Consider the following 230,686-nt stretch of genomic DNA (forward strand, 5'->3'; position numbering starts at 1 on the left):
GCTCGACTACGTCAGCCCCATGACGTTCGAGAAAAACTGGTTCGCCGCTCAACAGGGACGAGCCGCATAAATCTCTCAGCTATGGGATTCGCTAAACAGGGGCAAGGTCAAACTGCTACTTCAACTACCAACCGCTACTTCAACTACCAACTGCTACTTCAACTACCAACTGCTACTTCAACTACCAACTGCTACTTCAACTACCAACTACAACAACACACACTTACTACCAGTACTGCAACCCATTGGTACTACTGTCTTCACCATCAGAACTATTACAGCCACTACGAACTTCTCAACACCAGAGGAAGCGCAGCGCCTTACTCGAAGCAAAGGATTGACCAGCCGACTGTTCCGTTGCCATCGCGTTGTGCTGCGCCTCAGAAGTAACTTTACAAAAGTGTCACAGCGAATCGAATAGGAGCATTCTTAAAGCTCGCTTAGCTCCATAAGAATTTCTCAGACCAACGGCCATGGGCATAAGAATGCACACATAAAAAAACGCCACGGAATCAACTTCCGTGGCGTTCTCACAGGCTTACCGCAAACGCCGCAATCCGCGCGGCGCAGCTTCAACCTATCCGCATTACTGCGTATTCACCCCTTGCGTGCGTTTGCCGAAGCCACCGCCGTCATGTTGATGATCCGGCGTACGGTCGCAGCCGGCGTCAGGACGTGCACCGGTTTCTCAGCGCCCAGCAGGAACGGACCGACCGTCACCCCTTCGCCGCCGATCATCTTCAGCAGGTTGTAGGTGATGTTTGCTGCTTCCACGTTCGGCATGATCAGCAGGTTCGCTTCGCCGGTCAGCGTCGTGCCCGGGAACGCAGCCTTGCGGACTGCCTCCGACAACGCCGCGTCGCCGTGCATTTCACCGTCGATCTCGAGCGAAGGCGCACGTTCAGCGATCAGCTTGCGAGCTGCCGCCATACGTTGCGACGACGAAGACGGCGCACTGCCGAAATTCGAATTCGACAGCAACGCAACCTTCGGCGTAATGCCAAACTTTTCGATTTCGCGCGAAGCCAGCATCGTCATGTCGGCGAGCTGTTCGGCGGTCGGCGTTTCGTTCACGTACGTATCGCAGATGAACAGATTGCGGCCCGGCAACATCAGCAGGTTCATGGCAGCGAAGTTCTGCACGTTGTCCGCTTTACCCAGCACCTGTTCGATGAACTTCAGATGCGCGTGGTACTGGCCTATCATCCCGCAGATCATGCCGTCGGCTTGACCAAGGCGCACGAGGATCGCGCCGATCAGCGTGTTGAACTTGCGCATCGCGGCCTTCGCGACGTCCGGCGTGACGCCTTCGCGCGCGCCGAGTTCGTGATACGCCTGCCAGCATTGCTGATAGCGCGGATCGTCTTCCGGATCGACCACCTCGAAGTCTTCCCCGCATTTCAGCTTCGAGCCCATCTTCTTCAGACGCATCTCGATCACCGACGGACGGCCGACCAGAATCGGCTTGGCGATCTTTTCCAGCAGCACGAATTGCGCGGCGCGCAGCACACGCTCGTCTTCACCTTCGGCGAACACGATACGCGCCGGCTCCGACTTCGCGGCAGCGAACACCGGACGCATCACCATGCCGGTGCGGTACACGGTGGTGCCGAGTTCTTCGCGATAAGCGTCCATGTCCTTAATCGGACGGGTTGCGACGCCCGAATCCATCGCGGCTTGCGCGACAGCCGGCGCGATCTTGATGATCAGGCGCGGATCGAACGGCTTCGGAATCAGGTATTCCGGGCCGAATTCGAGCGAGTGGCCTTCGTACGCCTTGGCGACTTCATCGCCCTGGTCGGTTTCTTCTGCCAGCTCCGCAATCGCGCGCACGCACGCGAGCTTCATTTCTTCCGTGATCGTGGTTGCACCGACATCCAGCGCGCCACGGAAGATGAACGGGAAGCACAGCACGTTGTTGACCTGGTTCGGGTAGTCCGAACGGCCCGTTGCGATGATGCAGTCCGGGCGCACCTTCTTCGCTTCTTCCGGGCGGATTTCCGGTTCCGGATTTGCCAGCGCCAGAATCAGCGGCTGGGTGCCCATTTCGACGACCATTTCCGGCTTCAGCACGCCGGCGCTCGAACAGCCGAGGAACACATCGGCGCCGCGAATCGCGTCGGCCAGCGTGCGCGCTTCGGTGTTCGCCGCGTAACGTTCCTTCGACGGATCAAGGTTGCCGCGGCCTTCGTAGATCACGCCCTTCGAGTCCGTGACCAGCACGTTCTTTTTCGACAGGCCCAGATTCACCAGCAGATCCAGACACGCGATAGCCGCTGCGCCCGCGCCCGAACACACCAGCTTCACTTCGTCGAGCTTCTTGCCGACCACTTTCAGGCCGTTCAGGATTGCCGCCGAAGCGATGATCGCGGTGCCGTGCTGATCGTCGTGGAAGACCGGAATCTTCATGCGCTCACGCAGCTTCTTCTCGATGTAGAAGCACTCAGGCGCCTTGATGTCTTCGAGATTGATACCGCCCAGCGTCGGCTCGAGCATCGCGATCGCTTCAACCAGCTTGTCCGGGTCGGACTCGCTGAGCTCGATGTCGAACACGTCGATGCCGGCGAACTTCTTGAACAGACAACCCTTGCCTTCCATCACCGGCTTCGCAGCGAGCGGGCCGATATTGCCGAGACCGAGCACAGCCGTGCCGTTCGTGATCACGCCGACGAGGTTGCCGCGCGAGGTGTACTTCTGCGCGTCGAGCGGGTCTTCGTAGATCGCCATGCAAGCCGCGGCGACGCCCGGCGAGTACGCGAGCGACAAGTCGAGCTGGTTCGACAGTGGCTTGGTGGGCGTGACCGAAATCTTGCCGGGCTTCGGAAACTGGTGGTAGGCGAGAGCGCTTTGCTTAAGTTGTTCGTCCATTTTTTAGCCTGCGAGACGTAAGTAATTGGGCCCGGCACACTGCACCGTTGGCGTCGCGTACGTCTATCGAATGGATAATCGACTGCGGCGGTTTTCGCATGCGCCGGTTCGGCGCGGCGTCGAACCTCGGCGGAGGGCAAGACGGTGCGGAGTGCTACGCGGGTCGGTTAGTGTACACCCCGAATGCGTCGATGCACTGAGTGGTTAACATGGCTCGCCATCGGCGAAACACCGGCCAGCAATGCTGCAGCGCCGCATCCAGCGGACATTGGACCGGCCATTGAGCGGCTGCCCGCACGTGCCGCATGCCGAGGTCAAGCATGGGTCAGGCGTGAGTCACGCGCATTTCATTCGAGCTCGGCGCCGCGTCGTTCCGGGATCAGAATGAGTGTCGCGAAGATATCGAGCAGATAGATCGACGCGAGCAAAGCGAGCGCGGCGCCGAACGAATAGCGTGCGGCCAGTGCGCCTACGACGACCGGCCCAAAACCGCCGACCGCACGGCCGACGTTGAACAGCACGTTCTGCGCGGTGGCGCGCGCATCCGTCGGATAAAGCTCGGAGATCAGCGCGCCATAGCCGCCGATCATCCCGTTGACGAACACGCCCATCGCCGCGCCGCCGATCAGCAGCGCCATCGGCGTGGTCAGATGGGCGTAGACGAATACCATCACCACCGCGCCCACCTGGTAGAACAGGAACGTCGGCTTGCGGCCGAAACGGTCGGCAGCCATGCCGAACAGCCAGATGCCGCACGCCATGCCGAGAACCGTCACAGCGGTCCACACGCCGGACCTGGTCAGCGAATAACCGAACGTCTTCGACAAATAGCTCGGAAGCCAGATCATCAGACCGTAATAGCCGAAGTTCTGTACTGAACAGAGAATCGCGACGCCGATGCTGGCGCGCGTAGTGCGTCCGTCAGCCACCAGCAATTTGAGCGGTAGCTTGCGCATTCCCCGTGCGACGCGCTCGGTGAACAGCGCCGGCTCCTCGACGCGACGCCGCACGACAAACGACACCACGGCAGGCAACAATCCAAGCGCGAACATCCCGCGCCAACCGATTACAGGAAGCAGCAAAGGCGTCAGCAACGCGGCCGCCAGCACCCCGAGTTGCCACCCCAACCCGACATAAGAGGAGACGCGCGCCCGCTGCGACGCCGGCCACGCCTCGGCCACCAAGGTCATGCCAATGCCGAACTCGCCGCCGAGGCCAATGCCTGCAATGGTCCGATAAGCCAGCAGGTCGGTATAGCCCTGCGCCAGCGCGCACAGCCCGGTGAAAACGGCGAAAATCAGAATCGTCCACGTCAACATCCGCACACGGCCGAAATAGTCGCTCAGCACGCCGAAAATCAGGCCACCCGCTACCGCGCCGATCAGCGTCCAGGTGACGAGCGAACCGGCTTGCGCGGAGCTCAGATTCAGATCCGCGGCAATCACCGGCAGCATGAAACCGAGGATCAGCAGATCGAAGCCGTCCATCGCGTAACCGAGCACCGAAGCGATCAGCGCGCGGCCGGCATAGCCGCTCCTGGCAGGTTCACGGGTCTCGGTGGCAGAAGAAGCGACAGTCATTGAAAGCATTCCGTAGGACAGGGAGGCGGCAACCCGGCACGGCCGCCCAGCAAATTCGCGTGAGTGTAAAGGCACGCCAGGCCGCTCACAAGCAAGCCAAAAAGCAGCCTGAAAAACAACCCGGCACGCAGCAGCAATACGGCTCTCGACGAACCGCGCACGCCCTGTTCAGCGCGGCCGTTATGACCGTCATTCGCTGCCGGCACGCACGACGGCCTCCTCGGGAGGGCCCATTTCGGGTAAAATGTCGGGCTACGCGCGCAGCAAAAACTGGCCTGCACTCCACTGACCAGTTGCGTATTTGCCTATCAAGGCGCCGCCCATCATGGCGCGGTATACCCAGCTTGCTGCGCCACCGGGCCTCGCGCCCGCTTCTCCTCGCTCACACCCAAGGATCCGCCCATGACAGGCTTCGATCGCCAGACGATCTCCGACACGACCGCCAAGATGCTGCTGGAAGTGCAAGCAGTGCACTTCAACGCGGAGAAACCGTACATTTTCACGTCCGGCTGGGCGAGCCCGGTTTATATCGACTGCCGCAAGCTGATCTCGTATCCGCGCGTGCGCCGTGGCCTGATGGAAATGGCCGAAGCCACCATCCTGCGCGACGTCGGCTATGAGCAGATCGACGCGGTGGCCGGTGGCGAAACCGCCGGCATCCCGTTCGCGGCATGGCTGTCCGACCGCCTGATGGTGCCGATGCAATACGTGCGCAAGAAGCCGAAGGGTTTCGGCCGTAACGCGCAGATCGAAGGTTTGCTGACCGAAGGCCAACGCGTCCTGCTGGTCGAAGACTTGACCACGGACAGCCGCAGCAAGATCAACTTCATCAACGCGCTGCGCACTGCCGGCGCGACGGTGAACCATTGCTTCGTGCTGTTCCACTACAACATCTTCAAGGAAAGCGTGTCGGTGCTGAAAGACATCGACGTCGATCTGCACGCGCTTGCCACGTGGTGGGACGTGTTGCGGGTCGCCAAGGCCAACAATTACTTCGACAGCAAGACGCTCGACGAAGTGGAAAAATTCCTGCACGCGCCGGCCGAATGGTCCGCGGCACACGGCGGCGCCAACGCAACGCCGCAGTAAGCGTAGTCGCTTGATCCGGATGGAATGAAAAGGCCGCCTGTCGATGAGACAGGCGGCCTTTTTCTATTGATCTCGCCCAGCCGGGCAAAGAGGTGACCGCGACTAGGATGTGCTCCCGGGATCGTCGACCGAATGAGACGAGAGATTCAGCAAGCCGTTGCTCTGCGCGTACTGGAACAACTCCGAGTCGCGATCAATGCCGAGCTTGCGCATTGCCGTGTTCTTCTGCGTACTGATCGTCTTGATACTGCGATTGAGCTGCTCCGCAATCTCCTTGATCGTCATGCCGGACACGAACAGGCGCACCACCTCGAGTTCGCGCCGCGACAGCATCACATCTTCGTTCTTGCCCCCGGCATTCATGCGCAGCGTATCGAGCGACGCCTTGACCGACGGGCTCATGTATTCCAGGTTGCGACTGACGTGCTGCACCGCGAGCCCAATATGGCTCAGATCGTCCGATTTATTGACGACCGACGTCACGCCGAGTTCGCTCAAGCGTTTGAGCAACGCGGCGTTCTCCAGCATCGTCAGCACGACGATGGGAAGGTCGGGAAAATTGCGGCGCAGATAGCCGATCAACGGCAAACCGTCACCATATTGGCCGCCTGGCATGGCCAGATCCGTGACGAGCACATCGCACGCAACGGTTTGCAGCACCTTCACCAGTTCGGTTGACTGTCGCGCGCGCGCGACGACCTGCAGGCCTGGAAACTTGAGCAAAGCTTGTTCGGCGCCGAACAGAATCACCGGATGGTCGTCGGCGACCACGACCCTGACTGGATCTTGCATTGCCCTCCCCTCGACGGATAAACCGCTCTCCAAAACTTCTGACATACCTTTCTATTCTTGGTACTTGAACTGATCGGGCACGCGCCTGTATTCGCGCGAATAATTCCTCCGACTATAGCCGATTTCGCGTCCGCCAAGCCCGCTGGCGGCAACAATGATCCGTTGCAAAGCGAATGTTAGACTTGATTCGACCCTGGGGCACAAAATAGGGACAATAATCCTCGCGAGGACAACCCCCTCGCGCCCTGACAGGAGAACCGGCACATGCGCTCGCGTTGCCTGGTTGTTTCGCTTGCTTCGCCATTCCGCCGTATGCCGTCCCTCACCTGCGCGATGCTGGGTCTCGCGCTATTCGCGGCGCATTGTCCTGACGCATCTGCCGAGGGTGTGTTCACGCTGACCAGCACCAGCTTCCGCGCGGGCGGTACCGTGGACGCGGCTCAGGTTTTCGATCAGGACGACTGCAAAGGCGGCAATCGCTCGCCGCAATTGACATGGCACGATGCGCCGGCCGGAACGCGCAGCTTTGCGGTCACGGTATTCGACCCGGATGCGCCCGGCCGCGGCTGGTGGCACTGGGCCGTAGCGGCGATTCCGGCCACCGTCGACAGCCTGCCGGAAAACGCCAGCTCGTCGGGCTTCCTGAAGAAACTCGGCGCGGTCGAAGCGCGCAACGACTTCGATATCGACGGCTACGGCGGCCCCTGCCCGCCGCCCGGCAAACCTCATCGCTATATCGTCACCGTTTATGCACTGAGCACTCCGGACCTGCGCCTCGCTCAGGGACGCCCTGCGCTCATGTTCGATCACGAGATCGGCACTGCCACGCTCGGCAGCGCGCGGATGGTGGTGAGCTACGGAAGGTAGCGGCGTCCGTCTACATCTGAGCCGAACTGCATCGGCTGCGAGCCGAAACGTGACTCATATCGTGCAGGGTGCCAAGCCCAGACAAGTCGCGCCGTGGATCGACACGCCGATGAGTGTCCGGCTCGTATCGCATTGCTGCCGCTGCGGAATTTCTGTCATCCACGCACGCTAATGTGCAACCGGGCGGCGCAGGCGATGCTTGTCGATGTCGCGTCGCTACATACGCACGCACCGTTGCCGTACTTACCTCTGCTTTTTCACCTTGCCGGAGAGTGTTATGTCGAAAATCGTCATCGTTTATCACAGCGGCTACGGCCACACTAAGAAAGTCGCCGAAGCCGTGCTGGCCGGCACGCTCGAAGCCGGCGCCGACGCGAAACTCATGCCGGTCGGCGAGATCGACGACGCGGCCTGGGCAGAACTGGCGGCCGCCGACGCCATCATCTTCGGCGCGCCGACCTACATGGGCGGCCCCTCCGCCGACTTCAAGAAATTCGCTGACGCGAGTTCGAAGCCGTGGTTCGGCCAGACGTGGAAGGACAAGATCGCGGCCGGCTTTACCAACTCGGCGACCATGAACGGCGACAAGTTTTCGACGATCCAGTACTTCGTCACGCTGGCGATGCAACACAGCATGATCTGGGTGGGCACCGGCATGATGCCGTCGAACACCAAAGCGGCGACCCGCAACGACCTGAACTATGTGGGCGGCTTTACCGGCCTGCTGGCGCAGTCCCCTGCGGATGCGTCGCCGGAAGAAGCCCCGCCTCCCGGTGATCTGGAAACTGCGCGGATGTTCGGCAAGCGCGTTGCCGACGTGACGGTGCGGTGGAACGCGGGCGTTCAATAACGCTGCGTTCGAAGGCTCGCGCTGGGGAGCCATGGTCAGGTCGCGCACACTCGAGTTGGGCGCGGCGCTGGCCCGAACGCGTGCTGCGCGCCCATGGCAAGCGCTGCTAATTTGCTTGGAACCCACTTGCATCGGCACGCATCTGTCGCGTAACCGGTCACGCCAATGTCATTTTCAGCGCGCATCGTCGTTTTTTCATCCCGTTTCGCACACCCGCCGCTATCAGGTCTTAAAATAGCGTTCCGGCGCGGTGTCGCGCCCCGTTTCCAGCAAGCCAGCGAGATCGAGATGAGCACGAAAGTTTTTGTCGACGGACAGGAAGGCACGACCGGCCTGAAGATTTTTGAATACCTGTCGCAACGCGCCGACGTAGAGATCCTGCGTATCGAAGAAGCGAAGCGCAAGGACCTCGAAGAGCGCCGTCGTCTCATCAACGCATCGGACGTCACGTTCCTGTGCCTGCCGGATGTCGCTTCGCGCGAGTCGGCCTCGCTGGTCGACAACGACCACACGGTGCTGGTCGATGCCAGCACGGCCTTCCGCACGTCAGCCGACTGGGCCTACGGTCTGCCCGAACTGAACCACGCGCAGCGCGAGCGTCTGCGCACCGCGAAACGCATCGCCGTGCCGGGCTGCCATGCATCGGCCTTCGTGCTGGCCATGCGTCCGCTCGTCGAAGCAGGTGTCGTGGCGCCGGAGTTTGCTGCGCACGCTTACTCGATCACTGGTTACAGCGGCGGCGGCAAGAAGATGATCGCCGACTACGAAGCCGGCGGTAACGACAAGCTGAAGAGCCCGCGCCCTTACGCACTCGGTCTCACGCACAAGCATCTGCCGGAAATGGCGGCGCATACGGGCCTGAAGTCGGCACCGGTGTTCACGCCGATCGTCGGCGACTTCTACAAGGGTCTCGCGGTCACCACGTTCTTCTCGCCGAGCCAACTGGCCAAGAAGGCCACGCCGCAAGACGTACAAGCGCTGTTCGCCGAGTACTACGCGGGCGAGGGATTCGTGAACGTTGCGCCGTTCGACGCGGAAGCAAACCTCGACAGCGGCTTCTTCGACGTACAGGCGAACAACGACACCAACCGTGTCGACCTGTTCGTGTTCGGCAATGAAGAGCGCTTCGTGACAGTCGCGCGTCTCGATAACCTGGGCAAGGGCGCATCGGGCGCGGCAATCCAGTGCATGAACCTCGCGATCGGCGCCGACGAAGAAGCCGGCTTGAAACGCTAAACAGGTTCGAGACACAGACGGCAATTCGCCGTCAATCCCCCAAAAAAAGCCGGTCTTTACAGACCGGCTTTTTCTGTTTTAAAAACCTGCACTCGCAATCCCTCTTTAAAAGTTAATCAGTAGTAGCCCGCATTACTTTAAAAAGAAAAATCGGAATGCTCACCAACTGCCGGTAATTCATTCCCTGAATTGACCCGCACAGCATAGTTTGCCGCATAGGGAAACTCCGGATTTTTTGGCGAACGGTCGTTCGAAGATCATAGAGCCATTTTGCTGCAACGCTTGCCTGGTAAGGGTGTGCCGCGAAGCAACGGTACCGCCGCCGAACCCAAAATTCCTTTTTTGTTTAAAAGGGCTGCGAGGCCCCACATGGCGTGCAGCCGGCAAACATTTCGCTGTTTGAATCGGTCTTTTTAGACGGCTCATTCAATTGACAGGCATTAATCGCGCAGCGAAATTAGTTCGCACAATTACAGGAAGGGAGACAGCAGTATGTCGCACGCCATTACTCGAGGCCTGGCGATGGCCATTGCCACGGCCCCACTTCTTATCGCCTGCGGCGGTGGCAAGGCGGACAACCCCGGTCCGATCAACGCACCGCAATGCTCGGGCTCGAGCTGCGGCGTGCAAGGTCCGCCGACTTCGAACGCTGGCACGACGGCGTTATGTCCGGCCACTGCTGACATCGTGAAGACCACGTTCCTGGGTGGTGCGGGTAGCGGCGAAGTGGTGCAGGTGAATATCGATGCGACGGCGATGACTTATTCGCTCAAGTGGATCAAGTCGCCGATCCCGTTGACTAACGCCGACGTCACGATCACACGCGAAGGCACGACGATCACTGGCGCGGTCATCCATCCGCCGACCGGCGCGCTGCCGACCGCGGAGCAGATTCGTTGCGCATTCATTCTCGGCAAGGGCACAGGCACAGCTGCCGCCAACGGCACGACCTACACGACGCCGGATTTTGTCAACAACCCGAACCCGCCGATCATCCTCGTTGGCCAAGGCGTGGCCGGCGGTGGCATCCCCGGGGCGGACGTCGAATATGACGGACTGACCATCATCCCAGGTGTTATCGATCACGTCGGCGCAGTGCCCGCCCGACACTTCGATTTCTATCCGTTCCTCGGTTTTGCGAGCACGACGACGGACCTCACCAAGCTCGCGGGCACATACAACGGCCTGCTGTATCACCTCGTCCCATCTGGCTCGTATGCGGCAACAGCGACCAACACGGTCGAAACCTTCGATGCAAGCGGCAATTGCACCGGCTCGAATACGGCCAACGCTGCCTTCACGCCGAGTCCGAGCGGCTGTCTCTCCACCGGCACGGCGTGGACGGCCAATAGCGCGGGTTATTTTGACAGCCAGAACGCGCCGCAAATTGGCACGCAACTGAAGCTGCCGCCGTTTAACCAGCCAAGCGGTATTTCGGCGCAAGCGCACATGATTCTCGGCCAGATCAACGGCGCAACGGTCCCGCTTGTCATCCGCACCGGCTCTGTGAATCTCGGTACGCCTCCGTTGCATCTCGACGCCAAGGTAGACGACGAATCTGGCATCGCCATGCTTGCCGCGGCCACGCCGCTTGCATCGGGTGGCTTCGACGGCGGCTATGTCGGGGCGGACTCGAACTTCAAGTCCACCGCGGCGTTGATCCAAGGTGGCGTCGGCACCTTCATCAATCCATCGACATCCGCCGCCGAAGACGGTTTTGGTTTGGGCTACGGCCTGCCGAGCCCCGGGCTGGTCGGTGTCCAGCAAGCCAACGGGCAAACCGGTCTGGCGATTGCCTCCGGCGGGCTGTATGCGATCGAGATACAAGGCACGGTCAATGGAGGCGTTGCGCCGACTTCCCAACTCAACAGCAGCACCGCGACCAGCGCCCCCTACTTCGGCATCGGAGCGCAGATCAGCAAGTAACGAACGAAGGACCGGTAGTTCGCAACTCGAGGCATAAATAGAGCAATAGGTGGCTGGACTGGGAGCCGGCCACACACAACGAGAAAATTCTGGAGGCGGTATGAAATGGAGAATCCTTTCGGTGCTCGCTCTTGCAGCACCGTTGCTGGGGGCGTGCAGCGGTGGTGGCGGCGGCAATGGAGACGGACCGGTGACGGAAGTTCGCCTGTGTCCTGCGTCGCTCGATTACGGCACGGTGTTCACGGGCGGCGGCGGTGACGGCGAACTGGTCAAGCTGCAGATGGACACGACCAAGATGACCTGGCAGATCAGCTACATCGAATCGCCGATTCCGGCGACCACCGGCACCGTCGCACCGACGCGCGCCGGCCAGAGCGCAAGCGGCACGCTGACCCAGGAAACCCTGCTGCCGACGCAGAAGCTCAACCAGTGCGCCTTCCGCCTGAACGGCGCCAGTCTCGACCCGAATCGTCCGGCGCGTATTTTCGTTGGCGAAGGCGTGGCGGGCGGCACGATCCCGGGTGCGGAAATTTCGTTCGGCGGGATTCTCGGCGTAGGCGCAGTACCCGACACCAAGTTCCCGTACTACCCGTTCATCGGTTTCTCGTCGATTGAAACGAACCTTGCGAACGTGGTCGGCACCTACAACCAACTCGGCTATCACCAGGTTCCGTCGCAGAACTTCGCGCCGGTCGCGGTCGATACGAAGATCACGATCAATGCGGACGGCACGTGGAGCGAATGCGACAACTCCGGTGTCAACGCAGGCTCGTGCCAGCAGCCGGGTACAAACTTCGTGCAGTCGTCGGACGGCAGCGGCGCATTCGAAACCGACAAGTTCCAGGGCCAGGCCAAACCGACGCTCGCCACCACGCCGAAGGCGCGCGGCTACATGATCGTCGGCAAGCTGCGTAACCAGGTGGTGCCGATCCTCGTGCGGACCGGCGCGGCGAACTCGTCGGTGACGACGCCGGTGAATGGCGAACTCGGTCCGTACGCGGACGACGAATCGGGCATCTCGATTCTGGCGCCGCAAACCTCGATCGCGGTGAACTCGCAAAACGGTGAGTACATCGGTGTGGATAGCCAGTTCGACTATCGCACTACCGCGCTCGAAGGCACCGAGGCCACGCTGCTCGATCCGTTCAATGCTTCGCAGGCATCGCTTGCGACGGCGCTGAATCTGGCCTTCACGCAGACCGTGCCGGGTGTCGTGACGACGACGCAAGTGGGCGCCTCGACGGGCACCACGCCGACAGGAAAGATGATCTTCACGGGTGGCGTGTTCGGCTACCTCGATCTGACCAACGCGGCCTCGCCGTACTTCACGATCGGCGCCTTCGTCCAGTAATGGACGCAGCACGCGCCGCCGGCACGCAGCGAGGCATTCGCGTCCCGGCTGCTGCGCACAGCAATAGCGCGGCAGCCGGCGTCCACCCAGTATCCAGCGCACCGGCTGGCCCGCGAGGCCGCCGTCGCTCGCCGCGCGCGACGAACGCAACGCGCGCCCCAGGGAGGAACAACATGAAAAAAATCTATTTCGCGCTGCTGGCCGCTTGCCTGTCGGTCAGTGCGCACGCGCAACACGCCGGCGACAACGTCGCCGTGCTCGGCTGGTTCCACGTCATGCCGCAGGATTCGAGCACGCCGCTGACCACCACCGTCGCCCCGACGCCGATCAATACACCGCTGCGCCTGCCGAGCTCGTTCACGTCTGCCGGCACGGGGTTGTCGACCAGTAGCGCCAATACCGTCGGCCTCGTATTCAGTCACTACCTCACCGATCACATCGCCGTGTCGACAGTGGCGGGCGTGCCGCCGGTTTTCAAGCTCTACGGGCACGGCACCGTCAAGCCGCCGGGACCGGCAGGCGCACTCGGTCAGCAGGATCTGGGCGATCCGCAGGCCAATCCGATCGTGAAGAGCGTGCGCCAGTGGAGTCCGGCGCTGCTGTTCCAGTATTACTTCAATGCGCCGACGGCCCATTTCAGGCCGTTCGTGGGTATCGGCGTGTCGTATAACTGGTTCTCCGACGTTCAGCTGAGCCCGAACTTCGTGACCGCGACGCAGAACAATCTCGGCTCGGTGCTGGCAGCCGGCGCGGGCAAGCCCGGACAGACGCAGGTGTCGGCGAAGGCATCTTCGTCCTGGCAGCCGGTGTTCAATGCGGGGCTCTCGTACAACATCACCGACCACTGGGGTCTCGTCGCATCGGTCACGTACATTCCGCTGAAGACCACCTCGTCGGTGATCATCAAGGCGGCGGACGGCACGGAATTGGGTGTTTCGAAGGCGGAACTGAAAGCCGATCCGATCATTTCCTTCCTGGCCGTGTCCTACAAGTTCTGAGTTCGGCGCAGATACAGCAAAGCCGGCAGCCCCGCGGAGGGGTCAGCCGGCTTTGTCTTTTCTGGAGGGCGCTGGAAATTCAGGGCAAAAAAAAGCCCGCCTAAGCCGGCGGGCTGAATCCATATCAGAGGAGACATGGAGGAGACAAGACGAACTATAGCAAATGGTTTGGTGCGTCGCAACATACAAATTAGGGTTGACCCTCGGCGTTGTATAAGTACAACAATCCTTACAACGCTTTGCGAGCGAGTGGCGTTGAGTGCCGCGCACCTGCCGCGGCCGTTCGCCTAATGCCGCACCAGCGCCATCATCGCGCCGAACCCGACGAACACGCCGCCCGTCAGACGATTGAACATCCTCGCGACGCTGCGGCTCTTCAGTCTGGCCCCGATCCGCGTGCCGAAACCGGCGTACACCAGGTACCAGCTCACCTCGATAACCGCGAAAGTCGCGACGAGTACACCGAACTGCGGCAGCTTGGGCTGCGCAGCGTCAATGAATTGCGGCAGCAGCGCGGCGGCGAACAGGATGGCTTTCGGGTTGCTGCTCGCCACCAGGAAGCCCTTGCGAAACAACGTGAGGCGCGAGCGCGCGGGTTTGGCGGAAAGTTCGTCGACCGCGCCGGCAGCGCCTTCGTCAGCCGGCGCCCGCCATGCCTTGATGCCCAGATAGACGAGGTAGGCCGCGCCGATCATCCGCAGTGCGTTGAACATCGTCGGCCACGCCGCCAGAAAGACGCCGAGGCCCGCCGCCGACACCGCCAGCATCAGCACCAGTGCCGACAGGCAGCCGGCCATGGTCGCGCTGGAACGGCGCAGCCCGTGCTGGGCGCCGTGCGTCATCACGAGCAGCATGTTCGGACCGGGGATCGCGGAAACGACAAAAACAGTGGCGGCGAACAGCCACCAGGTGTGCAAACTCATTGGGATCGAGGCGAATAGGAATCGGACAGCTATTATGCCCGCCCGTGCGAATCCGCGGCGACGCCCTATTGCGCGCACCCTGGCACGAACCACGGCGCGCAGGCGCCGCGGCCTTGCGGCGAAGCGCACTCGGCCCAGTTGCCGAGCATGGGCCCAGCAATGGATGCGGGACGCGCCTTCAGAAGCGACGCCCCGAGCACCCGCTCAGCGCCCTGCCCGCCGTGCCGCCACCTGCCCCAGCACTGCGAAGTCCTTCTCACCGTCGCCATGCGCTACCGCTTCGATCAGGCTGTCACGCACGACACTCGCAATCGGCAGCGGCGTGTTGACCGCATCTGCGGCCGCCAGCGCGAGGCGCAGGTCCTTCAGTCCGAGGCGCGCCTTGAACAGCGCAGGCTCGTAGCGCTGCTCCGCGATCAGCTTGCCGTAGCCCGAATAGACCGGTCCCGGGAACAGGCCGCTCGTGATCACGTCGAGGAAATCCTGCATCGCCAGACCGTGGCCGGTCACGAGCGTGGCCGCCTCGCCGAGCGTCTCGACTGCCGCGCCCAACATAAAGTTAGCCGCGAGTTTCATCACGTTCGCCTGTTGCGGCAGCGAGCCGATGCGCCAGGTTTTCTGACCGATGGCGTCGAAAATCGGCTGCACGCGGTCGATCGACTCGGCGGGGCCACCCGCCACGATCGTCAGCTTGCCCGCCGCCGCGACGTCGGGCCGCCCCATCACCGGTGCGGCAACGTAATGGACGCCGCGCGAGGCGTGCGCCGTCGCCAGTTCCTCGGCCAGCGCCACCGAGATCGTCGCCATGTTGACGTGGATCAGCCCGCGTGGGGCGTGTTCCAGCAGCGACGCGGTGATGACTTCGCGCAGCGCGGCATCGTCGGCGAGCATCGAGAACACAGCGTCGCCCGCAAACGCTTCAGCCGGCGTCGCGACGATCCGCGCACCTGCGTCGGCGAGCGGCTGCGCGCGTTCTGGCGAGCGGTTCCACACGCGCACCTGATGCCCGGCTTTCAAAATGTTTGCAACCATCGCGGCGCCCATCTCGCCGAGACCGATAAAACCGATGTCCATCTGTCGCTCCGTCTTCTAAGGAACTGGAAGTAAAGCACACCCATGCGACACGTGCAGGACAGCGCGCAATTAAACACGGTGCGATACTGATGCGATGGTCACCGCGACATTCCGCTTCTATGAGGAGCTGAACGATTTTCTCGCCCGGCCCCTGCGCCGGCGCGCGTTCAGTTGCGCCTGCGCGCGCGGCGCGACCGCGAAACATATGATCGAAGTGCTCGGCGTGCCGCATACCGAGGTCGAACTGATTCTGGTGAACGGTGAGTCGGTCGGTTTCAATCATCCGCTCGCCGAGGGCGATCGCATCGCCGTTTATCCCAAGTTTGAAGCGCTCGACATCCAGCCGCTATTGCGCGTGCGCGAACATCCGCTGCGTGTGGTGCGCTTCATTGCCGATGCGCATCTGGGAGGCCTCGCCCCGCTGCTGCGGCTCGCCGGCTTCGACACGCTGTACGACAACCATTACCCCGACGCCGATATCGAAGCGCTCGCGGCCGCTCAGCAGCGCATCGTCCTGACGCGCGATCGGGAGCTATTAAAACGCCGCGCCATCACGCATGGCTGCTACGTACGCACGCTGCGGCCGCGTGAACAATTGCGCGAAGTGTTTGAACGGCTCGATCTGGCCGGCAGCGCGCAGCCGTTCCGTTTGTGTCTGATGTGCAATGCGCCGCTGCGGCGTATCGCCAAAGATGAAGTCGGCGACCGGGCGCCAGATGGCGTGCTGGAACGGCACAACCAGTTCGTCACCTGCGATGTGTGCCGGCGCGTGTTCTGGGAAGGCACGCACTGGCAACGTATGCGGGCGCTGATGGACAGCGTGGCCGGCGCGCCGGAGCGGCCCGATTTGGACGCCGCCCAATGAGCTCAGACTCCACAAGGTCTGAGCACCTCGCCAACGCCGCCCGGATGCGGGATCGGCGCCGCTCGCTCGTCGCGCGGCGCGATGCGTACAATGCGGGATTACTTATCTGGCAGAGGCCTTCCGTATGGCGATGAAAAAGACCGACCTTGAAAAGAACAAGGCACTCAAGCTGAACAACGCAATGAAACTGTCGACCGCCGACCGCTTCGGCAAAGCCGCTGCCGCCGAGCCGAAGCTCGACCGCCGCGAACAGCGCAAGCTCGATCAGGCGCAGGGCCTGGTCGCGTTTGCCTGCAAGCTGAATGGCGAGCTGGTCACGGAACTGAAAGAACGGGCGGCCACGCATCCGGAAGGTATGAGCGGGCTGCTAAACGAGGTCATCAAGCGCGGCCTCGCCGGCTAAGCCACGCCCAAAACCGCCGTCCAATACAAAAAGGCCAGAGCAGAAGCTCTGGCCTTTTTGCTGGCGACATTTAACCGGAACCGCGCCGCACTCGCCGACAAGCGGCGCGCACAGGAGAACCGGCAGGGTTCGCCCGGCGAAACCAAGCGTGAGCTTAGTTTGCCGCGCCCTTGTCGTTCGTGCCGGCTGCCGAAGCTGCTGCCGAAACCGGAGCGCGCTTGCCGTGCGTCTTCAGCTTCTTGATGTGGTGCTTCTTCGGCGCGCTAGCTGCAGCGGCCGGCGCTGCTGCGTCCGATGCCTGTGCGAAAGCTTGAACGGAGACCAGCGCGATCGATGCGGCTGCGAGCGAGACGATGAATTTTTTCATGTGTTGTTCCCCAAACCTGGACGACTGAGTCAATGTGAATGAAATAGCAGAACGGTGAAGCAGACAAGGCTTGAGGCGCCTTACCGCTCCCCGCGGGAGAGTATTACGCAGCGTAGGCGGTTTGTCATGCGCAAAACTCGATATGTATTTTCCGCGAGACAGCTTGCTTTCGATATGCTTTCACTCATTAAGCATGCCGTACTGGGGAGATTACCTAGACCCGCTTCTAGACCAGATTCCGCAGCAAACTGGCCGTTTCCTGAAGGGTCGGCAGCACCCGATGCAGCGCCGCATTCGCCGACTCCTGGCCCATCGGCATGCTCACGCTGATCGCCGCCACGACCGACCCATGCCGGTCGCGCAACGGCACCGCAACGCCGCGCATGCCCAACTCCAGTTGTTGATCGGTAACGACATAACCATCGCGGCGGATTTCGCCCAGCACTTCGCGTAAGCGCTCCGTGGTCGAATACGTATGGGGCGTGAACACCTTGATCGGATAGGACGCCAGCCACTGGTCGATGCTTTCCGGCGGCTGGAAGGCTAACAGGATCAAACCCGCGGACGAGAGCGGCGCACTCGCCCGCGAGCCGAGCACGAAACCGACCGCCATCGCGCGGTTCACGCCGTTGCGCGCAACGTAGACCACGTCGTGTTCGTCGAGAATCGCGACCAGCGCGGTTTCCTGCACTGTCGCGGTGATGCGCTGAAGAAACGGCTGTACGGTGCGCGGCAAGCGCGCTGAATCCAGATACGACTGACCGAGCCGTAATACGCGCGGCGCGAGCCAGAACAGTTTGCCGTCCGTATCCACGTAACCCAATTCGCGCAGCGTCAGCAGATAGCGGCGCGCCGCCGTGCGCGAGAGCCCGGCGCGGGCGGCCACCATGGTCGGCGTCATGCGCGCATGCTCTTCATCGAATGCTTCGATGATCGCCAGCGCCTTCGCGGCGCCGGCGATCCAGTCTTTCTCGTCCATTGCGTCTGCCTGAAAGTCGGCCTGCCCGGCGGATCAGGGATGTTTTGAGCCGTCTGGCCGTTGCGCGATTATCGCGCGAGTCGCTCGCCGTGCGACCGGCTGAAGGTTCATTTGAAGTCCCAGCGCATCTGCTCGGCGATCCCCACTCCGCGCGAGGTCCGCACACATTCGCTCACGTAGTCCGTGAAGGGCAGCGGCTCGAAACCGATCTCGTCGCGCAAACGGCGGTTGTCGAACGCGTAGTCCAGCTCCGCGAAACCGGCGTACAAACGCAGCGCGTGCTCGATCAGGCGGCCGCTGCCGCAACGATCGCGGCCCACCACCTCGCGTGCGATCCTGCCGAAGTCGCGCACACGGCACATCGAATAGCGGTTGCCGGAGGTGCCGGTGGCTTCGTCCATCGCGCTGATGATCTGACCGATGGTCGGTGCCTCCGAGCCCGCCGACACGTGATACGTATCGAAAGCCAGCGACGGCTTCACCGCCAGCAGCGCGAGCGCACGCGCGCAGTCGTCGGCGGACACCACGTCGATGCGGTTCATCGCCCGCGCCGTGAAGCGCCGCGCGCCGTGCACCACGCGAAACACCCAGAACAGGCTCGCCGACGGCAACGTGCCAAGCACCGTGTGGCCAACCACGCTCGACGGTCGCACCACCACCAACGGTAAACGTGGATACGTGCTGCGCAACAGACGTTCGACTTCGCGTTTGCTCTGCGTGTACGGCACGAGGTGGCGCGTCTCGCCATAGCCGAATGGAGATTCCTGCACGTTCGCGCCGCATTGCGTGCCGCACGCCATCGCCGTGCTCACGTGCAGAAAGCGTCGCAGCGTTTTGCTCCCGACAAAACGCGACGCAAAGCGCAACGTATCGCGCACATTTGTATCGAGTACTTGCGGATGCGTCGAGAACGATGCGAGCCCCGCACAGTTGATCACGTGCGACGCCTTGCCAATGCGCGCCAGATCGATTTCCGAAAACGCGCTGCCGAGCTCGCCGACCATCACGTTCGCATCAGTGATTCGCTGAGCGCGAGAATGCGCCAGCCCGCAGCGCACTGCCGAAGCGCGCAGCCGGGCGAGCGCGTCGGCCACGCTGACGCCGCGCACCAGACACACCATGCGCTCGACCAGGCCGGCGTTGATCAGGGTCACCAGCAAATTGCCACCGATAAAGCCGGTCGCACCGGTCAGCAGCACACTGTCGACGCCCATCGCCTGCGCGCGCGCCGACGACACCAAGCTGTCCTGCCAGGCGTTGGACAAAGGGGTTTGCCATGCAAACATCGCGAGCTCCTTGCGGGGGACGTCAGATCGTCGAAGCGTCGATCCGGACAACCAATCAACAACAGGCGCATCAGTACCGATACGTCAGCGCCGAGATCGCGAAGTAGTTGTTCTTCGACTGCACGATCGGACTGTTCGCCGATGCACCGAGCAGCCGCGTCACGCCGCCTTCGGTACGCACCGACCAGCGCGGCGAAAACATGTACGTCCAGCCGATCGACACCTTCGCGCTGTCGAATCCGCCTTTCACCGCATACGGCTGAAAGCGGCTCGCGGCCGCCTGCGCATCGGTGACTCCAAAGAAGGTCTGCGTGTAGCGGCCGCTGCCGGCATGCACGCTGCCCTTGATGCTGATTTCGTTGTCGACGCTTTGCAGCACCGGCACGGTCAAATCGACGTGCCCGCTGGTGCCGTGACTCGTGTTCGTCAGCGGCTGGTCCAACGTGATGCTGATAGTCGACGGACCGAACAGATGCGCCCCGACCTGCACGGACAGCATCACCGAACCGGGGATACGGCCCATGCCCTTCAGGTAATCGGAGCCGGGCAAATCAGCGCGATTGCGATCGGTACGGCCGAAGTCGTAGCTCAGCGCCGCCGATGCAAACATGCCGTTAGCAAAGCTGCGCTTGTAGCCGAGGCCGTCCATCGGGCTCAGAAAGATGCCGTTGCTGAATTCGGCAGCAATCAGCGGCGCGACGAACGGACGGTAGTCACGGCTGCCCTGATAGCGCGGCGCCACGCCGCCGGCCAGCGAAAACATATAGAAATTCTCGGCATAGGCCATCGACGAGCAGGTCAAGCCAAACAGCGGAACACACAGATAGGCGAAGCGTTTGCGCACGATCAGGACTTTTTTTGGGACGGAAGCCGCAGTCTAGGGACGCGGCCTCGCCACGTCTGTCCTGAAGTTGGGGGAATGTGTGCGCAATTGTGTTCAAGTGTTCGCGAATGTTCGCGGCGTATCCCGCACGCGTGCGCGCGGATAGAATCGGTGCCTGATACGACGCCTTGTTAGAACAACCGAATTCGAAAAACCGCCTTTGAAACCTGACACACGCCAACACCTGCGCGCGAATCTGTTGATGCTGATCGCGGCGATGATCTGGGGTTCCGCATTCGTCGCACAACGCTTGAGCCTCGATGCGATCGGACCATTCCTGTTCACCGGACTACGCTTCCTGCTCGGCGCGCTGGTCGTGCTGACGATGATCGTCTGCGTGCGGCGCTCCGCACTGGCAGAGCTAACGAAGCGCGAACCCGGCGGCGCACGCGAACTGCTCGGTGCCGGCGTGCTGCTTGGCATCGTGCTGTCGGCGTCGATTTCGTTGCAGCAGATCGGCCTGCAATACACGAAGGTCGCCAACGCCGGGTTCATCAGTTCGTTGTACGTGGTGCTCGTGCCGCTGCTGGGCGTGCTGTTTCGGCATCGGACAGGATTCGGTACCTGGCTCGGTGCGACGTTCGCAGCGATCGGCATGTACTTTCTGAGCGTCAACGAGCACTTCTCGATCCTGTACGGCGACTGGTATCAGCTTGCCGGCGCCCTGGTGATTTCCGTGCAGATGATGCTGGTGGGCCGCTTCGCGCTGCGGCACGACACGCTGATGCTGGCGCTCGTGCAGTTCGTGACTTGCGGGCTAGCGTGTCTGACCGTCGGTCTCGTGATCGAGCCGATCAGTCTCGCTGTGATCGAGCGCGCCGCGCCGACGATTCTGTACGGCGGTGCGCTGTCGGTGGGCGTTGCTTATACGATTCAGGTGGTGGCGCAGAAGTACGCGGCGCCGTCGCATGCCGCGGTGATCTTCAGTATGGAAGGTGTGTTCGCCGCGCTCGCTGGCTGGCTCGTGCTCGGCGAAACGCTGACGGTGCGTGCGCTATTCGGATGCGCGCTGATGCTTGCCGGTTTGATCGTGTGTCAGGTGATGCCCGTCTCGCGACGCCGAGGTGAACGTGATCGCTTGCCTCACGAAGCGTGAGGGTTTAGACAGTCACCCGCGCGCCGCTTAGCGACCGCCTCGGCCGCTAAGCGGCACGCGGCTGCGCGAAGAGTTTGGGTGTATCGGCGGTGGGCGGAAACACGCACCAGCAGCCGTCGTCGTGTCGAAAGAAAAAAAGGCCGCGCAATCCACCGTCCTGAGAAGTCTCGACCCGCACATAACGCCTGCCGCCGAGACGGGTGCGACTGAATTCGGTTACGTGAACCGACACCGAAGGTCCCGGCGCCAGCCATTTCTCAACCAGAAAACGCAGTGATTGTTCGCTGGCGGCTCTCATGATCCGCTCCGGGCCGGTTTGTCGTGGCTCGCCTCGCGTGTGGCGTCGTTGCTTTCGTCGTTTTCGGCGCCGTCCTCATCATGCTCGGAAGATGCGAGGGATATGGCCCGGTTTGTGGCCGCCGCCCGCAGCGTCGTGCAGTGGCTGGCATGTCTGATATCCGAAAGAAGACGGACTAGTTGTCGTGCTGTTCTGCGTTTCATTGCACACCCCCGCACTGCACCAATAACTTCAGAAAACACTTTAACTCTATGCCTGGATAGGGCGTTGCTGAAATGATTTTGACTAAATAGCAACAGTTGCGCTTGCAAAAACATAGACGCAATCTTTGTACCTTCCAGCTTCAATGTGCGCGTTCGGGGAAACGTGGTCTGTACGCTGGCGAGCGGATGGGATCGACAAAAAAACCCGGGGCGCCACCCGGTGGCATGGGCCCGGATGCGCAAGTTATCCACAATTGCCTATGAATAACTTCGGGATAGCGCATCGGACAGCCTGTGTGCGAAATCTTGATAAGACGCGCTGTCAGGCAAGCCCTGTCAAAGTTATCCCAGCTTTGTAGTTTTTCTACAGTCGTGTTCCGCAGGGTTATGGGTTTCGCATGACGTTGATGTGACGGGGGATTTGATAGTTATCCACAGCCGGGGTTAACCCTTGTTAACTATTACTACATATATATACGTATGAAGTAAAAAACATAGGATAAGTACCGCTGCGTGATGAGATCAAAGGCTGATCAGCTCTTGATCAGCCGAAACCCCGCTGTGTCGGTAAATGCATCAAGGCGCGACGCTCGGCCCGCTCGCAGGTTGCACGGCAGCGGCTTTGTCGATCGCATCAGGCCAGTCGGGAAGCGGCGCTGGAATGGTCGCTTCGACCGGCACCGGCAACAGGCGCGTTTCGATGCGGTTGTTCACGACCGGCTGCGTGCGCACCACCGTTTGCAGATAGTGATCGACGAGGCCGAAGAAACGATCGTAAAACTTGCCCGACGGGATGGTCTCACTTGAAATCTTGACCATCGCATCGCTGTTCGAACGGATCGGCAGCGACAGCGAACCCAGCACGCTTAGCCCGACGCTCGCCGACGTATCGCTTTTCTTCAGCGCAAAGCCGTTTTGCACGGCATTGACGTAGACGATGCTCGTATCGCTCGCCTCTTCGCCCGGCGTACACACCACATGGAACTCGACGACGATATGCGTATCGCCGGTCGGCTGGAAATTTTTCGTGCCGTCGACGGTATCGGTGCGCGTCAGCGTCGTCAGATAGCCCTGACTGAGCAGTGCGCGGCGTGCGGCCTCACAGGTATCCGTGACGCTCGAATTGAAATTGCGGGCGTAAGGACTCGCGCCCGTTTCGAACAATTCCTGCTGGAATTTCGGCTGCGGCGCGCTGCTGCAAGCGGCAAGTGTCAGCAGGCCGAAAAGCGCGGCGGCAGTGGCTTTGGAAGACGAGGTGAACATGATCGATCGGAAGAGGTGCGGCGTGAGCACGAATGGGAATGCATTGTAGAGCGGTTGCCAGGTGTGCGTAAAAAGTGCGCAGCGCGGCGCCGCCTTACATGGCGTGACGGCTCAATTCCGCAGCTTCAAGCGCGGGAGCATGGCAAAGAGGAGAAATGCGATGGAGTTGCCGCTCAGTGCGGCATGGCAGGCGATGCGCCTGGCAGCGCCACTGCGGTGTTGCCGGCCGGTATCGTAAACGCGTCGGCCCAGTTGTCCGGCGCCGGGCAACGGTCGGCTTCGCACATGCTGGCTTGTGCGCCCGCGTGCGACGCGATGTCCTGTGCTCCGGCGACGCCGGCGAAATCTTCGACGCGCAAGCTCACCTTCTTCGCGTACGCCTGCGATCCGCCGTAACTCTTGAGTGCGGCGTTCATGTCGCCGTTGGCCGAGCGCATGTAGCCGTACAGGATCGCCGAACCCACTTCAATGTTGGTGGTCGGCTCGGTGAGGTCCTTGACGTTCCTCAGCATCCCGCGATGGGCGCCCGGCACCACCTGCATCAGCCCGGTCGCGCCGTTGGCGCCCTTGGCCTTTTCCTTGAAGCGGGATTCGATCGAGATGATCGCCAGCAGTAACGCCGGCGGCAGCGAGTATTTCGAAGCGGCGGACTGCACCGCGTCGGAAATCTGTTGAGCCTTTTCCTTTGCCAGACCGAATTTCTGCGTCAGATACGCGGACATGCGGTCATTGTTTTCGTCGGCCGTTGCGGTTTGCATCAGGCCGAGCGAAAGCACGATCAGGCAAAGTAACCGGCTCATAACGGAGGACGGGGAAGAAAGGGGATCCACGCATTATAGCTCTGCCCCCAAAAGAGGCACCAAACGGCCAAAATTCGTCTGATGAAAGGTGGCCGGCTGGTGTGTCCGCGCGTGCTACTTCGGCTGCTTCGGTTTGAGTACGTAGTCATCGTTCAGCGTCGCGAGGAAAGCGGCGACGTCGTCGATATCCCGTTCGGACCACACGGGGCGCTCGCCCGCTTTGCGCGTGAGCGGCTCGTCGGTCGTGTCGACGTTTACGCGCAGCGCGACCGGCAGATCGTTGAATTTATCGACCTTGCCGTGTGCGTCTTTCGGATACCACTTCGCAGGATTCGTATCGCGTTGAACGTAGAAACGCAGCGCGTCCTTTAGCGTGTGGAAGCGGCCGTTGTGAAAGAACACGTGCCGCGTCGCCGTGTTGCGCAGCGACACGGACTTGAAGAGTCCACAGTTGCTCCTGTCGCTCGACTGATCGGTGCGTAGCGGACCACATAAACCCATATCGAAGTACTTCGGGTCGGCGTTCGCATGCAACTCCGGATTACGCGGCACGCCGAGCGCCTGGAAGTTGAAGTCGGTGAAAAGCGGATGAGAGCCGTCGACACCCGATTGATCGATGTGGCAGGAGGCGCAATTGCCCCCTGTCGGATTGTCGAACAGTTTTTTGCCTCTCAACTCCTGTGCCGTTAGTTGCAATTTGCCATCGAGGTAGTAGTCGAACTTGCTGGTGTACGGGTGAAAGCTTGGGTCTTCGAGTTCGAAGCGCTCGATGGCATACATCGCCTGCGCGAACGCCTTCGTGGGGTCGATGAAAATGTTCTGGCCGAACACTTCCTTGAAGCGCGCTGCGTAAGGTGTGTGCTCCAGCTTTGCCAACACCGCCGCCGGGTCCTTGTTGGCCATCTCGTTAGCATTGAACAGCGGGAAACTCGCCTGATCGTGCAGACGGTTGAAGCGCCCGTCCCAACCGAAGCCGCCTACCGGCGCGTTGTCTGTCTCGCTCAGGCGCTCGGACATGCTGGCCGCCTGCGCATGACTCCACATCGGCGTGCGGTTCAGCACGTAGCGCAGGCTCGGCACGGCGCGCGTGCCTTGCGAGCGCATGTCGGGCCCACCCAGTTGCGCGGCCAGCCCGTTGGGCGGCCCATAGGCGTGCGACGGGCTATGACAGCTTGCGCACGACATCTTGCCCGACGCCGACAACGACGCATCGAAGAACAACAGCTTGCCGAGCGCTGCGGCGTCGCTGTAGATAGGCTTCGCATCGTTCGGCGTTGCCGCAGATGCCGCCGCTGCCGCCGTTGCCTCGAACGGCAGCAATGCGGCACCGGCCAGCGCAACGAGCGCCGCCAATCGCGCGGCAGTGCGCACGGTGAATCGCGTTGCAAAAGACAGCATCGAGTCGCTTACAGGTTCGTGAAGATGTCGTTGCCGAACCCGACCAGACCGGCCTGCCCCGCGTAGCCCAGATGATCCAGCTGGAAGATGTCTTCAATGCTCTTGAGCATCGAGTAGTGGTTGTACTGCACCGTCGACACCGTGCCCGGTTTGATGAACTTCGAGATCATCACCGCGCCGGTCTGATCGCCGCCAAAACTCTGTTTGGTCAGGTTGATCGTCAAGCCCTTATACGTCAGCGACGAAGTCTGCGGGAACGCCGGCAGATTCGGACCCGGCTGCTGGCTGCAGCACGTTGCGCCGGAGAAGATCAGATCCTCGTCGGCTGCCGACTGCGTCACCGTTGCGTAGCTGCTTTCGTCGAAGTTGATGATCAACAGACCGTCCTTCTGGAACGCCGGCGAGGCGGTGATAATCGGCACCCACTTCTGCAGGAACGTGTTCGCGCTCGTCAGTCCGCCCGGCTGGCCGTTCACGCACGGCGCGTCGTGACCGTCGTCGCACAGGTTCGGCGTAATCAGGTTGAAGTTGGCGGTGGTCGAGATCGATTGCAGATCGGTCGTCAGCTTGTTGAGGTTCACGACGTTCTGGCCGCAGTCGGACGAATCGATGATCGAGTGGAAGTACATGAACGGGTTGTGACGCGTCGCGTACTGATCGCCCAGCGGCGCGGCCGCGCTCGGTGCTTCGGCCGATTGGGTCAGGTCGGTCGTGTTGAGCGTCGGGTGGCCGCAGGTGGCGGCTTCGCGCGTCGGGTCGTTGCCCATGTCGCCTTCATAGCCCTTCCAGGTGTAGCCAGCGGCCTTCAGCTGGTCCGGCAGCGTCTTGATGCTGGCCGAATACACGCAACCCGAGCCGATCGCCTGACCGTCTGACGTCGTGCCGGTGAGCTTGTAGTCCTGGTAGGTGATGCAGTCGTTGTCCGTTTCCGGCGTCGGCGCCTGACCGCTGATCATCGAGATGTAGTTGTCGAGGCTCACGTGCCCCGTGCCGTAGTACTGCTGCACCATCGCGCCTTGCGATGCCAGCGTCTGCGACAGATACGGCGCCTTGCTGTTCGCGCCGAAGGTGGTCGCGTAGTTTTCGTTCTCGAGCGTGATGACGAAGACGTGCCGGATCTGCTGCTGCCCGCTCAGATTGAGCGACGACGAAGACGAACCGCACGCGGCGACGATAACGCCAATTAAGGCCGCGCAAACGGCCATGAAGAAAGCACGCAACCAGCTGCGTTGTGACATGTTTTGCCCTTGGGTATTGGAGTTTTATTCGCGGGCAAACTTTAGGCAGCACGTATGACGGCGACGTGAATCACGCCACACGTTTGCAATATGTCGGTCATCTAACGCAACGTATAAACGTCGCTACGCCCGCTGTGAACCGGCGCGCTCATTGCGCGTAGCGGCGATGCAAGGCTGCCGCCACTTCCGCAAAACGTGCACGCAATTCCGGCGGCGCCAGCACGTCAGCCTCGGCGCCGAAGCGCAGCAACTCCGCGCATGCCTGCCTTATCGAACCGACCGGCAACGTGACCGTGCACCAGCCGTCGGACGGATCCGGCTCGCCGATTTTCGCGGCTGAGCGTGCGAACGGCGACGTGAAGGCTTCGAGCATCTGCATGCCCCACGGCGACAGGCGCAGCGTTGCCTCGCTTGCATGCATCTCTTCGGACAGACGCTGCGTGCTGTCTTGCCAGTACGCTGCCAGATCGAAATCCGACGGCCGCTCGAAAGTCTCGTTCAGCATGCTCAATTCGAGAATGCGCGAAATGCGATAGATGCGAATGTCCGCGCCAACTCGCCCAACCACGTACCACGCGCCGCTTTTCAGCACGATGCCGAGCGGTTCGATCCGCCGAAATTTTTCGGCCTTCCAGCTCTGATAGCGAATCTGCAGCGGATGCTGTTCCCACACAGCGCTCGCGATCAACGGCAGATTCGCGGGCTGGTCTGCGTCGGAAAACCAGGCCGGAGCGTCGAGGTGAAAACGCGAGCGCATGCGCTCCGCGGTAGAACGCAATTCGATCGGTAGCGCGGCGAGCAACTTGGTTTGCGCACCGGCCATGACAGCGCCGAGCCCAAGTGCCTGCACCGGCCCCGGCAAGCCGGCGAGGAACAATGCCTCTGCTTCCTGCGAGGACAGACCGTTCAGACGCGTACGGTAGCCGTCGAGCAGACGATAGCCACCTTCCGCACCACGTTCGCTCTGGACGGGAACGCCCGCGGCGCTCAAAGCGTCGATGTCGCGATAGATCGTGCGCAGGGAGACCGCGCATTCGTCGGCGAGCGACTGCGCGGTCACGCGTCCGCGCGCTTGCAGGGTCATCAGGATGGAAAGGAGACGGCTGGCTCTCATGCGGACAAGTGTAGTCATACCTGACACAAACTGACAGGTATGGGCGCTTAGGATGGGGACACCCGGCGCCAGATGAACGCTGGCTTTTCCAACGAGACGCTCACCCAGAAGGCTCCCGCCATGACCACCGCCCGCACGATCACGCTGTTCCACTCACCGCAATGCCGCTCCGTCAGCGCACTGACGCTGCTCGAGGAACTCGGCGCTCCGTATCAGCTGAAGGTGCTGAACATGAAGGCCGGCGAGCAGCGCAAGGCGCCGTATCTCGCGATCAATCCGCTCGGCAAAGTGCCGGCGATTCTTCACGGCGACGCGCTGATCACCGAACAGGTCGCCATCTTTATCTATCTGGCCGACCTGTTTCCTGAAGCGGGGCTCGCGCCGGCACTCGACGATCCGTCACGCGGGCCTTATCTGCGCTGGCTGGTGTACTACGCGGCCTGCTACGAACCGGCGCTGGTCGACAAGGCGATGAAGCGCGAACAGGCGCCGCTCGCCACGTCGCCCTATGGCGATTTCGATTCGATGCTCGGGACCGTGACAAGCCAGTTGCAGGCGTCGCCCTATTTGCTCGGAGACAAGATGTCGGCCGCGGATATTTTGTGGGGCATCGCGCTGCATTGGGGGATGATGTTCAAGCTGGTGCCCGAGACGCCGGTCGTGCTCGAGTACACCCAGCGCATCTGCTTACGGCCGAGCTTCGTGAAGGTGAGCGAGCGGGATGTTGCACTGGCGGCCGAGCATGAGGCGGCGCTCAAAGGGGTTTGATGTTGCGAGCGGGCTGCCGGGGATGCTACGGTGATCAGCAATGCTGGCTGCTGACCGGTTGACCAACTGAGCGGCCTGCTGATCCGGCATCCGGCTCGATGCGCCGGGATTTGAGACAATGAAGGCCGCCGGTGAATGTCTTCCCGGGACAACCGGGCGCGCCTTGGCCTTTCCAGCAGGCGTCGGCCCATTGAACAAGAGATGTTTTCAGGTATGAGCAAGACCGTATTCATTCCCAGCGTCCCTGCGACGTCGGAGGACGATTTCGAAGTGTCGGCGACGTCGAAACTCGCCGGCTACCGGCGTTTTTTCGGCGTGTTGAAAGTGGTTCGAACCACCGACGGCCGCGTGCTGTTCCCGTTCGACGGCGCGCCGGAACTCGGGCCTTACGCGACCAAGCTGGAAGCCGTCGCGGCGGCGCAGGTGTATGGCGAGCACATCGTGACGAGCGACCTGGCGCGTCCGGAGTTATAAGCGCGGGCGCGTGGCGGGTGCGCTTTGGTCCGTTAGGTGGGTTGCTTGGGTTAGTCACTCAGGACCATCATTTGAGGCGGTCATTTCGGGAGCAACGGATGCCTCGTCTGCGCAAAATGGGCTCATCGGCAACTGTCATGGGAAGTGCGGCTGTGCTGATGGCCGCGCTCTGTCAATCCGGCTTCGCTCAGACGTCGGACGCCAATGCCGGTCAAACCGCGCTAGGGAAAGCCGAGGTCGTTCACGCCCAGGTCCGTGTTGTAGCGATCTATCCCGCCACCAACAGCGTCACCCTGCGCGGTCCGCACGGCAATCTCGCGGATGTCGACGTGAATCCCCGCTTGGCCGATGTCAGGAAACTGCGGGTCGGCGACACGCTGAACGTTGCGTACCAACAGGCGCTGCTGCTTCAAGTCGACAAAGTGACAACCAAAGGGGTGCGTGAACGCACCGAGACGACGGTGGCGATACCGGCTTCAGCGGGGTACGCATCGTCGGCGCATAGGGTGCAGGTTGTCGCGACGGTGTTGAAGATCGACCGCAAAAGCCGGATGGTGACGCTGCGTGGGCCGAAGCATCAGCAGGTACTGAGGGCGGCGGCGAGTATTCCCCTCGATCAGTTGAAAGTCGGGGACAGTGTGCGCGCGGAGTTTGTGTCGGCGGCCGCGGTGGAGGTGGTGAGGAAGTGAGGTGCGCTGTTGAGGCAAAAAAACGGCCGCCCTCAGGCGACCATTTTTTTCAGCGTGAAGCTAGTGTTCCGTCCCAGAAATAACTTTACGTAAATTGGGATTGTTCTATGATCAAGTCCGTGATGAACAGGAGGGGATCATGGGACGCAAGGGGATCGAGGTTGTGGTGTCGGAACTGGAGCGAGAACAGTTGCTGTCCATGAGTCGCTCGCGTTCGTTGCCTCATTCTCTGGTGCGTCGGGCAAAGATTGTCCTGATGGCCGCTGACGGTCACACGACCACGGAAATCGCGATGCACTGCGAAGTGACGCCACCGGCGATCACGCACTGGAAGAAGCGGTTTGTCGCTCAGGGGCTTGCGGGTCTGCATGATGAAGCTCGCCCAGGCCGACCGCGCACACATGACGACGAGGCGGTCGCGGAATTGCTGGCCAGGGTGTTGCATGAGAAGCCGGACGGGGCAACGCACTGGAGCGTGCGTTCCGCGGCCGCGCAGACAGGGATTTCGAAGAGTTCGGTTGCCCGGTATCTGTCGCTGTTCGGTATACAGCCCCATCGTTCAAAGAGCTTCAAGCTGTCTACTGATTCATTCTTCGTCGAGAAGGTGCGCGATATTGTCGGGCTGTACCTGAGCCCGCCCACCAACGCCCTTGTCCTGTGCGTCGACGAGAAGAGCCAGTGTCAAGCGCTGGAGCGCACGCAGCCGATGCTGCCGATGGGGCTGGGCTATCTCGAAGGGGTGACGCATGATTACGTCCGACATGGCACCACAACCTTGTTCGCTGCGCTCAATGCAGCAACGGGCGAAGTCATTGCTCAATGCAAGCCACGCCACCGGCATCAGGAATTCCTGGCGTTCCTCAGGCATATTGACCAGGTGGTGCCGGCCAATCTCGACGTGCATCTGGTCGTCGACAACTACGCGACACACAAGCATCCGAGGGTCAAGGCGTGGCTCGCCAGGCATACGCGCTACCACATGCACTTCACGCCGACCTACTCGAGCTGGCTGAATCAGGTTGAACGCTGGTTTGGCCTGATTACGCAGCAGGCGATCCGTCGCGGGTCATTCAGAAACGTGCGCCAGCTCATCGCCAGCATCGAGCGTTATACCGAGCAGTACAACCAGCACAAGCGGCCGTTCGTATGGACCGCGACAGCCGATTCCATTCTGCAGAAAGTGGCCCGGCTATGCAAAGTTATTTCTGGGACGGAACACTAGCGATAGCTAGCCTATCACCCTCACTCCACCGTCACCGACTTCGCCAGGTTCCGCGGCTTATCCACATCCGTGCCTCGCGCACAAGCCGTGTGATACGCCAGCAACTGCAGCGGCACCACGTGCAGGATCGGCGACAGCAAGCCATAGTGCTCCGGCATCCGGATCACATGCAGACCTTCGTCATTGACGATTTTCGTATCCGCGTCCGCGAAGACATAAAGCTCACCACCCCGCGCACGCACTTCCTGGATATTCGACTTCAGCTTCTCCAGCAGCGCGTCATTCGGCGCCACCGTCACCACCGGCATCGCTTCAGTCACGAGCGCCAGCGGCCCGTGCTTCAGCTCGCCGGCCGGATACGCTTCCGCGTGAATATAGGAAATCTCCTTGAGCTTCAACGCGCCCTCGAGCGCGATCGGATAATGCAGGCCGCGCCCGAGGAACAAAGCATGTTCCTTGCGCGAAAACTCTTCCGACCACGCAATGATCTGCGGCTCCAGCGCCAGCACGCTATTCAACGCCGCCGGCAAGTGACGCAACTGCTTCAGATACTCGGCTTCCTGCTCCGCGCTCACCTGCCCACGCAGCTTCCCGAGCGTCGCGGCGAGCACGAACAGCGCAACCAGTTGCGTCGTGAACGCCTTGGTCGACGCCACACCGATCTCGCGACCCGCGTGGGTGAGGAACGACAATTCCGTCTGGCGCACCATCGCGCTCGTGCCGACGTTGCACACCGCCAGCGTATGTTTATGCCCCAACGACTGCGCATGCTTGAGCGCCGCCAGCGTATCGGCCGTTTCGCCCGACTGCGAGATCACCACCACCAGCGACTTCGGGTTCGGCACCGACTCGCGATAGCGATACTCGCTGGCAATTTCCACTTGGGTCGGGATCTTCGCGACTGACTCGAGCCAGTACTTCGCGGTCAATCCCGAGTAATAGCTCGTGCCGCACGCGAGAATCAACAGGTTGTCGATGTCGGCGAACACCTTGCCGGCACCCTCGCCGAATAGCGCCGCGTCGAACGAATCGCCTTGCGGGATCGTGTCCGTAATTGCACGCGGCTGCTCGAAAATTTCCTTCTGCATGAAGTGGCGATACGGGCCCAGTTCGACCGCGCCACCATACGCCGCGACCTGGCGCACTTCGCGCTGCGCGTCATAACCGTCACGATCGGCGATACGCACGCCCTCGAGCGACAGTTCGCAGACGTCGCCTTCCTCGAGGAAGATGAAACGTTCGGTGCTGCCGGCAAGCGCCAGCGCATCCGACGCGAGGAAGTTCTCACCATTGCCGAGCCCCACCACCAGCGGCGAACCTTGCCGCGCGCCGACCACCGTATGCGGCTGATCCTTATGCAGCACCGCGATCGCGTACGCGCCGTGCAATTGCCCGACCGCTTCGCGCACCGCGGCAAACAGATCGCCGCGATACAGGCTGTGAATCAGGTGAGCGATAACCTCTGTGTCGGTCTGCGAGACAAACGTATAACCGTTGCCCCGCAGCATTTCACGCAGCGACTCGTAGTTCTCGATAATGCCGTTGTGTACCAACGCGAGTGCGTCTTTCGAGAAGATTGGGTGAGCGTTGTCGGTCACTGGCGCGCCGTGCGTCGCCCAGCGGGTATGCGCGATACCCGTGATGCCTTCGAGGTGGCTCTCCTTCACCTGCTCGTCCAGATCCGCCACGCGCGCGACGCTGCGCGCACGACGCGGCCCGTCGCTACCGAGCACGGCCACGCCGCACGAATCGTAGCCGCGGTACTCGAGGCGACGCAGTCCTTCGATCAGGACGGGAACGATGTTTCGTTGCGCAACCGCGCCGACAATGCCACACATGGCTTATTCCTTTTCAGTGCTGGGTTTCAGGGGGCGCGCTTCATGCGCGCGTCACGCCCATCAACTCTTCTTCTTGGTCGGGCGTACGTAGCCCGGCTTGCTTGTTTGAGTCTTATCGTTCAGGACTAGCATGTCTTCTTCGACATCCTTCCAGATCGTGGTGCCCGCCGCGATCGTCACGCCGCGCTTGACGCGCACCGGCGCAACGAGTTGCGTGTCCGAACCGACGAATACGTCGTCTTCAATGATCGTGCGGAATTTGTTCGCGCCGTCGTAGTTACAGGTGATGGTACCCGCGCCGATATTGACGCGCGCTCCGACGTCCGCATCGCCGATATACGTCAGATGGTTCGCCTTCGAGCCATGACCGAGCACCGAGTTCTTCACCTCGACGAAGTTGCCGACGTGCGACTCATCCTGCAACGACGTGCCCGGACGCAGCCGCGCATAGGGGCCGAGCACGACGTTCGCACCGACTTCGGCGCCTTCGATATGCGTGAACGCGTCGACGCGCGTACCTGCGCCGATCGTCGCATTGCGGATCACGCAGTTCGGCCCGACCGTCACGTTGTCAGCCAGCGTGACGCGGCCTTCGAACACGCAGTTCACGTCGATCGAGACGTCGCGGCCGCATTCGAGCGTGCCGCGCACGTCGATTCGAGCCGGATCGGCAAGCGTCACGCCGGCCACCAGCAAGGTCTCGGCGACATTGTGCTGATGAATCCGTTCGAGTTCAGCAAGCTGCTGCTTGCTATTCACGCCGAGCGTTTCCCACTCTTCGTCAGGCTGGGTGGTGACGACTTCGAGTCCGGCTTCGATCGCCATCTCGACCGCGTCGGTCAGGTAGAACTCGCCTTGCGCGTTGTCGTTCTTCAATGCCGCGAGCCAGCCGCCCAGACGTTCGGTCGGCGCGACGATGATGCCGGTGTTGATCTCGGCGATCTTGAGCTGTTCGGGCGTTGCGTCTTTCTGTTCGACGATGCGCGACACCTTGCCGTGCTGATCGCGCACGATGCGCCCGTAACCGCTGGGGTCGTCGAGCGTGACAGTGAGAACGCCGTAGCCGCCTCGGCCCGCGCGATCGGTCAGCGCCTGCAGCGTGCTGGCGCGCGTGAGCGGCACATCGCCGTACAGCACCAGCGTGGGTTCGGACGGATCGAGCAGCGGCAGCGCCTGTTGCACCGCGTGGCCCGTGCCGAGTTGCTGCTCCTGAGCGGCGAACTGGACATCCGGCGCGGCTACCGCCTGGCGCACGGCTTCGGCGCCATGACCGACCACCACGACCAGACGCGTGGGCTTGAGCGCACGAGCGGTGTCGATGACATGAGCGAGGAGCGGCCGGCCGGCCAGGGGATGGAGCACCTTGGGAAGCGCGGACCGCATGCGCTTACCGGTGCCTGCCGCCAAAATCACGATGTTCATGGCGTCGGCAATCAGACAAGTTTCGAGCCCACGATTCTATCATGCAGGCCACAGCGACAAAGGCCGCTCGCGCGGCCTTATTACCTTGCTGAAACACCCGGAAACCTTTGATTTCAGGGCATTTCACGGCTTGATCACATATCGTCGAACTGAACGATCGAGATCGGCTTAGATCCGTTGAAGGTTGCGCCCTCGCCGGAATCGGTCGAACACGGCTCTTCGTCGAAGGCGATATCGCCTTGCGGATCGGCCTCGCCGCTTGCACGCAGACCGGCGAACGGGAACAGCTGGTGATCCATCAAATGCGACGGCACGATGTTCGACAACGCATTGAACATGTTCTCGATACGGCCCGGGAAGCGCTTCTCCCAATCGCGGATCAGCGCCTTCATTTCCGCGCGTTTCAGGTTCGGCTGGCTGCCGCACAGGTTGCACGGAATGATCGGGAATTCGCGCAACTCCGCGTACTTTTCCAGATCGGTTTCCTTCACGTAGGCGAGCGGACGGATCACGATGTTCTTGCCGTCGTCCGATTGCAGCTTGGGCGGCATGCCCTTCAGCTTGCCGCCGTAGAACATGTTCAGCAGCAGCGTTTGCAGAATGTCGTCGCGATGATGGCCGAGCGCGATCTTGGTCGCGCCGAGCTCGCCCGCCACACGATACAGAATGCCGCGACGCAGCCGCGAACACAGCGAGCAGGTGGTCTTGCCTTCCGGCACCAGCCGCTTGACGATGCTGTAGGTATCCTGGTTCTCGATGTGAAACGGAATGTCGAGTTGTTTCAGGTATTCGGGCAGAACATGCTCCGGAAAGCCCGGCTGCTTCTGGTCGAGATTCACGGCGACGATGTCGAAGTTGATCGGCGCGCGTTCGCGCAGCCGCATCAGGATCTCGAGCATCGCGTAGCTGTCCTTGCCGCCCGACAGGCACACCATCACCTTGTCGCCTTCCTCGATCATGTTGAAGTCGCCGATCGCCTCACCGACCTGGCGCGCGAGCCGCTTGAACAGCTTGTTGTTCTCGTAGGCTTCTTTCTGCTCGCGGCGCGTCAGCGGCGCTTTAACCGCTGAGGCCTGGGCAGCTTGTGCAGCCCCTGGGGCCGCGGTGTCGTTCAGGATTTCCTGAGCATTCATGGCTCAATCCTCTTTGATACGGAAGACTTCGACGCCCACGGCGTCACAGTCGGGATAAACGTCCGGCTTTTCGGTCGACACGCACACGGCGCGCACTTGCGGATGATCGAGCAGTGCCTTGACGAGGTCATCGCAGAGTGTTTCTTGCAGGTGAATATGGCCTTGCTCGACGCGGCGCGCGATGGTCGAGCGCATGAAGTCATAGTCGACCACTTCGTTCAATTTGTCCTGAACCGGCGTGGACAGCGCGAGCGGCACGAACAGTTCGACGTTGATCACGACGCGCTGTTCGCCGCGCTTTTCGAAGTCGTGCACGCCGATGTTGATGTGCACTTCGTAATTGCGCAGAAAGAGCCGGCGGCAATCGGCGAGCCGGGGATGCGAAAGAGCGGCAAACATGTTCGTTCCAGTCGAAAAAAGAGTGCGGAGCACTCAAGTGGGCGCTTCAGGCGCCCGTCAAAAACATAACGTCGCGCGGCAGCGGCACGAGGTGCTGCCCGCCGTCGACCACCAGCGTCGTTCCGGTGACGCCCGCTGCATCGGCGAGATACAGCGCGGCGGCGACAATATCCTCCGGCCGCGACGCGCGGCCCAAAGGCGTGGCACGGTGAGCTTCTTCAAAACCGGCCGGCGTTTGATCGCCGGATTGCATCGTCAGACCAGGGGCAAGCCCGACCACGCGCACTTTCGGCGCCAAGGCCTGCGCCAGCGCCACCGTCGCCGTCTGCAACGCTGCCTTCGACAGCGTGTAGGACAGGTAGTCCGGGTTCATGTTGTACAGCTTCTGGTCCAGCACGTTGATGACCACGCCGCGCTGGCTTTCATCAGTGCGCGCGGCTTCCGGCGTGGCCTCGAACAGCATACGCGCCAGCACGAGCGGCGCGCCAAGATTCATCGCGGTCAGCTTCAGCAGAAGGTCGTAACCGACGTTCTGCGCCGTGTCTTCCTCAAAGCGCGAGGCGTTGTTGACAATACACGACGGGCGGCCCAGCGCGGCCATACAGGCGGGCAGAAGCTGCTCAACCTGGCCCTCGTCGCCCAATTCCGCGTGCAAAGCCACCGCCCGGCGGCCTAGGGCAACGATTTCCGCGACTACTTCGTCGGCCTCCTCCCGCGACGCACCGTAATGGACCGCCACGTCCCAGCCACGCGCGGCGAAGCCGAGCGCGAGGGAGCGCCCGATGCGGCGGGCGGCGCCGGTAATCAGCACGATGCGCGGCGTTTCAGGCGCGCGGGCGGCGGCGGTGTCCATAGAGGCGGTCATTTACAATGCGGGGATGAATCCGAAAGCTCACCAACCCGATAGTTTACCTGCTCCCGGCCCGAGCGCGCTTGCGCAGTCCGAAGCGCTTGTCGCACAGGTCCGCGCGGAGCTCGAAGCGGCTGGCGGCTGGCTGCCATTCGACCGCTACATGGAGCGCGCGCTTTACGCGCCGGGACTCGGCTACTACAGCGGCGGCGCCCGCAAATTCGGCCTGCGCGGCGACGACGGCAGCGACTTCGTCACGGCGCCGGAAATGTCACCCCTCTTCGCCGCGACGCTGGCGCGCCCGCTCGCCGAGGCCCTGGAGGCGAGCGGCACGCTCGAACTGATGGAATTCGGCGCCGGCACGGGCAAACTCGCCGCCGGCTTGCTGAATGCGCTCGACGCGCTGGGCGTCGAATTCGACAGCTATTCGATCGTGGATTTGTCCGGTGAGTTGCGCGAGCGCCAACGCGAGACGATCGAAGCTGCGGCGCCAACTCTGGCCGCGAAAGTGCGCTGGCTGGACGCATTGCCGGAGCAATTCGAAGGCGTGGTGATCGGCAATGAGGTATTGGACGCGATGCCGGTGCGGCTGTTCGCATTTACCGACGGTGCCTGGCATGAACGCGGCGTGACGTGGCGCGACGAGGCCTTTGCGTTCGACGACCGGTTGGTATCGGAGGCTGCGGACATTGCGCTTCTGGCAGAGATTGAAACTGCCGGTGACGACTACGTGACCGAAACGCACGACGCCGCCCGGGCATTCACGCGGACCATTTGCACGATGCTTACGCGTGGCGCGGCGTTTTTCATCGATTATGGTTTTCCGCGCCACGAGTACTACCATGAGCAGCGTGCGCAGGGCACGTTGATGTGCCATTACCGGCACCGGGCGCATGGTGACCCGTTTGTTTATCCGGGTTTGCAGGACATTACCGCGCACGTGGAATTTACCGGCATTGCCGAAGCCGGTGTCGAGGCTGGCGCCGATTTGTTGGGCTTCACTTCGCAAGCGTGGTTCTTGTTGAACGCGGGGATTACCGAGACGTTATCGGCGCTCGATCCTTCGGACACGGCGAAGTTTTTGCCTGCGGCGAATGCGGTCCAGAAGTTGTTGTCCGAGGCGGAGATGGGTGAGCTGTTCAAGGTGATCGCGTTTTCGCGCGGGCTGGATGACACGCTGCAGGCGTTTTCGAGCGGTGACCGGTCACATACGTTGTGATTTTTTGCCTTAGGGGTTGGCGATGATCCGCTGGCTGTTGACTACGTTTATTGCGGTGGCGGTGTTGTCGGCCTGCTGGCCGTGGCTCAAGAAGGTTGGGATTGGGCGGATGCCTGGTGATGTTACTTTGCGGCTCTTCGGGCGGGAGTATCCGTTTCCGTTTATGTCGACGCTTGTGGTATCGATTGTTTTGTCGCTGATCGCGAGGGTTTTGTAGCCTGGTTTGTCTTTGGCGACGGCGTGGTTCTGGTTGCCTGCGCGGCGCCTGTTTGTCAGTGTTCTTGGGGCTTTGGCCTTTCCTTGAATTGTTGGTGGTCTATTAGCGTTGCCCCTGTGCGGGGCGGCACTTACTTCTCTTTGCCGGCTGCAAAGAGAAGTAAGCAAGAGAAAGCAGCTCAAACCGCTAATGCTAAGCGGGGCCCGTGGTCTGCTGCGGGTAGTGGTGCATCTGGAATCCGTGTTCTCGCACACTCCGCGTTAGTGACAAAGGAGTCATCAGCTCCCACTCCGCACTGCGTGCGTCGCGGACGGGTCTGCAGGGGAAACCGCGGGCTTCCGTTCGGGTCTTGTGGGGCCGTCGGCTTCGCCTCGGCAAGGCACCTCTGCATTCACCCTGGAACTCCATTCGAATGATATGTCGGTGCGCGGCAATCACCACCACGGTCCCGATCCCGATCCCGATCACGGTTGCGGTTGCCATTCCAATCGGAATCATGATGGTGATGGCGGTGTGGTGACGAGCCACGACCTGATGCCGAGGCGCGAGCGCCAAAACGCAGCGACCGGTTTTTGAACTGCTCTTCGGCGCGCGCAGCGCCGCCGGAAGTATGACGCCCTTGTCACAAGCGCATGCCGTGCATGAACACAGATTCCAGATGCACCACTACCCATGGCAGACCACGGTGCCCACTTAGCATTAGCGGTTTGAGCTGCTTTCTCTTGCTTACTTCTCTTTGCAGCCGGCAAAGAGAAGTAAGTGCCGCCCCGCACAGGGGCAACGCTAATAGACCACTAACAAAACAAGGAAAGGCCAAAGCCCCAAGAACACTGACAATAAGCGCCGAGCAGGCAAAAATCCTCAAGCAAGGAGAGCCATTTCAACAGCGCGAACGCGCTCCTGATGCACTGCATCCTTAATCCCCGCAGGCGAGTCAACGAGCCGCTTAGCCACTGCACCAGCATCCACCCCCCGCGCAGCAACAAGCGCAACCCGCAGCCGCTCAGCCTGCGGATACTCCCGCATCTCAAACCCCAGCCGCCCACGCGCATCCGCCTCACAAGCCTGCAAGGCTTCAGCAAACCGCGCAGGTTTCCGAATCGCATCACTGCGCTCGAGCAGCCTCACCAACGCGGCTGCCCCCATCTCCATCACGCGATGAATATTCCCATGCTCCCGCGCGACCAGCAGCGCCAGATCGCGACATTCATTCGGCACCCGTAGCCGCTCGCACAAAGGCTTCAGCAAATCCACGCTGCGCCCCTCATGCCCGATATGCCGCGGCAATACGTCGTCCGGCGTCGTCGCTTTGCCCAGATCGTGCGTGAGCGCCGCGAACCGAACCGGCAACGCGTAACCCTGCTGCGCGGCATGGTCGACCACCATCATCACGTGCACGCCCGTATCCACCTCGGGATGATAGTCAGCCCGCTGCGGCACGCCGAACAATGCATCGATCTCCGGCAGAACCCTCGCCAGCGCGCCGCATTCCCGCAGCACTTCGAACATGCGCGACGGCTTCTTCTCCATCAACCCGCGCGACACTTCCTGCCACACGCGTTCGGCGACCAGCGCATCGACCTCACCGTCGGCCACCATCTTGCGCATTAGCGCCATCGTTTCCGGCGCCACCGTGAAATCGACGAAGCGCGCCGCAAATCGCGCAATCCGCAAAATCCGCACGGGGTCTTCCAGAAACGCATCGCTGACGTGACGAAACAGCCGCGCCTGCAAATCGCCCCGGCCATTGAACAGGTCGATCACCGGACCGGTCAGTTCGCCGTCCGGGCGCATTTCGCGCGCCATCGCGTTGATCGTCAGGTCGCGGCGCGCGAGATCCTCTTCGAGCGTGACGTCCGGCGCGTAGAAGAACTGGAAGCCGTGATAGCCTGCGGCCGTCTTGCGCTCGGTGCGTGCAAGCGCGTATTCCTCGTGCGTCTGCGGATGCAGGAACACCGGGAAATCCTTGCCCACCGGACGATAGCCCTGCGCCACCATCTGCTCGGGCGTCGCGCCCACCACCACGTAGTCCCGGTCCTGCACGGGTACGCCCAGCAACTCGTCGCGGATCGCGCCGCCTACTGCGTAGATATTCATGGGCATACGTCTTGGTACGGAATGGCATGCGTTTCGCGCAACGCGTCGTCGATCCATGACTTCACCGCCGGCAACGCCGTCACGCGACGAACATAAGCCGCGGCAGCCTCAGAGAGCACCGGTTGCCACGTGTTAAAGCGCATCACGACGGGTGCGTACATCGCGTCCGCAATGCTGAACTCGCCGAACAGGAAAGGACCGCCGTAGGTATCGAGACACCTGCTCCAGATCGCGTCGATGCGTGCAATGTCGGCCAGCGCGCCCGGTGTGGCGTTCTTGCCCGGAAACGATGCACGAATGTTCATCCACATGTTCGAGCGCAATTCGCCGAAACCCGAATGCATCTCAGCGCTGATGCTGCGCGCGTGACTACGCGACGCCGGGTCGCGCGGCCACAGCGCATGCTGCGGGAAGCGCTCAGCCAGCGTCTCGGCGATCGCCAGCGAATCCCAGGTAGCCGATCCGTCTTCGCCGATCAGGCACGGCAGCTTGCCCGGACCGGTCGGCGCATACGCCAGAATCGCGGACTTCGTGCCGGCCTCATTCAGATGAATCAGCACCTCTTCAAATGGAATGCCGAAATGTTTGACCAGCAACCACGGACGCATCGACCATGACGAGTAGTTCTTGTCACCGATAAGCAGCTTCATGCCTGGTATAAAAGGTAGAGATTAGAAAAGGTTCAACGCCCCGCGCTCGCGCGAAACGTGTCGAAGCGCGAACGCGACGACGCGCCGGTCAGATACACGGGCGCGATCGTTTCGATGCTGGCGGGTTCGATGCCGAGTTCAGGCGCAAGCGGTCCGCTCAACACGTTGTCGACTTTCATCGAATCGAGATTGTCGCGCGAAATCACCGGTTCGCCCGGCGCCATTTCGAACGTCAACGCCTGCAAGCGCGCCAACGCCTCCGGCAGGCGAATGATTCGCGCATGCCGGCCGATCACGTCGCCGCAATACTTGACGAGGTCTTCGAGGGTATAGACGGTCGGCCCGCCCAGCTCGTAGGTATGGCCGCTCGCTGCGTCGAGATCGAGCACGTTGCAGATCGCTTTGGCCACGTCGCCGACGTACACCGGCTGGAATTTCGCGTCCGGCATCGCAAGCGGAATCACCGGGAACATCCGCTGCAGGAACGCAAACTTGTTGAGGAACTGGTCTTCCGGGCCGAACACCACGGACGGACGGAAAATCGTCCACGCCAGATTCGCCGCATGCACGGCCTTTTCCCCGTCGCCCTTCGAACGCGAATACATGCTCGGCCCGTTCGAGTCGGCGCCGAGCGAGCTGATATGAATCAGCCGATGCACGCCCTTGCCTTCGCAAGCCGCAACGATTTTGGTCGGCAATTCGACATGCGCGCGGGCGAACTCCGGGCCGTAGGGCGTGCCACGTTTGCCGTGCAGCGTGGCAACGAGGTTGATCACGCAATCGGCGCCCTCGACAAAACGCGCGAGCTGAACCGGATCGAACACGTCAGCTTCGATCACGTCGATGGGGAGCAGGGTGAGATGGCGGGCGTTATAGCGCCGCCGGGTGGCGATGCGCACGTCTTTGCCCATTTCAACCAGAGCATTGACGAGATGGCTGCCGATAAAACCGGAACCGCCGATGACCGCAACGGCTTGATGTCGCATTTTCGACTCCCTGGTGGAAGCCGCGGCAACGGCTGGCGTGGCGCACCGCCGCATCAGAAAACCTGACGCGGCGGCGGCACGGCGCTTACGGTGCGATATAACCCAGACGCGCCTTCAGCGATTGCGGACGGCCTTCGAACAATGCCGCGTAGTAGACCGTGTTGGACAACACATTCTTGACGTAGTCGCGCGTTTCCTGGAACGGAATCGCCTCGGCGAAGATCGCGCCTTCAACCGGATGCTGCAACGATTGCCGCCAGTTGCGCGGACGGCCGGGACCGGCGTTATAACCGGCGGTGGCCAGCACAGCAGACCCGTCGAACTGATTGTAGATCATGGACAGGTAGTTCGTGCCGAGCAGGATGTTGGTGTTGATATCGTTCATCTGCTCGCGCGAAATCGGGCCGAGGCCGATTTTCTTCGCCACCAGTTGCGCGGTGCCCGGCATCAGTTGCATCAGGCCGCTCGCGCCAACTTCCGAGCGAGCGTTCATGATGAAACGCGATTCCTGGCGAATCAGCCCGTATGCCCATTCGACGTCGAGTCCATTCGACTGCGCATCGCGCTCAACGATATCCTTGAACGGCGACAAATAACGCAGCGAGAAATCGTGCTCGCTCTTCGTGCGGTCCGCCGTGTTCACGGTCCGGTCATACAACTCGATGCGGCGCGCGTATTCGGCCACAGCGATCAGCTGCCGGTCGCTCATATTGCGCAGCGGCCAGTTCCATTCGCGATTGCCCTCGAGCCGCAGATTCAGCGCGTAGAAGCGCTGCGCCAGATCGAGACCCGGCGTGTTGCCGGCCTGTTGGATTTCGGCGTCGGTCACGGTGGTTTTCGGCGGCACGGTGATCTTCTGGCCGAGCTCTTCCGCAGCCAGTTGGCCGTAGAAGTTGAAGCCCTGCGAGATCGACTCGAATTCCTGGTTGGCCGTGGTTGTGTCGCCAGCCTGCTTGAGCGCACGGGCATGCCAGTACACCCACGACGGCTGATTGCGCAGCGCCGCCGGCATCTGTTCGATCGACCAGCGCACCATGGTCCAGTCGCCGGCGAGCAGCGCGGTGCGGGTGCGCCATTCGTACGCCGGGTTCGACAGCGGCGCATTCACCGACAGGCGGTACCAATCCACCGCACTCGGCATCTGCTTGGCGGCGGCCTGATAGGCAATCGTGCCCCAACCGATTGCGCGCTCAGGCGAGCTCAACGACGGCGCCACCGAGGCAAATGTGGCCGCGGCCATGGCCGGGTCGTTGCGCGCCATGCGCGTGATCGCGAGCAGAGCGAGTTGGTGCGATTGCGTATCCGGACCGACGCCGCGCGCCAGCAACAACGGCGGCGTACTCGTGGCCTGGCCGAACAGCACCGGATCGGGCGGCTGGTTGCTAAGCGCATCGACGAGCTTGCTGCCCGTGCTCGTGTAGTTCTGTTCGTACGCGAGGCGGATCTGTTGCCACACGTCGTCGGAACTGAATTGCTGATTGACCGCGAGCGCGGTGATCAGATCGACGCAGCCGTCGCCGTACGACTTCGGGTCGACGAGCAGCGCACGCGCCGCGTCGGCGACGTTTTCACCCCGCGCGGCACGCGACTCGAGCGCGTAGCACTTAACCTGCGTATCGTCGTTCAGCACGAAACGAGCGTATTGCTGATCGAAGTTACGCCAGTCGTGACGTGCGCCGAGCACCGTGAGGTAGTCGTTGCGCATGCGGTCGGCGATAGCCTGGCCGTCGTACTTCTGCAGGAACGACAGCACCGGCGCATCCGGCGCGTCAATGCGCGCGTGACCGCTGGAATCGAACAATTGCGGCTTGAGCTGGAAGTACTCCAGATACGAAGGCGCTGGATAGTTCGGGATCATGCTCGCCAGTTGCGCTGCGCGCGCCGCGTCATTATTGCGGGCGGCTTCGCGAAGCTGGACGAAGGTCTGGTCGTCGTTCGTGAGTTGCGAGAGGGGAATGGGCTTGACGGCGGAGGCCGTGCTGCACGCGACGAGTGCTGCAGCGGCAAGCGCCAGACCGGCCGCGCGATATACTCGATAGAGGCGTTTTGACATCGTTGTTTCTGGAGCGCGAATTGAACCCAAGCATAGCATGCAACCCTGTCGCAGAATCGAAAAAGGCGCTGCGTCGAATGCTATTGGAAGCAAGGCTACAAGCGGCTTCCGAGCCGGCGCACAACGCCGCGCTCAACCGTCGCGTTCTCGATGCGTTGAAGCACTACGGCGTGAGCAGCGTGGGGTTCTATTGGCCACTGGCGGGCGAATTCGACGCGCGCACCGCGATTGCGATCTGGCTCGCGGCCGACTCGCAACGCGAGGCGGGTTTGCCGATCGTCAAGGAACGCGGCGCGCCGCTCGAGTTTCACGCGTGGGCGCCGGATATGGTGATGAAGATCGGCCATCACAAGATTGCCGAACCCACTTCGGGGCGCGTGGTGGTTCCCGATCTGCTGTTCGTGCCGTGCGTGGGCTTCGACGCCGACGGCTTCCGGCTCGGTTACGGCGGTGGCTACTACGATCGCACGCTGGCCGCATGGCCGGGGACGAAGAAGCCGGTCACGGTCGGCATCGCCTATGAAGCATGCCGCACGAACGAATTGCAGCGCGAGGCTCATGACATCCCGCTCGATCTGATTGTGACGGAAGCCGGCCTCTATCCCCAGCCGGCGGATTAAGCGTTTGAAGAGCGCCCTGCGAGGCGCACCCTTCAATACTTGCCGCGGCCAAACCTCGTTATAAAGACGCCGCCGCCCGCGCGGCCGTGTCGTACAGTCCGGACGCATTGCGCATCAATTGCGCCGCCTCGCCAATCTGCTCGTTGGTCAGGCCGCTTTCCTTCAGCGTCGAAATCAGGCAGCTCTCGCGCACTTCACGGTATTTCAGACAGAGCTCGCGGCCCGCATCGGTCGCCGAGAAGAACACTTCCTTGCCGGTCTTTTCGCTTTTTACATACCCTCTAGCTACGAGCTTCTTCAACGCGTAAGTGGCGACGTGCGTGTCTTCGATGTTCAGCACGAAGCAGATGTCCGCCAGCTTCTTGCGCCGCTCACGATGGCTGACGTGGTGCAGCAACGAGACTTCGATCGCGGTCATGTCTTTTTCGCCGGCCGCCGACATGCAGCGCACCATCCATCGGTTGAATGCATTGCCCGCCATGATCAGCGCGTACTCGAGTTCGGACAGCTCCGCGCTGGTGTCGGACACGAGATGTTCCGAGGAAACGATCTTGGTGGGGTGGCGCGACATGGTGAAAATTCTCGAGAAACAGGATGGGAAAGTGTCAGGAGTGTACGACGAGCCATCCATTCCGGGGAGCCTGGCGAAAACGCTTATAGATAAATTGTTGATATTTTATTGATAATGTACGCTTCATACATCGCGGGCCCGATGCCGATAACCAGGTATAGGGTCCGACATTCCCGACTCAACCTGGGCCATTAAGCGATGAGCCAACCAAGAATCTTCCCGCTCGGCGATGCCGCGCTTGTCTGCGAGGCGCCGCCGCCCGCCACGCTGGACTGCCAGCGGCGCGTGTGGGCTGCCGCCGAGGCTGCGCGCGACTGGCCGCACGTGCTCGAGGTTGTGCCGGGTATGAACAATCTGACGCTCGTATTCGATTCGCTCGAAGCCGATCGCGAAGCGCTGGTGGGCCTTCTGCAAGCAGCCTGGAACGCGGTGGGCGACCTGCCCGCGGCCGGCCGTGAGGTCGAAATCCCGGTGCAATACGGCGGCGAGTTCGGACCCGATCTGCAAGTGGTCGCTAATCACACCGGCCTGAGCGTGCGCGAGGTCGTACAACGTCACGCGGACGGCGAGTACGTGGTGTTTTTTCTCGGTTTTCAGCCGGGCTTCGCCTATATGGGCGGGCTCGACACAGCACTGCACACGCCGCGCCGTTCATCGCCGCGGCTGGAAGTGCCTGCCGGTTCGGTCGGTATCGGCGGTGAACAGACCGGCATTTATCCGGCGACCTCTCCCGGGGGCTGGCAGTTGATCGGCCGCACCGAACTGCCGCTGTTCGACCCGTCTCGCCGTCCGCCCACGCTATTGCAACCGGGCGACCGGGTGCGCTTTACCGTCGCGGGGATACACGCATGATCGATGTGATTCGCGCGGGTCTGCTGACCACGATTCAGGATCTCGGCCGTCACGGCTACCGGCACCTCGGTGTCGCGATGGGTGGCGCACTCGACCGTCTGTCGCTAGAAGTCGGCAACCGGCTGGTGGGCAACCGGCCCGATGCGGCCGGCCTGGAAATTACCTTCGGACCGACCGTGCTGCGCTTTCTGCGCGCCACACGAGTGGCCATCACCGGCACCGAATTCGGCGCGACGCTCGACGGCAAGCCGGTCTATTCATGGTGGAGCCTGCCGGTGCAGGCCGGCCAGGAGCTGGTTCTGCAAGCGGCCAAACGCGGCATGCGCGGCTATGTCTGCATCGCGGGCGGTATCGACGTGTTGCCGATGCTCGGCTCGCGCAGCACCGATCTCGCCGGCCATTTCGGCGGACTAGGCGGCCGGGCGTTGCGCGACGGCGACCGTCTGCCGGTCGGCGCGCCGCCGCAACGCGGCTACCTCGGCTTTACCCCCGAAGCGCCGGAGTTCGGCGTGAAGGCGCCCGCCTGGTGCAAGTTCGTGCTGGTTCACGAACCGCTGCGGCGCGGCCGGCATCCATCGGGCGTGCCGTGGGCTGTGCCGATCCGCGTGCTGCAAGGCCCGGAATACGATAGCTTCACTGAAGAAGCGCACGAATCGTTCTGGTCCGATGAATGGCTGGTCACACCGAACAGCAATCGCATGGGGTATCGCCTCGCCGGTACGGAACTGAAGCGCACCCGGAAAAACGATCTCCTCTCGCACGCGGTGCTGCCCGGCACGATTCAGGTCCCGCCGAATGGCCAGCCGATTGTGCTGATGAGCGATGCTCAGACCACCGGCGGCTATCCGAAGATCGGCGCCGTGATTCAGGCCGATCTGTGGAAGCTCGCGCAGGTTCGCCTGAACGCCGCCATCCGTTTCATCCCGACGACGCCCTATGAGGCACGCCAGGCTTTGCTGGAAGAACGCACGTACTTGCGGCAGATCGACGCCGCGATTGCCATGCACGAAGAACGTTGCGCGCGCCAGCCGGCGGTCGCAGCGCTGTAACACTAAGTAGAGGAACACCATGGAAATCGATTTGAACGCCGATCTCGGCGAAGGCTGCGGTTCCGACGAGGCGCTGCTCGACCTCGTCAGCTCGGCCAACATCGCGTGCGGCTGGCACGCGGGCGGCGCCAACGCCATGCGCGACTGCGTGCGCTGGGCGGTGCAAAAGGGTGTGTCGATCGGCGCGCATCCGAGCTTTAACGATCCTGAGAATTTTGGCCGCAAGGAAATGGATCTGCCGGCCAACGATATCTACGCGGGCGTGCTGTATCAGCTCGGCGCGCTGTCGGCGATCGCGCAGGCCGAAGGCGGGCGCATCGCGCACGTCAAGCCACACGGCGCGCTGTACAACCAGGCCGCGCGCGACGCGAAGATCGCCGATGCGATTGTCTCGGCGGTTCACGATTTCGACCCGTCGGTGGCGGTGTTCGCGCTCGCCAACAGCGGACTCGTGACGGCTGCCCGGGCTGCCGGCCTGACTGCCATCGAAGAAGTATTCGCCGACCGCGGCTATCGCGCCGACGGCTCGCTCGTGCCGCGCAAGGAGCCGGGCGCGCTGCTCGACGACGAAGACGTGGTGCTGGAGCGCACGCTCGCCATGGTGCGCGAGCGCCGCGTGCAGGCCGTCGACGGGAACTGGGTGCCGCTCAACGCTCAAACCATCTGCCTGCACGGCGACGGTCCGCATGCACTGGCGTTCGCGCGGCGCATCCGCAGCGCGCTAGAGGACGCGGGCATTGAGGTTCACGCGGCCGGCGCCGCGAGCGTCTGACTCGCGCGTCGACCAGCGCGAGCCAGGCAGCACGATTCAACCGTCGCCCAACCCCAAACGCCCCGCATCATGCGGGGCGTTTGCCAGGTGCGGGACGACGCATTGCAGTGCCCGCCGTGGAACAGCAAATGAGCAGCAGATAAGCGGCAAACGAGCAGCAAACAAGCAGCAGATGCAGGTGTAGTCGAAGCAAGGCGGCCATCAAGAGCCGTGGCAGCAAGACGGCGCGTGGATCACCAGGCGCCGGCCCACGTTAGCCGCCACAAGCGGCGAGGTTGAAACCCTGTTTGGAGATCCAGATGCAGACAACAGTCAGTCTATGGCCGCTCATTGGCGTGGCCGTCATCATCGTCGGCTTTTTATTACGGTTCAATCCGATGCTGATCGTGGCGGTGGCCGCGATCATCACCGGTCTGGCCGCGCACTTCCCGCCTGAAAAGATCCTTGCTGAAATCGGCACCGGTTTCATCAAGACCCGCAATATCCCGTTGATCATCCTGCTGCCGCTGGCCGTGATCGGCCTGCTGGAACGGCATGGCCTGCGCGAGCGCGCGCAAGCGTGGATCGGCGGCATCAAGGCCGCGACCGCAGGGCGCTTGCTGATCGTCTATCTGCTGGTGCGCGAGTTGACCGCCGCTGTCGGCCTGACCGGTCTCGGCGGCCATCCGCAAATGGTGCGTCCGCTGATCGCACCGATGGCCGAAGGCGCGACTGAAACGCGCTTCGGCAAGATCAGCGATGCAGTGCGTTTCAAATTGCGCGCCTTCTCCGCGGCGACCGACAACGTCGGCCTGTTCTTCGGCGAAGACATCTTCGTCGCGTTCGGCGCAATCGTGCTGATGACGACCTTCCTGAAAGAAGCCGGCATCATCGTCGAGCCGATTCACGTGGCCGTCTGGGGCATTCCGACCGCGATCTGCGCGTTCATCATTCACGGCTTCCGCCTCTATCTGCTCGATCGCAGGCTCGAACGCGAACTGCGCGGCAATGCCGCAGCGAACACCGCCTCTGTTTCGCCGACGCAACCCGCCGCAGGAGACAAAGCATGACGTTCACGATTACCTATCTGTTCTGGCTGCTGGGCGTGGTGCTGCTCGTCATCGGCGGCATGATCGTCACGGATAAGGAACACCCGCGCCGCTTCACCGCAGGCGGTTTCTGGATTCTTTACGCGCTGATTTTCCTGATCGGCGACAAGCTGCCGCCCTCGGTGGTCGGCGTGCTAGTAATCGTGATGGCGCTGGCCGCGGGCTTCGGCGGCGTGACTGCAGCGAAGCCGAAACTGCTGTCGCTAGAAGCGCGCAAGGCTAGCGCCGCGCGTCTGGGCAACAAGCTGTTCGTGCCCGCGCTGACGATTCCAGTCGTCACCGTGATCATTACGTTGTCGGCCAGCCATCTGATCTTCGGCGGCATGCCGTTGTTCGAGAAGGCCAACGTCACACTGATCGGTTTCGGCATCGGCTGCGTGATTGCGCTTGCGATTGCCTGCGTGATGACACGCGATACCGTCGGCCAGTCGATGAAAGAGGCGCGCCGCCTGGTCGACGCATTGTCATGGGCCGCGGTGCTGCCGCAAATGCTCGGCATGCTCGGCCTCGTGTTCTCGGACGCCGGCGTCGGCAAGGCTGTCGCTCACGTGACAACGGCCTACATCAGCCTCGACTACCGCTTTATCGCAGTCGCCGTGTACTGCATCGGCATGGCGCTCTTCACGATGGTGATGGGTAACGGCTTCGCCGCCTTCCCGGTGATGACCGGCGGCGTCGGCGTGCCGATCCTGGTCGGCGTGTTTCACGGCAACCCGGCGGTGATGGTCGCGATCGGCATGTTCTCGGGCTACTGCGGCACGCTGATGACGCCGATGGCCGCGAACTTCAACATGGTGCCGGCCGCGCTGCTGGAACTGCCGGATAAGAATGCGGTGATCAAGGTGCAGGTGCCGACTGCCCTGAGCTTGCTGGTTGTGAACATCTTCCTGTTGAATTTCCTGATGTTCCTGTAGGGCGGTTGGCCGCGCCGCGCGGCAAATGCCAACATCGCGTAGGACTTTCGCTCTGGTCCATGCATGCGCGTGAGCCCGCGGCAAATGGACGCCGCCGAATTCGGAGGCGTCCGATCGTCTGGCAAGGGGCCTGGACATAAGCTGGTGGATGCTCTTCCATCCACATGCGCTGACGACGCGTGCAACGCGCGCCGTCAGCGCCTTCCAGCCGGTCCCTCATGGAACATCAATCCCACCCCACCACCGCGCCGCCCTCCGCTTACCTCACCTCTCTGATCGAGGCTGCGCTCGAAGCGCACCAAGCAGGCCGCCTCGATGCCGCCGAGCCTCTTTACCGCGAAGCCCTCGCACTCGATCCAACGCACGCCAGAACGCTGCATTACTTCGGCGTACTGCAACATCAGCGCGGCAACCATGCTTTCGCCGCCGAGTTGATGAGCGAAGCGCTCAAATTCGATCGCACCGACGCCGCCTGCTGGAGCAACCGTGGCCTCGTCGCCGTTGCGCTCGGCCATCGCGAAGAAGCGATGATCTGCTATGACCAGGCGCTGCAGTTACAACCGGATTTCGCCGACGCGCGCAACAACTTCGGCGTCGCGCTGCAAGCGCAAGGCTCGCTCGAAGTAGCGATCGAGCAATACCGTCTAGCGTTGGCGGCGAATCCGGAACTGGTCGACGCGCATCTAAACCTCGGTACGGCGCTGAACAAGCTCGGCCGCTACGATGAGGCGCTGGCCTGCTATCAGAACGCGCTGACGCTCGATCCACAATCGGCGGAAGCGCATTTCAATGCTGGCAATGCGTACAACGCGCAAGGTGATCACGCCGCCGCCATCGCCAGTTTCGAACGGGCGCTGGCACTGCGCGGCGACTATGCCGAGGCCCACATCAACCTGGGCAGTCTTATCGGCAAACTTGGCGACTACGTCGGCGCCGAATCGCAGTATCGGCGTGCGGTCGCACTCAAACCGAATCCGACGAATCTGGTTTGCCTCGGCGGATCGCTCGGCGCGCAGGGCAGGCTGGATGATGAAGAAGGCTTCTACCGCCATGCACTGGCGCTCGATTCCAACTACGCGGACGCGCATCAGAACCTCGCCTGGCTGTTGCTCAAGCGCGGCGATTACAAGCAGGGCTGGGCGGAGTTTGCGCAACGCTGGCGCAAGAGCGACTACGAGGCGATCGCCGTACCGGGCGTTGCCGAGTGGCACGGCGAGCCGCTCGACGGGCGCCGTCTGTTGCTGGTCGGCGAACAGGGCTTCGGCGACCATTTCCAGTTTTTGCGCTATGCGCGCGTGCTCGAGCAACTCGGCGCTACGGTCGATCTCTGTGTGCGCGAGCCGCTTTTGCCGTTGGTCGAACGCATCCCGGGCGTGCATCGCGCGTTCAGCGGCAAGCCTGAAGGCCCGTACGATTTCTGGGTGCCGATGATGAGCGTGCCGTCTTGCGTGAGCACCGAACTGTCGACCATTCCTGCAGATGTGCCGTACATCTTTGCCGAGAAGGCGAAGATCAAGACGTGGCGCAAGCGGGTGGACGCAGCCGGTAAAGCAAAACGCAAAGTGGGCCTGGTGTGGTCCGGCAGTCCAACGTTCGGCAACGATCGCTATCGCTCGATGGCATTGACCAACCTGAGCCCGCTAAGCGAGCTGAATGACATCGCGTGGTATGCGCTGCAAAAGGGTCCTGCGCACGATCAGTTGGCTGATGCTCCCGAAGCGTTCCGCGCCCACGATTTCGCCGCGGATCTGAAGAGCTTCGACGACACCGCCGCGCTCATCATGAACCTCGATCTTGTGATCGCCGTGGACACCGGCGTGGCGCACCTGGCTGCCGCGCTTGGCAAGCCGGTGTGGGTGTTGCTGCCCGCCAACTCGGACTGGCGCTGGCTCGAAGAGCGTAGCGACTCGCCGTGGTATCCGGCGATGAAGTTGTTCCGGCAGACCAGGTTGGGCGATTGGGCACCGGTGGTCAAACGCGTATCGGAAGAACTACGCGACGGCAGTCTATAAACCTATGCCGCGCCTTAAGAACGGCGACGCTGCTGCGCCAGCATGTAAGCGCGCAACAACTTGTTGATGCGCGTTTGATAGCCCGCTCCCTGTTCTTTGAACCAGCTCAGAACATCTGCGTCCAGGCGCATGGTCACAGCCTGTTTCGGCGGAACGTGCAACTCGGCACGGTCGAAAAAGTCGTCGCCCAATTCGGGCACGTCGCTCGTGTCGATTTGCGCGTCGCCTGCTTTTGCAAGTCGCTTCCAGTCGGTTCCTGATGTTTTAGCCATAATTTCGCCTCTGCTCGTTTTCAGTCATTCCCACGCTACCCACCGTGCCAGTCAATTCCAGACGCTGTACTTGTAGCGTTTGACCTCGTGCTTCGTCGCCTTGCGGGCCGAAATGATACGGATCACATCGGCATTGCGTTCGACGTACACCACCACGCCTACGATGGCGGCCATCCAGCCCAGCGCGATCCAGCGTTCTTCACCGTAGTCTTCCCGCTGGTCTATCGCCGTCAGCACCGGATGATCAAACACGTCGACAGCATCCCGGAAATCGATGCCATGCTTACGAATGTTGATTTGATTCTTAAGTTCGTCCCATTCAAACCGCACACAGCACCTGTATTGACGTCTGTACATACATCATAGCACGCACGCGCAGCTATGTCCGCGTGAGCCGCGAGCAGTTTGCGACACACGTCAGCGTCGGACTGGCTGTGAAATTACCGGTTCCTGATCTGGCCGAACGGCCTACCCCGGTTAGGACTGTGATCGACCACGCCGCAAATCTCGCCGCGTGAGGCTGGGACGACTCTCACCCCGCATCCACCACGAACCCGTGCTGCCGCAAAAGCTGCAGCACGCCCTTGCGGCCACCCAGATGCAACGCGCCGATCGCCACGAACACCGGCTTGTTCGGCCCGGCGATCAGCAGCATCCGCGATACGAAGCGCCGGTTGCGCTCGTACACGATCCGGTTGTCGATCGAATCGGAAATCCGCTTGTCGCGCGCCAGCTTTTCGGTTTTGGCGGCTTGCCACGCCGCAATCGCATCGGCATCGCCCACTCGCCACAGCCGATGCAACGTCTTCACATCGTCGACGTTTTCCGCGGGCGTCTGCACCAGGTCCTGCGCGAGCATTTCGCGTTGCTGCGCAAGGGTGAGTCCGGTGAACGCACGCATTTGCTGCGGCAAGGTCTCGAGGCCGACGATCTTGCCGCGCGTCCTGATATAGACGTTCTGCAATTGCGCCTCCGTGCCGTACTCGGTCTGCAAGCCGGCACTCAACGAATCGTAGGTTTCGACCACGAGAGACGCGAGCCACGGCCGCATCTTCTTGATTTCATCCTGCGCCGCGGGATTGCCGCGCAGGCGCAAGGCGAGCTTGCGCCACAAAGGCTCGGGCAGCAGACCCGGCAGACAGTCGCCGCGGCATACGCCGTACTTCGACACATCGTCTTGCGAGACCAGCAGTTCATCGGGTGAGAGTTCGAGCGCCAGCGTCGGCGAGGCCGCCAGGGCGCCGAGGATCGGCGCGCGGAACGGTTGACCGGGCGGATAGTCGACCGGGTCGCCCACGTGCAACGTGCCGAGCACGTAAATGGTCGTGGTGCCGCGGGTCGCGACATAGAACGGCATGCGCGCCGGCTGCGCGCGCACCGGACCGCTCGCCGTGGTGCCAGGCGTAGCGGGCGGCGGATTGAAACCCGGCAAGGTGGTGCGTGGCGGCGCCGGCAGACTGGGCACCGGCATTGCCGGCCGCCCCGCCTGGGCGGGCGTATTGGCGGCCGCCCCAGCAGCATGCGCGAGGCCGACCGGCCCTGCGCTCAGGTGAAAAGCAGAACATACGCCGAGCAGCGCGGCACCGGTCAGTGCAAACGCTCCCCAGCGCCGCGCGAAAGCAGCGTGGCGGCCACCATCACGCGAGCGGCGCGCAAGACGACGCGCCGCCACTGCATCAGGCATCCATGTCCCCCACCTCCTCGGCGCGGTGACACGACACCTGACGGCCATCGACTTCACGCAACTTCGGCTCTTCGCTGCGGCAACGGTCGATCGCGTACGGGCAGCGCTGATGGAACGTGCAGCCCGACGGCGGATTCAGCGGCGACGGCATTTCACCTTGCAGCTTGATCTTGATCGTGCGATCCGCTTCGAAGATCGAAGGCGTGGCCGACATCAGCGCACGCGTGTACGGATGACGCGGATTCGAGAAAATCCGCTTCTTGTCGCCGAGTTCCGCCACGCCGCCGAAGTACATCACCATCACATCGTCGGCGATATGCTCCACCACCGACAGATTGTGCGAAATGAACACGTAGCTGGTCTTGAACTGCTCCTGCAGATCCATGAACAGATTGAGAATCTGCGCCTGGATCGACACATCGAGCGCGGACACCGGCTCATCGGCGACCACGATTTGCGGATCGAGGATCATCGCGCGCGCAATCGCCACACGCTGCCGCTGACCGCCCGAGAACATATGCGGATAGCGTTTGGCATGCTCCGGACGCAGGCCGACCGTGCGCATCATCTGCGCGATCCGTTCGGCGCGTTCGGTCGTGCTCAGTTGCGTGTTGATCGCGAGCGGTTCGCTGAGCGTCTGCTCGACTGTCTTGCGCGGATTCAGCGAGGCAAACGGATTCTGAAACACCATCTGCACGCGTCGCCGCAGCGCTGCGATCTTCGCGTGATCGGCGCCCGCCACGTCTTCACCATCGATCAACAGACGGCCCGCGCTGGGCTTTTCGATCATGGTCAGTTGACGCGCGAGGGTGGACTTTCCGCAACCGGATTCACCCACCACCGCAAGGGTCTTGCCGCGATCGAGCGCAAACGACACGCCGTTCAAGGCCTTGACCGTGCCCTGACTGAACATGCTGCGCTTCACCGAGTAGTAACGCGCGAGCTTGTCGGCAACCAGGACGTGATCGCCCGCATGGTCCGACTGGCGCCGCGGTTCGAGTACTGCATTCATCGTGCGCCTCCATGGGTGTGAACGTTGGCGTCGCCGCTCAGGTTCAGGGGTTTGATGCAGCGCACGCGCGCCACTTCGGCGTGACCTTGCATCGGTGTCAATGCCGGTCGCGCCTTCATGCAGTCGTCGACCACATATTTGCAGCGCGGTGCGAACAGACATCCCTTGGGACGATCGTCACGCCCCGGCACCATGCCCGGCAGTGCGGCGAGCCGCACTGCGCCGACATTGTGCTCGGGAATCGCCGCCAGCAACGCTTCCGTGTAAGGATGATGCGGCGCCGCGAAGATGTCCGGCACGCGGTTCGTTTCGATGACTTCGCCAGCGTACATAACCGCGACACGCTGCGCGACCTCGGACACCACCGCCAGATCGTGCGAGATCAGCACGAGCGCCATGCCGCGTTCCTTCTGCAGCTTGATCAGCAGCTCCATGATCTGCGCCTGGATCGTCACGTCGAGCGCGGTGGTCGGTTCGTCGGCAATCAGCAGCTTCGGGTTGCAGGCAATCGCCATCGCGATCATCACGCGCTGGTTCATGCCGCCCGACATCTGATGCGGAAATGAACCGATGCGGCCTTTCGGGTCTGGAATACCGACCTGGTCGAGCAACTCCAGCGCGCGTTTGTCCAACGCACTGCCGCGCAGGCCTTCGTGCAGCTTCAGCACTTCCTTGATCTGATAGCCGACCGTGTAGCTCGGATTCAGACTGGTGAGCGCATCCTGGAACACCATCGCGATGTCTTTGCCGATGATCTTGCGGCGTTCCTTCGCCGATGCCTTCAGCAGATCCTTGCCGTTGAAGGTGATTTCGTCGGCGGTGACTTTGCCGGGCGCGTCGATCAGGCCCATCAGCGCCATCATCGTCACGCTCTTGCCCGAGCCCGATTCGCCGACTACGCCGACCACTTCGCCGGGCGCGACATCGAGATTGATCCGATCGACTGCGGGCAGTCCGTTGAAATTCACCGCGAGATTGCGGATGGTCAATAAGTTGCTCATGTCATGCCATCCGTTTCAGTTTGGGATCGAGTGCGTCGCGCAGCCCGTCGCCGAGCAGATTGATCGCGAGCACCGAGATCAGGATGGAAAGACCCGGCATCGTGACGATCCACCAGGCGCTGTCGATATAGTCGCGCGCCGAGGCCAGCATCGCGCCCCACTCCGCCGACGGCGGTTGCACGCCGAGACCAAGGAAGCCGAGCGCGGCGGCATCGAGAATCGCCGACGAAAAGCCCAGCGTAGCCTGCACGATCAACGGTGCGGTGCAGTTCGGCAGCACTTGCGAGAACATCAGACGCAGCGTGCCCGCGCCGGCAACGCGCGAAGCCGTCACATATTCCTTCTGCAATTCACCTTGCGCCGATGCACGCGTCAACCGCACATAGCCCGGGAGCGCGACGATCGCAATCGCCAGCATCGTATTGACGAGACCCGGGCCGATGATCGCGACCACCGCGACAGCCAGCAGCAGCGAGGGCAACGCGAGCAGCACGTCCATGATGCGCATGATCGGCGTATCGGCCCATTTCTCGAAGAACGCCGCGATCAGGCCGAGCACGATGCCCGGAATCAGCGCGAGCACCACCGAGACGAAGCCGATCCAGAACGACAGCCGCGCGCCGTACATCAGACGCGAGAGGATGTCGCGGCCTGCTTCGTCGGTGCCGAGAACGAACTTCCAGTTACCGCCGTCGAGCCAGGCGGGCGGGATCTTTACGGAATCGCGATATTGCTCGATCGGGCTATGCGGCGCGATCAAGGGCGCGAAGATCGCGATGAAGATCAACACCAGCACAATGATGCCCGCGACGACCGCACCACGGTTACGCGAGAAATTCGCCCAGAATTCGCGGGCGGCTATAGCACGGCCACTGGGTGGAGTGACCGATTGGGGGACTGTATTTTGAATGTCTGCCATGATCCGTGTTACCTCGTATGGCGAATGCGCGGGTTCAACACGCCGTACAACAGATCGACGACGAGGTTCACAACGATCACCAGCGTAGCGATCATCAGGATACCGCCCTGCACCACCGGATAGTCGCGCCGGCCGATCGCGTCGATCAGCCACTTGCCGATACCCGGCCACGAAAACAGCGTCTCCGTCAGCACGGCGCCTGCGAGCAAGGTGCCGACCTGCAAGCCGATCACGGTCACGACCGGAATCAGCGCATTACGCAATGCATGCACGACGATCACGCGGCCCGGCGACAAACCCTTCGCACGCGCAGTGCGAATGTAATCTTCGCGCAGTACTTCCAGCATCGACGAACGCGTCATGCGCGCGACGACAGCCAGCGGAATCGTGCCGAGCACAATAGCCGGCAAAATCAGATGACTGACCGCGGATTTGAACGCGCCTTCGTCGGTGGACATCAACGCGTCGATCAGCATGAAGCCGGTCACGTGCGGAATGTCGTATTCGACGGCAATGCGGCCCGACACCGGCGTCCAGCCCAGGTCGACGGAAAAAAACATGATGAGGATCAGGCCCCACCAGAAGATCGGCATCGAGTAGCCGGTGAGCGCCGTGCCCATCACGCCGTGATCGACCACCGTGCCGCGCCTGAGCGCCGCGAACACGCCCGCGGGCAAGCCGACGATCAACGCGAACAGCATCGCGCAGATCGACAGTTCGACGGTAGCGGGAAAACGTGCGAGGAATTCGCCCATCACGCTGGTATTGGTGATGATCGAGGTGCCGAGGTCGCCGTGCATGGCGCGACCGATGTAATGAACGTATTGCATCGGCAAGGACTCGTCGAGCCCGAGGCGGTGCATCGCGGCGGCATGCATGGCGGGATCGACGCCGCGCTCGCCCATCATCACTTCGATGGGGTCGCCCGGTATCAGGTGAATCAGCGCGAACGCGAGGATCGTGATGCCGATGAAGGTCGGTATCACCATGCCGATGCGGCGCAAAACAAAGCGGAACATGGTTCGTCCCTATGGTCTTGATGAAGAAAAAACGCAACCGGCGACGAGGGCTTGTGACCCCGGTCGCCGGACCATTTCGACCAGTTTTCTAACCGTGCGAAAAGCTACTGCGTAAGCTTGACTGTATGACTATTACTTGACGCTGACGCCGTCGAAGCGCGCATAACCGAGCGGCTCGATACGCATGTCGACCACCTTCTTGCTGACAGGCTGGTACACGGTCGAGTGAGCGATCGGCGAGAACGGCAGTTGCTGCGCGAAGATCTGCTGCGCCTGCGTGTAAGCCGTCGTGCGTGCGCCCTGATCGGACGACTCGCGACCCTTCTGAACCAGATCCTCGAACGGCTTGTAGCACCACTTCGAGAAGTTGTTGCCGTTCACCGCTTCGCAGCCGAGCAGCGTGCCGAGCCAGTTGTCCGGATCGCCGTTGTCGCCGGTCCAGCCGATCAGCATCGTGTCGTCTTCACCTGCGTGCGCGCGCTTGATGTACTCGCCCCATTCATACGTGACGATCTTCGCCTTCACGCCGATCTTGGCCCAGTCGGCCTGGATCATTTCCGCCATCAGACGGGCGTTCGGGTTGTACGCGCGTTGCACCGGCATCGCCCACAGCGTGATGTCGAAGCCGTTCGGATAACCGGCCTTCGCCAGCAATGCCTTGGCCTTGTCCGTATCGTAGGCGGCGCTCTTCAGGTTCTTGTCGTACGACCATTGGGTCGGCGGCATCGGGTTCGTTGCGGCCTGGCCTGCGCCTTGATACACCGACTCGATAATCGCCTTCTTGTTGATCGCCATGTCGAGCGCCTGACGCACTTCGAGCTTGTCGACCGGCTTGTGCGACACGTTGTATGCGAGGTAGCCCAGGTTGAAGCCCGGCTGCGACGGCATCGCGATGTTCGCTTCAGCCTTCAGCGGCGCGATGTCGGCCGGACGCGGATAGCTCATCACCTGGCATTCGTCGCGCTTGATCTTCTGCACGCGCACACCGGCGTCCGGCGTGATCGAGAAGATCAGCTTCGAGATCTTCACCGCGTTCGGCTTCCAGTAATCCGGATTGCCGTCGAAGCGGATCGTCGCGTCCTTCGTATAGCTGCGGAAAATGAACGGGCCCGTGCCGACCGGGTTCTGGTTGATGTCGGCAGCCTTGCCGGCCTTCAGCAGCTGGTCTGCGTATTCACCCGAGAGGATCGACGCGTATTCCATCGCCAGATTCTGGATGAACGGCGCGTTGACTTCCTTCAGCGTGAACTTGACCGTGTACGGGTCGACCTTTTCGACACTGGTGATCAGCTTGTCGAGGCCCATGTCCGTGAAGTACGGGAACTGGACCGGGTACGCCTTACGGAACGGCTGGTTCGTGTCCAGCATGCGCTGGAACGTGAACACGACGTCGTCCGCGTTGAATTCGCGCGTCGGCTTGAAGAACGAGGTGGTCTGGAACTTCACGCCGTGACGCAGATGGAACGTATAGGTCTTGCCGTCCGCCGAGACATCCCACTTTTCTGCCAGGCCCGGCTCGACTTTCGTGCCGCCGCGTTCGAACTCGACGAGGCGGTTATAAACGGTGAACGTGTTGGCCGTGAAGTCGACGCCAGTCGTGTACTGGGCCGGATCGAAACCCGCAGGGCTGCCTTCTGAGCAGTAGACGAGTGTTTTGTTCGGGATCTCGGCGCGCGCGCTGTTCGCGCCCACCAGCGATGCCGCTGCAGCTGCGACGAGCGTCGTAACACGCGCGGCGCGCAACAGGTTGTTTTGCTTCATGTTTCCTCCAGGTTCGGGGCCGGCTTCCGCCGGCGTAGCGCGATCTTACTTGAGCTTGGCTCACAGCAACAAGCGGAGGAAAATACCCCTGTTGACGATCGGAAACAGTTAGGGCATGTGGGCGGCCGTACGCCGGCGCTGGCAGGAGCGTACGGCTGTTGCGAAGACGAAGCGAGGCGGGCTTGGCCGGAAAACCGCCCGCCTGCTCTTATTTCAGGCCGACGTTCAAGAATTGCGTCGGGCCGAACGGGTCGATCTTGAAGCCCGTGACGTTCTTGCTGATGGGCTGGTACACCGTGGAATGGGCGATTGGCGTGAACGGCACCTGGTCCTTGAAGATTTCCTGGGCTTCCGTATAAGCCTTGGTGCGCTCGGCAAGATCAGTCGTGCCGCGCCCCTTCCGGATCAGATCGTCGTAAGGTTTGTAGCACCATTTGGAAAAATTACTGCCGTTCACCGCGTCGCAGCCGAGCAATACGCCCAGCCAGTTATCCGGATCGCCATAGTCGCCGGTCCAGCCGATCAGCATTGCCTCATGCTCGCCCGAATGACCGCGGCGAATATATTCACCCCATTCGTAAGTAGCGATCTTCACCTTGACGCCGATCTTCGCCCAATCCGCCTGCAGCATTTCCGCCATCAGACGCGCGTTCGGGTTGTAAGGCCGCTGAACCGGCATGGCCCACAGCGTCAGATCGAAGCCGTCGGGGTAGCCCGCCTCCTTGAGGAGCGCTTTCGCTTTGTCGACGTCGTACGGGGCGTCCTTCAGATTCTTGTCGTAGCCCCATTGCGTCGGCGGCATCGGATTGGTCGCGGCCTGGCCGGCGCCCTGATACACCGATTCGATAATCGCTTTCTTGTTGATCGACATATCGAGCGCGCGCCGCACCATCAGATTGTCGAGCGGCTTCTTGGTATTGTTGTACGCGATATAGCCGAGATTGAAACCAACCTGACTCGGAATGGCGAGCGATGCATCGGCTTTAACCGCTGGAATATCGCCGGGACGCGGATACGACATCACCTGGCACTCGCCGCGCTTCAATTTTTGCAGCCGCACGGCCGGGTCGACGGTAATCGCGAATATCAGCTTGCTGATCCTGACGACGCCCGGTTTCCAGTAATCGGGATTGCCGTCAAACCGAATTGAATCGTCCTTCGTATAGCTGCGGAAAATGAACGGACCGGTACCGACCGGATATAGATTCATATCGGACGCTTTACCTGCTTTCAGTAACTGAGCGGCGTATTCAGCCGACAAAATCGACGCAAACGGCATTGCGATCTGCTGCAAAAACGGCGCATCGACTTCCTTCAGCGTGAAACGCACCGTATACGGATCGAGCTTCTCGACCTTGGTGATGTTCTTCGCGAGGCCAAGGTCGGTGAAATACGGAAACGGCACTGCGTAGGCTTTGCGGAACGGCTGTTCCGGATCGAGCATCCGCTGATAAGTAAAGACGACGTCGTCAGCGTTGAATTCGCGAGTCGGCTTGAAGAACGAGGTGGTCTGGAACTTCACGCCGTGCCGCAGATGGAAAGTGTAGGTCAGGCCGTCCTGCGACACGTCCCATTTCTCGGCAAGGCCAGGCTCGATATCAGTACTGCCGTGCGCGAACTCGATCAGCCGGTTATAGACCGTGTACGAGCCGGCGGTGAATTCCACGCTGGTGGTGAACTGGGCGGTGTCGAAACCCGCCGGACTGCCTTCGGAGCAAAACACGAGGGTTTTGTCGGGCAGCGTGGCCGCGTCGGCTACGGCGGGCGCGAGGCCGGCAGCCAGCACCGCACAGGCGCTCAAGACTGGCAAACAGGTATGGCGAACTGCAAACAGCAATCGGGATACTGTCATCACGTTCTCCGCACAGCAGCCAAGTCAGCTGCGCTTTGATCATAGACAGCTCAAAAATCGGGTTCAATGCGGGCTTACGCTTCGCAAGAAATGCCCAAATGGGCATGTTTGTTGCGTCGCAGCAGGATGTGATGCCTGACGCGGAGCTCGGATTGCCCGCGCCGTTGGCGCTGTATTGCACGCCGGTGCAACGTAAGGTACAGAATGCGCGGGCCCATTTCAGGCATGAGGCGCGGCAGCGTCGGATTTCACCCATAAAAAAACCGCGCGGCAGGTAAGCCGCGCGGTTTCTGAACAACGGTGCCTGGAGTTTAAGCGCCCAGCCGTTCGCAGATCGCCTTGGTCGCCGCGGCGCCATTGAGCGTGTAGAAGTGCAGGCCCGGCACCTTCGCGTCAATGAGACGCCCGCACAGGTCCGTCACCACGTCCAGCCCAAACGCGCGAATCGACTCGCGGTCGTCGCCGAAGCTTTCCAGACGGCGCGCGACCCAGCGCGGCACTTCCGCGCCGCACATCTCCGAGAAACGCATCAGCTGCGAGAAGTTCGTAATCGGCATGATGCCCGGCACGATCGGCACGTCGACGCCGAGCTTCCTCGCGTCGTCGACAAAACGGAAGTACGCGTCCGCGTTGAAGAAGTACTGCGTGATCGCCGAATTGGCGCCGGCCTTCACCTTGTTGGCGAAGTTTTGCAGATCGTGACGCGGCGAGCGTGACTGCGGGTGGTACTCCGGATAACCGGCCACCTCGATCCAGAACCAGTCGCCGAATTCAGCGCGGATAAAGCTCACCAGTTCCGACGCGTAACGCAGTTCGCCGACTTCGCCCATGCCGGACGGCAGATCGCCGCGCAGCGCGACGATATGGCGGATGCCATGCGCGCGGTACTCGTTGAGGATCGCGCGCAGGCTCTCTTTCGAGGAGCCGATGCACGAGACGTGGGGTGCCGCTTCGAGCCCCTCCTTCGCCATATCGACGACGGTGTCGAGCGTGCCCTGTTGCGTCGAGCCGCCGGCGCCGAACGTGACGGACACGAACTTGGGCTTGAGCGACGCGAGTTGCGCGCGGGTGGCGCGCAGCTTGTCGACGCCTTCCTGCGTTTTCGGCGGGAAGAATTCGAATGAAAGTTCGATCGGGTTCATGATTCAGTAGATCAACCGAGACTACGGTTGCCGAAAATAAGCGCGGACAGCAGCCACGAAACGATGCTGTACAGAATCGAGCCGAAGAATGCCGACCAGAAACCCGACACTTCGAATCCCTTCAGCAGCGACGCGCACAGCCAGAAGCACAGCGCATTGACCACCAGAATGAAGAGTCCGAGCGTGACGATCGTGACGGGCAGCGTCAACAGGATCAGCACCGGACGCAGGATCGTGTTGATCAATCCGAGCACCACCGCGACGATCAGGGCGGTGCCGAAACTGCGGATATGAATCGACGGGACGAGGTAGGTGATGATCAGGAGCGCAAGCGCGTTGATCAGCCAGGTCAGCAGCACGGTCATGTAGAGCTCCTTTGGCAGGGTGTCCGTTTGAACGGAAACGGGCGGGGCATGGCGAACAAAGCGGCGCCTTGCGCGCCGCCTTGTCGTCAAACTGTCATGCTTTAAAACCGCCCGCGCGCTAATGCTATTTAGTAGCGGTAGTGGTTCGGCTTGAACGGACCGTTCTTGTCGACGCTGATATAGCTCGCCTGATAGTCCGACAGCACCGTCAATTCCGCGCCGATACGGCCCAGATGCAGACGCGCCACCTTTTCATCAAGGTGCTTCGGCAGCACGTAGACCTTGTTTTCGTACTTGTCGCCGTGCACGAACAGTTCGATCTGCGCGATCGTCTGGTTCGTAAACGATGCCGACATCACGAACGACGGATGGCCCGTTGCGCAGCCCAGATTCACCAGACGCCCTTCAGCCAGCAGGATGACGCGCTTGCCGTCCGGGAAAATGATGTGGTCGACTTGCGGCTTGATGTTTTCCCACTGGTACTTGCGCGTCGAGGCAACGTCGATTTCCGAATCGAAGTGACCGATGTTGCAGACAATCGCGTTGTTGCGCATGGCAGCCATATGATCGTGGCCGATCACGTGGAAGTTGCCGGTTGCCGTCACGAAGATGTCGGCCTTGTCCGCTGCGTATTCCATCGTCACGACGCGATAGCCTTCCATCGCTGCCTGCAACGCGCAGATCGGATCGATTTCCGTGACCCACACCGTGGCGCCCAGGCCGCGCAGCGATTGTGCGCAACCCTTGCCCACGTCGCCGTAACCGGCCACGACCGCGATCTTGCCCGCGATCATCACGTCGGTTGCGCGCTTGATACCGTCGACCAGCGATTCACGGCAGCCATACAGGTTGTCGAATTTCGACTTCGTGACCGAATCGTTCACGTTGATGGCCGGGAACGGCAGGCGCCCTTCCTTTTCCATCTGGTACAGACGGTGCACGCCGGTCGTGGTTTCTTCGGTCACGCCCTGGATGTGCGCGAGACGCGTGGAATACCACACCGGATCGGCGTCGAGATGCTTGGCGATCGACTTGTACAGCGCGACTTCTTCTTCGTTTTCCGGCTTCGAGATCACCGAACGGTCTTTCTCAGCCTTCGAGCCGAGGATCAGCAGCAACGTGGCGTCACCGCCGTCGTCGAGGATCATGTTGGCGAATTCGCCATTCGGCCATTCGAAAATGCGGTGCGAGAATTCCCAGTATTCGTCGAGCGATTCGCCCTTGAATGCGAACACCGGCACGCCGCCTTGCGCAATCGCAGCGGCAGCGTGATCCTGCGTCGAGAAGATATTGCACGATGCCCAGCGAACGTCCGCGCCGAGTGCCGTCAAGGTTTCGATCAGTACGCCGGTTTGAATCGTCATGTGCAGCGAACCCGCGATACGCGCGCCCTTCAACGGCTGCGCGCTCTTGTATTCCTCGCGCGTCTGCATGAGGCCGGGCATTTCGGTTTCAGCGATATTCAGTTCCTTGCGGCCCCAGGCTGCAAGCGACATATCGGCGACGAGAAAATCTTGCTTTGAATCGAGAACTGCGGCGTTCATCACGCCCTCCTTTCTAAAAAATTGACTAGAAATTTGACGTGAGCGCGGTTCGATGCGGTGGATGGGAGCGCGATGCGCATCCTGGCCCTCCGATTGAAGCCTCCGAGCCTGGCGGGCGGCCGGCGAATATGCTGATTCGCGGTACCCGTCGCAACGCTCCTCGAAGACGAACGGCGATTGTAGCAAATCGAGATGGCTTCGGGGTGAGGCTGGGCCGGCAATTACGGAGCGTGATTCGGGGGAGCAGAGGCGGCTGGCTCAGCAGCGCCCCTTGCCGCGCGCAATTGCTCGATGCCCGCGCGGGCAGTTTCGAGGAACTGCCTCGAAAACCGGAATGCATCGGCCGTATCGACGGGGTCCGGCGCCTGCATGCCGAGCGCGATGCGGAAATAGCGTTCGGCGTGAATGCCCGCGTGGTAGTGCATGCGCACGCGCTTCACATCATCCATACGCCGGTTGCCGAAAATGTCGCGCAGAGCCCATGAAAACGCGCCGTCTTCGCCACCGATACGGCGGAATGCGTCGTCCATCGGAAAGCCGCCGAGCGCGGCATACGCTGCGCGGCGGATGATCAAGCTGCTCGGCACCGTATTGCTAAGCGTCGCGGCGTGCTGGGCGAAGTTGCCATGGCCGGTGAGTTCGGCCGGAAAATCCGCGTACTCGACGTCGAGCCGCACGGACACTTCATTCGGGTTCTGCGTGAGAAACGCGCTCGCGGCGGCCAGCGCGCCGGGCAGGTACTCGTCGTCGGCGTCGAGGAAGGCAAGCACAGGGTGAGCCGCATGCATCGCGCCCCAGTTGCGCGCGCGAGCGGGGCCGCCGTTGTATGGCATCTGCAGGAGGCACACGCGCGGGTCGCGATGTCCATAGTGTGCGACCAGGTCGGTGGATGCATCTGTCGAGCCGTCGTCCACCACGACGATCTGCGCGGCTTCCGGCTGAATCAGGCAACTTTGGAGCGCACGAGCGAGCGTCGCCGCGCCGTTGTAGCAGGGAATGATGATCGAGATGGGCGTCATGGACTGAAACGGGCGCTGCGGGCCGAACGATAGAGAACCGTCGATGGTAGCCCGCTTCCCGTCAGGTCCATCCTGGAAAAACGGCGTGTGCGACCGCGCCGGTCAACACACTGCACGCAAACGGCACCGACACGAAGCACGCCATCGCGTACCCCGCAACATAAATACGATGACTTACAATCGCTCGGATCATTCCAAATTGGAATTCTGGAGCCTGAGATCGTGGAACTACGAGCGCTGCGGTATTTCGTCGAAGTGGTCCGTCAACAGAGCTTCACCGTCGCCGCCGAGCAGATGTTCGTCACCCAGCCGACCATCAGCAAGATGGTCAAGTCGCTGGAGGACGAAATCGGCTCACCGCTGCTGCTGCGCGACGGGCGCCAGATGGTGCTGACCGACGCCGGCCGGATCGTCTACCAGCGCGGTCAGGACGTGCTGGCCGCGCACGCGCAGTTGCAGGCCGAGCTGAACGACCTGGACACGCTCGGCCGCGGCGAGTTGACTATCGGCATTCCGCCAATGGGCGGCTCGCTGTTCACGCCGGCCATCGCCGCCTTCCGCCAGCGCTACCCGAAAATCGAGCTGAAGCTGTTCGAGCAGGGTTCGCGCGCGATCGAGACCGCGCTGATCCACGGCGAGCTGGAGTTAGGTGGCGTGTTACAACCGGTCGACCCGGAAAACATCGAGGTATTGCCGATGACCCGGCAATTGCTGTGGCTGGTCGCGCGCATCGGCTCGCGCTGGGATGATCTGCATGAAGTGCCGCTCGCCGAGCTCGCCAACGAACCATTCGTGTTCTACGGCGAGAGCCTCGCGCTCAACGATGTCGTGTTGAGCGCGTGCCGCAGCGCCGGCTTTGCGCCGACCATCGTCGGGCGCAGCGGACACTGGGATTTCATGGCGGCGCTGGTGCTGGCCGGCGTCGGAATTGCGCTGCTGCCGGCACCGTACTGCCGGCGACTCGACGCGGCGCAGTTCACCTGCCGCCCCGTGGTGGAACCGGAGATTCCGTGGGAAATGGCAATCGGGTGGCGCCGCAATGGCTATCTGTCGCACGCGGCGCGCGCGTGGCTGGAAGTGGCCCGCGAGACGCTGCCAGGCCAGGCCGGTGACGATTTCATGCTGGGGCCGGGCATCGGCATGACCGGCACCACGGCGCACGTTCAGACACCGCCGCCGCATACGCGGCCAGCCGAATAGCAACATGCCGCCCGGCGCGAACCGGGCGGCATGTCTCCAGGGCACGGCTGACCTCGAAGGCTTGTCTCAAAGCACGACCCCGGAAGCCCATCGCGACGGGTTCATCTCGAAGGTGCATCTCAGAGACTTATCCTCAAGGCTCCCTCAGCCCCATCATTACTGCTGCGCGACAAACTCGATGCGGCGGTTGGCAAAGCGGCCACTCGCCGTGTCGTTGCTCGCGACCGGACTTGCATCGCCATAACCTTGCGCGACCAGCGAATCCGCCGGCACCCCCGTCTTCACGAGATACGCGCGAACCGCTTCGGCGCGCTTCTTCGACAGTTGCAGATTGGCTTGCGCACCGCCGACATTGTCCGAATAGCCGGCCACTTCGAGCTTGGCCGTCTTGCCGTTACGCGCGCAGGCATTCAACACTTGCGCCGACTGGTTCAGATCTTCCAGCGCTGAGGCCGGCACGCGAGCGCCGGCGCTTGCGAAGTTGATCACCTGCAGGTTCAACACCTTGACCACGTCTGCCGTCGCGCACGAGCTGTCCGGCGTGAGGAGGCCCTTGATCGCGCCGCGGAAGTTTTCGGTTGCGTTGGCGACCGCCTGTTCGACGTTGAACGAACCGATCTGATACGAGGCGCCGAACAGCGATTTGAGTTTATCGAGCCAGCCGAGCTTCGCGTTTGCCGCGCTGCCGCTCAGTTCCACGTGCGCGCCAGCCACTTTCACCTCCGCGCCCGGCAATGCCATCAGCGGCAGCAGGCCATCCAGATGAACGAGCCAGTCGGCCTGCTTGGTGTCCTGATCGACGGTGACGTTCGCGACGAAACGGTCAGCACCGAAGCGCTTCGTTAGCGCGTCGATCAGCTCGGTCTTTTCGGCTTCGCTGCCAACCGTGGCCGTGAGCGTCGGTTTGCCGGCGGCGTCGACCTTGAAGCTGAGTTGGCTGTCTGTGGTCGGCGCGGGCGCGGCGGCAGGTTGCTGCGCTTCGCTGGCGGCGCTTGCAGCTACAGCGGCAGGCGTCGAAGCCGAGGCGGCCGAGGCCTCAGCCGATGCGGACGCCGGCTGTGCAGTTGCCGCGGCTCCCACGCTACTGCGCTCGCTGCTTTGTTCGCCTCGTTGCTCGCTCTGGCAACCGCGCAGGAACAGGAAGGCCAGCACCGCAGCGATCGCCGCGAGCAGCCACCACAGCCACTTGCGCGGACGGCGCTCCTCGCGCACCACCGCGTCGGCCGGCACGCGGACGTTCGACAGGGCTTCGGCCACCGGCCTGGCGGCAGGCGTCGGATGGTCGATGTGCGCGGAGACCGCCTTAAGCTGCGACAGAATATTGCCGGTGAACGCACCGAGTCCGCTCAGGCCAAGACCGGCCATCAGACGATCGTTCAGATAGGGGGCAATGGCTGGCAGTTGATGACCCAGCAGCGTCGGCAGTTGACCGACGTTGCCCTGACCTTCGAGAAAATGCCGTTTCAGCAAGCCCAGCAGCGTGGCGCCGACGATACCCGTGATGGCGTGCGTCGCATGCGCCGGCACGCCGGTTTGGGTGGCGACTTCATCGCTGAGGGTATCGACGCGGCGATCGAACGCTCGCTCGAGCAGGTGACGCCCCACACCTTCCAGCTGGCTCACGCCGGTGGTGCTGCCGAGAAGTTGCGGCAACTGCTCGGCGATGTGGCCGTTCACCTCGGGCGAGAGGATCGTTGCGAACAGCGAACGCGCGCCGTCGAGCGTCGCGCCCTTCTGCATCAGGCCGGCGACCAGCGCCGGGCCGGTTGTTGCAAGCACCTTCTGGGTCGCATCCGGCGGCAGCCCGAAGCGGGCCGCCATCTGTCGCACGACACCGTCCGTCAGCGCGGACTGAATCAGCTGAATCACATTGATACTCATCGCTTCGCTTCCTTGATTTCCCGAACGCGCCACCTGACGCGCTCTTTTTCGCGGCGCGATTATAGGTTTGGGGGAATCTCATAAACGAAACGGCACAATTTATGACGAATTGAGCGACGTTAGCTTAAATATTCTTATATTTTCGACCCAAATTAAGAAGATTGCTGCACCTTCAAGCCACCACACCGGTGGCGCCCGTCGACGCCATCACCGGCGCCGTTTGCCCCTCGCGCCAGCTCGCCGCGATCAGTTCGGCCGCGCGCTCGCCGATCATCACAGTCGGCGAATTCGTGTTGCCGCCGATCAGCGTCGGCATCACGGAGGCATCGACGATCCGCAACCCCGTCACGCCGCGCACCCGCAATTGCGGATCGACCACCGATTGCGCATCGCCACCCATCCGGCACGTTGCCACCGGGTGATAGATCGTGTCGGCATGTTCGGCGATGGTTTGGCGCAAGTCCTCCTCGGTCTGGCCGACATGTGTGTACAGCTCCTTGCCGCCATGCAGCGCGAGCGACGGCGCGTCGAGAATGCGCCGCGCCATCTGCGCGCCTTCCACCAGCAGGTCGAGATCGCGCGAGTCGCTGAAAAAACGTGGATCGATTACCGGCGCGGTACGCGCGTCGGCGCTCGCGAGCGTCACCGTGCCGCGGCTATGCGGCCGCAGCACGCACACGTGCAGCGAATAACCATGGCCCCAGTGCATATGACGGTTGTGGTCGTCGACGATCGCCGCGCAGAAATGCAGTTGCAGGTCCGGACGCTCGAGCGTCGGCCGGCTCTTCAGGAAGCCGCCCGCTTCAGCGACATTGCTCGACAGCATGCCCTTCCCATGCCGCATGAAGGTCACGAACTGCGGCAGCATCCGCGCGATGCCGCGAATCGAAAAGCCGGTCGGCTCGATCGACGACACCCGTTTGTTGATCGTGAAGTCGACGTGGTCGATCAGGTTCTGGCCAACCTCGGGCGCATCGTGCAGCACGCCAATGCCGAGCGATTGCAGATGCGCCGCCGGCCCGATGCCCGAGCACATCAGCAGTTGCGGCGAATTGAACGCGCCCGCTGCCAGCACTACTTCGGCACGCGCTTCCAGCGTTTCGGTACGGCCCCCGCGCACGATTTCGACGCCGCTTGCGCGCTTGCCGTCGAAGATCACGCGCAGCACCGTCGCATCGGCGATCGTATGCAGATTGGGGCGTTCGCGGTCGTAGATATAGGCGCGCGCGACACTGCAGCGCCGTCCGTCGCGCTGCGTCACCTGATAGAAGCCGATGCCTTCCTGATCTGCGCCGTTGAAATCGTTGTTCGGTTTGTAGCCGGCCTCGGTCGCGGCCTGCACGAAACGCTTCGAAAACGGATTGCGATAGCGCAGATCGGACACCGTCAGCGGGCCGTTCGCGCCATGCCACGCGTCGGCGCCGCGCTCGTTGCCTTCCGCGCGACGGAAATACGGCAGCACGTCGGCCCACGACCAGCCTTCGCAGCCGAGCTGCGCCCATTCGTCGTAATCGAGCGGATGGCCGCGCGTGTAGATCATCGCGTTGATCGCGCTCGATCCGCCGAAGCCGCGCCCGCGCGGCTGATAGCCCTGGCGTCCGGCGAGCCCCGGCTGGGGCGTCGTCAGATAGCCGTAGTTGGTTTTGAGTTTGTGCGGCACGACGGCCGCTACGCCCACCGGCATGTTCACGAACAGATTGCGGTCCGTATGCGGACCGGCTTCGATCAGGGCAACCGTGGCGTCCGGGCAGCTATCCGCCAGACGGCTCGCGAGCGAGCAGCCGCCTGAGCCCGCACCGACAATGATGTAGTCGTATTGCATCCGCTCCTCCAATTGGGGCCGCGTTGCTTGCGGACCCTGTCTAGTACACACTTGTCTACGTGTGTTTTACCGGCATTGTAGGGAGCGTTCGGTTGCGACGGCGGGTTCGTGTCAGAGCGATCCCTCTAAACGAAAGCCTTCTCGCGACCCTATGATGAAAGACGCGCATGCGCCCGTCAGGCCGCCGCGTAAGGCATTCAAACACGGCGCCCGGCGCGCCGTCCTCAAAGCGTGCGGTACGACACGCCACGATAAAACAGCACAGCGTCGATCCACGATCGGCGTGCATCCGGCGAACGGAGACAGCAGATGGAACGGCACAGTTTCGGCCACACTCACGACGTGACAAATCAGGCGCCTCCGCTCGCGGACTACAACCTGTTTGCGAGCGACGTGGCGTTGTCCGCCGCCCTCGAACGCGACGGCGCCGCGTGGCATCGCGAGGCGCTGCTGCGGCACGGCGCAGCGCTCACCACGCCGGAGACACTCGCGCTTGCCGAACTGGCGAACCGCCACACGCCCGAGCTTGTCACGCACAGCCCGCGCGGCGAACGCATCGACGCGCTCGAATTTCACCCTTCGTGGCACACGCTGCTGTCGCTGTTGCGCCGCGAAGGCCTGCATGCGTTGCCGTTTTCGAACCCGCAGAGCGGCGCCATGGTCGCGCGTTGCGCCGGCTACTTCCTGCACGCGCAACTCGAATCCGGCTCCCTCTGCCCGCTGACGATGACCTTCGCGAGCATCCCGGTACTGCAACGCGAACCCGCGTTGTTCGAGACGCTGCGCGACAAGCTCTACGCCCGTGAACACGATCCACGCGACCTGCCGCTCTCGCAAAAAACCTCGGCGATGATCGGCATGGGTATGACCGAGAAACAAGGCGGCTCGGACGTGCGCAGCAACCAGACCCGTGCCTATGCCACGCGCGGTAGCGGCCGTGGCGCCGAATACCGGCTCGTCGGCCACAAATGGTTTTTCTCTGCGCCGCAGTGCGACGCGCATCTCGTACTCGCCCGCACCGACGATCACGAAGGTCTGTCGTGTTTCTACGTGCCGCGTTTCGCGCCGGACGGCAGCAAGAACGCCGTGCAGATCCAGCGTCTGAAAGACAAGCTCGGCAATCGTTCGAACGCCAGCAGCGAAGTCGAATTCTTCGATGCGTTCGGCATCATGATCGGCGACGAAGGCCGCGGCGTGCCAACCATCATCGAAATGGCGAACTACACGCGGCTCGATTGCGTGATCGGCAGCGCGGCCCTGATGCGTGCGGCGCTGGTGCAGGCTATCCACCATGCACGGCATCGCAGCGCCTTCGGCCGGCAACTGGCCGATCAGCCGCTGATGCGCAATGTGCTCGCCGATCTGGCGGTGGAATCGGAAGCCGCGACGGTGCTGTTCATGCGGCTCGCACGCGCGTTCGAAGCGTCGGCCGATGCGTCGTCGGCTGCGCCCGCCGAGCGTGCGTGGCGCCGGATCGTTACGCCGGCCGCGAAGTACTGGGTCTGCAAGCGCGCGCTGGAATTCACCGGCGAGGCGATGGAAGTGTGGGGCGGCAACGGTTACGTCGAAACCGGTCCGATGGCGCGCTTCTATCGTGAAGCGCCCGTCAATTCGATCTGGGAAGGCTCGGGCAACGTGATGTGCCTCGACGTGCTGCGCGCCATGGAGCGCGAGCCCGAAGCGGCGCAGGCCCTGTTCGCCGCCTGGCAAGCGGATGCGCAAGGGCACCCGGCTCTGAGCGCCGCGCTCGGCAAGCTCGCCTCCACGCTCAACGGGCCCGCCGAACATCGCGAAGCCTCCGCGCGACGGATCGCGCAGCAGATCGTGCTGATCGCGCAAGCTACCTTGCTGGTGAAGTACGCGCCGCCGGAAGTCGCCGATGCCTTCATCGCAACGCGCCTTGCCGACGGCTGCGGCGAGAGCGGCCGCGTGTACGGCACGCTGCCGGCGACGTTCGACCACGCCGCGATCATCGAGCGGGCATTTAACAGCACAACACACCAATAAGCGCGACTCAACGCGCACGTCATCCATCAGGGAGTGGACACACATGAAGAACGATTTGCCAGAAGTCGTCGCGCTCGAAGCGCTGCTACGCGATCAACGCCATGCGTATTTGCGCGCGCCATATCCGTCATGGGAAGCGCGTGCCGGCCATCTGAAAGCGCTGCGCAAAGTCATGCTCGACAACCGCGACGCACTCGCCGCCGCGATGAACGCCGACTTCGGCAATCGCGCGAAACAGGAAGTGCTGCTCGCCGAATTCCTGCTGATCAAGGGTGAGATCGACGCCGCGCTCAGACACGGCAAACGGTGGATGAAAGCGCAACGCCGCAGCACCAACAAATGGCTGATGCCGGCGCGTGCGAAAGTGGTGCCGCAACCACTCGGCGTGGTCGGCATCATCGTGCCGTGGAATTATCCGGTGCTGCTGGCCGTCGGCCCACTGATCAGCGCGCTGACGGCCGGCAACCGCGCCATCATCAAGATGTCGGAGCTGACACCGCGCACCTCGGCGCTATTCGAGCAGCTGATCGGCCAGACCTTCGCGCGCGACCACGTCGCCGTAGTGAACGGCGATGCTGGCTTGGCCGCCGCGTTCAGCGCGCAACCGTTCGACCATCTGCTATTCACCGGCTCGACCAAGGTCGGCCATGAAGTGATGCGCGCCGCCGCCGAACATCTGACACCGGTCACGCTCGAACTGGGCGGCAAGTCGCCGGCCATCATCGGTCAGCATGCGCGCTTCGACAACGCGGTGGATAACCTCGTCGCCGGCAAGACGCTCAACGCGGGTCAGACCTGCGTCGCGCCGGACTATGTGCTGGTGCCGCGTGGCAAGGAGCAGGCGTTCATCGAACGGGCCCGCGCGCGGATGGCGACGATGTACCCCGACTTTGCGCGCAACCTCGACTACACGTCGATCATCTCGGAGCGGCATTTCGCGCGGCTGCAACGTCTCGCGGACGAAGCGCAGGCTGCCGGCGCGCAACTGCACACGCTGACCGACAGCACGCCCGATGAGGCAAGCCGCCGCTTTCCGCTGATCGCCGTCACGAATGCGCCGAACGAAAGCGCACTGATGCAGGAGGAAATCTTCGGCCCGCTGCTGCCGATCGTCCCCTATGACACGCTCGACGATGCGATCGCGTGGATCAACACGCGTCCCCGCCCGCTCGCGCTGTATCTCTACGCCGACGACAGTGCGACCATCGACCGCGTCACACGCGACACCATCGCGGGCGGCATGGCGATCAACGAAACGCTGATGCACCTGGCGTGCGAAAGCCTGCCGTTCGGCGGCGTCGGTGCGAGTGGCATGGGTGCGTATCACGGTTACGAAGGCTTCGTGACCTTCTCGAAGATGAAGCCGGTGCTGACGCAGGCGCGGCTGAACGCGCGCGGATGGATCTCGCCGCCGTACGGCAAGCGGGTGAATGCGCTGCTGAAGCTGATGATGAGGTTTTGACGGGGCACTCAGCGCCTGGACGTCCCACCCGAAGCATCCGCAATATCCGTAGCGACCACATCCGTGACATCCTGCGCGGCGGCGGCGACGCCGCCCTCAGGCGCATGCTCTGCCCCGCTTTCCAGCCGATGCAGCCACGCGAGCAACTCGGCCACCGCCTGATAAAGCTGCGGCGGAATCCGCGTATCGAGATCGACCTGCATCAGTAACGAGACCATTTCCGGCGCCTCGTGCACATACAGGCCGGCTTCCTTGGCGCGCTGCACGATCATCTCGGCCAGCATGCCGTAGCCTTTGGCGATCACGCGTGGCGCGGGATCGTTGCCTTGTGCGTCGTAGACGAGCGCGGCCGCGCTGCGGCGATGTTTGCGGCTCATCACATATCCCAATCGAAATCGTCGACCTGGGTGGCTCCCGGGCGAGCGGCACGCGCCGTGCGGCGCCCCGCCGGCAATTTATCGGTCGCTGCGGCCGCCGCGGCCGCGGCCGCCGAACGCGCATACGCCGACGCCGCTGCCTGCCCGGCCGCCGCAGCAGCAGCACCCGCCGCGGTCGCCGGTATGCCGCCGCCGATCTCGCGAATCGTCAGTCCGTTCAGTTCGATGCCCGCTGCCGCAAGCCGCTGCCGAAAGTTCTCACCTTGCGCCGCCAGCCGCGCCGCACCGGCCGGACTCGCCTGCACGCGCGCAACCAGCCGCATGCCGGTCAGCGTCAAATCTGCATCCACAGTGCCGAGCGTGGGCAGCGACAGCGTCAGCCGCGTACGCCACGGCTGACCGTCCTCGCTCGCCGTGCCGCCGCCGCTGCGGTCCCATTCGTCGCCTTCCTGCTCGATGGTCCAGTCGAGCTTGGCGCCCGGCCACGCTTCGCCGGTCCAGCGAAACTGCCCGGTGGCGAGCAGATCGAGTTGCTGACGCACCAAAGGAACGGTCGCCGGATGAACCGCGGCTGCCATCGATTGCGAGCTTTGCGACGACCCGTCGTCGGCCAGTTGCGCCGCGGCGCTGTGCACGCTCGAGTGCGCCGGCTGGCCATTCAGATCAGACAGCGAACTCGCCAGCACCTCGCCGGCCACGAAGCGCGCGGCCTGCGCGGTCTGGATCGACGGCATCGCGCGGGCTGCCGCATTGCCGTCCGGCGCGCCGTTGGGCGCGGCGCCCATACCCTGGCGGGTGGTCGCATTCGGGGAAGAGGCCTGATCGGCGTCGCTTGCCCAGTCGAGCGGCAATTGCGCGGCGGCCGCCACCAGCTTGTTTTGCGCTTCGGTGGCGAGGGCTGCGGGCGGCCGCTGCCCGGCCAGCCATTGCGCGAGATGGGATTCGTAGAACAGGCCGCTATCGCCCACTGTCTGTTCGAGTGCGGCCGCAAGCGCCGCGACCGGCACCTGAGCCGCCGCCACATTGGCAGTGGCCGCGGTACCGGCGGCACCGGCAGTAGCGGCGGTATTCGGATTGGTAGATGAAGCAGCAGGCGTGGCGGGCGTGTCGAACAGCGAAAAGCCGCCGGCTTCGACATCGAGCGCCGGCGCGGCCGGCCAGATCGGCAACTGGCCGAGCACGGCCGGGGTCGCCTCGCCGCCGGAGTTAACGATCGCATTGAGCGTCAGCGCGACGGCCGAAAGCGCGGTTTGCGCGGAAGCCGGCGCCGGCGTGGGGGGCGCAACGGGGGTGGTATTAAGAATCTCGGTATCGACACCCGCCGCGCCGGTCTGCGAGGCGGTCGCACTACCCGGCGCGAGATTGAGCAGACTGTCGACCCGGTTCGCGAGCAGCGAAGTGACGACCGCGTCGATTCCGTTCATACCGATTCCTTGGTCACATTGGCAGCAACGCGCTCAAATCCAGTCAGGCGGACTCAAGCAACGCCTTGCTCGCGGGCAGACTCAGCGCGCCCCGTACAGTTCCTTGAGCACGCGAGTCGGCCGTCCGGCAAACAGCGCCGACAGATTGGCCATACGCGGATTCGCCAGATCGCGGATCGCAGCGTCGTCGGCCAGAATCTGACGGATCAGCGCGTATTTGCGCAGGCGCTCCGCATCGTCCAGTCTGACCCCGGCTTCCGCGTCTTTCAACGCGTCCACCAGATTCCGATATTCCTCCTGCAAGTGGACCAGATCGTTCCACAGGGCTCGCCGGGCAGCCGTCAGCATGCGGCGGGAAATCGCTGCAATCGCCTCGTAGCGGGCGAAATATTCTGCGTTCGATGTCATCTCATGCTTTCCGCGGCCGGCTGGACTGCCATCCGCGCGATCTCCGGGGCAATCCCGATCCATGCCTCTTCGAGTGTCGCCAGCAGGCCGTCGACTTCGACCAGCATCGCCTCGCTCTGTTTTATATTGGCTTCGAGCAGCCGGCGCGACATATAGCTATATAGCGCGTCCAACCGCTCTGCAATCTCGCCGCCCACCTCAAGGTTCAGCGATAGTTGCAGCCCGCTTTCGACGATCTGAATCGCCTTGCCGATCGCCTCACCACGCGCCGGCACATTGCCTTGCTGCACATGCATGCGCGCTTGCGCGATCGCTTGCCGGGCGCCCTGATACAACATCACGATCAGACGATGCGGACTCGCGCCCATCACCCCTGTCTCGACGCCGACGCGCGCGTACGCATTGGCTCCAGAGTGTCCTGGGGAAAACATCGGCGCTCCTCCTCTCTTCAACTGCGGTTGGTCGCGGCACCCCATCCGTGCACGTTGCCGCACCCGGATTTCTGCCTGTATCTGGTTATCGGATAGGCAGCGGGAAAGCTTTAGGCCACTGTAAGGAGGATTAAGGGGCCGATAGGGGCGATATCGCGCCGAGCGTGGCAGACCCGCCTGCCACGAAGCGCCTCAAGGGCGCGCCGGGCGGGCTGTCCTGCCGTGAAGCCACACAGCGTTGCATCTGGGCGCATGCGTTCGGGCGGGCGGAAAAGCCCTGCCGCCCGAGTCGCACTTACACCGACATCTGCATGATGTCGTTATAGGCCGACACGAGTTTGTTGCGCACCTGCAGGCCGAACTGGAAGCCGATGTTGGCCTTCTGCGAGTCGACCATCACGTCGTTCAGCGAGACATTCGACGCGCCGAGTTCGAACGCCTGCGATTCACCGACCGCCTTGGTCTGATCGCCGCTGATCTTGTCCAACGAGGCCTTCAGCGCCGAGGCGAAACCGCCGGCCGTCGCCGCGCCGGACTGGTTGGCGACCGGGGCGTTGCCGCCGGCCGCTTGCGCCGCCATCGACTGCATCTGTTGCAGCGCCGATGAGAGCGCGTTCACGGGCAAAGTCATGTTCTCTCCAGGGATTGACGACCGGCATGCCATAAACCGCACCGATCTGGACGAAAGCATAGCAGTGGGTCATCAGGGAAAGCCCCGAAACTAGGGGGGAAACCCGGCTCTATTCAAGCAATCGGGTTGAGCCGCGCTGCGGATAATTTCAATGGTGAAAGTCTCTGTCCGCACGCCCGCCGACCCTCGGTGCGCTCAAGCGGCAGAACGCAAAGGCATCCCGGAGATACCCGACGCATGGATTCGTCAGCCAACTCTTTGATCAACCCCGACGCCCGCATGGGCCTCGCCGGCGCGCAGCCAGGCGCCGGTGCTGCCGGCACCGGCCAGGCCGGTGGTGCCGCGGACCTCGGTGGCCTTGGGAGCAACCTGGGCGGCAACTTCGGCCAGCGTCTGTCAGGCCTCGCGCAAATGCGCGGCAACCCGCGCGCCCCGCTGATTTTCGCGGTCGCGCTCCTAGTCGCCATCGTCGCGGGTCTGTTCCTGTGGTCGCGCGCACCGGACTACAAGGTGCTCTACAGCAACCTGTCGGACCGCGACGGCGGCGCCATCATCACCGCGCTGCAGGCGGCCAATATTCCCTATAAGTTCTCCGACGCCGGTGGCGCGATCCTCGTGCCGGCCGAGCAGGTGCATGAAATGCGTCTGCGTCTGGCTTCGCAAGGTCTGCCGAAGAGCGGCTCGGTCGGCTTCGAACTGATGGACAACCAGAAGTTCGGCATCAGCCAGTTCGCCGAGCAGATCAATTACCAGCGCGCGCTGGAAGGTGAACTGGAACGCACGGTCGAGTCGATTTCCTCGGTGAAGTCGGCGCGCGTGCATCTGGCCATTCCGAAGCCTTCCGTGTTCGTGCGCGACAAGGAAGCGCCGTCGGCTTCCGTGCTGGTCAACCTCTACCCGGGCCGCGCGCTCGACGAAGGCCAGGTGCTGGCGATCACCCATATGGTGTCCTCGGCGGTGCCGGATATGCCGGTGAAGGGCGTGACCATCCTCGACCAGGACGGTAACCTGCTGACGCAGCCGTCCACCGGCAGCGGTCTGGACGCCTCGCAACTGAAATACCGCCAGCAGATCGAGCGCAACACCCAGCAACGCATCGACGCGATCCTGTCGCCCCTGTTCGGCTCCGGCAACGCGCACTCGCAGGTCAGCGCCGATATCGACTTCTCGCACACCGAGCAGACCTCGGAAAACTACGGTCCGAACGGCACCCCGCAGCAGGCGGCGATCCGCAGCCAGCAATCGAGTACCGCCACCGAAATGTCGCAAGCGGCGGCCTCGGGCGTGCCCGGTGCGCTGTCGAATCAGCCGCCGCAGCCCGCTTCCGCGCCGATCACGGCGGGCAACGGCACGCCGGGCGTAACGACCACGCCGGTCAGCGACCGCAAGGATTCGACCACCAACTACGAACTGAACAAGACCGTGCAGCATCTGGAGCAGCCGATGGGCGGCATCAAGCGTCTGTCGGTGGCGGTGGTGGTCAACTATATGCGGGTGGTCGACGCCAAGGGCCACGCGACGATGCAACCGGTCACCGCCGACAAGCTCGCACAGGTCAATCAGCTGGTGAAGGACGCGATGGGCTTCGATCAGGCGCGCGGCGACTCGGTCAACGTGGTCAACAGCCCGTTCACCGCCGACGTCGACCCGGACGCCGACCTGCCGTGGTGGCGCACGCCGGACATGATCGCGCTCGCCAAGCAGATCGCGACCTACCTCGGGATCGCCGCAGTCGCCCTGTTCCTCTACTTCGTGATGGTGAAGCCGGCGCTGCGCCGCGCTTTCCCGCCGCCCGAGCCGGTTGCCGCCGCGGCGCTGCCGTCGCCGGACGAGCCGGTGCTGCTGGACGGCATCCCCGCCGCCGAGCGGGTGGGTGCGCCGAGCGTCGCCGAACTGGAAAGCGACAACGAATTGCTCGCGCTGGAGAGCTCGAAACACAAATACGAACGGAACCTGGAATTCGCGCGCAACATCGCGCGTCAGGATCCGAAGATTGTTGCAACCGTCGTGAAAAACTGGGTGTCCGATGAGCGCTGAAGGCGTAATGAAGAGCGCGCTCCTGCTGATGTCGATCGGCGAGGAAGAAGCCGCGCAGGTGTTCAAATTCCTCGGGCCGCGTGAGGTCCAGAAGATCGGCGTGGCAATGGCCGCGCTGAAGAACATCACGCGCGAGCAGATCGACGAGGTCCTGCAGGAGTTCGTGCGTGAGGCCGAGAAGCACACCGCTCTCTCGCTCGATTCGAGCGACTACATCCGTTCGGTGCTAACCAAGGCGCTCGGCGACGACAAGGCCGGCGCGATCATCGACCGGATTCTGCAAGGCAGCGATACCAGCGGTATCGAAGGCCTCAAGTGGATGGACTCGGCGGCGGTGGCCGAGCTCATCAAGAACGAGCACCCGCAGATCATCGCGACCATCCTCGTTCACCTGGACCGCGATCAGGCGTCGGAAATCGTCGCTTGCTTCACCGAGCGGCTGCGCAACGACGTGCTGCTGCGGATCGCCACGCTCGACGGCATCCAGCCGGCTGCGCTGCGCGAACTCGACGACGTGCTGACGGGCCTCCTGTCCGGCAGCGACAACCTGAAGCGCAGCCCGATGGGCGGCATCCGCACGGCGGCCGAAATTCTCAACTTCATGTCGAGCAACCATGAAGAAGGCGTCATCGAGAATGTTCGTCAATACGACGCGGAACTCGCGCAGAAGATCATTGATCAGATGTTTGTGTTCGAGAACCTGCTCGATCTGGAAGACCGCGCGATCCAGCTGTTGCTGAAGGAAGTCGAGTCCGAGGCGTTGATCATCTCGCTGAAGGGCGCGCCCCCCGCGCTGCGCCAGAAGTTCCTGTCGAACATGTCGCAGCGTGCTGCCGAACTGCTCGCCGAAGACCTCGATGCGCGCGGCCCGGTCCGCGTCTCCGAAGTCGAGACGCAGCAGCGCCGCATCCTGCAGATCGTGCGCAATCTGGCGGAAAGCGGCCAGATCGTTCTAGGCGGCAAGGCGGAAGATGCATATGTCTGATCAGAACTCCACAGCGAAGGAGCGCCTCTCGGCCTACCAGCGCTGGGAGATGGCCTCGTTCGATCCGGTGCCCCCCGCACCGCCCGAACCCGAAGTCGACGACGGCGCGTTCGAAGCCGAACTCGAACGTCTGCGCGACGCCGCGCATGCACAGGGCATCGCGACGGGTCACGTGGCCGGGCAGGCGCTCGGTTATCAGGCCGGTTACGAGCAAGGCCACGCACAGGGTTTCGAGCAGGGTCAAAGCGAAGCCCGTGAAGAAGCTGCGCGCCTCGCCGCGCTGGCCGAAACCTTCAAGGCGGCACTCGACGGCGCGCAAGGCGCGATCTCCGAGACGCTGGTCGCCTTGGCGCTGGACATCGCCCAACAGGTGGTGCGCCAGCACGTGCAGCACGATCCGACCGCGCTGATTGCCGCCGCCCGCGAGGTGCTGGCCACCGAACCGGCGCTGGTCGGCGCGCCGGCACTGATCGTCAGCCCCGCCGACCTGCCGGTTGTCGAAGCCTATCTGATGGAAGAACTGCAAACGCGCGGCTGGACCGTGCGTACCGACCCGTCGGTCGAGCGCGGCGGCTGCCGCGCGCAAGCCGGCACCGGTGAAGTCGACGCCGGCATCGACACGCGCTGGGAGCGCGTCGCCGCCGCACTCGGCAAGGTGAGCACATGGTGAAGCCTACGCTCGAAGAAATCCGCGCCAGCGATCTGACGCCGCTCGAACGCGAGCTGGCGCTGGCGTCGTTCGGCGCCGAGGCGCTGGCGGAAGTGCCGGCCGCGGTGACACCCGCTGCGGCCGCGGTCGCGGCGATCGACGCCGCGCTGCGCGATCCCGCTCACGGGCATCCCGGCGCCGGGCACCCGGCGAAGGGCGCGGCGGCGAGCCGCGAATCCGTCGCTGCGAGCCGTGAATCTGCCGTTTCTTCGAGTCCCGCTTCACCCCCTCCCGCCCCCGCCCCGTACGATCCCGCCCTCGACAGCAATCCGCACATGCAAGCCTGGCGCGGCCGGCTCGACGCGCTGCGCGCCCGCAACGCAATCGCCAAGCCGATGCGCGCCTGCGGACGTTTGACGCGCGCCGCCGGTCTGGTGCTCGAAGCGGTCGGCCTGCGCCTGTCGGTGGGCGCCGAAGTAATGATCGAGCTGCCCTTCGGCAGTTCGCTGGCGATGGCCGAAGCCGAAGTCGTCGGCTTCTCCGGCGACAAACTGTTTCTGATGCCGACCACCGAAGTGATCGGCCTCTTGCCTGGCGCACGTGTGTACCCGCTCGAAAGCGCGCCGATCGCCGATCCGATGGCGGGTGCGAAGCGCCTGCCGGTCGGCTGGGAATTGCTCGGCCGTGTGCTGGACGCCTCCGGCCGCCCGCTCGACGGGCTCGGTCCGCTCGGCGCGCATGCCGATGCGCCGCTGTCCTCGCCGGTCATCAACCCGCTGAACCGCGAGCCGATTCACAAAGTGCTCGACGTCGGCGTACGCGCGATCAACGCGCTCCTGACCGTAGGCCGCGGCCAGCGCATGGGCCTGTTCGCCGGTTCGGGCGTCGGTAAGTCGGTGCTGCTCGGCACGATGGCGCGCTACACCAGCGCCGAGGTGATCGTGATCGGCCTGATCGGCGAACGCGGCCGCGAAGTGAAGGAATTCATCGAACAGATTCTCGGCGAGGAAGGCCTCGCGCGCTCGGTGGTGATCGCCGCGCCGGCCGACGTCTCGCCGCTCCTGCGGATGCAGGCCGCGTCGTACTCGACCTCGCTCGCCGAATATTTCCGCGATCAAGGCAAGCACGTGCTGCTGCTGATGGATTCGCTGACCCGTTACGCGATGGCGCAGCGCGAGATCGCGCTCGCCGTGGGCGAGCCGCCTGCCACCAAGGGGTATCCGCCTTCGGTGTTCGCCAAGCTGCCGGCGCTCGTCGAACGGACCGGCAACGGCCCGGCGGGCGGCGGTTCGATCACCGCGTTCTACACCGTGCTGACCGAAGGCGACGACCAGCAGGACCCGATCGCCGACTCCGCGCGCGCGATTCTCGACGGCCACATCGTGCTGTCGCGCTCGCTCGCCGAGGCCGGCCACTATCCGGCGATCGACATCGAAGCGTCGATTAGCCGGGCAATGACCGCGCTGATCGACGATAACCATCTCGAGAAGACGCGTATGTTCAAGCAGATGCTGTCGCGCTATCAGCGCAACCGCGATCTGATCAACGTCGGCGCCTATTCGAGCGGACGCGACGCGCTGCTCGACCGCGCAATTGCGCTGTATCCCCGGATGGAAGCGTTTTTGCAGCAAGGTTTTCGCGAATGCGCGAACTTTGAACCGAGTCTCGAGTTGCTGGACGCTCTGTTTGCCCAAGGAGGCTGACGATGGCGAAACACTTTCCGATCAAGACGCTCATCGGCCTGGCCCAGGACGATGTGGACGCCGCCGCACAACGTCTGGGCCGCGCGCAGCGCGAGCGCAACGACGTGCAGTCGCAGCTCGACTCGCTGGTGCAGTACCGCGATGAATATCACGCGCGTTTCACGGCGACCGCCCAGACTGGCATGCCCGCTGGCAACATGCGCAATTTCCAGGCATTCATCGACACGCTCGACGCCGCCATCGAACAGCAGCGCAATCTGCTGATGACGGCCAATGCGCGCGTCGAGGCTGCCAAGCCCGACTGGCAACGCCAGAAGCAGAAGCTCGGCTCGTATGAAGTGCTGCAGGCGCGCGGCGAAGCCGCCGAAGCAAAAACCATGGCGCGGCGCGACCAGCGCGATGCAGACGAACACGCCGCCCGCATTCTGAGGATGCGTGTCGAGGGCGCCTGATGCGCCCGGGCACCGCCTCGATTGACCGAACACCCCGTTTGACGGATTGACAGGATTCCCTATGTCGCTTCTTTCACAGATCGGCTCACTGCTCGGCTCGGCCAGCAGCACATCCACCAACGCGGCGATGGCCGCTGCGGCGAACACGAAGCCGTTCTCGCAGACCCTGCAGCAGAGCATCGACCTGCAAAACAGCGCGGCCGCGCAGAGCGCGAGCAAGCCGCCGGCTCCGTCGTTCTCTCCGCCGCCCTCTCCGTCTGCGTCCGCTTCGTCGTCCTCGGCAGCTTCGTCGAGCGTGCATGACGCGCCGCCGCCGCCCGATCCGTCGACGAAGAGCCAGGATGCCGCGAGCAGCAACACGGACAACAGCAGCTCGACGAACGCTTCCTCATCCAGTTCGTCGTCGGCCTCGTCATCCACTTCGTCTGCCAATACGCAGCAGGGCTCGACCGACCAGACCAACACGACGCCGGCGAAATCCGGCAACACGACCACGCAGACCGACGCTGCCACGGCAGCAGCGGCTGCGGCTGCCCAGGCACAGGCTCAAGCGCAGGCCAACGCGAATAGCGCCACCGCCCCGACGACCGCAGATCCCGCCGCGGCGCTGACCGACGCCGCGACCACACTGCCCGGCACGGGCACGGACCCGACGACGGGCACCACCACGGGCAAAAAGACGGGCGCGACCGATTCGAAGTCAGCGCAGGACGCCTTGCAGGCGGCGCTTGCCGCGCTGGCGAGCGGCCAGGGCGTGGTTCCGCAGCAGGCACTGGCGAGCGGCGCGGCGGCGAATGCGGCAACGGCGGCGAACGGTTTGGGTGCTGACGCGAGCAACGGACTCAACGGAACGGCGGATGGCAAGACACTGGCGGCCGGTTTGTTCGGCGACGGCAAGGGATCGAATGCGAGCAAGGCCGCGTTGACGGCGGCGGCCACGACCGTGGCGGATCCCTCGACGGCAGCAAAGGCAGCGGCTGACGCCTTGAGCGCGACGGCGGCCGCCGGCGGTGCGCAGGCTGACGATCTCGCGTCGTTCAAGAGTGCGGCCGATGCCGCGACGGCGGCGCTGGCGGCTGGTCAGGCTGCGGCGAGCGCCGCGAGTACGACAGCGGCCGTGCAGACGACGGGTAATGCCGGTGCTGCCGAAGTGGCGAATACCTTGTCACCGCAGGTGGGCACGACGGACTGGGAAGACGCGTTGAGTCAGAAGGTGGTGTTTTTGTCGAATGCACATTCGCAGAGTGCTGAGCTGACTTTGAATCCGAAGGATCTGGGGCCGCTACAGGTTGTGTTGCAGGTTGCCGATAACCATGCACATGCGTTGTTTGTTTCGCAGCACCAGCAGGTTCGGGAGGCAGTCGAGGCGGCGTTGCCGAAGCTTCGCGAGGCGATGGAGTCCAACGGTATCGGGTTGGGGAGCGCTAGTGTTAGCGATGGGTTTGCCCGGCAGGGCGGGCAGCAGCAGAGCGCAGATTCGGGGCGCTCTGGGGCGCGCGGCGGGGCTGGGGGTTTTGCCGGCGGCACTGGTGGTTCGGATTCTGATTCTAGTGTTGCTAATGTTGCCGTTCGGCGGACTGTTGGGTTGGTGGATACGTTTGCTTAAGCCCGTTCGGGCGGGGGATTGCCTGCTCGGCGCTTATTGTCCGTGTTCCTGGGGCTTTGGCCTTTCCTTGATCTGGCTTTGGTGCCTTTCCTTGTTTTGTTAGTGGTCTATTAGCGTTGCCCCTGTGCGGGGCGGCACTTACTTTCTTTGCCGCCGCAAAGAAAGATAAGCAAAGAAAGCGGCTAGAAGCCCCTGCTAAGTGGGCACCGTGGTCTGCTGCGGGTAGTGGTGCGACTGGAATCCGTGTTCTCTCACATTCCGCGTTAGTGACAAAGGACTCATCAGCTCCCACTCCGCACTGCGTGCGTCGCGGACGGGTCTGCAGGGGAAACCACGGGCTTCGGTTGAGGTTTGTGGGGGCCGTCGGCTTCGCCTCGGCGAGGAGCTCATGCATTCACCCGGAACCCGTACCTCGAATGATTTGCCGGTGTCCCGCAATCAGGGGCACGGCGCGGGTGCGGTTGCCGTTCCAATCACAACCGCGGTGGCGCGCAATAATGAGGTCACGGTCTGATGGTGAGGTGTGAACGCCAAAACGCAGCGCTCGGTTTTATGAACGGCTCTTCGGCGCGCGCAGCGCCGCCGGAAGTATGACGCCCTTGTCACAAGCCTATGCAGGGGCACGAACACAGATTCCAGATGCACCACTACCCTGAGCGAGCTGCGGGACCCGCTTAGCAGGGGCTTCTAGCCGCTTTCTTTGCTTACTTTCTTTGCGGCGGCAAAGAAAGTAAGTGCCGCCCCGCACAGGGGCAACGCTAATAGACCACTAACAAAACAAGGAAAGGCACCAAAGCCAGATCAGGGAAAGGCCAACGCCCTACGAGTACTGACAAAAGCGCCGCGCAGGCAATCTTCCGCCTGAAAGGCAAAAAACCTAAATCCCGCGCCGTCAGGCAATCCCCCGCCTGAAAGGCAAAAACCAGAGATAGCCCTCAATAACCCTTCTTTTCGACCCATCGCGCCGCAGGCAAATAAACAACAATCACCATCACCAGCACTAAAGGCAAGCAAAGCAAACCTCATGGCAACCACGACCGCAAACCAGCAAGCCGCGCCCGCTTCCCCGGGCCCCTTGAAGCGCATCATCCTGATCGTCCTCATCGCGATCATCGCCGCAGGCGCTGCCGGCGCGGGTGTGTGGTTCTTCATGTCCAAACGCAACCCGGCCCCGGCATCAGCGACAACCGCCGCCGCACCGGCGCCGCTCCCCGTGCCGCTCTTCTTCCCGCTCGAATCGATGACAGTCAACCTGCAATCGGACGACGGCCAGCAACACTTCCTGCGGATCGGCCTGACGCTCAAGCTCAACGACCCGAAAACCCAGCAGGAACTCTCCGACCATATGCCGGAAGTGCGCAGCCGCATCCTCCTCGCACTGTCGAACAAACATCCGGAAGAACTCGCGCCGCTCGAAGGCAAACGCGCGCTCGCCACCGAACTCCAGACGCTGATCGAACAGCCGACCGATAAGGGCGCCGCGCCGATCCACGTCCAGGACGTGCTGTTCACCGAATTCGTCGTGCAGTGACGTTCTCCGTGACGTTCTCAGTGGCGTTATCAAGCGCCGCCATCATTAACCGCTTCGGGACGCACGAGGAATAAGGAATGGGCCACGAAGAGTTCATGTCCCAGGAGGAGGTCGATGCCCTCCTCAAGGGCGTCACCGGCGAGTCCGACTCGGAAACCGAGCAGACCGACCGTGCGGGCGTACGCCCGTACAACATCGCGACGCAGGAACGCATCGTCCGCGGCCGGATGCCCGGCCTCGAAATCATCAACGACCGCTTCGCGCGTCTGTTGCGCGTCGGCATCTTCAACTTCATGCGGCGCTCGGCGGAAATTTCCGTAGGTCCGGTGAAAGTGCAGAAGTACAGCGAGTTCACCCGCAACCTGCCGATCCCGACCAACCTGAACCTGGTCCATGTGAAGCCGTTGCGCGGCACGTCGCTGTTCGTGTTCGACCCGAACCTGGTGTTCTTCGTGGTCGACAACCTGTTCGGCGGCGACGGGCGTTTCCATACCCGCGTCGAAGGCCGCGATTTCACGCAGACCGAGCAGCGCATCATCAACAAGCTGCTCAACCTGGTGTTCGACAACTACACGGCGTCGTGGAAAAGCGTGCGCCCTCTGCAGTTCGAATTCGTGCGCTCGGAAATGCATACGCAGTTCGCCAACGTGGCGACGCCGAACGAAATCGTCATCGTCACGCAGTTCTCGATCGAGTTCGGCACGACGGGCGGCACGCTGCACATCTGCATGCCGTATTCGATGATCGAGCCGATCCGCGACATTCTCTCGTCGCCGATCCAGGGCGAGGCGCTCGAAGTCGACCGCCGCTGGGTCCGCGTGCTGTCGCAACAGGTGCAGGCAGCAGAAGTGGAACTGACCGCCGACCTAGCCCAGGTGCCGGTCACGTTCGAACAGATCCTGAACATGCGCAAAGGCGATGTTCTGCCGATCAACATCCCCGAACACATCACGGCGAAAGTCGATGGCGTGCCGGTGATGGAGTGCGGCTACGGAATTTTCAATGGTCAGTACGCGTTGCGGGTCCAGAAAATGATCAGCGCAGCCGACACGATGAAGGATGGTGGATATGAGTGACGTGAACGCAAAGACTGAGGCCGAACTGGCCGCTGGCGAGCCGCAGCTGGCCGCCGACGCAACCAGCGCCGAAGACGACGCGGCGATGGCCGACTGGGCCCGCGCGCTGGCCGAGCAGAACGACAACACGGAAGTCAGCGCGACCACGGCCGGCGTGTTCCAGCCGCTCTCGAAGGTCGAGCCGACCTCGACGCGCAACGACATCGACATGATCCTGGACATCCCCGTCCAGATGACCGTCGAACTCGGCCGCACCAAGATCGCGATCCGCAACCTGCTGCAACTCGCGCAAGGCTCGGTCGTAGAACTGGACGGCATGGCGGGTGAACCGATGGACGTGCTGGTCAACGGCTGCCTGATCGCCCAGGGCGAAGTGGTGGTCGTCAACGACAAGTTCGGTATCCGTCTGACCGACATCATCACGCCGTCCGAACGCATCCGGAAACTGAATCGATGAAACGCGTTGCCGGTCGCGCCATGCTGCATGCGTCGCGCAATTTTCTCAATCGCGCTGTGCTCGCAGCAATGGCAACGACGGCAGCGGCCACCCCGGCGCTGATGTTCGCAGTGACCTCGGTGGCGGCATTCGCTCCATCAGCCGCGCACGCAGCCGACATGAACGCGGTCAACAACGCCGCGAAAATCGCGTCGGGTGTGGGGGCTGGTACAGCCGTTCCGGCGCTCGGCGTCGGCGCGGTGCTGCAAACCATCGTCGGTCTGCTGGTGGTGATCGGCCTGGTGTTCGCCTGTGCATGGCTTGCGCGCCGCTTCGGCCTGCAGCCGGCCAATCGCGGCGGTCTCGTGAAGACGATCGGCGGCGCATCGCTCGGCGGCAAGGAGCGGGTCGCGGTGGTGGAGATCGGCGACACGTGGCTCGTGCTCGGCACAGCGCCCGGCAATGTGCGTCTGCTGCACACGATGCCCGCCGGTTCGGCCGCGCTCGATCCGGTCGCTGGCACGCAACCAGGCGCATCGGATGCATCGAGTAAAGGCGCCGCGTTGCCCGGCACCTTCGGCCAACGCTTTCGCGACGCTTTAAAGGGCGAAGTGGGCAAACGTTTCAATGGGCAAGGCGGCGGGGATCGGTAATGCAGTTCAGTCTTCTATCAGCGCACCCCGTGCAATCAGCACATCAAACGCACGCCACTCGCATGTCCCGCACCGCCTCCAAAGTCATTGCAGTCCTGCGCCGCGCCGCGCCAGTCGTGTTGCCGGCGCTGATGCTCGCGCTGCCGACGCTGTCGTTCGCGCAAACCGCCGGTTTGCCGGCCTTCAATACGAGCCCGGGTCCGAACGGCGGTACGACGTATTCGCTGAGCGTGCAGACGATGCTGCTGCTCACGATGCTGTCGTTCCTGCCGGCGATGGTGCTCATGATGACGAGCTTCACGCGCATCATCATCGTGTTGTCGCTGCTGCGTCAGGCGCTCGGTACCACCACCACGCCGCCGAACCAGGTGCTGGTCGGTCTCGCGCTGTTCCTCACGCTGTTCGTGATGTCGCCGGTGCTCGACAAGGCCTATAACGACGGCTACAAACCGTTCTCCGAAGGCTCGATGCCGATGGAGACGGCGGTGAGCCGCGGCCTCGCGCCGTTCAAGACCTTCATGCTGCGCCAGACCCGCGAAAGCGATCTTGCCTTGTTCGCCCGCATCTCGCACGCAGCGCCCATGCAAGGTCCGGAAGACGTGCCGCTGTCGCTGCTGGTGCCGTCGTTCGTGACGAGCGAACTGAAAACGGGCTTCCAGATCGGCTTCACGATTTTCATCCCGTTCCTCATCATCGACATGGTGGTGGCGAGCGTGCTGATGTCGATGGGGATGATGATGGTGTCGCCCGCCACCATCTCCCTGCCGTTCAAGCTGATGCTGTTCGTGCTGGTCGACGGTTGGCAACTGCTGCTCGGCTCGCTCGCGCAGAGCTTTGTTTGAACGGCTCATTTAACCGGCTCATTCAGTTGCGTCACTCAATCCTTCACGCTTCCGGTACTACGCCATGAATCAGGAATCCGTCATGACGCTCGCGCACCAGGCCATGTACGTCGGCCTGCTGCTTGCCGCGCCGTTGCTGCTGGTCGCGCTGGTGGTCGGTCTGGTGGTGAGCCTGTTCCAGGCCGCCACGCAGATCAACGAATCCACGCTGTCGTTCATTCCGAAGCTGCTCGCGATCGCCGTCACGATGGTGATCGCCGGTCCGTGGATGTTGACGACCATGCTCGACTACTTGCGCCAGACGCTCACCAACATTCCGTCGCTCGTCAACTGAGCGCGGCCCCGGCCTCAGCTCGGCGCTTGCCCCCTTCCCCACCGCCATGTTTTCCGTCACCTACGCCCAACTGAACGTCTGGCTCACGGCGTTCCTGTGGCCGTTCGTGCGGATTCTCGCGCTGGTGGCGACCGCACCGGTGCTCGGCAACCGCTCGCTGCCGACGCGCGTGAAGATCGGCCTCGCTGCCTTCATCACGATCATCGTCGCGCCCACGCTCGGCGCGCTGCCGCAGGTCACGGTGTTTTCCGCCGAAGGCGTGTGGATCATCGTCAACCAGTTCCTGATCGGCATCGCGCTCGGCATGACGATGCAGATCGTGTTCATGGCAATCAGCGCCACCGGCGATTTCGTCGGCCTTGGCATGGGCCTCGGTTTCGCGACATTCTTCGACGCGCAGGCAAGCAGTTCGAGCCAGGTGCTGTCGAGCTACATGAACACCATTGCAATGCTGGTGTTTCTGGTGATCGACGGCCATCTGCAGATGATCAGCGCGCTGCTCACCACGTTCCAGTCCGTGCCGGTGTCGGCGAACATTCTGGGCGCGCCCGGCTGGCGCACGCTGGCGAATTTCGGCAGCACGGTGTTTTCGGCGGGCCTGCTGTTGTCGCTGCCGGTGGTCGTCGCGCTCCTGATCACCAATATCTCGCTCGGCATCCTGAACCGCGCCGCGCCGCAAATCGGCGTCTTCCAGATCGGTTTTCCGCTGACCATGCTGATCGGCATGCTGCTCCTGCAACTGATGATCCCGAACATGATTCCGTTCTTCATGCGCCTGTTCGACGTCGGTCTCGACCAGATGGGGCGTGTGGCGGCGGGGTTTAAGTAGCCCGGCCTCACCCAAAATGAAGAAGGGCGGAACCGGCTCGCACCGGCTTCCGCCCTTCTTCGTTTCAGACTGCTCGCTTAGTTCAGGTACTGGAACAACGAAACGCTCTGAATCTTCACAAACGCCTGCTGCGCCGCTTGCAGCGCGTTTTGCGTCATCGTGTACTGGCCGATCGTCTTGGCCATGTCGGTTTGCGTCAGATCCGCGAGGTTGCTCGACGTCTGCAACGTGTTGGTCTGGGTGACGGTCTGCAACGCCTGCACTTGCTGCTCGCGGCCACCCACCGCCGCCTGCGCGGTCACGACGTTGTTCATCGTGTTTTCGAGCTGGGTCATGCTGGTGGTCAGTGCGCTCTGGTAGCTGGCCGTCGAGGCGCCGCCGGACAGCGGCGATTGCAACGTGGTGATCAACTGGCTCAGATTGGCGAACACATCCATGCTGCCTTGCGTGGCCGGCGTCACGGAAAAGCTGTCGCCTGCGTTCGGTGCGCCAGTGATGTTCACCGTCTGGCCGCCAAGCGTGATCGCAGAGCCGGCCGTAAACGGTTGCGGCGCGCTCGTGGTCGGCGCCCCGCTCGGCGGGGTCTGGGTCACCGTATAGGTGGTCGCCGACGTGAAGTTGATCGCGTACGTATCCGCATTGGCCGGATTGGTCGGGTTCGTCAGGCTCACGGTGCTGATCACGCCCGTGCCCGTGTTGCCGGCCGTCGCGGCCGGCACCGAGCTGGTGCCGATAGCTGCCACGCTCCCGAAGATCGCGAGACCGTTGTCGCCGGTCTGAATCGTGTGCGAGGACGTGATCTGCATGGAAGGCGTACCGGTATCGCCCGAATAGCTCACGACACCGGCCGCGTTGGTGGTGTACGGAGTCGCAGTGGTTTGATAACCACCGAACAAGGCATTGCCCTGCGGGTCGGTCGCATTGGCGAGCGTCATCAACTGGCTGCGCAAGCTCTGCAATTGCGTCGCGATCGAACCGCGGTCGCCGTTGTTCAGCGAACCGTCGCCGGCGCTCAGCACGAGCGTGTGAATGCTCTGCAGCACGGTATTGACACTGCCGAGCGTCGAATCTTCCTGTTGCAGCGAAGAGAGTGCTGCGCCCTGGTTGGTCGTGTACTGCGACAGGCTCGTCGCCGTCGAACTCAGCAGCACCGCCTGCGCCGCGCCGAGCGGATTGTCCGACGGCGTGGAGAGGCTCACGCCGCTCGAGATCTCTTGATACAACTGCGACAACTGAGCTTGCTGATCGCTCATCGTCGCCACGTTCATATTGAAGTACTGCGTACTGGAGATGCGCATGTTCAACGCCTCACTGGAAGATGCCGAGTATCGTCTGGAACAGGGTCTGCGCAGTCTGGATGACCTTGCTGTTCGCCTGATAGAGCTGCTGATACTGAAGCAGGTTGGCTGCTTCTTCGTTGATGTTCACGCCCGAGACCGACTGCTGCGCGGTGGTGATCTGCGTCACCAGCGCGGTCTGCGCCGTGCTCGAGGTCTGAATCTGATTGGTCTGGTTGCCGATCTGGTTGACGTAGTTCGCATACGCGCCTGTCAGCGTGACCGTGCCGCCCGCCAATGCCTTCGCCGCGGAGAGGTTCGACAGCGCCAGTGCATTGCGGCCGTCGTTGCTCGCGCCGGTGTTCGGGCCGATGGTGAACGTGTCGCCGGCAGCCGGTGCGCCGCTGATCGTCACCGAGACGTTGTTCATCTGTCCGGCGGTCGGGTTGGTGATCGTCAGCGCTGCACCCGTAGCCGACGAATACGGCACTACGGTCGCCGCTGTGGCGATCGGGTAAGAGGTGGGGGGCGAGCCCGCTACCGTCACCGTCGAACCGGCCGGGAAGCCTGAGAGACCCGCGCCGTTGTATGACAGCGTGGTGGTCGCATTCGGCATCGTATAACCGGCCGTCACCGAGCCTTGCGAGATCGTACCGGTACCGGTATTGCTCGCCGTTGCCGCCCCGAGCACCGGTGCTGCGGCGGCAATCGCCGATGGGTCCGTGGTCGCGGTGTTGAAGCTGTTCAGCGCGCCGCGGGTCGGTTCTACCGTGAACGAATCGCCGGCGTTCATCGTGCCGGTGGTCGAGAAATTCAGGCCGTTGATCGGCAGGGCCAGCGTGGTCGCCGAGCCCACCACGCTGCCGGTCGAATTGTCGGTCAGCGTGTAGCTGGTGCCGTTATAAGCCAGCGTGTAATCACCGGTGGTCGGCTGCGCAGGATTCGCGAACGAGACGTTCAGCGACGCGTTGCCGGTGTTCTTCGTATTCGCGTAGACGGTCGGACCGCCCACCGAAAACAGCGCGCCGCCCTGGGCGCCAGCGAGCGTGATGCCGAGGCCGTTCTGCGCGTTGACCTGCGCGGAAAAGCTCACCGCAATCGCGCCGAGTTGCGCTTCGGACGGATCGAGCGTCTGGCTGCGGAACGTCAGCAGGCCGCCAAGCGTGCCACCCGTGATCTTGCTGTCGGGCAGGTTTTGCGGCGCAGCGGCCGGGTTTGCACCTGCCTGGCCGAGATACTGCACCGACAGTTCGCTGGTGTCGCCTGTCGAAGGCGCCGTACCCAGGTTGTAGCTATTGGTGGACGATACGAGCGGCTGGCCGTTGCCCATGAACACGCTATAGCTGCCGTTGCTGTTCACGACGTTCACGCCGATCAGTTGCGACAGGTTCGACACGGCTTGATCGCGCTGATCCATCAGTTGGTTCGGCGGCTGACCTTGCGTGCTGGCCTGGGAGATCTGGCCGTTCAATTGGGCGATCTGCTGCGTGTAGCTATTGATTTGCGAAACGGTGTTGCTGAGCTGCGTGTTGACGCTCTGGCGCATCGCGTCGTATTGCTGACCCGCGGCATTGATCTGATTCACGAGCGTCTGCGCGCCGCTTATCGCGCCCTGGCGGGTGGACAGGCTGGAGGCGTTGTTCGAGATGTTCTGCAAACCGGTGAAGTAGCTGGTGATCGCGCTTGCAATGCCGGCTGTCGGGCTACCGACAAGATTGTTCAACTGCGAGATCATCGTGTTGTACGCCGACAGCGAGCTGCCCGAGCTCTGCGCATTGTTCAACTCAGTGGTCAGATACTGGCTGTACTGGCGCGTCACGGTGACGGTCGAGACGCCCTGCGGCAAAAAGCCGGAACCCGTGTACTGACCACCGGTTTCGGCGTAGACCGGCGTTTCGATCGTGTAGCCCGGCGTCGACGCGTTGCTGATGTTCTGGCCGGTCGTCGTAAGTCCCCACTGGGCTGCGTTCAGCCCACTGAGTCCGAGATTGATGAGGTTGCTCGACATGCGTCATCCTGAAGGGCGACACCGACCACTTGCCGCCACGTTACTTGAACATCCTGTTTAACGGCCCCCGCGAAGAAAAATTGAGGGCCATTCCGATGCTTGTTTCAACGTTTGCGAGGCGCGTGCAGCAAGGTTCTTGCGCCGTTCAGCGCACCAGTGAGCGGCGCTTCATTTCGAGTTGCGTAATCAGACGTTGCAGTGTGTTTTCAGCGCTGCCCGGCAGCGTCAGAAAACGGAAGCCGAGTTGATAACGCTGCGTGCCGTTCGGCAACGCGGTGGAGCGGTGAGACACCAGTTGCAGATCGAGCGAAAGGCGGCCGAGCGAGCCGAGAAACAGTTCGCAATCCTGCAGCCGCGTACCCATCGGCAATTCGGCCACGCGTTCGTCCGCAGTGCGCATGCCGACGCCGCCGAGCGACAGATCGTGCACTTCGAAGCGGAAAGTATCGCCTTCGGGCAGACGGCCGGTGCACATATACGGATCGAGAATCGGCGCATCGACGCGGAAATACTCGCGGCGCTGCACGTAGTACAGCACTTCGGGGAAGTCGGACTCGAATGCGGGCAGTCCTTCGTAGCGGGTTTCGCGCGGGGTGCCGGTGGCGAACTCGACGCGCACGCCGTCAGGCGACGCGTGGAACTGGCAGCGCGGCGCGCCCAATAAGCCTTTGTTCTGTTCGGAGAGCGCGCCCCAATCGAAAGTGAAGGTGCGCCCGCGCACGTCGACATCGAGCAGGCGCGTCACGAGCTGACCGCCCGCGTATTCGACGGTGAGGAAATCACCTCGATTGACGAGGTTGCGTAACTGAACGCCAATCTCCAGCGGATTGCGGCGGCCGAAATCGGGAGCGCTTTCGTCTAGCGTGGCGTGCGACTGGCCGGGTGCGTCGGTCTGGCCGTGCGACTGGGTAGTATCCATGGGCTTGCCGGTATGCATGTTCTTGCGGGCGCGTGCCAGAGCTCCTGCCGGGGCTTTCGCGCGGTCTTCATCGAAGCCGCAGCACGCGCATTCAACCGGACATTAAACGCTTTCCGGTATCGGGTCTAACTGATTAGCGGCAGCATTCAGCCAAAATTTAGGGGCATGTAATGAAATATTTGCCGCAAACGTTAAACGCCGATATTCCGGCGGTCGAATCCGTGTGCATGGAATACCGGCAAGCATCACGCCGGTTATGCGGGTGGACCGGCCGCCCGCAGGCGGCCGGCCTCGTCCGTCTTGTTATGCACCTGGCCCCGTCGCGTGCATACTTTATTCGAGAAAATCAAACTGCATAAACTGATCCGCTGCGCAGCCGAGTGCGACTGCGCACCTGCATTAACGGCAGGTCAGCCCATTTTCTGCATGATGGACATCAGCTTTTTCGCGTAATGCGGATCGGTCGCGTAACCCGCGCGTTGCATGCCGTTGGCAAAGCCGTTCACGTCATGCGCGGAATTGATGACCTGCGCATAACGCGGGTTGCCCTTGAGCATGCTCGCGTAGTCGGTCATCGCTTCCTGGTACGAGTCGTACGCACGGAATTTTTCGACGGTGCGCTGCGGCTTGCCGTTCACATACTCGGTCGTGACCGTCGAGACGGTCTTGCCGGTCCAGTCCTTGGTCGCCTTGATGCCGAACACGTTGTGGCTGGTCGTGCCGTCCGACTTCCTGATCTCGCTCTTGCCCCAGCCCGATTCGAGCGCGGCCTGGCCGATGATGAAGCGCGCCGGAATGCCGGTTGCCGCGCTGGCGGCTTGCGCCGGTTCGGCGAGCTTGTCGACGAAGGCATCGACCTTCGGCGAGCTGCCGTCGCCTTTGATCGGCGGAGTCAGCGCGCTGTTGGCCGAGTAGCCCCTGCCCATCGCCAACTGACCATTCGCCTGCGCGTTGCCGTAAGCCTTCGCGAGCGCGTTCAGCGCCGCGGTCTGGCCTTCGTCGCCGCCGCTGCCGCCACCGAGCGCATTCGCCATGCCGGTGAGGCCGCCGCCTGCGCCGCTCGCGCCGCCCACCTGCATGCCCTGATTGCGCATCATCTGCTTGAGCATCGCGTCGGCGACACCAATGCCCTTCTGCGACAGCTGTTGCGACAACTGCTGATCCATCATCGACGTGAAGGTGGCGCTGTCATGCGAATCGAACGGACCATCCTGCGGCGTCGCATCGCGCATGCTCTTCAGCATCATCTGGGTAAACACCGCGTCGAACTGCTGCGCGGCCATCTTCATGCCGGCTTGCGGCGAAGCCTTGGCCTGTGCGCTCAGCTTGCCGAAGCCCTGCACGTCGAGCGCGAAGCGCTGGGTCAGGTCGTTCGCCGCATTGGCGGAGTTGGTCGTATCCGAATTCATCTGTTGTCTTCCTTAGATGATTTCCAGGTCGGCGCGCAAGGAGCCCGCCGCTTTCATGGCCTGCAGGATCGACATCAGATCCGCGGGCGTCGCACCCAGTGCGTTGAGCGCCTTCACCACATCGGCAAGGTTGGCGCCGGCGGTCACCATCTTCAGTGCGCCGTTGTCCTGCTTCATCTGAATCTGCGACTGCTTGGCCACCACGGTCTGGCCGTTCGAGAACGCACCCGGCTGGCTCACCACCGGCTGCGTATTGATCACCACCGAGAGATTGCCGTGCGCCACCGCGCAGCTCTGCAGCGTGACCATCTGGTTCATCACGATCGAGCCGGTGCGCGCGTTCAGGATCACCTTCGCGGCGGCCTGCGCCGGCTTGACGTCGAGGTTCTGCAATTGCGCCATGAAGGCGACCTGCTGCTCCGGATCGGACGGCGCGCGCAGTTGAATCGTGCGGCCGTCGAGCGCCATGGCGGTGCCGCTGCCGAACGCGTTGTTCACCGCGGCCACCACGCGCTGCGTGGTGTCGTAGTCCATGTCGTTCAGGTCGAGCTGCATCGTGCCCGCTTGCGATACCGAGGTCGGCACCGCGCGTTCGACGATCGCGCCACCGGCGATGCGACCCGCGGCGAGCGTATTCACCTGCACCTTGCTGCCGTTCGCGCTCGCGCCGGCGCCGCCGACTGCCAGGTTGCCCTGGCCGAGCGCATACACCTGGCCGTCGGCGCCCTTGAGCGGCGTGAGCAGCAGCGTGCCGCCGCGCAGGCTCTTGGCGTTACCGAGCGAGGAGACCGTCACGTCGATTGCTTCGCCGGGACGCGCGAACGGCGGCAGCACCGCCGTCACCATCACTGCGGCGACGTTCTTCAACTGGATGTTCGATAACGACGACTGCTGGTTGGTCGAGCCCGCCGCCTGGTTGTTGATCGAGATGCCGAGGTTCGCCAGCATGTTGGCGAGCGTCTGCGTGGTGAACGGCGTCTGCGTGGTCTGATCGCCCGTGCCGTCGAGACCGACGACGAGGCCGTAGCCGATCAGCGGGTTGTCGCGCACGCCCTGGATCTGCACGAGGTCCTTCAGACGTTCGGCGTGTGCGGGCGTCGCCACCGGCAAGGCCGCGCAGGCGAGTGCCAGGAGCGCCACAGCACGGCCGAGCTGAACGAGTCGCGTGAAGCGGCTGAGGTGGCCCGAGCGGAAGAAGACGGTACGCATGATCACCACGGCGACACGTTAAGGAAGAACCGCTGCAACCAGCCCATGTTCTCGGCTTCGTTGAGATAGCCCTTCGCGGAGTATTCGATCTTTGCGTCGGCCACCTGGGTCGAGTAGACGGCGTTCAGGTTGGAGATCGTGTTCGGATTCACCACGCCGGAGAAGCGCACGAATTCATCGCCCTGGTTGATCAGCATCTGCTTTTCGCCGCTCACCATCAGGTTGCCGTTCGGCAGCACGCCGGTCACCGTCACGGTGATCGTGCCGTTGAAGGTGTTCGACGCGTTCGCGCCGCCGGTGCCCTGGAACGCGTTGCCGCCGGTCGCGCTCAGGTTGGTCTTGCCGAACAGGCCGCCGAGGAAGCCCGCGGTCGGCACGTTGAAGTTGGTGTTGCCCGAGCGATTCGCGTTGGCGCCCGACGACTTCGTCGCGTTGACGTTTTCCTGAATCACGATCGTCAGGATGTCGCCCACATTGCGCGGCCGCTGATCTTCGAACAGCGGCCGGCCCGCGTAACCCGGATTGAAGATCGAGCCCGGCGACTGTGCTTGCGGCGGCATCGGCGGAACGGCCGTCATCGGCTGCTGGGTGATCGGCTGCTTCGGTACGAGGCCGCAGCCACCCAGTGCCGTGAGCAGCGTGAGCTGCACAAGCGCCTGAGCGGTGCGCGAATGAACCGGATTACGAGTGAAGTGCGACATCTTTGATTACCGCCTGTTAATTCCCAGTCCCTGGCCTTAAACCTGCATCTGGCTGAGGGTCTGCAGCATCTGGTCGGAGGTCGTCACGGCCTTGCTGTTGATTTCGTAAGCGCGCTGCGTCTGGATCATGTTCACCAGTTCCTGCACCACATTCACGTTCGATGCTTCCACGTAACCCTGATTCAGCGTGCCGGCGCCGTTCAGGCCAGGTTGCGCGACGTTCGGCGCACCTGACGAAGCCGTTTCCGAGAACAGGTTTTCACCCTTCGCATCCAGACCGGCCGGGTTGATGAAGGTAGCAATCTGCATCGAGCCGAGTTGCTGGCTGTTGGTCGAGCCGGCGACGGTGATCGACACCACGCCGTCGCTGCCGATGGTCAGCGAGGTCGCGTTGGTCGGAATCGTGATCGCCGGAATCACTTGATAACCACTCGACGTAACGAGCTGGCCTTGCGCGTTGGTCTGGAACGAACCGTCACGCGTATAGGCGGTCGTGCCGTCGGGCATTTGCACCTGGAAAAAGCCCTGACCGTTGATGGCGACGTCTTTCGAGTTGCCGGTCTGCTGCAGGTTGCCCTGCGTGTAGAGACGTTCGGTCGCGACCTGTTGCACCCCCGTGCCGAGCTGGATACCGGACGGCAGTTCGGTGTTTTGCGTCGAGTTCGCACCCGGTTGGCGGATGGTCTGATACAGCAGATCCTCGAACACCGCGCGCGAGCCTTTGAAGCCGTTGGTGCTGACGTTCGCGAGGTTGTTCGAAATCACGTCCATCTGCGACTGTTGCGCATTCATGCCGGTGGCGGCGATGTAGAGCGAGCGATTCACTATTCTTCTCCTATGTCGACCGGAGTTAGCGCTTTAGCGCTTAGTCCGGTCCCATGTATGGGGTGACCCCAATGCAACCAATTAGCTAAAGCTGAGCAGCTGATTGGCGGACTGGTCGTTCTTGTCCGCGTTTTCCAGCAGCTTGGTCTGCATCTGGAACTGGCGGGCATTGGTGATCATCGCGACCATCGCGCTGACCGGATTCACGTTGCTGCCTTCAAGCGATGCCGGCGCCAGCGTGACGGCCGGATCGGCGTCGGCTGCATTGCCGTCGGCGGTGCGAAACAGGCCGTCGTCGCCACGCGTCATGCTTTGCGGATCCGGATTCACGAGCTTCAGCTGATCGACCGTCACCACCGCCGTCGGCGGATCGCCAGGCGTCAGCGCGGACACCGTGCCGTCCTTGCCGATGGTGATTTCCGCACCCGGCGGCACGGATACCGGGCCGCCGTTGCCGAGCACCGTCTGGTTCATGGCGTTCACCAGTTGACCGTTCTCATCGACGTGCAGATTGCCGGCGCGCGTATAAGCCTCGTTGCCGTCGGCGGTTTGCACCGCCAGCCAGCCCGGACCCTGAATCGCCACGTCGAGCGGGTTGCCCGTCTGCTGGATCGGCCCCGGCGTATAGTCGGCGCCCGGCGTCGACGACAGCACGAAGGTGCGCGTGGTGTCGTCGTTGATCGAACTGCCGTCGCCGAACGCCATCGGCACGGCGCGGAAAGTCGCAAGCTGCGCGCGAAAGCCGGTGGTCGAGGCGTTCGCCAGGTTGTTGGCAACGATAGCCTGCTGTTCGAGCGCTTGCGTGCTGCCCGACATCGCGGTGTAGATCAGCCGATCCATGATGGGTTAGTCCCGGTCGCTTACAGGTTGATCAGGGTCTGGTCGACGGTCTGCTGGGTCTTGATCGTCTGCGCGTTCGCCTGATAGTTGCGTTGCGCCGTGATCAGGTTCACCAGTTCGCTCGTCAGATCGACGTTCGAGTTTTCCACCGCGCCGCCCTGCAGCACGCCGTGGTTGGTCGAGCCCGGCGCGGAAATCTGCGCTACACCCGATTGCGAGGTCTGCTGGAATTCGTTGTTGCCGAGATTCACGAGGCCATTCTGGTTCGAGAAGTTCGCGAGCACGACCTGGCCGAGCGCCGCGGTTTGCTGGTTCGAGTAGTTGCCGGTCAGCGTGCCGTCGGCGCCGATCGTGAAGCTCGTCAGCGTGCCGGCTGCGTAGCCGTCGGGCTGCAGCGAGTTCACGCCGTCCTTGCCGCCGTACTGCGTCGTGCCGCCGATGTTCAGCGTCAGGTTCTGCGGCGTCGACGAACCGTCGGTGGTCGGAATGCTGAAGTTGAAGACGAACGGCGTGGTGGTAGCGACGCCGGCCGCGTTGGTCGTGCCGAGCAGCGTGCCCGACGAGTTGAAGTTCGCATGGCCGACGAGGCTCGCGGTGCCGGTCGAGGTGCCCGCGTAGACGTTCCACGTGCCGGCCGAGGTCTTGGCGAAGTACATGTTGACCGTCTGCGAGCCGCCAAGCGAATCATAGACCGTCGTGCTGGTCGAGTAGTTATACGTCGACGAGCTGTTCTGGTTGAACGCGACCGGCGTCGGCGCGATCGCAACGCTGTCGCCAGTAGCCGGTACGCCGTTGAACGTGATTGTCTGGCCGTTGCCGAGCGAGATCGCCGTGCCGGCCGTGTACGTAGCAGGAGGCGCGGTGGTCGTGCCGAGCGTGACGTCGGTGACCGTGTAGGTCGTCGGGCTCGTGAAGTTGACGGTGTAGTTGTCGTTGTTCGTGCCCGAGGCGGTGTTCGTGATGGTCGCGCCGGGCGTCGTGAGCGTGCTGCCCGCGACAAGGGTCGGCGTCACGGCCGGCGTGCCGAGCATCAGCGGATCCTGCGCATTCAGGTTCAAACCGGCGACGATCTTGGTGGTCGCTTGCGGCGCGATGTTCGCGGTCGGCACGCTGAGCGGCACGGTCTGCGCGGTGTTGATGATGCCCGCGCTGTTCGCGGCGTAGCCCATCAGTTGCAGGCCTTGCGCGTTGGTGATGTTGCCGTTCTTGTCGAGCTGGAACACGCCGTTGCGCGAGTACACCAGCGAGCCGTTGTTCGACAGCTGGAAGAAGCCGTTGCCGTTGATCGCGACGTCGAGCGCCTGGTTGGTGCTGGTGATCGTGCCTTGCGAGAACTGCTGTTGCACTTCGGAGAGCTTGGTGCCGATACCGACCTGGTTGCCCACCGCGGTCGCCACCGAATTGGCGTACATGTCGGCGAATTGCGCCGCGCCGCTCTTGAAGCCAACCGTATTCGCGTTGGCAATGTTGTTGCCGATCACGTCGAGGTCGCTCGACGACGCGGACAAACCACTCAAACCTTGTTGGTAACCCATGACGGTCTCCGTATCTGGAAAGTCGTAACTGACAGAATCTGAATCAGAGGATGGCGGCGACGCTGGTCAGCCCCACGGTCGTGCCGTTCGACAGCACGAGGCCCGGCGTACCGCTGCTCTGCATGACGACGCTTTGCACCGTCGCGCCCGTGAGCGTCGTGGCCGTTGCCTGCTGACCGTTGATCGTGCCGACCGCGCTAATCGTGTAGCTGCCGTCGGGCAGCGTGTTGCCGGCCGAATCGGTCGGCGTCCAGCCCACCGGAATCGTGCCCGCCGACTGCTTGCCGAGGTCGATCGTGTTGACGATCGTGCCCGCCGAGTTCTTCACGACCACCTGCAGATCGCTCACCGAGTTGGCGAGCTGCACGCCGAACGCGCCGGCCTTGCCGCTTGCAACCGACACCGAGCTGCCCGGCGCGAGCACGGTCGAGCCGATCAGGAGCGCGGCTTGCGACTGCTGGCCTGCCGACATCTGCGTGGCGAGCGAGGTGAGCGTCGTGTTCAGCTGGCTGATGCCCGACACCGTGTTGATCTGCGCCAGCTGCGAGGTCATCTGCGAGCTGTCCATCGGATTGGTCGGATCCTGATTCTTCAGCTGCGCGACGAGCAGTTGCAGGAAAGTATTCTGCAGATCGGTCGCCGAGGTGCCCGACGTGCTGCCGCTGGAACTGGTCGAGCTCGAGGCGCTGCTCGTGCCGTTCATCGTATCGAGCAGCGTTTGCGACACGTTCGTGCCGTTGCTGCCGATGGTGGTGTTGGTGGTCAAGGAATTCTCCTCAGGTTCCGATCGTGAGCGTTTTCAACATCAGTGTCTTGGCGGTGTTCAAGGTCTCGACGTTGGCCTGGTACGAGCGCGAGGCCGAGATCATGTTGACCATTTCCTGCACCGGGTCGACGTTGGGCAGCGTGACATAGCCGTCCGGATTGGCCGCCGGGTTGCCGGGGTCGTAGGCGGTCTTCATCGGCGTCGGGTCGTCGACCACGCCGGTCACCTGCACGCCGCCGATCTGCTGACCGGAGCCCGTGCGCGCGCCGCCGATCGGGCTGACCGCGAACACGACCTGCTTGGCCTTGTACGGCTGGCCGTCCGGGCCGGTCGTGCTGTCCGCGTTGGCCAGATTCGACGCCGTCACGTTGAGCCGCTGCGACTGCGCTGACATCGCGGAGCCTGCAACACCAAAGATGTTCATTAAAGATGGCATGTGTCCTGACCTCTTCTGTCTACGAACCCGACTGGATGGCCGCGAGCATCGTCTTGATCTGGCCTGACAGCACCGTCATGCCCGATTCGAAGTGCAACGTGTTGTCCGCGAACTGCACGCGTTCCGTATCAATGTCGACCGTGTTGCCGTCGAGCGCGGGTTGCGTCGGAATGCGGTACTGCAGATTGCCGTAGTCGTCCGGCGTGCCGCCGGTCGGCGTCAGCGTCGTCTTGCCGGACATGTGACCCGGCGCGGTCGACACCATCGACATGCCGCTCGTCACCCCTGCGGGCTGCGTCATGGCGAGCGTCGAGTTGTTCGAGGCGCCCGTGCCCGCACCGCCACCGGTCTTCTTCAGCGCGCCGGCCAGCGACGAAGCGAAGTCGACGTCGCGCGCCTTGTACCCGGGGGTATCGGCGTTGGCGATATTCGACGACAGCAGTTCCTGCCGGTAAGCGCGCACATCGAGCGCCTGGCGGCCAAAGGCGAATTCGGCATCGAGTTTGTCCAGCATAGAAATCTCCGGAGAACGTTCCCGAGGCTTCCCGTTTTGTGCGTCGCGTAAGGATTGCGTTGGACGGGAAGACCTTTTTGCATGAAGTGCATCTTATGGGCCGAACGCAAGTGGCAATCGGACGAATAACCGGGAAAGGGGGCTTCTATTCAACGTTTGCGCAATGGGGGCGCTCACTAGAATGCAAGGCGTACCGATGCATTCGATGGAGAAACACGATGGACCAGCCCACCTTCGATCCGACGCACCGCGCAAACTGCGTGGCGGCGCATCGCGTGGGTGCGGGCCCGGTGCGGCGCGCTTCGCGCGGTGCATGCCGTCTCCTGACTCGCCTTATCGTGAACCTGGCGGTATGGGTCGCCGGGGGCATCGTGCTGCTGCCGGCCACAACTCAGGCCCAGCAGGCTCAGGACGCCGGTGGTCCGATCGTGATTCCCGGCCCGGGTGAAAAGAATCCGGCCGCGCTCAACGATCTGGCCGCGCAAATGCAGGCAACGCCCGCGAAACGCACGGGCTCCGCCGCGACGCTCGCTGCCGCTACCGCGCAGTCGCTGACGCCGGGGCCGGTCGCGCGCGACGCAGATCAATTCATGCGCGCCGCCAATGCGAGCGGCTCAATTGTCATTCCGGGCGCGGGCGAGCCGCCTGCCGCGCCGCAAATGATCCGTACCAGTTTCAAGCCCGACGCGAACGGGGTCGTGACGATTCCCGCGCCGGGAAGCGCCAATGCGGCCGCGGCTGCGGCGGCAACCAACCCGCCGGCCGGGATTGCCCGCATCAATGTGACGCCGGGCTCGCGTCAGGTCGTGCCGGTTGTGGTGACGCCGGCTCAGTCGATCAATGCCGGGCGGCAAACCGGCGGTGTGCAGTCGGTCGTCGCCAATGCGCCTACCGGCGTAGCCGCCAGCGCGCCCGCGTCCGCATCCGGTGGCTTCGACAGCCTTGCTTCGCGCGGCGAGCCGCCGCAACTGGGCGCGAACGGCAAACCCGTCGTGACCACGGCAGTAGCCGCGCCGACATCCGCGCCGATGCCGACGCCACCTGCCACCATCGCCCGCACGCCGTCGATGCGTCAGGTGGCGCCGGCTGTCGCGCAGCAGAATCTGCGGCCCGCAGCGGTGGCGCAACCCGTCCCGCTGGCCGGCCAGCAAGACTCCGAGGCGATTCGCAGTGCCGCGCTCGCCTTCCTGCAGCAGCAATCGGCGGGCTTGCCCGGCAAGGTCGAAATCACCGTTGCGCCGGCGTTTCCGCGCGGGCTCGCCGCCTGCACGATGCTCGAACCCTTCATGCCCAGCGGCGCGCGCCTGTGGGGCCGCATGACCGTCGGCGTGCGTTGCGCCGGCGAACGGCCGTGGACCATCTATCTCCAAGCGCGCATTTCGTTGCGCGCCACCTACTATCTGGCCGCCCGCGCAATGGCGCCGGGCGAAGTGTTTACCTCCGCCGACCTCGTCGCGCGCGACGGTGACCTGACCGGTTTGCCGCAGGCAATCGTCACGGACCCGTCACAGGCGGTCGGCTCAGTGTCGCTCGTGCGCATCGCCGGCGGCATGCCGCTGCGCCGCGACATGCTGAAAAGCGCGTCGTCGGTGTCGATCGGGCAAACGGTGCGGGTTGTCGCGGCGGGCGACGGTTTCGCGATTTCGGCCGAAGGCAGCGCGATGAACAACGCCTCGCCGGGCCAGCAGGTACGGGTGAAGACGGCCAACGGCCAGATCATCTCCGGCATCGTCAAGGATGGTTCGACGGTGGAGATTCAGTTGTGAAACGGGCCGACTGCAAGCCAGGCAACCCGCCCGCCAGCGTGGCTTCACACGCGGCGGCCGGCACGGTTGGCGCAGTGAATGTCGAACCCGTCGTGGGGCCGGATCGGCTTGAAGGACGAGGCAAAACCTGGAGCGATTGCGCTAAAGTTTTGATCAGCGCTTGCCGTTATCAAGATCAAATCGTTCAGGAAGCCCATCGTGAAAGTCGATTCCACAACCAATTCGAATCTGCCGACGTTGAAAGACGCCCTGTCGCGCTCGCAGCAAAGCGACGCGACGACTGCGAACAGCAACGCGCAGAGTGCGGGCACGACCTCGCAGACCACCACCACCAGCGGTTCGGGCGACGCCAGCGTCAGCCTGTCGGGTCTGTCGCAGCATCTGCGCAGCCTCGCGGCGTCCGGCTCGGCCGATATCGACACGGCGCACGTCGAGTCGATCAAGGCAGCCATCAAGGACGGCTCGCTGAAGATCGATTCCAGCAAGATCGCCGACGGCGTGCTGAATACCGCGCGCGAACTGTTGCAAAGCAAAACCTCGTCGACCGGCAACTAATCGACGCATCGAAGTACGGTGAATTGCCGGGCGGCATTCGACAAACCCGGCTCGCGAATCATGCGCGAGCCGCCGTGTTCAGCGAGTTGTTGAGATGAAAGACGCCCTGCTTGCCACCCTCATCGAAGAATATTCGGCCGTCGAGGCGTTCGCCTCGATTCTGACGCTCGAGACCAAGGCGCTGACTGCCTTGTCGCCGCTGGAACTGCTGCCGCCGATCGTCGAGAAGAAAACCGAACTGATCGGCCTGCTCGCCAGGCTCGAGACCACCCGTGATGAGCTGCTCGCGGAAATGGGCTTTCCGGGCGGCTGGCCCGGCATGGAGCTCGCCGCCAGTGCGGATGCGCGGCTCGCCGATCAGTGGGCTCTGCTGCAAAAGGCCGCCGAACGGGCGCGGCGCTTCAATACGAGTAACGGTGAACTGATCCGCGTGCGGATGGACTATAACCAGCGCGCGCTGACGGCGCTGCAGGTGGCCGTGCCGCAGAAGGTCGGTTTCTATGGCCCGGACGGCCGGATTCCCGCGCGTCCCGCGGCCTGAAGATTTCGCTGGAACGGCGCATTTAACGCGCTGACGCGGTTGAGTAGATTGCCTTGAACAAAAAGGGCTCGTCATTGACGAGCCCTTTTTGTTTTCCCCTTGCCGCACGGGCATCCGAGCCCGCCTCCAACGCGCGTTAGCCATCCGGCCAGGTAGCGCGAAATCCTCCGCCACGTTGAAATCACGGCTTCCCCCACTGGGCTTATCCGCCGTCACGCGCAGCTTTCAAGGCTGCCTTTGACGAACCAGGCGGAACGTTACCCACTAGCGAGATTGTGTAATCGTGTGTATGATTCAAGGAGTGCAGCATGAACAGTGCCGAGGTCGTCAAAGTAATTCAAGCGGATGGTTGGCGGCTGATCCGCATATCGGGCAGTCACCACCATTTCCGGCACGCGTTAAAAGCCGGTCTCGTGACCATCCCGCATCCGAAGAAAGATCTTCCGCCCGGCACACTGAACAGCATCTTGAAACAGGCAGGCCTGAAATGAAGAACCTGATTTTCCCGATCGCGATCGAACCTGGTGACACGCAGCACGCGTTCGGCGTGGTCGTTCCCGATATTCCGGGTTGTCATTCGGCGGGTGATTCGCTGGAAGAAGCCTACGCGAACGCGAAGGAGGCGATCGAGGCGCATCTGGATACGCTGCTCGACGAAGGGTTGGCGATTCCCGAACGGCTGACGCTGGACGAGCATCGGCGTAATCCGGACTACGCGGGTTTTACGTGGGGTTTCGTGACAACGCGGAATATTCCGGCGTTGAAGAAGGCGGTGCGCATCAATATCTCACTGCCTGAGGCGCTGGTTCAGGATATCGACGCTTACGCCCAGGCACGCGGCATGTCGCGTTCGGCGTTTCTCGCGCTGGCCGCGGAGCATGAGATGGCGGACGCGTAACAAGAGAAAAGACCGGGCGGACGTTGCGCGCACCGCCGGCCGGCCATCCATCTCAGCTCAGGTCGCCTCGGCGTTCGCCCAGGCCATTTCGCGCAGGCGCGTGCGCAAGCGCGCCACCGCCTGGCTGTGCAACTGGCACACCCGCGATTCACTGACTTCCATCACCGCGCCGATTTCGCGCAGGTTCATGCCGCGTTCGTAGTACAGCGACATCAGCAACTTCTCGCGCTCCGGCAGGCGGTCGATCGCTTCAACGAGTGCCGAGCGCAGGCTGTCGTCCAGCAGCGCCGACAGCGGGTCCGAATGATCGACGCAGTAACGGTCGAGAAACGGTTCGTCGTCCGCGGAACGATCGAAGTCTTCGTAATAGATCAGTTGGCTGCCATGCAGATCCTGGAGCATCGACTGGTACTCGTCGAGCGGCATTTGCAGATGCTCGGCGATCTCCGTTTCGCTCGCCGAGCGGCCCAGATTCTGTTCGACCTTGTGCACGGCAGATTCGACTTCGCGCGAAGTGCGCCGCAAGCTGCGCGGCAACCAGTCGTTGCTGCGCAACTCGTCGAGCATCGCGCCGCGAATCCGCTGGCTCGCATAAGTCTCGAACTGCGCGCCCTGGTCTTCCTTGTAGCGGCTCGCCGCGTCCAGCAGTCCGATCATGCCGGCCTGGATCAGGTCGTCGAGATCGACGCTTGCCGGCATCTTGGCAACGAGCTGCAAGCCGAGGCGACGCACGAGAGGCGCGTACTTCGTCAGAACTTCGGCTTGGGAAATCTTTCCCTGAGCGTTATACATCGTGCTCCCCTTGTCCTTGTGCCGCCTCTCAGGCGTGCTGCGCAGACGGTTGGTCGGCGTGTTGCGCCGCTGTAACTGTCGCAGGCGCCATCCAGGGCGTTTGCGACGACATCGCTGGCCGCATCGGCCAGTACTGCAATTCGGCGGCAAGGTGCCGGAAGTCGCGCGCGGCCGGTGTCGATGGGAACGCATCGACGACACACCGCGACAACTCCAGAGCTCGCGCCATCCGCACATCGGCGGCAATGCAACCGGCGTCTTCCAGCGCCACCGTCAGGTAGCGTCCCGCCACGCCGGCCAGGTTGACAAACGCGGTATGCGCGTCTTCCACGCTCTGCACGTGGTTCACCAGCACGCGAAACTGCGCGGTGGCGTGCGCGTAATGCAGACGCTTCATGCACGCGTACGCCTCGGTGATCGCTTGCGCGGCCACCCTTGTTACGATCATCAGGTCGTGCGCCTGCATCGCGAGCGGCGACAGGTGGCCGTGTTCGTCGAGTTGCGCATCGATCAACACGATGTCGGCGGAACCGCGCAGCAGCACGTCGAATTGCGCGGCCGTGCGGCCTTCGCGGTTGTTGCGCGAGGCGGCCAGCACGGAAAAACCCAGCGCGTGGCGCGCGGCGGCATCGTCGAGCGTCATCTCGCCGCGCATCACCGCCGCAAAATTGCCTGCGCCGCGCACGCCCCCGAGCATCGCGCTCACCGATTTCTCGCCGAGGCACTCGTCGATCACCAGCACGTCCTTGCCCTGCTGCGCGAGCGCCGCGGCGAGGTTCACTACCGTCGTCGTACAGCCGACGCTGGCCGAGCCGCCCGTCACCGCAATCACGCGCGAGCCGCTACGGGCCAACAACCGCCGCAGTCCTTCTGCCTGATCCGACATGAACTTATCCAAAGCGAACCTCGTGCAGTTCGGCCGTCGAACGCGCCGACAGCGCGGAGAGCAACGCCGGAATGTCGTCGTCGTGCGGCACGAATGGGGAGTTGTCGCGCGGGATGCAGAACGTGCTCTTGATCAGGAATTTCTTCGTTGCGACGTACAGGTTTTCCGGCACCTTCTGACCGGTCGACACGTAGTGCACCGGCAGCTTGTAGCGGATCACCGTATCGAGCACGCCGCCCAGATTGGTGGCTTCGTCGAGCTTGGTCAGAATGCAGCCGGCGAGCGGCTGTTGATCCGGCGCGCGCTGATAGGCCTGCACGACTTCGTTCAGCGTATCGCCATGGCTCGTCGCGTTCAGCAGCAGGAGACGCTGCACCGGCTGACCGGCGCGGCACAGCATCGCGATCTGGTCGGAGACCAGACGGTCGCGCTGGCTCATGCCGATCGTGTCGATCAGCACGATGTGCTTGTTGCGCAATTCGGAGAGCGCGAGTTGCAGATCGCCGCCGTCTTTCACCGCGTGAACCGAGACGCCGAGAATCTTGCCGAAGATGCGCAGTTGTTCGTGGCCGCCGATCCGGTAGCTGTCGGTGGTGAGGAGCGCCACCTTGCTGGCGCCGAAACGCATCACGCAGCGCGCGGCGAGCTTGGCGGTGGTCGTCGTCTTGCCGACACCCGTCGGACCCATCAGCGCGAACACACCGCCGCGCTCCATCAGCGCGTCTTCGTCTTCCATCACCGGCAGGTTCGATTCGAGCACCGAACGCACCCACTCCATGCCACCTTCCATGTTGTCGACGTCGTCGGGCAGGTTGTCGACCATCATCTGCACGAGCTGCGCGGAGAAGCCGGCGGCGAACAGGTGCTTGGTGAGCGCGGCGCGCGCCGGGCTGCGGCGCTGACGATCGCCCCACAACAGGCCGGCGAAGTGTTCTTCCATCATCCCGCGCATCGACGACAGCTCGCTCATCACGGTGTCGTTGACGACCTGCTCCATGCGCGTCTTGATCGCCTCGGCGACCGAAGCGGGCGAGCGGGCGTCGTCGGCGGCAGGCATCGATGCGGCCACTTTCTGCGCGGCGCGGCGCGCGGCAAGTTGCGCGCCTTCACGGGCCCACTCGGGCGTATCGGTAACTTGCTGCGCGGCGGGTTTCGAGGCCTGTTGGCCGGCTTCCACTGCGGCGCCGAGGCCCTTGGCCATGGCAGCAGCGGGTGTCATCGCGGCGGGGCGTGCGCTGTACGCGCCTTGCTGTTGCTGTTCGGCGGCGATGCGGCGAGCGTGGTCGATCAGCCAGGGATTCGATTCGGCCATCGTGCGCGGCGCTTGAGCTTCGGCGGCTTTGAGCAGATCGGCGCGGATGTCTTCGGTGAGACGCGTCACCGCAGCGCGGGCGCTCGGTTGCTCGGCGTTGACCGCGTGCGGCAGCGACGCGGCAGCGGGTGCGGCCAGCGCCGCTTTGGGCGCGTTCGGCAGCGTGGCCTTCGGCGCGGCGGGGACGGCGGCGGACTTCGCGGCTGCCCCCGAAGCAGCGTTGACGGTGCCAACGACGTTCGGCGTCATATTCTCAGCGCCCGCTTCCGGGCTTGCGCCGAACACCGAAGAGAACACGTCGGGCATGCCGCTCGCATACGGATTCGCTTGCATCATCGGATTGGCGCGCGGTGCGGCGAGCGCGGGCTGTTGTCCTGCCATGGCATTCATCGGCGCGGCCAGCGGTGCGCCTGCGCTACCGCGCGGCGCTTTCGGCGTAATCGCGGCGAGGTCGCTATCGGCCAGGGCGACGATCTCGACGCTGCCGTCTTCCATCGTGCGGTTGGACAAAACGACGGCATCCGGGCCCAAGGCTTCGCGCACGAGACGCAGAGCATCGCGACTGGTAGCACCGACAAATTTACGAATGTTCAAGCTGGACCCCCGATGAGGTATACGGACTTACTGACTAACGGATTGGCAACATACCGCTTCCCATTGAGATCATTATTGCGAAACCCGTCGAGTGACGATCGATGGATAAAGACCGTTAAAGGCGGGCAATTCGGGCGATGGAAACGCACCTCAATTCACACGCGCGGCGGTTTGAAACAGGCTTTCCGGCGGCGTACGGCGGCGCTTTCGCGGACGCAGCATGACCTCCGCCGGCCGCTTGCAGGGTGAAAAGTTAGGTGCGGAAATGAAAACCGGCGCTCGCGGAGCGCCGGCGGAAACCATCGGTCTGGAACGGCTGCGGCTAACTATCCGGCTTAGCCGCATGGGGTTTAGCCATGCGCCCCGATCAGATTCACCACCTTGATATTGCGCGTATCGGGTACTTCGGCATAAGACAGCACCTTCAACTGCGGCAGGCTGCGGCGCAGGAAGCGCGCGAGCATCGGCCGCAACGCATGCTGCACCAGCAGCACCGGCGACAACCCGAGGTTTTGCTGACGCGTCATCGCCTTCTGCGTTTCGTTCAGCAGCGTATGCGCGAGACCCGGTTCGAGGCCCGGATTGGCGCCCGTGGAGAGCGCCTGCGACAACACCCGCTCCAGATTCGAGTCGAGACCCATCACCTGCATGTCGCCCACGCCCGGGAACCACTGCTGCGTAATCGCACGGCCCAGCGCAAGGCGCACGGCGGCGGTGAGATCGTGCGCGTCGGTGACCTTCGGCGCGTGTTCGGACAGGGCTTCGAGAATCGTGCGCAGGTCGCGGATCGGCACGCCTTCTTCCAGCAGGTTTTGCAGCACCTTTTGCAGCGTGGTGAGCGGCAGCGACTTCGGCACCAGATCGTCGACCAGCGACGGCGTGTCCTTCTGCATCCGCTCCAGCAGCGCCTGGACTTCGCGGCGCCCGAGCAGTTCGGACGCATGCGTCACCACGAGGTGATTCAGGTGCGTGGCCACCACCGTGCTCGAATCGACCACCGTATAGCCGTACACCTGCGCCTGTTCGCGCAGATTCGTATCGATCCAGATCGCTGGCAGCCCAAACGCCGGATCCTGCGTTGGCGTGCCCGGCAGCGCGGCGGACACCTGCCCCGGGTTGATCGCCAGCCATTGCCCCGGATACGCTTCGCCGACGCCCACCTCGACGCCCTTGAGCGCAATCCGGTAGCCGTTCGGCCGCAATTCGAGGTTGTCGCGGATATGGATCACCGGCGGCAGGAAGCCGATTTCCTGCGCGAACTTCTTGCGGATGCTCTTGATCCGTTTGAGCAGTTCGCCGTCCGAGTTCTTGTCGACGAGCGGAATCAGCCGGTAGCCGACTTCGAGACCGAGCGTGTCGATCATCGTCACGTCGTCCCAACTGGCTTCGGCATTCTCGACCGGCGCGAGCGTGGCCGGTGCGACGTCGACCAGTGTTGCGGTGTTCTTGCGCGCTTCGCTGCGCTTCTTCATCGTGCGGCCGAGCTGGATCAGGCCACCGCCGAGAATCAGAAACGCGAAGTGCGGCATGCCCGGAATCAGGCCCATCAGCACCAGAATGCAGCCCGTGATCACCAGCACGCGCGGGTTCGTGAAGAGCTGGCCGGTCAGTTGCGTACCGATGTCTTCGTTGGTCGCGACGCGCGAGACGATCACACCGGCCGCCGTCGAAATCACGAGCGACGGGATCTGTGCGACGAGGCCGTCACCAATTGTCAGCAGCGTGTAGGTCTTGCCGGCGGACGCGAAGTCCATGCCGTGCTGCGCCATCCCGACGATCAGCCCGCCGACGATGTTGATCACCATGATCAGCAGGCCGGCAATCGCATCGCCGCGCACGAACTTGCTGGCGCCGTCCATCGAACCGTAGAACTCGGCTTCCTGGGAGACTTCCAGGCGGCGCTTGCGGGCTTGATCTTCGTTGATGAGGCCGGCGTTCAGGTCGGCGTCGATCGCCATCTGCTTGCCGGGCATCGCGTCGAGCGTGAAGCGCGCGGACACTTCCGCGATCCGCCCCGCGCCCTTGGTGATCACCATGAAGTTGATGACCATCAAAATGACGAAGACGACGATACCGACCGCGAAGTTGCCGCCCACGAGGAAGTGGCCGAACGACTCGATCACCTGGCCCGCCGCGTCCGGGCCGGTATGGCCTTCGAGCAGCACGACGCGGGTGGACGCCACGTTCAGCGACAGGCGCAGCAAGGTCGAGAACAGCAGCACGCTTGGGAAAGCGGCGAAGTCGAGCGGCTTCATCGTGTACATGCTGACGAGCAGCACCATCACGGAAAGCGCGATATTGAAGGTGAACAGCAGATCCAGCAGAAACGGCGGCAACGGCAGGATCATCATGCCGAGGATCATGCAGATCAGCACCGGCCCGGCGAGGGCGCGCAAATTGGTGCCGCTCAAGGCATCCGGCCGTCGGGACAGGAATCCGGCGCGAGTGTTCATGCGGAGGCTCCTGAAGCGTCGTCGTTATTTGGGTTAAGCACGTCGGCGGCTTCCTGCTCGGCTTCATCGTCCGGCACGCCGCCCTTGTCGAGGTCCGCCGGCACGTCGAACTCGGTCGGTGCGACCGGCGCGACGCCGCCTTCGGTGTTGAAACGCCGCAACTGATACACCCACGCCAGCACCTCGGCGACCGCGCCATAGAGCGGGCCGGGAATCTCACGGTTCAGATCGACGTTGTGATACAGCGCACGCGCGAGCGGCGGCGCTTCCAGCAGCGGCACGTTGTTCTCGGCGGCGATTTCGCGAATCCGCGCGGCCACCAGGTTCACGCCCTTGGCGACCACCTTCGGCGCGCGCATCTCGCCGTCGGTGTACTGCAGCGCGACGGCGAAGTGCGTCGGGTTGGTCACCACCACATCGGCCTTGGGCACCTGGGTCATCATGCGGCGACGGGCAATGGCGCGCTGTTGCTGGCGAATCCGGCCTTTGACGTGCGGATCGCCTTCGCTTTCGCGGTGTTCGCGCTTCACTTCTTCCTTCGTCATGCGCAATTTCTTGTGGAACTGCCAGAGTTGATACGGCACATCCAACGCAGCTACGACGAACATGCCCGCCACCGTCATGCCACAGCACACCGCGATCAGATGCACGGTGTTGGCGAGCGCGAGATGCAGCGGCTGGGTTGCCAGCGCGAGAATTTCCTCGCGGCGATTCCAGATCGCCGAGCCGCCGATGCAGCCCACCACCAGCGTCTTCGCGAGCGACAGGCCGAGCTGAACCGGTCCGTTGATCGAGAATATTTTGCCGAGCCCTTCGATCGGGTTGAGCCGGTTGAACTTGGGCTCGAGGCCTTTCGACGACAACTGCCAGCCGCCCAGCGCCATCGGCGCAAGCAAGGCGGCAGCGCCCGTGAAGGCCAGAACCGGCAGCAGCGCATACAGGCCCTCGCGGCCCGCGGCGCCCGCGCCGATCAGCATGCGGCGGGTTTCGAACACGGTGGCGTGGTCGAACGTGAAGGACGCCCGCAGCATGCCCCGCAAATGCTCGCCGATGCTGTCGGACATGCCCCAAACGCCGAAGAATCCCGCTGCCAGCAGCGCAAACGTCGACAGCTCCCGCGAACGCACGATCTGCCCTTCCTCGCGCGCCTTCTGCAGGCGCCGGGGAGTGGCTGATTCGGTTTTTTCGAGGTCGCTATCCTCTGCCACAAACGCTCTCCAGTCGGCCGAGGCACGGCGCCTCTTTCCAGTGAGAGCGATTATTCCCGCTCGACGCAAGCGACGATCGGCGGATAAGGACGGAGAAAGGGGGGTATTTCGAGGGATGGAACAGCCGGCTGGGAGCGCCGGCTGCGGGGCGGTTGCGGGGACAGTTGCAACTGCGGCTAGCGGACACCCGCGGCGTTTCGCGCGGGTGTCCAGCCGGTTCTTATGCGTGTGTCATGGCCTTAGAAGCCGACGTAAGGCGTCTGGCCGCCGCTCAACGTCTGATCGATGCCGTAGTAAACATGACGACCATAAAAGAACGGCAAACCCAGATCAAAGCTGCTGCTGCCGCCGATCTGCCCGGCCAGATCGTTGAACGCATAGTTACTGGTGTTGCTGAACAGCGTCGACGCACTCAGGATGCCGATGCTGACGCTCGCTCTCGTGCTGCTCAGGCCGCCCAGCGTGATCGACCGGGTTTGTGCGGCCGACGGGCAATAGAACCCGGCGAAATTACTGCCGCACTGCGCGAGCGAGCTGTCGGCAAAGAAGTACGCGTTCGACCCCGAATCGAAGAACGCCTGCACAGTTGTGCCGTTAAAGACGCTGTTGTTCATGTTGCCGAAGGCATCGGTGGTGAAGGTCTGCGTAGCCGCGAGCGCATTGTTCGACTGCGTGCCGATTCCGAACACCAGCGTGCCGGTGGCCGACGCAGCACCGGTATTCGACACCGGCGGCATCTGCACGATCACGCCGTTGTTGTCAGCCGTAAAGTTGGCGACCGGATTGGCGACCTGCTGGGCCAGTGGCACCGCAGTACGGGTGCAGGAGGTGCCGCCCGGACACGAGAAATAATTGCTGTAGTTGGCCGCGGTCCCGGCATTCGCGCAGGTTGCGCCGCAATCGTTGGGCGCCGTGCCAATGCCGAGAATGCCGTTGGCGCCGAGATCGCTGACGGTGTTTTCCGCCGAGCCACTGCCGCAACCGGGCGACGGCACCGTGCTCGAGGCCTTGTCGCCGATGATCTGGATCGGGATGGCCGTGGTCGTCGTTTCGCCGCCGACGCCAGCTGTCGGATTAAGGATCGCCACGGTCGCGTTACGCACCGTGCCCCACGTATAGCCGTCGGCGAAGGTCGCACATTCCGCGAGTTGCGCGTTGTTTGTGCCGATAGTGTTGACCGGCAACGCGCCGAGCAACGACGCATTCAACACCGAGCCAACCACACGCAGCCCGAACGAACCGGTATCGAGCTGGATGTTGTCGATGGTCTGACAGCCGGATGTCGTACCCGGCGGACAGACTGTCACGCTAACCGTCGGAATATTGATGACGCCACTCAGACCGCGCCCGACCGTGATCGGCACGGTATTCGCCGCCGTCGCCGCGATCGGTTGCTGGGTCGGGCTGGCCGGCAATGAGCCGCCGTTCAGCGTGGTCGACGAATTGTTGCTGGAACTGGAGCTGTCGCCGCCACCACCGCCACCGCAGGCGGCAATTAGCGACACCAACGCCACGGCCACGACGGCCTGCACCCAGCCCCTGAACTTCCCGGCAATATGACTTTGCATGGTTCGCATCGCTCGTCCTCGCCCTTACTGGATGTCGGAACCGCTGACGCCGGACGGCAACGCCGGCGGCAACCAGGCCTGACCGCTGAATGCGCCCATGTGGCCGCCGGAGCGGACCACGAGGCTGCTCTGGTCGACCGCAACGGGGCCACGAGCGCCTCCGCGCGCCGCGCGCACGGCTTTCACGCCGGCGCCGTACTGCGAGAAATAGCTGCCGAGCAGATCGTTCAGATCCGGCATTTGCGGACCATGCCACGCGATGCCGAAGACCGAACCGTCCGCAGCGAGGTATTCGCGCACCACCGTGCCGTTGCCGAGCGTCGTTTCACGCACGGTGTAGGACGCCGAAGCCGAAGTGGAAGAAGCAGCGCTCGATGCAGAACGCATCACGCTTTGAGCCGCCGTTGCCGAACTGGTGCCGGGCTGCACGGTGTGGGAAGAAACCGACGCATCCGTAGGGGGTGTCATCGGGGCGCCGCCCAAGCCCGCATACGCGGACTGCACGGCTGACAACGAACAGGGTAATGCAAGCGCCATAACAAACCCGGCGCGGCGTACGCGACTCCACATGACGAGGCTCCTCCCGAGCTGCTGCTGCTCGGCTCGCACCTCGTGCGAACCGGCCGCATGTATGCAGATCATACGGCACCGCTGCGATCGCACTCTGGAGGGATGCCTCACGGTGCCACCGACCGGTGACTGTCTCTCACCGGAATGCCATGCCGCTGCTTGAGTTCGTAGTATGCCTGTGGTTTGTGTCGGCAGACAGCAGGCGCACGCCGGAGCGTGGCCTGCCATCTATGCCGTTGCGGCGATCCGGCGATCCTGCCTCGCACCCGTGAGGATGCGCCGGCAGGTCAGAAGCCGAGGCTCGCCAGCAGATCGTCGACCTGCGACTGGTCCTGCACCACGTCCGTCTTGCCTTCCGGATTGATCTGCGGACCGTTCAGCAGATGTTCGGGGCTGCCGGTGGACGACGGCTCGGCTGCCAGTGCCGCCGCATTCGCCGCAAACTGCTCGCGCCGCTCGAGCGCGATGTTCTCGACCAGCACGCCGAGCAGCTGCTGCTCGATCAGGTACACGACATCCGTGATCTTCTTGATGACCTGCCCGGTCAGATCCTGGAAGTCCTGCGCCAGCATGATCTCCATGAGTTGCGAGTTGGTCGCGGTGGTCGCCTCGGGCACGCCGCGCAGAAAGGTGCGCGTGTCGTTCATCAGCGCGCGCACTTCCTCGCGCTCGATCGGCGCCGCGTACCACTGCTCCCAGCGCGCGTCGAGTTCGCCGGCGTCTTTCTGCAGTTGTTCCTGGATCGGCTTGGCGACGTCGATCGATGACAGCACGCGCTCGGCGGCCTGCTCGGTCATGTTCGCGATGTACTTGAGACGGTCGCGAGCATCGGGCACGGCTTCCGCCGCACGCTCGACATGCTTGTCGATCCCGAGCTCACGCATCGAGTCACGCAGCGTGCGCGTCAGTTGTCCGATACGGGCGAGGATGCGGTCAGACGCGAGGTCGCCGCTCTCGGCCGCCGCTTCGGCACCTTGCGCGTTGGTCGGCAGAGTCACATCAGCTCCCGGCTTTCGCCATCTTCTCGAGAATCTTGTTGAGCTTCTCGTCGAGCGTCGCGGCCGTGAACGGCTTGACGACATAACCGCTCGCGCCGGCCTGAGCCGCCGCGATAATGTTTTCCTTCTTCGACTCGGCCGTCACCATCAGCACCGGCAGATGCGTCAGATGGGCGTCGGCGCGGATTTCCTTGAGCATGGCCAGACCGTCGAGGTTCGGCATGTTCCAGTCGGAAATCACGAAGTCATACGTGCCGCTACGCAAACGCGCGAGGCCGGCCTGACCGTCTTCCGCTTCGTCGACATTCGAGTAGCCAAGCTCTTTGAGCAGGTTGCGGACAATCCGGCGCATCGTCGGAAAATCGTCAACCACCAGAATCTTCATTCCCTTATCCATTTCATTCCCTTTGCTTGATCCATGATGCGGCGCATGACCGCCAGTTCATTCCATCAGGCGCGCATCATACCCGCTGTACGCGGTCGCCCATTGACGACAGACGCGCCATCACGCGTCGGCTCATTTCCGGCAGCGAAGCAATTTCGTCCGCGGCGCCGAGCGCAATAGCTTCGCGCGGCATGCCGAATACGATACAGCTCGCTTCGTCCTGTGCAAGGGTATACGCCCCTGCTTTTTTCATGTCCAGTAGTCCGGCGGCGCCATCGCGCCCCATTCCGGTCAGGATCACGCCTACCGCATTCTTACCCGCATGCTGCGCGGCCGAGCGGAACAGCACGTCCACCGACGGACGGTGCCGGTTCACCGGCGGTTCGTCCGACAGATGCGCAATATAGTTCGCGCCGCTGCGGGCCAGCAACAGGTGAGCGTGGCCGGGCGCGATATACGCATGTCCCGGCAGCACGCGTTCGCCGTGCTCTGCCTCTTTAACGGTAATCCGGCACAAACCATTAAGGCGTTGCGCAAAAGATTTTGTGAAACCCGGCGGCATATGCTGCGCGATCAGCACGGCAGGCGCATCCGGCGGCAGCGGCACCAGCACTTCGCGGATCGCTTCGGTGCCACCCGTCGACGCGCCGACAATAATCAGCTTCTCGGTACTGAGCAGCGGATTGTTGAAGAGCGGCGCGGCGGCGGCAGGCGCATGCGCCGCCTGCGTGGCCGCGTGCTGCACCGGCGCGGCCTGGCGCACCCGCGCGCGGGCCGCGGCGCGAATCTTGTCGGCGAGCTTTTCCGAGTAGTCGAGCATGCCGTCGCGAATGCCGACCTTCGGCTTGGTGACGAAGTCGACTGCGCCCAGTTCCAGCGCGCGCAGCGTGATTTCATTGCCGCGTTCGGTCAGCGACGACACCATCACGACCGGCATCGGCCGCAGACGCATCAGCTTCTCGAGGAAGTCGAGACCGTCCATGCGCGGCATTTCGACGTCGAGCGTCAGCACGTCCGGGTTGTGCTGCTTGATGAGATCGCGCGCGACCAGCGGGTCGGGTGCGGTCGCCACGACGGTCATGTCCGGCTGGCCGTTGATGATTTCCGTCATCAGGCTGCGAATCAGCGCCGAATCGTCGACGCACAGTACTTTGATCTTTTGCACAGCGCTCACGCCTCCTCTGTAGTTCTGGCGTTGTTTGAGTTAATCGGGCGGGGGCTTGCGCCGAACAGTTCGATGCGCGGCTTCGCGGCGCCTGCGCCCGCAGTGCCGCCCGCCGCGCCGAATAGTTCGACCTTGGGCCGCGTGGCGGCCGGCGTCGAGAACAACTCGACCCGTTTGCGCGCCGCCGCGAGCCGCTCGGCACGCGCTTCGGCACTTTGCCGCATCAGCGCCTGTTCGCGCTCGGCCACGCCCGCTTCCTGCTGCAAGCGCAACTTCTTCACCATCACCTGGCCGGTGCGCGGCATGAAGGCGACCTTGCGCGGATGATTGCCCTGCAAATCCTCGGCGACGATGCGAATCTTTTCGAGCGCCAGATAGCGGCGTACGAATTCCGAATTGCGATCGCCGATGTTCATCGTCGTCATGCCGGCCAGCACCGCGCCGCCGCCGAATACCTTGGCTTCGAAACGCTCGCGCCGGCCACCGGCCTTGATCAGTTCGTTGATCAGCACTTCCATGGCGTACGCGCCATAGCGCATCGAATCCGACGCGGGCTGGCCGGCGTCCGCGCCGTCGTCGGGCAGCATGAAGTGATTCATGCCGCCTATGCCGGCGGTGCGGTCCTGAATACAGGCCGCGACACATGAACCGAGCACGGTGACGAGCACCATGTCTTCGCTCGTGGTGTAAAACTCGTTCGGCAACAGCTTCACGCCGGGGCGCTGGAAGTGGTTGTCGAAGTACAGATTGGTGGCGATCGGCAGGCTGCTGCTCATGCGGTCACCCCGCTCGTCGTTGCGCTGCCCGCATGGCTCGCGGCGCGTGCCGGCGTGCGTGCGGCGGCCGCGTCACGCGTCAGTTCATAGACCGTCTGACCGCGCAGCTTGAACGCCTGCGTCACATAGGTGAAGTTTTCCGAGTGGCCGGCAAACAGCAAACCACCCGATTTCATCAGCGGCTCGAAGCGCGCCAGCACCTGCCCCTGGGTCGGCTTGTCGAAATAGATCATCACGTTGCGGCAGAAGATCGCGTCGAACTGCGAGCGCAACTGGTAATCGCGGTCGGTCAGATTCAGTTGTTCGAAGCGCACCATCGCGCGCACTTCCGGACGCACCTTGACCATGCCGGCGTGCGCGCCGGTGCCCTTCAGGAAGAAGCGCTTGAGCCGCTCGGGCGACAGGTGCTTTACCTGATCGAACTGATACATGCCGGCTTCGGCTTTCGCCAGCACCTGCGTGTCGATGTCAGTGGCGAGCACGGTGGCCTGACGCGCGCCGCTGTCGCCGAGCGCTTCGATTAGCGTCATTGCGATCGAATACGGTTCCTCACCAGTCGAGGCCGCCGAGCACCAGACCGAAACCGGCTGCGCGCGGCGCGGCACGAACTCGGCCAGGATCGGAAAGTGATGGGCCTCGCGGAAGAACGCGGTCAGGTTGGTGGTCAGCGCATTGGTGAACGCTTCCCACTCGGCCGGATCGTTTTCCGCTTCGAGCAGATCGAGGTACTGTTTGAAGGTCTCGAGGCCACGGGAGCGCAAGCGGCGCGCCAGACGGCTGTACGCCATATCGCGCTTGTGATCCGACAGGGAAATGCCCGCGCTGCGATGAATCAGATCGCGAATGCGAGCGAAATCCGCCGACGTGAATTCGAAATCCCGTCCTTGCTCGCCGGCTCTAGCCGGTTCCGCCCGGGCGGGGCGCGCCGGTTGCGGAGGTTGCTGTTCGCGCGTTGCCATTATGAGAGTCCCTGCCTGCAATACGAGCCATCCCGCTTTTCGCCAACAGAATTGCTTCTGGCGAAAGGGATTGTGTTCGCGGGGTCGCGCACGCCCGCGAGTTCTGCCAACACGCGATCGGCCCGCGACACGCCGTTTAAGCGTGCTTCGATGATTCGCCCGTCATGGAGCGAGATTCCGAATGACCGCATGTCTCTGTGCCACTTCCTAGAACGTTTCCCAGTCCGCGTCCGATCCTGCCGACGCGGCGCTTGTTACGGCCGGACGTGCTGCGGAGTCGGATGCGGCGCGGGCCGTCTTCGGTTTGAGAGCCGGTTCGACACGTGTGGTGTCGGCACCGTGGGTGGACGAAGCCGGTGTTGCCGTATTTGCCGCCTTGCCTGCTGCCGGATGCGCTGCTGCATGTGCGCTCGCTTGCGGCGCGGCCTTGGCGGGCTGCGCGTGCTGGCTGCTGCTCTTGCCGCTCTTGCTGCCGTTCGAACGTGCCGCCGCTTGCGGACGCGCTGCAGTTGCAGTTGCGGCGCTGCGCGTCTGGCCGCCGGCTACTTTCCAGCCGCTCACCACCGCTTGCAACTGACGCGTCTGGTCTTCGAGCGACGCCGCCGCGGCCGCAGCCTGTTCGACCAGTGCGGCGTTCTGCTGCGTGACTTCGTCCATCTGCACGACCGCGCGATTCACCTGTTCGATGCCGCCCGACTGCTCTTCGGAAGCCGCGCTGATTTCGCCCATGATGTCGGTCACGCGGCGCACCGCCTGCACGATCTCGTCCATCGTGGTGCCCGCGCGACCCACCAGCGCCGAGCCGCTTTGCACCTTGTCGACCGAGTCGCCGATCAGTTCCTTGATTTCCTTCGCGGCGCTGGCGCTGCGCTGCGCGAGGCTGCGCACTTCGCCTGCGACCACCGCGAAACCGCGGCCCTGTTCGCCTGCCCGCGCGGCTTCGACCGCCGCGTTCAGCGCGAGAATGTTGGTCTGGAAAGCAATGCCTTCGATCACGCCGATGATATCGACGACCTTGTTCGAACTGGTCGCGATGTCCTGCATCGTCGTCACGACCTGGCTCACCACATCGCCGCCGCGTGTCGCGATATCCGACGCGTTGACGGCCAACTGGCTCGCCTGGCGCGCGTTCTCGGCGTTCTGGCGCACGGTGCCGGTCAGCTGCTCCATGCTTGAGGCGGTTTCCTGCAACGACGCGGCCTGCTGTTCGGTGCGTTGCGAGAGATCGGTGTTGCCCATGGCGATTTCGCGCGCGCCGGTGTCGATCGATTCGGTGCTGCTGTGAACCGCCGTCACCATCGTCGCCATGCTTTCCTGCATGCGCTTGATGCCGGCGAACAGGCGGCCGATTTCGTTACGGCTGAACACGTTGATCTGCTCGGACAGATCGCCCGAGGCGATCCGTTCGAAGCACGCCGTTGCGTCGCTCAACGGCTGCACGATCAGGCCGCGCAGCGCAAGGCGGATACCCAGCACCAGCAGCAGCGCGATCACAGTGACACCGATGATCAGCGTGGTCATCAGCGAAATGTTCGATTGCGCGCTCGACTGCTGATCCACCGCATGCTGCTGCATCGCCTTGATCACATTGGACGCGACGTTGTCGTACGCAAGGAACATCGGCGGAATCTTGGTATCGGCGATCGCGTGATAGGCCGCCGGATCGTTCGCGCGCAGCGCGGCGAACTCCGGATCGACGCCGTCTCGCGTCAGGGTCGTGCGGCGCGCCGTCAGATCGTCGAGCAGCGCCTGGTCAACGCCGTTCTTCGGTGCATTGAGAAACGCCTGCCAGTTTTCGCTTGACTTGCTGAGCAGCACCTGCGCACGATCGAGCGCCGTCTTCGCCTGCTCGGTGTCGCCGGCGGTGCTCAACGCGGTAACGCGGTCCAGCGTTACGCGCGACCGCAACAGATACGCCGACGCATCGTCGAGCGCGTGAATGGCGACCAGATCGCCGCGCGCGATACGGTCGAGCGACTGGCTCGCGCCGTTCAGCGCGGTCAGACCAAGCGCTCCGACCACGACGGTCAGCGCAACCAGAATGACCCCCACCATCGTCAGCGATGTGCGAATCGACCACCTGCTCAGCATCTTGATGCTCCCTGTTCGATCAGTCTTTCTTACTGGCGCGTAGTCATACTTACGCGCTGAGCGTTTCGATCAGCGCCATTTCGCGGCTGGTCATCAGCTTCTCAATGTCCATCAGGATCAGCATGCGGCCGTCGACGGTGCCCAGACCCGTCAGGTACTCGGTCGTCAGCGTCGCGCCGAATTCCGGGGCCGGCATGATCTGGTCGGTGGCGAGCGTCAGCACGTCCGACACGCCGTCCACCACCATCCCGACCACGCGATGCGCGACGTTCAGGATGATCACGACGGTCTGGTGGTCGTACTCGACGCGGCCCAGATGAAACTTGATGCGCATGTCCACGATCGGCACGATGATGCCGCGCAGATTGATCACGCCTTTGATGAATTCCGGCGCATTGGCGATCCGCGTCACGTTGTCGTAGCCGCGGATTTCCTGCACCTTGAGAATGTCGATGCCGTACTCTTCGGCGCCGAGCGTGAAGACGAGGAATTCCTGACCGCCGGCGTCCGCCTGCTGCGCGTCGCGGCGACCATTCGCCGCGTTCGCGACGCTCGAATTGATGGATTGGACTTCTGCCACGTTAGCCCCCAAACGGTTGGGATGAAATAAGTTGAGTGAGTGTTGCGGATGTCATGCGAGGCTCATCGCGCCGTGCGCATGGCGCGTTTCGCGATTCAGCGCCGCCACGTCCACGATCAGCGCGACACTGCCGTCGCCGAGAATGGTTGCGGCGGAAATGCCGTGCACCTTGCGGTAATTCGTTTCCAGATTCTTCACGACCACCTGCTGCTGCCCCACCAGTTCGTCGATCAGCATCGCAAAGCGGCGCCCTTCGGTTTGCATGATGGTGACGATGCCCTGCGTCGGTTCCTGCTTGGCGTCGTCGACGTTGAACACCTCGTGCAACGCGACGAGCGGCAGATATTCACCGCGCACGCGCACCACACGTTCGCCATTGGCCACCGTGTAGATGTCCTCGGCACGCGGTTGCAGCGACTCCATCACGAAGTTCAGCGGCAGAATGAAGATCTCGTTGCCGACCTTGACCGACATGCCGTCGAGAATCGCCAGCGTGAGCGGCAAGACGATGCGCGTGGTGCTGCCCTTGCCGGCGTGTGAGGTGATTTCCACGTGACCACCCATCGACTGGATGTTGCGCTTCACCACGTCCATGCCGACGCCGCGGCCGGAGACGTCCGTGACCTGCTCCGCCGTCGAAAAACCCGGCAGGAAAATCAGGTTCCAGACTTCTTCGTCGGACATCGTTTCGCTGACCTGCATGCCCTGCTTGGCGGCCTTCGCGAGAATCTTGTCGCGGCGCAAACCGGCGCCGTCGTCGCTCACTTCGATGACGATGTTGCCGCCATGGTGAGCCGCCGACAGCACCAGCTGGCCGGTCGAATCCTTGCCCGCCGCGCGCCGCGCTTCCACGGTTTCGATACCGTGGTCGAGACTATTGCGCACGAGGTGAGTCAACGGATCGATGATCCGTTCAATGAGGCTCTTGTCGAGTTCGGTCGCCTGACCGAAGGTGACGAGCTCCACTTCCTTGCCGAGTTTCGCCGCCAGATCGCGCACGAGACGCGGGAAGCGGCTGAACACGTAGTCCATCGGCATCATGCGGATCGACATCACCGCTTCCTGCAGATCGCGCGCGTTGCGCTCGAGCTGCGCCATGCCGTTGAAGAGCCGGTCGTGCAGCGCCGGATCGAACGTGCTGGTGGTCTCGGCCAACATCGCCTGGGTGATCACCAGTTCGCCGACCAGGTTGATCAGCTGATCGACCTTTTCGACGCCGACGCGAATCGAGCTGCCTTCCGCGCCGCCTGCTGCCGCGGCCGGCCGTGCCGCCTTGCGATCCTGTTCGGCGCTTGCCGCCGTGGTGGTTGCCACGCTTGCCGCCGGTGCGCTGCTCGCTGCTGCGGGTGCAGCCGCGGCTGGCGCCGGCGTAGTCGCTGTCGTCGCCGGGGCGTTGAACAGTCCGTGTGTGGCAGCGGCTTGAGCGGGCGCAGCGGTGTGGGCCGCCGGTGCCGACGATGCTGCCTGCTCCGCCTGGTACGCGTGTGCCGTCTGTGCTGCTTGCGCCGGGGACGAATCGGCAGCATCGGGCGTTCCAGGTTCGCCTTGCTGCGTCTCGTCCGCCGGTGCGGTGCCGCGGCCGATCGAGATCTGACTGTCGTCGATCACGAAACAGCATACGGCGATGATGTCGTCGGAGGTCACATCGGTCTGGAGCCACAGCGTCAGATCGCCGCCGCTCTTGACCTGCCCGACGATGTTACCCAGGTTGCCGAGCTCTTCGGACAGCAGTTCCTGGTCCTTCTCACCTACGCCCCGTAGCGTAATTTTCAGATGGGGGCCGGCTGCATCGCCAGCGCCCGCGGCTTGTCCGGTCTGTGCCGGTTCGCCGTCAGTCCATTCACCCGCCGCCTGCACCGCCTGTTCGACGACGTGCTCGGGCGGGGTACCGCCTTGTCCTGCTGGTTGTGCTGCTACTGCTACTGGTGCTGCGACCGCCACCGGTGCGGCGACTGCGGGTGCCGGTGCCGCTTCGGCGCCCAAGCGGCTTTCCGCATGCAACTGTTCGAGCTTCGCGCAGATCGCCTTGGCCACAGCCGTATCCGGCTCGGCACTCGCACGGTAGTCGGCGAGCTGGCCCGACAACACGTCCTTGGTTTCGAGGAACGTGTCGATCATGTCTTTGCGCAGCACGAGTTCGTTATTGCGCGCGCGGTCGAGCAGCGATTCGAGAATGTGGGTGGTTTCCGTCAGCGCGGTAAAACCGAACGTCGCCGCACCGCCCTTGATCGAGTGCGCCGCGCGGAAAATCGCCGCGAGATCTTCGGGGTCCGGGTGCGCGATGTCCAGATTGAGCAGCAACTGCTCCATCTGCGCGAGCAGTTCGTCCGCTTCGTCGAAGAAGGTCTGATAGAACTGAGTGATATCGAGTGTCATGCCTGGGTCACCGCGAGAGTTCCTGTCTAGGCTTGGGCTACCGTGCCGCCGCGTCGAAAGCTTCTATAACTTGTGTAAAGGTGGCGCTTATGAGGCGCTCATGCGTTGTCCGATTCGGCTAAAGCCGCGACCAGTTCGGTCAACATGTCGGGGTCGAGCGGCTTTTCGATCCAGCCGGTCGCCCCCGCGGCCCGCGCCGCCTCCTTGAACGGCTCGCCCGATTCCGTCGTGAGGACGAGGATGGGCGTCGCCTGGTAAGCCGGATTGCCGCGCAGTTCCGTGATCAGATCGAGGCCGGTTTTGCCCGGCATGTGCTGGTCCGTCAGCACGAGGTCGAACGACATGGCGAGCGCGTTTTCGAGCCCTTCAATGCCGTCCGCCGCGAGCGTCACTTCATAGCCGGCCGACGTCAGCGTGGCGGCGAGGATTTGCCGCATCGATGCCGAATCGTCGATTGCCAGGATGTGCCTGATCATGAAAACCTCGCTGCACTTACGCTATGGACCGGCTGGCCGTCCGCGCCACACGGGCGCATGGACCGGCCTGCCGGCCGCTGTCTGTTACTGGGCTGCCGGCGCTGCCGCCGGCACCTTCGGTGCAACCGTCACCGGTTGCGCAAGTCTTTGCAGCAGCGGCTTGGAGCCGGCTGCGTCGTCCGACAAGGTGGTCGTGGTGGAGTCGTCATGGTCAAGCGCCTCCTCCGACTTCCTGTTCAGCACGATGATGCTGATGCGGCGGTTTTCCGGGTCCATCGGGTCCGCCTTGTTCAGGTTCTGCGTCGACGCGAGGCCGAGCACGCGCATCACCTTCGCTTCGTCCATGCCGCCGGCGATCAGCTCGCGGCGCGACGCATTGGCGCGGTCCGCGGAGAGCTCCCAGTTGCTGTAGCCCTTCTCCCCGCCCGCGTATTGCGCCGCGTCGGTATGTCCTTGCACGATGATGCGGTTCGGCACGTCGTTCAGCGTGTGGCCGATTTCGCGCAGGATGTCGCGCATGTACGGCTCAACCACGTCTTTCGCCGTCGCGAACATCGGCCGCTTCTGCGAGTCGACGATTTCGATGCGCAGGCCGGTCAGCGTCGAGTCGATGCGGATCTGCTGCTTGAACTGGCGCAGCACCGGGTTCGCTTCGATCGCGGCCATCAGCTTGACCTGCAGATCGTGCAGACGGACCTGTTCGCGGCGTTCCAGCTCACCCTGCAACTGTTTGACCGAGTCGTCGTTGCTGTGGGAGACCGTGCGCTCGGCGCGATTATTGGTGCCGTCGGTCGAGCGCGTCACACCCTGGGCGTCGGTCGAAATGTCGCGGCCACCGCCCTTCAGAATGCTCGAGTCCTCGGCGCTGCGATCGCCGCCCCACAGCGTGATCTTCAACGGCTGGTTGAAGTAATCGGCGATGCCCTTCAACTGCACGGTGGAAGCCGAGCTCAGCAGCCACATCAGCAGGAAGAACGCCATCATCGCGGTCATGAAGTCCGCGTACGCGAGCTTCCAGGCGCCGCCGTGATGGCCTTTCTTGGCCGGCGCGGAGCGCTTGACGACAATGGCGCGGTCTTTGTCCTTGCTCATCGAATCGGTTCCCGGCGCCCGTTACTTGGCTTTGACACGGCGCACGTGCTCTTCCAGCTCGGCGAACGACGGGCGTTCGGTCGAGAAGAGCACCTTGCGGCCGAATTCGACGGCAATCGCCGGCGCATAGCCATTCAGGCTGGCGAGAATCGTTACCTTGATGCACTGGAACATCTTGGTCGACTCGGTCACGCGCTGTTCGGCAACGCTCGCGAGCGGTCCGATCAGCCCGTACGAAAGCAGAATCCCGAGGAAGGTGCCGACCAGCGCCTGGGCGATCATCTCGCCGAGCACCGCGGGCGGCTTGTCGGCGGAGGCCATGGTGTGCACCACGCCCATCACCGCGGCCACGATCCCGAACGCCGGCATGGCGTCGCCGACCTTGTTCAGGGCGTGGGCGGGCGCCTCGCCTTCCTGGTGATGCGTCTCGATCTCCTCGTCCATCAGGCTTTCGATCTCGAACGCGTTCATGTTGCCGCCGACCATCAGACGCAGGTAGTCGGTCAGAAATTCGATGATGTGATGGTCGGCGAGAATCTTCGGGTACTGGGTGAAGATCGGGCTCTTCGACGGATCGTCGATATCGGCTTCCAGCGTCAGCGTGCCTTCCTTGCGCGCCTTGGCCAGCAGGACGTAAAGGAGCGCCATCAGCTCCATGTAGACGTCCTTGTTGTACTTCGCGCCCTTGAACAGGGTTGGAATGACGCGCAGCGTCGCCTTGATCGTCTTCATCCCGTTGCCGAGAATGAACGCGCCGACGCCGGCGCCGACGATCATCAGCACTTCGACGGGCTGCAGCAGCGCGCCAAGATGGCCGCCTTCCAGCGCGTAACCGCCGAAAACGGACAAAAGCGTCACGAGTGTTCCCACGAAAATCAGCACTGCCGAGCCCTCACAAAGAAGCGACGGTGACCGTCGTTAATCTGGTTTACGGCAACGGAGCAGAAAACTTTGGTGGAAAAGCGGCTCGTCGCTCCGGTGTAAACCAGAGGCGGGTTAAACCGGCCCGGCCGGGTCCGATGTTGGCCAATCGGGCTGGAAGGCCCGCCGAATGGGCGTGCGGGCGTGTGTAACGAGCTGTGCGCCGGGTTGCGAGCCATGGGCTTGCATCGCCCTGCAGCTCAAATTTCGAGCGCAGCGAGGCTTTCGCGGGCCCGGGCGTCGGCAAATTTCTTTGTCTTACCCGCGCGCGACGGCGGCTGGCACAGCCCGCAGACGAAGGCGTGCTGCGGATCGTGGGCATGCGCGACAAAATGCCCGCCGCACCGGCAGCAGGCGGTCATTTGCAGCATTCCGGAGTCGAAGAAACGCACCAGCGTCCAGGCGCGGGTGAGACTGAGCACGGGCTCGTCGTCGTGCAGCTGGACATGTTCCAGATAGAGCCGGTAGCTCTTCACAATCGACTGGATCGTCGGACAGCCGCCGTGGCCGGCCATGAAACAGTAGATGTTGTAGAACAGCGATGAGTGAAAGTTCGGCTGCCAGGTCATGAACCAGTCGGTCGAAAACGGCAACATGCCCTTGGGCGGCGACACCCCTTTCAGTTCCTTGTACAGCTTGATCAGCCGGTCGCGCGACAGGCTGGTTTCCGCTTCGAGCAATTGCAAACGCGCGCCAAGTTCGATCAGCTCGATGGCGAGGGTAATTTCCCTGACTTCCTGCACAACACTTTTATATGCCATCCGCTTGCATTGCCCCCGTCCTGATCGCTTTACTTGGACTAAAAGCTGCCATCAGCCGAGTTGCTCGACTGGCTGGCTTGCCATCAGGATCGCGGAATGCGCCTGGGCCACGGCGCTCGATTTGCCTTTGTCCGCAAGGGCGGACAGCACGGCATGGTCATCAAAGCGGAAACGGCACAACACCTGATTGGACGCCGCCAGCTTCACGGTCTGCGCCAAAGACAGGTTGGCGAGCACATCGGCCAACTGGTCCGAAATCCCCATGCGAAACATGCCCATTGGCTTGTCTTCGCGCAGCAGACGCTGGGCGAGCAGGAGATAAGAAAGATTGACTTCTCTGATCTCATTGAGCATTTCGCTTGTCGCGCTCATGATTCCCCCGGGGTGTATCTGGCTGGTCAGGCCGTTACGGAAACGTTTGCTCGAACGCGCGCACTTAAACCGCACGAATCGGCTCGTTTCTGGTCTTGCGAGCATTGTGTCGAAAGGGGGAGCGGACGAAAATCGGACAGACACCCTGCCTGTCTGCCGGATTAATCCGTCATTCGTGTAGGAATTTTTCCTACACGGAGGGGTCAGAAAGAAGGCTGAAGCAGGCGAAGTGGCGCTCAGCTTGGGGCCGACGATGCGCTTCGGCTATTTCTTCAGCAGAAATGTGAACCAAATGGTGAGTCCTGAGTGACTCACGATCCGCACCTTGCAGCGGTGAGGAAGAATTATAAGACGTTTTCACTTCTGCGCAACGCGCCTCGTGTAGGGGCGCGCTTCAGGCTCCGGGACCGTCCCTTGCTGCTGTTCCTTCAGCGCTTGGATGCCCATCCGGTCGTGCTTGCCGACCATCGGGACAACCTCCTGCCGACCTGTAACGCATCATGTTTCGCGCTGTAACAACATTAAGTGTTTGAAAAATAACTCGAATTAGCGCGGCCGATCCTGATAATGAAGCTAAGGGATTACCCGATGCAGGTTCGGAACACCCCCGGGCGGCGGCTTACCGCGCCCAACCGTCCGTCAGGCATTCGCGCCTCGCTCGACCCGAGCGCCGTTGTGCGAAGCCGTTTTGAACAGGAGAAACGCATGCGAATCGCACAAATTGCGCCGCTGTATGAAGCTGTCCCGCCGAAACTCTACGGCGGCACCGAACGTGTCGTCTCGTATCTGACCGAAGCGCTGGTCGATCTCGGCCACGACGTCACGCTGTTTGCGAGCGGCGACTCGGTCACTTCGGCGAACCTCGACGCATGCTGGCCGCGTGCGCTGCGCCTCGACCCGACGATTCGCGATGCGCTGGCTCCGCACGTCCTGATGATGGAAAAGGTGCGCAAGGTCGCGCATGAGTTCGACGTGCTGCACTTTCACCTCGACTACATGCCGTTCCCGCTCTTCACCACCATGGACACGCCGTTCGTGACCACGCTTCACGGCCGTCTGGACTTGCCGGAACTGCAACCGGTGTTCGACGCGTTCTCGAATGTACCGGTGGTGTCGATCTCGGATTCACAGCGCGCGCCGCTGCCCCAGGCCAACTGGCTGAACACGATTTACCACGGTCTGCCGGAGCAACTGCTCACGCCGCAGGCGCACAAGAAGCCGGAATACCTGGCGTTCCTCGGCCGGATCTGTCCGGAGAAGCGCGTCGATACAGCTATCAAGATCGCTGCACAAAGCGGTTTGCCGCTGAAGATCGCCGCCAAGGTGGACAAGGTCGACCAGGAATATTTCAAGAAGGAAATCGAACCCCTGCTCTCCATGGCGCATGTGGAGTTCGTCGGCGAGATCAACGAGGCGCAGAAGCCCGAGTTCCTGTCGGGCGCCAAGGCTCTGCTGTTCCCGATCGACTGGTCGGAGCCGTTCGGTCTCGTGATGATCGAATCGATGGCGTGCGGCACGCCGGTGATCGCCTTCAACCGCGGTTCGGTGCCGGAAGTGATCGACCACGGCGTGACCGGCTACATTGTAGAGGACGTTCAAGGCGCGGTAGCCGCGCTGCAGCGTCTGGATGAACTGTCGCGCAGCGAGATTCGCGCGCAGTTCGAGCGCCGCTTCAGCTCGAAAACAATGGCCCGGAATTACGTTGACGGCTATTCGGCACTGATCGAAGCGACGCGCCGCCCGATGTTGCGCCGGGTCGCGGTGGGTTGAGCGAGGTGCTTAAGCGGCTGGGGGTTTTATCCGCTCAGCCGCTTAAGTCGTGCTTCTGCCGCTTACGACGTTTTCCCGCTGCTTTCCCGCCGTTTTCCGATTTGCGCGCCAATCATGAGTAAATTTGCCTGGTGAATCGTTTGCGCGAGCACTTAGCTAGAGTTAACCCGCTTCTACTACGGAAAAGCCGCCTCTCGAGGGCGGCTTTTTTAATACAGCCATGGATGCGCTTCCATCCAGGATTAGCGCTACGCGAATAAAGAACCCGGCACCAAACAACCTTCAGTTGGCTTTCGCCCGGGCCGCAGGGAATTCAGACCGCGCCAATCAGAAACCGCTCGCGATTCTTGCCGACAATCCACTTTGGCGGTTTGCCGCGTCCGCTCCAGGTATTGCCCGATTTCGGATCCTGGTACTTGGCCGGCAGCGGCGCCTTCTTCGGCGGGCGTCCACGCTTGGCGGCCACCGCAAAACCCAAGTCTTGCGCGGTCAGACCGTATTCAGCGATCTTTTGGCGGATGTCGGCGACAACATTGTCGACTTCAGTACGACGGGCTTCGTCTGCCTGTGCCTGCAATTTGGCAATCTGTGCCTTGAGGTCTGCATATTGAGACATATCGGTTCTCCCCTTTTCTAGAACTCATTCGCTCGCAGACTAGCTGCAATTATAAAAATTCGCAATGGACAATAATACCGATTTAGGAAGAAATCATCTGATAATTATTAAGCGTTGATGAATTGTAAAACGAGATCTTTATCTGACAATAATAGGTAAAGGCGACTCCACTTTGACAATTCTTGACACCTAATCCGGCTGTCTTTCCCTAGAATTGCGCGCTCAATGGCATGCACCTGCGCTTAGCATTCATGCCACTCCAAGCGGAAAACATTTTAGGATTACAAATCATGCAGTTGTCAAAGCGCCTTGCTGCCGAGCTGTTCGGCACCTTCTGGCTCGTCCTCGGGGGCTGCGGCAGCGCCGTCCTCGCCGCCAACTTCGCCGGCCCGGTCCATGGCCTGGGCATCGGTTTCGTGGGCGTCTCGCTCGCCTTCGGCCTCACTGTCCTGACAATGGCGTATGCGATCGGCCACATCTCCGGCTGCCACCTGAATCCGGCGGTGAGCGTCGGCCTGACCGTCGCCGGCCGCTTTCCGGCCCGTGACCTGCTGCCGTACATCGTCGCGCAAGTGATCGGCGCGGTGCTGGGTGCGCTGGTGCTGTCGTTGATCGCCTCGGGCAAGCCGGGCTTCGACCTCGTTGCCAGCGGTTTCGCCAGCAACGGCTACGGTGAGCGCTCGCCGGGCCAATACTCGCTCGCGGCCGCCTTCATTTGCGAAGTGGTGATGACTGGCTTCTTCCTGTTCGTCATCCTCGGCGCTACCGACAAGCGCGCGCCGGCCGGTTTCGCGCCGATCGCCATTGGCTTGTGCCTGACACTGATCCACCTGATCTCGATTCCGGTCACCAACACGTCGGTCAACCCGGCGCGCTCCACCGGTCCGGCGCTGTTCGTCGGCGGCGCAGCGGTCGATCAGCTCTGGATGTTCTGGGTCGCACCGATTATCGGCGCGGTGATCGCAGGTGTGCTGTACCCGTTCGTCGCCGAAAGCCGCCGCGGCAATTCGCAGGAACTGGCGCTCGACTGATCGGCGAGTTCGCTGGGTATGCCGGGTGTGCCGGGTGTGCATATCCCACCAGGCAGTCAAAGCGGGCGCTACGGCGCCCGTTTCGTTTTTGCGCACAATGCGGGCGGCTCATGGCCTGCCGATAACCCGCTGCTAGAATCGTGCGACTTCCCAAGCTCGCACAGGTGCTACCGATGACCCGTTTCCGCGGATTCCTGCATGGCGTCGCACTCTCCATCGGCGGTTTGTGTGCAGGCGTAGTGGCGCTGTCCGCGGCCCATGCGGCGGACAGCAATACCGAAACGCTCGTATTCGTGCGTCACGGCGAGAAACCCGCGAAGGGTTACGGCCAGCTCAATTGCCAGGGGCTCAACCGCGCGCTGGCCTTGCCGGCCGTGATCGCCGCCAAATTCGGCAAACCGGATGCGATCTACGCGCCCGATCCCGGCCAGCAAAAGGACGACAGTGGGCATCCCTATTACTACATCCGGCCGCTTGCGACCATCGAGCCAACTGCCATCCAGTTCCAGATGCCGGTGCAAACCCCGTACGGTTTCGCTCAGATCGACCAACTCGGCACAGCGCTCGTCAATCCGGCCAATCGCAACAAGCTGATTGTCGTTGCGTGGGAGCACAAGTTGATCGTGAAGTTGCTGCGCCAGGTGATGAGCACACATGGCGGCAACGCCGCCGATGTCCCCAACTGGCAAAGCGACGACTTCGACAGTATTTATATCGTTCGCCTCAACTGGCAAAACGGCACGGCCCACGCCACGTTCAAGCTCGACCGCCAGGGGCTGAACGGCCGCGCTGCGGACTGCCCATGCGCGGCACTGCCGGGAGCGCCTTCCGCGGCTGCGGCGGGTGCTTCCGCTGGCTCGGCTGATTAATTGGGTAATACAGATGTAAGCCGTAATTACGAGCGCGGCCATCCAATTGCGGCAACAGGCCGCATGAACTGGATGCCGGCTCGTTCCAAGGAGCCTCGAGGCCTTATAGACGGGGCTTCGAGCGGAAAACGCATGTCGCGCGTTGCGTTCGAACCTTCCTTCTACTGCCTTTCAACCCCTGCGACGATGCTTGCAGTCCGTAACATCTCGTCTCACTAACCCGCGACCGGAATGCGTAGATTGGTCCTGTGCGACAAACATACGTCGCCTCACAGGAGAACAACATGAAACGCATCGTCACTCACTTGCTGGTTGCTGCTGGACTCGCGGCGGGCGCATGCGGTGTCGCGCAAGCGCATACAGATCTGAATATCGGCCTGTCGCTCGGCGTACCGGTTTATGCCCAGCCTGCACCTGTCTACGCAGCGCCGCAGCCGGTGTATTACGGCAACGGCGGCTGGGACCATCGCTACGACCGCGGTGGCTACTATCGCGACGACCACCGGGATAATCGCGGCTGGGAGCACAACGACCGCCACTGGGGTCACGATGACCACGGCGATCGCCGTGGCGGATGGCACGGCTGATCGTAGCGTTGGTTCGTAAGGTCGCCCAGGGAGGCGAACAACCGGCCCGCATCCGCGAAAGAGGATGCGGGCCGGTCCGTTTTCAGGACATCAGCTCGTCGTCGAGCGAGAAAAGTTTGCGCAGATGGTGCGCCACGCCCGCTTCGAAGTTGTTACCGATGCGCGGCACGTTCGGCAGACGCGTGATGAGATCAGGATTGGCGTTGTTCATCATGAACGGATGACCGGCTGTTTCCAGCAGGTCGATATCGTTCATGTTGTCGCCGAACGCCACGCATTGCGCGGCGTCGACGCCGAGGCGCTCGAGCACGATCTGCAAAGCACGCCCCTTGGATACATTCGACGTCATCACCTCAAGGCAATCCGGCAGCGAATAGGTAACGTACAGCGCGTCGCCGAATTCGCGCGCCAGATTGGCCGAGATTTGCGCGAGATCGGCGGGGTCACCGATGTAGAGGACCTTGGCAATGTCGACGCCGTCGTGCTTCGGCAGATCGGTGACCTCGTAGGTGAAGCCGGAATCCTGATGAAATTTCAACAGGTCCGGCGCATCGCGGTCGATCAACCACGCCTGGTCGGCGAACAGGTTGACGATCACACGACCGTGTTCGCCGACGATTTCCGGCTGCACCAGCCGCTGCACGATGGCCGGCGGCAGATCGTCGGCGTGGATCACCGTGTTGTCCGGTGCGTGAATGCGTGCGCCGTTCGACGTGATCAGGTACGACTCGATGCCCAGCAGGTCGCGAATGCCCGCAACGTCGCAGTAGTGGCGCCCCGTGGCGATGACGAAATGCAGCCCATCGCTTTCCAGCTTACGCACGGTGGCAATCGTGAACGGGTCCACCTGGTGATCGGCGTTGAGCAGCGTGCCGTCGAGATCCGTGGCAATGACTTTGTACATAGTGTGGGCAGCCGGGCAGCGTCAAAGATCGCATTTTACCGTTGTGCGCCGCATCCGAGAGATCGCACCCCGCGCGCCAACGATTCTCAACCGCCGATGCGAGCCCCTTCGCGCTGCGCCAATTGCAAACCGCCGTGTGCCGAGTCCGCCAATGGTTCGCGCAAGCGGACTTGATAGATCTGCGGCACGTACTCGCGCAAGGGTGCGCCGAGGCCGCCGCATAGCGCGACCGGCAGGCTCGCCGAAGGGTCGAGCGCGGCAATCATCTTGCCCACTTCCACGCCGGCCTCACCGAGCAAATGCGCAGCGAACGGATGCGTGCGATGTGCAATGACGATCGGCGCGAGCCTTGCATAAGCGGTCTGATTGGCTTCGCACAGCCAGACCACGAGGCTGTCGCCGTCATGTGCGCCGGTGTGGGCGAGCAACGCCTGCGCCAGATCGTCGTTGGGTACACGGCCGTCGACCGCCTGCTGGGCGTACACGATGGCTCGCAGCCCAAGCCACGCGCCGCTCGCCTCGTCACCCGACGGGTACCCGAAGCCGCCTGCAGTTCGACAGTCGCCGTTGCCGTCAAGCACAGCCGCCTGACTGCCGGTGCCAAGCGCGACGACCACTCCCTGCGCGCCGCCGTGCGCACCAAGCAAGGTGGTGTAGACATCGCTTTCCACCGCGAGCCCCGCTACCGCCGGCGCCTGCGCGCGAAACGCGGCCAGCCAGTCGCGATTATTGACCCCTGCCAACCCGCAGCCGAGTACGCAGCGCGCCCAGTCCAGCGGCACGCCGGCACGTGCGAATGCGTCGGCGCAGCCGGCCTCAATGGCCTGCCACGCGCGCTCCACACCGAGGCCCAGCCCCGAGGGGCCGCTTGCCGCCTGCGCCAGTTCACGGCCCTGCGCGTCGCCGAGTACGACTCGCGTACCCGTGCCGCCGCCGTCAATGCCGATCAGAAAGAGGTCTTTATTCATCGAATCGAGTGAGTTCAGGTGGTGAATAACGCATAGCGTGGCAGGTCAGTTTCAATCCCGCAATCGGCCGAATGGCCAGCTTGCGGCGCGCACGGCTTCCGCTATGCTGACGGACGACATGACAACGCGGGAGCGCGAAAGTGACACAGCGATGCAACTGGGTATCGAGCGAAGCGCTCGCACACTACCACGACACCGAGTGGGGCGTGCCCTCGCGCGACGATCAGCATTTGTTCGAACTGCTTGTACTCGAAGGTGCGCAGGCAGGGTTGTCATGGTCGACGATTCTCAACAAACGAACCGGCTATCGCCGCGCCTTCGCCGACTTCGACATCGATAAGGTCGCGCGCTTTACTCCCAAACATGTCGATGCGCTGGTGCTGGACGAAAGTATCGTGCGTCATCGCGGCAAGATCGAGTCGGCCATTACCAACGCACGCGCCGTGCAGCAGATTCAGGTCGAGCACGGCTCGCTCGCCAACTTCATCTGGTCGTTCGTCGATCAGACGCCGATCCAGAACGATTGGGCATCGTATAAACAGGCGCCTGCGTCGACCGAAATTTCGGACGCGCTCAGCAAGGGACTGAAGCGCTACGGCTGCAAGTTCGTCGGCTCGACAATCTGCTATGCGTTCATGCAGGCGGTCGGCATGGTGAATGACCACGAGGCAAGCTGCATGTGCCGCGCGCGATGCGCGGCGCTTGGCAAGAAGGGACGCAATCGCAAGGCCGGCTGAAGTAGCAGCGGCTGCCAGCGCCCGGCGTTAAGCGTCTGAGGCGCCGCTCCAGTTCCAGGCAACCGTCGGTTATCCGGTAAAGCCCTGTCTACGCTTTTCACACGGCACGTCGTTATAGAGAGGGTGAGCGCTGGCCGCGACGATGGCGGGCTGTGTCGCAAGACCCGCATCAGCGGCATAAAGGGCAAGCGAGCCAAATCCGGGAATTGAAGGCTTTTCGCCGTGCTAGTCCGGGCTTCGTTAATTGGCGCGTGTCCGATACTGCCATTCATACGCTCAAACAACGAATAACCGCTGCGTAACGCATGGGAGACCAACCATGAAAACCCTTAACTTCCTGACCCATCAGGAAATTTTCGATCAGGCCGTGGGCCATCTGCTCGGCCAGAAACGCGCCGCCTTGCTACCGCGGGGCGGCGGCGCATACCGCGGCTACTGTGGCGGCTGCCCGGTCGGCAGCTTCATCAAGCCGCGCGACTACATGACCGCGATGGAAGGCGTGCCGGTGCGCTACATCGGCCGGGCGGCCACCGAGGTGCCTGCCTATATGGATGCAGGCGTCTCTGCGCTCAGAAAGGCGCTCCTGCGCGCCCGCCTCAACGTGTACGACCCGGCCACAATCACACTGCTTAGTTGCCTGCAAAATGTGCACGACGTGTTCGGCACGTGGGAATGGCATGAGCGTCTGAGTTCGATTGCCCGTCAATTCGGCCTGTCGGCCGAGCGCCTGAAGAGCGCGGCGTAACGAGCCTCGGTGCGGCCGCAAAGCCCAACGTAAATTGACTCCCCAAAAGCAAAACGGCGATGTGGCTTCTTTCGAAGCTCACACCGCCGTTCGGCGTACAGTGCGCTAAATGCAGCGCGAAAAAGCGTGCTTAGTGCAGCTTTTTCGGCAGCATCTGGCTGCGCAGGCGCTTGTGCAGGCGCTTCACAGCAGCAGCCTTCTTGCGCTTACGTGCCGTAGTCGGCTTTTCGTACGATTGGCGCTCACGCAGTTCAGCGATCAGGCCATTCTTTTCGATTGCGCGACGAAAGCGGCGAATCGCCACTTCGAACGGCTCGTTTTCTTTCAGAAGAATCGTCGTCATTTAATTCCTAACTCAATCACTTGATAGGGGTAAATTGCGTGGCGGATACCGCTCACGCGCCGGCCCTCCGGTCGTTCCGATTCATGGCCAGTAACAGGCAAACGCGGGAAAAATCCCGGCCAAACCACGAATGAAACGAGAGGCATAACGGCCACGGAGGCCGGAAAAGAGAGGTGGGGAGTTCACCGCGGAACGCGGACAGACGTAACGCCGAAGCCGCGTCTGCTGCCGTTTCGCCAACCTTTCATCAATGAAAAACATTGACGAAACAGGCAAAGATCTCAATTCACTCCCGATGATATCAGGAAACTCTCCATCCTACCAGGGGTTTAGCGATCGCGCCAGGCCTCCTGAGCGGGTCAGGCGCTCGCCTCGTCCAGCTCGCGGATATCGGCGCCGGTCAGCATCAGATGGACGGCGGCGGCCAGACTTTTGAGCTGGTCGACCGAGGTCGCGCTGGCAATTGGGGCCGTTACGCTCGGGCGAGCGATCAGCCATGCCAGTGCGACCGTGGCCGGCGTGCTGCCGTGCCGCCCGGCGACCCGGTCGAGCGCGTCCAGAATCCGCAAACCGCGCTCGTTCAGATACTTCTCGACCCGGCTGCCACGCGCCTTGTTAGCCAGATCGGCCTGCGAACGGTACTTGCCGGACAGAAAGCCGCTTGCAAGGCTCCAGTACACCACCACGCTGAGTTGATTGGCGAGCGCCACCGGCTCGATGTCGCGCTCATACTCCGCGCGGTCATACAGGTTGTACTCCGGCTGCAGCAACTGGTATTCGGGCAGCCCGTGCTGGCGGGACACGGCGAGCGCTTCCTCGACGCGCGCGCCGCTGTAGTTCGACGCGCCGATCACCCGCACCTTGCCCGCCGCGATTAGCTTTTGATACGCGCCGAGGGTTTCGGCCAAAGGCGTTTCGGTGTCGTCGTCGTGAGAAAAATAGACATCGATGTAATCGGTCTGCAAGCGCCGCAGCGAATCCTCGACCGCCGCCTGAATGTTCGCCGCCGACAAGCCCTTGCGCTGCGGGTGCTTCGAAACTTTGGTGGCGAGCACGATCCTGTCGCGCTTGCCACTTTGCCTGAACCACTTGCCGATGATGGTTTCCGATTCGCCACCCTGGTTACCCGGCGCCCACGCGGAATAGACATCGGCGGTATCGATAAAGTTGAGCCCCGCATCGACCAATGCATCCAGGATCGAAAACGAGGTCGCTTCATCGGCTGTCCAGCCAAATACATTGCCACCGAACATAAGCGGCGCGACCTCTAATTCGGAACGTCCAATCCGGCGCTTTTGCATGATTTCTCCAGGGTTTGTCACAAGAGAAAAGGAGAATACGCCGTCTTTTCAATACCTGCAGTGGATCTCCCGAACCAAGCTGCAAGCGGCTTACAGACGAGCGGCAGCCCAACCGGCCGGAAAGACAATTGGGTCGCTATTGCACAAAGTCCCTCAAGTTTTTTTTAGACGCGCCGTCAACCTTCACTGAGGCGGCCAGCAATGAACGAGTGCTTCCGCCGATGCCAACGTGGCGTATTGGGCTCAAGGCTTATTTAGGAGATTTTCATGCTCGGAATCAATAGCAACATCAACTCGCTGGTTGCACAGCAAAACCTTAATGGCTCGCAAAGCGCCCTTTCGCAAGCCATCACCCGTCTGTCGTCGGGCAAGCGCATCAACAGCGCGGCTGACGATGCAGCTGGTCTCGCGATCTCGACGCGTATGCAAACGCAGATCAACGGCCTGAACCAGGGCGTGTCGAATGCGAATGACGGCGTGTCGATGGTTCAAACCGCATCGAGCGCACTGTCCTCGCTGACGTCGAGCCTGCAACGTATCCGTCAGCTGGCCGTGCAAGCATCGACCGGTTCGCTGTCGTCGAGCGACCAGGCAGCTCTGCAGAAGGAAGTGGCAGCACAGATCTCGGAAGTGAACCGTATCGCGTCGCAAACGACGTACAACGGCACGAACATTCTGGACGGTTCGGCAGGCAGCCTGACGTTCCAGGTCGGCGCGAACGTCGGCCAGACCATCAGCCTGAACCTGAGCCAATCGATGTCGGCAGCGAAGATCGGTGGCGGCCTGGTGCAAACGGGTCAAACCGTCGGCACGGTCTCGCTCAGCGTGGACACGGCGGGTGTCTACACGACGGCTGCGTCGCCGGCAATCACGGCAATCAACGTGCTGTCGGACGGCAAGGGCGGTTACACCTTCACCGATCAAAACAACCAGGCTATTGCAGCGACGGTCGCAGCCGCCGTGTTTGGCGCAGGCGCAACGGCGGGTACCGGCACCCAAGGTACGGCCCTGGCACTCCAGGCAGCAGCAACGACGACGGCAGGTGCGGGTTCCGCAGCTCAGGCATCGGCAGTCGCACAGATCAACGCGATCAACAGCCCGCCGACGGTTTCGAACCTCGACATCAGCACGGTCACCGGCGCGAACGAAGCGATGGTCTCCATCGACAACGCACTGCAGACGGTCAACAACCTGCAAGCTTCGCTGGGTGCCGCACAAAACCGCTTCACGGCAATCTCGACGTCGCAGCAAGCTGAGTCGACCGACCTGTCGTCGGCACAATCGCAAATCACGGACGCCAACTTCGCACAAGAAACGGCGAACCTGAGCAAGGCGCAAGTGCTGCAACAAGCCGGTATCTCGGTGTTGGCGCAAGCTAACTCGAACCCGCAGCAAGTTCTGAAGCTCCTGCAGTAAGAGCTGACGCAGTAAGGTGAGGCGCCGCGCGCAAGTGCGGCGCCTCACCGGGTTTCAAGCAACGGGAGGCATGCCTCCCGCTGTGCATTCCGCTCAAGAAGTGATGTAGCATCGCGCACCACCCAATACAGATTTCCAGACGCCCGGAGCCTCTGCATGTCCTCGATCTCAACCACGTCTACTGCTGCGTCGACCGCCGCCGCCAACTCGGCGCTGCAGTCGGCCGCTCAATCGATCATCAGCGGCTCGACCGGCAACTCGTCGATGGACGTGTCGTCGCTCGTTACGGCACTCGTGAACGCGAAGACCGCAGGGCAAACCGCAGCTTTGGCGGCACAGCAAACCACGGATAACACCACGTTGTCCGCATACGGTGCCCTGAGCTCCGCGCTGAGCGCGTTGCAGTCGGGCATCACGAACCTCGCCAACGGCACCACGCTGTCGACTTTCTCGGCAACCGCCAGCGGCACCGGCCTGACGGCGACAGCCGGTGCGGGCGCCGTGGCCGGCAGCTACTCGGTCGCGGTGACACAGATCGCCAGTTCGCAGGCTTTGTCCTCGGCGGCATTTGGCGCCACCACGCAGCTCGGCACCGGCACGCTGACGGTTTCGCTCGGCGGCAAGTCGATGAACATCAGCGTCGACAGCACCAACAACACGCTCTCCGGCATCGCGTCCGCAATCAACTCCAGCAGCAGCAACCCCGGCGTCACAGCGACCATCGTGACCGGTACGGACGGCGCCCACCTCGTGCTGCGCGCGGCGAACACGGGTGCCGCCAACGTCATCAACGTCTCGACCAGCAATGTCACGTCCGACACCGGCCTGTCGAGCCTCGGCGTGACCTCGACCGCCAGCACGACGGGTGGCCAATCGTCGATCACGTCGGCGAATTCGAGCAGTGCCTGGACGCAAAGCGGGTTTGCCCAGGACGCGGAATTCACGGTCGGCGGAATCGCCGCCAGCAGCTCAACCAATTCTGTGACGAGCGCCATTTCCGGCGTCACGATGAACCTGACAGCGGCATCCGCGGGCACCACGCAGACGCTGACCATTGCGACGGATACCACGTCGCAGAGCACCGCGATCAACAACTTCGTCAGCCTCTACAACACCGTCGTTACGACGATGTCGACGCTCACGTCGTTCAACTCGTCGTCCTCGTCGCAAGGCCCGCTGCTGGGTGACTCGACGCTGCAGACGATCAAGAACGCGCTGGCTTCGATCGTGGGCAGCTCGGTGGGCTCGGGCAGCACCGGCACCACTCTGGCATCGATCGGCATCACGTTGAAAGACGACCCGGCGGACGGCACGATGGTGGTCGACAACACCGCGCTCAGCACCGCCCTGACAGCCAACCCGGCAACGGTCGCCTCGCTCTTCAACTCGACCAACGGCATCGCCGAGCAGTTGAACAGCAGCATTACCACCTTCACGCAGACCGGCGGCATCATCGATACGCGCAACTCCGCGCTGAATGCCGACCTGAAGAGCATCACCACACAGCAAACGGCGCTCGCCGATTACACGGCGCAGCTGACGAGCCAGTATCAGGCGCAGTTCACCGCGCTGAACACGCTGATGGCGACGATGAACAACAATTCGCAGTACCTGACCGCCCTGTTCGGCGGCACCAACAGCGCCGGCGCGCTGGCGACCAACAAGAGCTAAGCCATGGACCCGATTGAAATGAATCAGACGGAGTTGGTCGAACGCCTGCTGTCGATCACACGGGAAATCGAACAGGCGGCCTCGCTGGCCGATTGGCCGGAAGCGGCCCGCCTGACCGAACTGCGTTCGCCGCTGCTGATGTCGCTGTCGGCCAATCAGGAACCGGCCGCGTTGGAAATGATCCGCCGGATTCAGGACATCGACGCAGCGCTGCTCGCCGATGCGGAAACCACCCAGAACGAACTGCACACCGAGTTCGAAGCCGCGATCGGGCGCACCAAGGCCGCAGGCGAATATCAGCGGATGGCTCGCCTGTAAACGGGCTAAAGGTTCAGCCGCCGCTCCTGGCCCGAACCGAATCGGCCGAACCGCGGGATCGACCCGCTGAAAAGGCTCCGCAGCATTGAACTGCAGTACCAGACAATAAGAACTACGCGCTGAAGTAAGGGCGCGCTCGTTCCCTCAGCCCGCCTCGTGCGGGCTTTTTTCTTGGCGTCCGGCCTTCCGCCGCCGCGCCCCATGCGCTAAACAGGCGGCTTTTTTACCGTCATCTCCGCGCATCGGAAACACCCTCCCCGTCGCACAATTTCCGTCATAGACCATTCTGCGCTGACACCATGACTCTCCTGTACGAGCAGCCGACCGCTGAACCCTTGACGCCCGAACAGCAGTTCGAGCATGACATCGCTCTCGTTTTGCAGACAGCGCTGGCACATCACCACAAGGGGGAGTTCGACGATGCCGAGGCGCTGTATAAGGCGATCCTCGAAGCAATGCCCAGCAACACCGACGTGCAGTACAACCTCGGCGTGCTGTACGTGCAGCTCAGTCGTCCTGTCGAGGCCCTGCCACACCTGGAAGCCGCGCTCGGCGGCGCGCCGGACAACGGCCAATTCTGGGTTGCCTACATCAACGCATTGATCGACGCAGACCAGACCCAGGCGGCCTGGCTGGCACTGGAGATGGGGCAGCAAAGGGGACTGAAGGGGCCGGCAGTCGACGGGCTGATTACGCGGATGGCGCGCGGCGGTACCGGGTTAGCGACCGCCGCCGTCGTACCTGTCGTTGCATCGCCGGAACCCACTGTGACGGTGGCTATTTCGACAAACCGGGACGCCTCAGAGCCCGCAACGGCAGCACTCGATACGCGCCGCCCCTCTCCACAAGAAATAAGCCGCTTCAATACGCTCTACGCCAGGGGGCACGTTCCGGATGCCATCAAGCTCGCACAAAGCCTGACCGAACGATTTCCGTCGAGCGGCCTCGCATGGCGTTGCCTCGGTATCGCCCTGCATAAGGCTGGCCAATACAGCGATTCCGCCGAGCCTCTGCGAAACGCCATAAAGTTTGGTAGCGACGACTCCGACGTTCGGAAGGCGCTGGCCGACTTGCTGCGCTTGCTCGGTCACTACGCCGAGGCAGAAACCGAGTGCAGAAAACTGCTCGAATTGCATCCGGACCATTCAGAAGGTCATCGTATCCTTGGCATGGTTCTCGCCGGTCTGGGCCGCACCCGCGAAGGGATCGCCGAGTGCCGTCGTGCAACCGAACTCACGCCCGATTACTCGGAGTCACATAGCACGCTGGGCGTCGTGCTACTCAACGCCGGCGCTACAGACGAGGCCGAGCAGTGCTTTCGCCGCGCGCTCGAGCTCGATCCAAAAAATGCACCAACGCGCAGCAATTTGCTCTTCACAATCGCGCACAACCCGCACATCACCCCTGAGCAGATCTACGCCGAACATCGCGAATTTGCCCGGATTCATGAAGCATCGCTGCGCTTGCCGAAGCCGCGCCACACGAATAGCCGCGCCCCCGATCGCCAGTTGAAAATCGGCATCGTCTCCGGCGACTTGTTCCGGCACGCGGTCGCCTCCTACCTGATGCCGATCATGGAGCCGCTCGCAAAAGACAAGAGCCTGCAACTCCATGTCTACTACAACCATGTGCAAGAGGACGATTACACTCAGTGGCTGCGCAGCCAGTCCGCCCAATGGACCACGGTCGCGGGCATATCGGACGAGCAGTTCATCGCCAAGGTTCGCGCCGACAAAATCGATATCCTCATCGACCTGAGCGGACATACGGGCCGTAACCGACTGCAGGCGTTCGCGCGCAAGCCCGCGCCGATTCAGGTCAGCTGGATCGGATACCCGGCGACGACCGGTCTCGACGCGATGGACTACTACCTCAGCGATCGCTTCTTTACGCCGTTCGGCGACATGGAGCAGCAGTTCTCCGAGAAACTCGTGCATCTGGCCGCCATCGGACCGTTCCAGCCGGACAAGAACGCGCCGCCGGTCAACATTCTGCCGGCCATGCATAACGGCTATGTCACGTTCGGCAGTTTCAACCGGTTGAACAAGTTGCGCCCCGACGTGATCGCTGTGTGGGCGAGATTGCTTCGCGAGCTACCCACTGCCCGCATGGTGCTCGGTTCGATGAACGGCGACGAAGGCGACGAAAATCTCATCAACTGGTTCGTCAACGAAGGCATTTCACGAGACCGCCTGACTTTCCGTCCGCGTTCCCGCGTCGAGGTCTACCTGCAACAGCACTTTCAGGTCGACATCTGCCTCGACACCTTCCCCTATACCGGTTCGACGACCGTTTTGAACTCGCTGTGGATGGGCGCGCCTACGCTGACGATCGCCGGCAAGACCATGGCGAGCCGGGCAGCGACGGCATGGCTTGCCCATTCGGGTCTCGACGCGTTCGCGGCTGAAGATGCGGATGACTTCGTCGCAAAGGGTGTCAAGCTAGCCTCCGACATCCCCGCACTCGCCAGCATTCGTACGGCGTTGCGGGAGCGCTGCATACAGTCGCCCCCGTTCCAGCCGGAAGTGGTCGCAGAAAGTCTTTCACGCGCATTCCGCACGATGTGGCAGCGCTGGTGCAAAGATCTCGCACCGGCCGCCTTCAGCGCGCACGATCCGCAAGCAGCAAGCGATGCCCCGGTTCACACCGCATAACGGCCGTCATCCGTGACCCGGACTAAAAAACAGTAGCGAGGAAACCATGGGCTCAAGCGCTCCTCTTCGTGCGATCTCGTCGCTGGACGACGAACGCATCTATGTGACTCAGCCGCATCTGCCGCCGCTGGCCGAGTTCATGCCGTACCTCGAAAAGATCTGGAACAGCAAGGTCCTCACCAATGGAGGACCGTTCCATCAACAACTCGAAAAGGCGCTTTGCGAGTATCTGGGTGTCGAGCACCTCGCGTTGTTCGCAAACGGCACGCTGGCGCTCGTGACGGCGTTGCAGGCGCTGCGCATCAATGGCGAAGTCATTACGACGCCCTATTCGTTTGCAGCGACCGCGCATTCGCTCCTGTGGAACGGCATCAAGCCGGTCTTCGTGGACGTCCATCCGGACACACTCAATCTGGACCCGGAGAAGATCGAAGCGGCCATCACACCGCAAACGACCGCCATCATGCCGGTGCACTGCTACGGCCATCCCTGCGATGTGAAAGCCATCCAGAAGATCGCCGATAACTACAACCTCAAGGTCATCTACGACGCCGCGCACGCGTTCGGCGTGCAGACCGAAGAGGGCAGCGTGCTCAAGCATGGTGATCTGTCGATCGTCAGTTTCCACGCCACCAAAGTCTTCAACACGTTCGAAGGCGGCGCGATCATCTGCCCGGATGCGAAGACGAAGCAGCGTATCGACCATCTGAAGAACTTCGGTTTCGTCGATGAGGTGACCGTTGTGGCCGCCGGCATCAACGGCAAGATGAGCGAAATCAATGCCGCATTTGGGCTTCTGCAACTGCAACACATAGATAACGCATTGGCAAAACGCAAGATGGTCGACGCGCAGTATCGCGAGCTGCTGGCTGGCGTGCCCGGCATTCGCTGCCTGTCTGACGCGGGCGAAAAAGTCGCAAACTACGCGTACTTTCCCGTTCAGGTCGAAGACGATTTTCCGATCAGCCGTGATGCGCTGTATGACCACCTGAAGCAGCACGAAATCTATGCGCGCCGCTACTTCTACCCGCTGATTTCCGAATTTCCGATGTATCGTGGCCTGCCGTCGTCGCACAAGGACAATCTGCGTGCCGCCAGCTCGGCGTCGAAACGGATCTTGTGTCTGCCGATCTATCCCGATCTGAATCCGGTACAGGTTGAACGCATTGTCAGCATCATCGCCGGCATTCAATGAGTTGAGCCGGTCTTAAAAGCGGAACATGGGCAATGCAAAACATCGTGCTTGTCGGGTCTTCCGGCCACGCCAAGGTCATTATCGACATCGTTGAAAAGCAGGGGCGCTACCGGATCGCCGGGCTCATCGACGCTTTTCGGGCGGTTGGTGAGGAAACCCTCGGTTACCGCGTTCTTGGCGGCGAAGCCGATCTGCCGGACTTGGCGATAGAACACGATCTCAAGGGCGTCATCGTAGCGATCGGCGATAACAGCGTTCGCGGCAAAGTGGTCGCCAAAGTGGCCGATGTCTGCCCGCAACTGCCGTTCGTGAGTGCTGTGCACCCTGCAGCCAGCGTCGGCAAAGGGACAAGCATCGGCGCCGGCACGGTCGTCATGGCTGAAGCCGTTATTAATGCCGACTGCCGCGTGGGCCGGTTCTGCATTGTGAACACGAAGGCATCGCTCGATCACGATTGCATCATGGAAGATTTTTCGAGCCTCGCGCCAGGCGTGACCACCGGCGGCAATTGCCGCGTCGGCAGCCACGCCGCCGTGAGTATCGGCGCCGTGTTGCGTCATGGAATCACGATTGGCGAACACAGCGTGGTGGGCGCCGGATCAATCGTTCTGAAAGCGGTCGATGCTTTTTCAGTGACGTACGGAAACCCCGCGAAGAAAATCCGGGATCGCCAACAGGGCGACAAATATCTTTAGTCAGAATCTGCCGCCCCCGCCTCACCGCCTGAACCGCCCGCCCCCGCCGCCAAAATGCCGCTGCGGCTGAAACTGCCCACTCGCTCGCGCATTCCCAAGGTCATGCCCTTGCTTGAGCGAGTCGAGCTTCTGAGTCTGGCTGGCGTTCGGCTGAACCGGCTGCCAGCCGTCGGCGCTGTGCTGCTCCCAGCCGCCACCCTGATCATGCCGGTAGACGTTGCCGTCGCTGCCCGCATAGACATTGCCGTTATTCCACGCAACAGCTTTGCCCGTGTCCTTGTTGCCCACGATGCCTTTCGTGCCCGCCTGATGATCGCCTGAATATGCGTTGCCGGTCACGCCGGCTTCGGCCGCGCCATAACGCCCGGTCTGCGCGTTGTAGCCGGCGCGCTGCCTGCCCGCTGCATAGTCGCCCGTGCCTTCATTGCCGACCACTCCACCGCGCGCCGCGCCGCTGCGTCCCGTCGACGGATTGCTGAACGAGCCTTGCCGGCCGGCTGCGAAGTTGCCGTTGTATGCATTCTCGACAGCGCCGCGGCTCGCCTGGAAGTGACCACCGGTATAAGGATTGAATCCGGATGCTGCCGTTCCCGCCCAGCTATTGCCCGTCCAACCGTTCCAGCCGCTCGCGTGCGTCACGGTGCCCTGCCCCCAGCGGCCGTAGATATTGGCCTGGTTGACGTTCGCGTATTGCCAGCTCCACGGGCCGCCGCCCCAATACGGACCCCAGTACGGCGACGGCGCGCCCCACGTGGCGCCGATCGCAAAGCCGAAGGCGAAGCCCACCGTCGTGCCGAGCGCGAAGCCGGCGCCGTAGCCATAGGTGGCCGGATAGCCGTAGTAGACGTCGCCGACATACGGCGCGTACACATAGCCCGTGCCGTACACAACAGTGCCGTCCGGATTGACAACCACGCCCATGTAGCCCGGCGTATAGCCGACCACCACGGTATCCGGCGTCGCCGAATAAACGTGAACGTACGTCACGTAATGCACAGGGGAAGCCGCCGGAATCGTATAGATCGCCGCCGGCACGGTATCGGCGACATGCCACGGGCCACTCGCTGCGCTCGCAGTGAACCAGATCCCGTTGGCGACCGCGAAGAATTGCGACGGCGCCATCTGGATCACCGGCGTCGCTGTGTTCACCGCATACGAGAGCGACGTGCCTGCAATACCGACAAACTTCGGTGCGCCGTCATAGACCACCTTCAACGTCGTGGTCTTGCGCGATACGGTTGCTGTCTGCGGGATGGTTGCAGCAATCGCCGCTTCTTTGGCCTGCGGCGTGCCGGGCACGGAAACGAGCGCATTCGCATGCGGGTCGTCAGCAGCGATCTTTGCGAAATCGGCGGGCAGGCTCTTGCCGTCGACGAAGGTCCAGGGTCCGTTCAGGCCAGCTGCGGTAAACCAGCGGCCCGACAGCAGCAGGTAGTAATGGTTGTCGCGCGGCTCGACGAAGAGCGCGTGGTCCGCGTTGGCGACGGAGAGCAGATTCACGCCCTTCACTGGTTGCAGCGCCGGCTTGCCGTTCGTCACCACCAGCTCGGCCGGCTGCGCAGCGACTACAACGTCCGGCGCCTGGGCTGGCTTCTTGCCGTCGGCGGGCAACATCGGGTCGGACTTCAGATTCGTTTGCGCTTTGTTCGCCGCGGCGACCAGCTCATGCGGCGGCGTCGCGTTCAGATGCCACGGACCGCCGAGCGATGCCGCCTCGTACCAGTAGCCCGCGGCATTCAGATGCAGCGTGCCGCTCGCGTCCTTCAGCAGCATCGCTCGCGTGTTGATCAGGCGTTGATAGTGCGTGTCGCCGAGCGTACGCCAGTTCGCGTCGCCATCGACCAGCACAAGCAGCGTGGGACGTTCGGCAAAGATGATGTGAGGTACGTTGTTCTGCACCGCGAGACCGGGTTCGCTGCCTTCGTGGGTGCTGGCGTAACTGGCCTGCAACTGTTCAAGCGATGTGGTCAGTCCATCTTTAGGTATGCGCGCCTGCAAGGCAGTTTTCACCCCGGCCGCGGCGGACGGCGTGGCAGGCATGTCGACCTGGTCGAACACGATGTCGAGCAGTTGCACTGTCGAGCTGGTCTTGTCGATTTCTGCGCGTGCCGTGAAATGCGCGACGCCGTAGTTTGGCGTGGCGCTCTTCGCACCGACCGCGAAAGCCGCGCGCCCTTCGATCCGGTTGCCTTGCCACACTTCCACCTGCGGCTGATACAGCTCGATGCGCTGTTCCGCGTTATCGAAATCGCGCGGCCAGACGGTGGGAACGGGCTGCAGTGCAGGCTGCACGGCGGCGGCGAGCGCCCGCCCGGGCGTAGCGACTGTCACCGCAAGCGACGTGCAGACGCCGGCAAGCAACAGCAAAGATCGCTTCATCGTAGTTTTCATTGTGCATCGCTCCATGAGCATTGACGGCGGGATAGACCGGTCATCAGACGCGGCGGACCCGGTCGGCAAATCAACCGGGCCCGCTGATCGGCAAGGATGCGAATTCGCTCCTGCTCGCCGTCAGCGTGACCTCCATATCAAGCAATGCCATCCTGCTCGGTGCAGACGCGTCAAGCCTTCGCCGGGGTCATCGCCTCAGCGGACTCGCTTTTTGCGCGCAACAACTCGGTCAGGATTTCCATCGACCGCCCCTCGTCTGCCGTCAGGTCGACGAGGAAACGGTCATTATTTTTTTGCAGCCAAGGCATCGACATGTCCCACCATTCAAGTTCAAGAAGCTTCTCGCGGATACGCTCGGAGAAACGGAACCGAACAAGACGTGCGGGGCTGCCCACGTAGACGCCATAGGGTTCGCTTTTGAAATTGGACGGCACCACGGTTCTTGCACCGATAACGCAGCCATTTTCAATCGTGGAACCGCCAAGAAACATCGCTTCGTCGCCGATCCATACGTCGTTACGAATTACCGTGTCGCCGTATTGAGGCGGCGGGACGTTGTTTAACCCACTACCGAAAACGCTAAGCATCGACGTTGAAATCGTCCGCATGTCGTGCTGCCCGTTCAGCAGAAACTTCAGTCTCAAGCCACCTGCGACAAATTTTCCGACTACAAGCTTCTGCAACCCGGCGTCATATTTGGCGATCGAACCGACACCGATGCCCGAACACTTGCCAATTGAGAAGGTCCCAACCTTCGCTTCTTCATCCAGCCAGTCGCGAAAGAAGTTGTTCGGGATCATCGAGATCGATCCATCCCGATACCCGAGCACGATAAAGGCCTTCGAAAAGGGGTGTTGGGCTTGAACTCCGATAAAGTCGTCTGATGTGGTTACGTTCATGATGGTCCGCAAAAGGTGGTTCGCATCGCGTCGCCGGCAACGCCTCAACATTGAGGTCGCGAATGGCGACGATGGTCATGAACAGCATATCGGCGCGCACAAAAGTGCACTTCGCCGATTAGGGCCGCATTTCAAGACCAGTTCGATGCGTAACCACGTTTCACGAATCACCGCCATGCGCTGCCCACCTGCACATAAAACGCGTTCTGCCCCGGCCCGTGCGCGACGTCGATCCCCATCGTCACGCCGAGCTTGCGAGCAATCAGATAGCGAAACCCTGTGCCGAAGCCGAACGCAGTCGGCGCATCCGAAAACGAATGCAGATGGCCGTAGGCTTTGCCGACGCCGCCGAAGCCGAGCACCGACCAGCGCGGCGTGACGTTCCAGCGGATTTCGGCTTCCGCGGTAAGCTGGTTGTTGTCCTGGAACTTCGCGTCGGACACACCGCGCAGCGACACATACGGCTGCGCGAAAAACGGAATGTTTCCTTGCGAGAAGCCGGTGTCGGCACGCAGGCCGAGCACCCAGCTCTTTGACAGCGGTATCCAGTGGTAGCCGCGTGCCGTCTGCTCCTGAAAGTTGGTGGAACTGCCGAGGCCGCCGCGTGCGAGGTCGGCTTCGAACTCCGCGTAGGTGCCGCTCGACGGATAGAACATGTTGTCGCGCGTGTCGTAGTCGACCACCACGCCGCCCTTGGCGACGCGCTGGTCTCGCTCGAACTCGCGAATCCCCGCCGGAACGCTCGCGTCAAAACGCGTGCTCGCGTCGAAGAAGGTATAGCGCGGGCCGACATACCAGTGACTATTGCCGAGCCTGAACAGAACCTGCTGCACGAGCGCGATACCGTCGAGCTGGTAGGCGCGCGGCTGGTTCTGGATGCCGTAGTAGTTCAGATGCAGCCCCACCTTGCCGATCACGCCGAGATAGCGGATGTGGTCGTCGTCCCAGCTGTGGAAGTGCATCAGCCCCGCGCCCCAGCTATGCGTACCGGTCACGAAGCCGCCGAGGCCGGTGATGTTCGGCGGCGCTTTGGCGTCGTCGGGCGCATCGGCGCTTTTTTTGGGCAGCGAGAAATAGAGCAGGCCGAGGCCCAGGCCGTAGCCGACCGCCGGCTCGGTGATCAGCGTCGGCACCGGCAAGACGCCCCTATGCGTCAGCAGCAGATTGCTCAAGTCGAAAGCACCGTCTTCGGGATCGGTGAATTTCGACGCCGCGCGGACGTGGACCGACACGAGCAGCAACGCCGCGACCACCGCCGAGGCGCGCAGCGATCGTGTGCGAGGTGCCTCGGACTTGATAGTCGGAGCGGTGTCAACGGGAAACGGCACACACGAGGAGCGACGGATCACCAGATGCATGCTCCGTTACTGGAACGTCGCGTTGATCGACAGTTCGACCGCATTCCCCTTGGGCCGGTTGCTAACGTTGAACTCATTGACCCAACGCAGCGACGCCGACACCGGTGTTTTCTGGACCTTGCCCGACCACGTGACCATCGGCCCGATACCCACCGAATGGCCTTGATTTCCGCCGGTGGCATCGGCTATTCCGCCGCTATCATGACCGAGCTGCTGGATATAGCCGCCCACGACACCCACGCCCCAGCCGCTGCCGAAGCGCTTGAGCGCGAGCAGATCGAGCACGCTGACCGGTGCGTTGTGATAGTGCGTGTCGTTGTTCGGCGTGTAGAAGCCCACGCCGTAGTTCAGCGACAGCTCGATCTCTTCTTTCGGGAACAGCTTCGTGTAGGAGACCGTCGGCGTGAAGGTCCACGTGTTCTGTCCGGCATTGGCGAGCCGGCTCGAGGTGTACGCGCCGGTCGGCGCGTAAATCTGTACGCTGAACGCAATGTGATCGGTCTTAGTCAGGTGATAGCCGGCCACCACCGGCGTGAAGAAGAGGTCGGCGAACTGCGTGCCGTGATCATTCGGCAAACGGCCGTGAAACGACGAAATATTGGTGTACTGGATTGGCACCCCGAACGAGGACGCGAAGTTCCAGCCACCCAGCGTAATGCCCCACGTCTTGACCGCGTTGAGAATGGTGTACACAGCCGTGACATCGACGCCCGCCGTGATCTGGCCGGCGATCGGAATCGTCTTGCTCGCGCCGAGCGAGCCTTCGTAATAGATCGTGGTGGCCGACACGATCCAGTCGTCCGTGGGCGGTACGACTCCTGCGTACGGCGTGACCTGCATGCCAGTGATCGGTCTGCCGATGCCACCTTCAGTCGCCCACGCTTGCTGCGAAAGACCCACGCCGGCGGTGGTAAGAAGCGCACCCGTGCACAACCTGGCTAGTGACCGGCTTGCGGACAAACGGTTTGTGCGACTCATAGTCATCCTCACGAAATTAACTTTCCGCACTTCCACTTTGCGGAACAAGGTTTTGACACACCGCGGCGGCAAGCCGCACGCGTGCACTTCGGCGTGTTTTCTTACGGCTCACGCTTGACCGGCGGCGGCGTCCAGCTGCCGTCGAGCGCCGGCTGTTGCGGCCAATAGGCGCGTACGTACAACGAGAACGCTTCATTGGCCGGCGCCGGCAGCCAGTTGGAGACCTTGTCGTCACCGGGACTCGTGCTCTGTACGTAGAGCGTCAACGAGCCATCCGCATTGAACTTCAGGTCCTTGTTCTTAGTGCCGAGCGAGTAGCGGTTCTGCGGGTTCGGCGAAAAGAAGTGATGCGAGTTGTACAGCGTCAGCGACCAGAAGCCCTTGACCGGCGGCAACTGATCCTTGGCAAACGTCACCGTGTAGCGTGCGTTGCCATCGAGACGCTGACCTGAAGCGTCGGCATCGGCGTAGAAATACTTGGTCTCGTTAGGCTTGTTGACGAAGATGTTCGACTTCGCCACCGCCGTGCGCGTGAAGTAGTCCGTGCCGAAGGCGGCGCCGTTGCTGATGGTGTTCCAGTTCGCCGGCAGCCGCTTGCCAAAGGTATTGAAGTTGAACAGCGGCGTGACCAGATCCGCTTCGGCCTTCGTTCCTTCCTCGACAATCGCGGTCTTGATTGCCGGGTCCTTCTGCGCCGCGGCGATCAGTGCGCGCGCCTGGACGTAGAGCGCCTCTTCGCCGCGTTGCGGCGGCGTCTCATCTAGCACGGTGGGCAGCATGTCCCAGAAACGGTTTGGATCGACCCACTTGATCTCTTCGGCGTTGCCTCCCGCGGCACCACCGGCCTCACCGAAGCTCGGCAACTTCGACCAGTCGGTCTCCTTGACCTTGCCGTCGTACTCGGCGAGCGGATACAGACCAACCTTCGCAATCACCGACTGCACGGCCACGCGATCTTCAGGCGTGTCGCCCATGAAAACGCGCGGAATGAAACTGCCGACCCCGGTCGACGAGCGGAACACCTGACGGATGCCCTTCGGCACTGGGCCGTGCCAGTCAGGACCTGCCAGGAGATAGAAGCCCGGACGTGTGCCATACATCTTGCCGAGACTCGCGAAACCGTCGGTACGCAGATCGACAGCCTGATAGACCCAGAAGCGTTTGCCGAAATCGGGCACCTGCACGACCACCGGCGTCTTATTCAGATCGAGGATCGAGGAGCCGTAGACCACGTCCTGATTCGGACACGCAACAAATCGCTCCTGCGGCTGAATGTAGTCGCGCAGCATCGACAGATGATTGGGCGGCGCGACCGGCACGATGCCGCCGTTCAGACCCGGCTGCGGGACCTGCTTCATTGCCAGCAGGCGGCCGTAGACGTTCACCATCGGCCACGCCCAGAAGTAAGTCTGGCGCGCCACCAGCCGTGCGTATTCTTCAGAGATCGCGTAGCCGGCTACCGGGCCCGGCACGGACGCCATCGTGGCCGTCGCGTGGGCAGGCTGGTCCTGCTGCGTCTTCGCCAGAATGGGTGCAGCAACCGACGCCAGCACGGCAGCCGTGACCCATGTCGCGGTTTTCTTATTCATATTGTCCTCAGGTTCGTCCATGCGCGGCTTAGCGCTTTTGCGGGTCGGGGAATTTCCAGTCGCCGTCGAGCACCTTCTCGTCCGGGCCGTAGATGCGCATGACGAGGGTGTACGCACCGGTGGGCGCCGGCAGCCAGTTCGACACCTTGTCCGCACCCGGCGACGTGTTCTGCACGTAGATATCCAGCGAGCCGTCGGCGCCGTACTTCAACCCCTTGGTGCGATCGCCGATCGAGTAACGGTTGATCGGATTCGCAACCAGATGGCGCGCAGGCAGGTCGTACAGCGTCATCGACCAGAAGAATTTCGCGGGCGGCAGGTCCTTCTTGTCGAAATGCAGCACGTACGGCTGCGAGCCGAGCAGCTGCGCGTGTTCGCTGTTCACGCGCGTGCCGACATACACCGCTTCTTCCTTGGTGTTGCCGTAAATCCCCATCGCCGCCGCGACCGCTCGGGTGGTGTAGTCGTCCTTCAGATCCGCACGGCTGCCGAACAGGTTGAACGAGCCGGTGGTGTGTTTTTCGGCGTCGGCCAACGCGGTTTTGCCGTCGGCGACACCGGCTTCGAGCGCGGCGCGCGTTTCCGGCGGCAAGGCGGCCGGATCGAACGGCGCGCCCGGCGCGATGCCGATCTTCGCGAAGCGCGCCATCAATTCCTGCTCGGACGGCGCCGGCGGTTGCGTGAACTGCAGCATGAAGTTCAGATAGGCGATGAAGTCGACCGAAGTCGCCTTCGCTTCATCCCACTTCGGAAAATCGAGCTTCGCGACGGGCGGCGGTGCAGCCGTATGTTCGAACGCGGACAGCGGCGTGAGCCTGTATTGCTTCTGGATCGCCTCGACGTTTTTGACGTCGCTCGCGCCGTTGAGCGCCGTGCGGCCAAGCGTCAGGATCAGGTCGGTCTCGGAGCGGAACACCTTGTCGATGCCCTTGGGCGTATCGCCGTGCCAGTTCGGGCCGGCGAACAGATAGTGGCCCGCGCCGTTACCCGTGGCGCGCGAACCGACGTACGCGAAGTTGTAGGTGTACAGGTCGATCCACTGGAAGACGTAGTAGCGCTCTTTCGGCACTGCGGGCACGGTCAGCACCCACGGTTCGCGACGCAGATCGAGCCACGCCCACGAGTACGGCGTGTCGTTGTTCGGCGTGACGATGTCCTTGTTCTCGGGACCGTACGGATGCGAGTAGTTGCGGAACTTGCCGAAACCGCCCACATAAGACTTCGAGCTGGAATCGATCGCCTGCTCATAAAGCGTCTTGTAGTTGAACAGCATCGGATACGCGTAGAGGAACGCGTCTTTGGCGATCGAGCGCGCTTCTTCAGGCGAGGCAGTGACTGCCGCTGTCGCCGCAGTTGGGGCACTAGCTTGAGCGACGGCTTGCGTATGCGGCAAGGTGGTCAGTGACAAAGCCGCGATGACTGCGCAGATCGGCAGGCGTTTGAACAAGGTCATGAGTTAAGCCCTCTGTTTCTATGCTTAGTTTTTGTGCTTACTTGCCGAAGGTCATGTTCAGCCCGGCGAAGATGGTGAACTTCGGCACGCCGGCGCCGGAATGCGCTACCGAGTATTGCGGCTCGATAAACGCGTTGTAGATGGTGGAGCCGCCTTTCCACGCCTTGCCGGCACCGAGGCCGACCGGGATGTAATAGCTGCCATGCTGCAGGTCGAAGGTCCAGGTGCCGGTCGAGCGGATGTACCAGCCACCCGGCAGGTTGAAGATGCCGAACGGCTGCGCGGTGAGCGATTGCGTGGTGGGCCGGCTGCTTTGCCCGGCGAACGAGTGTTGCCACTGCACCAGGGCGCCGAGGAGCCGCGCCTTCGTCGCGCTGACAGCGACAGCGGCAAGACCGGCCTGCCACTTGCCGGTGCCGAGGCTGGGGTCCGTGGCAGTCGGCATCGTCACGAGCGGGCCGACGCCGACCTGCACGTCGCCTTGCGAGAGCAGGAAGATGTCGAATAGATTCAGGTCGCCGAGACCGGTGTTGTAGCCGCCGCTCGGATCGGGCCGCGTGCTGACCGGCACCGTGGCGCGGAAAATTTCCGGCACGCCGATCAGGCTGTTCGGGCCGATCGGCACGGTGGGACGCAAGAGCAGATCGTTGGTGTGTGCGCTCGCGCCGAACACGCTCGGCGTGTAGTAATTCTGGATGTTGAATGAGGCTGCCAGATTAAGCGGGTTATTACTCTTATTGGCTTCGTCGGCCGATGCCTGAGCGAACGCCGGCGACAAGATCACCGAGGCGGCGTATAACGCTGCCGACCCAATCACGCTTTTAAAACCCATTCCCGCACCTCGTCTATGGGCATTTCTTATAGGCGAACGCATTCTTTTGCCCGATGCATATAAAGCAAGAGCAATGGCATTCATATTTTCGAATTGTGTCGAACTAACGCGAACTAGTCGCAGGCGTAAGTTCGCCTCACCCGGCGGCCACGCGCAACCGGGGAAATATGCAAAGCGGATAAGAGGCGCGATTAATTCGCGCTAAGTCTTTCGAACAAGCTGGAAAGACGGTACGGCCGGATACAGGGCTTGCATGGACGCTCCTTTCAGACTCAAGAGACGCCGCACCAAACGACGCATGCGGAGGTAAGAAATTCACAATCTGGGAGTGTTGTGGCGGAATGGTAGCAAACGTTTCAAGAGATTACAGAGATAAATTTGTAACATGATAGAAAGTTACGCAATTTCGGACGGAGTTAGAGTGTTGCCGCCATTTTTATTCCACACTTTTGCCACGATGTTGAGCATTTGTTTGCTTGTTGCATAAAAAGCCGCATAGCGGCATACGCCATTTGACAATTACCGGCATTCACGTCGTCGCTCCGAAAAGCAACAAAATGGGCTGCAACAATCGTCGTGTCCCATTAGACTTGCGCTCGCTTAAAGTTTGACCCACCGCTTTTGATGAGGCTTTCATGATTCGCACGATGCACCGGTATTGCATTGCTTTGACCGTTCTGGTTCTTTCAGCTTGCACCGTTACGCCACACCGCGACGCAAGCGAGTCGCCGGCCGGCGCGTCGAGCGCCGCAACCCTCGCGTCGTGGAACGACTCCGCGACCAAACGCTCGATTGTCGATTTCGTCACGCTGGTCACCACACCCGAGTCGAAGGATTTCATCCCGCGCGCGGACCGGATCGCCGTATTCGACAACGACGGCACGTTGTGGCCGGAGCAACCCGCCTCGGTGCAACTGGTGTTCGCGCTGCAACGGGTGAAGACCGTGGCCGGGCGGCATCCGGAATGGAAACGGCAGGAACCGTTCCGCTCGATTCTGAAAGGCAATCTGAAGAGCATCGCGGCGGGCGGCGACGCTGGCTCGATGAAGCTGCTGGCGGCGGCGCATGCCGGCATGACCAGCGATCAATTCGCCGCGCTCGCGCACGAATGGTTCGACTCAGCGAGCGACCCGCGCTTCAACCGCCCGTACGCCGACCTCGCTTATCAGCCGATGCTCGAGTTGCTCGCCTATCTGCGCACCAACGGCTTCAGGACCTATCTGGTGACGGGCAGCGATGTCGAGTTCGTCCGTGACATCGCGCAGCGCGTGTACGGCATTCCGCCCGAGCAGGTGATCGGCAGCACCGTGAAATACAAGTACAGCCAAACGAACAGCGCCGTAGCGCTGACCCGGCTTGCGCAGGTCGACACGCTCGTCGACGGCGCGGCCAAACCGCTTGCCATCGACCGCGCGATCGGCCGGCGTCCGGTGATCGCGTTCGGCAATGCGGACGGCGACGTGCCGATGCTCGAATGGACCTCGGCCGGCGACGGTCCGCGCCTCGCTGCGCTGCTGCATCACACCGACGGCGAACGGGAATATGCGTACGACCGCGCGGCGAAAAGCGGCAAGCTCGACAAGGGGCTGGACGAAGCCGGCGCGAAAGGCTGGCTCGTCGTCGATATGAAGGATGACTGGAAGACGGTGTTCAAGCCGGATAGCACGGCAACGGCTGCGGCGGCACCTTCCAATTAAGGGCAGGTTGTTGGGAAGGCCGCGCTTCGGCGGCTTTTACCGCAGCCTTCCTGGTCTTTCATCACTCGCTCAGCGGCTCAGCGTAATCGCCAGATAAGTGGCGTAGAGCACGCCGCACACCAGCAGCGCCCACACCGGCACGCCACGTTCGCGCACGTTGATCCGCAGCCACGCGGCAGCGGCGAGCGTGATCAAGATGCCGGTCACCACTTCGATACGCGGCGCCCACGGCGTCAGCAGAATCCCGATGGCGGGCAGCAACGTGCCCTGAAACACCATCGCACCGGTGATATTGCCGAACGCCAGCGTGTCCTTGCCACGGCGAATCCACAGAATGCTGTTGACCTTCTCCGGCAACTCGGTGGCGATCGGAATGATCAGCAGCGACAGCAGCAACGGCGAGACGCCGAGCACCTGCGACACGCCCCGCACACCGTGGATGAAGCCTTCCGCGCCCCACACCAGCAACGCAACCGCCAGTGCCAGTTGCACCGCAATGGTCGCGAGATTGGTGGGCAAGCCAAGACGCGACAGCAGCATCCTGCCCGGCGCCTCCGTGCCGTGGCCGGCGTCGACAAGTTTGTTCGATGCACGGAACGTCATCACCACGTACGTGATGTACACACCGACTAGCGCCGCGCTGAACAGCCCCCGCACGATCATCTGTTCGTGCGGCACGTACATCGCCGCGGCCGCCAGCACAAAGGCGCACAGGAAGTAGTTCAGATCTCGCGTGAAACCCGTTCGTTCCGGCGTGACCCAGCCGCCGGCACCGCGCGAACCGAGAATCGCCAGCGTCATCAGGAAGGTGGAGAGGGTAGAGAGCATGAGCGGCGCGCCGAGAATCGCGCCGACGCCGATCTCCTGATTGACCGCGCTATCGGTCGTGCCGCCCGCAATCGCGAGCAGCGGGACGAGCGTTTCGGGCAAGGCGGTACCGACCGCCGCGAACAGCGAACCCGTCACGCCCTCGGAGATTTTCAGACGCTCGCCGAGATGTTCCAGTGCATTGGTGAAGAGCTCGGCCGCCACCAGAATGACGACCAGCATGATGGCGAGTTCGAACAGGAGACCGGTCATACGTCGCCCCCTGCAAATGCAAAGGGGAAGCGGCACAACGGACCGGCAAGTGGGGAGACTGGCAGGGCGCAACGATGTTTCACAGGGCAACTCCGCGGTCGGACGTAAGTGACGAACCAATGACGCACCGCGACCCGTCCGACCAGAACGAAGCAGTGCGCCAATGGTCTCGCCAAACCGACCCGGTCGAACGCGCCATGACCCGCAGGCCAAGTATGTTGACGCGCTCTCCTTCAATGGATGAAGGAAGGCTACTCCCCAGTGACCGGGGGATTCTAACGGGACGGGCGGCTTTCAACAAGCTTGGAAGCTGGCGCATGCGTCGGCGCCCTCTGGTTTTGCTACGGCCGTCCGGTGATGTGGCATCAGCCTCGCAAGCGTGCGATAGCCCCACTGGTAAGATCACTCACCGTCTACGACAGCAGTGAGTCTTCACATGAACTACCAGAATCGCCAGTGGTTTTACGTCAAGCGTCCGGAAGGACGAGTTGGCGACGAGCATTACGAGTTGCGCGAAAGCGAGCTCGACGACAATTTGTCATCGAATGAAGTGTTGATCCGGGCGCGTATTGTCAGCGTCGATCCGTACATTCGGATCCAGCAGCACGAACGCAATACTTACGACGTGCCGCATCCGCTCGGGATCGTCCAGCGCGCGGGCGTGGTGGGTGAAGTGGTGGCGTCGGCGAGCCCGCTTTTCAAGCAGGGTGACTGGGTGTCGGCCTATAGCGGCTGGCAGTTGTACGCCAAGTGCCATCACAGCGAGCTGACCAAGCTGAACCCCGACGCGGCGCCGGTTTCGACCGCGCTCGGCGTGCTCGGCATGCCGGGACGCACCGCGTGGTTCGGCTTGATGGAAGCGGGCAAGCCACGTCCGGGCGACACGCTGGTCGTGTCCGGTGCGGCGGGCGCGGTCGGCTCGCTGGTCGCGCAGTTCGGCAAGCGCGCCGGGTGCCGCGTCATCGGGATCGCCGGCGGCCCGGACAAGTGCGCGTTTCTGACTGACACGCTGAAACTCGACGGCGCGGTCGACTACCGCGCGCATCCCACACTTGAAGGCTTGCAGTCGGCGCTGCAGGCGGCGACCGGCGGCGTCGATGTCTATTTCGACAACGTCGGCGGCATGATCACCGATGCGGTGATTCCGCTGATCAAGCGCCGCGCGCGGATCGTGATCTGCGGCGCGATCGCTCAATACGACGGGGGTCTGGACACGCCGGACCTCGCGCCGCGCTTCCTGCAGCACATGCTGTTTCAGCGCGCGACGATCCAGGGGATTCTGGCGCGCGATTTCACACACCGCATGGATGAAATGTTGCAGACCGTCGCACCATGGGTGAAGAACGGTGAAATCGTTTATCAGGAGACTTACGTCGATGGGTTTGACGCGTTGCCTCAGGCGTTGAATAGCCTGTTCGAAGGGAAGAATCTCGGGAAGCTGTTGGTCAGGGTGTGATCGGGTGAGATGAAGCGGAAGGCAGACGGTCGTGACGACCGCTGTCGTTCGCGACACAACTGCTCGGATGAACAGGGATGCAAAAACAGGGGGAAATCGCGTTGAAACTCGACCAGAAATGGTGCGCCCGGCTGGGATCGAACCAGCAACCCCTGCCTTCGGAGGGCAGTACTCTATCCATTGAGCTACGGGCGCTTCAACACGAAAGCGCGGCAACCTGAACAGGAGCGACGCCAAAGCGAGACCGAAAGGATACCCGGTTTCGGCCAAACCGTCCACCGGACGGCCTATATGGCGGGATTGCGCGCCTTCTGCACGCCATCCCCACAGTGCCAGCCGCACCCCGCGATGCGGGTAAACGCCTGCTGAACACCTCGCCGCGCCCCTCGCCGCCGCCGAAATGTTGCGTCTATAATCGTCCGTGCCTGATTAAAGAACAAGAAGTTGCCGTCACGCTGTACCGCTCACATACCCACGGAGACGAGACAAGCATGAGCGAAGCACCACACGGAGCCCCAATCAAAACCCCCGGGCAGCTCATCGCCGCGATCATTGCCAGTTTTGCGGTACCGATCGTCATCATCGTTCTGCTAGTGATCTACGTCGATAATTCGACGCGCACGGGCGCCGGCACAGACAGTCTTTCCGACGCCGAGGTCAGCGCGCGCATCAAGCCTTTCGCGCAAGTCGACATTCGCGACGCCAACGCGCCGCGCGTCTACAAGACCGGAGAAGAGGTCTATAAGGCCGTTTGCTCCGCGTGTCACGCGTCGGGTGCGGCAGGCGCGCCGAAATTCACCAATACCGCCGACTGGGCGCCGCGCATCGCGCAGGGCTTCGACACGTTGTTGCACACGGCGCTCACCGGCAAGGGCGCGATGCCCGCGCGTGGCGGCACCAGCCCGGACGACTACAGCGATTTCGAAATCGCCCGCGCAGTGGCTTACATGGCGAACAATTCCGGCGCGAGCTTCCCTGAACCGGCACAGCCGGCAGCAGGTGCGGCAGCTGCCGCGTCCGGCGCTGCTGCCGCGGCGCCGGCGGGTGCTTCGGACGCTGGCGCCGCACAAGCCGCTGCTGCGATGGCAGCCATGGCCAGCGTGCCGCAAGCGGCTGCGCCAGCAGCAGGCGGAGCACAAAGCGCGGACGCCTCGCAAGCCGGCAAGGCGCTGTACCAGCAGGTTTGCCAGGCGTGTCACGCGGCCGGCGTGCTGAACGCACCGAAGTTTGGCGACAAGGACGCATGGGCGCCGCGCCTGAAAGAACCGATGGACACGGTCTACAACTACGCATTGCACGGCAAGGGCGCGATGCCGGCCAAAGGTGGTTCGACTGCCTCCGACGCGGACGTGAAAGCCGCCGTCGACTACATGGTCAGCGCGGCGAAATAAGACACTTCCGGCTGTTGTCGCAAAACAAAAAATCCCTGCACCGTGGCGACACGGGCAGGAATTTTTTATGCGAAGTGCGTTTTACGCGCCGTCGGTTCAGGCGCCCGCCGATGCAACTGCAGGCCGGCTGAACGCCTCGACAAATGCCAACGCCGGCGTGCTACGCGCCAGCGACGTCAAATGCGTGTGCAGATCGGCAGGGACGAGCCACGGATAGCTCAGCCCATCTTGCAACGCTTCGAGCAATTTGCCGTCGACGTCCGGCACGACATCCATGCGTGCGATGTGGATGTGAAACCCCGTGACGGCCGGCACCGCATCGAAAGTCCACCGATACAACCCGTGACCGACGCGTAATGCGCCGGTTGCCCGTTCGCGCATCACCACCAGCCAGGGTAAAGCGTCGATCGTGCCGTTATCCACCGCGAGCGAATCGCACACGTAGTACGTGCGGCACTGCGCGTACTGCGCGCCGAAATCGGTGACGAGCGTTTTCGCGATCGCATCGGTACCGACTGTGCGTGCCGGAAACGCGATATTCGACGTGGCGAGCGAAATGGTGAGGACCGCATCCGGTGCGAAAGCCTCGCCAATGCGATTAGCACGCGTGTTGTCTTTCGCATCGATGTAGGTTTCGAGCGCGCGGCGATAGTGCGCGAGCGGGGGCGTGGACATGCGAGCGGTCTCCGATTGACAGGCCGCGCCACTGTAGCGTGCGTACGTCGAAAAACGGCCGATGCACCTGCCGCGCACGGGGTCTTGCACCTCCCCACGCTCAAGGCTTCTGCAACAACGCCTTCAAACTCGCGAGCCGGTCTTTCGGCGACATCGGCGCTTCTTCGGGCGTCGGCGGCGGAGCGTCGTCCAGCAGCATCTCTGGGATAAAGCGTGAGGGCTCACACACCACGGTTTCACGCGCGCGTTTGCGCTTCTTGCACCAGTTCAAATGCAGGCTGCGTTGTGCCCGCGTAATCGCGACGTACATCAGACGGCGCTCTTCCTCGATGCGCGCGTCGTCGATCGGCTCGTCGTCCGGGCCGCCACGGTGCGGCATGATGCCTTCTTCGACGCCCACCAGAAACACGTGCGGATACTCCAGCCCCTTCGACGCATGCACCGTTGAAAGCCGCACGGCGTCCGGATCTTCCTCGCGGCCTTCAAGCATCGACATCAGCGCGACGGTCTGGATCAGGCCGAGCAGGCTCTTGCCGGTATCGCCGAGGCCGTCGGCGGTGTCGTAGCCGGTTGCCTCGCTCTTCTCCGAACCTTCGGGTTCAGCCTTGGTGCCCTTGCGCTTCAACCATTCCATGAACTCGAGCACGTTCTGCCACTTGGACTGCGCCTGACGTTCATCGAACGCGTCGTACAGATAGGCTTCGTAGTGAATCGCGTCCATCAGTTCGTCGAGCAAGGTCCCAGCGGCATCCTTCTCGGCGCGATCGGTGAGGCGCTGCATGAAGTCGCAGAACACGCGCATCGGTTCGATCTGACGCGGCGACAGGCGCGCCTCGATGCCGCCCATGTACACCGCTTCGAACAGCGACACCTTCGCCTGGCCCGCAAATGAGCCGAGCGCTTCGAGCGTCGTATTGCCAACACCGCGGCGCGGTGTGGTGATCGCGCGGATGAATGCCGGGTCATCGTTCGCGTTGGCGATCAGGCGCAGATACGCGCAGATATCCTTGATCTCGGCTTTGTCGAAGAACGACTGCCCGCCCGACAGCACATACGGAATCCGCTCGCGCCGCAGCACCTGTTCGAAGATGCGCGCCTGGAAGTTGCCGCGGTACAGGATCGCATAGTCGCGGAAATTCGCGCGCCGCTCGAACTTGTGCGCGGACAGGCGGAACACCACGGATTCAGCCTCGTGCTCTTCGTCGTTGCAAGGCGTGACGGTGATCGTGTCGCCCATTCCGTGTTCGGACCAGAGCTTCTTTTCGAACAGCTTCGGGTTGTTCGCGATCACGTTGTTCGCGGCGGTCAGAATGCGCACCGTCGAACGGTAGTTCTGCTCGAGCTTGATCAGATGCAGCTTCGGAAAATCCTTGCTGAGCTGCCCGAGATTTTCGAGCGTCGCGCCGCGCCAGCCATAAATCGCCTGATCGTCGTCGCCGACCGCCGTGAACGCCGCGCGCTTGCCGGCCAGCAGTTTCACCAGTTCGTACTGGCACGCGTTGGTGTCCTGATACTCGTCAATCAACAGATAGCGCAGCTTGTTCTGCCAGCGGTCGCGCACCTGTTCGTTCTTCTCGAAGAGTTCGGCGGGCAGGCGGATCAGATCGTCGAAATCGACCGCCTGATACGCATGCAACGTCGCCACGTAATTGCGGTAGACGATCGCGGCCTGATGTTCGTCCTCGTTCGCGGCGATCGCGATCGCCTGCTCGGGCATGATCATCCCGTTCTTCCACAGCGAGATGATCGACTGGATCTTGCGGATGAAACCCTTGTCCGTCGAGCCGACCTGCTCCTGGATCATGCCGAAGCAGTCGTCCGAATCCATGATCGAGAACTGCGGCTTCAAACCGACGTGCTCCGCTTCCTGCCGCAGAATCTGCACGCCGAGCGAGTGGAAGGTGCAGACCGTCAACTGATTGACGGGCACTTTACGGCCTTCCTTGCCGGGCGTGGTGAGCGTCTTGCCTTCGAGCAGCTTGCCCACGCGCTCGCGCATTTCCAACGCGGCCTTGTTCGTGAACGTGACGGCGGCGATGTGGCGCGGCTCGAAGCCTTTGGCCTCGATCAGGTGGGCGATCTTCTGCGTGATCACGCGCGTCTTGCCGCTGCCTGCGCCGGCGAGCACGAGACACGGACCGTCAAGATAACGGACCGCTTCATTTTGAGCGGGGTTCAGGCCTGCGGACATCGTCAGTGGATGGGTAATGCGGTTGAGGGCGCTTGGGTGCGGAATCGCGAGACCGAAGGCCCGGGGGCATGCTGCGCGGGGCGGGCGGCTGGCGCGCGTGCCTCGGTGTGAGGGGCGTTCCGGCTCGCTACGATCCGCGCGAGAGGAGCGATGTTAACACGGATGCCCAAAGCGGATGCCGTGACAGATGCGCTGTCGGACGGCCAGGAAAGGGGGCCGCAATGGCAGCTCGCCCGACGACAAAAACGGAGGCTCAACCCGGTTGCCCGGAACACGGCCACAATTACCATCCGGGCGCCGCCAAACAGGCGCCGCCAGCAAACGCCTGCGACGATGCTGACAGTCCGCCTTCGGGACATGCCACAATTACGCTGTTGCGCGCCGTCGCCGCGGTGGCAAAGCGGCGCGCCGTTTTTGCAGGAAGACACGCATGTCCGCATCGCTGAAGATTGGATTGATGGGTTACGGTTTTGCTGGCGCGACCTTTCATGCGCCGGTGATCGAGCACTGCGGGCGAGCCAGCATCGCAGCCATCGCGACGAGCCAGCCCGAGCACGCGCTGGCCGATTACCCGCACGCAAAGGTGGTGGCCGATCTCGACGCCCTGCTGGCGCTCGAGGAAATCGACTGCGTCGTCATCGCCACGCCCAACGACACGCACTTCGACCTGGCGCGCCGCGCGCTGGAAGCGGGCAAGCACGTGGTGGTCGACAAGCCGGTCACGCTCACCGCCGCCGACGCCCACACGCTTGCCAACATTGCACTGGCTCGCAGCAAGCGGTTCGTGCCCTTTCATAACCGCCGCTGGGACGGTGATTTTCTGACCGTGCGGGATCTGCTTGCCAGCAGAGAGTTGGGACGCATCACGCAATACGAATCGCATTTCGACCGTTTCCGGCCGGAAGTTCGGCAGCGTTGGCGCGAGGAGGCTTCGCGCGGCGGCGGCCTGCTATTCGATCTGGGACCGCACCTGATCGATCAGGCGCTGGCTCTGTTCGGCGCACCGCAGACCGTGTCCGCGACGGTTCGGACGCATCGCGATCAAGCCAGTGCACCGGACTACGTCCATATTCAGCTGGGATACGGTGAGTTCGAGGTGGTGTTGCATGCCAGCGCGTTGACTGCGTACGTCGCGCCGAGGTTTACGATTCACGGCACGCAGGGGAGCTACGTGAAATACGGGCTCGATACGCAGGAAGATCAGTTGAAAGCCGGCTTGCGGCCTGGCGATGACGGGTTCGGCGCCGGCAATGCGCCCGGCGTGCTGCGTGTGCTCGAAGGCGATCAGGAAGTCGAGCGGGAGGTGCCTACGCGCAATGGCGAATACGTCGGCTTTTATATTGCCTTGGCGGATGCCATTCAGAACGGCGCGAAATTCCCCGTCAGTGCTCAGGACGCAGTCGACGTGATGACGATTATCGAGCTTGCAGCCCGGAGTTCGGAGGAAGGCGTCCGGTTGCCGTTTGAGCGCATTCGCTGACGTTTTCCTGCGCCACGGGGCGCTTTCTGCGCCACGGGGCGCTTTCTGCGCCATTGGCGGCAGCATGCGGACCATGCCGCCGCCAATGGCAAAAGCCTGACAACCCCGAAAGGAACATAACGTTACAAATAACCCCGCCTCCGCGGTCAGCGTGAATCCCCAACAATCCGTTGCTACCCCGGTAGCACCACAAAACGACAACGACCTCCCGGAGAGTCCATGCCCCGAATCGTCCGCGCACTTGCAGCATGCGCATTGCTCAGTTCTCTCGCCGCCTGCGTGGTGGCCCCTCAGCAACCCGCGCCGGCGCCGCGCCCTAACCCGCAACAGATCGCGGATCAGCGCTTCAACCAGGTCAACGGCCGTATCGACAACCTGAGCCGCCGCATCGACGCTCGCGTCAACCAAGGCTACTACCCGCCCCCGCAAGGCGGCGCGTTGCACCATCGCCTCGACGTGATCCGTCAGGAAGCCCACGACATGGCGGCGCAACACGGCGGCGGCCTGTCCGGCGACGAACAGCGCGTGCTGAATCAGGAACTGGACAACGCGGCACACGCCATCGGCGAATAAACCGGCGCTTAGTCGCGTCGCTTAATCGCGTCGGCTAATCGCACTGGTTCAGGCACCGAAGCAAAGAAGCGCGGGCATCACGTCCCGCGCTTTTTTTGACTGTCACGAATCCGCAGCACCAACCCCCATGCCCCTTGCGGGCCTTTATTTGACAAGCCCCCGGCCCTCGCGTACATTCGCCGCACGCGTCGGGAGAGCGTGCTGGCCGCAGAAATCGCAGGCCGCGCCGCCGAAGGGGCACACCCGCAAACTCTCAGGCAAAAGGACCGACTGCGTCGAAGAACCCGCGCCCAGGCAACATCAAGGCATCGGTTTTTCGCACTCTGGAGAGCGGCAGTAGCCGTCTGCATCGTTTAATCGAGCAGATTCTGGCAAGCTGCCCACCGAAGGGGCGCGCGTTTCACCGTAGCGATCACGGCTTCACTATCGCTCGGTAGCGCAATCTCTCAGGTATCGAGGACAGAGGGGTCATGCAACGCAATCGCTCGCAGGCATCAGCCGCGAGGCGTAGCGCCGCATGGCCTTTTTTGTTTCGCGAGACGCCTGAGGCCCCATGACCGAACTCAAACACACCCCGCTCAACGCCACCCATCGTGCGCTCAACGCCCGCATGGTCGATTTCGGCGGCTGGGACATGCCCGTCAACTACGGCTCGCAGATCGACGAACACCGCGCCGTGCGCACCGACGCCGGCATGTTCGACGTCTCGCATATGTGCGTCGTCGATTTCACCGGCGAACGCGTGCGCGCCTTCTTCGAACACGCGCTGGCCAATAACGTCGGCAAGCTGCAAACGCCGGGCCGCGCGCTCTACTCCTGTTTGCTGAACCCGAATGGCGGTGTGATCGACGATCTGATCGTCTATTACTTCAGCGAGACCCACTTCCGCCTGGTCGTCAACGCCGGCACCGCAGAGAAAGACGTCGCCTGGTTCACCAAGCTCAACACCGAAGGCAGCTACGGCCTGACCATCACGCCGCGCCGCGATCTGGCGATCGTCGCCGTGCAGGGCCCGAACGCCCGCGATAAGGTCTGGCAAGTCGCGCCGTCCAGCCGCACCTCCACCGAACTCCTTAAGCCGTTTAACGCCGCGATCGTCGACAACACGCCGTTTGGCGAATTGATGATTGCCCGCACCGGCTACACCGGCGAAGACGGTTTCGAAATCGTCCTGCCTGCTACGTCCGTCTGCGAATTCTGGGACGCATTGGTGCGTCAAGGCGTGCGCCCTGCGGGTCTCGGCGCGCGCGACACGCTGCGTCTCGAAGCCGGCATGAACCTCTACGGCCAGGATATGGACGACAACGTCTCGCCGCTGGACGCCGGCCTCGCCTGGACCGTCGATCTAAATTCGCAGCGCGATTTCGTCGGCAAGGCCAAGCTTGAGGCCGATGGCTCACAGGCCTCGTTCGTCGGCCTGATCCTGCTGAAGGAAAACGGCAAGGCGGCAGGCGTGCTGCGTGCTCACCAGAAAGTCGTCACGCCGCACGGCGAAGGCGAAATCACCAGCGGTACTTTTTCACCCACGATGCAGGAATCGATCGCCTTTGCGCGCGTGCCGAAAGGCGTGCAGCCGGGCGACACCGTTCACGTCCAGATTCGTGACAAAAACGTACCCGCAAGCGTGGTAAAACTGCCGTTCGTACGCAACGGCAAAGTGCTCGCAGTTTAAGCAGCCGGCGCGTGCGACATATCTTTTAAGTTCATACCGAATAACACCGCATAGGAGCATCCGATGAGCATCCCGGCCGATCTGAAATACACCGAATCGCACGAGTGGGTCCGCACCGAAGCAGACGGCACGCTGACGGTCGGCATCACCGACCACGCGCAGGAAGCGCTCGGCGACATCGTCTTCTTCGAAGTCCAGGAACTGGGCAAGACCGTCAACGCTGGCGACACCGTCGCCGTGATCGAGTCGGTGAAAGCCGCTTCCGATATCTACGCGCCGGTCTCTGGCGAAATCATCGAAGCGAACCCGGCCGTCGCCGACACGCCGGATGGCGTCAACAGCGCGCCGTACGAGAACTGGCTCTTCAAGATCAAGCCGGCTGCGGACGCATCGCAGGATCGCTTGATCGACGCGGACGCGTACGCCAAGGCCGTCGGCGCCTGATTCACCGCAAGTTGCACCATTACGTTTAAACCCGACAGGCGCGGCGCGTCCGATTCGACAGTCGAACGGACGCCCGCACCGCCAGGAACACCTCATGAAGCTCGAACACCCGGATCGTCTGATGAACCGCACTCCTCTCTCGCTCGCCGCGCTCGAAGTGCATGACGCCTTCGCTGAACGGCACATCGGCCCGGATTCGGCCGACCAGCAAGCGATGCTCGAAGCCCTCGGCTTCGCGTCGCGCGCCGCGCTGATCGACGCGGTCATTCCGAAGACGATCCGCCGCACCGAAACGCTGCCGCTCGGCCCCTTCGCCCAGCCGAAGAGCGAAGCCGAAGCACTCGCCTCGCTGCGTGAGCTGGCGGACAAGAACCAGGTGTTCCGCTCGTATATCGGGCAGGGCTATTACAACGCACACACGCCGACGGTGATCCTGCGTAACGTGCTGGAAAATCCGGCGTGGTACACCGCGTACACGCCGTATCAGCCGGAAATCTCGCAGGGCCGTCTGGAAGCGCTGCTGAACTTCCAGCAAATGATCGTCGACCTGACGGGTCTCGCGATCTCGAACGCATCGCTGCTCGACGAAGCCACCGCCGCCGCTGAAGCGATGACGCTGCTGCAACGCGTCGGCAAGCCGAAGTCGAACGTGTTTTACGTCGCCGACGACGTACTGCCGCAAACCATCGAAGTGGTGAAGACGCGCGCCACGCCGGTCGGCATCGAAGTGAAAGTCGGCCCGGCAGCGGATGCGGCGAACGCGAATGCGTTCGGCGTGTTGCTGCAATACCCGGGCGTGAACGGCGATGTGCGCGACTACCGCGCACTCGCTGAAGCCATCCATGCAGCAGGCGGCCACGTGGTGGTCGCTGCCGATCTGCTCGCGCTGACCGTTTTGACGCCGCCGGGCGAATGGGGCGCGGACGTGGCCGTCGGCAATACGCAGCGTTTCGGCGTGCCGGTTGGTTTCGGCGGTCCGCACGCGGCTTACCTCGCCGTGCGCGATGAATTCAAGCGTCAGATGCCGGGCCGCCTCGTCGGCGTGACCGTCGATGCACAAGGCAATCCGGCACTGCGTCTCGCACTGCAAACGCGCGAACAACATATCCGCCGCGAGAAGGCGACCTCGAACGTGTGCACCGCGCAAGCGCTGCTCGCGATCATGGCCAGCATGTACGCCGTCTATCACGGCCCGCACGGTCTGAAGACGATCGCGCTGCGCGTGAACCGCATTGCGGCGTTGCTCGCAGCCGGCGCGAAGAAGCTCGGTTACACGCTCGTCAACGACACGTTCTTTGACACGCTCACGTTCGAAACCGGTGCACGCACCCAGGCGCTGCATGACGCGGCGACGGCGCGGCGCATCAACCTGCGCCGCGTGAGCGACACGCGTGTCGGCATCTCGATCGACGAAACCACCACGCGCAGCGATCTGGCCGATCTGCTCGCAGCGTTCGCGCAAGCGGCATTTGTCGACGAAGTCCCGCAGATCGACACCCTCGACGCAGAACTCCCCGCAGAGAACACGGTGCCTGCCGCGCTCGAGCGCACCAGCGCGTACCTCACGCACCATGTGTTCAACCGTCATCATTCTGAAACGGAAATGCTGCGCTATCTGCGCAGCCTGTCGGACAAGGACCTCGCGCTCGACCGCTCGATGATCCCGCTCGGCTCCTGCACGATGAAGCTGAACGCGACCTCGGAAATGCTGCCGGTCACGTGGCCCGAGTTCGGTCAGATTCACCCGTTCGCACCGGCTGAGCAAACAGTCGGCTACCGCGAAATGATCGATCAGCTCGAACAGATGCTGGTCGCGGCCACCGGCTACGCTGCGGTGTCGCTGCAGCCGAATGCCGGCTCGCAAGGCGAGTATGCAGGTCTGTTGATCATTCACGCGTACCACGCATCGCGCGGTGAAGGCCATCGCAACGTCTGCCTGATTCCCGCTTCGGCGCACGGCACGAACCCGGCATCGGCGCAGATGGCCGGCATGCAGGTGGTCGTGGTGGCTTGCGACGCGCAAGGCAACGTCGATATCGAAGACCTGAAAAAGAAAGCCGAGCAGCACGCCGACAAACTCGCGGCGATCATGATCACGTATCCGTCCACGCACGGCGTGTTCGAATCGAACGTGCGCGAAATCTGCGAGATCGTGCATGCGCACGGTGGCCAGGTCTATGTGGACGGCGCGAACATGAACGCCATGGTCGGCCTCTGTGCGCCGGGTCAGTTCGGCGGCGACGTCTCGCACCTGAATCTGCACAAGACCTTCTGTATTCCGCACGGAGGCGGCGGACCGGGCGTCGGTCCGGTTGCAGTCGGCGCGCATCTCGCGCAATTCCTGCCGAATCAGATTTCGTCGGGGTATGAGCGTGCGCCGAACGGTATCGGCGCTGTTTCGGGCGCACCGTATGGTTCCGCTTCGATCCTGCCGATTTCGTGGATGTACATCGCGATGATGGGCGCGAAGAACCTCACGGCCGCCACCGAAACCGCGATCCTCAACGCAAACTACGTCGCAAACAAACTCGCGCCGCATTACCCGGTGCTGTACTCGGGCCCTGGCGGACTGGTCGCGCACGAATGCATTCTCGATCTGCGTCCGATCAAGGAAACCAGCGGCATCTCCGTCGACGACGTCGCCAAGCGACTCGCCGACTACGGCTTCCACGCACCGACCATGAGCTTCCCGGTGCCGGGCACGTTGATGGTCGAGCCGACCGAATCGGAATCGAAGGAAGAACTCGACCGCTTCATCGAAGCGATGATCGCGATCCGCGAGGAAATCCGCGCAGTAGAAAACGGCCGCTCGGACCGCGAAGACAATCCGCTCAAGCATGCGCCGCATACGGCGGCGGTAGTCATCGCCAACGACTGGAAGCACGCGTATGCGCGCGAAACCGCCGCGTATCCGCTGCCCACGTTGATCGCCAAGAAGTACTGGCCGCCGGTCGGCCGTGCGGACAACGTGTACGGCGACCGCAATCTGTTCTGCTCCTGCGTGCCGATCGCCGACTACGAGTAAGCCGGCCCGCAAACCGCGCAGCGCCTCGAAGGTTGTAAGCAGGCGTTGCGCGGTTCTGTCGCTTGTGTCCGCAAACGGCTAACATCACACACCGAATCAGCCTAACGAGGAGTTTCGCATGGCGCGACAGGTGCGATTGATGCAAAGCCGGACCGAAATCAGGCGAACCCAAACATGGCAGCAGGCTTGCACGCTATTGCTGGCTGGCGCGGCGGTGCTGCTGCCGCTACGGCAGGCGCAGGCCGCAATGAATTTTTGCGCGGCGCCCGCGCTGCAAACCAGCGAACGCACGAACGCCGATCCAGGCGTCAAGGCGCTGGTGAGCAATGTACTGGCACATCTGAACGACCCGCCGCATGCGCTGGCGAAACTGCATACCGAAGGCACGCTGCCGCACGAGGGCATTTACGATCAAAGCGTCGAGGCCGAGAAGGATCTGGATCTGCTGCGCGACGCCGCGCTCGCCTGGCGCGCAACCAGCGACGACCGTTATCTGAAACTGGTCGACCGCCTGCTGTATGCATGGGTCACGACTTATCAACCCAGTTTCAATCCGATCGACGAAACCCATTTCGAAGGCCTGATTCTCGCCTACGACATGACCGCAAGCGCGTTGCCGGTAAAGACGCGCAATGCATCGATGGCGTTCCTGACGAAGCTCGCCAGCGGCTACATCGAGCAGATCGACGCGCAGCCGCGACCGCTCACGGGCACGTTCAAGAACAACTGGCAAAGCCACCGGATCAAGCTGATCTCGATGGCCGCGTTCACGCTGGACAACCGCAAGATGATCAACGCGGCGCAGCGCCTGTTCGACGAGCATATCGGCGACAACATTGCGCCGGACGGCTCGACGTTCGACTTCGGCGAGCGCGACGCGCTGCACTACGTCACCTACGACCTGCAGCCGCTCGTGACCGCCGCGCTTGCCGCGCGCCGCCACAACCGCAACTGGTTGCCGGAGAAGGGAGCGAACGGCGCGTCGCTGCAAGCCGCGCTGAACTGGCTGACGCCGTACGCGGATGGCAGCAAGACGCATGAAGAATTCGTGCATTCGAACGTTCCGTTCGATGCCAAACGTCGCGAGGCCGGTTTGCCCGGCTATTCGGGTCAATGGGATCCGAAAAACGCGACGGAACTGTTTCACCTGGCGGCGCGTCTAGACGGACGCTATACGCCGATCGCGCTGCAGCTCGCACCGACGCCGCCCGCATGGCTCGCCGTGTGCTTACCGCTGCCGGCGCGCTAAACTAACTTTTATCAGCAGGGAGCAGTAAATGGCAGTCAGCGTGTTCGACCTCTTCAAAATCGGCATTGGTCCGTCCAGTTCGCATACGGTCGGGCCGATGCGTGCGGCGCTGATGTTCGCGCAAGGGCTCGAACGCGACGGGCTGCTTGGCGCGACGGCATCGGTGAAAGTGGATCTGTATGGGTCGCTCGGCGCGACCGGCAAGGGTCACGGCACCGATCGCGGCGTGATGCTCGGCCTGATGGGCGATGCCCCTGACACCGTCGATCCGGACACGATCGCGCAGCGGCTCGAAGCGGTGAAGGCGTCGCGCAAGCTCGCCTTGCTCGGCACGCACGACGTGCCGTTCGTCCAGAAAGATCACATTTCGTTTTATCGCCAGGCGCTGGCCGAGCATCCGAACGGCCTGAAACTGCGTGCACTCGATGCACAAGGCGAGACGCTGCGTGAGTCGACCTATCTGTCGGTTGGCGGCGGTTTTGTGGTGACGGCGGGCGCGCCGAACACGAAGGTGCTGAGCGCCGTCGAACAATTGCCGCATTCGTTCCGCAGCGGCAACGAATTGCTCGCGCTGTGCAAATCGACCGGCAAGAGCATCGCACAATTGATGTGGGAAAACGAACGCGTCTGGCATACCGAAGAAGAGACGCGTGCGGGCTTGCTGAAGATCTGGAATGTGATGCAGTCGTGCGTGTCGCGCGGTTGCGGTATCAACAATCCAGATGCCGACGGTCACTTGCCCGGTCCGTTCCAGGTGAAGCGCCGCGCGCCGCAGTTGTATCGCGCGCTATCGGGCAATCCTGAGCTGGCGCTGCGTGATCCGCTGTCCATGGTCGACTGGATCAATCTCTACGCCATCGCCGTGAATGAAGAAAACGCTGCGGGCGGGCGCGTGGTCACGGCGCCGACCAATGGCGCGGCAGGCATCATCCCGGCCGTGTTGCATTACTACACGCGTTTCATGCCGGGCTCGAACGAGCAGGGTGTGATCGACTTCCTGATGACGGCAGCGGCAATCGGCATTCTGTACAAGCTGAACGCGTCGATTTCAGGCGCGGAAGTAGGATGCCAGGGTGAAGTAGGCGTGGCCTGCTCGATGGCCGCGGGTGGGCTCGCCGCGGTGATGGGCGGCACGCCTGAGCAAGTCGAGAATGCTGCCGAGATCGGCATGGAACATAACCTCGGGCTGACGTGCGATCCGGTCGGCGGGATGGTGCAGATTCCGTGTATCGAACGCAATGCGATGGGCTCGGTGAAAGCCGTGAATGCGGCGCGAATGGCGCTGCGCGGTGACGGCACGCATTACGTGTCGCTGGACTCTGTGATCAAGACGATGATGCAGACCGGCGCCGATATGAAGACGAAGTACAAGGAAACGTCGCGCGGTGGGTTGGCGGTGAATATTGTGGAGTGTTGAGGGCGGCAGGTGTGCGACCACCACACGACGCCCAATGTGACTTGGGAGGCGCGCGCCGCCCCGACATCGGCATGCGCACCACCACACCTTAGTTGTACGCGTCTTTGCAAGCAAGCTCCGTGGTCTTTGTCCGGGAGACTCGATAACACCTCGAAGGGACATAAAGCGCCTTTGCTCGGCTCCACAAATAGACGACCTTCGTTTCGGAAAAACCGGGCGCCGCTTGGGTTAGCGTGACCCATTGCGTCGGCCGAGCAGATCTCCCTGGGCTTGGAACCGCTTTAATGCTGGCTACAGGCGGTGATGTCAAGACGACGCACCATCGATTCCTGCCGCGTTTCTCGAAGATCGTCCTTGGTGAATTGGTACCCGTCGTTCGGTCTTGAGTAAGCAGCATGTCGCCAGTAACGTATTTGGCTGTTGTACTCACCACGTTGTCGTCGGTCGCATAGTCAGGCCCATACACCGCCGCCATACCGGGTTCAATTGAACGATAGCAAGCACCGTAATGCGAGTTGGCCCACGCCTGAGGCAAGGCCGTGCGACCGTCGGCGAATGCGGGTACCGCTGCGAAAAAAATCAGGAAACTAAGGTTTTTGCGCAACATAGATAATCGTTACAGTTTGGGTCGAAGGCACCGCAGCAGGAGGAAAAGTGCTGCAAAGCTCAGGGCTGCCGGGCGGCGACAAAGGCGGGTAACGTAGAGGTCCACTATCTGCCCTGCGTGGCTGGTCCAGCAATACTTCGGCGAGAAGCGGGGCAAACTGCTGACGGTTCGTATATCCGTGACCGCCTCCATTGACGAGCCAGCTGATGAAGCCAACAACGGCCGGCGACGTGCCAAGATCCGCCGCGCGATTGATGTTGTGCTTGCCCCGAAATGTCTTCGCTAACCAATACATTGCAGCAGATTCGGCAGCATGAATGGGATCGGTGGCAACGATGTGTGGATCGAATCGAGGCGACCATCGCTGTGCTGCAGCGCCGTCCGCCCAGGCATGCGTTGACGTTGAAGTGATGCGCGGGTCCGCGTACGCCGACACCCCATGACTGGCGACGCCCCGAAATCGCCTGTACGCATCGTAGTTAAACGGCCAAGTTAGTTGGAGATAGCCGCGGCCATAGAAGGGTCCGTAAGCGTACCCATAGCCTTTCGAGTCCTCCACCATCGTGCGAAGAACATCTGTCTCGATATGCGTCTGAGCAAGGAAATGCACCAACCGAATCCTGCATTCATTCAGATACTTTCGGTAGATGAAATTTATCGGCTTTGCATGAGTACTTCCGCGCTCGAAGGCGACGTTCCACGTAATGTTTCCGGAGAGCGATGTCCTGGGCAGACATTGGGAAAGTTCGCTTGCGCTCAGCCATCCACATTTCCTGAAATGCTCTATAAAAGCCTTGGGCGGAAAGTGCCAGCATTGGTCGGCGGGCGGCAGATGTGGGTCGTGGATTTCCTCCCAAAACGCTAAAGCTTGTATATGGGCCTTCAGCAAAACAAAATCGTTCGTAGGCAACGCCCCGGGTAAGCTTTCACTCGATTCCTTGAGCCATCCCCAGCGGCGGTCGATGGAGTCCTCGTTCCGGGACCACTCGATCGGAAATTTGCAGATCGCTTTCGACAACCGTGTACGCACCGCGTCGATGTGAAGTCCCTGCACCATTTCAGCGTGCGAGACGTGACCATCACCATTCACATCGAGCCAGCGTCTAATCGTTGGCGAACCGCATAAACTCTTCGCCGTCGTATCGTCGTCAATGAGACTCCAGCCGGCCCAGTGCGGGAAGTCTGCGTCGCTATAGACGCCGATACCGGTAAGGTTCAAATTCACCCATCCGACCGCTTCAGGAGTCGCGATCTTTCGCCAGTGACCGAATTTACTGCCTGCGGGCAGCGCCTCGGTACCCAGGCTACGTCCGAAGCGCAGTATTTCGTAAATTACACATGGCGTCGGCACAATCGCATAGGCGCTTCCCACCGATTCATTCAACTCGATATATTTCGCGCTCAGCCGGTTGGCCTCCCGGTATAGCCCATATTCATAGCCGCTACCGCACGCCTGTGATCCGAACACGACATACTGTCCATCGCCATCTTTATGGAACGTGGTCAGCGTGCATTCGCCTCGTTGATACCGCATCCGAATCACATACTCCTGGTCGGTCGTGCGCGCCGCTTGCGGCGTGATGAGGGCGCACGGTGGCGGCTCTCGGTCGTCTAACCGATACGGATGTGGCTCGCGATTTTCGAACACCGGAGTCCCTTTCGGCACCCTGAACCAGATATTCCCGTAAATAGCATCTCTGCGGCCGGTTGTCGCCGTGAGCGGCCCCGTATTGCGTCCGACCAGCTTTTCAAGGTCCGCCTGATTACAAACGATTTCGAAATGTATCTGGCCGGTCTGCCCATATACCTGCCCCGCGATACCGATTACATCCTTTCGATAGACTTTCCTACCCGCGACCAGCGACGGTGTCACTGTCTGCAAATGCATGTAGATCGAGAAGAAGCTCACGCTTGCACTGTCACCGTCGCCTATTTGCGTCGAATGTCTGATCACTACGCAGCCGTCGTCCGTCCGCACATTGCGGTATGACAAGGCCGGCTTCTCACTGGCGTCGGTCTGTCGTGCATAGATGATCGTTCCGTCGGCGATGGCACGGACGGGAGCAGCCGCACCGTGCGCATCGCGAGGTGCAATGAGGTGCGCGCCACCATGCCAGCCAAGGTTGTAGCTGACCGGATATGCGCCGTTTCCTGGTGCGCATTCCTGCATTCCAGCGGCACACAAATCGTGATCAGGAACGACAGTGTTGCCCGCTTCGGCGGAATCCATTTCGTGACCTGGTATCGGCGACAAAAACGGGGGGCTTATTAGCATTGCTTAGCTTACTCACTATTCATAGTCAGAAAAATTGCGAATTCGATGACTCATATTTTTTGATGTTTTCGAAGCGCGTAGCAAAACTTGTTCGATCCTACGCGTCAATTTCATCTCGAAAAATTCTCTTACGCAATCTGACGCATCACGCCATGCCGTGACGTCGCCCTCCCAGTCGGCGTAAGCTATCGGTGACAATTCGCTTGATCAACACAGAAGCATCACCAACTCGTATGGAGGCTTCATCGCAATGTCGCTGCCGAACGCTCCCGTTTCTACCTCTTCCGCCACCCAAACCACCGGCGCGCGTCTTGTCGTCGACGCCCTGCTGACGCACGGCGTCGAACGTGTTTTCTGTGTTCCCGGCGAGAGCTTTCTCGCCGTGCTCGATTCGCTGCACGACGAAACAGACCGCATCCAGACCATCGTCTGCCGGCACGAAGCAGCGGCCGCGAACATGGCCGAAGCAGTCGGCAAATTGACCGGACGTCCGGGCGTCGCCATCGTCACGCGCGGACCGGGCGCGACGCATGCATCGATCGGCGTGCACACCGCGTTTCAGGATTCCACGCCGATGATCCTGCTGATCGGCCAATGCGCGCGCGAGCATCTCGATCGCGAGGCCTTTCAGGAAATCGACTACCGGCGCATGTTTGGTCAGATGGCGAAATGGGTCGCGCAAATCGATGATCCGAAACGCATTCCCGAGTATCTGAGCCATGCGTTTCACACGGCGACGTCGGGGCGTCCGGGGCCAGTCGTGTTGTCGTTGCCGGAAGATGTGTTGAGCGATGCGTGCGACCTTGTTGCCGGCGCGCCCGCGTACAAGCGTGTGGCAGCGTCGCCGTCCGCAGCGCAGATAGAAGAGTTGCGTCGATTGCTGGAAGGCGCGCAACGGCCGGTGGTGATTGCCGGTGGCAGCGGTTGGACACCTGCGGCATGTGCCGACCTGCAACGCTTCGTCGAGAATTGGCAATTACCGATCGGCCTTGCGTTCCGCTTCCAGGACACACTCGACAACGAGCATTCGAACTATGCGGGTGATGTCGGCCTCGGCATCAATCCGGCGCTTGCTCAACGTATCCGCGATGCGGACCTGCTACTCACGCTAGGCCCACGGCTAGGCGAAGCAACGACGAACGGCTACACGCTGCTCGACATTCCGAAGACGAAACAAACTCTGGTGCATGTGCATCAAGGCGCGGAAGAACTCGGGCGCGTCTACGCGGCGGATCTGCCGATCGTGTCCGGCATGCCGGAACTGGCGGCGTTGCTTGCGGCGTTGAGGCCGTCTTCCGACAAGCTCGCATGGACCGGCGCCGCGGAAGAAGCACATCGTGCGTATCTCGACTGGCGCAAGCCACGCCCGATTCCTGGCGACGTGCAAATGGGCGAAGTCATCCAGCAGTTGCGCGCGCATCTACCTGAAGACGCGATCCTCACAAACGGCGCGGGCAACTACGCCACGTGGTTGCATCGGCATTTTTCATATCGGCATTTCCGCTCGCAACTCGCGCCGACCAGTGGCGCGATGGGCTACGGCGTACCCGCGGCGATTGCGGCGAAGTCGATGTATCCGCAACGCGCCGTGGTCGCATTAGCCGGCGACGGCTGCTTCATGATGTCCGCGCAAGAACTCGCGACGGCAATGCAGTACGACCTGCATGTCATTTTCATCGTCGTGAACAACAGCCACTTCGGCACGATCCGGATGCATCAGGAACGGCACTATCCGAATCGCGTGCACGGCACCGGTCTAACGAATCCGGACTTTGCGGCATTCGCAAAGTCGTTCGGCGCGCATGGAGAGACGGTGGAGCGGACTGAAGATTTTCTGCCGGCGTTGCAGCGTTCTTTGGAAGCGAAACGCGCGGCCGTGATAGAGATTCGCATGCCGCAGGAGGCGAGTACGCCGGGCGCAACATTGGAGCAGATTCGCGAGCAGGGAAGGAAACTGCGCGGGGAGACGGCTTAGCGTAAAAAGGCGTGTGGGCAACGTCCCTCTGCGCCGGCGAGTCTTAAGTCGAATCTTTGACGTACAGCAGACTTACCATGCGATCACCTTGTGCACCGTTTGACGAATCGGCTAGGGTAGCCATTCGTCTGAACGATTCAAGGAGTCGATATGCTTAAGGCTGCGGTATTTGCAGGTGCGTTGGGACTGTCGAGCGCGGTGTTGGCAATGGACGTGTCCTGTCCAGTTCATCCCACGGCAGAATGGCTAAAGGAGAGTGACGCCCGTGCGCAGATCGAAGTGCAAGGCTACAAGATCGCGAAATTCGAGATCGACGACAACTGCTATGAAGTCGAGGCCTACAACCAAGACGGCAGAAAGATGGAATTGAACTACGACACCAAGACGCTTGCAGTCATTCGGCAGAAGATGGACTGACGCCATCGGTCCAGGCAAGCAGCACAAACCCAAAGCACCATAAAAAAACCCCGCCGAAGCGGGGTTCCCGACATCAAAGCGAGCAGCGAAAAAAACCGCTTACTTCCCGCCCACGCTTTGCAGCGTCGTCCACTTGCCGTCGACAACCTTGTACAACGTGATGCCGCCGTTCTTCAGGTCGCCCTTGCCGTCGTACGCGAGGTTCGCTGCCGTCACTGCCGGCATCGAGGTCTTCGCGAGCAGCGGCAGATACTTGGCCGGATCGGTCGAGTTAGCCTTCTTCATCGCGTCGAACATCGCCATTGCGCCGTCGTAAGCGTACGGCGAGTACGTTTGCACGTCTTCGTTGAAACGCTTCTTGTACTTCGCGACGTAGTCCTTGCCACCCGGCATTTCTTCCAGCGGCAGGCCGGCGAGCGATGCCACCGTACCGTTCGCTGCGTCACCCGCGATCTGGATGAACGTCGGCGTGTGGACCATTTCGCCGCCCATCAGCGGTGCCTTGATGCCCAGCGCCTTCATCTGCTTGACCATCGGTGCCGCTTGCGAATCCGCGCCGCCGTAATAGATCAGGTCCGGGTTGACCGACTTCAGCTTGGTCAGGATCGACTTGAAGTCGACAGCCTTGTCGTTCGTGTATTCACGATCGACGATCGAGCCGCCCGCTGCCTTCGCTGCCTTTTCGAACTGATCAGCCAGACCTTGGCCATAAGCCGTGCGGTCGTCGACGATCGCGATCTTCTTCACGCCCAGGGTCTTCACCGCGAACGTGCCGGCGACCGAACCTTGCTGCGTGTCGGACGTCATCATGCGGAACGTGGTCTTGAAGCCTTGCTGGGTGTACTCAGGCGCCGTCGCCATTGCGATTTCGGGGATGCCCGCGTTCGCGTAGATGCGCGAAGCCGGAATCGTGGTGCCCGAGTTGAAGTGGCCGAGCATGCCCTTGATACCGTCATCCACCAGCTTTTGTGCAACGGTCGTGCCGGTGCGCGGGTCAGCCTGGTCGTCGGCCGAATCCAGCACGAAGCGAACCGGCTTGCCGCCGATCACCGGCTTGGTGGCGTTCATGTCTTCCACAGCCAGCGTGATGCCGTTCTGGAAGTCCTTGCCGTAGTGTGCCTGCGCGCCCGTCATCGGACCGGCAAAACCGATCTTCACGTCTTCGGTCGATTGAGCGTTGGCCGTCCCCGCCAGCGACATTGCTGCAACCAGCGCTGCGCCTGCCAGCTGTTTCATTTTGTGTTGCATAGCTTCTCCTTGGTACCAGGTGTGGATGGAGCGGTTTTTCGGGGTCGCCGTACCGCTTCCGTTTTTTTGAAGTAATCGATGAGGTTCGCTCAACCGATCGTCATCAAATTCGCATTACCGCCTGCTGCTGCCGTATTCACGCTGACCGAGCGTTCCGTCAACAGACGCTCGAGCGCATAGTCCTCATCGCCGCTTTCCAGCGCGCGCGCCGCGACGCCCTGCACCGAGACGATCGGCCCCGCGCGTTTCGCAACTTCCTTCACCAGCGCCAGCAGTTCGTCGCTATCGCCTTCGAACAGCACGGCGTCGAACGGCGTATCGGCGCTCTTCTTCACGCTTGCGTAAGACTTCAACGCGGCGGGCAGTTGCGACACCAATTGTTCACCAGCCGCGCCTTCAAACAAGGCGCGATTTCCCGTAGCCAGCGCCGCAGCGAATTGCACTCGCGCACCGCTTGCCGTCGAGGCGATACACAGCACGGTACCGCGCGCTCCCAGCGTGTACGTGTTGCGCTCGCCGGTCGGCCCAGACAATACCGCAGTCGCGCCCGCCGGCACATGCGACAAATAACCGTCGCAGCGTGCGGCCAGCACCGGCTGCTGTTCGCTGATCAGCCAGTCGCGCAGCGCCGTCAAGGCCGCGGACGGATTATCCCCGTTCGCGCCCGCTTGCGGCACATCAACGATCAATGCATCGGCCAGCGACTTCGGCAACCCAGCCGGCCGCGTCGCCAGCAAACGCTGCAGATACAGCGCGCCACCTGCTTTAGGACCCGTACCCGACAAACCTTCACCGCCGAACGGCTGAACACCCACCACCGCGCCGATCACATTGCGGTTCACGTAGATGTTGCCGACATGCGCGCGGCTGATCACGTGAGCGATCGTTTCGTCGATCCGCGTGTGAATGCCAAGCGTCAGGCCGTAGCCGGTTGTGCGGATCTGTTCGAGCAGCTTGTCCAGCTGGCTGCGGCGGTAACGCACCACATGCAGCACCGGGCCGAACACCTCACGCTTCAATTCGTCGATGCTGTCGAGTTCGATCAGCGTCGGCGGAACAAACGTGCCCTGGCCCGCGCCTTCCGGCATCGGCAGTTGTTCGACCTTGCGGCCTTTCTCGCGCATCGCCGCGACGTGTGCGTCGATTCCGCGCTTCGCATCGAGGTCGATCACCGGGCCGACGTCGATCGACAGGCGATCAGGATTGCCCACCGACAGTTCGCGCATCGCGCCCGTCAGCATTTCGAGCGTGCGGTCCGCAACATCTTCTTGTAGACAAAGAACGCGCAACGCGGAACACCGTTGACCGGCAGAATCGAACGACGACTGCAACACGTCCGCCACCACCTGTTCAGCCAGCGCCGAGGAATCGACGATCATCGCGTTCTGGCCGCCAGTTTCGGCGATCAGTGGAATCGGCTTGCCTTCCGGATCGAGACGATTCGACAGCGTCTTGTTGATCAGACGCGCGACTTCGGTCGAACCGGTGAACATCACCGCACGGGTGCGCGGATCGGCCACCAGCGCTGCGCCAACCGTTTCGCCATTGCCCGGCAGCAGTTGCACCGCGCCCGCCGGCACGCCGGCTTCGCGCAGGATACGCACGGCTTGCGCGGCGATCAGCGGCGTTTGCTCGGCCGGCTTCGCGAGCACGGTGTTACCCGCCGCCAAAGCTGCAGCCACCTGGCCCATGAAAATCGCCAGCGGGAAATTCCACGGGCTGATACAGACCACCGGACCAAGCGGGCGATGCGTGTCGTTGGAGAATTCGTTGCGGATCTGCGTGGAGTAATAGCGCAGGAAATCGATCGCTTCTCGGATTTCCGCGACCGCGTTCGCCAGCGACTTGCCGGCTTCACGCACCACTAGACCCATCAACGTGTGCATCTGGGCTTCGAGCAGATCGGCGGCACGCGCGAGGCAATCGGCGCGGGCATCGACCGGCGTCGCTTGCCAGATCGGTGCGGCGGCGACTGCGTGGGCCATTGCGGCGCTCACATGTTCCGAGGTCGCTTCCACCACAGTACCGACGAGGTCACGGTGATCGGCCGGGTTGCGCACATCACGCGCGACGCCCACGGCGATTTCGTTGTCTTCGAGCATCGGTGCGGCGCGCCACGGATGATGCGCGCTCGCCAGCAACGCCGACGACAGCGAGGCCAGACGATGTTCGTTCGACAGATCGAGGCCCATCGAATTAAGACGCTCGGCGCCGAACAGATTGCGCGGCAGCGGAATTTTCGCGTGCGGCGCGCCGAGCGGGACGATCTTCGAAGCTTCGTCGACCGGGTCGGCGATCAGGTCCTTGATCGCGACGTTTTCATCGGCGATACGATTCACGAACGACGTGTTCGCGCCGTTTTCCAGCAGGCGGCGCACGAGGTACGCGAGCAGCGTTTCATGCGTGCCGACCGGCGCATACACGCGGCACGGACGGTTCAGCTTGTCGCGGCCGGTGACTTCCTCATACAGCGGTTCACCCATGCCGTGCAGGCATTGGAACTCGTACTGGCCGGGGTAGTAGTTATTGCCCGCGAGGTGATAGATCGCCGACAGCGTGTGCGCGTTGTGCGTGGCGAACTGCGGATAGACGGCATCCGGCGCGCTGAGCAGCTTCTTCGCGCAGGCAAGGTAGGAAACGTCCGTGTAGATCTTGCGCGTGTAGACCGGATAGCCTTCAAGGCCGTCCACTTGTGCGCGCTTGATTTCGGTATCCCAGTACGCGCCCTTCACGAGGCGGACCATGATGCGGTGACGGCTGCGGCGCGCCAGATCGATCAGGTATTCGATCACGAACGGGCAGCGCTTCTGATACGCCTGCACCACGAAACCGATGCCGTTCCAGCCAGCCAGTTCCGGATCGAAGCACAGCGCTTCGAGCAGGTCGAGCGAGATTTCGAGGCGGTCGGCTTCTTCAGCGTCGATGTTCAGGCCGATGTCATAGCGGCGCGCGAGGATCGCCAGCGAACGCACGCGCGGCAGCAACTCGCTCATCGTGCGTTCCTGCTGCGAACGCGAGTAGCGTGCGTGCAGCGCGGAGAGCTTGATCGAGATGCCCGGGCCTTCGTAAATGCCGCGGCCGCCGGCTGCCTTGCCGATCGCGTGGATCGCCTGTTCGTACGAGGCGTAGTAGCGTTGCGCGTCGGCTTCGGTGGTCGCCGCTTCGCCTAGCATGTCGTACGAGTAGCGGAAGCCGCGTGCTTCGTACTTGCGGCTGTTGGCGAGCGCCTCGGAGATGTTCTCGCCGGTGACGAACTGCTCGCCCATCAGGCGCATCGCCATATCGACGCCCTTACGGATCAGCGGTTCGCCGCCCTTGCCGATCAGGCGCGTGAGCGCCGACGAGAGACTCGCCTCGCTGTTGGTCCCCACCAGTTTGCCGGTGATCATCAAGCCCCACGTCGCGGCGTTGACGAACAGCGACGGCGCCTGGCCGACGTGCGACTTCCAGTCGCCCTTGCTGATCTTGTCGCGGATCAGCGCGTCGCGCGTGGCGCGATCCGGAATACGCAGCAGCGCTTCGGCGAGACACATCAGCGCCACGCCTTCCTGGCTCGACAGCGAAAACTCGTGGATCAGACCTTCGACGCCACCACCCTTGCTCTTGCCGCGCAGCGTTTCGACCAGCTTGCCGGCCATCGCCTGCACGTCGCCCGCGAGATTGGCCGGCAGACGCGCCTGGCCAAGAAGGAACGGCACACATTCCGGCTCGGGGCGGCGATACGCGGCGGTGATCGCCGCGCGCAGCACCGATTGCGGTTGCACGTTCTGCGCGAATTCGAGGAACGGATGCGATGCACCGTCTTCCTCGTGCTCCACCGCGGCGCCGTCAGCCAGATCGGCCGAGCCCGTGTGGCCCGACAATTCAGGCGGCAATTGGCCGTGCTCGATCTTTTCGAGGTACGCGAAGATCGCCTGCTTGATCAGCCAGTGCGGAGTGCGTTCGAGCCGGGTGGCGGCATCTTTCAGCCGGGAACGCAGGAGGTCGTCGACCTTGACGCCAAGGGTGGTGCTAGCCATGTTTCCTTCTTCGGATACCAAACGAATTCGGTGGGGAAAGACTAAAAGTTGGGCGAATCGTACGCCTCCAAATAAAAAGGTGCAACCATGCGTTGAGCATGGTTGCACCTTTTCGAAAGCCCTATACGGCGGGGGTTTGCGCCGAATGGCGCTGCGCGTGGCAACTGCGGTTGCGATCAGTACTTTCCCTGGCGTGATTCTTTTCGCTTTTACCCTTATCAGATTGCTCGGCGCGCCGTTATACAGAATATGGATGGTCGCGGCCGCAAGGCACGCACATAAAAACGGTACGGGGTTTTAGAGGACTGGCGAAATGGAAAAGTGGTTAGTGATATTGGGCATCTGGGCGATGTGCGCCACGTGCGGCGTGCTTTTCATCCGCGGCGCGACGCGTGGCCCGGGCAAACATGAGACGGAAGAAAGGCGGGCGCGTCCGGCATCGCGCGCATCGGCTGGCGATGCGCGGGCAGCTTTGAACGATTGAGAGGGGCTAAGCCCGGCGGCTAATGATGGACATCAAGAAGCCGTTCCTCGACTGACACCGCAAAGCAAATACACGCCGCCCGGCTCACACCGGGCGGCGCTGCAGACGCACGCGTCAATGCCGGGGAATGGGGTCGTACTGCGCGCAGGTGTCGTCGGGTGAAACGAGCTGGTCGTGCAGACGGCAAAGCCGGCTGTCAGCCACGCTCGCGCCGAACCCGGAACTGAACACGGCGAGACCCGGAATGCTCTGCTCCAGTGAATGCCGATCCTCAGCGCGATACCGGCAGTTTGCACAGCGCGCCGCGCACGCATCGAAGCGTGCCTGGGCCGTGCCGGCGATGCGGACCGCCTCGCTCATCACGAGCCCTGCCCCAAGCTACTCCAGTACGGTGCGAACACGTGCGCGGACAGCGCGTAGCCGATGGCGATATTGACGACCACGCCCGCCGTAAAGGCCAGGAACGGTTTCAGGCCGGTGGCCGAAAGCGCGCGCAGGCGCGTGGTCAAGCCGATGCTCAGGAAACAGAACGTGAATGCCCATGTCCGTAGCGCGGTGATCGGCGCGACGAATTCGGGCGTGACGACCTTGCGGTAGTCGGCCAGCGAGTAGTGGCTGGCGATCCACGTCACCAGCGCCGACGCAATCACGAAGCCGATCACGAACTTCGGAAACCGCGCCCAGATTTCACCGGCGTTCGCCTTCGCTTTGACGCCGCTGTCCTGCGACTCCCAGCGCGTCGTCGCGACGATGGCGAGCACGAACGCCCAGATACCGATCCAGATATCGCGGCCGACCACCTTCATCAGCGTGAACGCCTGCAGCGATGCTTCGGGGGCGCCCGCAATCGCTCCGCCCGCGTGCTTCGCGAAGTCGCCGTAAGCTTGCGCGGCGGCAATACCCGCAGCGTCGGCGAATTCGGACGTGCCGATCCATGCGCCCGCCACGGCTGTCGAGAGTCCCAGCGAGCGCGACGCAAAGGGCAGCACGAAAATCATCACAATCGCCCACAAGACCACCAGCGTAATCGCCACCGATGCCTGTTCGCGTTTGGCGCGCACCGCTCCGGCAATCGCGATCGCCGCCGACACGCCGCACACCGCGCCGCCCACGCCCAGCACGGCCGCGAACCGCCGGTCGAGACCGAGCGCCTTGGCGACAAGGAAGATCACGAAGAACGTCACGAGCGAAACGATGGTCGCCTGTCCGACCGCGACCGGCCCCGCCCACACCAGCAAGGTGAACGGCAGCGTCGCGCCGAGCAACACGATGCCGACCTTGATATAAAACTCCACGCGCAGGCCCGCTGAAAACCACTCGGGCAACGTGAACACATTGGAAATCAGGAGGCCGAGCGCCAGCGCAACCAATGGCGGCTCGAGGTTGTACTTCGACGCATTGACCCACGCGCCCAGCGTGAAAATCAGCGCCGACGCGATGAACAGGATCAGGAACGAGCCCAGGAAAATGCCGACCCGCTGCTTCAACGCGGCAAGGCTCACGCCGAATAGCACGGCGAACACGACGAACAGCGCGACATAGTTCGGCAGGTGCTTGCTGATATCCTGCGCAGCCTGCCCCACGCTCGCCCATTTGGCCGGCGCCACCGCCAGCCACTTGATGCTGCTGCCCGAGGCGAACAGCGCCCAGGCAATCACGATCACCAGCAGGCCGATCCAGACGGCCCACCAGTCTTCAGTTGAAAAGAGCCCGCCGCCGTGTGCGCTATGGTCACTGCGCGGTTTGCTGGGCGCGGCGCCGGTCGGCAACGTCTGGTTGGTATCGCTCATCGCAAATGCCCCGAGGAAGTTGAGGTGCATCGGCGCGGGATTTTTGAGTTTTGCCTGAAGGTGCGCCGATTCGGCGAAATATAGGCGAGCGGTGGCGCAAAACGAAACGACCATTCGCTCTATGAATATGACTTAAAGGAGTAATGCCGCGAAGCTGTCGCGAAGAGACCGACAACAGGCGTCAGATGTCGAGGGGATCGACTTCGAGATTCCAGCGCAGCACGCCTTTCAGGCCGCGCAGCATCGGTTGCCAGGCGCGCAACGTGGCCTGCAACGCGGCTCGCGACGCGCTTTCGATCAGCAATTGCGCCCGATGCACGTGCATCACTTTGACGATGGTGAGCGGCACGGCGTCATAGACCGTCACGCGCCCGGCGGCCGGGATCTCCGTCAGCGCGGCTGCGGCTTGCTGCAGGAACGCGAGCGCGGCTTCGAGCGTGCGACCTTCGGCGCGTAGCAAAGCCTGATAGGCGAACGGCGGCAGATGGGCGTCGCGCCGCTCGGCCAGCGTCGAATTCGCAAAGCCGACGTAGTCATGCCGCCCCAGCGCGTGATACAGCGCATGGCGCGGATAGCGCGTCTGCACCAGCACTTCGCCCGGCAAACCGGCGCGGCCCGCGCGGCCGCTCACTTGCATCAATTGCGCGAAGAGGCGCTCGCTCGCGCGGAAGTCGTGTGAGAACAAGGCGGTGTCGGCGTTCAGCACGCCGACCAGCGACACCCGCTGGAAGTCGTGACCCTTTGCGATCATCTGCGTGCCGACGAGGATGTCGACCTCGCCCGCGTGGACATCGGAAAACAGCGCCTGCGCGCTGCCTTTGCGGCGTGTGCTGTCGGCGTCGATGCGCAGCACGCGGGCGCCGGGCACCGCGCTTGCCAGCGTTTCTTCGACGCGTTGCGTGCCGCGCCCCATTGGCGCGATGTCGACATTGCCGCACTCCGGGCACGAGCGCGGAATGCGCGATTCCCAGCCGCAGTGGTGGCAGCGCAGTGCACGCTCGGGTTTATGCAACACGACGTAGGCGCTGCAACGTGGGCAACCGGCCACCCAGCCGCAGGCGTCGCAGGAGAGCTGTGGCGCGTAGCCGCGCCGGTTCAGGAACACGAGACTTTGCTCGCCACGCTCGAGCCGCGCCTTCAACGCCGCGATCAACGGCCCGGACAAACCCTCCACCGAGGCTCGCCCGCGCCGCCGCTCTTCTTCCAGATCGATCAACCTGACGGTCGGCAGGACGGCCTCGGCAACTGCGCGGCGCGACAGCGTGAGACGTTTATAGCGTCCCTGATCCGCCTGCCACCAGCTTTCCAGCGACGGCGTAGCCGAACCGAGCACAACCGGTAAACCGAGTTGCTTGCCGCGATAGATCGCCAGATCGCGTGCCGAATAGCGCAAGCCTTCCTGTTGCTTGTAGGCCGGATCGTGTTCCTCGTCGACGACGATGATCGCGAGTTTCGGCAGCGAGGCCAGCACGGCCAGCCGCGTGCCGAGCACGATGCGAGCACGCCCGGTGTGCGCCGCGAACCAGTTGCGGGCGCGTTCGCCTTCCGCGAGGCCGCTGTGCAGCGTGACGATCGAGGTGCCTTCGAGCGCGGCAAAGCGCGCACGGAAGGCCGACTCGAACTGCGGCGTCAGATTGATTTCGGGGACGAGGACGAGCGCCTGCGCGTCAGGCGTCGCCGCCAGAATCTCGGCGAGCGCGCGCAGATACACCTCGGTTTTGCCGCTGCCCGTCACGCCATGCAGCAGGAAGGGCGCGAAGCCGTTCGCGTCGCGGATCGCTTCGACCGCAGTCGCTTGTTCGTCGGTGAGGGTGGGTAGGACGGGTGCGGGTGTATCTGGCGACGCGGGGGTGGCGAGCACCTCGGCGGCTTCGATCACCTCAAGCACGACCCAGCCTTCGGCTTGCCATGCGTCGAGGGTTGCAATGGCCTTGGGGTGAAGCGCGCGAGCGTCTGCGGCGCTCAGAAACTCGGCCTCCGCCAAGGCTTGGGCAAGCTTGCGCAATGCGCTTGCGCGCGCCGGCAATGTTTCCGGCAACGCGGCGCGACCCTCGGCGGTCAGGCTGTAGCGCTCCTCAGGTGCGAACAGGCGCGACCAGCGCGACGCATCACGCAGGGCTTGCGGCAAAGCAGGCAGGGCCACTTCCCCGAGGCCGCGCTGATAGTAGTCGGCGGCGAAGGCTGCGAGCCGCAGCCATTCGGTCGACACGGGCGGGCAGGCGGTACAGACATGGGCGACTGCTCGCAGGCGATCAGCGGGTACGTCACTGTGAGTGGTCACTTCGCACACAAGACCCACCACGTGACGCTTGCCGAACGGCACGCTCACCATCATGCCCGGCGCGACACGTTCGGGCGTGTCGCAGCGGTAGTCGAACAAAGTCGGCAGCGGATGGTCCAGCGCGACGCGGACGTACACTTCACTCACGCCGCGATGTGTATCGGGTGAACGGATGCGGCATGACGCCGCGTCACGGTGCACATTGAGCAAACGACGATCCCATCGAAGTTAAAGTAAAACTTCAATTTCGGCGCTAAGTTTTGGATTCGGCTGAACAATTGCAATCGGTCCGCTTGCCTGTGGATAACTTTGTTGAGAACTTCGTTCAGATGGGCCGGGAACCGCGCTGCAGCGGCCTTCTGTGGGTTTCCGCACATTTTGCCGTGAACCCTTGAAACCCTTGCCAGACAAGGCTTAGATCAAATGCGCCTGCAATGTGCAAGGGCTAGGGCACGACGAAAGCTTCTACCGCGCCGCAGCGTGATTAATGTGCATAAGTCAAGTCTTGACTTTCGCAAGACCGCCATCTGACGGCCTGTAGACTACAAATATTCCCTTAGGGCGAGAGCCCAGTTCGCTGCGTTGCAACAAAAATGGCAACGTTTTCGGCGTCAGCTTGGTGCATGCGCGCCGCTGCGAATCGCGCGGCTATGACGATGAACTTCATCCACGAGTTCAGCAACATTCTCCGGCGGCGTGAACTGCGAAATGCCGTGGCCGAGATTGAAAACGTGGCCAGGATGATTGCCGAAGCTGTCGAGCACGGCGCGGGCTTCCATGCGGATTGCGGCCGGCGGCGCAAACAGTACCGAAGGATCGATATTGCCTTGCAGCGCCACCTTGCTACCCACGCGCTCGCGCGCCTTGCTCAGGTTCACGGTCCAGTCGAGCCCCACCGCATCCACGCCGATATCGGCGATCTCGTCGAGCCACAACCCGCCGCCCTTCGTGAAGGTGATCACCGGCACTTTTTCTCCGTCGTGATCGCGTTTCAGTTGGCTCACCACCTGCTGGATGTATTGCAACGAGAAGCGTTGGTAGACGCCATCCGCGAGCGCCCCGCCCCACGTGTCGAAGATCATCACGGCTTGCGCGCCGGCTTCGATCTGCGCATTCAGGTACGCCGCAACCGACTTCGCGTTGACGTCGAGAATGCGGTGCATCAGGTCCGGACGCGCGTACAGCATCGATTTGACGGTGCGGAAATCCGCTGAACCGCCACCTTCCACCATGTAGCACGCCAGTGTCCACGGGCTGCCCGAAAAGCCGATCAGCGGCACGCGCTGGCGGCCTTGCGCGTCGGTCAGCGCGGTGCGGATTTCGCGCACGGCGTCGGTCACGTAGCGCAGCGTGGCGTCGATGTCGGGAACGGCAAGGCGCGCCACATCGTCTTCCGTGCGCACCGGACGAGCGAATTTCGGGCCTTCGCCGGCGACGAACTCGAGACCCAGGCCCATGGCATCAGGCACGGTGAGGATGTCGGAGAACAGGATCGCGGCGTCGAGCGGATAGCGCTCGAGCGGCTGCAGCGTGACTTCCGTTGCGTACGCCGGGTTCTTCGCCAGACCGAGGAAACTGCCCGCGCGACCCCGCGTGGCATTGTATTCCGGCAGGTAGCGGCCAGCCTGCCGCATCAGCCAGATCGGCGTGTAGTCGGTCGGCTGGCGCAGCAGCGCGCGCAGGAAAGTGTCGTTCAGGAGTTTATGGGCCACGTTGCGTACGACTGAAGGCAAAGGAGCATTTTACCGGACCCGGCAGCCCGCATCGCGCTTGATGCGGGCAATAACTGTGGCGCACCTTGCTTGCGACCGGCTTTTTTGCTGCCCGGTGCGGCGCCATGACTCAGCTGAACGGCCAATGTTCAAGCGTGAGTTGCCGGGCTATCATCCGACGGCCTTACCAGACAATTACGCGCAACCAAGGAGACTCGATGAACAAGGCAGCACTCGCACTGCTCGGCGTTTTGACCGGTGTTTTGATGCACGCCGGCGTGGCTCAGGCGCAGACCGCCGCCACCGCCGCGGCGCCCTCGCGGCTTGACGAAATCCTCGCGCGCGGCACGCTGCGCGCCTGTACAACCGGCGATTACAAGCCGTACTCGTTTTACAAGGCAGACGGCCAGTTCGAAGGCATCGATATCGATATGGCGGAGTCGCTCGCCAAATCGCTCGGGGTGAAAGCGGAATTCGTCAAGACATCGTGGCCGAACCTGATGAACGACTTCGTGGCGAAATGCGACGTCGGCGTGGGCGGTGTTTCGCCGACGCTCGAGCGCCAGAAGCGCGCGTTTTTTACGCAGGCGTACATGATCGACGGCAAGACGCCGATCGTGCGGTGTGACGACGTCAACAAGTATCAAACGGTGGCGCAGATCGACCAGCCGGCAACCCGCGTGATCGTCAATCCGGGCGGTACCAACGAGCGTTTCGCCAAGCAGTATTTCCCACATGCGAACCTGACCGTCTATCCGGACAACGTGACGATCTTCAAGCAGATCCTCGCCGGCAAGGCCGACGTAATGGTGACGGATGCGTCGGAGACCTTGCTGCAACAAAAGCTGAATCCGGGCCTTTGCTCGGTGCATCCGGACAAGCCTTTCCAGTATGGCGAGAAGGCTTGGCTGCTGCCGCGTGGCGATGTCGCGTTCCAGCAATACGTCGATCAGTGGTTGCACCTTGCGCGAGCGACCGGCGAATATCAGGCGATCTCGGATAAGTGGCTGAAGTAAGTTGCACGGGCCGGCCAGTGTCCCCGCTCAATCTGAAAAACGAAGTGGTTTGATTGATTAATAGGTCCGCATGGCCGGCACAATCATGTAACCAGACCCCGAGGCACTACGCAAAACTCGAACAATGCGATTGAACAGGGGTCCAACAAACCGGTCGTTTGCACGTCCACCGCATATGCGCGGGGTGTTGCAGCGCAGCGCATGTGTTTGCCCAGGAATCGAGCGACTTCGTAACGCTAGAAAAACGCCGGTAATACAGCCGGTCCGCCCCGGAAAAGATGCGCATGCAACTATTTCATGCGGAATCGACTGAACGGATTACGCCGCAGTATGCGTCGCGAATAGCATCAATCAAGCGTATGAAATTGCGTAACAGTCATCGGTAAAAATTACGTTTAAAACGTTTCGGATTGGAAATAAGTCCCGCGACGCCTTATCTGGCGGGCGTTACAACCTGAAACACTTTGTTACCGCGCTCGTAGGTTAATTCGCCCACAATGCCCTCAACGGTTTCAACACGGATGTGGCTGGGTGCGTGGTGTGAGCGGATACGATGCACTTGCCGGTCGGCGTTTGCCGAAGCCCTGTGAAGGGGCATCCCTGCTGGGGCCGTAGTCGACGCAGGGTCGTCGTCTCAGTTGGTTCCATCTTTGGTCTCCTCGCGCTAACCCCGTAGCGTGTGGTTTTTAGCGGGCTCCAGGCCCGCTTTTTTTTCGTCTGGTCAAACGTTTGCGCGCTTCCCGGCGGGTCGATTTCCGGCCCACGGGTTCATTCGATGGCAAACGGTTTTCCCAAAATGCAGGCCGGCGCCGCGCGAAGATTCGCGCGGCGCCGAACCCGATTGGCCATCAGGCTGTCTTGTCTGCCTGGATCTTCAATTCGCTGATCATCCGTTCTCGCATGACGAACTTCTGCACCTTGCCGGTCACCGTCATCGGCAATTCGTCGACGAAGCGGATGTACTTCGGCACCTTGTAGTGCGCGATCTGGCCCTGGCAGAACTGCTGGATTTCCTCCGCTGTGGCCTGCTCTCCTAAGCGCAATACGATCCACGCACACACTTCCTCGCCGTACTTAGCGTCGGGCACGCCGAAAACCTGCACGCTCTGGATTTTCGGGTGGCGGAACAAAAACTCTTCGATTTCGCGCGGATAGATGTTTTCGCCGCCGCGAATCAGCATGTCCTTCAGACGGCCGACGATGTTGCAGTAACCTTCGGCATCGATCGTCGCCAGATCGCCGGTATGCATCCAGCCGTCGACGATGCTTTCCCGCGTCTTCGCTTCGTCCCCCCAATAGCCCTGCATCACCGAATAACCCTTGGTGCACAGTTCGCCCGTCTCACCGACCGGCACGATTGCGCCGAGCGGATCGACGATCTTCACCTCCAGATGCGGCTGGATACGACCGACCGTCGTGGTGCGTTTGTCGAGCGGATCAGTAGTCGAGCTCTGGAAGGACACCGGGCTGGTCTCCGTCATGCCGTAAGCGATCGTGATCTCGTTCAGATGCATCTTCGAGACGACCTTCTTCATCGTCTCGATCGGGCACGGTGAACCGGCCATGATTCCAGTGCGCAGACGCGAGAAGTCGTAAGTGGCGAAGCTCGGATGATCGAGTTCGGCGATGAACATGGTTGGCACTCCGTGCAGCGCGGTGCACTGCTCTTCGGCGACGGCCGCCAGCGTAGCGGCTGGATCGAAGCCCTCACCGGGGAACACCATATTCGCGCCGACCGATACGCAGGCCAATACCGCTAGCACCATGCCGAAGCAGTGATAAAGCGGGACGGGAATGCACAGGCCGTCCAGCTCCGTCAGGCGCATCGCCATTGCGATATAGCGCGCGTTGTTGACAACGTTCCTGTGGGTCAGTGTCGCGCCTTTCGGATTGCCGGTCGTGCCGCTGGTGAACTGAATGTTGATCGGGTCGTGGGAGGAAAGCGTCGCGCCGATGGCGTCGAGCCTGGCGACGTCGAGTGTTGCGCGGCCCTGCTCGATCACGTCGGAGAAGGTCAGCATGCCGAGCGTTTCCGTGTCGCACATACGGATCACGTAGCGCAGATCGGGCAGGCGCGCGGCGTGCAGTTCGCCCGGCGCCTGGGTCGCCAACTCCGGCGCGAGCTCCTGCAGCATCTCCAAGTACATCGACGTCTTGAAACGCTCTGCGGCAATGATCGCCTTGCAGCCCACCTTGTTCAACGCGTACTCGAGTTCGGCGAGCCGGTAAGCCGGGTTGATATTGACGAGCACGGCGCCAATGCGTGCCGTCGCGAACTGTGTAAGCAGCCATTCCACCCGGTTCGGCGACCAGATGCCGACGCGGTCGCCCTTCACGATGCCGAGTGCGAGGAGCCCAGACGCCAGCACATCGATTTCCTCGGCGAACTCCTTCCATGTCCAGCTGATTCCCTGCTCACGAAACACCACGGCTGGGCGCTCAGGGAAACGCGCCGCAGTGTCGCGCAAAAACTGGCCTACCGGGGCTTCACTCAACGGGATCTCGGTCGACCCGCGAACATACGACAGATTGTCTTTGGGTTCGATGAGTGCGCCTTCGCCTGACATGTGGGTTGCCATGGTGTTGTCTCCGTGAGCGGAAGCTCGCCCAGTCTATTGAAATGAAATTGAAATCGATTGTGCCACCGGCGTGTGTCCGTACGGCATCAAGTCTTACCCGCAGCGCATCGACGGCTAAAGGGCTCGCTTCAACTGCTGATCGTTCGATACGAATACACAATTTTGCTGACCTTTCCGTAAACGTCAAGTTAAGGTCAAAAAAAAGCAGCCACAAGGGCTGCTTTCTCTCTGATACGTGATGCTTAGTTCTGGCCGCGCAGCTTGCGCAGACGCTGGATCGCAGCGAGCTGAGCCGTCGCGTACGCCAGTTCCGCTTGCGCGGTGGCGTATTCGAGGTTCGAACCCGTGTTCTGCAGCGCTTCTTCTGCGCGCTTGCGTGCATCTTCGGCCTTGGCTTCGTCGAGATCCTTGCCGCGGATCGCCGTGTCGGCGAGAACCGTCACCGCGCCAGGCTGGATTTCGAGGATACCGCCGGCGACGAACACAAACTCTTCTTCGCCGTTTTCAGCTTCGATGCGCACCGCACCCGGACGAATCCGGGTGATGAGCGGCGTGTGGCCCGGCAGAATGCCGAGTTCACCTGCTTCGCCCGGCAGCGCGACGAACTTCGCCTGGCCCGAGAAGATCTGCTCTTCCGCGCTGACGACGTCTACTTTAATGGTTGCCATATCGACTCCTGTGGCGACTCGAGTTAGCGCTTTGGCGCTTACTCGGGTCCCATGCAAGGCTGGATTGAGTGTAGTAAGAGGCGCCGTTTTCGCGAAATGCTACCCCGCAGGCAGTATTTCAGCGCGAGCGGCGCCCGCTTCGTTACACCCGACCTTTACTGGATCTTCTTGGCCTTTTCGAAGGCTTCGTCGATCGTGCCGACCATGTAGAACGCTTGTTCCGGCAGGTGGTCGCACTCGCCTTCAACGATCATCTTGAAGCCACGAATCGTTTCCTTCAGCGGCACGTACTTGCCCGGCGAACCCGTGAACACTTCAGCGACGTGGAACGGCTGCGACAGGAAACGCTGGATCTTACGAGCGCGCGCCACGGCGAGCTTGTCTTCCGGCGCCAGTTCGTCCATACCCAGAATCGCGATAATGTCGCGCAATTCCTTGTAGCGCTGCAGCGTTTGCTGCACGCCGCGCGTGATTGCGTAGTGCTCTTCGCCGATCACGTTCGGGTCGATCTGACGCGAGGTCGAATCGAGCGGGTCCACTGCCGGGTAGATACCCAGCGAAGCGATGTCACGCGACAACACGACAGTTGCGTCCAAGTGGCCGAAAGTCGTAGCCGGCGACGGGTCGGTCAAGTCATCCGCAGGGACGTACACGGCCTGCACCGACGTGATCGAGCCGGTCTTGGTCGACGTAATACGCTCTTGCAGCTTACCCATTTCTTCAGCGAGAGTAGGCTGATAGCCCACTGCCGACGGCATACGGCCGAGCAGTGCCGACACTTCCGTGCCTGCCAGCGTGAAACGGTAGATGTTGTCGACGAAGAACAGCACGTCGAGGCCTTCGTCACGGAAGTGCTCAGCCATCGTCAGACCGGTCAGCGCGACGCGCAGACGGTTGCCCGGCGGCTCGTTCATCTGGCCGTACACCAGCGCGACCTTGTCGAGAACGTTCGAGTCCTTCATTTCGTGATAGAAGTCGTTCCCTTCGCGGGTACGCTCGCCAACACCAGCGAACACGGAGTAACCACCGTGTTCCTTAGCGATGTTGTTGATCAGTTCCATCATGTTCACGGTCTTGCCCACACCGGCGCCACCGAACAGGCCAACCTTACCGCCCTTGGCGAACGGGCAGATCAGGTCGATAACCTTGATGCCGGTTTCGAGCAGTTCCGTCGACGGCGACAGTTCGTCGAACGCCGGAGCCTTCTGGTGAATACCGCGAACCACGTCCGAGTTGATCGGGCCGGCTTCGTCGATCGGGCGACCCAGCACGTCCATGATCCGGCCGAGGGTCGGCTTGCCAACCGGTACGCTGATCGGCTTGCCGGTGTTCTTCACCGTCGTACCACGGCGCAGACCGTCCGAGGCACCCAGACAGATGGTACGGACGACGCCGTCGCCCAGCTGTTGCTGGACTTCGAGGGTCAGTTCCGAACCGTCGAGAATGAGCGCGTCGTAAATCTTCGGCATGTGGTCACGCGGGAATTCCACGTCGATCACCGCGCCGATGCACTGTACGATCTTGCCTTCTACCAAAGCAGTAGTACTCATCGCTTTTCCTTTAGATACTCAATTCTTCACTCGCGCAAAGGCGCAGTTTCGATGGGGGTGCGCCACGAGGGCGCACACGAAGCGGCGTGCCGGACCGTTAGGGTCAGACTGCCGCTGCGCCACCGACGATTTCCGACAGTTCTTTCGTGATCGCGGCCTGACGGCTCTTGTTGTACACGAGCTGCAGTTCGTTGATGACCGTCTTCGCATTGTCCGAAGCGGCCTTCATTGCGACCATCCGTGCCGACTGCTCCGATGCCATGTTTTCCGCGACGGCCTGATAGACCAGCGCTTCGACATAACGCACCAGCAGTTCGTCCACCACTGCCTGTGCATCCGGCTCGTAGATGTAGTCCCACTGCGTGCTCGGCGTCGTGCCGTCTTCGTCCTTGCGCTCGAACTGATCTGCCGACAGCGGCAGCAGTTGCTCGATCACCGGCTCCTGCTTCATCGTATTGACGAAGCGCGTGTACGCGAGGTACACCGCCGAAACCTTGCCTTCCGAGTACAGGTCGAGCTGCACCTTCACCGCGCCGATCAGCTTTTCCAGATGCGGCGTATCGCCCAGATGCACGACGTTCGACACCACCTTGGCGCGCAGACGATTCAGGAAACCCAGACCCTTGGTACCGATCGCAGTTGCTTCGATCGTCTTGCCCTGGCCTTCCAGTTCCTTGAACTTCTGCAGCGACGCACGCAGCACGTTAGTGTTCATCCCGCCGCACAGACCTTTATCGGTCGTGACGAGGATGATGCCGGCCGCTTTCGCGCCTTCGTTCGACACCATGAACGGGTGACGATACTCCGGGTTCGCACGGCTCATGTGTGCAGCGATATCGCGGACCTTGTCGGCATACGGGCGAGCAGCGCGCATGCGCTCCTGAGCGCGGCGCATCTTCGATGCGGCCACCATCTCCATCGCTTTCGTGATCTTGCGCGTGTTTTGCACGCTCTTGATCTTGCCGCGAATTTCCTTCATTCCAGCCATTGCTTGCTCCTTGATCGAAGCAGCGCGGGTTCAGTTGCCTGCGGCCCGCGCCGCTTCAAGGTCCGTTTATGCCTTGCGGATCATTCGCGGATCAATAAGCGCCGGACTTCTTGAAGTCTTTGAGAGCCGTATGCAGCAGGGCTTCGTCGTCCTTCGAGAGTTCCTTGGTATCTTCGATGCGCTTGATCAGGTCAGCGTGCTTCGACTTCAGGTAATCGCGCAGGCCCTTTTCGAACGGCAGCACTTGCGCGACTTCGAGGTCGTCGAGGTAACCGTTGTTCGCAGCGAACAGCGCGACAGCCAGTTCCCACACTTGCAGCGGCTGATACTGCGGCTGCTTCAGCAGTTCCGTCACGCGGCGGCCGCGTTCCAGTTGCTTGCGGGTTGCTTCGTCGAGGTCCGATGCGAACTGCGCAAACGCTGCGAGTTCACGGTACTGCGCCAGGTCGGTACGGATACCGCCCGACAGCTTCTTCACGACCTTGGTTTGAGCCGCACCACCCACGCGCGAGACCGACACACCGGCGTTAATTGCCGGGCGGATACCTGCGTTGAAGAGGTCGGTTTCCAGGAAGATCTGGCCGTCGGTAATCGAGATCACGTTCGTCGGAACGAATGCGGTCACGTCGCCTGCTTGCGTTTCAATGACCGGCAGTGCCGTCAGCGAACCGCTCTTGCCCTTCACTTCGCCGTTCGTGAACTTCTCGACGTACTCTTCCGAGACGCGAGCAGCACGCTCCAGGAGACGCGAGTGCAGATAGAACACGTCACCCGGATACGCTTCACGGCCCGGCGGGCGGCGCAGCAGCAGCGAGATCTGGCGGTATGCCCAAGCTTGCTTGGTCAGATCGTCATAAACGATCAGGGCGTCTTGACCGCGGTCGCGGAAGTATTCGCCCATCGTGCAGCCGGCGTACGGTGCGAGGTATTGCATCGCAGCCGATTCCGAAGCCGAAGCGGCCACGACGATCGTGTATTCCAGCGCGCCGGTTTCTTCCAGCTTGCGCACCACGTTCATGATCGACGAAGCTTTCTGACCGATCGCAACGTAGATACAGAAGAGGTTCTTGCCCTTCTGGTTGATGATCGCGTCGACTGCGACTGCGGTCTTGCCGCACTGGCGGTCGCCGATGATCAGCTCACGCTGGCCACGGCCAACCGGCACCATCGCGTCGATCGACTTCAGACCGGTTTGAACCGGCTCCGAAACCGACTTACGCCAAATCACGCCCGGAGCAATCTTTTCGATTGCATCGGTTTTCTTCGCGTTGATCGGACCCTTGCCGTCGATCGGGTTGCCAAGTGCATCGACCACGCGGCCGAGCAGTTCCGGACCCACCGGCACTTCGAGAATGCGGCCCGTCGTCTTGACGATGTCGCCTTCCGAAATGTGTTCGTACTCACCCAGAATCACGGCGCCGACCGAGTCGCGCTCGAGGTTCAGTGCGAGACCGAAGGTGTTGCCCGGGAATTCGAGCATTTCGCCCTGCATCACTTCCGACAGGCCGTGGATACGCACGATACCGTCGGTCACGGAGATCACGGTGCCCTGGTTGCGAACGTCTGCGCTCGCTTCAAGGCCCTGGATCCTGCTCTTGATCAGCTCGCTGATCTCAGAGGGATTGAGTTGCATTATTCGCTCCTGATAGTCAATTCTGTTGCGTGCCAGCCGCTTCAGCGCTTATGAAGCGCTTCAGGCCGTCAGAGCCGTCTGCATGCTGGCAAGCCGCGCGCGGACCGAGGTATCGAGCACTTCGTCACCGACCGTCACGCGCACGCCGCCGATGAGCGACGAGTCGACTTCGACCGTCGGCTTCAGCTTGCGCTTGAATTTGCGTTCGAGACCTGCGACGAGTTCGTTCAACTGCGCGCCTTCGAGCGGGAATGCGCTGACGATCAGCACATCTGCCGCCCCTTCGCGGGCGTTCTTCAACTCTTCGAACTGCGTGGCGATTTCCGGCAGCAATTGCAGGCGATGGTTATCGACCAGCATTTGCACCAGATTCTTCGCTTGCGCATTGTCCTTGAGCGGCGACTTGACCGCGGACAGCAGCAGATCGCTGACCTGTGCGCGGCTCACTTTCGGGCTCGAGGCGATCGACAGCACTTCGGGCAGACGCGCAACCTGTGCCAGCTCCTGCACGAGCGTGGACCAGGCGGCGATGTCACCAGCTTCGGCCACGCCAAACAGCGCTTCTGCGTACGGACGGGCGATGGTTGCAAGTTCGGCCATGATCAGAGCTCGGCTTTCAGTTGATTCAGCAGGTCAGCGTGAGCTGCCTGGTCGACTTCGCGCTTCAGGATCTGTTCAGCGCCCTTCACTGCCAGTGCAGCAACTTCGCCGCGCAGCGTTTCGCGGGCTTTCACGACTTGCTGTTCCGCGTCGGCCTTCGCTTGCGCGATGATGCGAGCGGCTTCAGCTTGTGCTTGAGCCTTGATTTCGTCGGCGACTGTCACTGCGCGCTTTTCTGCGTCAGCAATACGTTGCTGACCGTCGTTGCGTGCCTGAGCCAGTTCCTGGTCGACGCGCTTGTGGGCGGCTTCGAGTTCAGCCTTGCCCTTTTCAGCGGCAGACAAACCGTCAGCAATCTTCTTTGAGCGCTCGTCGAGGGCGTTGATCAACGGCGGCCACACGAACTTCATCGTGAACCACGCGAGGATCAGGAACACGACCATTTGCGCAAACAGGGTTGCGTTGAGATTCACGGTGTTTCCTTAAACGTTGCTAGTTCGGAAAGTGAAACGGCAAGGCGCTCATCGATTCTGTATTCGATCAGCGCCCAAGTGCCCGTTCCGCCCTGCGCCTTTACCAGTTATAGCTCAGGCGCAAACTTCCGAGGAACCTCAGCCTGCCAGCTTCGACAGCAGCGGGTTCGCGAACGCGAACAGCATTGCCACACCAACGCCAATCAGGAACGCAGCATCGATCAGACCAGCCAGCAGGAACATCTTGGTTTGCAGCGGGTTCATCAGTTCCGGTTGACGAGCACATGCTTCGATGTACTTGCCACCCATCAGGCCGATACCGATACAGGCGCCGATTGCACCCAGGCCGATGATGATGCCGATACCGATGGCGGTCAGACCCTGGATGTTGGCGATGAAAGCTTGCATGATCACTCCTTTGTGAAAAGTCTTTTAGAACTGGTTGGAACTGGGATTTAATAAAAACAAAACTAAAACAATTCGTCGTTCGACACGCCGTGATTAGTGGCTGTCGTGTGCCTGTCCGATGTACACCAGCGTCAGCATCATGAAAATGAACGCTTGCAGCAGAACGATCAGGATGTGGAAGATCGCCCAGACCGTGCCTGCGATGACGTGGCCGATAAAGCCGAGCACTGACGCGTCCGCGCCGAAACCCCACATGCTGCCGAGGAGAGCAATCAGCAGGAACAACAGCTCGCCCGCGTACATGTTGCCGAACAGCCGCATGCCGAGCGAAACCGTCTTTGCGACGAACTCGATGATGTTCAATGCAAGGTTCGGGATCCACAGCAGCGGATGCGCGCCGAACGGAGCCGACAGCAGTTCATGCACGAAGCCGCCTGCGCCCTTGATCTTGAAGTTGTAGTAAATCATCAGCGCGAACACGCCGAGTGCGATACCGAGCGTACCGTTCAGGTCGGCCGTCGGCACGATGCGATGGTGGGGGATGGCTTCCGACAGGCCCAGCCAGCCGATCACGCGGCCCGGCAGGTCGACGGGGATGAAGTCGAGCGAGTTCATCAGCGCGACCCAGACGAACACGGTCAGTGCCAGCGGTGCGATGAAGGTGCGCGAGCCGTGGATCATCGACTTCGATTGATCTTCGACCATCTCGACCAGCATTTCGATCGCGCACTGGAAACGACCCGGCACGCCGGACGTTGCCTTACGAGCCGCCAGATGCAGGATGGCGATCGTGGCCAGACCGCAAACGATCGACCAGAAAAGGGTGTCCAGATTCCACACGTGAATGTCGAAAATCGACGTCTGGTGCGCGGTGGAAAAGTTCTGCAAGTGGTGCGCGATGTACTCGGACGGATCCAGAGCGCGCGTGCCTTCGCTAGCTGCCATATCGTTAATGCCACCCAAATTGTCGAAAATCGTCTTAGGCCGTTCCCGCCGCAATTCTGTATTGCGGGAACACGCCGGGTGCGGATCGTGTCATATCCGCACTCCTTACGCCAGCGCTGCGCGCCGGCCTGAATTTTGTGTTGCTACTCTCTGCTACTACCTTAGCGCCACGCGAGGGCGATCCAGTATGTCTTGAGCGCGATGAGGTAAGTCACGAGCAGCGGCACCCAGCGTACGTCGTGATACCAGAAGGCGATGGCTACAAACATCGCGATCGTTGTCCCCATCTTGAGCGCTTCGCCGATCATCCAGCTCATCACTGTTTCGGCGCCGCTCAGCGTTCTAAGTCGTGCCGCGAACAGCGCGCCCGGCACCCAGCAGATCGCTCCCCCCAGGAACGCGGACAGCGCAGCAGCGCCCGGCGGCTTGTAGAACAGCCACCACACCAGCGTAGCACCCAGGGACAAAACCATTTGCGCCACCACGACCTTGAAAGGCGTGACGCGCGATGGACGACTCACATTCGGACCAAACAGCTTTTCAGCCTCAGCCCGCGTGAGCGGAACGATATTGTTATCTTGTTGCTCGACATCCCACGCATCGTCAGTTGTAACGTGCTGACCGGTGGACGCAACGGAAACGGTGCGTTCAGCGCGGTGGTCGTCACGCCCATTCTTCGGCGCTTGATTCGACGTTTTAACCGCCATCGCAGTGTTCCGAAAGTCTTGTTCCAGCCCGCGAGCTTACGCTGCGCTTACGGGGTTGCCGTGCAATTAAATCCGGGCGATTGTAAGCGATAGTTGCAGGCAATTCAAGACTTTAGGCCGTTCAATAACCAGCATGAAAACGGCCTCCACGATGCGGGAACGCGATCTCGGGCGGTGTGTACACGGCAAATGTAAGGCGGTCGGGGGATGGCAAAACATGCGCGATGGATCACGCCGTTTGAAGTGCACGGATGCGTCGTTTCGACGCTGCTACGGACGTCTCAAAAATGCAACAGACGATGTTTTTTGCCACGTTTGGTAGACATGAAGCACGGCGCCGGGTAGACGCGTGACGGCGACTGCAGGCTGTGATGCTTCCCATGGCGACCAAACGTTACCGGAGACCGCTCGCGATCCTGACGGTCGACGCAACGTGCAGTCAGCCGCCTGCCACTTCATGCCGATCCCGCCCTGCCCTCGCTTCCCGACAATCCACGCGTAGGCATCCAACGCCCGCTGCCGGATCCCAGCACGTAAAAGGACGGAGCATGCGGAACTCGTTGCAGCGTCACGGCCAAACCTGCACGGCCAATTCAGCTCATCGCGCAGCCCGGCCACGCCTGCGTCATCACGAACATACCGCTCAAACTGATACGTCGCAATCCTTATTATTAAACGCGATATATAGTTAGGTATCCAACCGATATCCAAGCAGGTTATCGATCGAGCAAGGAGACCATCAAACGAAGCATGCTTGCGGCAGATACAACAGCCACCTCACCGCTACCGCCGAAAACACATCAGGCGCGCCAAACAGCTTGCGAACGAGAGCCAGAAACCGGGGAAACAGCCACGGCCAGCCCGCAAGCATGCTCAACATCCCTCAACATTCAACCCGCCACGATCACGCCGTAGCGTTACCACGCAACCGGACAAGAATCCCTTCTAACGCATCGAGATCACCGAAGTCCACCAGCACCTGGCCACGGCCACGTCGGCCGAGCTTGATCTTTACCGTTGCGGCGAGCAGATCGGACAACTCCTCCTCAAGCCGTCGCGTGTCGCGGCCACCGTCCTGATTCGCTCGCGCCTTGACCGCGGGCGCAACCTTGGTCGTCGTCGTCACCAGCTTTTCGGTTTCGCGTACCGACATGCGCTTGTTGATGACCTGGTTGGCCAACGTGATCTGCGTTGCGGCGTCGACGGCCAGCAGCGCGCGTGCATGCCCCATGTCGAGATCGCCAGCCAGCAGCATCGTCTGCACCGGCGACGCCAGGTTTAGCAAACGCAACAAGTTCGATACAGCGCTGCGCGAACGGCCGACCGATTCGGCCGCCTGTTCATGTGTGAAATTGAACTCGTCGAGCAGGCGCTGAATACCCTGCGCTTCTTCCAGCGGATTCAGATCTTCGCGCTGAATATTCTCAATCAGCGCCATCGCGGCGGCGGCCTGGTCCGGCACGTCCCTCACCAGCACCGGCACCTCATTGAGACCGGCGATGCGTGCCGCACGGAAGCGCCGCTCGCCGGCGATGATCTCGTACTTATCCGCCGACACCGGTCGCACCAGTATCGGCTGCATGAGCCCCTGAGCACGGATGCTGGCGGCCAATTCCTGCAACGCACCCTCGTCCATGCGCGTGCGCGGCTGGTACTTGCCGGCCTGCAGCTTACTGAGCGGCAGCACGTTCGGCGCACCCTCGATCACGACGGCCTCGGTAATATCCGCACTGCCACCCAGCAATGCTTCCAGACCCCGGCCCAACCCTTTCTTTCTTGCTACTGCGTTCATCGTGCTTCCTCGATCCGCTTAGGACGCCTGGGGCGCGTCATTCAATGTGCGCACCCGCTCAATCATCTCTGCACCGAACTGCACATATGCCTGCGCGCCGCGCGAGGCCTTATCGAACACGACGCCCGGCAGCCCATAGCTAGGCGCCTCGGCAAGGCGTACGTTGCGCGGAATCACCACGTCGAACACCTTGTCGCCGAAGTGCTCTTTCAGTTGATCCGAAACTTGTTGTTGCAAGGTGATGCGCGGATCGAACATCACGCGCAGCAGGCCGATCACCTTCAGGTCGCGATTCAGGTTCGCGTGCACCTGCTTGATCGTGTTGACCAGGTCGGACAGTCCTTCAAGCGCGAAGTACTCGCATTGCATCGGGATCACCACGCCATGGGCGGCGCACAGACCATTGAGCGTCAGCAGCGACAGAGCCGGCGGGCAGTCGATCAGCACGAATTCATATTCGCTTTCGACGTCCGCCAAGGCGATTTTCAGTTGACGCTCGCGATGCTGCACACTGACCAGTTCGACTTCGGCACCCGCCAGTTCACGATTCGCGGGCAGCACATCGTAGCCGACGGCTTCCGGGCGCACTCGCGCATCCGCCACGGATACGCCGTCCACAAGCACTTCGTAGACGGTGTTCGCACACGCAGCCTTGTCGACACCGCTGCCCATCGTGGCGTTGCCCTGCGGGTCCAGATCGATGAGAAGGACTCGCTGTCCCTGCGCTGCCAGGCTCGCGGCCAGATTGACTGCCGTCGTCGTCTTGCCGACGCCGCCCTTCTGGTTCGCAACGCAGAAGATTTTTGCCATCGTTGGTGTGTCCCTTTTGCTGCTTGAATAAAGTAGAAAGCGCTCGTGGTACGCGGTGCGTGCCTGGCACCTACTGGTGGCGGCCCTCAGCGGCCCTCGTCCACCCGCACCTTGATCAGATGCCGCTCAGCGTCAAGCGACGGCACACGCAGCCGGATGATCTGCTCCACGTGGGCACCCGCCGGCAGGCGCTCGATCTCACCATCCGGACGCACACCCTTCATCGCCCAGATCGCACCCTGCTCCGCAACAAGATGACGGGCCAGTGTAACGAAATCCGCGAGCTCTGCGAATGCACGCGACACGATTACGTCGAACTTTGCCGGTACTTCGGCGCCCGACCGCAAAGTCTCGACGCGGCCCGTGACCACCGACAGATTCGCAAGACCGAGTTCGGCTTTGGCCTGTGCCTGAAAAGCCGTCTTCTTGTGCACGATGTCGTTCACGGTGACGGTCCACTCAGGCAGGACGATGGCCAGCACGATACCGGGCAAGCCGCCACCGGAGCCCACGTCCAGCACCGAAGACGCACCGCGCGTAGCGAGATGGGGCACGATCGAAAGCGAATCCAGGATGTGCTGGATCAGCATCTGCCGCGGATCGCGAATCGCCGTCAGGTTGTAGACGGCATTCCATTTGGACAGCAGCGCAACGTAGTCGAGCAGTTTGCCGAGTTGCGCCTCGCTGAGATCGAGGCCGAGCTCGCGGACGCCGTCCGCTAGCAGCGGCGCCAATGCCTCACTACTGCTCCCCTTCTGACTCACCGTCATTGCACCACCGGCGTGCTGTCAGCGCCGGGTTCGGCGGGTTTCGTCGAACGGCGGCCCAAGCCACGCTTCAGATGAACCATCAGCAAGGAAATCGCCGCCGGTGTAATGCCGGAGATACGCGACGCCTGCCCGATAGTTTCAGGGCGGAATTGCGTCAGCTTCTGACGCGCTTCAAACGACAGCCCTCTCACCTCGGCGTAGTCCAACCCCTCTGGCAAACGCGTACTTTCGTGCGATTCATTCCGCTCGATCTCATCGGCCTGGCGGTCGATATAGCCTTGATACTTGATGCCGATCTCGATCTGCTCCTTGATCTGGGCGAGCAGAACGGCGTCTTCGGCCAGCGTCTCGGGCGCAGCACATGCACCCTCGCGCAAACCGCAAACGCCGTCATACGTCACGCCCGGACGGCGCAACAGATCCGCCAGACTGTATTCGTGGTCGATCGGCTTGCCGAGCAATGCCGTCGCTTCTTCGGCCGGCAGCGTCTTGGGGTTGACCCACGTCGTGCGAAGCCGCTCTGTTTCACGTGAAACAGCATCGCGCTTGCGGCTGAATGCGTCCCAACGGACGTCATCGACCACGCCTAGTTCGCGGCCGATCTCCGTCAGACGCATATCGGCGTTGTCTTCGCGCAAGCTCAGGCGGTATTCGGCGCGGCTCGTGAACATACGATACGGCTCGGACACTCCCTGCGTCACCAGATCGTCGACCAGCACACCCAGGTAGGCCTGATCGCGGCGCGGGCACCATGCATCCTTGCCCTGCACGTGCAAGCCGGCGTTGATCCCCGCCAGCAAACCTTGTGCAGCCGCCTCCTCGTAGCCGGTCGTGCCATTGATCTGGCCCGCAAAGAACAGCCCGCTGATCACCTTGGTTTCCAGCGAGGCCTTCAACCCACGCGGATCGAAGTAGTCGTACTCGATCGCGTAGCCCGGCCGCAAGATATGCGCGTGCTCCAGACCACGCATCGACCGCACGAGCTCCAGCTGCACGTCGAACGGCAGGCTGGTGGAAATCCCGTTGGGATAGAACTCGTTGGTCGTTAGTCCTTCCGGTTCGAGGAAGATCTGATGCGATTCCTTCGACGCGAAACGGTGAATCTTGTCTTCGATCGACGGGCAGTAGCGCGGCCCCACCCCTTCGATCACGCCGGTGTACATCGGCGAACGGTCGAGACCCCCGCGGATGATGTCGTGCGTGCGCTCATTCGTATGCGTAACCCAGCACGGCACTTGACGCGGATGCTGCTCAACGCGTCCCAGGAACGAGAAAACCGGCACCGGATCCAGATCGCCCGGCTGTTCTTCGAGCTTCGAAAAGTCGATCGTCCGGCCGTCGATACGCGGCGGCGTCCCGGTCTTCAGGCGGCCTTGCGGCAGCTTCAGCTCCTTTAGACGACCGGACAGCGACACCGCTGCCGGATCGCCAGCACGGCCACCGGTGTAGTTGTTCAAACCCACGTGAATCTTGCCGTCGAGGAATGTCCCGGCCGTCAGCACGACTGCGCGCGAGCGGAAACGAATCCCCACCTGCGTCACCGCACCGACCACCCGGTCCCCTTCCACCATCAGATCGTCGACCGCTTGCTGGAACAGCCACAGGTTCGGCTGATTCTCCAGCCGATGCCGGATCGCCTGCTTGTACAACAGACGGTCCGCCTGCGCGCGCGTCGCGCGAACGGCAGGCCCTTTCGACGAATTGAGGATGCGGAACTGGATCCCACCCTCGTCCGTCGCAGCCGCCATCGCACCGCCGAGCGCGTCGACTTCCTTTACCAGATGGCCCTTACCAATCCCGCCGATGGACGGATTGCAGCTCATCTGACCGAGGGTTTCGATGTTGTGCGTCAGCAGGAGGGTGGTATTGCCCATGCGTGCCGAGGCCAAGGCGGCCTCAGTGCCCGCATGACCGCCGCCGACGACGATTACGTCAAATTCTGTGGGAAAAAGCATCGCGGATCTCACGCCAGATCGTCGCGTGAGCCTTTCAAAGGAAAATGTATGGGCGAATTATAACGGGTTCGGTTTAGGCCCGAATTTCGGCCGAATGGCCAGACAAGAAAAAAGCGGTGTGTTTCACGTGAAACACACCGCTTTGAACCGCAGTGATTTGAACGAAAATCGAGAACTAAGCCACTTTCTTGGCCAACCCAAGATACGTTTCGATCACGCGAGGATTCTGCGCCAGATCCGCGGCCGGCCCTTCCAGCGCCAGTTCACCCGTTTCAAGCACATAGCCGTAATCGGAGATCTGGAGCGCGGCACGCGCATTCTGCTCGATCAGCAATGTGGCCACACCCGTTTGCCGCAGCGCACTAATGATGTGGAAAATTTCTTTCACGATCAGCGGCGCGAGACCCAGGCTCGGCTCATCGAGCATCAACAGATCGGGCTTGCCCATCAGAGCACGGCCCACCGCGAGCATCTGCCGTTCGCCGCCGGACAAAGTCCCGGCCGCCTGCTTCCGCCGCTCTTTCAAGCGAGGAAAAAGCGTAAAGACCGGCTCGAGCTGATCGAGAAAGTTGCGCTCCCCTGCCCGCTTGCGCCGATACGCGCCGAGGACGAGATTGTCTTCAACGGTCATCGACGCAAACAGCTCGCGCTTTTCCGGCACCAGGCACATGCCGCGCGCGACCCGCTTTTCAACCGGCACCGCGCTGACGTCTTCACCCTGATAGAGGACCGCGCCCTTCGCATGACCCGTCGTCGGCAATGCACCCATGATCGCGTTCAGCAACGTGGACTTGCCCGCCCCATTCGGACCGATCACCGAGACGATCTGACCAGGCCGCACCTTGATTGCCGCGCCGTGCAGCGCTTCGACCTTGCCATAGCGAACCGACAAACCGTTCACATCGAGAATCGGCGCAGCATCATTCATCGTGTTCTCCATCACTCCACCCCGCCCAGATACGCTTCGAGCACAGCCGGGTCCTGCTGGACATCCTGCGGCAAGCCTTCGGCGATCCGCGTACCGAACTCCATCACCACCAGCCGATCCGTGAGATTCATCACGAAATCCATATCGTGTTCGACCAGCAACACGCTCATGCCTTCAGCCTTGAGGCGGCGCAGCAAGTCCGCCAGTTGCAGCTTTTCCTGATACCGCAGACCGGCCGCAGGCTCGTCCAGCAACAACAGGGTCGGGTCACAGCACAGCGCACGAGCAATTTCGAGAATCCGCTGCTGGCCTAGCGCCAGGCTACCTGCCTCGTCATACATATGCTGTTCAAGTCCGACGCGACGGATCTGGCGAGCCGCTTCAGCCATCAAGCGCGCTTCTTCCGCACCGTTCAGGCGCGCGACGCTGCGCCAGACGCCAGCCTGGCCACGCAGATGCGCGCCAATCGCAACGTTCTCCAGCACCGTCATCCCAGGCAGCAGCTTGACGTGTTGGAACGTGCGGCCAATGCCGCGCTTGACGATTTCACGTGAACTCAGCGAATCGATACGCTCGCCGCAAAACGTGATTTCGCCGCTCGTTGCTTGCAGCACGCCCGTGACCAGATTGAAGGTGGTCGATTTACCGGCGCCGTTCGGTCCGATCAAGCCGATGATCTGCCCGGCTTTCACCTCGAAGCTGACATCGTTCACCGCGACCAGGCCACCGAACTGCTTGCGCGCCTTGTTCACCGTCAGCAGGTTTTCGCCCGCCGTCGGCTTGCTGCGCTGCGGCAATGGCTCAGCATGATCCGACAGATGCGCACGCGGCCCCTTCGGGAAAAACCGCGCGACAAACGGCCAGACGCCTTGGCGAGCGTATTGCAGCAATAGCACCATCAGGATGCCGAACACGATCACTTCGAAGTTGCCGTTCTCTCCGAGCAGCTTCGGCAGCAGGGTTTGCAGATAATCCTGCAATACGGTCAGGATCGCCGCACCGAGCACAGCGCCCCAGACATGCGACACGCCCCCCACCACCGCCATGAACAGAAACTCGATGCCGTGGTTCAAACCAAAGGGCGTCGGATTCACCGCGCGTTGCAGGTGCGCATACAGGAACCCTGAAATCGACGCCAACACCGCGGCGTAGACAAAGATCACCACACGCATCCAGCCCGTATTGACGCCCATCGCTTCGGCCATCATGCCGCCGCCGCGCAAGGCGCGGATCGCCCGTCCTGGCCTGCTATTAAGCAGATTTTGAACAGAAATCACCGCGCCGAGCACCACCACCCAGATCAGGTAATAGATATGACGGCCGGACTCCAGGTTGATACCAAAAACATTCAGCACCGGAATCCCATTGATACCGTCGTACTTGCCGAGCATCTCCAGGTTGCCGAACAGATAGAACAGCGCGAGCCCCCAAGCGATCGTGCCGAGCGGCAGAAAGTGACCCGATAGCCGCATCGTCACGAACCCTAGCATCAGCGCGATCAACGCCGTCACCACCACGCCCGCGATCAGCGCGAGCCACGGCGATACCCCGTACGCAGTCGTCAGATACGCGGTCGCATACGCGCCGATGCCGACGAACGCCGCCTGCCCGAAGCTCGTCATCCCGCCGATACCCGTCAGCAGCACGAGACCGATTGCGACGATCGAATACAGGCCGATGTAGTTGAGCAGCGTCACCCAGTACTCAGGCACATGAATCGGATGCGGCAGCACCGGCAATGCGAACAGCACGACGAGGAACAACCAGAAGAACTTGTTTTGCATGATCCGTTTCATCGTGTCACTCCTCTTCCTCTTCCGAGTGCGGGCTGGCCAGACTCCGCCACAACAGCACCGGGATGATCAGCGTGAACACGATCACTTCCTTATAGGCACTCGCCCAGAACGACGAATACGACTCCAGCAAACCGACGAGGATCGAACCCGCGGCTGCCAGCGGATAGCTGACCAGGCCGCCGATAATCGCCCCCACAAAGCCCTTCAAACCGATCAGGAAGCCCGAGTCGTAGTAGATGGTGGTCAAGGGTGCGACAAGGATGCCGCACAGCGCACCGAGGCCCGCCGCGAGCGTGAACGCGAGGCGCCCTGCCTGCGTCGTGCCGATGCCGACGAGCCGCGCGCCGAGCCGGTTCACGGACGTCGCGCGCAAAGCCTTGCCGGAGATCGAGCGATCGAAGTACAGATACAGCCCGCCGATCAGCACCACCGCCGTGCCGACCACCCACAGGCTTTGCCCGGAAATCGACAGCGTGCCGAGATTGAAGGTCGCATCGGAGAACGCCGTGGTGCGCGAGCCTTCCGCACCGAACATCACAAGCCCGAGGCCCACCATCGCAAAGTGCACCGCCACCGCGACGATCAACAGCAGCAGCGTGGTCGCCTCAGCGATCGGCTCGTACGCGAGCCGGTAGACGAACGGCCCCATCGGAATCACGATCAGCAGCGTCAGCGCGATCTGCGCGATCATCGGCAGCGGATGCAGGAAAACGCCTTGCGTGAGCGCGTACACGGCAATCGGAAACAGCAGATATTTGCCGACCAGCATCACCAGCGTGCGCGCCGCATGCCGGCGTCGTTCGGGATGCCGCACCAGCCCCGCTATCTCGACGACAAAGCATGCCGCGCCCATCGCCATCAACAACCAGCACGTGGCCGGAAACTTTTGTGTTTGCAGTGCGGCGAGCGTCAGCGCGCCGTACGAAACAAACTCGCCCTGCGGGATGAAGATCACCCGCGTCACGGAGAACACCAGCACTAGCGCAAGCGCGAGCAGCGCGTAGATCGCGCCGGTGGTGATGCCGTCCTGTGCGAGGATCGCCGCAATTGATAGATCCATACTTCCTCGTCCTGAAGCGTCGAAGTCAAAACCGGGAACAGTCGTGGCGGCAGAACTCGCGGCCGGCCACTAACCAGCGATGCCTGAAAAAGCGACCGCCGCGCCGGAATACGGCGCAGCGGTCGTTGCCATTGTCATCGAACAGAATGGCAATGCGGCGTCTTGCGCCGCATGCTGCGCGAGAGGCGCGTATCGTTTTTGTTGTTAGTCGTTCAGCAGCTTCCACTTGCCGTCGACGATCTGCACGATCACGCGTGCGCGCTTGTCGAGGCCGTTGTGGTCGGTCGTCGTGGTGTTCATGATGCCGTGCGAGACCGGCAGCTCCTTGATGTTTTCAAGCGCGCTGCGCAGTGCCACGCGGAACGCTTCGCTGCCCGGTTGAGCGGTCTTCAGCGCGACCGGAATCGCCGCTTGCAGCATCTGGCCGGCGTCCCATGCATGACCGCCGAAGGTCGCCACCGAGCCCGCGCCATACGCTTTCTCGTATGCATCCTTGTAGGCTTCCGACGACTTCTTCACCGGATTCGAATCCGGCAGCTGATCGGCTACAAGGATCGGACCAGCCGGCAGGAGTTCGCCTTCGCAATCCTTGCCGCACACGCGCAGGAAGTCGTTGTTGGCGACACCGTGCGTCTGGTAGACCTTGCCCTTGTAGCCGCGCTCCTTGAGCGTTTTGGCCGGCAGCGCCGACGGTGTACCCGCGCCCGCGATCAGCACCGCATCCGGGTTCGCGCCCATCGTCTTCAGCACCTGACCGGTCACCGAGGCATCGGTGCGGTTAAAGCGTTCATTGGAGACGATCTTCAGATGATGCGCCGCAGCCGCCGCGGTAAAGACGTTGTTCCAGCCGTCACCATACGCATCCGCAAAGCCGATGAAGCCAACCGTCTTCACGCCGTGACGCTCCATGTAGTCGGCGATCGCGTCAGCCATCAGGCTGTCGTTTTGCGGCGGTTTGAAGGCCCATGCGCGCTTGGCATCCATCGGCGAGATGATCGCAGCCGATGCCGCCAGCGAGATCATCGGCGTCTTGCCTTCGGCCGCAGCGTCGAGCATCGCCAGCGAATTCGGCGTGACGGTCGAACCGACGATGGCGTCGACGTGGTCTTCGTCGATCAGCTTGCGCGTGTTCTGCACGGCCTTGCCGGTGTCCGATCCATCATCGAGGATGATGTATTGCACGGTCTTGCCGCCGATCTCTTTCGGCAGCAGCGCGATCGTGTTCTTTTCAGGAATCCCGAGCGATGCAGCCGGCCCCGTGGTGGACAGCGTGACGCCGATTTTCACCTGCGCGAAGGCAGCGCCCGCGCCGCACATCAACGCCATCGCGATACCGGTGCGTACCCATTGCTTTGTCTTTTTCATGCAAGTCTCCAAACGCTTTGAAGCGCGTATCTGTAATCCGGCGCACGGGCCGGGTGTCTGAATCTAGTTATAGGGTTCTGGCATGCCAAGCATGGTTTTCCCTGCTCAGCATCAATGCCGTCGCCGTTCTGGTGCCACTCCCCTGCTGCGAACCACTACTGCGATTTCTAATGCGCGAAACACTAACATGTTAGTAGTATTGCGTTCTGCATCATTCACGGTCAATAGACTGTCGCCCGAATGCGGGTTTGTCCTGAAACGGGCCGCTTAGGCCGCGCTTCGACCATGTTTCATCTCCGGTCCTTCGCCTGTCCAACGCACTTCAAGCTCCACCAGTCATCAAATGCGGGCAATAAAAAAGACGCGGCAACTGCACGCGTCTTTTTTGAGTAGGTTCCGTATCGCTTCGCCTTCGCTCAGTCGCCGGACAGCTTCCACTTGCCGCCGGCGATCTCCACCATCACACGCGCCCGCTGGTCGAGACCAGCGTGGTCGTTCGCGCTCATGTTGAAGATGCCGTGGGAAGCGGGCATGTCTTTCGTGTTTTCGAGTGCCGTACGCAGCGCTTCGCGGAACGCAGGCGTGCCCGGCTGACCTTTCTTCAGCGCAAGCGGGATCGCGCGTTGCAACAGCAAGCCTGCATCCCAAGCGTGACCGCCGAATGTCGAAACCGAACCGGCGCCGTACGCCGCTTCATACGCATGCCTGTAGGCGAGCGCGGACTTCTTCACCGGGTTCGAATCGGGCAATTGATCAGCGACCAGCAACGGACCGGCCGGCAGATAGGTGCCTTCGCAATCCTTGCCGCACACGCGCAGGAAGTCGTTATTGGCGACGCCGTGCGTCTGATAGTACTTGCCCTTGTAGCCGCGTTCCTTGAGGGTCTTCTGCGGCAACGCGGCCGGTGTGCCTGCGCCGGCGATCAGCACTGCATCCGGGTTCTGCGACATGATCTTCAGCACTTGGCCCGTCACCGAAGCGTCGTTGCGCGCGAAGCGTTCGTTCGCGACGATCTTGATCTTCGCGAGATCGGCGGCCTTGCCGAATTCCTTGAACCAGCTCTCGCCGTACGCATCTGCAAAGCCGATGAATGCGACCGTCTTCACACCGTGATTCGACATATGCTGCGCGATCGCGGTGGCCATCAGAATGTCGTTTTGCGGCGTCTTGAAGACCCACGCGCGCTTCGCATCCATCGGTTCGACGATGCTCGCCGCGGCGGCCATGGAGATCATCGGCGTAGTGCTTTCGGAGGCGACGTCGATCATGGCCAGCGAGTTCGGCACGACGGTCGAGCCGATCAACGCATCCACATGATCTTCGCTGGTGAGCTTGCGTGCGTTCTTGACGGCCTGCGTCGAATCCGTGGCGTCGTCGAGTACGATGTAGTCGATCTTCTGCCCCGCCACTTCTTTCGGCAGCAGTGCGATCGTGTTCTTTTCCGGAATACCGAGCGACGCAGCCGGCCCCGTTGCCGACACCGTGACGCCGATTTTCACGTCCGCGAATGCGTGACCACTCCATGCCGCGGATACTCCGGTGGCGACTAGTGCCGCGCTCATCCAACGCAATGCCGACTTCATCCCGCTCCTCTATCTACCCCGTTATTCATTTGAATTCAAATCCGCAGATTTGAATCACCGACCGCTCGGTCGGTGAATGGCAAGTTTAGCGGACGAAAGCCCCGCGCTGCAAGCATTTTGCAGGGTAAGGGCAGATGAAATTGGGGGTGACTCGGTGAATAAAAAAGGGTCACCGAATTAGCGGGGAAATTGAATGGCGAATAACGAAAAGCGCAAATAAAAAGCGCTGTTGGATATCAATCCAACAGCGCTTTCGTCTGGGCACTGAGTGCCTCATTGTCTCCTCGTTCTCCACCTGCAAAATTCGTGGTGCATCAGAACTGCATGAAGATTAAACGAGCACCCTCCCCCTTACAACTAGCAATTACCCTAGTGGTGCACTGCGGCACAAATGTGGGGCACGTTTTGTGCCGATTTAGCGCGAGCCCGATCCGCGCGCAACGCTAGATCCAGCCCGACCGATTTCATGCGCGCCGAATTATATCGGATGCCAAAGCAATTTAACTTTAGTGCCGCTTCAGGCCCGCAATGGCCGCACTCTCGCGATGATCTCGCCGACAATACCGCGCCGGAACGCCAGCACGCAGGCAATGAAAATCACGCCCGTTACGATGGTCACGGATTCACCCAGCGAGCGGAACCATTCGACGCCTGTCGACGAAGCCAGCGCCGTGCCGATATCGCCGAGCCGGTCTTCGAGCGCAACGATCAGTGCCGCGCCGAGCAACGGCCCAAACAGCGTCCCCATGCCACCAACCAGTGTCATCAGGATCACGAGACCCGACATAGTCCAGTACGCGTCGCTCAGCGTCTCGAAGCCCTGCACCAGCACCTTGAGCGAGCCCGCCAGACCGGCGAGCCCGGCGGACAGAATGAACGCCAGCAGTTTGAAGCGATCGGTATCGTAACCGAGCGACACGGCGCGCGGCTCGTTCTCCTTGATCGCCACCAGCACTTGCCCGAACGGCGAGTGCACGATCCGCACGATCAGCAGGAATGCCAGCACCATCACGGCCAGCACGACAAAGTACAGCGTCACGTCCGACGACAGATCCAGCAAGCCGAACAGCTTGCCGCGCGGCACACCTTGCAGGCCGTCCTCACCGTGCGTAAACGGCGCCTGCAGGAACACGAAGTAGACCATCTGCGCGAGCGCCAGCGTCACCATCGCGAAGTAAATGCCCTGCCTGCGGATCGCGAACAGGCCAACCACCAACCCAAGCAACGTTGCCGTGGCGGTACCCGCCAGCACGCCGAGCTCCGGAGAGAAGCCGAGCGTCTGCATCGCATAACCGGTGACGTAACCGGCCGAGGCGAGAAACATTGCATGACCGAACGAGAGCAGACCCGTGTAGCCAATCAGCAGATTGAAGGCCGCGGCGAACAACGCGAAGCACAGCACCTTCATGACAAAGAGCGGATAGATGCCAAGCACTGGCACCGCGAGAAGCGCGATCAGCAGCAGACCGTAGAGCACTTTTCTCTGCATCATTTTTCCTTGCCGAAGAGACCCGCCGGGCGCACCAGCAACACGAGCGCCATGATCACGAAGACGACGGTCGCCGACGCTTCCGGGTAAAACACACGCGTCAGCCCTTCGATCACGCCAAGCAGCAGGCCGGTCAGGATCGAGCCCATGATCGAACCCATGCCGCCGATCACGACCACCGCGAACACGGTGATGATCATCGGCTGGCCCATCAACGGCGAGACCTGAATCACCGGCGCGGCAAGCACGCCGGCGAACGCAGCCAGCGCGACGCCGAAGCCATAGGTGAGCGTGATCATCAACGGCACGTTGACACCGAACGCCTCGACCAGCTTCGGGTTCTCGGTGCCCGCACGCAGGTAGGCGCCGAGGCGCGTCTTCTCAATCACGAACCACGTGGCAAAGCAGACCACGAGCGACGCCACCACCACCCACGCGCGATAGTTCGGCAGGAACATGAAGCCGAGATCGGTCGCGCCGGAGAGCGCCGACGGCACGTCGTATGGCTGGCCGGACGACCCGTAGATCGAGCGGAACACGCCTTCGACCACCAGCGTGAGCCCGAAGGTGAGCAGCAGCCCATACAGATGATCGAGCTTGTACAACCAGCGCAGCATCGAGCGTTCGATCACGATGCCGAACACGCCGACGATCAGCGGCGCGAGCACCAGCATCACCCAGTACGGCAGGCCGAAATACGACAGGCCCATCCACGCGAGCATTGCGCCGAGCATGAACAATGCGCCGTGCGCGAAATTGATCACGTTGAGCAAGCCGAAGATCACCGCCAGACCCAGGCTGAGAATCGCATAGAACGAGCCGTTCACGAGCCCCAGCAGCAACTGGCTCAGCATCGCCGGTAGCGGAACGCCAAAGATTTCCATTGAAGCCTTAATCCCTTAAGCCATCGTCAGGGTGAGATCGGTTACGTACGATCCCGCCGGCGTGCGACCGGCGAGCCATCCGCCCGATCGCGAGCGGCATATGAAGCAGCTTCCCGTCAGTCTGTGTACCAAAACGGCGTTAATCATTTCCCGCCAGGTAACGCAGACAGACGGTCATCTGGTTATCAATCAGCGCTCATTTCCACATCGCGCAGCGCGTTTCAGCCTTGGTCGTGAACGCCTGCTCGCCGGGAATCGTCGCAGTGATCTTGTAGTAGTCCCACGGCTCTTTGGATTCGGCCGGCGTCTTCACCTGCATCAGGTACATATCGTGGATCATGCTGCCGTCCTGACGGATGTAGCCCTTCGCGTAGAAGTCGTCGATCTTGGCCTTCTTCAGTTGCGCCATCACCTTGTCGGAGTCGGTCGAGCCGACCGTCTGCACGGCCTTCAGGTAGGTCATGGTTGCGGAATAGTCGGCAGCCTGCAGGCTCGACGGCATCTTCTTCATCTTGTCGAAGTAGCGCCGCGCCCACGCGCGCGTGGTGGCGTCCTTGTTCCAGTACCAGCTATCCGTCAGCACCAGGCCCTGGGTCGTTTCCAGACCCAGACTGTGGACGTCGTCGATAAACATCAGCAGTGCGGCCAGCTTCATCGTCTTCGTGATGCCGAATTCCTTGGCGGCCTTGATCGAGTTGATCGTGTCGCCGCCCGCGTTGGCGAGGCCGAGGATCTGCGCCTTCGAAGCTTGCGCCTGCAACAGGAACGACGAGAAATCCGATGCCGAAAGCGGATGACGCACGGCACCCAGCACCTGGCCGCCGTTGGCCTTCACCACGTCCGACGTATTCTTTTCGAGTGCCTTGCCGAACGCATAGTCAGCGGTCAGGAAGTACCACGTCTTGCCGCCCTGCTTCGTCACCGCCGAGCCCGTGCCCTTGGCGAGCGCCGTCGTGTCGTACGCGTAGTGGATCGTGTACGGTGTGCATTGCTCGTTGGTCAGGGTGTCGGCGCCCGCGCCGATGCTGATATAGACCTTGTGCTTCTCACCGGCCACCGTGTTCATCGACAGCCCGGTTGCCGAATTCGTGCCGCCGATCAGCAGATCGACGCCATCCCGATCGAACCATTCGCGCGCCCGCGACGCCGCGATGTCGGCCTTGTTCTGGTGATCGGCATAGACCACCGAGATCGGCTTGCCATTGACCTTGCCGCCGAAGTCGGCCACGGCCATGCGGATCGCTTCGAGACCGCCCTGGCCATCAATATCCGCATACAGACCCGACATGTCGGTGATGAAGCCGATCTTCACGGCATCGTCAGCGGCCTGCGCGCTGCCCATCGTCAACGCGGCGCCGGCGGCAACCGCGAAACAGAGTGTGGCAAGCCGCGCGAGTGGGTTCTTTTTCATTCCTGTCTCCTGGTTTCTTCGCTTGTGGTTATCAGAGGCAATCGGACGTTTCTCGTTACTTCCTGTCTATACGCCCAGTAAGTCGTGCAGCACCGGCATCTTGCTTTCGAGCTCGCCGGCCTCGAAGTGTTCGACGATCGCACCATGCTCCATCACATAGAAGCGATCGGCGAGTGGCGCGGCAAAGCGGAAATTCTGTTCGACCATCACAACCGTGTAGCCGCGCGCCTTGAGCGTCATGATCATGCGAGCAAGCGCCTGCACGATGACTGGCGCCAGGCCCTCCGAGATTTCATCGAGCAGCAGCAAACTCGCGCCGGTGCGCAGAATGCGTGCGACCGCCAGCATCTGCTGCTCGCCACCCGAGAGCCGCGTGCCCTGGCTCATGCGGCGTTCCTGCAAATTCGGGAACATCGAATAGATTTCTTCGAGCGACATCATGTGCGCCTTGTCGCCGACGGGCGGCGGCAACAGCAGGTTTTCCTCACATGAGAGGCTCGAGAAAATCCCACGCTCTTCCGGGCAGTAACCGATGCCGCAGTGAGCGATGCGATGGGTGGGCAGGTTGATGGTTTCGCGTCCGCTAATGCGGATCGAGCCGGTGCGCCGGCCGGTCAGCCCCATGATCGCGCGCAGTGTGGTGGTGCGCCCCGCGCCGTTACGGCCCAGCAGCGTGACGACTTCGCCGCGGTTTACCGTCAGATCGACGCCATGCAGGATATGGGACTCCCCGTACCATGCCTGCAAACCCGTGATCTCCAGCGCGGGGGCACCGCCAGCCGTGTCGCTCACTTCGAGACTTTCGCGCTCGGCAATCGTATTCATGCGTGGGCTCCGGCGAGCGCCGCGTCGGCGCTGCCCATATAGGCTTGCATCACGAGCGGATTCTTCGACACTTCCGCATAGCTGCCTTCCGCGAGCACTTCGCCTCGTTGCAGCACGGTGATGGTGTCGGAGATGCCGGCGATCACGTTCATGTTGTGCTCGACCATCAGGATCGTGCGGCCGCTCGATACTTTCTTGATCAAGGCCGTGACGCGATCGACGTCTTCATGACCCATGCCTTGCGTCGGTTCGTCGAGCAACATCAACTCGGGCTCCATCGCGAGCGTGGTGGCAATTTCGAGCGCGCGCTTGCGGCCGTAGGACAGTTCTACCGTGAGCACGTCGGCGAAATCGGTCAATCCGACCTGGGTGAGCAAATCCATGGCCCGATCGTCGAGCTGACGCAGCGTGCGCTCGCTCTTCCAGAAGTGAAATGCCGTGCCGAGCACGCGCTGCAAACCGATGCGCACGTTCTGCAATGCTGTCAGATGCGGAAATACAGCAGAAATCTGAAACGAGCGGATGATGCCGCGCCGGGCGATTTGCGCCGGGCGTTCACTGGTGATGTCGATTCCGTTGAAGACGATCTGGCCCGCGGTCGGTTCAAGGAATTTGGTGAGCAGATTGAAGCAGGTGGTCTTGCCTGCCCCATTAGGGCCGATCAGCGCATGGATCGAGCCACGGCGCACGCGCAGGTTCACCCCGTTCACGGCGATGAAGCCTTTGAACTCGCGGGTGAGGCCGCGCGTTTCGAGAATCGTATCGCCGAGAATCATGTTCCCTTCCATACGGAGTAAGGCGAAGCATTACGATCTTCCGCGCGAACGGCTGCGCGACTTTTATGTGTGACGGCGGCACCCCGTGCCGCTCGTTGGCGTACTGCACCAATCCGGACGGTAATCCATGGGCGGCACGCAGCATGGCTGCCATTGTCGCGCCAATGATGCAGCGCATTCATTGGGATTTGCACTTAGTGGATGACAACTGTTTGAAGCGGGCCCGAGGCGTGCTCAAGCGGCACGCCACCCTTGCTCGGGGCGCGCCTGAAGGATACGCACGCGATGCGTCAACCTTGTTCGGCACGCGCCAGCGGGATCCGCGAGCGCTGCTTCCATCACGCTCGAGGCATGCCAGGCAAAGTCCGAGGCGCGCACCGCGGCCTCGACTCCCACAGTCACGCCGAGTGTCACACGGCTGACATGGACGGCGCACCGCTAGTCTGAACCAGGACATTGCCGCCCACGCGTGTGCGGCGATCTTCACGGATCATGTCGCTGGCGCGCTCGGCGATCATCAGTGTCGGCGAATTCGTGTTGCCCGAGGTGATGGACGGCATGATTGATGCGTCGACCACCCGCAAACCGTCAACCCCGATAACTCGTAGGCGATTGTCGACGACCGCGCCGGGATCGTCGGCGGTGCCCATCCGGCAAGTGCCGACCGGATGAAAGATGGTGGTGCCGACCGCCCCTGCGGCCTGCTGAAGTTCTTCTTCGGTCTGATACTGAATACCGGGCAGAATCTCTTGCGGCCGATAGGGCGCAAGCGCAGGCGCCGCGGCAATGCGGCGCGTGAGACGCAATGCGTTGGCAGCGACGTGCCGGTCATAGTCCGTGGACAGATAATTTGGCGCGATCAACGGCGGCGCCGACGCATCGGGCGATCCGATGTGAATGCTGCCACGCGAGGTCGGCCGCAACTGACACACCGACGCGGTGAATGCATTGAAGCGATGCAACGGTTCGCCGAAGCGATCGAGCGAGAGCGGCTGCACGTGATACTCGAGATCAGGACGCGTGAGCGAGCGGTCATTCGGATCGGACTTGGCAAACGCACCGAGTTGCGATGGCGACATCGACATGGGGCCGCTTTGAAAGAGCGCGTACTGCATGCCGATCATCAGCTTGCCCCACCAATGCGCGGAAGCGGTATTGAGCGTACGCACGCCGTCGACTTTATAAGCCATACGCAACTGCAGATGGTCCTGCAGATTTTCGCCGACGCCGGGCAGATCCTTCACGACCTCGATGCCGAGATTCTGCAGACGCGCGCCATTACCGATACCGGAGAGTTCGAGCAATTGCGGCGAGTTGACCGCACCGGAACTGAGGATCACTTCGCAACGGGCTTTGGCGAGATAGTCCGTGTTGTCGCCGCGATATTCGACGCCGGTGCAGCGACGTCCTTCGAACACGACTCGCTGTGTGTGGGCACCGGTGATAACAGTGAGATTGGGGCGCTTAAGCGCCGGACGCAGGAAGGCTTTCGACGCATTCCAGCGGATACCGCGTTTCTGATTGACGTCGAAGTAGCCGACACCGGTGTTGTCGCCGCGATTGAAGTCATCGGTGGCGGGTATACCGGTTTGTTGTGCGGCTTGTGAAAACTCTTCGAGGATCTTCCATTTCAGGCGCTGCTTTTCGACGCGCCATGGGCCGCCTGCTCCATGCGATTCGGAGGCGCCGGCGTGGTGGTCTTCGCTGCGTTTGAAGATGGGGAGGACGGCGTTCCAGGACCAGGAGGCGTCGTTGGTGACGCGAGCCCATTCATCGTAGTCCTCGCGTTGGCCGCGCATGTAGATCATGCCGTTGATCGAGGAGCTGCCGCCTAGTACTCTTCCCCGCGGGTATGAGAGGGAGCGGCCGTTCAGGCCGGGTTCTGATTGGGTTTTGTAGAGCCAATCTGTGCGGGGATTGCCAATGCAGTAGAGGTAGCCTACCGGTATGTGGATCCAGTGGTAGTCGTCTTTGCCGCCGGCTTCTAGCAGGAGGACCTGTACTTCTGGATCTTCCGATAGGCGGTTGGCGAGGACGCAACCTGCTGTGCCGGCGCCGACTATGATGTAGTCGAATTCGCCTTCCAGGCGGTGGGGTTTTGTTTGTGTGTTTTCTTGGGTGTTCATCGTTTTGTCTCCTAAGCTTTTTGCCTGCTCGGCGCGTTTTTGTTCGTGCTCTTAGCGCTTTGGCCTTTCCTTGTTCTGGCTTTGGTGCCTTTCCTTGCTTTGTTAGTGGTCTATTAGCGTTGCCCCTGTGCGGGGCGGCACCTACTTCTCTTTGCTGCTGCAAAGAGAAGTAGGCAAGAGAAAGCAGCTCAAACCGCTAATGCTAAGTGGGCACCGTAGTCCGCAACGGGTAGTGGTGCGACTGGAATCTGGGTTCGTGCACCTGCATGCGCTAGTGACAAGGGCGTCATACTTCCCGTCTCGCACTGCGTGCTCGCCGGAAAAGCACTTCAACAAACCAGTGGTTCGCTTGGTTCTACCCCATTCACAATCGCGGCCTTCACATCAGGCGCCTAGCACTCGCCACTAACTAATCAAGCACCTCGCCGAGGCGAAGCCGACGGCCCCCACAAACCTCAACCGAAGCCGGTGGTTTCCCTGGCAGACCCGTCCGCGACGCACGTAGTGCGGAGTGGGAGCTGACGAGTCCTTTGTCACTAACGCGGAATGTGAGAGAACACGGATTCCAGTCGCACCACTACCCGCAGCAGACCACGGTGCCCGCTTAGCAGGGGCTTCTAGCCGCTTTCTTTTGCCTACTTTTCTTTGCGGCGGCAAAGAAAAGTAGGTGCCGCCCCGCACAGGGGCAACGCTAATAGACCACTAACAAAACAAGGAAAGGCCAAAGCCCTAAGAACACGGCCAAAAAGCGCCGCGCAGGCAAAAAAGGCTATTTGGCTACTGGCATAGTGAACTCAGCCCCCTTCCCAATACTATCGGGCCACCTCTGCATAACGCTCTTGTAGCGTGTATAAAACCGCACACCTTCTTCCCCATACGCATGATGATCCCCAAAGAGCGACTTCTTCCACCCACCAAAAGAATGCCAAGCCATCGGCACAGGAATCGGCACATTAATCCCCACCATCCCAATCTGGATCTGCCGCGAAAACGCCCGAGCCACGCCACCGTCAGAGGTGAACAACGACACCCCATTAGCAAACTCGTTAGCGTTAATCAACTCAACAGCAGAAGCAAAATCCGGCACCCGCACAACACACAACACCGGACCGAAAATCTCCTCGCGATAGATCTTCATATCGGTCGAGACATCATCGAACAACGTACCGCCGAGAAAGAACCCCTTCTCATGTCCGGCCACCTGATGGCCACGCCCATCGACCACCAGCTTCGCACCCGCCGCAACGCCGGCATCGATATAACCCGCTACTTTCTCGCGATGCACCGCCGTCACCAACGGCCCCATTTCGGCTTCCGCTTCCATGCCGTTCAGAATCTTCAGGCTCTTCACGCGCGGTGTCAGTCGCTCAATCAGCTCATCGGCAATATGTCCGACCGCAACCGCCACCGAAATCGCCATGCACCGCTCGCCGGCGGAACCATACGCAGCGCCAATCAACGCGTCGACCGCCTGATCGAGATCCGCGTCCGGCATCACCACGAGGTGATTCTTCGCCCCGCCTAAAGCCTGCACGCGCTTGCCGTGCTTCGTGCCTTCCGTATAGATGTATTCGGCAATCGGCGTCGAACCGACAAACGACAACGCGCTCACCTCGGGATGCACGAGCAACGCATCCACTGCCACCTTGTCGCCATGCACGACGTTGAACACGCCGTCCGGCAAACCGGCTTCCTTGAACAATTCAGCAAGACGGTTCGATGCCGACGGATCCCGCTCCGATGGCTTCAGCACGAACGTGTTGCCGCATGCGATCGCCACCGGGAACATCCAGCACGGCACCATCATCGGGAAATTGAACGGCGTGATGCCGGCGACCACGCCCAGCGGCTGGCGCAGATTCCAGTTGTCGATGCCGCCGCCGATCTGGTCGGTGAAGTCGGTCTTCAGCAAATTCGGAATGCCGCACGCGAACTCGACGATCTCGATGCCGCGCATCACCTCGCCCTTCGCATCCGAAAACACCTTGCCGTGCTCACGCGTGATCAACTCCGCCAGTTCGTCATGGTGACGGTCGAGCAATTCCTTGAACTTGAACAGCACGCGCGCCCGCTTGATCGGCGCGGTTTCGCTCCATGCAGGAAACGCAGCACTGGCAGCAGCGACCGCCGCGTCCACTTCAGCGACGCTCGCCAGCGGCACACGTGCGCTCACGCTGCCAAGCGCGGGATTGAAGACGTCGCCGAAGCGGCCGCTCGTTCCCTCGACCATCTTGCCGTTGATGAAATGGGTCAGCGCGCGTGCGCTCGTCTCGCTCCGGACAGCCTCGTCCTGATATGTCTCGCTCATGTTCTTGTCCTCTTCCTATGAAGGTCTTCCGCCCACCGCGAACGGCGTGATGAACGCAAGCGTACGGCGCTTCGGGGCGACAAATCCAATGAGTAATGCTCAACTGCGCTATAAGGCGAGCTAATATCAGGATATGGATCTGACTCTGCTACGGGCGTTCGTCACCGTCGCACGCGAGGGCAACCTCACGCGTGCCGCGGTGCAGCTTCATCTGACCCAACCTGCCGTCAGCCTGCAAATCAAGCATTTGCAGGAGACGCTCGGCGTGACGCTGTTCACGCGGACCTCGCACGGGCTTTCGCTGACACGCGACGGGCAGGCCTTGCTGCCCCACGCCGAACGTGCGCTGGGCGCCGCAAGCGACGTGCAGCGCGCAGCGGCGTCGCTGCGCCACGAAGTGCGCGGCCGATTGCGGATCGGCACGATTCTCGACCCGGCGTTTCTGCGCCTCGGCGGCTTTCTCAAGCAACTGGTGGAAACCTGGCCGCGCATCGAAACGGCCTTGCGCCACGGAATGTCGGGCTGGGTGCTCGAACAGGTTCGTGCAGGTGAACTGGATGTGGGTTACTACATCGGCCTTCCGTCTGATGACGATGCCCGCGACGGCGCCACCTTTCATGCCGTCACGCTTACGCACTTCCAGTACCGCGTGCTGGCGCCGGCGGGCTGGAAAGATCGCGTGAAGGGCGCGCGCGACTGGCGTTCGCTCGCCGCACTGCCGTGGATCTGGACGCCGCCCGCGTCCGCGCACAACAGGTTGTTGTCGCGCTGCTTTGGGGAGGCCGGCGTCAAGCCGGTTAAGGTCGCGGAAGTGGATCAGGAGCCGTCGATGCTCGATCTGGTCAAATCAGGCGTCGGTCTGACGCTCGCGCGCGATGCCACCGCAATCGCCGAAGCGCATGCCCATGCGTTGACCATCGTCGAAGGCGTCACCGTGCCGACCCAGCTCAGCTTCATTACGCTCGCCGAGCGGAAGGACGAACCCGCGATTGCAGCTGCGTTGAAGCTGATCGAGCAGCAATGGGCGACTTGAGGACGGCAAGAAGGCCGGCGTGGACCCGCCCAGAGGGCACCACACCCGCAAGGGCGATATGAGCCACTCTCATGACAGCCGCGCACCATGCGACCGATTGTCATCTCGCCGCGTGTCCTCGCAGACCGCATTCGGCCGGTGGCGCAAGCCGAGCAAGCTCACGGACGGTCAATCGAGGTTCATCTCGACGCCCGCATTTGCTGGCTCCTTCATCTGAAACCACACCGTCACGCACTTTTTGTTAGATTGAGGGTTCGCGCTCACGCGCCGGCCCCGCATCGTTTCTGTTCCGTCTGACTTCGTCCTTCCCGGCAGCTTCGCCCCGGCAACACCGGAAGCTGCCGACCACGCCATCCTTCGACAGGAGCCTGACATGGCACGCAACATTGAAATCAAAGCCCGCGCCCAGCATTTCGAACAACTGCGTGAACGCGCCGCGAAGCTTGCGCCGGATGCGCCGCTGATCTTCCGCCAGCAGGACTTTTTCTACGACGTGCCTCGTGGCCGCCTGAAGCTGCGCCAGTTCGACGACGGCACGCCGGCCGAACTGATCTTCTACCAGCGCGACGACCGGGACGGTCCGAAGGCGTCGTATTACACGCGCAGCCCGGTGACCAACCCTGAGGCGATGCACGCGCTGCTCGCCACGGCGCTGACCACGCGTGGCATCGTCACGAAGGAACGTCACGTTTATCTGACGGGCCGTACGCGGATCCATCTGGACCGCGTCGACGGTCTCGGCGACTTTGTCGAGCTCGAAGTGCTGCTGGCTCAGGACGACGACGAAGAAGGCGGCCACGCCGAAGCACACGCGATGTTCCAGACCCTCGGCGTACCGGAATCGGATCTGGTGGCGGTGGCCTATGTGGATTTGTTGAGCCCGGACACCGAGCCGAAGCAGGCTGCGTAAAACTTAAGCATCAAGGGTCGCGGCGACGTCAATCTCAGGAACCGCGCCCCTTCATAACCTCCCTCAACACCAGAAACCCCGGACAGCCCCGCATCAAGCGGCGGCCGCCCCCGGCGACAGATGGCCGAGCGGCAACGGCCCATTGCGCTTGAAGGTGGTCAACACGATATTGGAGCGCACGCTGTCGACACCCGGCACGCGCATCAACTTCTTCATCACGAACGTCGACAGATAGTTCAGATCGGGAGCGACAATGCGCAGCAGATAATCGGCGTCGCCGACCACCGCGTGACATTCCAGTACTTCCGGCAGGACCTCGATCTGTTGCTGGAACTGCTCGATGATCGAGTCGCCGTGATGCTTCAACTTCAGACTCGTAAACGCCGTCACGCCGAGCCCGAGTTTTTCCGGGCGCAGCACGACGCGGTAGCCGTCCACCACACCCACCTGCTCCAGGCGCTGCAAGCGCCGTCCAATCTGCGACGGTGACAGCGGCACCTGCTCACCCAATTGCTGATGCGTGGCCCGGCCGAAGCGCTGAAGCACGTCCAGCAGCGCGAGATCGAAATGATCGAGTTCTAACATGATTGATATCCGCATTGAATCGGCAATTTATGCATGATTATTGCATATTTACCCACCATAACGCCATCATTGCGCACATCCCGCGCGCCCGCCGCTCTACACTTGCATCACCGTTTCAACCCGCAGACACCGTAGAGCACGCAGCATCATGTCCACCGCCAACACCGCCAAACTCAAAGAGCAATTCGACGCCGGCCTCGAAACCCGCGCCGACTTCACTATTGACCAGCCGATCGAACGCTACGGCGCAGTCGACCATGCCGTATGGCAGCAGCTTTATGCACGCCAGACCGCGTTGCTCAAGGGCCGTGTGTGCGATGAGTTTCTGGCAGGCGTCGACTGTATCGGCATGCCGCACGACCGCGTGCCCTCATTCGACGAAATCAACGCCAGGCTGACGCCCGCCACGGGCTGGCAAATCGTCGCCGTGCCCGGACTCGTGCCCGACCAGGTGTTCTTCGAGCATCTGGCGAACCGCCGCTTTCCCGTGACATGGTGGATGCGCCGCCCCGACCAGCTCGATTATCTGCAGGAACCGGACTGTTTTCACGATCTGTTCGGCCACGTACCGCTGCTGATCAATCCGGTGTTCGCGGACTACATGCACGCGTACGGCCGCGCGGCGCTTGCCGCCAATGATGCCGGCGCCTTGCCGCTGCTCGCCCGGCTCTATTGGTACACCGTCGAGTTCGGCCTGATCCGCGACGCGTCGAGTCCGAACGGCGTGAAGATCTACGGCGCGGGCATCGTCTCGAGCAAAGGCGAGACCCTCTACAGCCAGCATAGCGCGGCGCCGAACCGGCTCGGCTTCGACCTCGAACGCGTGATGCGCACGCGCTACCGCATCGACACGTTCCAGAAAACCTACTTCGTGATCGACGACTTCGCGCAGTTGTTCGGCGTCGCGCAAACCGACTTCGCCCCGCTGTTGGCCAAGCTGGCCGTAGAGCCGGCGTTCGCGGCAGGCGACGTGCTGGAGCAAGATCACGTGATCACGCTCGGCTCGCAGGAAGGCTGGCAAGCCGACGGCGATATCTGACAACACAGTCTGAGCAGGCCGACAGCAAGCTGATGGCATCCGTGAAAAAATAGCGGAGGCGCACGCCTGCCGGCGCGCCTGTTCAGATCAACGAGGTAGCACCATGATTAACAAACTGACTTCCGAAGAACGCGCCACGCAGATCGCCGAACTGCACGGCTGGCAAGCCGTAGCGGGCCGCGACGCGATCCAGCGCCACTTTAAATTCGCCGACTTCAACGAAGCATTCGGCTTCATGACGCGCGTGGCAATCAAGGCGCAGGAAATGGATCACCACCCGGAATGGTTCAACGTGTACAACAAGGTGGAAATCACCCTCTCGACGCACGAGGCCAATGGCCTGACCGAGCGGGACATCAAATTGGCCCGATTTATCGACAGTATTACTGCTTAATACAAGCGATCAGGGGCCTCCACGCCCCCCGCTTCGCGCGATTTGACGGTAATGAAAGGGCATTGCAGGCAATCCGGCGCCCAAACCTTCAGTTCTACAGGCTATTATTAAGGCGCACGTAAGAATCCCACGCTTGCCTCGCAAACCCGTCTAAACGATCCGGTGATAGGGTCTGCTGACGCTGTACAATCATCAGCGCATACGGCTTGGAGAGCGCGCTTGCCTCCTTGCACAGAACGAGTTCGTCGCCGCTCGAAGGTGAGCGGGCGCGCCAGAAGTTGATCGCGGCTTCCAGTTCGTGGATCGTTATCTCGGACATGACTTCGTGGTCGCTCAGTGGCTGCTTGATGGCTACTTCATGGCTGCTCGATGGCTGTTTCGTGGCTGCCTGGTGCCAGTTCGGCACGGCCACGCGGCACGCTGCCTGTGCAGCAGGCGCCCCGGCGAACCGCTTGCCCAAACGCCTAAAACCATTGTACTTGAGCGAAATCCATGCGACTCCTTCTGATCGAAGATGACCGCCCCATCGCACGCGGCATCCAAAGTAGTCTCGAACAAGCCGGCTTCACTGTCGACATGGTCCATGACGGCATTTTCGCCGAACAGGCCCTCACCCAAAACCGCCACGAGCTGGTGATTCTCGATCTGGGCCTGCCCGGTATCGACGGCATGACGCTGCTCGCGCGCTTCCGTCAGAGCAATCGCCACACGCCGGTGATCATCCTCACCGCGCGCGACGAGTTGAACGACCGCGTGCAAGGCCTGAATTCCGGTGCGGACGACTACATGCTGAAGCCGTTCGAACCCACCGAACTCGAAGCGCGCATCCGCGCCGTGATGCGCCGCAGCGGCCCGCATGGCGACATGCCGCGACCGGAAGTGTCGTTGGGCGGTGTGCGTCTGTCGGGCGTCGATCGCCGCATTTTCAACGACGACAAGCCGCTCGAGCTGTCGCCGCGTGAATTCGCGGTGCTCGAAATGCTGCTGCTGCGCCACGGCCGCGTGGTCAGCAAGGCTCAGCTGCAAGACCATCTGACGCACTTCGGCGGCGATCTCGGCGATACCGCGATCGAAGTCTATGTGCACCGGGTGCGCAAAAAGCTCGAAAACTGCCGTGTCGAAATCGTCACGGTGCGTGGCTTCGGTTACCTGTTGCAGGAAATCCGTCAGGCCGCATAATCGTTGCAAGGGCCGCAATCTGAATTGCGGCCTGACAGCGCCGGGCCGGCGCCGCGCACTCGGTGCGCAATTCGCCGGCATCCGGCGAATTTTCACGGTGCTACGGTGCTTTACGCCGTTGCTCCTTTCCCGCGCGTTCGATCATGCCCCAGCCGGCCGCCAATAGTCTGCGCCGCACGCTGCTGCGGCGCCTCGCTGCTCCCCTTTCGCTGCTCGCCCTGATGAGCGGCCTGATCGCTTACTGGCTGGCGTGGCAATACACGCAGCACGTAGTCGACCGCTCGCTCGCCGATCTCGCCACCGCGATCTCCAAACAGATCCAGATTGCCGGCCCCGACGCCAAGGTGACGGTGCCGCCGCTCGCGCAAGCCATGTTCTCCGATCCGGTCGAACAACTCGTCTATCGGATCAGCAACGGCGAAACCGAAATCGCCGGCGACCATAATCTCCCGCTGCAAGGCACCAGCGTGCGGCGCATGCATTACGCGTACGTATTCGAAACGCAGCACCAGGGTGTGACGGTGCGCGTGGCCCAGGTACGCGTCGATCAGCCCACCGGCAATCCAATCGTCGTTGAAGTGGGTCAGCCGGTGCATCACCGGTTTCAGATCGCCGCCGAATTTCTGGTCGCGATCATGATGCCGCTGCTGTTGCTGCTGCTGGCGGGCTGGGTGATCGTGTGGCGCGTCGTCAATCAGCAGCTCAATCCGCTCACCGATCTGGCGGACTCGCTGAACCGGCAGACCCACACGTCACTCGAACCGGTGGACGAGACCTATGTTCCGGTTGAAATCCGGCCGCTCACCGGCGCGTTGAACGCGCTGCTCGATCGTCTGAAAACCGCCCTCGACGGCCAGCGCAAATTTATCGCCGACGCCGCGCATCAACTGCGCACGCCGCTCACCGCCGTCAAGCTGCACGCGGAACAAGCCGCAGTCGCGCGTGATCCGCAGCAAACGCTCGCCGCGGTCCGTGAACTGCGCGCGGCGGCCGACCGCGCTGTGCGGCTGTCGAACCAGTTGCTTTCGCTGGCGCGCGCGGAGCCGGGCGAACAGGCGGCACGTTTCGTCACCGTGGATAT

203 protein-coding genes, 1 tRNA gene and 4 riboswitches (1 of these 208 cut by a window edge) are annotated in these 230,686 nt (G+C 62.2%); of the genes, 76 read left to right on the forward strand and 128 right to left on the reverse strand.

The annotated features are described in order from the left end of the window. Window positions 1-390 (forward strand): hypothetical protein (locus tag KHO33_RS15380; RefSeq protein ID WP_211629218.1); only part of this gene is annotated, 390 nt, incomplete at its 5' end. 207 nt (window positions 391-597) lie between these two features. Here KHO33_RS15380 and KHO33_RS15385 read toward each other — a convergent pair. Both KHO33_RS15385 and KHO33_RS15390 read right to left on the reverse strand, forming a co-directional pair. Further along, a complete protein-coding gene (locus tag KHO33_RS15385) occupies window positions 598-2,868 on the reverse strand; it encodes an NADP-dependent malic enzyme (protein ID WP_200565264.1) in 2,271 nt (756 codons plus the stop codon). 347 nt (window positions 2,869-3,215) lie between these two features. Continuing rightward, window positions 3,216-4,448: an MFS transporter gene (locus KHO33_RS15390; RefSeq protein ID WP_200565263.1), complete on the reverse strand. Its 1,233-nt coding sequence runs from the start codon at window positions 4,446-4,448 to the stop codon at window positions 3,216-3,218. 402 nt (window positions 4,449-4,850) lie between these two features. Here KHO33_RS15390 and KHO33_RS15395 point away from each other — a divergent pair, with 402 nt between their 5' ends. Continuing rightward, a complete protein-coding gene (locus KHO33_RS15395) occupies window positions 4,851-5,537 on the forward strand; it encodes an orotate phosphoribosyltransferase (RefSeq protein WP_054043249.1) in 687 nt (228 codons plus the stop codon). Between the two features lie 102 nt (window positions 5,538-5,639). On the opposite strand, the gene KHO33_RS15400 is transcribed toward KHO33_RS15395, so the two are convergent. Beyond that, the gene (locus KHO33_RS15400; RefSeq protein ID WP_200565262.1) at window positions 5,640-6,329 is read right to left on the reverse strand and encodes a response regulator; all 690 of its coding nucleotides are present in this window, start codon (window positions 6,327-6,329) and stop codon (window positions 5,640-5,642) included. Window positions 6,330-6,593: 264 nt separating this feature from the next. Between KHO33_RS15400 and KHO33_RS15405 the strand changes: the two genes are divergently transcribed. From KHO33_RS15405 to KHO33_RS15430, 6 genes are all read left to right on the forward strand, one after another. Next, entirely contained in the window at window positions 6,594-7,196 is a 603-nt protein-coding gene (locus KHO33_RS15405) for a YbhB/YbcL family Raf kinase inhibitor-like protein (protein WP_054040902.1), read from the forward strand. A 277-nt stretch (window positions 7,197-7,473) separates the two neighbouring features. Next, window positions 7,474-8,046 (forward strand): flavodoxin family protein, encoded by a 573-nt coding sequence (locus KHO33_RS15410; RefSeq protein WP_200565261.1) that lies wholly within the window; start codon window positions 7,474-7,476, stop codon window positions 8,044-8,046. A gap of 288 nt (window positions 8,047-8,334) precedes the next feature. Next, a complete protein-coding gene (argC, locus tag KHO33_RS15415; protein WP_200565260.1) occupies window positions 8,335-9,282 on the forward strand; it encodes an N-acetyl-gamma-glutamyl-phosphate reductase in 948 nt (315 codons plus the stop codon). A gap of 492 nt (window positions 9,283-9,774) precedes the next feature. Continuing rightward, window positions 9,775-11,208 carry a DUF2957 domain-containing protein gene (locus tag KHO33_RS15420; protein ID WP_200565259.1) on the forward strand — a complete coding sequence of 478 codons (1,434 nt, stop codon included), beginning with the start codon at window positions 9,775-9,777 and terminating at the stop codon, window positions 11,206-11,208. 100 nt (window positions 11,209-11,308) lie between these two features. Further along, a complete protein-coding gene (locus tag KHO33_RS15425; protein WP_200565258.1) occupies window positions 11,309-12,559 on the forward strand; it encodes a DUF2957 domain-containing protein in 1,251 nt (416 codons plus the stop codon). A gap of 173 nt (window positions 12,560-12,732) precedes the next feature. Next, complete coding sequence (locus KHO33_RS15430) at window positions 12,733-13,557, forward strand: OmpW/AlkL family protein (RefSeq protein ID WP_054040909.1); 825 nt, start codon at window positions 12,733-12,735, stop codon at window positions 13,555-13,557. Between the two features lie 287 nt (window positions 13,558-13,844). Here KHO33_RS15430 and KHO33_RS15435 read toward each other — a convergent pair whose 3' ends face one another. Continuing rightward, on the reverse strand, window positions 13,845-14,480 hold the full coding sequence (locus KHO33_RS15435) for a LysE family translocator (protein WP_200565257.1): 636 nt from the start codon (window positions 14,478-14,480) through the stop codon (window positions 13,845-13,847). Between the two features lie 204 nt (window positions 14,481-14,684). After that, window positions 14,685-15,554: an NAD(P)-dependent oxidoreductase gene (locus tag KHO33_RS15440; RefSeq protein ID WP_093641056.1), complete on the reverse strand. Its 870-nt coding sequence runs from the start codon at window positions 15,552-15,554 to the stop codon at window positions 14,685-14,687. 94 nt (window positions 15,555-15,648) lie between these two features. Between KHO33_RS15440 and KHO33_RS15445 the strand changes: the two genes are divergently transcribed. Then, the gene (locus KHO33_RS15445) at window positions 15,649-16,419 is read left to right on the forward strand and encodes a Mut7-C RNAse domain-containing protein (protein ID WP_200565256.1); all 771 of its coding nucleotides are present in this window, start codon (window positions 15,649-15,651) and stop codon (window positions 16,417-16,419) included. Window positions 16,420-16,543: 124 nt separating this feature from the next. Continuing rightward, window positions 16,544-16,822 (forward strand): hypothetical protein, encoded by a 279-nt coding sequence (locus tag KHO33_RS15450; protein WP_054040886.1) that lies wholly within the window; start codon window positions 16,544-16,546, stop codon window positions 16,820-16,822. A 154-nt stretch (window positions 16,823-16,976) separates the two neighbouring features. Here KHO33_RS15450 and KHO33_RS15455 read toward each other — a convergent pair whose 3' ends face one another. The 4 genes from KHO33_RS15455 to KHO33_RS15470 form a co-directional block, all read right to left on the reverse strand. Further along, the gene (locus KHO33_RS15455; protein WP_054040885.1) at window positions 16,977-17,189 is read right to left on the reverse strand and encodes a hypothetical protein; all 213 of its coding nucleotides are present in this window, start codon (window positions 17,187-17,189) and stop codon (window positions 16,977-16,979) included. Between the two features lie 226 nt (window positions 17,190-17,415). Beyond that, the gene (locus tag KHO33_RS15460; RefSeq protein WP_054040882.1) at window positions 17,416-18,168 is read right to left on the reverse strand and encodes an IclR family transcriptional regulator domain-containing protein; all 753 of its coding nucleotides are present in this window, start codon (window positions 18,166-18,168) and stop codon (window positions 17,416-17,418) included. A gap of 107 nt (window positions 18,169-18,275) precedes the next feature. Then, window positions 18,276-19,454, reverse strand: a complete 1,179-nt coding sequence (locus KHO33_RS15465; RefSeq protein ID WP_200565255.1) for an SDR family oxidoreductase — start codon at window positions 19,452-19,454, stop codon at window positions 18,276-18,278. Window positions 19,455-19,524: 70 nt separating this feature from the next. Beyond that, window positions 19,525-20,241 carry a MipA/OmpV family protein gene (locus KHO33_RS15470; protein WP_200565272.1) on the reverse strand — a complete coding sequence of 239 codons (717 nt, stop codon included), beginning with the start codon at window positions 20,239-20,241 and terminating at the stop codon, window positions 19,525-19,527. 256 nt (window positions 20,242-20,497) lie between these two features. Here KHO33_RS15470 and KHO33_RS15475 point away from each other — a divergent pair, with 256 nt between their 5' ends. After that, the gene (locus KHO33_RS15475; protein ID WP_200565254.1) at window positions 20,498-21,433 is read left to right on the forward strand and encodes a DMT family transporter; all 936 of its coding nucleotides are present in this window, start codon (window positions 20,498-20,500) and stop codon (window positions 21,431-21,433) included. A gap of 46 nt (window positions 21,434-21,479) precedes the next feature. Here the strand turns inward: KHO33_RS15475 and KHO33_RS15480 are convergent, their stop codons facing one another. The 6 genes from KHO33_RS15480 to KHO33_RS15505 all read right to left on the reverse strand — a co-directional run bounded on the left by KHO33_RS15480 (window position 21,480) and on the right by KHO33_RS15505 (window position 27,765). Beyond that, a complete protein-coding gene (locus tag KHO33_RS15480; protein WP_128576701.1) occupies window positions 21,480-21,731 on the reverse strand; it encodes a hypothetical protein in 252 nt (83 codons plus the stop codon). A 779-nt stretch (window positions 21,732-22,510) separates the two neighbouring features. After that, complete coding sequence (locus KHO33_RS15485) at window positions 22,511-23,197, reverse strand: DUF2242 domain-containing protein (RefSeq protein WP_200565253.1); 687 nt, start codon at window positions 23,195-23,197, stop codon at window positions 22,511-22,513. 173 nt (window positions 23,198-23,370) lie between these two features. Continuing rightward, a complete protein-coding gene (locus KHO33_RS15490) occupies window positions 23,371-23,997 on the reverse strand; it encodes a lytic transglycosylase domain-containing protein (RefSeq protein WP_200565252.1) in 627 nt (208 codons plus the stop codon). 114 nt (window positions 23,998-24,111) lie between these two features. Further along, window positions 24,112-25,395 carry a cytochrome-c peroxidase gene (locus tag KHO33_RS15495; protein WP_200565251.1) on the reverse strand — a complete coding sequence of 428 codons (1,284 nt, stop codon included), beginning with the start codon at window positions 25,393-25,395 and terminating at the stop codon, window positions 24,112-24,114. Window positions 25,396-25,403: 8 nt separating this feature from the next. Beyond that, on the reverse strand, window positions 25,404-26,633 hold the full coding sequence (locus KHO33_RS15500) for an alkaline phosphatase family protein (protein WP_200565250.1): 1,230 nt from the start codon (window positions 26,631-26,633) through the stop codon (window positions 25,404-25,406). A gap of 148 nt (window positions 26,634-26,781) precedes the next feature. After that, the gene (locus KHO33_RS15505) at window positions 26,782-27,765 is read right to left on the reverse strand and encodes a helix-turn-helix transcriptional regulator (RefSeq protein WP_234480572.1); all 984 of its coding nucleotides are present in this window, start codon (window positions 27,763-27,765) and stop codon (window positions 26,782-26,784) included. A 102-nt stretch (window positions 27,766-27,867) separates the two neighbouring features. Between KHO33_RS15505 and KHO33_RS15510 the strand changes: the two genes are divergently transcribed. The 4 genes from KHO33_RS15510 to KHO33_RS15525 all read left to right on the forward strand — a co-directional run bounded on the left by KHO33_RS15510 (window position 27,868) and on the right by KHO33_RS15525 (window position 30,900). Then, on the forward strand, window positions 27,868-28,515 hold the full coding sequence (locus tag KHO33_RS15510) for a glutathione S-transferase family protein (protein WP_200565270.1): 648 nt from the start codon (window positions 27,868-27,870) through the stop codon (window positions 28,513-28,515). Window positions 28,516-28,728: 213 nt separating this feature from the next. Beyond that, window positions 28,729-28,989, forward strand: a complete 261-nt coding sequence (locus tag KHO33_RS15515; protein ID WP_054040872.1) for a DUF6723 family protein — start codon at window positions 28,729-28,731, stop codon at window positions 28,987-28,989. 98 nt (window positions 28,990-29,087) lie between these two features. Beyond that, window positions 29,088-29,678, forward strand: a complete 591-nt coding sequence (locus tag KHO33_RS15520; protein WP_200565249.1) for a hypothetical protein — start codon at window positions 29,088-29,090, stop codon at window positions 29,676-29,678. Between the two features lie 139 nt (window positions 29,679-29,817). After that, window positions 29,818-30,900 (forward strand): IS630 family transposase, encoded by a 1,083-nt coding sequence (locus tag KHO33_RS15525; protein ID WP_200565248.1) that lies wholly within the window; start codon window positions 29,818-29,820, stop codon window positions 30,898-30,900. A 20-nt stretch (window positions 30,901-30,920) separates the two neighbouring features. On the opposite strand, the gene glmS is transcribed toward KHO33_RS15525, so the two are convergent. From glmS to KHO33_RS15550, 5 genes are all read right to left on the reverse strand, one after another. Further along, on the reverse strand, window positions 30,921-32,738 hold the full coding sequence (gene glmS / locus KHO33_RS15530; protein ID WP_200565247.1) for a glutamine--fructose-6-phosphate transaminase (isomerizing): 1,818 nt from the start codon (window positions 32,736-32,738) through the stop codon (window positions 30,921-30,923). A gap of 60 nt (window positions 32,739-32,798) precedes the next feature. Beyond that, window positions 32,799-34,160 (reverse strand): bifunctional UDP-N-acetylglucosamine diphosphorylase/glucosamine-1-phosphate N-acetyltransferase GlmU, encoded by a 1,362-nt coding sequence (gene glmU / locus KHO33_RS15535; protein ID WP_200565246.1) that lies wholly within the window; start codon window positions 34,158-34,160, stop codon window positions 32,799-32,801. 134 nt (window positions 34,161-34,294) lie between these two features. Further along, complete coding sequence (gene ttcA / locus KHO33_RS15540) at window positions 34,295-35,293, reverse strand: tRNA 2-thiocytidine(32) synthetase TtcA (RefSeq protein WP_054040865.1); 999 nt, start codon at window positions 35,291-35,293, stop codon at window positions 34,295-34,297. 3 nt (window positions 35,294-35,296) lie between these two features. Beyond that, window positions 35,297-35,692 (reverse strand): dihydroneopterin aldolase, encoded by a 396-nt coding sequence (locus KHO33_RS15545; protein ID WP_063497570.1) that lies wholly within the window; start codon window positions 35,690-35,692, stop codon window positions 35,297-35,299. Window positions 35,693-35,738: 46 nt separating this feature from the next. Next, window positions 35,739-36,557, reverse strand: coding sequence for an SDR family oxidoreductase (locus KHO33_RS15550; RefSeq protein ID WP_054040863.1), 819 nt, complete (start codon window positions 36,555-36,557; stop codon window positions 35,739-35,741). 13 nt (window positions 36,558-36,570) lie between these two features. Here KHO33_RS15550 and KHO33_RS15555 point away from each other — a divergent pair, with 13 nt between their 5' ends. Further along, a complete protein-coding gene (locus KHO33_RS15555) occupies window positions 36,571-37,761 on the forward strand; it encodes a class I SAM-dependent methyltransferase (protein WP_200565245.1) in 1,191 nt (396 codons plus the stop codon). Between the two features lie 22 nt (window positions 37,762-37,783). Then, window positions 37,784-37,978, forward strand: coding sequence for a DUF2905 domain-containing protein (locus KHO33_RS15560; RefSeq protein WP_200565244.1), 195 nt, complete (start codon window positions 37,784-37,786; stop codon window positions 37,976-37,978). 861 nt (window positions 37,979-38,839) lie between these two features. Here KHO33_RS15560 and KHO33_RS15565 read toward each other — a convergent pair. The 4 genes from KHO33_RS15565 to KHO33_RS15580 all read right to left on the reverse strand — a co-directional run bounded on the left by KHO33_RS15565 (window position 38,840) and on the right by KHO33_RS15580 (window position 43,764). Continuing rightward, window positions 38,840-40,075, reverse strand: coding sequence for a multifunctional CCA addition/repair protein (locus KHO33_RS15565; RefSeq protein WP_200565243.1), 1,236 nt, complete (start codon window positions 40,073-40,075; stop codon window positions 38,840-38,842). Then, entirely contained in the window at window positions 40,072-40,725 is a 654-nt protein-coding gene (locus KHO33_RS15570) for a glutathione S-transferase family protein (RefSeq protein WP_200565242.1), read from the reverse strand. The genes KHO33_RS15565 and KHO33_RS15570 overlap by 4 nt, the downstream gene beginning before the upstream one ends. Before the next feature lie 32 nt (window positions 40,726-40,757). Beyond that, window positions 40,758-41,711 carry a complex I NDUFA9 subunit family protein gene (locus KHO33_RS15575; RefSeq protein WP_054040854.1) on the reverse strand — a complete coding sequence of 318 codons (954 nt, stop codon included), beginning with the start codon at window positions 41,709-41,711 and terminating at the stop codon, window positions 40,758-40,760. An 85-nt stretch (window positions 41,712-41,796) separates the two neighbouring features. Then, entirely contained in the window at window positions 41,797-43,764 is a 1,968-nt protein-coding gene (locus KHO33_RS15580; RefSeq protein ID WP_200565241.1) for a lytic transglycosylase domain-containing protein, read from the reverse strand. A 77-nt stretch (window positions 43,765-43,841) separates the two neighbouring features. On the opposite strand from KHO33_RS15580, the gene KHO33_RS15585 reads away from it, so the two are divergent. Continuing rightward, on the forward strand, window positions 43,842-44,384 hold the full coding sequence (locus KHO33_RS15585) for a 5-formyltetrahydrofolate cyclo-ligase (protein WP_054040852.1): 543 nt from the start codon (window positions 43,842-43,844) through the stop codon (window positions 44,382-44,384). A 58-nt stretch (window positions 44,385-44,442) separates the two neighbouring features. Here KHO33_RS15585 and KHO33_RS15590 read toward each other — a convergent pair whose 3' ends face one another. Further along, window positions 44,443-44,955: a winged helix DNA-binding protein gene (locus KHO33_RS15590; protein WP_054040851.1), complete on the reverse strand. Its 513-nt coding sequence runs from the start codon at window positions 44,953-44,955 to the stop codon at window positions 44,443-44,445. Between the two features lie 198 nt (window positions 44,956-45,153). On the opposite strand from KHO33_RS15590, the gene pxpB reads away from it, so the two are divergent. The 6 genes from pxpB (at window position 45,154) to KHO33_RS15620 (ending at window position 51,642) form a co-directional block, all read left to right on the forward strand. Then, complete coding sequence (pxpB, locus tag KHO33_RS15595) at window positions 45,154-45,807, forward strand: 5-oxoprolinase subunit PxpB (protein WP_200565240.1); 654 nt, start codon at window positions 45,154-45,156, stop codon at window positions 45,805-45,807. Then, window positions 45,804-46,856: a 5-oxoprolinase subunit C family protein gene (locus KHO33_RS15600; RefSeq protein ID WP_200565239.1), complete on the forward strand. Its 1,053-nt coding sequence runs from the start codon at window positions 45,804-45,806 to the stop codon at window positions 46,854-46,856. Before pxpB ends, KHO33_RS15600 begins: the two co-directional genes overlap by 4 nt. Before the next feature lie 19 nt (window positions 46,857-46,875). After that, complete coding sequence (gene pxpA, locus KHO33_RS15605; RefSeq protein ID WP_200565238.1) at window positions 46,876-47,628, forward strand: 5-oxoprolinase subunit PxpA; 753 nt, start codon at window positions 46,876-46,878, stop codon at window positions 47,626-47,628. A 299-nt stretch (window positions 47,629-47,927) separates the two neighbouring features. Beyond that, window positions 47,928-48,677 carry a DUF969 domain-containing protein gene (locus KHO33_RS15610; protein ID WP_054040849.1) on the forward strand — a complete coding sequence of 250 codons (750 nt, stop codon included), beginning with the start codon at window positions 47,928-47,930 and terminating at the stop codon, window positions 48,675-48,677. Then, on the forward strand, window positions 48,674-49,630 hold the full coding sequence (locus KHO33_RS15615) for a DUF979 domain-containing protein (RefSeq protein ID WP_054040847.1): 957 nt from the start codon (window positions 48,674-48,676) through the stop codon (window positions 49,628-49,630). The genes KHO33_RS15610 and KHO33_RS15615 overlap by 4 nt, the downstream gene beginning before the upstream one ends. 218 nt (window positions 49,631-49,848) lie before the next feature. Continuing rightward, entirely contained in the window at window positions 49,849-51,642 is a 1,794-nt protein-coding gene (locus KHO33_RS15620) for a tetratricopeptide repeat protein (protein WP_200565236.1), read from the forward strand. Window positions 51,643-51,656: 14 nt separating this feature from the next. Here KHO33_RS15620 and KHO33_RS15625 read toward each other — a convergent pair whose 3' ends face one another. The 13 genes from KHO33_RS15625 to KHO33_RS15685 all read right to left on the reverse strand — a co-directional run bounded on the left by KHO33_RS15625 (window position 51,657) and on the right by KHO33_RS15685 (window position 65,232). Further along, the gene (locus KHO33_RS15625; RefSeq protein WP_054040845.1) at window positions 51,657-51,914 is read right to left on the reverse strand and encodes a BrnA antitoxin family protein; all 258 of its coding nucleotides are present in this window, start codon (window positions 51,912-51,914) and stop codon (window positions 51,657-51,659) included. Window positions 51,915-51,965: 51 nt separating this feature from the next. After that, window positions 51,966-52,244, reverse strand: a complete 279-nt coding sequence (locus tag KHO33_RS15630) for a BrnT family toxin (protein WP_093640967.1) — start codon at window positions 52,242-52,244, stop codon at window positions 51,966-51,968. Between the two features lie 202 nt (window positions 52,245-52,446). Further along, on the reverse strand, window positions 52,447-53,598 hold the full coding sequence (locus KHO33_RS15635) for a TraB/GumN family protein (RefSeq protein WP_054040841.1): 1,152 nt from the start codon (window positions 53,596-53,598) through the stop codon (window positions 52,447-52,449). After that, the gene (locus KHO33_RS15640; RefSeq protein ID WP_200565235.1) at window positions 53,591-54,610 is read right to left on the reverse strand and encodes a peptide ABC transporter ATP-binding protein; all 1,020 of its coding nucleotides are present in this window, start codon (window positions 54,608-54,610) and stop codon (window positions 53,591-53,593) included. The genes KHO33_RS15635 and KHO33_RS15640 overlap by 8 nt, the downstream gene beginning before the upstream one ends. Then, the gene (locus KHO33_RS15645) at window positions 54,607-55,611 is read right to left on the reverse strand and encodes an ABC transporter ATP-binding protein (protein WP_054040839.1); all 1,005 of its coding nucleotides are present in this window, start codon (window positions 55,609-55,611) and stop codon (window positions 54,607-54,609) included. The genes KHO33_RS15640 and KHO33_RS15645 overlap by 4 nt, the downstream gene beginning before the upstream one ends. Window position 55,612: 1 nt before the next feature. Further along, window positions 55,613-56,530: an ABC transporter permease subunit gene (locus KHO33_RS15650; RefSeq protein ID WP_054040837.1), complete on the reverse strand. Its 918-nt coding sequence runs from the start codon at window positions 56,528-56,530 to the stop codon at window positions 55,613-55,615. 8 nt (window positions 56,531-56,538) lie between these two features. Further along, a complete protein-coding gene (locus KHO33_RS15655; protein WP_200565234.1) occupies window positions 56,539-57,549 on the reverse strand; it encodes an ABC transporter permease subunit in 1,011 nt (336 codons plus the stop codon). Window positions 57,550-57,681: 132 nt separating this feature from the next. Then, entirely contained in the window at window positions 57,682-59,310 is a 1,629-nt protein-coding gene (locus tag KHO33_RS15660) for an ABC transporter substrate-binding protein (RefSeq protein ID WP_054040834.1), read from the reverse strand. 208 nt (window positions 59,311-59,518) lie between these two features. Continuing rightward, window positions 59,519-61,162 carry an ABC transporter substrate-binding protein gene (locus KHO33_RS15665; protein ID WP_200565233.1) on the reverse strand — a complete coding sequence of 548 codons (1,644 nt, stop codon included), beginning with the start codon at window positions 61,160-61,162 and terminating at the stop codon, window positions 59,519-59,521. Window positions 61,163-61,473: 311 nt separating this feature from the next. Continuing rightward, window positions 61,474-62,304: a methylenetetrahydrofolate reductase [NAD(P)H] gene (metF, locus tag KHO33_RS15670; protein WP_054040832.1), complete on the reverse strand. Its 831-nt coding sequence runs from the start codon at window positions 62,302-62,304 to the stop codon at window positions 61,474-61,476. An 11-nt stretch (window positions 62,305-62,315) separates the two neighbouring features. After that, entirely contained in the window at window positions 62,316-62,669 is a 354-nt protein-coding gene (locus KHO33_RS15675) for a phage holin family protein (RefSeq protein ID WP_054040830.1), read from the reverse strand. Window positions 62,670-62,797: 128 nt separating this feature from the next. Beyond that, window positions 62,798-64,213 carry an adenosylhomocysteinase gene (ahcY, locus tag KHO33_RS15680; RefSeq protein ID WP_054040828.1) on the reverse strand — a complete coding sequence of 472 codons (1,416 nt, stop codon included), beginning with the start codon at window positions 64,211-64,213 and terminating at the stop codon, window positions 62,798-62,800. Window positions 64,214-64,246: 33 nt separating this feature from the next. Further along, window positions 64,247-64,381, reverse strand: a riboswitch (S-adenosyl-L-homocysteine riboswitch). Between the two features lie 53 nt (window positions 64,382-64,434). Next, window positions 64,435-65,232, reverse strand: coding sequence for a glycosyltransferase family 2 protein (locus KHO33_RS15685; RefSeq protein WP_054040826.1), 798 nt, complete (start codon window positions 65,230-65,232; stop codon window positions 64,435-64,437). A gap of 222 nt (window positions 65,233-65,454) precedes the next feature. On the opposite strand from KHO33_RS15685, the gene KHO33_RS15690 reads away from it, so the two are divergent. Next, window positions 65,455-66,432: a LysR family transcriptional regulator gene (locus tag KHO33_RS15690; RefSeq protein ID WP_054040824.1), complete on the forward strand. Its 978-nt coding sequence runs from the start codon at window positions 65,455-65,457 to the stop codon at window positions 66,430-66,432. 156 nt (window positions 66,433-66,588) lie between these two features. On the opposite strand, the gene KHO33_RS15695 is transcribed toward KHO33_RS15690, so the two are convergent. Together KHO33_RS15695 and KHO33_RS15700 are read right to left on the reverse strand one after the other, a co-directional pair. Continuing rightward, complete coding sequence (locus KHO33_RS15695) at window positions 66,589-68,313, reverse strand: OmpA family protein (RefSeq protein WP_200565232.1); 1,725 nt, start codon at window positions 68,311-68,313, stop codon at window positions 66,589-66,591. 172 nt (window positions 68,314-68,485) lie between these two features. Further along, complete coding sequence (locus KHO33_RS15700) at window positions 68,486-70,135, reverse strand: GMC family oxidoreductase (protein WP_200565231.1); 1,650 nt, start codon at window positions 70,133-70,135, stop codon at window positions 68,486-68,488. A 309-nt stretch (window positions 70,136-70,444) separates the two neighbouring features. Here KHO33_RS15700 and KHO33_RS15705 point away from each other — a divergent pair, with 309 nt between their 5' ends. After that, a complete protein-coding gene (locus KHO33_RS15705) occupies window positions 70,445-72,142 on the forward strand; it encodes an isovaleryl-CoA dehydrogenase (RefSeq protein ID WP_200565230.1) in 1,698 nt (565 codons plus the stop codon). Between the two features lie 43 nt (window positions 72,143-72,185). Further along, window positions 72,186-73,604: a coniferyl aldehyde dehydrogenase gene (locus KHO33_RS15710; RefSeq protein WP_054040822.1), complete on the forward strand. Its 1,419-nt coding sequence runs from the start codon at window positions 72,186-72,188 to the stop codon at window positions 73,602-73,604. Between the two features lie 8 nt (window positions 73,605-73,612). Here the strand turns inward: KHO33_RS15710 and KHO33_RS15715 are convergent, their stop codons facing one another. The 5 genes from KHO33_RS15715 to fliE form a co-directional block, all read right to left on the reverse strand. Then, window positions 73,613-73,981 carry an EscU/YscU/HrcU family type III secretion system export apparatus switch protein gene (locus KHO33_RS15715; RefSeq protein ID WP_200565229.1) on the reverse strand — a complete coding sequence of 123 codons (369 nt, stop codon included), beginning with the start codon at window positions 73,979-73,981 and terminating at the stop codon, window positions 73,613-73,615. Continuing rightward, window positions 73,981-75,405 (reverse strand): flagellar hook-length control protein FliK, encoded by a 1,425-nt coding sequence (gene fliK / locus KHO33_RS15720; protein ID WP_200565228.1) that lies wholly within the window; start codon window positions 75,403-75,405, stop codon window positions 73,981-73,983. Before fliK ends, KHO33_RS15715 begins: the two co-directional genes overlap by 1 nt. 81 nt (window positions 75,406-75,486) lie before the next feature. Beyond that, window positions 75,487-75,813 (reverse strand): flagellar protein FliT, encoded by a 327-nt coding sequence (locus KHO33_RS15725; protein WP_093640916.1) that lies wholly within the window; start codon window positions 75,811-75,813, stop codon window positions 75,487-75,489. Then, window positions 75,810-76,244 carry a flagellar export chaperone FliS gene (fliS, locus tag KHO33_RS15730; protein ID WP_120297113.1) on the reverse strand — a complete coding sequence of 145 codons (435 nt, stop codon included), beginning with the start codon at window positions 76,242-76,244 and terminating at the stop codon, window positions 75,810-75,812. The genes KHO33_RS15725 and fliS overlap by 4 nt, the downstream gene beginning before the upstream one ends. Window positions 76,245-76,539: 295 nt before the next feature. Further along, window positions 76,540-76,875 carry a flagellar hook-basal body complex protein FliE gene (fliE, locus tag KHO33_RS15735; protein WP_054040819.1) on the reverse strand — a complete coding sequence of 112 codons (336 nt, stop codon included), beginning with the start codon at window positions 76,873-76,875 and terminating at the stop codon, window positions 76,540-76,542. 237 nt (window positions 76,876-77,112) lie between these two features. Between fliE and fliF the strand changes: the two genes are divergently transcribed. The 13 genes from fliF to fliR all read left to right on the forward strand — a co-directional run bounded on the left by fliF (window position 77,113) and on the right by fliR (window position 90,008). Further along, complete coding sequence (gene fliF / locus KHO33_RS15740; protein ID WP_200565227.1) at window positions 77,113-78,912, forward strand: flagellar basal-body MS-ring/collar protein FliF; 1,800 nt, start codon at window positions 77,113-77,115, stop codon at window positions 78,910-78,912. Then, complete coding sequence (gene fliG / locus KHO33_RS15745) at window positions 78,902-79,897, forward strand: flagellar motor switch protein FliG (RefSeq protein WP_054040817.1); 996 nt, start codon at window positions 78,902-78,904, stop codon at window positions 79,895-79,897. The genes fliF and fliG overlap by 11 nt, the downstream gene beginning before the upstream one ends. Next, window positions 79,884-80,567, forward strand: coding sequence for a flagellar assembly protein FliH (gene fliH, locus KHO33_RS15750; protein ID WP_200565226.1), 684 nt, complete (start codon window positions 79,884-79,886; stop codon window positions 80,565-80,567). The genes fliG and fliH overlap by 14 nt, the downstream gene beginning before the upstream one ends. After that, a complete protein-coding gene (gene fliI, locus KHO33_RS15755; protein ID WP_200565225.1) occupies window positions 80,561-82,249 on the forward strand; it encodes a flagellar protein export ATPase FliI in 1,689 nt (562 codons plus the stop codon). Before fliH ends, fliI begins: the two co-directional genes overlap by 7 nt. 2 nt (window positions 82,250-82,251) lie before the next feature. Continuing rightward, window positions 82,252-82,701 (forward strand): flagellar export protein FliJ, encoded by a 450-nt coding sequence (fliJ, locus tag KHO33_RS15760; RefSeq protein ID WP_200565224.1) that lies wholly within the window; start codon window positions 82,252-82,254, stop codon window positions 82,699-82,701. A gap of 61 nt (window positions 82,702-82,762) precedes the next feature. Further along, window positions 82,763-84,307 (forward strand): flagellar hook-length control protein FliK, encoded by a 1,545-nt coding sequence (locus KHO33_RS15765; protein ID WP_200565223.1) that lies wholly within the window; start codon window positions 82,763-82,765, stop codon window positions 84,305-84,307. Window positions 84,308-85,331: 1,024 nt separating this feature from the next. After that, window positions 85,332-85,838, forward strand: coding sequence for a flagellar basal body-associated protein FliL (fliL, locus tag KHO33_RS15770; RefSeq protein ID WP_054038442.1), 507 nt, complete (start codon window positions 85,332-85,334; stop codon window positions 85,836-85,838). A gap of 77 nt (window positions 85,839-85,915) precedes the next feature. Then, on the forward strand, window positions 85,916-86,914 hold the full coding sequence (gene fliM / locus KHO33_RS15775; protein WP_054038444.1) for a flagellar motor switch protein FliM: 999 nt from the start codon (window positions 85,916-85,918) through the stop codon (window positions 86,912-86,914). Next, on the forward strand, window positions 86,907-87,371 hold the full coding sequence (fliN, locus tag KHO33_RS15780) for a flagellar motor switch protein FliN (protein WP_200565552.1): 465 nt from the start codon (window positions 86,907-86,909) through the stop codon (window positions 87,369-87,371). Before fliM ends, fliN begins: the two co-directional genes overlap by 8 nt. Beyond that, entirely contained in the window at window positions 87,368-88,003 is a 636-nt protein-coding gene (gene fliO / locus KHO33_RS15785; protein ID WP_200565553.1) for a flagellar biosynthetic protein FliO, read from the forward strand. Before fliN ends, fliO begins: the two co-directional genes overlap by 4 nt. 62 nt (window positions 88,004-88,065) lie before the next feature. Then, complete coding sequence (gene fliP / locus KHO33_RS15790) at window positions 88,066-88,845, forward strand: flagellar type III secretion system pore protein FliP (RefSeq protein ID WP_234480610.1); 780 nt, start codon at window positions 88,066-88,068, stop codon at window positions 88,843-88,845. A gap of 64 nt (window positions 88,846-88,909) precedes the next feature. Then, entirely contained in the window at window positions 88,910-89,179 is a 270-nt protein-coding gene (gene fliQ, locus KHO33_RS15795) for a flagellar biosynthesis protein FliQ (protein WP_054038450.1), read from the forward strand. Window positions 89,180-89,225: 46 nt separating this feature from the next. Next, window positions 89,226-90,008, forward strand: a complete 783-nt coding sequence (gene fliR, locus KHO33_RS15800; protein ID WP_200565555.1) for a flagellar biosynthetic protein FliR — start codon at window positions 89,226-89,228, stop codon at window positions 90,006-90,008. A 77-nt stretch (window positions 90,009-90,085) separates the two neighbouring features. On the opposite strand, the gene flgL is transcribed toward fliR, so the two are convergent. From flgL to flgB, 12 genes are all read right to left on the reverse strand, one after another. Then, window positions 90,086-91,306, reverse strand: coding sequence for a flagellar hook-associated protein FlgL (flgL, locus tag KHO33_RS15805; RefSeq protein ID WP_154559845.1), 1,221 nt, complete (start codon window positions 91,304-91,306; stop codon window positions 90,086-90,088). Window positions 91,307-91,316: 10 nt separating this feature from the next. Beyond that, entirely contained in the window at window positions 91,317-93,293 is a 1,977-nt protein-coding gene (flgK, locus tag KHO33_RS15810; RefSeq protein ID WP_054038453.1) for a flagellar hook-associated protein FlgK, read from the reverse strand. A 145-nt stretch (window positions 93,294-93,438) separates the two neighbouring features. Next, entirely contained in the window at window positions 93,439-94,212 is a 774-nt protein-coding gene (locus KHO33_RS15815; RefSeq protein ID WP_200565556.1) for a flagellar brake protein, read from the reverse strand. A 410-nt stretch (window positions 94,213-94,622) separates the two neighbouring features. After that, entirely contained in the window at window positions 94,623-95,621 is a 999-nt protein-coding gene (flgJ, locus tag KHO33_RS15820; protein ID WP_054038457.1) for a flagellar assembly peptidoglycan hydrolase FlgJ, read from the reverse strand. Window positions 95,622-95,633: 12 nt separating this feature from the next. Then, window positions 95,634-96,830: a flagellar basal body P-ring protein FlgI gene (locus tag KHO33_RS15825; RefSeq protein ID WP_234480611.1), complete on the reverse strand. Its 1,197-nt coding sequence runs from the start codon at window positions 96,828-96,830 to the stop codon at window positions 95,634-95,636. A 2-nt stretch (window positions 96,831-96,832) separates the two neighbouring features. Next, window positions 96,833-97,531, reverse strand: a complete 699-nt coding sequence (gene flgH / locus KHO33_RS15830) for a flagellar basal body L-ring protein FlgH (protein ID WP_093640857.1) — start codon at window positions 97,529-97,531, stop codon at window positions 96,833-96,835. 36 nt (window positions 97,532-97,567) lie between these two features. Then, window positions 97,568-98,356, reverse strand: a complete 789-nt coding sequence (gene flgG / locus KHO33_RS15835; protein ID WP_054038459.1) for a flagellar basal-body rod protein FlgG — start codon at window positions 98,354-98,356, stop codon at window positions 97,568-97,570. 81 nt (window positions 98,357-98,437) lie between these two features. Beyond that, on the reverse strand, window positions 98,438-99,196 hold the full coding sequence (flgF, locus tag KHO33_RS15840; protein WP_054038461.1) for a flagellar basal-body rod protein FlgF: 759 nt from the start codon (window positions 99,194-99,196) through the stop codon (window positions 98,438-98,440). 20 nt (window positions 99,197-99,216) lie between these two features. Beyond that, window positions 99,217-100,731, reverse strand: a complete 1,515-nt coding sequence (locus KHO33_RS15845) for a flagellar hook protein FlgE (protein ID WP_200565557.1) — start codon at window positions 100,729-100,731, stop codon at window positions 99,217-99,219. A 43-nt stretch (window positions 100,732-100,774) separates the two neighbouring features. Next, window positions 100,775-101,497, reverse strand: a complete 723-nt coding sequence (gene flgD, locus KHO33_RS15850) for a flagellar hook assembly protein FlgD (RefSeq protein ID WP_200565558.1) — start codon at window positions 101,495-101,497, stop codon at window positions 100,775-100,777. Between the two features lie 10 nt (window positions 101,498-101,507). Continuing rightward, window positions 101,508-101,933, reverse strand: coding sequence for a flagellar basal body rod protein FlgC (flgC, locus tag KHO33_RS15855; RefSeq protein ID WP_054038463.1), 426 nt, complete (start codon window positions 101,931-101,933; stop codon window positions 101,508-101,510). A gap of 19 nt (window positions 101,934-101,952) precedes the next feature. After that, entirely contained in the window at window positions 101,953-102,447 is a 495-nt protein-coding gene (flgB, locus tag KHO33_RS15860) for a flagellar basal body rod protein FlgB (protein WP_054038465.1), read from the reverse strand. Window positions 102,448-102,665: 218 nt separating this feature from the next. Between flgB and flgA the strand changes: the two genes are divergently transcribed. The 5 genes from flgA to KHO33_RS15885 all read left to right on the forward strand — a co-directional run bounded on the left by flgA (window position 102,666) and on the right by KHO33_RS15885 (window position 106,207). Further along, window positions 102,666-104,213, forward strand: coding sequence for a flagellar basal body P-ring formation chaperone FlgA (gene flgA, locus KHO33_RS15865; protein ID WP_200565559.1), 1,548 nt, complete (start codon window positions 102,666-102,668; stop codon window positions 104,211-104,213). Window positions 104,214-104,411: 198 nt separating this feature from the next. Beyond that, the gene (gene flgM / locus KHO33_RS15870) at window positions 104,412-104,768 is read left to right on the forward strand and encodes a flagellar biosynthesis anti-sigma factor FlgM (protein WP_200565560.1); all 357 of its coding nucleotides are present in this window, start codon (window positions 104,412-104,414) and stop codon (window positions 104,766-104,768) included. Window positions 104,769-104,862: 94 nt separating this feature from the next. Continuing rightward, complete coding sequence (locus tag KHO33_RS15875; protein ID WP_054038472.1) at window positions 104,863-105,309, forward strand: flagella synthesis protein FlgN; 447 nt, start codon at window positions 104,863-104,865, stop codon at window positions 105,307-105,309. Between the two features lie 308 nt (window positions 105,310-105,617). Continuing rightward, complete coding sequence (locus tag KHO33_RS15880) at window positions 105,618-105,800, forward strand: type II toxin-antitoxin system HicA family toxin (protein ID WP_200565561.1); 183 nt, start codon at window positions 105,618-105,620, stop codon at window positions 105,798-105,800. Further along, complete coding sequence (locus tag KHO33_RS15885; RefSeq protein ID WP_054038476.1) at window positions 105,797-106,207, forward strand: type II toxin-antitoxin system HicB family antitoxin; 411 nt, start codon at window positions 105,797-105,799, stop codon at window positions 106,205-106,207. The genes KHO33_RS15880 and KHO33_RS15885 overlap by 4 nt, the downstream gene beginning before the upstream one ends. 57 nt (window positions 106,208-106,264) lie before the next feature. Here KHO33_RS15885 and KHO33_RS15890 read toward each other — a convergent pair whose 3' ends face one another. The 20 genes from KHO33_RS15890 to flhD form a co-directional block, all read right to left on the reverse strand. Then, on the reverse strand, window positions 106,265-106,999 hold the full coding sequence (locus KHO33_RS15890; protein ID WP_054038479.1) for an RNA polymerase sigma factor FliA: 735 nt from the start codon (window positions 106,997-106,999) through the stop codon (window positions 106,265-106,267). Between the two features lie 28 nt (window positions 107,000-107,027). Further along, window positions 107,028-107,897, reverse strand: a complete 870-nt coding sequence (locus KHO33_RS15895) for a nucleotide-binding protein (RefSeq protein WP_054038481.1) — start codon at window positions 107,895-107,897, stop codon at window positions 107,028-107,030. Then, window positions 107,890-109,791 (reverse strand): flagellar biosynthesis protein FlhF, encoded by a 1,902-nt coding sequence (gene flhF, locus KHO33_RS15900; RefSeq protein ID WP_200565562.1) that lies wholly within the window; start codon window positions 109,789-109,791, stop codon window positions 107,890-107,892. The genes KHO33_RS15895 and flhF overlap by 8 nt, the downstream gene beginning before the upstream one ends. 350 nt (window positions 109,792-110,141) lie before the next feature. Beyond that, the gene (gene flhA / locus KHO33_RS15905) at window positions 110,142-112,244 is read right to left on the reverse strand and encodes a flagellar biosynthesis protein FlhA (RefSeq protein WP_054038484.1); all 2,103 of its coding nucleotides are present in this window, start codon (window positions 112,242-112,244) and stop codon (window positions 110,142-110,144) included. Next, entirely contained in the window at window positions 112,241-113,452 is a 1,212-nt protein-coding gene (flhB, locus tag KHO33_RS15910) for a flagellar biosynthesis protein FlhB (RefSeq protein WP_200565563.1), read from the reverse strand. The genes flhA and flhB overlap by 4 nt, the downstream gene beginning before the upstream one ends. Before the next feature lie 239 nt (window positions 113,453-113,691). After that, a complete protein-coding gene (locus KHO33_RS15915; protein ID WP_200565564.1) occupies window positions 113,692-115,029 on the reverse strand; it encodes a DUF3443 domain-containing protein in 1,338 nt (445 codons plus the stop codon). Between the two features lie 15 nt (window positions 115,030-115,044). Further along, the gene (locus tag KHO33_RS15920; RefSeq protein WP_200565565.1) at window positions 115,045-115,590 is read right to left on the reverse strand and encodes a DUF2844 domain-containing protein; all 546 of its coding nucleotides are present in this window, start codon (window positions 115,588-115,590) and stop codon (window positions 115,045-115,047) included. A 287-nt stretch (window positions 115,591-115,877) separates the two neighbouring features. Next, entirely contained in the window at window positions 115,878-116,588 is a 711-nt protein-coding gene (gene cheZ, locus KHO33_RS15925; RefSeq protein WP_054038491.1) for a protein phosphatase CheZ, read from the reverse strand. 1 nt (window position 116,589) lies between these two features. Then, complete coding sequence (gene cheY, locus KHO33_RS15930; RefSeq protein WP_054038493.1) at window positions 116,590-116,985, reverse strand: chemotaxis response regulator CheY; 396 nt, start codon at window positions 116,983-116,985, stop codon at window positions 116,590-116,592. Between the two features lie 64 nt (window positions 116,986-117,049). After that, window positions 117,050-118,138: a protein-glutamate methylesterase/protein-glutamine glutaminase gene (locus KHO33_RS15935; protein WP_200565566.1), complete on the reverse strand. Its 1,089-nt coding sequence runs from the start codon at window positions 118,136-118,138 to the stop codon at window positions 117,050-117,052. A gap of 5 nt (window positions 118,139-118,143) precedes the next feature. Beyond that, entirely contained in the window at window positions 118,144-118,914 is a 771-nt protein-coding gene (gene cheD / locus KHO33_RS15940) for a chemoreceptor glutamine deamidase CheD (protein ID WP_200565567.1), read from the reverse strand. Next, window positions 118,911-119,876 carry a CheR family methyltransferase gene (locus KHO33_RS15945; protein WP_054038605.1) on the reverse strand — a complete coding sequence of 322 codons (966 nt, stop codon included), beginning with the start codon at window positions 119,874-119,876 and terminating at the stop codon, window positions 118,911-118,913. The genes cheD and KHO33_RS15945 overlap by 4 nt, the downstream gene beginning before the upstream one ends. Window positions 119,877-120,080: 204 nt before the next feature. After that, a complete protein-coding gene (locus tag KHO33_RS15950; protein ID WP_200565568.1) occupies window positions 120,081-121,964 on the reverse strand; it encodes a methyl-accepting chemotaxis protein in 1,884 nt (627 codons plus the stop codon). A 49-nt stretch (window positions 121,965-122,013) separates the two neighbouring features. Beyond that, window positions 122,014-122,544, reverse strand: coding sequence for a chemotaxis protein CheW (gene cheW / locus KHO33_RS15955; RefSeq protein ID WP_200565569.1), 531 nt, complete (start codon window positions 122,542-122,544; stop codon window positions 122,014-122,016). Window positions 122,545-122,595: 51 nt separating this feature from the next. Next, window positions 122,596-124,920 (reverse strand): chemotaxis protein CheA, encoded by a 2,325-nt coding sequence (gene cheA / locus KHO33_RS15960; protein WP_200565570.1) that lies wholly within the window; start codon window positions 124,918-124,920, stop codon window positions 122,596-122,598. Window positions 124,921-125,018: 98 nt separating this feature from the next. After that, complete coding sequence (locus KHO33_RS15965) at window positions 125,019-125,396, reverse strand: response regulator (protein ID WP_054038499.1); 378 nt, start codon at window positions 125,394-125,396, stop codon at window positions 125,019-125,021. 84 nt (window positions 125,397-125,480) lie between these two features. Next, window positions 125,481-126,488, reverse strand: a complete 1,008-nt coding sequence (gene motB, locus KHO33_RS15970) for a flagellar motor protein MotB (protein ID WP_054038500.1) — start codon at window positions 126,486-126,488, stop codon at window positions 125,481-125,483. 21 nt (window positions 126,489-126,509) lie between these two features. Then, entirely contained in the window at window positions 126,510-127,370 is an 861-nt protein-coding gene (gene motA, locus KHO33_RS15975; RefSeq protein ID WP_006050895.1) for a flagellar motor stator protein MotA, read from the reverse strand. A 239-nt stretch (window positions 127,371-127,609) separates the two neighbouring features. Continuing rightward, window positions 127,610-128,170, reverse strand: coding sequence for a flagellar transcriptional regulator FlhC (gene flhC / locus KHO33_RS15980; protein WP_054038502.1), 561 nt, complete (start codon window positions 128,168-128,170; stop codon window positions 127,610-127,612). Between the two features lie 51 nt (window positions 128,171-128,221). Further along, window positions 128,222-128,542, reverse strand: a complete 321-nt coding sequence (gene flhD / locus KHO33_RS15985; RefSeq protein ID WP_006050893.1) for a flagellar transcriptional regulator FlhD — start codon at window positions 128,540-128,542, stop codon at window positions 128,222-128,224. A gap of 705 nt (window positions 128,543-129,247) precedes the next feature. Between flhD and KHO33_RS15990 the strand changes: the two genes are divergently transcribed. Next, on the forward strand, window positions 129,248-130,312 hold the full coding sequence (locus tag KHO33_RS15990) for a glycosyltransferase family 4 protein (RefSeq protein WP_200565571.1): 1,065 nt from the start codon (window positions 129,248-129,250) through the stop codon (window positions 130,310-130,312). Between the two features lie 313 nt (window positions 130,313-130,625). Here KHO33_RS15990 and KHO33_RS15995 read toward each other — a convergent pair whose 3' ends face one another. Then, window positions 130,626-130,928 (reverse strand): H-NS histone family protein, encoded by a 303-nt coding sequence (locus tag KHO33_RS15995; protein ID WP_054038506.1) that lies wholly within the window; start codon window positions 130,926-130,928, stop codon window positions 130,626-130,628. A gap of 290 nt (window positions 130,929-131,218) precedes the next feature. Between KHO33_RS15995 and aqpZ the strand changes: the two genes are divergently transcribed. The 3 genes from aqpZ to KHO33_RS16010 all read left to right on the forward strand — a co-directional run bounded on the left by aqpZ (window position 131,219) and on the right by KHO33_RS16010 (window position 133,415). Next, window positions 131,219-131,959, forward strand: coding sequence for an aquaporin Z (gene aqpZ / locus KHO33_RS16000; RefSeq protein ID WP_200565572.1), 741 nt, complete (start codon window positions 131,219-131,221; stop codon window positions 131,957-131,959). A gap of 173 nt (window positions 131,960-132,132) precedes the next feature. Next, window positions 132,133-132,828 (forward strand): histidine phosphatase family protein, encoded by a 696-nt coding sequence (locus tag KHO33_RS16005; protein WP_200565573.1) that lies wholly within the window; start codon window positions 132,133-132,135, stop codon window positions 132,826-132,828. A 284-nt stretch (window positions 132,829-133,112) separates the two neighbouring features. Continuing rightward, window positions 133,113-133,415: a PXPV repeat protein gene (locus tag KHO33_RS16010; RefSeq protein ID WP_054038512.1), complete on the forward strand. Its 303-nt coding sequence runs from the start codon at window positions 133,113-133,115 to the stop codon at window positions 133,413-133,415. 82 nt (window positions 133,416-133,497) lie between these two features. On the opposite strand, the gene KHO33_RS16015 is transcribed toward KHO33_RS16010, so the two are convergent. Both KHO33_RS16015 and KHO33_RS16020 read right to left on the reverse strand, forming a co-directional pair. Next, complete coding sequence (locus KHO33_RS16015; RefSeq protein ID WP_200565574.1) at window positions 133,498-134,319, reverse strand: Cof-type HAD-IIB family hydrolase; 822 nt, start codon at window positions 134,317-134,319, stop codon at window positions 133,498-133,500. A gap of 86 nt (window positions 134,320-134,405) precedes the next feature. Next, the gene (locus KHO33_RS16020; RefSeq protein WP_054038514.1) at window positions 134,406-135,287 is read right to left on the reverse strand and encodes a BadF/BadG/BcrA/BcrD ATPase family protein; all 882 of its coding nucleotides are present in this window, start codon (window positions 135,285-135,287) and stop codon (window positions 134,406-134,408) included. Between the two features lie 140 nt (window positions 135,288-135,427). On the opposite strand from KHO33_RS16020, the gene KHO33_RS16025 reads away from it, so the two are divergent. Both KHO33_RS16025 and KHO33_RS16030 read left to right on the forward strand, forming a co-directional pair. Further along, window positions 135,428-136,024 carry a DNA-3-methyladenine glycosylase I gene (locus tag KHO33_RS16025; protein ID WP_200565575.1) on the forward strand — a complete coding sequence of 199 codons (597 nt, stop codon included), beginning with the start codon at window positions 135,428-135,430 and terminating at the stop codon, window positions 136,022-136,024. Window positions 136,025-136,343: 319 nt separating this feature from the next. Next, window positions 136,344-136,769, forward strand: coding sequence for a hypothetical protein (locus KHO33_RS16030; protein WP_054038519.1), 426 nt, complete (start codon window positions 136,344-136,346; stop codon window positions 136,767-136,769). Between the two features lie 130 nt (window positions 136,770-136,899). Here KHO33_RS16030 and rpsU read toward each other — a convergent pair whose 3' ends face one another. Both rpsU and KHO33_RS16040 read right to left on the reverse strand, forming a co-directional pair. Beyond that, window positions 136,900-137,112, reverse strand: coding sequence for a 30S ribosomal protein S21 (gene rpsU, locus KHO33_RS16035; RefSeq protein ID WP_006050883.1), 213 nt, complete (start codon window positions 137,110-137,112; stop codon window positions 136,900-136,902). 359 nt (window positions 137,113-137,471) lie between these two features. Next, window positions 137,472-138,413, reverse strand: a complete 942-nt coding sequence (locus KHO33_RS16040) for an aldo/keto reductase (protein ID WP_200565576.1) — start codon at window positions 138,411-138,413, stop codon at window positions 137,472-137,474. 267 nt (window positions 138,414-138,680) lie between these two features. On the opposite strand from KHO33_RS16040, the gene KHO33_RS16045 reads away from it, so the two are divergent. From KHO33_RS16045 to KHO33_RS16070, 6 genes are all read left to right on the forward strand, one after another. Further along, the gene (locus KHO33_RS16045) at window positions 138,681-139,829 is read left to right on the forward strand and encodes a flagellin (RefSeq protein ID WP_054038523.1); all 1,149 of its coding nucleotides are present in this window, start codon (window positions 138,681-138,683) and stop codon (window positions 139,827-139,829) included. A gap of 156 nt (window positions 139,830-139,985) precedes the next feature. Beyond that, a complete protein-coding gene (fliD, locus tag KHO33_RS16050; protein WP_054038525.1) occupies window positions 139,986-141,500 on the forward strand; it encodes a flagellar filament capping protein FliD in 1,515 nt (504 codons plus the stop codon). A gap of 3 nt (window positions 141,501-141,503) precedes the next feature. Continuing rightward, window positions 141,504-141,818: a flagellar protein FliT gene (locus KHO33_RS16055; protein WP_200565577.1), complete on the forward strand. Its 315-nt coding sequence runs from the start codon at window positions 141,504-141,506 to the stop codon at window positions 141,816-141,818. 308 nt (window positions 141,819-142,126) lie between these two features. Beyond that, entirely contained in the window at window positions 142,127-144,472 is a 2,346-nt protein-coding gene (locus tag KHO33_RS16060) for an O-linked N-acetylglucosamine transferase family protein (RefSeq protein ID WP_407946178.1), read from the forward strand. Window positions 144,473-144,518: 46 nt separating this feature from the next. After that, window positions 144,519-145,667 carry a dTDP-4-amino-4,6-dideoxy-D-glucose aminotransferase VioA gene (vioA, locus tag KHO33_RS16065; RefSeq protein ID WP_200565579.1) on the forward strand — a complete coding sequence of 383 codons (1,149 nt, stop codon included), beginning with the start codon at window positions 144,519-144,521 and terminating at the stop codon, window positions 145,665-145,667. A gap of 32 nt (window positions 145,668-145,699) precedes the next feature. Continuing rightward, complete coding sequence (locus KHO33_RS16070; protein WP_200565580.1) at window positions 145,700-146,362, forward strand: acetyltransferase; 663 nt, start codon at window positions 145,700-145,702, stop codon at window positions 146,360-146,362. A 21-nt stretch (window positions 146,363-146,383) separates the two neighbouring features. Here KHO33_RS16070 and KHO33_RS16075 read toward each other — a convergent pair whose 3' ends face one another. The 7 genes from KHO33_RS16075 to KHO33_RS16105 all read right to left on the reverse strand — a co-directional run bounded on the left by KHO33_RS16075 (window position 146,384) and on the right by KHO33_RS16105 (window position 155,862). Then, the gene (locus tag KHO33_RS16075; protein WP_200565581.1) at window positions 146,384-148,753 is read right to left on the reverse strand and encodes a carbohydrate-binding family V/XII; all 2,370 of its coding nucleotides are present in this window, start codon (window positions 148,751-148,753) and stop codon (window positions 146,384-146,386) included. 170 nt (window positions 148,754-148,923) lie between these two features. Next, the gene (locus KHO33_RS16080) at window positions 148,924-149,652 is read right to left on the reverse strand and encodes a CatB-related O-acetyltransferase (protein WP_200565582.1); all 729 of its coding nucleotides are present in this window, start codon (window positions 149,650-149,652) and stop codon (window positions 148,924-148,926) included. A gap of 167 nt (window positions 149,653-149,819) precedes the next feature. Continuing rightward, window positions 149,820-151,001, reverse strand: a complete 1,182-nt coding sequence (locus KHO33_RS16085; RefSeq protein ID WP_236074680.1) for a BamA/TamA family outer membrane protein — start codon at window positions 150,999-151,001, stop codon at window positions 149,820-149,822. A 15-nt stretch (window positions 151,002-151,016) separates the two neighbouring features. Continuing rightward, window positions 151,017-151,988, reverse strand: coding sequence for a SphA family protein (locus tag KHO33_RS16090; RefSeq protein WP_200565584.1), 972 nt, complete (start codon window positions 151,986-151,988; stop codon window positions 151,017-151,019). Window positions 151,989-152,089: 101 nt separating this feature from the next. Then, window positions 152,090-153,577: a DUF1254 domain-containing protein gene (locus KHO33_RS16095; RefSeq protein WP_234480613.1), complete on the reverse strand. Its 1,488-nt coding sequence runs from the start codon at window positions 153,575-153,577 to the stop codon at window positions 152,090-152,092. Window positions 153,578-153,605: 28 nt separating this feature from the next. Continuing rightward, a complete protein-coding gene (locus tag KHO33_RS16100; protein ID WP_200565585.1) occupies window positions 153,606-155,030 on the reverse strand; it encodes a DUF1254 domain-containing protein in 1,425 nt (474 codons plus the stop codon). Window positions 155,031-155,067: 37 nt separating this feature from the next. After that, a complete protein-coding gene (locus KHO33_RS16105) occupies window positions 155,068-155,862 on the reverse strand; it encodes a hypothetical protein (protein WP_054038537.1) in 795 nt (264 codons plus the stop codon). Window positions 155,863-156,497: 635 nt separating this feature from the next. On the opposite strand from KHO33_RS16105, the gene KHO33_RS16110 reads away from it, so the two are divergent. Beyond that, complete coding sequence (locus KHO33_RS16110) at window positions 156,498-157,559, forward strand: HAD family hydrolase (protein ID WP_200565586.1); 1,062 nt, start codon at window positions 156,498-156,500, stop codon at window positions 157,557-157,559. Between the two features lie 69 nt (window positions 157,560-157,628). Here KHO33_RS16110 and KHO33_RS16115 read toward each other — a convergent pair whose 3' ends face one another. Next, a complete protein-coding gene (locus KHO33_RS16115) occupies window positions 157,629-158,639 on the reverse strand; it encodes a sodium:calcium antiporter (protein ID WP_200565587.1) in 1,011 nt (336 codons plus the stop codon). A 100-nt stretch (window positions 158,640-158,739) separates the two neighbouring features. Then, window positions 158,740-158,911, reverse strand: a riboswitch (yybP-ykoY riboswitch). A 164-nt stretch (window positions 158,912-159,075) separates the two neighbouring features. On the opposite strand from KHO33_RS16115, the gene KHO33_RS16120 reads away from it, so the two are divergent. Further along, on the forward strand, window positions 159,076-160,095 hold the full coding sequence (locus KHO33_RS16120) for an NADP-dependent oxidoreductase (protein ID WP_200565588.1): 1,020 nt from the start codon (window positions 159,076-159,078) through the stop codon (window positions 160,093-160,095). A gap of 119 nt (window positions 160,096-160,214) precedes the next feature. On the opposite strand, the gene KHO33_RS16125 is transcribed toward KHO33_RS16120, so the two are convergent. Continuing rightward, a tRNA-Arg gene (locus tag KHO33_RS16125) sits at window positions 160,215-160,290 on the reverse strand. A 296-nt stretch (window positions 160,291-160,586) separates the two neighbouring features. Between KHO33_RS16125 and KHO33_RS16130 the strand changes: the two genes are divergently transcribed. Next, complete coding sequence (locus tag KHO33_RS16130; protein ID WP_054038608.1) at window positions 160,587-161,486, forward strand: c-type cytochrome; 900 nt, start codon at window positions 160,587-160,589, stop codon at window positions 161,484-161,486. A gap of 96 nt (window positions 161,487-161,582) precedes the next feature. Here the strand turns inward: KHO33_RS16130 and KHO33_RS16135 are convergent, their stop codons facing one another. Next, the gene (locus KHO33_RS16135) at window positions 161,583-162,161 is read right to left on the reverse strand and encodes a hypothetical protein (RefSeq protein WP_054038544.1); all 579 of its coding nucleotides are present in this window, start codon (window positions 162,159-162,161) and stop codon (window positions 161,583-161,585) included. A gap of 100 nt (window positions 162,162-162,261) precedes the next feature. After that, complete coding sequence (locus KHO33_RS16140) at window positions 162,262-164,352, reverse strand: UvrD-helicase domain-containing protein (RefSeq protein ID WP_054038547.1); 2,091 nt, start codon at window positions 164,350-164,352, stop codon at window positions 162,262-162,264. Between the two features lie 430 nt (window positions 164,353-164,782). Here KHO33_RS16140 and KHO33_RS16145 point away from each other — a divergent pair, with 430 nt between their 5' ends. The 7 genes from KHO33_RS16145 to KHO33_RS16175 all read left to right on the forward strand — a co-directional run bounded on the left by KHO33_RS16145 (window position 164,783) and on the right by KHO33_RS16175 (window position 174,212). Next, window positions 164,783-165,832 carry an oxidoreductase gene (locus tag KHO33_RS16145; protein WP_054038549.1) on the forward strand — a complete coding sequence of 350 codons (1,050 nt, stop codon included), beginning with the start codon at window positions 164,783-164,785 and terminating at the stop codon, window positions 165,830-165,832. Window positions 165,833-166,051: 219 nt separating this feature from the next. Next, complete coding sequence (locus KHO33_RS16150) at window positions 166,052-166,405, forward strand: hypothetical protein (protein ID WP_175054049.1); 354 nt, start codon at window positions 166,052-166,054, stop codon at window positions 166,403-166,405. A 179-nt stretch (window positions 166,406-166,584) separates the two neighbouring features. Beyond that, window positions 166,585-166,684, forward strand: a riboswitch (glycine riboswitch). A gap of 34 nt (window positions 166,685-166,718) precedes the next feature. Next, window positions 166,719-166,878: riboswitch (glycine riboswitch) on the forward strand. Window positions 166,879-166,958: 80 nt separating this feature from the next. Continuing rightward, window positions 166,959-168,077 (forward strand): glycine cleavage system aminomethyltransferase GcvT, encoded by a 1,119-nt coding sequence (gcvT, locus tag KHO33_RS16155; RefSeq protein WP_200565589.1) that lies wholly within the window; start codon window positions 166,959-166,961, stop codon window positions 168,075-168,077. Window positions 168,078-168,140: 63 nt separating this feature from the next. Continuing rightward, the gene (gene gcvH / locus KHO33_RS16160; RefSeq protein ID WP_154566472.1) at window positions 168,141-168,521 is read left to right on the forward strand and encodes a glycine cleavage system protein GcvH; all 381 of its coding nucleotides are present in this window, start codon (window positions 168,141-168,143) and stop codon (window positions 168,519-168,521) included. A 94-nt stretch (window positions 168,522-168,615) separates the two neighbouring features. Then, window positions 168,616-171,546: an aminomethyl-transferring glycine dehydrogenase gene (gene gcvP / locus KHO33_RS16165; protein ID WP_200565590.1), complete on the forward strand. Its 2,931-nt coding sequence runs from the start codon at window positions 168,616-168,618 to the stop codon at window positions 171,544-171,546. Window positions 171,547-171,664: 118 nt separating this feature from the next. Then, the gene (locus KHO33_RS16170) at window positions 171,665-172,795 is read left to right on the forward strand and encodes an alginate lyase family protein (protein ID WP_200565591.1); all 1,131 of its coding nucleotides are present in this window, start codon (window positions 171,665-171,667) and stop codon (window positions 172,793-172,795) included. 28 nt (window positions 172,796-172,823) lie between these two features. Further along, a complete protein-coding gene (locus tag KHO33_RS16175; RefSeq protein ID WP_200565592.1) occupies window positions 172,824-174,212 on the forward strand; it encodes an L-serine ammonia-lyase in 1,389 nt (462 codons plus the stop codon). A 587-nt stretch (window positions 174,213-174,799) separates the two neighbouring features. On the opposite strand, the gene KHO33_RS16180 is transcribed toward KHO33_RS16175, so the two are convergent. Beyond that, window positions 174,800-177,049, reverse strand: coding sequence for a M23 family metallopeptidase (locus KHO33_RS16180; protein ID WP_200565593.1), 2,250 nt, complete (start codon window positions 177,047-177,049; stop codon window positions 174,800-174,802). A gap of 295 nt (window positions 177,050-177,344) precedes the next feature. Here KHO33_RS16180 and KHO33_RS16185 point away from each other — a divergent pair, with 295 nt between their 5' ends. Together KHO33_RS16185 and KHO33_RS16190 are read left to right on the forward strand one after the other, a co-directional pair. Beyond that, window positions 177,345-179,069 (forward strand): thiamine pyrophosphate-binding protein, encoded by a 1,725-nt coding sequence (locus KHO33_RS16185; RefSeq protein ID WP_200565594.1) that lies wholly within the window; start codon window positions 177,345-177,347, stop codon window positions 179,067-179,069. A gap of 150 nt (window positions 179,070-179,219) precedes the next feature. Then, window positions 179,220-179,486 (forward strand): PepSY domain-containing protein, encoded by a 267-nt coding sequence (locus KHO33_RS16190; RefSeq protein ID WP_200565595.1) that lies wholly within the window; start codon window positions 179,220-179,222, stop codon window positions 179,484-179,486. A 99-nt stretch (window positions 179,487-179,585) separates the two neighbouring features. On the opposite strand, the gene KHO33_RS16195 is transcribed toward KHO33_RS16190, so the two are convergent. The 6 genes from KHO33_RS16195 to hemE all read right to left on the reverse strand — a co-directional run bounded on the left by KHO33_RS16195 (window position 179,586) and on the right by hemE (window position 191,020). Next, a complete protein-coding gene (locus KHO33_RS16195) occupies window positions 179,586-180,734 on the reverse strand; it encodes a branched-chain amino acid ABC transporter substrate-binding protein (RefSeq protein ID WP_093634480.1) in 1,149 nt (382 codons plus the stop codon). Between the two features lie 89 nt (window positions 180,735-180,823). Next, entirely contained in the window at window positions 180,824-184,753 is a 3,930-nt protein-coding gene (gene putA, locus KHO33_RS16200) for a trifunctional transcriptional regulator/proline dehydrogenase/L-glutamate gamma-semialdehyde dehydrogenase (protein WP_200565596.1), read from the reverse strand. 598 nt (window positions 184,754-185,351) lie between these two features. Further along, window positions 185,352-185,597 carry a hypothetical protein gene (locus tag KHO33_RS16205; RefSeq protein ID WP_234480614.1) on the reverse strand — a complete coding sequence of 82 codons (246 nt, stop codon included), beginning with the start codon at window positions 185,595-185,597 and terminating at the stop codon, window positions 185,352-185,354. Continuing rightward, window positions 185,597-187,027: a YeiH family protein gene (locus KHO33_RS16210; protein WP_200565597.1), complete on the reverse strand. Its 1,431-nt coding sequence runs from the start codon at window positions 187,025-187,027 to the stop codon at window positions 185,597-185,599. Before KHO33_RS16210 ends, KHO33_RS16205 begins: the two co-directional genes overlap by 1 nt. Before the next feature lie 181 nt (window positions 187,028-187,208). Next, a complete protein-coding gene (locus KHO33_RS16215; RefSeq protein WP_200565598.1) occupies window positions 187,209-189,455 on the reverse strand; it encodes a primosomal protein N' in 2,247 nt (748 codons plus the stop codon). Window positions 189,456-189,919: 464 nt separating this feature from the next. Then, a complete protein-coding gene (hemE, locus tag KHO33_RS16220) occupies window positions 189,920-191,020 on the reverse strand; it encodes a uroporphyrinogen decarboxylase (protein WP_054038564.1) in 1,101 nt (366 codons plus the stop codon). Window positions 191,021-191,238: 218 nt separating this feature from the next. On the opposite strand from hemE, the gene KHO33_RS16225 reads away from it, so the two are divergent. Further along, entirely contained in the window at window positions 191,239-192,036 is a 798-nt protein-coding gene (locus KHO33_RS16225) for a transporter substrate-binding domain-containing protein (RefSeq protein WP_054038566.1), read from the forward strand. An 848-nt stretch (window positions 192,037-192,884) separates the two neighbouring features. Here the strand turns inward: KHO33_RS16225 and KHO33_RS16230 are convergent. The 26 genes from KHO33_RS16230 to KHO33_RS16355 all read right to left on the reverse strand — a co-directional run bounded on the left by KHO33_RS16230 (window position 192,885) and on the right by KHO33_RS16355 (window position 224,465). Then, complete coding sequence (locus KHO33_RS16230; RefSeq protein ID WP_200565599.1) at window positions 192,885-194,615, reverse strand: AMP-binding protein; 1,731 nt, start codon at window positions 194,613-194,615, stop codon at window positions 192,885-192,887. Between the two features lie 242 nt (window positions 194,616-194,857). Next, complete coding sequence (locus tag KHO33_RS16235) at window positions 194,858-195,283, reverse strand: F0F1 ATP synthase subunit epsilon (RefSeq protein WP_012434800.1); 426 nt, start codon at window positions 195,281-195,283, stop codon at window positions 194,858-194,860. Window positions 195,284-195,438: 155 nt separating this feature from the next. After that, window positions 195,439-196,833, reverse strand: coding sequence for a F0F1 ATP synthase subunit beta (gene atpD, locus KHO33_RS16240; protein WP_054038568.1), 1,395 nt, complete (start codon window positions 196,831-196,833; stop codon window positions 195,439-195,441). 103 nt (window positions 196,834-196,936) lie between these two features. Beyond that, window positions 196,937-197,821 (reverse strand): F0F1 ATP synthase subunit gamma, encoded by an 885-nt coding sequence (gene atpG, locus KHO33_RS16245; RefSeq protein ID WP_054038570.1) that lies wholly within the window; start codon window positions 197,819-197,821, stop codon window positions 196,937-196,939. A gap of 91 nt (window positions 197,822-197,912) precedes the next feature. Further along, window positions 197,913-199,454 carry a F0F1 ATP synthase subunit alpha gene (atpA, locus tag KHO33_RS16250; RefSeq protein WP_054038572.1) on the reverse strand — a complete coding sequence of 514 codons (1,542 nt, stop codon included), beginning with the start codon at window positions 199,452-199,454 and terminating at the stop codon, window positions 197,913-197,915. Between the two features lie 60 nt (window positions 199,455-199,514). Beyond that, the gene (locus tag KHO33_RS16255) at window positions 199,515-200,054 is read right to left on the reverse strand and encodes a F0F1 ATP synthase subunit delta (RefSeq protein ID WP_054038574.1); all 540 of its coding nucleotides are present in this window, start codon (window positions 200,052-200,054) and stop codon (window positions 199,515-199,517) included. Window positions 200,055-200,056: 2 nt separating this feature from the next. Continuing rightward, complete coding sequence (locus KHO33_RS16260; RefSeq protein ID WP_054038575.1) at window positions 200,057-200,527, reverse strand: F0F1 ATP synthase subunit B; 471 nt, start codon at window positions 200,525-200,527, stop codon at window positions 200,057-200,059. 138 nt (window positions 200,528-200,665) lie between these two features. After that, window positions 200,666-200,935 (reverse strand): F0F1 ATP synthase subunit C, encoded by a 270-nt coding sequence (gene atpE / locus KHO33_RS16265; RefSeq protein WP_007180033.1) that lies wholly within the window; start codon window positions 200,933-200,935, stop codon window positions 200,666-200,668. Window positions 200,936-201,028: 93 nt separating this feature from the next. Further along, window positions 201,029-201,880: a F0F1 ATP synthase subunit A gene (gene atpB, locus KHO33_RS16270; RefSeq protein ID WP_054038577.1), complete on the reverse strand. Its 852-nt coding sequence runs from the start codon at window positions 201,878-201,880 to the stop codon at window positions 201,029-201,031. A gap of 161 nt (window positions 201,881-202,041) precedes the next feature. Continuing rightward, complete coding sequence (locus KHO33_RS16275) at window positions 202,042-202,587, reverse strand: ATP synthase subunit I (protein WP_054038579.1); 546 nt, start codon at window positions 202,585-202,587, stop codon at window positions 202,042-202,044. A gap of 904 nt (window positions 202,588-203,491) precedes the next feature. Beyond that, window positions 203,492-204,379 (reverse strand): ParB/RepB/Spo0J family partition protein, encoded by an 888-nt coding sequence (locus tag KHO33_RS16280; protein ID WP_054038581.1) that lies wholly within the window; start codon window positions 204,377-204,379, stop codon window positions 203,492-203,494. A gap of 18 nt (window positions 204,380-204,397) precedes the next feature. Beyond that, window positions 204,398-205,189, reverse strand: coding sequence for a ParA family protein (locus KHO33_RS16285; RefSeq protein ID WP_054038583.1), 792 nt, complete (start codon window positions 205,187-205,189; stop codon window positions 204,398-204,400). Window positions 205,190-205,275: 86 nt separating this feature from the next. Then, complete coding sequence (rsmG, locus tag KHO33_RS16290) at window positions 205,276-205,959, reverse strand: 16S rRNA (guanine(527)-N(7))-methyltransferase RsmG (RefSeq protein WP_054038585.1); 684 nt, start codon at window positions 205,957-205,959, stop codon at window positions 205,276-205,278. Beyond that, the gene (mnmG, locus tag KHO33_RS16295) at window positions 205,956-207,914 is read right to left on the reverse strand and encodes a tRNA uridine-5-carboxymethylaminomethyl(34) synthesis enzyme MnmG (RefSeq protein ID WP_054038587.1); all 1,959 of its coding nucleotides are present in this window, start codon (window positions 207,912-207,914) and stop codon (window positions 205,956-205,958) included. Before mnmG ends, rsmG begins: the two co-directional genes overlap by 4 nt. A 175-nt stretch (window positions 207,915-208,089) precedes the next feature. Then, window positions 208,090-208,842 (reverse strand): ABC transporter ATP-binding protein, encoded by a 753-nt coding sequence (locus tag KHO33_RS16300; RefSeq protein ID WP_200565600.1) that lies wholly within the window; start codon window positions 208,840-208,842, stop codon window positions 208,090-208,092. Between the two features lie 11 nt (window positions 208,843-208,853). After that, window positions 208,854-210,638, reverse strand: a complete 1,785-nt coding sequence (locus KHO33_RS16305; RefSeq protein WP_200565601.1) for a branched-chain amino acid ABC transporter ATP-binding protein/permease — start codon at window positions 210,636-210,638, stop codon at window positions 208,854-208,856. A 4-nt stretch (window positions 210,639-210,642) separates the two neighbouring features. Beyond that, window positions 210,643-211,698 carry a branched-chain amino acid ABC transporter permease gene (locus tag KHO33_RS16310; protein ID WP_054038592.1) on the reverse strand — a complete coding sequence of 352 codons (1,056 nt, stop codon included), beginning with the start codon at window positions 211,696-211,698 and terminating at the stop codon, window positions 210,643-210,645. A gap of 204 nt (window positions 211,699-211,902) precedes the next feature. Further along, a complete protein-coding gene (locus tag KHO33_RS16315) occupies window positions 211,903-213,063 on the reverse strand; it encodes an ABC transporter substrate-binding protein (protein ID WP_200565602.1) in 1,161 nt (386 codons plus the stop codon). 416 nt (window positions 213,064-213,479) lie between these two features. Continuing rightward, a complete protein-coding gene (locus tag KHO33_RS16320) occupies window positions 213,480-214,646 on the reverse strand; it encodes an ABC transporter substrate-binding protein (protein ID WP_200565603.1) in 1,167 nt (388 codons plus the stop codon). A 517-nt stretch (window positions 214,647-215,163) separates the two neighbouring features. Next, window positions 215,164-216,135, reverse strand: coding sequence for a branched-chain amino acid ABC transporter permease (locus tag KHO33_RS16325; RefSeq protein ID WP_054038610.1), 972 nt, complete (start codon window positions 216,133-216,135; stop codon window positions 215,164-215,166). Continuing rightward, the gene (locus KHO33_RS16330; RefSeq protein ID WP_054038594.1) at window positions 216,135-217,019 is read right to left on the reverse strand and encodes a branched-chain amino acid ABC transporter permease; all 885 of its coding nucleotides are present in this window, start codon (window positions 217,017-217,019) and stop codon (window positions 216,135-216,137) included. The genes KHO33_RS16325 and KHO33_RS16330 overlap by 1 nt, the downstream gene beginning before the upstream one ends. Before the next feature lie 196 nt (window positions 217,020-217,215). Continuing rightward, the gene (locus tag KHO33_RS16335; RefSeq protein ID WP_093634498.1) at window positions 217,216-218,430 is read right to left on the reverse strand and encodes an ABC transporter substrate-binding protein; all 1,215 of its coding nucleotides are present in this window, start codon (window positions 218,428-218,430) and stop codon (window positions 217,216-217,218) included. Window positions 218,431-218,496: 66 nt separating this feature from the next. Then, on the reverse strand, window positions 218,497-219,255 hold the full coding sequence (locus tag KHO33_RS16340) for an ABC transporter ATP-binding protein (RefSeq protein WP_054038596.1): 759 nt from the start codon (window positions 219,253-219,255) through the stop codon (window positions 218,497-218,499). Further along, a complete protein-coding gene (locus tag KHO33_RS16345) occupies window positions 219,252-220,031 on the reverse strand; it encodes an ABC transporter ATP-binding protein (RefSeq protein WP_054038612.1) in 780 nt (259 codons plus the stop codon). Before KHO33_RS16345 ends, KHO33_RS16340 begins: the two co-directional genes overlap by 4 nt. A gap of 410 nt (window positions 220,032-220,441) precedes the next feature. Continuing rightward, window positions 220,442-222,157 (reverse strand): GMC family oxidoreductase, encoded by a 1,716-nt coding sequence (locus KHO33_RS16350; protein ID WP_200565604.1) that lies wholly within the window; start codon window positions 222,155-222,157, stop codon window positions 220,442-220,444. A 769-nt stretch (window positions 222,158-222,926) separates the two neighbouring features. Then, window positions 222,927-224,465, reverse strand: a complete 1,539-nt coding sequence (locus tag KHO33_RS16355) for a CoA-acylating methylmalonate-semialdehyde dehydrogenase (protein WP_200565605.1) — start codon at window positions 224,463-224,465, stop codon at window positions 222,927-222,929. Window positions 224,466-224,598: 133 nt separating this feature from the next. On the opposite strand from KHO33_RS16355, the gene KHO33_RS16360 reads away from it, so the two are divergent. Together KHO33_RS16360 and KHO33_RS16365 are read left to right on the forward strand one after the other, a co-directional pair. Further along, a complete protein-coding gene (locus KHO33_RS16360; protein ID WP_054042721.1) occupies window positions 224,599-225,498 on the forward strand; it encodes a LysR family transcriptional regulator in 900 nt (299 codons plus the stop codon). 373 nt (window positions 225,499-225,871) lie between these two features. Next, window positions 225,872-226,408 (forward strand): class IV adenylate cyclase, encoded by a 537-nt coding sequence (locus KHO33_RS16365; protein WP_097390774.1) that lies wholly within the window; start codon window positions 225,872-225,874, stop codon window positions 226,406-226,408. Between the two features lie 93 nt (window positions 226,409-226,501). Here KHO33_RS16365 and KHO33_RS16370 read toward each other — a convergent pair whose 3' ends face one another. Continuing rightward, window positions 226,502-226,993 carry an Lrp/AsnC family transcriptional regulator gene (locus KHO33_RS16370; RefSeq protein ID WP_200565606.1) on the reverse strand — a complete coding sequence of 164 codons (492 nt, stop codon included), beginning with the start codon at window positions 226,991-226,993 and terminating at the stop codon, window positions 226,502-226,504. Between the two features lie 148 nt (window positions 226,994-227,141). Here KHO33_RS16370 and phhA point away from each other — a divergent pair, with 148 nt between their 5' ends. Both phhA and KHO33_RS16380 read left to right on the forward strand, forming a co-directional pair. Further along, window positions 227,142-228,032 carry a phenylalanine 4-monooxygenase gene (gene phhA, locus KHO33_RS16375; protein ID WP_234480615.1) on the forward strand — a complete coding sequence of 297 codons (891 nt, stop codon included), beginning with the start codon at window positions 227,142-227,144 and terminating at the stop codon, window positions 228,030-228,032. 49 nt (window positions 228,033-228,081) lie between these two features. After that, entirely contained in the window at window positions 228,082-228,426 is a 345-nt protein-coding gene (locus KHO33_RS16380) for a 4a-hydroxytetrahydrobiopterin dehydratase (RefSeq protein ID WP_268963032.1), read from the forward strand. A 94-nt stretch (window positions 228,427-228,520) separates the two neighbouring features. Here the strand turns inward: KHO33_RS16380 and KHO33_RS16385 are convergent, their stop codons facing one another. Next, window positions 228,521-228,745, reverse strand: coding sequence for a DUF3717 domain-containing protein (locus KHO33_RS16385; RefSeq protein WP_054042765.1), 225 nt, complete (start codon window positions 228,743-228,745; stop codon window positions 228,521-228,523). Between the two features lie 173 nt (window positions 228,746-228,918). On the opposite strand from KHO33_RS16385, the gene KHO33_RS16390 reads away from it, so the two are divergent. Together KHO33_RS16390 and KHO33_RS16395 are read left to right on the forward strand one after the other, a co-directional pair. Continuing rightward, window positions 228,919-229,605, forward strand: a complete 687-nt coding sequence (locus KHO33_RS16390; protein ID WP_028197606.1) for a response regulator transcription factor — start codon at window positions 228,919-228,921, stop codon at window positions 229,603-229,605. Between the two features lie 143 nt (window positions 229,606-229,748). Continuing rightward, window positions 229,749-230,686, forward strand: partial view of a sensor histidine kinase gene (locus KHO33_RS16395; protein ID WP_054042732.1) — the 5' portion only. The gene runs 565 nt beyond the window's last position; only the first 938 of its 1,503 coding nucleotides appear in the window; it begins with the start codon at window positions 229,749-229,751; its stop codon lies off the right edge, out of view.

The organism is Paraburkholderia nemoris, assembly GCF_905221015.1.
GTDB classification, from domain to species: Bacteria; Pseudomonadota; Gammaproteobacteria; order Burkholderiales; family Burkholderiaceae; genus Paraburkholderia; species Paraburkholderia nemoris.

What these genes read in the sequence shown, in the direction of transcription:
- KHO33_RS15600 (WP_200565239.1), top strand. Translation starts at nt 45,804, where the DNA reads ATGATCGATGTGATTCGCGCGGGTCTGCTGACCACGATTCAGGATCTC.
- gcvP (WP_200565590.1), top strand. Translation starts at nt 168,616, where the DNA reads ATGAAGCTCGAACACCCGGATCGTCTGATGAACCGCACTCCTCTCTCG.
- KHO33_RS15885 (WP_054038476.1), top strand. Translation starts at nt 105,797, where the DNA reads ATGAAGAACCTGATTTTCCCGATCGCGATCGAACCTGGTGACACGCAG.
- KHO33_RS15585 (WP_054040852.1), top strand. Translation starts at nt 43,842, where the DNA reads ATGCTATTGGAAGCAAGGCTACAAGCGGCTTCCGAGCCGGCGCACAAC.
- KHO33_RS15485 (WP_200565253.1), bottom strand. Translation starts at nt 23,197, where the DNA reads ATGTTCACCTCGTCTTCCAAAGCCACTGCCGCCGCGCTTTTCGGCCTG.
- KHO33_RS15430 (WP_054040909.1), top strand. Translation starts at nt 12,733, where the DNA reads ATGAAAAAAATCTATTTCGCGCTGCTGGCCGCTTGCCTGTCGGTCAGT.
- KHO33_RS15435 (WP_200565257.1), bottom strand. Translation starts at nt 14,480, where the DNA reads ATGAGTTTGCACACCTGGTGGCTGTTCGCCGCCACTGTTTTTGTCGTT.
- KHO33_RS16285 (WP_054038583.1), bottom strand. Translation starts at nt 205,189, where the DNA reads ATGGCAAAAATCTTCTGCGTTGCGAACCAGAAGGGCGGCGTCGGCAAG.
- atpB (WP_054038577.1), bottom strand. Translation starts at nt 201,880, where the DNA reads ATGGCAGCTAGCGAAGGCACGCGCGCTCTGGATCCGTCCGAGTACATC.
- KHO33_RS16015 (WP_200565574.1), bottom strand. Translation starts at nt 134,319, where the DNA reads ATGTACAAAGTCATTGCCACGGATCTCGACGGCACGCTGCTCAACGCC.
- KHO33_RS15570 (WP_200565242.1), bottom strand. Translation starts at nt 40,725, where the DNA reads ATGAAGCTGCTTATCGGTGACAAGAACTACTCGTCATGGTCGATGCGT.
- KHO33_RS16115 (WP_200565587.1), bottom strand. Translation starts at nt 158,639, where the DNA reads ATGACCGGTCTCCTGTTCGAACTCGCCATCATGCTGGTCGTCATTCTG.
- rpsU (WP_006050883.1), bottom strand. Translation starts at nt 137,112, where the DNA reads ATGACGACGATTCTTCTGAAAGAAAACGAGCCGTTCGAAGTGGCGATT.
- fliG (WP_054040817.1), top strand. Translation starts at nt 78,902, where the DNA reads ATGAGCGCTGAAGGCGTAATGAAGAGCGCGCTCCTGCTGATGTCGATC.
- KHO33_RS15695 (WP_200565232.1), bottom strand. Translation starts at nt 68,313, where the DNA reads ATGAGTATCAATGTGATTCAGCTGATTCAGTCCGCGCTGACGGACGGT.
- KHO33_RS16055 (WP_200565577.1), top strand. Translation starts at nt 141,504, where the DNA reads ATGGACCCGATTGAAATGAATCAGACGGAGTTGGTCGAACGCCTGCTG.
- KHO33_RS15505 (WP_234480572.1), bottom strand. Translation starts at nt 27,765, where the DNA reads ATGACTACACTTGTCCGCATGAGAGCCAGCCGTCTCCTTTCCATCCTG.
- KHO33_RS15920 (WP_200565565.1), bottom strand. Translation starts at nt 115,590, where the DNA reads ATGTGGAGTCGCGTACGCCGCGCCGGGTTTGTTATGGCGCTTGCATTA.
- KHO33_RS15685 (WP_054040826.1), bottom strand. Translation starts at nt 65,232, where the DNA reads ATGACGCCCATCTCGATCATCATTCCCTGCTACAACGGCGCGGCGACG.
- KHO33_RS16370 (WP_200565606.1), bottom strand. Translation starts at nt 226,993, where the DNA reads ATGTTAGAACTCGATCATTTCGATCTCGCGCTGCTGGACGTGCTTCAG.
- ahcY (WP_054040828.1), bottom strand. Translation starts at nt 64,213, where the DNA reads ATGAACGCCGCAGTTCTCGATTCAAAGCAAGATTTTCTCGTCGCCGAT.
- KHO33_RS15875 (WP_054038472.1), top strand. Translation starts at nt 104,863, where the DNA reads ATGAAAGACGCCCTGCTTGCCACCCTCATCGAAGAATATTCGGCCGTC.
- glmU (WP_200565246.1), bottom strand. Translation starts at nt 34,160, where the DNA reads ATGAACATCGTGATTTTGGCGGCAGGCACCGGTAAGCGCATGCGGTCC.
- KHO33_RS16175 (WP_200565592.1), top strand. Translation starts at nt 172,824, where the DNA reads ATGGCAGTCAGCGTGTTCGACCTCTTCAAAATCGGCATTGGTCCGTCC.
- flhA (WP_054038484.1), bottom strand. Translation starts at nt 112,244, where the DNA reads ATGAACACTCGCGCCGGATTCCTGTCCCGACGGCCGGATGCCTTGAGC.
- fliQ (WP_054038450.1), top strand. Translation starts at nt 88,910, where the DNA reads ATGAATCAGGAATCCGTCATGACGCTCGCGCACCAGGCCATGTACGTC.
- KHO33_RS15725 (WP_093640916.1), bottom strand. Translation starts at nt 75,813, where the DNA reads ATGACATCGAACGCAGAATATTTCGCCCGCTACGAGGCGATTGCAGCG.
- flgB (WP_054038465.1), bottom strand. Translation starts at nt 102,447, where the DNA reads ATGCTGGACAAACTCGATGCCGAATTCGCCTTTGGCCGCCAGGCGCTC.
- KHO33_RS15385 (WP_200565264.1), bottom strand. Translation starts at nt 2,868, where the DNA reads ATGGACGAACAACTTAAGCAAAGCGCTCTCGCCTACCACCAGTTTCCG.
- KHO33_RS15665 (WP_200565233.1), bottom strand. Translation starts at nt 61,162, where the DNA reads ATGACAGTATCCCGATTGCTGTTTGCAGTTCGCCATACCTGTTTGCCA.
- KHO33_RS16090 (WP_200565584.1), bottom strand. Translation starts at nt 151,988, where the DNA reads ATGAGTCGCACAAACCGTTTGTCCGCAAGCCGGTCACTAGCCAGGTTG.
- KHO33_RS15400 (WP_200565262.1), bottom strand. Translation starts at nt 6,329, where the DNA reads ATGCAAGATCCAGTCAGGGTCGTGGTCGCCGACGACCATCCGGTGATT.
- fliI (WP_200565225.1), top strand. Translation starts at nt 80,561, where the DNA reads ATGGTGAAGCCTACGCTCGAAGAAATCCGCGCCAGCGATCTGACGCCG.
- KHO33_RS15490 (WP_200565252.1), bottom strand. Translation starts at nt 23,997, where the DNA reads ATGAGCCGGTTACTTTGCCTGATCGTGCTTTCGCTCGGCCTGATGCAA.
- KHO33_RS16340 (WP_054038596.1), bottom strand. Translation starts at nt 219,255, where the DNA reads ATGAATACGATTGCCGAGCGCGAAAGTCTCGAAGTGAGCGACACGGCT.
- KHO33_RS15950 (WP_200565568.1), bottom strand. Translation starts at nt 121,964, where the DNA reads ATGCTGAGCAGGTGGTCGATTCGCACATCGCTGACGATGGTGGGGGTC.
- KHO33_RS16325 (WP_054038610.1), bottom strand. Translation starts at nt 216,135, where the DNA reads ATGCAGAGAAAAGTGCTCTACGGTCTGCTGCTGATCGCGCTTCTCGCG.
- KHO33_RS15390 (WP_200565263.1), bottom strand. Translation starts at nt 4,448, where the DNA reads ATGACTGTCGCTTCTTCTGCCACCGAGACCCGTGAACCTGCCAGGAGC.
- flgC (WP_054038463.1), bottom strand. Translation starts at nt 101,933, where the DNA reads ATGCCATCTTTAATGAACATCTTTGGTGTTGCAGGCTCCGCGATGTCA.
- KHO33_RS15620 (WP_200565236.1), top strand. Translation starts at nt 49,849, where the DNA reads ATGGAACATCAATCCCACCCCACCACCGCGCCGCCCTCCGCTTACCTC.
- KHO33_RS15480 (WP_128576701.1), bottom strand. Translation starts at nt 21,731, where the DNA reads ATGAGAGCCGCCAGCGAACAATCACTGCGTTTTCTGGTTGAGAAATGG.
- KHO33_RS15565 (WP_200565243.1), bottom strand. Translation starts at nt 40,075, where the DNA reads ATGAATATCTACGCAGTAGGCGGCGCGATCCGCGACGAGTTGCTGGGC.
- KHO33_RS16120 (WP_200565588.1), top strand. Translation starts at nt 159,076, where the DNA reads ATGAACTACCAGAATCGCCAGTGGTTTTACGTCAAGCGTCCGGAAGGA.
- KHO33_RS15410 (WP_200565261.1), top strand. Translation starts at nt 7,474, where the DNA reads ATGTCGAAAATCGTCATCGTTTATCACAGCGGCTACGGCCACACTAAG.
- mnmG (WP_054038587.1), bottom strand. Translation starts at nt 207,914, where the DNA reads ATGCTTTTTCCCACAGAATTTGACGTAATCGTCGTCGGCGGCGGTCAT.
- KHO33_RS16330 (WP_054038594.1), bottom strand. Translation starts at nt 217,019, where the DNA reads ATGGAAATCTTTGGCGTTCCGCTACCGGCGATGCTGAGCCAGTTGCTG.
- KHO33_RS16365 (WP_097390774.1), top strand. Translation starts at nt 225,872, where the DNA reads ATGGCACGCAACATTGAAATCAAAGCCCGCGCCCAGCATTTCGAACAA.
- KHO33_RS15425 (WP_200565258.1), top strand. Translation starts at nt 11,309, where the DNA reads ATGAAATGGAGAATCCTTTCGGTGCTCGCTCTTGCAGCACCGTTGCTG.
- KHO33_RS15705 (WP_200565230.1), top strand. Translation starts at nt 70,445, where the DNA reads ATGGAACGGCACAGTTTCGGCCACACTCACGACGTGACAAATCAGGCG.
- gcvT (WP_200565589.1), top strand. Translation starts at nt 166,959, where the DNA reads ATGACCGAACTCAAACACACCCCGCTCAACGCCACCCATCGTGCGCTC.
- KHO33_RS16030 (WP_054038519.1), top strand. Translation starts at nt 136,344, where the DNA reads ATGAAAACCCTTAACTTCCTGACCCATCAGGAAATTTTCGATCAGGCC.
- ttcA (WP_054040865.1), bottom strand. Translation starts at nt 35,293, where the DNA reads ATGAATGCTCAGGAAATCCTGAACGACACCGCGGCCCCAGGGGCTGCA.
- KHO33_RS16110 (WP_200565586.1), top strand. Translation starts at nt 156,498, where the DNA reads ATGATTCGCACGATGCACCGGTATTGCATTGCTTTGACCGTTCTGGTT.
- KHO33_RS16255 (WP_054038574.1), bottom strand. Translation starts at nt 200,054, where the DNA reads ATGGCCGAACTTGCAACCATCGCCCGTCCGTACGCAGAAGCGCTGTTT.
- fliE (WP_054040819.1), bottom strand. Translation starts at nt 76,875, where the DNA reads ATGACTTTGCCCGTGAACGCGCTCTCATCGGCGCTGCAACAGATGCAG.
- KHO33_RS16385 (WP_054042765.1), bottom strand. Translation starts at nt 228,745, where the DNA reads ATGTCCGAGATAACGATCCACGAACTGGAAGCCGCGATCAACTTCTGG.
- atpA (WP_054038572.1), bottom strand. Translation starts at nt 199,454, where the DNA reads ATGCAACTCAATCCCTCTGAGATCAGCGAGCTGATCAAGAGCAGGATC.
- glmS (WP_200565247.1), bottom strand. Translation starts at nt 32,738, where the DNA reads ATGTGTGGCATTGTCGGCGCGGTTGCGCAACGAAACATCGTTCCCGTC.
- KHO33_RS16205 (WP_234480614.1), bottom strand. Translation starts at nt 185,597, where the DNA reads ATGAGCGAGGCGGTCCGCATCGCCGGCACGGCCCAGGCACGCTTCGAT.
- KHO33_RS15440 (WP_093641056.1), bottom strand. Translation starts at nt 15,554, where the DNA reads ATGGACATCGGTTTTATCGGTCTCGGCGAGATGGGCGCCGCGATGGTT.
- flhD (WP_006050893.1), bottom strand. Translation starts at nt 128,542, where the DNA reads ATGAGCGCGACAAGCGAAATGCTCAATGAGATCAGAGAAGTCAATCTT.
- fliL (WP_054038442.1), top strand. Translation starts at nt 85,332, where the DNA reads ATGGCAACCACGACCGCAAACCAGCAAGCCGCGCCCGCTTCCCCGGGC.
- fliJ (WP_200565224.1), top strand. Translation starts at nt 82,252, where the DNA reads ATGGCGAAACACTTTCCGATCAAGACGCTCATCGGCCTGGCCCAGGAC.
- KHO33_RS16020 (WP_054038514.1), bottom strand. Translation starts at nt 135,287, where the DNA reads ATGAATAAAGACCTCTTTCTGATCGGCATTGACGGCGGCGGCACGGGT.
- KHO33_RS15660 (WP_054040834.1), bottom strand. Translation starts at nt 59,310, where the DNA reads ATGAAGCAAAACAACCTGTTGCGCGCCGCGCGTGTTACGACGCTCGTC.
- phhA (WP_234480615.1), top strand. Translation starts at nt 227,142, where the DNA reads ATGTCCACCGCCAACACCGCCAAACTCAAAGAGCAATTCGACGCCGGC.
- atpE (WP_007180033.1), bottom strand. Translation starts at nt 200,935, where the DNA reads ATGCAAGCTTTCATCGCCAACATCCAGGGTCTGACCGCCATCGGTATC.
- fliN (WP_200565552.1), top strand. Translation starts at nt 86,907, where the DNA reads ATGAGTGACGTGAACGCAAAGACTGAGGCCGAACTGGCCGCTGGCGAG.
- KHO33_RS15815 (WP_200565556.1), bottom strand. Translation starts at nt 94,212, where the DNA reads ATGGATACTACCCAGTCGCACGGCCAGACCGACGCACCCGGCCAGTCG.
- KHO33_RS16360 (WP_054042721.1), top strand. Translation starts at nt 224,599, where the DNA reads ATGGATCTGACTCTGCTACGGGCGTTCGTCACCGTCGCACGCGAGGGC.
- KHO33_RS16315 (WP_200565602.1), bottom strand. Translation starts at nt 213,063, where the DNA reads ATGAAAAAGACAAAGCAATGGGTACGCACCGGTATCGCGATGGCGTTG.
- KHO33_RS15610 (WP_054040849.1), top strand. Translation starts at nt 47,928, where the DNA reads ATGCAGACAACAGTCAGTCTATGGCCGCTCATTGGCGTGGCCGTCATC.
- vioA (WP_200565579.1), top strand. Translation starts at nt 144,519, where the DNA reads ATGGGCTCAAGCGCTCCTCTTCGTGCGATCTCGTCGCTGGACGACGAA.
- atpD (WP_054038568.1), bottom strand. Translation starts at nt 196,833, where the DNA reads ATGAGTACTACTGCTTTGGTAGAAGGCAAGATCGTACAGTGCATCGGC.
- fliF (WP_200565227.1), top strand. Translation starts at nt 77,113, where the DNA reads ATGGATTCGTCAGCCAACTCTTTGATCAACCCCGACGCCCGCATGGGC.
- KHO33_RS15825 (WP_234480611.1), bottom strand. Translation starts at nt 96,830, where the DNA reads ATGCGTACCGTCTTCTTCCGCTCGGGCCACCTCAGCCGCTTCACGCGA.
- KHO33_RS15395 (WP_054043249.1), top strand. Translation starts at nt 4,851, where the DNA reads ATGACAGGCTTCGATCGCCAGACGATCTCCGACACGACCGCCAAGATG.
- fliD (WP_054038525.1), top strand. Translation starts at nt 139,986, where the DNA reads ATGTCCTCGATCTCAACCACGTCTACTGCTGCGTCGACCGCCGCCGCC.
- pxpB (WP_200565240.1), top strand. Translation starts at nt 45,154, where the DNA reads ATGAGCCAACCAAGAATCTTCCCGCTCGGCGATGCCGCGCTTGTCTGC.
- KHO33_RS16235 (WP_012434800.1), bottom strand. Translation starts at nt 195,283, where the DNA reads ATGGCAACCATTAAAGTAGACGTCGTCAGCGCGGAAGAGCAGATCTTC.
- KHO33_RS15990 (WP_200565571.1), top strand. Translation starts at nt 129,248, where the DNA reads ATGCGAATCGCACAAATTGCGCCGCTGTATGAAGCTGTCCCGCCGAAA.
- KHO33_RS16010 (WP_054038512.1), top strand. Translation starts at nt 133,113, where the DNA reads ATGAAACGCATCGTCACTCACTTGCTGGTTGCTGCTGGACTCGCGGCG.
- KHO33_RS16335 (WP_093634498.1), bottom strand. Translation starts at nt 218,430, where the DNA reads ATGAAAAAGAACCCACTCGCGCGGCTTGCCACACTCTGTTTCGCGGTT.
- rsmG (WP_054038585.1), bottom strand. Translation starts at nt 205,959, where the DNA reads ATGACGGTGAGTCAGAAGGGGAGCAGTAGTGAGGCATTGGCGCCGCTG.
- KHO33_RS16305 (WP_200565601.1), bottom strand. Translation starts at nt 210,638, where the DNA reads ATGAAACGGATCATGCAAAACAAGTTCTTCTGGTTGTTCCTCGTCGTG.
- KHO33_RS15445 (WP_200565256.1), top strand. Translation starts at nt 15,649, where the DNA reads ATGGTCACCGCGACATTCCGCTTCTATGAGGAGCTGAACGATTTTCTC.
- cheY (WP_054038493.1), bottom strand. Translation starts at nt 116,985, where the DNA reads ATGGATAAGGGAATGAAGATTCTGGTGGTTGACGATTTTCCGACGATG.
- KHO33_RS15675 (WP_054040830.1), bottom strand. Translation starts at nt 62,669, where the DNA reads ATGACCGTGCTGCTGACCTGGCTGATCAACGCGCTTGCGCTCCTGATC.
- cheA (WP_200565570.1), bottom strand. Translation starts at nt 124,920, where the DNA reads ATGACACTCGATATCACTCAGTTCTATCAGACCTTCTTCGACGAAGCG.
- KHO33_RS16070 (WP_200565580.1), top strand. Translation starts at nt 145,700, where the DNA reads ATGCAAAACATCGTGCTTGTCGGGTCTTCCGGCCACGCCAAGGTCATT.
- KHO33_RS16080 (WP_200565582.1), bottom strand. Translation starts at nt 149,652, where the DNA reads ATGAACGTAACCACATCAGACGACTTTATCGGAGTTCAAGCCCAACAC.
- fliO (WP_200565553.1), top strand. Translation starts at nt 87,368, where the DNA reads ATGAAACGCGTTGCCGGTCGCGCCATGCTGCATGCGTCGCGCAATTTT.
- flgA (WP_200565559.1), top strand. Translation starts at nt 102,666, where the DNA reads ATGGACCAGCCCACCTTCGATCCGACGCACCGCGCAAACTGCGTGGCG.
- KHO33_RS16105 (WP_054038537.1), bottom strand. Translation starts at nt 155,862, where the DNA reads ATGGGTTTTAAAAGCGTGATTGGGTCGGCAGCGTTATACGCCGCCTCG.
- KHO33_RS15555 (WP_200565245.1), top strand. Translation starts at nt 36,571, where the DNA reads ATGAATCCGAAAGCTCACCAACCCGATAGTTTACCTGCTCCCGGCCCG.
- KHO33_RS15580 (WP_200565241.1), bottom strand. Translation starts at nt 43,764, where the DNA reads ATGTCAAAACGCCTCTATCGAGTATATCGCGCGGCCGGTCTGGCGCTT.
- flgK (WP_054038453.1), bottom strand. Translation starts at nt 93,293, where the DNA reads ATGTCGAGCAACCTCATCAATCTCGGACTCAGTGGGCTGAACGCAGCC.
- KHO33_RS15590 (WP_054040851.1), bottom strand. Translation starts at nt 44,955, where the DNA reads ATGTCGCGCCACCCCACCAAGATCGTTTCCTCGGAACATCTCGTGTCC.
- KHO33_RS16225 (WP_054038566.1), top strand. Translation starts at nt 191,239, where the DNA reads ATGAACAAGGCAGCACTCGCACTGCTCGGCGTTTTGACCGGTGTTTTG.
- KHO33_RS16130 (WP_054038608.1), top strand. Translation starts at nt 160,587, where the DNA reads ATGAGCGAAGCACCACACGGAGCCCCAATCAAAACCCCCGGGCAGCTC.
- KHO33_RS16045 (WP_054038523.1), top strand. Translation starts at nt 138,681, where the DNA reads ATGCTCGGAATCAATAGCAACATCAACTCGCTGGTTGCACAGCAAAAC.
- KHO33_RS15640 (WP_200565235.1), bottom strand. Translation starts at nt 54,610, where the DNA reads ATGAATGCAGTACTCGAACCGCGGCGCCAGTCGGACCATGCGGGCGAT.
- KHO33_RS16230 (WP_200565599.1), bottom strand. Translation starts at nt 194,615, where the DNA reads ATGGCAACCCACATGTCAGGCGAAGGCGCACTCATCGAACCCAAAGAC.
- gcvH (WP_154566472.1), top strand. Translation starts at nt 168,141, where the DNA reads ATGAGCATCCCGGCCGATCTGAAATACACCGAATCGCACGAGTGGGTC.
- KHO33_RS15995 (WP_054038506.1), bottom strand. Translation starts at nt 130,928, where the DNA reads ATGTCTCAATATGCAGACCTCAAGGCACAGATTGCCAAATTGCAGGCA.
- putA (WP_200565596.1), bottom strand. Translation starts at nt 184,753, where the DNA reads ATGGCTAGCACCACCCTTGGCGTCAAGGTCGACGACCTCCTGCGTTCC.
- KHO33_RS16210 (WP_200565597.1), bottom strand. Translation starts at nt 187,027, where the DNA reads ATGAGCGATACCAACCAGACGTTGCCGACCGGCGCCGCGCCCAGCAAA.
- KHO33_RS15520 (WP_200565249.1), top strand. Translation starts at nt 29,088, where the DNA reads ATGCCTCGTCTGCGCAAAATGGGCTCATCGGCAACTGTCATGGGAAGT.
- KHO33_RS15545 (WP_063497570.1), bottom strand. Translation starts at nt 35,692, where the DNA reads ATGTTTGCCGCTCTTTCGCATCCCCGGCTCGCCGATTGCCGCCGGCTC.
- KHO33_RS15650 (WP_054040837.1), bottom strand. Translation starts at nt 56,530, where the DNA reads ATGGCAGACATTCAAAATACAGTCCCCCAATCGGTCACTCCACCCAGT.
- KHO33_RS15625 (WP_054040845.1), bottom strand. Translation starts at nt 51,914, where the DNA reads ATGGCTAAAACATCAGGAACCGACTGGAAGCGACTTGCAAAAGCAGGC.
- KHO33_RS15550 (WP_054040863.1), bottom strand. Translation starts at nt 36,557, where the DNA reads ATGACCGCCTCTATGGACACCGCCGCCGCCCGCGCGCCTGAAACGCCG.
- KHO33_RS15965 (WP_054038499.1), bottom strand. Translation starts at nt 125,396, where the DNA reads ATGATCAGGCACATCCTGGCAATCGACGATTCGGCATCGATGCGGCAA.
- KHO33_RS16180 (WP_200565593.1), bottom strand. Translation starts at nt 177,049, where the DNA reads ATGGATTCCGCCGAAGCGGGCAACACTGTCGTTCCTGATCACGATTTG.
- aqpZ (WP_200565572.1), top strand. Translation starts at nt 131,219, where the DNA reads ATGCAGTTGTCAAAGCGCCTTGCTGCCGAGCTGTTCGGCACCTTCTGG.
- KHO33_RS16140 (WP_054038547.1), bottom strand. Translation starts at nt 164,352, where the DNA reads ATGTCCGCAGGCCTGAACCCCGCTCAAAATGAAGCGGTCCGTTATCTT.
- KHO33_RS15765 (WP_200565223.1), top strand. Translation starts at nt 82,763, where the DNA reads ATGTCGCTTCTTTCACAGATCGGCTCACTGCTCGGCTCGGCCAGCAGC.
- KHO33_RS15615 (WP_054040847.1), top strand. Translation starts at nt 48,674, where the DNA reads ATGACGTTCACGATTACCTATCTGTTCTGGCTGCTGGGCGTGGTGCTG.
- KHO33_RS16310 (WP_054038592.1), bottom strand. Translation starts at nt 211,698, where the DNA reads ATGGATCTATCAATTGCGGCGATCCTCGCACAGGACGGCATCACCACC.
- KHO33_RS15890 (WP_054038479.1), bottom strand. Translation starts at nt 106,999, where the DNA reads ATGTATAACGCTCAGGGAAAGATTTCCCAAGCCGAAGTTCTGACGAAG.
- KHO33_RS15560 (WP_200565244.1), top strand. Translation starts at nt 37,784, where the DNA reads ATGATCCGCTGGCTGTTGACTACGTTTATTGCGGTGGCGGTGTTGTCG.
- flgH (WP_093640857.1), bottom strand. Translation starts at nt 97,531, where the DNA reads ATGTCGCACTTCACTCGTAATCCGGTTCATTCGCGCACCGCTCAGGCG.
- KHO33_RS15465 (WP_200565255.1), bottom strand. Translation starts at nt 19,454, where the DNA reads ATGTTTGCATGGCAAACCCCTTTGTCCAACGCCTGGCAGGACAGCTTG.
- KHO33_RS16150 (WP_175054049.1), top strand. Translation starts at nt 166,052, where the DNA reads ATGCCCCGAATCGTCCGCGCACTTGCAGCATGCGCATTGCTCAGTTCT.
- KHO33_RS15635 (WP_054040841.1), bottom strand. Translation starts at nt 53,598, where the DNA reads ATGCCTGATGCAGTGGCGGCGCGTCGTCTTGCGCGCCGCTCGCGTGAT.
- KHO33_RS15700 (WP_200565231.1), bottom strand. Translation starts at nt 70,135, where the DNA reads ATGCAATACGACTACATCATTGTCGGTGCGGGCTCAGGCGGCTGCTCG.
- fliP (WP_234480610.1), top strand. Translation starts at nt 88,066, where the DNA reads ATGTCCCGCACCGCCTCCAAAGTCATTGCAGTCCTGCGCCGCGCCGCG.
- flgL (WP_154559845.1), bottom strand. Translation starts at nt 91,306, where the DNA reads ATGCGCATCTCCAGTACGCAGTACTTCAATATGAACGTGGCGACGATG.
- KHO33_RS15515 (WP_054040872.1), top strand. Translation starts at nt 28,729, where the DNA reads ATGAGCAAGACCGTATTCATTCCCAGCGTCCCTGCGACGTCGGAGGAC.
- KHO33_RS16195 (WP_093634480.1), bottom strand. Translation starts at nt 180,734, where the DNA reads ATGCAACACAAAATGAAACAGCTGGCAGGCGCAGCGCTGGTTGCAGCA.
- flgJ (WP_054038457.1), bottom strand. Translation starts at nt 95,621, where the DNA reads ATGAATTCGGATACGACCAACTCCGCCAATGCGGCGAACGACCTGACC.
- KHO33_RS15405 (WP_054040902.1), top strand. Translation starts at nt 6,594, where the DNA reads ATGCGCTCGCGTTGCCTGGTTGTTTCGCTTGCTTCGCCATTCCGCCGT.
- KHO33_RS15845 (WP_200565557.1), bottom strand. Translation starts at nt 100,731, where the DNA reads ATGGGTTACCAACAAGGTTTGAGTGGTTTGTCCGCGTCGTCGAGCGAC.
- KHO33_RS15575 (WP_054040854.1), bottom strand. Translation starts at nt 41,711, where the DNA reads ATGCGACATCAAGCCGTTGCGGTCATCGGCGGTTCCGGTTTTATCGGC.
- fliM (WP_054038444.1), top strand. Translation starts at nt 85,916, where the DNA reads ATGGGCCACGAAGAGTTCATGTCCCAGGAGGAGGTCGATGCCCTCCTC.
- KHO33_RS16190 (WP_200565595.1), top strand. Translation starts at nt 179,220, where the DNA reads ATGCTTAAGGCTGCGGTATTTGCAGGTGCGTTGGGACTGTCGAGCGCG.
- fliH (WP_200565226.1), top strand. Translation starts at nt 79,884, where the DNA reads ATGCATATGTCTGATCAGAACTCCACAGCGAAGGAGCGCCTCTCGGCC.
- KHO33_RS15470 (WP_200565272.1), bottom strand. Translation starts at nt 20,241, where the DNA reads ATGGCCTATGCCGAGAATTTCTATATGTTTTCGCTGGCCGGCGGCGTG.
- pxpA (WP_200565238.1), top strand. Translation starts at nt 46,876, where the DNA reads ATGGAAATCGATTTGAACGCCGATCTCGGCGAAGGCTGCGGTTCCGAC.
- KHO33_RS15455 (WP_054040885.1), bottom strand. Translation starts at nt 17,189, where the DNA reads ATGAAAAAATTCATCGTCTCGCTCGCAGCCGCATCGATCGCGCTGGTC.
- KHO33_RS16390 (WP_028197606.1), top strand. Translation starts at nt 228,919, where the DNA reads ATGCGACTCCTTCTGATCGAAGATGACCGCCCCATCGCACGCGGCATC.
- motB (WP_054038500.1), bottom strand. Translation starts at nt 126,488, where the DNA reads ATGAGCAAGGACAAAGACCGCGCCATTGTCGTCAAGCGCTCCGCGCCG.
- KHO33_RS16095 (WP_234480613.1), bottom strand. Translation starts at nt 153,577, where the DNA reads ATGAATAAGAAAACCGCGACATGGGTCACGGCTGCCGTGCTGGCGTCG.
- KHO33_RS15420 (WP_200565259.1), top strand. Translation starts at nt 9,775, where the DNA reads ATGTCGCACGCCATTACTCGAGGCCTGGCGATGGCCATTGCCACGGCC.
- KHO33_RS16075 (WP_200565581.1), bottom strand. Translation starts at nt 148,753, where the DNA reads ATGAAAACTACGATGAAGCGATCTTTGCTGTTGCTTGCCGGCGTCTGC.
- KHO33_RS16040 (WP_200565576.1), bottom strand. Translation starts at nt 138,413, where the DNA reads ATGCAAAAGCGCCGGATTGGACGTTCCGAATTAGAGGTCGCGCCGCTT.
- KHO33_RS16345 (WP_054038612.1), bottom strand. Translation starts at nt 220,031, where the DNA reads ATGATTCTCGGCGATACGATTCTCGAAACGCGCGGCCTCACCCGCGAG.
- KHO33_RS15880 (WP_200565561.1), top strand. Translation starts at nt 105,618, where the DNA reads ATGAACAGTGCCGAGGTCGTCAAAGTAATTCAAGCGGATGGTTGGCGG.
- KHO33_RS16350 (WP_200565604.1), bottom strand. Translation starts at nt 222,157, where the DNA reads ATGAACACCCAAGAAAACACACAAACAAAACCCCACCGCCTGGAAGGC.
- KHO33_RS15525 (WP_200565248.1), top strand. Translation starts at nt 29,818, where the DNA reads ATGGGACGCAAGGGGATCGAGGTTGTGGTGTCGGAACTGGAGCGAGAA.
- KHO33_RS16005 (WP_200565573.1), top strand. Translation starts at nt 132,133, where the DNA reads ATGACCCGTTTCCGCGGATTCCTGCATGGCGTCGCACTCTCCATCGGC.
- flgF (WP_054038461.1), bottom strand. Translation starts at nt 99,196, where the DNA reads ATGGATCGGCTGATCTACACCGCGATGTCGGGCAGCACGCAAGCGCTC.
- KHO33_RS15460 (WP_054040882.1), bottom strand. Translation starts at nt 18,168, where the DNA reads ATGGACGAGAAAGACTGGATCGCCGGCGCCGCGAAGGCGCTGGCGATC.
- fliK (WP_200565228.1), bottom strand. Translation starts at nt 75,405, where the DNA reads ATGAACGGAATCGACGCGGTCGTCACTTCGCTGCTCGCGAACCGGGTC.
- KHO33_RS15450 (WP_054040886.1), top strand. Translation starts at nt 16,544, where the DNA reads ATGGCGATGAAAAAGACCGACCTTGAAAAGAACAAGGCACTCAAGCTG.
- KHO33_RS16355 (WP_200565605.1), bottom strand. Translation starts at nt 224,465, where the DNA reads ATGAGCGAGACATATCAGGACGAGGCTGTCCGGAGCGAGACGAGCGCA.
- KHO33_RS16170 (WP_200565591.1), top strand. Translation starts at nt 171,665, where the DNA reads ATGGCGCGACAGGTGCGATTGATGCAAAGCCGGACCGAAATCAGGCGA.
- KHO33_RS15655 (WP_200565234.1), bottom strand. Translation starts at nt 57,549, where the DNA reads ATGTTCCGCTTTGTTTTGCGCCGCATCGGCATGGTGATACCGACCTTC.
- KHO33_RS15710 (WP_054040822.1), top strand. Translation starts at nt 72,186, where the DNA reads ATGAAGAACGATTTGCCAGAAGTCGTCGCGCTCGAAGCGCTGCTACGC.
- KHO33_RS16300 (WP_200565600.1), bottom strand. Translation starts at nt 208,842, where the DNA reads ATGAATGATGCTGCGCCGATTCTCGATGTGAACGGTTTGTCGGTTCGC.
- KHO33_RS15500 (WP_200565250.1), bottom strand. Translation starts at nt 26,633, where the DNA reads ATGTCACAACGCAGCTGGTTGCGTGCTTTCTTCATGGCCGTTTGCGCG.
- KHO33_RS16320 (WP_200565603.1), bottom strand. Translation starts at nt 214,646, where the DNA reads ATGAAGTCGGCATTGCGTTGGATGAGCGCGGCACTAGTCGCCACCGGA.
- KHO33_RS15510 (WP_200565270.1), top strand. Translation starts at nt 27,868, where the DNA reads ATGACCACCGCCCGCACGATCACGCTGTTCCACTCACCGCAATGCCGC.
- cheD (WP_200565567.1), bottom strand. Translation starts at nt 118,914, where the DNA reads ATGAGCAGCAGCCTGCCGATCGCCACCAATCTGTACTTCGACAACCAC.
- metF (WP_054040832.1), bottom strand. Translation starts at nt 62,304, where the DNA reads ATGAACCCGATCGAACTTTCATTCGAATTCTTCCCGCCGAAAACGCAG.
- KHO33_RS15715 (WP_200565229.1), bottom strand. Translation starts at nt 73,981, where the DNA reads ATGAGCCGCAAACATCGCCGCAGCGCGGCCGCGCTCGTCTACGACGCA.
- KHO33_RS15915 (WP_200565564.1), bottom strand. Translation starts at nt 115,029, where the DNA reads ATGCGAACCATGCAAAGTCATATTGCCGGGAAGTTCAGGGGCTGGGTG.
- KHO33_RS16275 (WP_054038579.1), bottom strand. Translation starts at nt 202,587, where the DNA reads ATGGCGGTTAAAACGTCGAATCAAGCGCCGAAGAATGGGCGTGACGAC.
- flhC (WP_054038502.1), bottom strand. Translation starts at nt 128,170, where the DNA reads ATGGCATATAAAAGTGTTGTGCAGGAAGTCAGGGAAATTACCCTCGCC.
- fliR (WP_200565555.1), top strand. Translation starts at nt 89,226, where the DNA reads ATGTTTTCCGTCACCTACGCCCAACTGAACGTCTGGCTCACGGCGTTC.
- KHO33_RS16135 (WP_054038544.1), bottom strand. Translation starts at nt 162,161, where the DNA reads ATGTCCACGCCCCCGCTCGCGCACTATCGCCGCGCGCTCGAAACCTAC.
- atpG (WP_054038570.1), bottom strand. Translation starts at nt 197,821, where the DNA reads ATGGCTGGAATGAAGGAAATTCGCGGCAAGATCAAGAGCGTGCAAAAC.
- argC (WP_200565260.1), top strand. Translation starts at nt 8,335, where the DNA reads ATGAGCACGAAAGTTTTTGTCGACGGACAGGAAGGCACGACCGGCCTG.
- KHO33_RS15645 (WP_054040839.1), bottom strand. Translation starts at nt 55,611, where the DNA reads ATGAGCAACTTATTGACCATCCGCAATCTCGCGGTGAATTTCAACGGA.
- KHO33_RS16280 (WP_054038581.1), bottom strand. Translation starts at nt 204,379, where the DNA reads ATGAACGCAGTAGCAAGAAAGAAAGGGTTGGGCCGGGGTCTGGAAGCA.
- KHO33_RS16185 (WP_200565594.1), top strand. Translation starts at nt 177,345, where the DNA reads ATGTCGCTGCCGAACGCTCCCGTTTCTACCTCTTCCGCCACCCAAACC.
- KHO33_RS16145 (WP_054038549.1), top strand. Translation starts at nt 164,783, where the DNA reads ATGTCCGCATCGCTGAAGATTGGATTGATGGGTTACGGTTTTGCTGGC.
- fliS (WP_120297113.1), bottom strand. Translation starts at nt 76,244, where the DNA reads ATGTTTTCCCCAGGACACTCTGGAGCCAATGCGTACGCGCGCGTCGGC.
- KHO33_RS15495 (WP_200565251.1), bottom strand. Translation starts at nt 25,395, where the DNA reads ATGCTGTCTTTTGCAACGCGATTCACCGTGCGCACTGCCGCGCGATTG.
- KHO33_RS16100 (WP_200565585.1), bottom strand. Translation starts at nt 155,030, where the DNA reads ATGACCTTGTTCAAACGCCTGCCGATCTGCGCAGTCATCGCGGCTTTG.